At 71.2% G+C, this 224,318-nt stretch carries 210 protein-coding genes, 1 tRNA gene and 4 riboswitches (2 of these 215 cut by a window edge); of the genes, 103 read left to right on the top strand and 108 right to left on the bottom strand.

Going from position 1 to position 224,318, the window contains the following annotated elements:
• From AB0N68_RS15000 to AB0N68_RS14990, 3 genes are all read right to left on the bottom strand, one after another.
• A protein-coding gene (locus AB0N68_RS15000) for a sigma-70 family RNA polymerase sigma factor (protein WP_280571744.1) crosses the window boundary here: on the bottom strand, positions 1–584 show its beginning. 1,444 nt of this gene lie to the left of the window's left edge; the window shows 584 of its 2,028 coding nt (coding positions 1–584); it begins with the start codon at positions 582–584; its stop codon lies beyond the left edge, outside the window.
• Positions 585–1,090: 506 nt separating this feature from the next.
• The gene (locus AB0N68_RS14995; RefSeq protein ID WP_280569763.1) at positions 1,091–2,263 is read right to left on the bottom strand and encodes an N-acetylglucosamine-6-phosphate deacetylase; all 1,173 of its coding nucleotides are present in this window, start codon (positions 2,261–2,263) and stop codon (positions 1,091–1,093) included.
• On the bottom strand, positions 2,260–3,771 hold the full coding sequence (locus AB0N68_RS14990; RefSeq protein ID WP_187663479.1) for a beta-N-acetylhexosaminidase: 1,512 nt from the start codon (positions 3,769–3,771) through the stop codon (positions 2,260–2,262). The genes AB0N68_RS14995 and AB0N68_RS14990 overlap by 4 nt, the downstream gene beginning before the upstream one ends.
• Before the next feature lie 117 nt (positions 3,772–3,888).
• Positions 3,889–3,973: riboswitch (ZMP/ZTP riboswitch) on the top strand.
• A 38-nt stretch (positions 3,974–4,011) separates the two neighbouring features.
• Between AB0N68_RS14990 and glyA the strand changes: the two genes are divergently transcribed.
• Together glyA and AB0N68_RS14980 are read left to right on the top strand one after the other, a co-directional pair.
• Positions 4,012–5,286, top strand: coding sequence for a serine hydroxymethyltransferase (gene glyA / locus AB0N68_RS14985; protein ID WP_268777159.1), 1,275 nt, complete (start codon positions 4,012–4,014; stop codon positions 5,284–5,286).
• The gene (locus AB0N68_RS14980) at positions 5,283–6,161 is read left to right on the top strand and encodes a bifunctional methylenetetrahydrofolate dehydrogenase/methenyltetrahydrofolate cyclohydrolase (RefSeq protein ID WP_187663480.1); all 879 of its coding nucleotides are present in this window, start codon (positions 5,283–5,285) and stop codon (positions 6,159–6,161) included. The genes glyA and AB0N68_RS14980 overlap by 4 nt, the downstream gene beginning before the upstream one ends.
• Positions 6,162–6,241: 80 nt before the next feature.
• Here the strand turns inward: AB0N68_RS14980 and AB0N68_RS14975 are convergent, their stop codons facing one another.
• From AB0N68_RS14975 to AB0N68_RS14940, 8 genes are all read right to left on the bottom strand, one after another.
• On the bottom strand, positions 6,242–6,964 hold the full coding sequence (locus AB0N68_RS14975) for a DUF6882 domain-containing protein (protein WP_280569775.1): 723 nt from the start codon (positions 6,962–6,964) through the stop codon (positions 6,242–6,244).
• A 22-nt stretch (positions 6,965–6,986) separates the two neighbouring features.
• On the bottom strand, positions 6,987–8,231 hold the full coding sequence (locus AB0N68_RS14970) for an MFS transporter (protein WP_280569778.1): 1,245 nt from the start codon (positions 8,229–8,231) through the stop codon (positions 6,987–6,989).
• 81 nt (positions 8,232–8,312) lie between these two features.
• On the bottom strand, positions 8,313–9,116 hold the full coding sequence (locus tag AB0N68_RS14965) for an HpcH/HpaI aldolase family protein (protein WP_259951968.1): 804 nt from the start codon (positions 9,114–9,116) through the stop codon (positions 8,313–8,315).
• A complete protein-coding gene (locus tag AB0N68_RS14960; protein WP_259951969.1) occupies positions 9,101–9,886 on the bottom strand; it encodes a fumarylacetoacetate hydrolase family protein in 786 nt (261 codons plus the stop codon). Before AB0N68_RS14960 ends, AB0N68_RS14965 begins: the two co-directional genes overlap by 16 nt.
• 9 nt (positions 9,887–9,895) lie before the next feature.
• Positions 9,896–11,062 (bottom strand): 3,4-dihydroxyphenylacetate 2,3-dioxygenase, encoded by a 1,167-nt coding sequence (hpaD, locus tag AB0N68_RS14955; RefSeq protein ID WP_259951970.1) that lies wholly within the window; start codon positions 11,060–11,062, stop codon positions 9,896–9,898.
• A gap of 29 nt (positions 11,063–11,091) precedes the next feature.
• Positions 11,092–12,591 carry a 5-carboxymethyl-2-hydroxymuconate semialdehyde dehydrogenase gene (gene hpaE / locus AB0N68_RS14950; RefSeq protein ID WP_280569784.1) on the bottom strand — a complete coding sequence of 500 codons (1,500 nt, stop codon included), beginning with the start codon at positions 12,589–12,591 and terminating at the stop codon, positions 11,092–11,094.
• Entirely contained in the window at positions 12,588–13,274 is a 687-nt protein-coding gene (locus AB0N68_RS14945) for a GntR family transcriptional regulator (protein WP_025103811.1), read from the bottom strand. Before AB0N68_RS14945 ends, hpaE begins: the two co-directional genes overlap by 4 nt.
• A complete protein-coding gene (locus AB0N68_RS14940; RefSeq protein WP_280571746.1) occupies positions 13,271–14,743 on the bottom strand; it encodes a fumarylacetoacetate hydrolase family protein in 1,473 nt (490 codons plus the stop codon). The genes AB0N68_RS14945 and AB0N68_RS14940 overlap by 4 nt, the downstream gene beginning before the upstream one ends.
• Before the next feature lie 143 nt (positions 14,744–14,886).
• Here AB0N68_RS14940 and AB0N68_RS14935 point away from each other — a divergent pair, with 143 nt between their 5' ends.
• Positions 14,887–16,266 carry an MFS transporter gene (locus tag AB0N68_RS14935; protein WP_313362820.1) on the top strand — a complete coding sequence of 460 codons (1,380 nt, stop codon included), beginning with the start codon at positions 14,887–14,889 and terminating at the stop codon, positions 16,264–16,266.
• A 57-nt stretch (positions 16,267–16,323) separates the two neighbouring features.
• Here AB0N68_RS14935 and AB0N68_RS14930 read toward each other — a convergent pair whose 3' ends face one another.
• Positions 16,324–17,031: an IclR family transcriptional regulator gene (locus tag AB0N68_RS14930; protein ID WP_280569909.1), complete on the bottom strand. Its 708-nt coding sequence runs from the start codon at positions 17,029–17,031 to the stop codon at positions 16,324–16,326.
• A gap of 128 nt (positions 17,032–17,159) precedes the next feature.
• Between AB0N68_RS14930 and AB0N68_RS14925 the strand changes: the two genes are divergently transcribed.
• Together AB0N68_RS14925 and AB0N68_RS14920 are read left to right on the top strand one after the other, a co-directional pair.
• Positions 17,160–19,022: an FAD-dependent monooxygenase gene (locus tag AB0N68_RS14925; RefSeq protein ID WP_259952188.1), complete on the top strand. Its 1,863-nt coding sequence runs from the start codon at positions 17,160–17,162 to the stop codon at positions 19,020–19,022.
• Between the two features lie 91 nt (positions 19,023–19,113).
• Complete coding sequence (locus AB0N68_RS14920; RefSeq protein WP_187663491.1) at positions 19,114–19,494, top strand: VOC family protein; 381 nt, start codon at positions 19,114–19,116, stop codon at positions 19,492–19,494.
• Between the two features lie 528 nt (positions 19,495–20,022).
• Here AB0N68_RS14920 and AB0N68_RS14915 read toward each other — a convergent pair.
• Complete coding sequence (locus AB0N68_RS14915) at positions 20,023–20,871, bottom strand: PhzF family protein (RefSeq protein WP_280569905.1); 849 nt, start codon at positions 20,869–20,871, stop codon at positions 20,023–20,025.
• A 26-nt stretch (positions 20,872–20,897) separates the two neighbouring features.
• Entirely contained in the window at positions 20,898–22,625 is a 1,728-nt protein-coding gene (locus tag AB0N68_RS14910; RefSeq protein WP_259951996.1) for a thiamine pyrophosphate-binding protein, read from the bottom strand.
• A 160-nt stretch (positions 22,626–22,785) separates the two neighbouring features.
• Between AB0N68_RS14910 and AB0N68_RS14905 the strand changes: the two genes are divergently transcribed.
• Positions 22,786–23,295, top strand: a complete 510-nt coding sequence (locus AB0N68_RS14905; RefSeq protein ID WP_187663494.1) for a phosphoribosyltransferase — start codon at positions 22,786–22,788, stop codon at positions 23,293–23,295.
• Here AB0N68_RS14905 and AB0N68_RS14900 read toward each other — a convergent pair whose 3' ends face one another.
• The 8 genes from AB0N68_RS14900 to AB0N68_RS14865 form a co-directional block, all read right to left on the bottom strand.
• Entirely contained in the window at positions 23,296–24,834 is a 1,539-nt protein-coding gene (locus AB0N68_RS14900) for an ATP-dependent DNA ligase (protein ID WP_313366424.1), read from the bottom strand.
• A gap of 66 nt (positions 24,835–24,900) precedes the next feature.
• A complete protein-coding gene (locus AB0N68_RS14895; protein ID WP_187663496.1) occupies positions 24,901–25,671 on the bottom strand; it encodes an enoyl-CoA hydratase/isomerase family protein in 771 nt (256 codons plus the stop codon).
• 12 nt (positions 25,672–25,683) lie between these two features.
• On the bottom strand, positions 25,684–26,847 hold the full coding sequence (gene paaE, locus AB0N68_RS14890; protein WP_313366425.1) for a 1,2-phenylacetyl-CoA epoxidase subunit PaaE: 1,164 nt from the start codon (positions 26,845–26,847) through the stop codon (positions 25,684–25,686).
• A complete protein-coding gene (gene paaD, locus AB0N68_RS14885) occupies positions 26,847–27,350 on the bottom strand; it encodes a 1,2-phenylacetyl-CoA epoxidase subunit PaaD (RefSeq protein WP_259952005.1) in 504 nt (167 codons plus the stop codon). The genes paaE and paaD overlap by 1 nt, the downstream gene beginning before the upstream one ends.
• A complete protein-coding gene (paaC, locus tag AB0N68_RS14880; protein ID WP_396654825.1) occupies positions 27,344–28,234 on the bottom strand; it encodes a 1,2-phenylacetyl-CoA epoxidase subunit PaaC in 891 nt (296 codons plus the stop codon). The genes paaD and paaC overlap by 7 nt, the downstream gene beginning before the upstream one ends.
• Positions 28,231–28,560, bottom strand: coding sequence for a 1,2-phenylacetyl-CoA epoxidase subunit PaaB (gene paaB, locus AB0N68_RS14875; RefSeq protein ID WP_025103829.1), 330 nt, complete (start codon positions 28,558–28,560; stop codon positions 28,231–28,233). The genes paaC and paaB overlap by 4 nt, the downstream gene beginning before the upstream one ends.
• Positions 28,560–29,549, bottom strand: a complete 990-nt coding sequence (paaA, locus tag AB0N68_RS14870; RefSeq protein ID WP_396654799.1) for a 1,2-phenylacetyl-CoA epoxidase subunit PaaA — start codon at positions 29,547–29,549, stop codon at positions 28,560–28,562. The genes paaB and paaA overlap by 1 nt, the downstream gene beginning before the upstream one ends.
• A gap of 84 nt (positions 29,550–29,633) precedes the next feature.
• On the bottom strand, positions 29,634–30,053 hold the full coding sequence (locus AB0N68_RS14865; protein ID WP_268777147.1) for a pilus assembly protein CpaE: 420 nt from the start codon (positions 30,051–30,053) through the stop codon (positions 29,634–29,636).
• An 88-nt stretch (positions 30,054–30,141) separates the two neighbouring features.
• Between AB0N68_RS14865 and AB0N68_RS14860 the strand changes: the two genes are divergently transcribed.
• Complete coding sequence (locus tag AB0N68_RS14860) at positions 30,142–32,268, top strand: RecQ family ATP-dependent DNA helicase (RefSeq protein ID WP_280566719.1); 2,127 nt, start codon at positions 30,142–30,144, stop codon at positions 32,266–32,268.
• A 24-nt stretch (positions 32,269–32,292) separates the two neighbouring features.
• On the opposite strand, the gene AB0N68_RS14855 is transcribed toward AB0N68_RS14860, so the two are convergent.
• Complete coding sequence (locus tag AB0N68_RS14855; protein WP_259952009.1) at positions 32,293–33,060, bottom strand: IclR family transcriptional regulator; 768 nt, start codon at positions 33,058–33,060, stop codon at positions 32,293–32,295.
• A gap of 148 nt (positions 33,061–33,208) precedes the next feature.
• Between AB0N68_RS14855 and dhaK the strand changes: the two genes are divergently transcribed.
• From dhaK to AB0N68_RS14820, 7 genes are all read left to right on the top strand, one after another.
• A complete protein-coding gene (gene dhaK / locus AB0N68_RS14850) occupies positions 33,209–34,201 on the top strand; it encodes a dihydroxyacetone kinase subunit DhaK (RefSeq protein ID WP_280566713.1) in 993 nt (330 codons plus the stop codon).
• Complete coding sequence (gene dhaL / locus AB0N68_RS14845; protein ID WP_259952013.1) at positions 34,201–34,842, top strand: dihydroxyacetone kinase subunit DhaL; 642 nt, start codon at positions 34,201–34,203, stop codon at positions 34,840–34,842. Before dhaK ends, dhaL begins: the two co-directional genes overlap by 1 nt.
• Positions 34,839–37,394 (top strand): phosphoenolpyruvate--protein phosphotransferase, encoded by a 2,556-nt coding sequence (gene ptsP / locus AB0N68_RS14840; RefSeq protein WP_313366426.1) that lies wholly within the window; start codon positions 34,839–34,841, stop codon positions 37,392–37,394. The genes dhaL and ptsP overlap by 4 nt, the downstream gene beginning before the upstream one ends.
• Positions 37,395–37,565: 171 nt before the next feature.
• A complete protein-coding gene (locus tag AB0N68_RS14835) occupies positions 37,566–38,873 on the top strand; it encodes a hypothetical protein (protein WP_280566707.1) in 1,308 nt (435 codons plus the stop codon).
• 157 nt (positions 38,874–39,030) lie between these two features.
• Positions 39,031–39,408, top strand: a complete 378-nt coding sequence (paaI, locus tag AB0N68_RS14830; RefSeq protein WP_280566704.1) for a hydroxyphenylacetyl-CoA thioesterase PaaI — start codon at positions 39,031–39,033, stop codon at positions 39,406–39,408.
• 32 nt (positions 39,409–39,440) lie between these two features.
• Entirely contained in the window at positions 39,441–40,760 is a 1,320-nt protein-coding gene (gene paaK / locus AB0N68_RS14825; protein ID WP_280566735.1) for a phenylacetate--CoA ligase PaaK, read from the top strand.
• Between the two features lie 63 nt (positions 40,761–40,823).
• Positions 40,824–41,432, top strand: coding sequence for a TetR/AcrR family transcriptional regulator (locus AB0N68_RS14820; RefSeq protein WP_280566701.1), 609 nt, complete (start codon positions 40,824–40,826; stop codon positions 41,430–41,432).
• 87 nt (positions 41,433–41,519) lie between these two features.
• On the opposite strand, the gene paaZ is transcribed toward AB0N68_RS14820, so the two are convergent.
• The 8 genes from paaZ to AB0N68_RS14780 form a co-directional block, all read right to left on the bottom strand.
• Positions 41,520–43,604, bottom strand: a complete 2,085-nt coding sequence (paaZ, locus tag AB0N68_RS14815; RefSeq protein ID WP_280566699.1) for a phenylacetic acid degradation bifunctional protein PaaZ — start codon at positions 43,602–43,604, stop codon at positions 41,520–41,522.
• Positions 43,605–43,618: 14 nt separating this feature from the next.
• Positions 43,619–44,494: a 3-hydroxyacyl-CoA dehydrogenase family protein gene (locus AB0N68_RS14810; RefSeq protein WP_268777139.1), complete on the bottom strand. Its 876-nt coding sequence runs from the start codon at positions 44,492–44,494 to the stop codon at positions 43,619–43,621.
• On the bottom strand, positions 44,491–45,237 hold the full coding sequence (locus AB0N68_RS14805; RefSeq protein WP_259952026.1) for an enoyl-CoA hydratase/isomerase family protein: 747 nt from the start codon (positions 45,235–45,237) through the stop codon (positions 44,491–44,493). Before AB0N68_RS14805 ends, AB0N68_RS14810 begins: the two co-directional genes overlap by 4 nt.
• Complete coding sequence (locus tag AB0N68_RS14800) at positions 45,234–46,424, bottom strand: thiolase family protein (RefSeq protein WP_280566690.1); 1,191 nt, start codon at positions 46,422–46,424, stop codon at positions 45,234–45,236. Before AB0N68_RS14800 ends, AB0N68_RS14805 begins: the two co-directional genes overlap by 4 nt.
• Before the next feature lie 119 nt (positions 46,425–46,543).
• Complete coding sequence (locus AB0N68_RS14795) at positions 46,544–47,863, bottom strand: MFS transporter (RefSeq protein ID WP_363333006.1); 1,320 nt, start codon at positions 47,861–47,863, stop codon at positions 46,544–46,546.
• A gap of 135 nt (positions 47,864–47,998) precedes the next feature.
• Positions 47,999–49,417: a dihydrolipoamide acetyltransferase family protein gene (locus AB0N68_RS14790; RefSeq protein ID WP_280566687.1), complete on the bottom strand. Its 1,419-nt coding sequence runs from the start codon at positions 49,415–49,417 to the stop codon at positions 47,999–48,001.
• The gene (locus AB0N68_RS14785) at positions 49,414–50,442 is read right to left on the bottom strand and encodes an alpha-ketoacid dehydrogenase subunit beta (protein ID WP_280566685.1); all 1,029 of its coding nucleotides are present in this window, start codon (positions 50,440–50,442) and stop codon (positions 49,414–49,416) included. Before AB0N68_RS14785 ends, AB0N68_RS14790 begins: the two co-directional genes overlap by 4 nt.
• Entirely contained in the window at positions 50,439–51,551 is a 1,113-nt protein-coding gene (locus AB0N68_RS14780) for a thiamine pyrophosphate-dependent enzyme (protein WP_187663515.1), read from the bottom strand. Before AB0N68_RS14780 ends, AB0N68_RS14785 begins: the two co-directional genes overlap by 4 nt.
• A gap of 150 nt (positions 51,552–51,701) precedes the next feature.
• On the opposite strand from AB0N68_RS14780, the gene AB0N68_RS14775 reads away from it, so the two are divergent.
• The 4 genes from AB0N68_RS14775 to AB0N68_RS14760 all read left to right on the top strand — a co-directional run bounded on the left by AB0N68_RS14775 (position 51,702) and on the right by AB0N68_RS14760 (position 56,991).
• Positions 51,702–52,139, top strand: coding sequence for an Lrp/AsnC family transcriptional regulator (locus tag AB0N68_RS14775; protein ID WP_187663516.1), 438 nt, complete (start codon positions 51,702–51,704; stop codon positions 52,137–52,139).
• A 227-nt stretch (positions 52,140–52,366) separates the two neighbouring features.
• Positions 52,367–53,971, top strand: coding sequence for an HNH endonuclease signature motif containing protein (locus AB0N68_RS14770; RefSeq protein WP_280566680.1), 1,605 nt, complete (start codon positions 52,367–52,369; stop codon positions 53,969–53,971).
• Positions 53,972–54,019: 48 nt separating this feature from the next.
• The gene (locus AB0N68_RS14765) at positions 54,020–55,498 is read left to right on the top strand and encodes an aldehyde dehydrogenase family protein (protein WP_280566678.1); all 1,479 of its coding nucleotides are present in this window, start codon (positions 54,020–54,022) and stop codon (positions 55,496–55,498) included.
• 26 nt (positions 55,499–55,524) lie between these two features.
• Positions 55,525–56,991: a GMC family oxidoreductase gene (locus AB0N68_RS14760; RefSeq protein ID WP_429977495.1), complete on the top strand. Its 1,467-nt coding sequence runs from the start codon at positions 55,525–55,527 to the stop codon at positions 56,989–56,991.
• Positions 56,992–57,057: 66 nt separating this feature from the next.
• On the opposite strand, the gene AB0N68_RS14755 is transcribed toward AB0N68_RS14760, so the two are convergent.
• From AB0N68_RS14755 to AB0N68_RS14735, 5 genes are read right to left on the bottom strand one after another with little or no spacing between them, the layout of a single operon-like run.
• Positions 57,058–57,444 carry a DUF202 domain-containing protein gene (locus AB0N68_RS14755; RefSeq protein WP_313366427.1) on the bottom strand — a complete coding sequence of 129 codons (387 nt, stop codon included), beginning with the start codon at positions 57,442–57,444 and terminating at the stop codon, positions 57,058–57,060.
• 13 nt (positions 57,445–57,457) lie between these two features.
• Positions 57,458–57,814, bottom strand: a complete 357-nt coding sequence (locus AB0N68_RS14750) for a YidH family protein (RefSeq protein WP_025103854.1) — start codon at positions 57,812–57,814, stop codon at positions 57,458–57,460.
• Positions 57,815–57,839: 25 nt separating this feature from the next.
• Positions 57,840–59,483 carry an amidohydrolase gene (locus AB0N68_RS14745; protein ID WP_280566670.1) on the bottom strand — a complete coding sequence of 548 codons (1,644 nt, stop codon included), beginning with the start codon at positions 59,481–59,483 and terminating at the stop codon, positions 57,840–57,842.
• A 1-nt stretch (position 59,484) separates the two neighbouring features.
• Positions 59,485–60,324, bottom strand: coding sequence for a molybdenum cofactor biosynthesis F family protein (locus AB0N68_RS14740; RefSeq protein ID WP_280566668.1), 840 nt, complete (start codon positions 60,322–60,324; stop codon positions 59,485–59,487).
• Between the two features lie 39 nt (positions 60,325–60,363).
• Positions 60,364–61,818 (bottom strand): APC family permease, encoded by a 1,455-nt coding sequence (locus AB0N68_RS14735; RefSeq protein WP_280566665.1) that lies wholly within the window; start codon positions 61,816–61,818, stop codon positions 60,364–60,366.
• A gap of 144 nt (positions 61,819–61,962) precedes the next feature.
• Between AB0N68_RS14735 and AB0N68_RS14730 the strand changes: the two genes are divergently transcribed.
• Together AB0N68_RS14730 and AB0N68_RS14725 are read left to right on the top strand one after the other, a co-directional pair.
• Complete coding sequence (locus tag AB0N68_RS14730) at positions 61,963–62,811, top strand: SDR family NAD(P)-dependent oxidoreductase (RefSeq protein WP_363333001.1); 849 nt, start codon at positions 61,963–61,965, stop codon at positions 62,809–62,811.
• Positions 62,812–62,864: 53 nt separating this feature from the next.
• A complete protein-coding gene (locus AB0N68_RS14725; RefSeq protein ID WP_259952053.1) occupies positions 62,865–63,680 on the top strand; it encodes an SDR family NAD(P)-dependent oxidoreductase in 816 nt (271 codons plus the stop codon).
• A gap of 38 nt (positions 63,681–63,718) precedes the next feature.
• Here AB0N68_RS14725 and AB0N68_RS14720 read toward each other — a convergent pair whose 3' ends face one another.
• From AB0N68_RS14720 to AB0N68_RS14685, 8 genes are all read right to left on the bottom strand, one after another.
• On the bottom strand, positions 63,719–64,369 hold the full coding sequence (locus AB0N68_RS14720; protein WP_259952055.1) for an HAD-IA family hydrolase: 651 nt from the start codon (positions 64,367–64,369) through the stop codon (positions 63,719–63,721).
• A gap of 112 nt (positions 64,370–64,481) precedes the next feature.
• Positions 64,482–65,174 carry an ABC transporter ATP-binding protein gene (locus AB0N68_RS14715; RefSeq protein WP_268777127.1) on the bottom strand — a complete coding sequence of 231 codons (693 nt, stop codon included), beginning with the start codon at positions 65,172–65,174 and terminating at the stop codon, positions 64,482–64,484.
• Entirely contained in the window at positions 65,171–66,943 is a 1,773-nt protein-coding gene (locus AB0N68_RS14710; RefSeq protein WP_280566658.1) for a branched-chain amino acid ABC transporter ATP-binding protein/permease, read from the bottom strand. The genes AB0N68_RS14715 and AB0N68_RS14710 overlap by 4 nt, the downstream gene beginning before the upstream one ends.
• Complete coding sequence (locus AB0N68_RS14705; RefSeq protein ID WP_101846949.1) at positions 66,930–67,790, bottom strand: ABC transporter permease subunit; 861 nt, start codon at positions 67,788–67,790, stop codon at positions 66,930–66,932. The genes AB0N68_RS14710 and AB0N68_RS14705 overlap by 14 nt, the downstream gene beginning before the upstream one ends.
• A 189-nt stretch (positions 67,791–67,979) precedes the next feature.
• Positions 67,980–69,146: an ABC transporter substrate-binding protein gene (locus AB0N68_RS14700; protein ID WP_187663528.1), complete on the bottom strand. Its 1,167-nt coding sequence runs from the start codon at positions 69,144–69,146 to the stop codon at positions 67,980–67,982.
• Positions 69,147–69,179: 33 nt separating this feature from the next.
• Entirely contained in the window at positions 69,180–69,602 is a 423-nt protein-coding gene (locus AB0N68_RS14695; protein ID WP_187663529.1) for a nuclear transport factor 2 family protein, read from the bottom strand.
• Between the two features lie 149 nt (positions 69,603–69,751).
• On the bottom strand, positions 69,752–70,540 hold the full coding sequence (locus AB0N68_RS14690; RefSeq protein ID WP_259952061.1) for a MoaF C-terminal domain-containing protein: 789 nt from the start codon (positions 70,538–70,540) through the stop codon (positions 69,752–69,754).
• Positions 70,541–71,282: 742 nt separating this feature from the next.
• Positions 71,283–72,239: an AraC-like ligand-binding domain-containing protein gene (locus AB0N68_RS14685; protein WP_259952063.1), complete on the bottom strand. Its 957-nt coding sequence runs from the start codon at positions 72,237–72,239 to the stop codon at positions 71,283–71,285.
• Between the two features lie 105 nt (positions 72,240–72,344).
• Between AB0N68_RS14685 and AB0N68_RS14680 the strand changes: the two genes are divergently transcribed.
• Positions 72,345–73,487, top strand: coding sequence for a DUF998 domain-containing protein (locus tag AB0N68_RS14680; RefSeq protein ID WP_259952064.1), 1,143 nt, complete (start codon positions 72,345–72,347; stop codon positions 73,485–73,487).
• Positions 73,488–73,510: 23 nt separating this feature from the next.
• Here AB0N68_RS14680 and AB0N68_RS14675 read toward each other — a convergent pair whose 3' ends face one another.
• Positions 73,511–74,368, bottom strand: coding sequence for a MurR/RpiR family transcriptional regulator (locus AB0N68_RS14675; protein ID WP_280566649.1), 858 nt, complete (start codon positions 74,366–74,368; stop codon positions 73,511–73,513).
• 102 nt (positions 74,369–74,470) lie between these two features.
• Between AB0N68_RS14675 and AB0N68_RS14670 the strand changes: the two genes are divergently transcribed.
• The 3 genes from AB0N68_RS14670 (at position 74,471) to AB0N68_RS14660 (ending at position 77,042) form a co-directional block, all read left to right on the top strand.
• A complete protein-coding gene (locus AB0N68_RS14670) occupies positions 74,471–75,361 on the top strand; it encodes a BadF/BadG/BcrA/BcrD ATPase family protein (RefSeq protein ID WP_313366428.1) in 891 nt (296 codons plus the stop codon).
• Positions 75,351–76,283: an N-acetylmuramic acid 6-phosphate etherase gene (murQ, locus tag AB0N68_RS14665; protein ID WP_313366429.1), complete on the top strand. Its 933-nt coding sequence runs from the start codon at positions 75,351–75,353 to the stop codon at positions 76,281–76,283. The genes AB0N68_RS14670 and murQ overlap by 11 nt, the downstream gene beginning before the upstream one ends.
• Positions 76,284–76,379: 96 nt before the next feature.
• Positions 76,380–77,042 (top strand): SDR family oxidoreductase, encoded by a 663-nt coding sequence (locus AB0N68_RS14660; protein ID WP_280569790.1) that lies wholly within the window; start codon positions 76,380–76,382, stop codon positions 77,040–77,042.
• A gap of 28 nt (positions 77,043–77,070) precedes the next feature.
• Here AB0N68_RS14660 and AB0N68_RS14655 read toward each other — a convergent pair whose 3' ends face one another.
• Both AB0N68_RS14655 and AB0N68_RS14650 read right to left on the bottom strand, forming a co-directional pair.
• Positions 77,071–79,059 carry a primary-amine oxidase gene (locus AB0N68_RS14655; RefSeq protein ID WP_280569793.1) on the bottom strand — a complete coding sequence of 663 codons (1,989 nt, stop codon included), beginning with the start codon at positions 79,057–79,059 and terminating at the stop codon, positions 77,071–77,073.
• A gap of 103 nt (positions 79,060–79,162) precedes the next feature.
• Entirely contained in the window at positions 79,163–79,747 is a 585-nt protein-coding gene (locus tag AB0N68_RS14650; RefSeq protein ID WP_280569796.1) for a TetR/AcrR family transcriptional regulator, read from the bottom strand.
• Positions 79,748–79,812: 65 nt separating this feature from the next.
• On the opposite strand from AB0N68_RS14650, the gene AB0N68_RS14645 reads away from it, so the two are divergent.
• Positions 79,813–80,346 (top strand): hypothetical protein, encoded by a 534-nt coding sequence (locus AB0N68_RS14645; protein ID WP_280569798.1) that lies wholly within the window; start codon positions 79,813–79,815, stop codon positions 80,344–80,346.
• 18 nt (positions 80,347–80,364) lie between these two features.
• Here the strand turns inward: AB0N68_RS14645 and AB0N68_RS14640 are convergent, their stop codons facing one another.
• From AB0N68_RS14640 to AB0N68_RS14615, 6 genes are all read right to left on the bottom strand, one after another.
• Positions 80,365–81,576 (bottom strand): multidrug effflux MFS transporter, encoded by a 1,212-nt coding sequence (locus tag AB0N68_RS14640; protein WP_280569801.1) that lies wholly within the window; start codon positions 81,574–81,576, stop codon positions 80,365–80,367.
• Positions 81,573–82,556, bottom strand: coding sequence for an alpha/beta hydrolase (locus AB0N68_RS14635; RefSeq protein WP_268777114.1), 984 nt, complete (start codon positions 82,554–82,556; stop codon positions 81,573–81,575). The genes AB0N68_RS14640 and AB0N68_RS14635 overlap by 4 nt, the downstream gene beginning before the upstream one ends.
• Positions 82,553–83,524 carry an alpha/beta hydrolase gene (locus AB0N68_RS14630; RefSeq protein WP_280569805.1) on the bottom strand — a complete coding sequence of 324 codons (972 nt, stop codon included), beginning with the start codon at positions 83,522–83,524 and terminating at the stop codon, positions 82,553–82,555. The genes AB0N68_RS14635 and AB0N68_RS14630 overlap by 4 nt, the downstream gene beginning before the upstream one ends.
• Before the next feature lie 23 nt (positions 83,525–83,547).
• On the bottom strand, positions 83,548–84,507 hold the full coding sequence (locus AB0N68_RS14625; RefSeq protein ID WP_280569807.1) for an aldo/keto reductase: 960 nt from the start codon (positions 84,505–84,507) through the stop codon (positions 83,548–83,550).
• A gap of 8 nt (positions 84,508–84,515) precedes the next feature.
• On the bottom strand, positions 84,516–85,616 hold the full coding sequence (locus tag AB0N68_RS14620; RefSeq protein WP_280569809.1) for a zinc-binding dehydrogenase: 1,101 nt from the start codon (positions 85,614–85,616) through the stop codon (positions 84,516–84,518).
• A 96-nt stretch (positions 85,617–85,712) separates the two neighbouring features.
• Positions 85,713–86,447 carry an SDR family NAD(P)-dependent oxidoreductase gene (locus AB0N68_RS14615; RefSeq protein ID WP_259952082.1) on the bottom strand — a complete coding sequence of 245 codons (735 nt, stop codon included), beginning with the start codon at positions 86,445–86,447 and terminating at the stop codon, positions 85,713–85,715.
• Positions 86,448–86,546: 99 nt separating this feature from the next.
• On the opposite strand from AB0N68_RS14615, the gene AB0N68_RS14610 reads away from it, so the two are divergent.
• The 8 genes from AB0N68_RS14610 (at position 86,547) to AB0N68_RS14575 (ending at position 96,324) form a co-directional block, all read left to right on the top strand.
• A complete protein-coding gene (locus AB0N68_RS14610; RefSeq protein WP_280569812.1) occupies positions 86,547–87,509 on the top strand; it encodes an aldo/keto reductase in 963 nt (320 codons plus the stop codon).
• Between the two features lie 1,225 nt (positions 87,510–88,734).
• The gene (locus AB0N68_RS14605; protein ID WP_280570103.1) at positions 88,735–90,264 is read left to right on the top strand and encodes an ABC transporter substrate-binding protein; all 1,530 of its coding nucleotides are present in this window, start codon (positions 88,735–88,737) and stop codon (positions 90,262–90,264) included.
• Positions 90,265–90,336: 72 nt separating this feature from the next.
• Positions 90,337–91,278: an ABC transporter permease gene (locus AB0N68_RS14600; protein WP_187663545.1), complete on the top strand. Its 942-nt coding sequence runs from the start codon at positions 90,337–90,339 to the stop codon at positions 91,276–91,278.
• Complete coding sequence (locus AB0N68_RS14595; protein ID WP_280570098.1) at positions 91,275–93,071, top strand: dipeptide/oligopeptide/nickel ABC transporter permease/ATP-binding protein; 1,797 nt, start codon at positions 91,275–91,277, stop codon at positions 93,069–93,071. The genes AB0N68_RS14600 and AB0N68_RS14595 overlap by 4 nt, the downstream gene beginning before the upstream one ends.
• Entirely contained in the window at positions 93,068–93,916 is an 849-nt protein-coding gene (locus AB0N68_RS14590) for an ATP-binding cassette domain-containing protein (RefSeq protein WP_363332991.1), read from the top strand. The genes AB0N68_RS14595 and AB0N68_RS14590 overlap by 4 nt, the downstream gene beginning before the upstream one ends.
• A gap of 47 nt (positions 93,917–93,963) precedes the next feature.
• A complete protein-coding gene (locus AB0N68_RS14585; RefSeq protein ID WP_280570093.1) occupies positions 93,964–94,551 on the top strand; it encodes a TetR/AcrR family transcriptional regulator in 588 nt (195 codons plus the stop codon).
• A gap of 34 nt (positions 94,552–94,585) precedes the next feature.
• The gene (locus AB0N68_RS14580) at positions 94,586–95,260 is read left to right on the top strand and encodes an alpha/beta fold hydrolase (RefSeq protein WP_280570091.1); all 675 of its coding nucleotides are present in this window, start codon (positions 94,586–94,588) and stop codon (positions 95,258–95,260) included.
• A 74-nt stretch (positions 95,261–95,334) separates the two neighbouring features.
• Entirely contained in the window at positions 95,335–96,324 is a 990-nt protein-coding gene (locus tag AB0N68_RS14575; RefSeq protein WP_363332988.1) for a methyltransferase family protein, read from the top strand.
• Positions 96,325–96,412: 88 nt separating this feature from the next.
• Here AB0N68_RS14575 and AB0N68_RS14570 read toward each other — a convergent pair whose 3' ends face one another.
• Positions 96,413–97,756 (bottom strand): amidohydrolase family protein, encoded by a 1,344-nt coding sequence (locus AB0N68_RS14570; protein ID WP_280567491.1) that lies wholly within the window; start codon positions 97,754–97,756, stop codon positions 96,413–96,415.
• A 164-nt stretch (positions 97,757–97,920) separates the two neighbouring features.
• On the opposite strand from AB0N68_RS14570, the gene AB0N68_RS14565 reads away from it, so the two are divergent.
• Together AB0N68_RS14565 and AB0N68_RS14560 are read left to right on the top strand one after the other, a co-directional pair.
• Positions 97,921–99,363, top strand: a complete 1,443-nt coding sequence (locus AB0N68_RS14565) for a glyceraldehyde-3-phosphate dehydrogenase (RefSeq protein ID WP_259952092.1) — start codon at positions 97,921–97,923, stop codon at positions 99,361–99,363.
• A 104-nt stretch (positions 99,364–99,467) separates the two neighbouring features.
• Entirely contained in the window at positions 99,468–100,511 is a 1,044-nt protein-coding gene (locus AB0N68_RS14560; RefSeq protein ID WP_280567487.1) for a winged helix DNA-binding domain-containing protein, read from the top strand.
• 92 nt (positions 100,512–100,603) lie between these two features.
• Here AB0N68_RS14560 and AB0N68_RS14555 read toward each other — a convergent pair whose 3' ends face one another.
• Positions 100,604–102,046 (bottom strand): XRE family transcriptional regulator, encoded by a 1,443-nt coding sequence (locus AB0N68_RS14555; protein ID WP_071328117.1) that lies wholly within the window; start codon positions 102,044–102,046, stop codon positions 100,604–100,606.
• Between the two features lie 109 nt (positions 102,047–102,155).
• On the opposite strand from AB0N68_RS14555, the gene AB0N68_RS14550 reads away from it, so the two are divergent.
• Positions 102,156–104,018 carry a phosphoenolpyruvate carboxykinase (GTP) gene (locus tag AB0N68_RS14550; RefSeq protein WP_280567481.1) on the top strand — a complete coding sequence of 621 codons (1,863 nt, stop codon included), beginning with the start codon at positions 102,156–102,158 and terminating at the stop codon, positions 104,016–104,018.
• 232 nt (positions 104,019–104,250) lie between these two features.
• Here the strand turns inward: AB0N68_RS14550 and AB0N68_RS14545 are convergent, their stop codons facing one another.
• Positions 104,251–106,137, bottom strand: coding sequence for an ABC transporter ATP-binding protein (locus AB0N68_RS14545; protein WP_280567478.1), 1,887 nt, complete (start codon positions 106,135–106,137; stop codon positions 104,251–104,253).
• Positions 106,138–106,213: 76 nt separating this feature from the next.
• Positions 106,214–106,420, bottom strand: coding sequence for an AsnC family protein (locus AB0N68_RS14540; protein ID WP_187663555.1), 207 nt, complete (start codon positions 106,418–106,420; stop codon positions 106,214–106,216).
• 119 nt (positions 106,421–106,539) lie between these two features.
• Between AB0N68_RS14540 and AB0N68_RS14535 the strand changes: the two genes are divergently transcribed.
• Positions 106,540–106,785 carry a FitA-like ribbon-helix-helix domain-containing protein gene (locus tag AB0N68_RS14535; RefSeq protein WP_259952102.1) on the top strand — a complete coding sequence of 82 codons (246 nt, stop codon included), beginning with the start codon at positions 106,540–106,542 and terminating at the stop codon, positions 106,783–106,785.
• Entirely contained in the window at positions 106,782–107,168 is a 387-nt protein-coding gene (locus AB0N68_RS14530) for a type II toxin-antitoxin system VapC family toxin (RefSeq protein WP_268777808.1), read from the top strand. Before AB0N68_RS14535 ends, AB0N68_RS14530 begins: the two co-directional genes overlap by 4 nt.
• 68 nt (positions 107,169–107,236) lie before the next feature.
• Here the strand turns inward: AB0N68_RS14530 and AB0N68_RS14525 are convergent, their stop codons facing one another.
• Entirely contained in the window at positions 107,237–108,697 is a 1,461-nt protein-coding gene (locus AB0N68_RS14525; RefSeq protein ID WP_187663556.1) for an MFS transporter, read from the bottom strand.
• A 144-nt stretch (positions 108,698–108,841) separates the two neighbouring features.
• Between AB0N68_RS14525 and AB0N68_RS14520 the strand changes: the two genes are divergently transcribed.
• Together AB0N68_RS14520 and AB0N68_RS14515 are read left to right on the top strand one after the other, a co-directional pair.
• Positions 108,842–109,339, top strand: a complete 498-nt coding sequence (locus AB0N68_RS14520; RefSeq protein ID WP_280567471.1) for a metallophosphoesterase family protein — start codon at positions 108,842–108,844, stop codon at positions 109,337–109,339.
• 41 nt (positions 109,340–109,380) lie between these two features.
• A complete protein-coding gene (locus AB0N68_RS14515) occupies positions 109,381–109,839 on the top strand; it encodes a GAF domain-containing protein (protein ID WP_280567469.1) in 459 nt (152 codons plus the stop codon).
• A gap of 8 nt (positions 109,840–109,847) precedes the next feature.
• Here the strand turns inward: AB0N68_RS14515 and AB0N68_RS14510 are convergent, their stop codons facing one another.
• The 7 genes from AB0N68_RS14510 to AB0N68_RS14480 all read right to left on the bottom strand — a co-directional run bounded on the left by AB0N68_RS14510 (position 109,848) and on the right by AB0N68_RS14480 (position 115,562).
• Complete coding sequence (locus AB0N68_RS14510; RefSeq protein ID WP_187663559.1) at positions 109,848–110,207, bottom strand: Fe-S protein; 360 nt, start codon at positions 110,205–110,207, stop codon at positions 109,848–109,850.
• A gap of 86 nt (positions 110,208–110,293) precedes the next feature.
• Positions 110,294–110,767: a 6,7-dimethyl-8-ribityllumazine synthase gene (gene ribH, locus AB0N68_RS14505; protein ID WP_025103903.1), complete on the bottom strand. Its 474-nt coding sequence runs from the start codon at positions 110,765–110,767 to the stop codon at positions 110,294–110,296.
• Positions 110,764–112,032: a GTP cyclohydrolase II gene (gene ribA / locus AB0N68_RS14500; protein WP_187663560.1), complete on the bottom strand. Its 1,269-nt coding sequence runs from the start codon at positions 112,030–112,032 to the stop codon at positions 110,764–110,766. Before ribA ends, ribH begins: the two co-directional genes overlap by 4 nt.
• The gene (locus AB0N68_RS14495) at positions 112,029–112,751 is read right to left on the bottom strand and encodes a riboflavin synthase (RefSeq protein ID WP_259952112.1); all 723 of its coding nucleotides are present in this window, start codon (positions 112,749–112,751) and stop codon (positions 112,029–112,031) included. The genes ribA and AB0N68_RS14495 overlap by 4 nt, the downstream gene beginning before the upstream one ends.
• Positions 112,751–113,809, bottom strand: coding sequence for a bifunctional diaminohydroxyphosphoribosylaminopyrimidine deaminase/5-amino-6-(5-phosphoribosylamino)uracil reductase RibD (ribD, locus tag AB0N68_RS14490; protein ID WP_313366430.1), 1,059 nt, complete (start codon positions 113,807–113,809; stop codon positions 112,751–112,753). Before ribD ends, AB0N68_RS14495 begins: the two co-directional genes overlap by 1 nt.
• Positions 113,810–113,875: 66 nt before the next feature.
• A riboswitch (FMN riboswitch) is annotated at positions 113,876–114,020 on the bottom strand.
• Positions 114,021–114,086: 66 nt separating this feature from the next.
• A complete protein-coding gene (locus tag AB0N68_RS14485; RefSeq protein WP_187663563.1) occupies positions 114,087–114,950 on the bottom strand; it encodes an Fpg/Nei family DNA glycosylase in 864 nt (287 codons plus the stop codon).
• Positions 114,951–114,998: 48 nt separating this feature from the next.
• A complete protein-coding gene (locus AB0N68_RS14480) occupies positions 114,999–115,562 on the bottom strand; it encodes a GNAT family N-acetyltransferase (protein WP_187663564.1) in 564 nt (187 codons plus the stop codon).
• Positions 115,563–115,704: 142 nt separating this feature from the next.
• Here AB0N68_RS14480 and mfd point away from each other — a divergent pair, with 142 nt between their 5' ends.
• Together mfd and AB0N68_RS14470 are read left to right on the top strand one after the other, a co-directional pair.
• Complete coding sequence (gene mfd, locus AB0N68_RS14475) at positions 115,705–119,271, top strand: transcription-repair coupling factor (protein WP_313366431.1); 3,567 nt, start codon at positions 115,705–115,707, stop codon at positions 119,269–119,271.
• 145 nt (positions 119,272–119,416) lie between these two features.
• A complete protein-coding gene (locus AB0N68_RS14470; protein WP_025103909.1) occupies positions 119,417–120,013 on the top strand; it encodes a gamma carbonic anhydrase family protein in 597 nt (198 codons plus the stop codon).
• A gap of 74 nt (positions 120,014–120,087) precedes the next feature.
• On the opposite strand, the gene gdhA is transcribed toward AB0N68_RS14470, so the two are convergent.
• Positions 120,088–121,458, bottom strand: coding sequence for an NADP-specific glutamate dehydrogenase (gdhA, locus tag AB0N68_RS14465; RefSeq protein ID WP_280567457.1), 1,371 nt, complete (start codon positions 121,456–121,458; stop codon positions 120,088–120,090).
• Between the two features lie 132 nt (positions 121,459–121,590).
• Positions 121,591–124,293, bottom strand: coding sequence for a phosphoenolpyruvate carboxylase (locus AB0N68_RS14460; protein ID WP_396654831.1), 2,703 nt, complete (start codon positions 124,291–124,293; stop codon positions 121,591–121,593).
• A 174-nt stretch (positions 124,294–124,467) separates the two neighbouring features.
• Here AB0N68_RS14460 and nhaA point away from each other — a divergent pair, with 174 nt between their 5' ends.
• The 4 genes from nhaA (at position 124,468) to AB0N68_RS14440 (ending at position 128,498) form a co-directional block, all read left to right on the top strand.
• The gene (gene nhaA / locus AB0N68_RS14455) at positions 124,468–125,634 is read left to right on the top strand and encodes a Na+/H+ antiporter NhaA (protein WP_259952122.1); all 1,167 of its coding nucleotides are present in this window, start codon (positions 124,468–124,470) and stop codon (positions 125,632–125,634) included.
• A 19-nt stretch (positions 125,635–125,653) separates the two neighbouring features.
• Positions 125,654–126,316 (top strand): nucleoside triphosphate pyrophosphohydrolase, encoded by a 663-nt coding sequence (locus tag AB0N68_RS14450; protein ID WP_259952124.1) that lies wholly within the window; start codon positions 125,654–125,656, stop codon positions 126,314–126,316.
• 67 nt (positions 126,317–126,383) lie between these two features.
• Complete coding sequence (hisS, locus tag AB0N68_RS14445; RefSeq protein ID WP_259952193.1) at positions 126,384–127,634, top strand: histidine--tRNA ligase; 1,251 nt, start codon at positions 126,384–126,386, stop codon at positions 127,632–127,634.
• Positions 127,635–127,694: 60 nt separating this feature from the next.
• Positions 127,695–128,498 carry an SGNH/GDSL hydrolase family protein gene (locus AB0N68_RS14440; protein WP_259952126.1) on the top strand — a complete coding sequence of 268 codons (804 nt, stop codon included), beginning with the start codon at positions 127,695–127,697 and terminating at the stop codon, positions 128,496–128,498.
• On the opposite strand, the gene AB0N68_RS14435 is transcribed toward AB0N68_RS14440, so the two are convergent.
• Complete coding sequence (locus AB0N68_RS14435) at positions 128,467–128,994, bottom strand: VOC family protein (protein WP_259952128.1); 528 nt, start codon at positions 128,992–128,994, stop codon at positions 128,467–128,469. The two genes, AB0N68_RS14440 and AB0N68_RS14435, sit on opposite strands and share 32 nt — an antisense overlap.
• A 93-nt stretch (positions 128,995–129,087) precedes the next feature.
• Between AB0N68_RS14435 and AB0N68_RS14430 the strand changes: the two genes are divergently transcribed.
• Entirely contained in the window at positions 129,088–129,867 is a 780-nt protein-coding gene (locus AB0N68_RS14430; RefSeq protein ID WP_313366432.1) for an AraC family transcriptional regulator, read from the top strand.
• A 6-nt stretch (positions 129,868–129,873) separates the two neighbouring features.
• Here the strand turns inward: AB0N68_RS14430 and AB0N68_RS14425 are convergent, their stop codons facing one another.
• Together AB0N68_RS14425 and AB0N68_RS14420 are read right to left on the bottom strand one after the other, a co-directional pair.
• Positions 129,874–131,112, bottom strand: coding sequence for an APC family permease (locus AB0N68_RS14425; protein ID WP_313366433.1), 1,239 nt, complete (start codon positions 131,110–131,112; stop codon positions 129,874–129,876).
• Positions 131,113–131,153: 41 nt separating this feature from the next.
• Positions 131,154–131,483 carry a hypothetical protein gene (locus tag AB0N68_RS14420; protein ID WP_363332978.1) on the bottom strand — a complete coding sequence of 110 codons (330 nt, stop codon included), beginning with the start codon at positions 131,481–131,483 and terminating at the stop codon, positions 131,154–131,156.
• 99 nt (positions 131,484–131,582) lie between these two features.
• Here AB0N68_RS14420 and AB0N68_RS14415 point away from each other — a divergent pair, with 99 nt between their 5' ends.
• The 11 genes from AB0N68_RS14415 (at position 131,583) to AB0N68_RS14365 (ending at position 142,409) form a co-directional block, all read left to right on the top strand.
• Positions 131,583–131,990 (top strand): GntR family transcriptional regulator, encoded by a 408-nt coding sequence (locus tag AB0N68_RS14415; protein ID WP_187663574.1) that lies wholly within the window; start codon positions 131,583–131,585, stop codon positions 131,988–131,990.
• A complete protein-coding gene (locus tag AB0N68_RS14410; RefSeq protein WP_313366434.1) occupies positions 131,977–133,032 on the top strand; it encodes a DUF1648 domain-containing protein in 1,056 nt (351 codons plus the stop codon). Before AB0N68_RS14415 ends, AB0N68_RS14410 begins: the two co-directional genes overlap by 14 nt.
• Positions 133,029–133,997 carry a CPBP family intramembrane glutamic endopeptidase gene (locus tag AB0N68_RS14405; RefSeq protein WP_313366435.1) on the top strand — a complete coding sequence of 323 codons (969 nt, stop codon included), beginning with the start codon at positions 133,029–133,031 and terminating at the stop codon, positions 133,995–133,997. The genes AB0N68_RS14410 and AB0N68_RS14405 overlap by 4 nt, the downstream gene beginning before the upstream one ends.
• Positions 133,998–134,001: 4 nt before the next feature.
• Positions 134,002–134,661 carry an O-methyltransferase gene (locus AB0N68_RS14400; protein ID WP_187663577.1) on the top strand — a complete coding sequence of 220 codons (660 nt, stop codon included), beginning with the start codon at positions 134,002–134,004 and terminating at the stop codon, positions 134,659–134,661.
• A gap of 112 nt (positions 134,662–134,773) precedes the next feature.
• The gene (eno, locus tag AB0N68_RS14395; protein ID WP_187663578.1) at positions 134,774–136,054 is read left to right on the top strand and encodes a phosphopyruvate hydratase; all 1,281 of its coding nucleotides are present in this window, start codon (positions 134,774–134,776) and stop codon (positions 136,052–136,054) included.
• A 182-nt stretch (positions 136,055–136,236) separates the two neighbouring features.
• Complete coding sequence (locus tag AB0N68_RS14390; RefSeq protein ID WP_313366437.1) at positions 136,237–136,665, top strand: FtsB family cell division protein; 429 nt, start codon at positions 136,237–136,239, stop codon at positions 136,663–136,665.
• Positions 136,666–136,713: 48 nt separating this feature from the next.
• Entirely contained in the window at positions 136,714–137,256 is a 543-nt protein-coding gene (locus AB0N68_RS14385) for a DUF501 domain-containing protein (RefSeq protein WP_259952143.1), read from the top strand.
• Entirely contained in the window at positions 137,253–138,572 is a 1,320-nt protein-coding gene (locus AB0N68_RS14380) for a S8 family serine peptidase (RefSeq protein WP_363332974.1), read from the top strand. The genes AB0N68_RS14385 and AB0N68_RS14380 overlap by 4 nt, the downstream gene beginning before the upstream one ends.
• Before the next feature lie 25 nt (positions 138,573–138,597).
• Positions 138,598–140,109 carry an NAD(P)/FAD-dependent oxidoreductase gene (locus AB0N68_RS14375; protein WP_313366438.1) on the top strand — a complete coding sequence of 504 codons (1,512 nt, stop codon included), beginning with the start codon at positions 138,598–138,600 and terminating at the stop codon, positions 140,107–140,109.
• A gap of 163 nt (positions 140,110–140,272) precedes the next feature.
• Complete coding sequence (locus AB0N68_RS14370) at positions 140,273–141,355, top strand: hypothetical protein (protein ID WP_313366439.1); 1,083 nt, start codon at positions 140,273–140,275, stop codon at positions 141,353–141,355.
• Between the two features lie 199 nt (positions 141,356–141,554).
• Positions 141,555–142,409 carry a cation-transporting ATPase gene (locus AB0N68_RS14365; protein WP_187663584.1) on the top strand — a complete coding sequence of 285 codons (855 nt, stop codon included), beginning with the start codon at positions 141,555–141,557 and terminating at the stop codon, positions 142,407–142,409.
• A gap of 4 nt (positions 142,410–142,413) precedes the next feature.
• Here the strand turns inward: AB0N68_RS14365 and AB0N68_RS14360 are convergent.
• Positions 142,414–142,486, bottom strand: a tRNA-Leu gene (locus tag AB0N68_RS14360).
• 64 nt (positions 142,487–142,550) lie between these two features.
• On the opposite strand from AB0N68_RS14360, the gene AB0N68_RS14355 reads away from it, so the two are divergent.
• The 3 genes from AB0N68_RS14355 (at position 142,551) to AB0N68_RS14345 (ending at position 145,760) form a co-directional block, all read left to right on the top strand.
• Positions 142,551–143,795 (top strand): alanine racemase, encoded by a 1,245-nt coding sequence (locus tag AB0N68_RS14355; protein ID WP_363332972.1) that lies wholly within the window; start codon positions 142,551–142,553, stop codon positions 143,793–143,795.
• Positions 143,792–145,105 carry an FAD-linked oxidoreductase, L-gulonolactone oxidase family gene (locus AB0N68_RS14350; RefSeq protein ID WP_313366441.1) on the top strand — a complete coding sequence of 438 codons (1,314 nt, stop codon included), beginning with the start codon at positions 143,792–143,794 and terminating at the stop codon, positions 145,103–145,105. Before AB0N68_RS14355 ends, AB0N68_RS14350 begins: the two co-directional genes overlap by 4 nt.
• Positions 145,106–145,193: 88 nt before the next feature.
• Positions 145,194–145,760, top strand: coding sequence for a LemA family protein (locus AB0N68_RS14345; protein ID WP_136051621.1), 567 nt, complete (start codon positions 145,194–145,196; stop codon positions 145,758–145,760).
• Between the two features lie 9 nt (positions 145,761–145,769).
• Here AB0N68_RS14345 and AB0N68_RS14340 read toward each other — a convergent pair whose 3' ends face one another.
• Positions 145,770–146,669 (bottom strand): hypothetical protein, encoded by a 900-nt coding sequence (locus AB0N68_RS14340; RefSeq protein WP_313366442.1) that lies wholly within the window; start codon positions 146,667–146,669, stop codon positions 145,770–145,772.
• The gene (locus AB0N68_RS14335) at positions 146,666–147,925 is read right to left on the bottom strand and encodes a winged helix-turn-helix domain-containing protein (protein ID WP_363332969.1); all 1,260 of its coding nucleotides are present in this window, start codon (positions 147,923–147,925) and stop codon (positions 146,666–146,668) included. The genes AB0N68_RS14340 and AB0N68_RS14335 overlap by 4 nt, the downstream gene beginning before the upstream one ends.
• Before the next feature lie 85 nt (positions 147,926–148,010).
• Here AB0N68_RS14335 and AB0N68_RS14330 point away from each other — a divergent pair, with 85 nt between their 5' ends.
• Together AB0N68_RS14330 and ilvA are read left to right on the top strand one after the other, a co-directional pair.
• Positions 148,011–149,207 (top strand): AI-2E family transporter, encoded by a 1,197-nt coding sequence (locus AB0N68_RS14330; protein ID WP_187663589.1) that lies wholly within the window; start codon positions 148,011–148,013, stop codon positions 149,205–149,207.
• Positions 149,204–150,433 carry a threonine ammonia-lyase gene (gene ilvA / locus AB0N68_RS14325; protein ID WP_187663590.1) on the top strand — a complete coding sequence of 410 codons (1,230 nt, stop codon included), beginning with the start codon at positions 149,204–149,206 and terminating at the stop codon, positions 150,431–150,433. The genes AB0N68_RS14330 and ilvA overlap by 4 nt, the downstream gene beginning before the upstream one ends.
• Positions 150,434–150,499: 66 nt before the next feature.
• On the opposite strand, the gene greA is transcribed toward ilvA, so the two are convergent.
• Both greA and AB0N68_RS14315 read right to left on the bottom strand, forming a co-directional pair.
• Positions 150,500–150,991 carry a transcription elongation factor GreA gene (gene greA, locus AB0N68_RS14320; RefSeq protein WP_136051615.1) on the bottom strand — a complete coding sequence of 164 codons (492 nt, stop codon included), beginning with the start codon at positions 150,989–150,991 and terminating at the stop codon, positions 150,500–150,502.
• Between the two features lie 97 nt (positions 150,992–151,088).
• Complete coding sequence (locus tag AB0N68_RS14315) at positions 151,089–151,475, bottom strand: DUF4307 domain-containing protein (protein WP_187663591.1); 387 nt, start codon at positions 151,473–151,475, stop codon at positions 151,089–151,091.
• 68 nt (positions 151,476–151,543) lie between these two features.
• On the opposite strand from AB0N68_RS14315, the gene AB0N68_RS14310 reads away from it, so the two are divergent.
• On the top strand, positions 151,544–151,831 hold the full coding sequence (locus tag AB0N68_RS14310; RefSeq protein ID WP_259952160.1) for a hypothetical protein: 288 nt from the start codon (positions 151,544–151,546) through the stop codon (positions 151,829–151,831).
• A 7-nt stretch (positions 151,832–151,838) separates the two neighbouring features.
• On the opposite strand, the gene trhA is transcribed toward AB0N68_RS14310, so the two are convergent.
• Positions 151,839–152,570, bottom strand: coding sequence for a PAQR family membrane homeostasis protein TrhA (gene trhA, locus AB0N68_RS14305; RefSeq protein ID WP_187663593.1), 732 nt, complete (start codon positions 152,568–152,570; stop codon positions 151,839–151,841).
• Positions 152,571–152,666: 96 nt separating this feature from the next.
• Between trhA and AB0N68_RS14300 the strand changes: the two genes are divergently transcribed.
• From AB0N68_RS14300 to phoH2, 3 genes are all read left to right on the top strand, one after another.
• Positions 152,667–153,446 (top strand): isoprenyl transferase, encoded by a 780-nt coding sequence (locus AB0N68_RS14300; protein WP_187664116.1) that lies wholly within the window; start codon positions 152,667–152,669, stop codon positions 153,444–153,446.
• Positions 153,447–153,480: 34 nt separating this feature from the next.
• Positions 153,481–154,611, top strand: coding sequence for an aminotransferase class V-fold PLP-dependent enzyme (locus tag AB0N68_RS14295; RefSeq protein ID WP_313366444.1), 1,131 nt, complete (start codon positions 153,481–153,483; stop codon positions 154,609–154,611).
• 158 nt (positions 154,612–154,769) lie between these two features.
• Entirely contained in the window at positions 154,770–156,152 is a 1,383-nt protein-coding gene (gene phoH2 / locus AB0N68_RS14290) for an RNA 5'-3' helicase PhoH2 (protein WP_370428680.1), read from the top strand.
• 427 nt (positions 156,153–156,579) lie between these two features.
• Here phoH2 and AB0N68_RS14285 read toward each other — a convergent pair whose 3' ends face one another.
• The 6 genes from AB0N68_RS14285 to xseA all read right to left on the bottom strand — a co-directional run bounded on the left by AB0N68_RS14285 (position 156,580) and on the right by xseA (position 161,943).
• Positions 156,580–157,416: a type IV toxin-antitoxin system AbiEi family antitoxin domain-containing protein gene (locus tag AB0N68_RS14285; RefSeq protein WP_280566563.1), complete on the bottom strand. Its 837-nt coding sequence runs from the start codon at positions 157,414–157,416 to the stop codon at positions 156,580–156,582.
• A gap of 276 nt (positions 157,417–157,692) precedes the next feature.
• Positions 157,693–159,087, bottom strand: coding sequence for a class II fumarate hydratase (locus AB0N68_RS14280; protein WP_187663597.1), 1,395 nt, complete (start codon positions 159,085–159,087; stop codon positions 157,693–157,695).
• On the bottom strand, positions 159,084–159,758 hold the full coding sequence (locus AB0N68_RS14275; RefSeq protein WP_187663598.1) for a carbonic anhydrase: 675 nt from the start codon (positions 159,756–159,758) through the stop codon (positions 159,084–159,086). The genes AB0N68_RS14280 and AB0N68_RS14275 overlap by 4 nt, the downstream gene beginning before the upstream one ends.
• Positions 159,755–160,399, bottom strand: coding sequence for a DUF4245 family protein (locus AB0N68_RS14270; RefSeq protein ID WP_187663599.1), 645 nt, complete (start codon positions 160,397–160,399; stop codon positions 159,755–159,757). The genes AB0N68_RS14275 and AB0N68_RS14270 overlap by 4 nt, the downstream gene beginning before the upstream one ends.
• Positions 160,396–160,629 carry an exodeoxyribonuclease VII small subunit gene (locus AB0N68_RS14265; protein WP_187663600.1) on the bottom strand — a complete coding sequence of 78 codons (234 nt, stop codon included), beginning with the start codon at positions 160,627–160,629 and terminating at the stop codon, positions 160,396–160,398. The genes AB0N68_RS14270 and AB0N68_RS14265 overlap by 4 nt, the downstream gene beginning before the upstream one ends.
• Before the next feature lie 36 nt (positions 160,630–160,665).
• Positions 160,666–161,943, bottom strand: coding sequence for an exodeoxyribonuclease VII large subunit (gene xseA / locus AB0N68_RS14260; protein WP_259952167.1), 1,278 nt, complete (start codon positions 161,941–161,943; stop codon positions 160,666–160,668).
• A 100-nt stretch (positions 161,944–162,043) separates the two neighbouring features.
• Here xseA and AB0N68_RS14255 point away from each other — a divergent pair, with 100 nt between their 5' ends.
• The 3 genes from AB0N68_RS14255 (at position 162,044) to AB0N68_RS14245 (ending at position 164,650) form a co-directional block, all read left to right on the top strand.
• Complete coding sequence (locus AB0N68_RS14255; protein ID WP_187664117.1) at positions 162,044–163,090, top strand: 4-hydroxy-3-methylbut-2-enyl diphosphate reductase; 1,047 nt, start codon at positions 162,044–162,046, stop codon at positions 163,088–163,090.
• A gap of 2 nt (positions 163,091–163,092) precedes the next feature.
• The gene (locus tag AB0N68_RS14250; RefSeq protein WP_187663602.1) at positions 163,093–163,884 is read left to right on the top strand and encodes an IclR family transcriptional regulator; all 792 of its coding nucleotides are present in this window, start codon (positions 163,093–163,095) and stop codon (positions 163,882–163,884) included.
• A gap of 232 nt (positions 163,885–164,116) precedes the next feature.
• Complete coding sequence (locus tag AB0N68_RS14245) at positions 164,117–164,650, top strand: DUF6264 family protein (RefSeq protein WP_187663603.1); 534 nt, start codon at positions 164,117–164,119, stop codon at positions 164,648–164,650.
• Positions 164,651–164,714: 64 nt separating this feature from the next.
• Here the strand turns inward: AB0N68_RS14245 and fbaA are convergent, their stop codons facing one another.
• On the bottom strand, positions 164,715–165,743 hold the full coding sequence (gene fbaA, locus AB0N68_RS14240) for a class II fructose-bisphosphate aldolase (RefSeq protein WP_187663604.1): 1,029 nt from the start codon (positions 165,741–165,743) through the stop codon (positions 164,715–164,717).
• 187 nt (positions 165,744–165,930) lie between these two features.
• Between fbaA and glpX the strand changes: the two genes are divergently transcribed.
• Together glpX and AB0N68_RS14230 are read left to right on the top strand one after the other, a co-directional pair.
• A complete protein-coding gene (gene glpX, locus AB0N68_RS14235; protein ID WP_060922697.1) occupies positions 165,931–166,917 on the top strand; it encodes a class II fructose-bisphosphatase in 987 nt (328 codons plus the stop codon).
• 171 nt (positions 166,918–167,088) lie between these two features.
• Complete coding sequence (locus AB0N68_RS14230) at positions 167,089–167,376, top strand: hypothetical protein (protein ID WP_187663605.1); 288 nt, start codon at positions 167,089–167,091, stop codon at positions 167,374–167,376.
• Between the two features lie 32 nt (positions 167,377–167,408).
• Here the strand turns inward: AB0N68_RS14230 and AB0N68_RS14225 are convergent, their stop codons facing one another.
• Both AB0N68_RS14225 and AB0N68_RS14220 read right to left on the bottom strand, forming a co-directional pair.
• On the bottom strand, positions 167,409–168,677 hold the full coding sequence (locus AB0N68_RS14225) for a DNA recombination protein RmuC (RefSeq protein WP_280566575.1): 1,269 nt from the start codon (positions 168,675–168,677) through the stop codon (positions 167,409–167,411).
• A gap of 51 nt (positions 168,678–168,728) precedes the next feature.
• Positions 168,729–169,322 (bottom strand): exonuclease domain-containing protein, encoded by a 594-nt coding sequence (locus AB0N68_RS14220; RefSeq protein ID WP_280566578.1) that lies wholly within the window; start codon positions 169,320–169,322, stop codon positions 168,729–168,731.
• Positions 169,323–169,381: 59 nt separating this feature from the next.
• Between AB0N68_RS14220 and AB0N68_RS14215 the strand changes: the two genes are divergently transcribed.
• A complete protein-coding gene (locus AB0N68_RS14215) occupies positions 169,382–170,122 on the top strand; it encodes a class I SAM-dependent methyltransferase (protein ID WP_280566581.1) in 741 nt (246 codons plus the stop codon).
• A gap of 114 nt (positions 170,123–170,236) precedes the next feature.
• The gene (gene ychF / locus AB0N68_RS14210; protein ID WP_259952176.1) at positions 170,237–171,310 is read left to right on the top strand and encodes a redox-regulated ATPase YchF; all 1,074 of its coding nucleotides are present in this window, start codon (positions 170,237–170,239) and stop codon (positions 171,308–171,310) included.
• Positions 171,311–171,428: 118 nt separating this feature from the next.
• Here ychF and AB0N68_RS14205 read toward each other — a convergent pair whose 3' ends face one another.
• From AB0N68_RS14205 to AB0N68_RS14175, 7 genes are all read right to left on the bottom strand, one after another.
• Positions 171,429–172,757 carry a PDDEXK family nuclease gene (locus AB0N68_RS14205; RefSeq protein ID WP_280566584.1) on the bottom strand — a complete coding sequence of 443 codons (1,329 nt, stop codon included), beginning with the start codon at positions 172,755–172,757 and terminating at the stop codon, positions 171,429–171,431.
• An 80-nt stretch (positions 172,758–172,837) separates the two neighbouring features.
• Positions 172,838–173,122, bottom strand: coding sequence for a hypothetical protein (locus tag AB0N68_RS14200; protein ID WP_280566586.1), 285 nt, complete (start codon positions 173,120–173,122; stop codon positions 172,838–172,840).
• A complete protein-coding gene (locus tag AB0N68_RS14195; RefSeq protein ID WP_280566588.1) occupies positions 173,119–173,601 on the bottom strand; it encodes a BLUF domain-containing protein in 483 nt (160 codons plus the stop codon). Before AB0N68_RS14195 ends, AB0N68_RS14200 begins: the two co-directional genes overlap by 4 nt.
• Before the next feature lie 8 nt (positions 173,602–173,609).
• Positions 173,610–173,867 carry a hypothetical protein gene (locus AB0N68_RS14190; RefSeq protein WP_060923504.1) on the bottom strand — a complete coding sequence of 86 codons (258 nt, stop codon included), beginning with the start codon at positions 173,865–173,867 and terminating at the stop codon, positions 173,610–173,612.
• An 84-nt stretch (positions 173,868–173,951) separates the two neighbouring features.
• Positions 173,952–176,312, bottom strand: a complete 2,361-nt coding sequence (locus AB0N68_RS14185; protein ID WP_280566594.1) for a glycoside hydrolase family 65 protein — start codon at positions 176,310–176,312, stop codon at positions 173,952–173,954.
• Positions 176,313–176,469: 157 nt separating this feature from the next.
• Entirely contained in the window at positions 176,470–177,510 is a 1,041-nt protein-coding gene (locus AB0N68_RS14180) for an SDR family oxidoreductase (RefSeq protein ID WP_280566596.1), read from the bottom strand.
• A gap of 1 nt (position 177,511) precedes the next feature.
• Positions 177,512–178,393 (bottom strand): manganese catalase, encoded by an 882-nt coding sequence (locus AB0N68_RS14175; RefSeq protein ID WP_085606628.1) that lies wholly within the window; start codon positions 178,391–178,393, stop codon positions 177,512–177,514.
• Positions 178,394–178,594: 201 nt separating this feature from the next.
• Between AB0N68_RS14175 and AB0N68_RS14170 the strand changes: the two genes are divergently transcribed.
• Complete coding sequence (locus AB0N68_RS14170; protein WP_280566607.1) at positions 178,595–179,992, top strand: M20/M25/M40 family metallo-hydrolase; 1,398 nt, start codon at positions 178,595–178,597, stop codon at positions 179,990–179,992.
• 144 nt (positions 179,993–180,136) lie between these two features.
• A complete protein-coding gene (locus AB0N68_RS14165; RefSeq protein WP_187663616.1) occupies positions 180,137–180,706 on the top strand; it encodes an alpha/beta fold hydrolase in 570 nt (189 codons plus the stop codon).
• A 64-nt stretch (positions 180,707–180,770) separates the two neighbouring features.
• On the opposite strand, the gene AB0N68_RS14160 is transcribed toward AB0N68_RS14165, so the two are convergent.
• Positions 180,771–181,070: a hypothetical protein gene (locus AB0N68_RS14160; protein ID WP_060921362.1), complete on the bottom strand. Its 300-nt coding sequence runs from the start codon at positions 181,068–181,070 to the stop codon at positions 180,771–180,773.
• Positions 181,071–181,177: 107 nt separating this feature from the next.
• A complete protein-coding gene (locus AB0N68_RS14155) occupies positions 181,178–181,666 on the bottom strand; it encodes a GNAT family N-acetyltransferase (RefSeq protein ID WP_187663617.1) in 489 nt (162 codons plus the stop codon).
• A gap of 119 nt (positions 181,667–181,785) precedes the next feature.
• Between AB0N68_RS14155 and AB0N68_RS14150 the strand changes: the two genes are divergently transcribed.
• Positions 181,786–182,346, top strand: coding sequence for a Dps family protein (locus AB0N68_RS14150; RefSeq protein WP_187663618.1), 561 nt, complete (start codon positions 181,786–181,788; stop codon positions 182,344–182,346).
• 34 nt (positions 182,347–182,380) lie between these two features.
• Here the strand turns inward: AB0N68_RS14150 and AB0N68_RS14145 are convergent, their stop codons facing one another.
• Positions 182,381–182,926, bottom strand: a complete 546-nt coding sequence (locus AB0N68_RS14145) for a DUF6328 family protein (RefSeq protein ID WP_280566613.1) — start codon at positions 182,924–182,926, stop codon at positions 182,381–182,383.
• A gap of 81 nt (positions 182,927–183,007) precedes the next feature.
• On the opposite strand from AB0N68_RS14145, the gene AB0N68_RS14140 reads away from it, so the two are divergent.
• A complete protein-coding gene (locus AB0N68_RS14140) occupies positions 183,008–183,211 on the top strand; it encodes a hypothetical protein (RefSeq protein ID WP_187663620.1) in 204 nt (67 codons plus the stop codon).
• A gap of 4 nt (positions 183,212–183,215) precedes the next feature.
• Here AB0N68_RS14140 and AB0N68_RS14135 read toward each other — a convergent pair whose 3' ends face one another.
• A complete protein-coding gene (locus AB0N68_RS14135; protein ID WP_280566618.1) occupies positions 183,216–183,800 on the bottom strand; it encodes a 1-acyl-sn-glycerol-3-phosphate acyltransferase in 585 nt (194 codons plus the stop codon).
• Between the two features lie 23 nt (positions 183,801–183,823).
• On the bottom strand, positions 183,824–184,417 hold the full coding sequence (locus tag AB0N68_RS14130; protein WP_268777768.1) for a carboxymuconolactone decarboxylase family protein: 594 nt from the start codon (positions 184,415–184,417) through the stop codon (positions 183,824–183,826).
• A 126-nt stretch (positions 184,418–184,543) separates the two neighbouring features.
• Here AB0N68_RS14130 and AB0N68_RS14125 point away from each other — a divergent pair, with 126 nt between their 5' ends.
• Positions 184,544–184,690 carry a hypothetical protein gene (locus AB0N68_RS14125; RefSeq protein ID WP_187663623.1) on the top strand — a complete coding sequence of 49 codons (147 nt, stop codon included), beginning with the start codon at positions 184,544–184,546 and terminating at the stop codon, positions 184,688–184,690.
• A gap of 30 nt (positions 184,691–184,720) precedes the next feature.
• Here AB0N68_RS14125 and AB0N68_RS14120 read toward each other — a convergent pair whose 3' ends face one another.
• On the bottom strand, positions 184,721–186,196 hold the full coding sequence (locus AB0N68_RS14120) for an MDR family MFS transporter (protein WP_187663624.1): 1,476 nt from the start codon (positions 186,194–186,196) through the stop codon (positions 184,721–184,723).
• 167 nt (positions 186,197–186,363) lie between these two features.
• On the opposite strand from AB0N68_RS14120, the gene AB0N68_RS14115 reads away from it, so the two are divergent.
• On the top strand, positions 186,364–188,439 hold the full coding sequence (locus AB0N68_RS14115; RefSeq protein ID WP_280566642.1) for an ABC transporter ATP-binding protein: 2,076 nt from the start codon (positions 186,364–186,366) through the stop codon (positions 188,437–188,439).
• A gap of 12 nt (positions 188,440–188,451) precedes the next feature.
• Here AB0N68_RS14115 and AB0N68_RS14110 read toward each other — a convergent pair whose 3' ends face one another.
• From AB0N68_RS14110 to AB0N68_RS14080, 7 genes are read right to left on the bottom strand one after another with little or no spacing between them, the layout of a single operon-like run.
• On the bottom strand, positions 188,452–189,225 hold the full coding sequence (locus AB0N68_RS14110; RefSeq protein ID WP_187663625.1) for an SDR family NAD(P)-dependent oxidoreductase: 774 nt from the start codon (positions 189,223–189,225) through the stop codon (positions 188,452–188,454).
• Positions 189,226–189,247: 22 nt separating this feature from the next.
• Positions 189,248–190,195: a glycosyltransferase family 2 protein gene (locus AB0N68_RS14105; protein ID WP_280566627.1), complete on the bottom strand. Its 948-nt coding sequence runs from the start codon at positions 190,193–190,195 to the stop codon at positions 189,248–189,250.
• A 23-nt stretch (positions 190,196–190,218) separates the two neighbouring features.
• The gene (locus AB0N68_RS14100) at positions 190,219–191,355 is read right to left on the bottom strand and encodes a cysteine desulfurase family protein (RefSeq protein WP_280566630.1); all 1,137 of its coding nucleotides are present in this window, start codon (positions 191,353–191,355) and stop codon (positions 190,219–190,221) included.
• A gap of 4 nt (positions 191,356–191,359) precedes the next feature.
• Positions 191,360–192,211, bottom strand: a complete 852-nt coding sequence (gene nadC / locus AB0N68_RS14095) for a carboxylating nicotinate-nucleotide diphosphorylase (RefSeq protein WP_187663628.1) — start codon at positions 192,209–192,211, stop codon at positions 191,360–191,362.
• A complete protein-coding gene (gene nadB, locus AB0N68_RS14090) occupies positions 192,211–193,746 on the bottom strand; it encodes an L-aspartate oxidase (protein WP_313366446.1) in 1,536 nt (511 codons plus the stop codon). Before nadB ends, nadC begins: the two co-directional genes overlap by 1 nt.
• On the bottom strand, positions 193,743–195,080 hold the full coding sequence (gene nadA / locus AB0N68_RS14085) for a quinolinate synthase NadA (RefSeq protein WP_187663630.1): 1,338 nt from the start codon (positions 195,078–195,080) through the stop codon (positions 193,743–193,745). Before nadA ends, nadB begins: the two co-directional genes overlap by 4 nt.
• The gene (locus tag AB0N68_RS14080) at positions 195,077–195,793 is read right to left on the bottom strand and encodes an NUDIX hydrolase (protein ID WP_187663631.1); all 717 of its coding nucleotides are present in this window, start codon (positions 195,791–195,793) and stop codon (positions 195,077–195,079) included. The genes nadA and AB0N68_RS14080 overlap by 4 nt, the downstream gene beginning before the upstream one ends.
• A 266-nt stretch (positions 195,794–196,059) precedes the next feature.
• Between AB0N68_RS14080 and AB0N68_RS14075 the strand changes: the two genes are divergently transcribed.
• The 13 genes from AB0N68_RS14075 (at position 196,060) to AB0N68_RS14015 (ending at position 212,230) form a co-directional block, all read left to right on the top strand.
• A complete protein-coding gene (locus AB0N68_RS14075) occupies positions 196,060–197,760 on the top strand; it encodes an ABC transporter substrate-binding protein (RefSeq protein WP_187663632.1) in 1,701 nt (566 codons plus the stop codon).
• Positions 197,761–197,803: 43 nt separating this feature from the next.
• Positions 197,804–198,799, top strand: a complete 996-nt coding sequence (locus AB0N68_RS14070; protein WP_280568520.1) for an ABC transporter permease — start codon at positions 197,804–197,806, stop codon at positions 198,797–198,799.
• The gene (locus AB0N68_RS14065; protein WP_259962736.1) at positions 198,792–199,772 is read left to right on the top strand and encodes an ABC transporter permease; all 981 of its coding nucleotides are present in this window, start codon (positions 198,792–198,794) and stop codon (positions 199,770–199,772) included. Before AB0N68_RS14070 ends, AB0N68_RS14065 begins: the two co-directional genes overlap by 8 nt.
• Positions 199,769–200,623 carry an ABC transporter ATP-binding protein gene (locus tag AB0N68_RS14060; RefSeq protein WP_268777760.1) on the top strand — a complete coding sequence of 285 codons (855 nt, stop codon included), beginning with the start codon at positions 199,769–199,771 and terminating at the stop codon, positions 200,621–200,623. The genes AB0N68_RS14065 and AB0N68_RS14060 overlap by 4 nt, the downstream gene beginning before the upstream one ends.
• Positions 200,620–201,477, top strand: a complete 858-nt coding sequence (locus tag AB0N68_RS14055) for an ABC transporter ATP-binding protein (RefSeq protein ID WP_280568532.1) — start codon at positions 200,620–200,622, stop codon at positions 201,475–201,477. Before AB0N68_RS14060 ends, AB0N68_RS14055 begins: the two co-directional genes overlap by 4 nt.
• 49 nt (positions 201,478–201,526) lie before the next feature.
• Positions 201,527–201,621, top strand: a riboswitch (glycine riboswitch).
• A gap of 1 nt (position 201,622) precedes the next feature.
• Positions 201,623–201,721: riboswitch (glycine riboswitch) on the top strand.
• Positions 201,722–201,772: 51 nt separating this feature from the next.
• Positions 201,773–202,888, top strand: coding sequence for a glycine cleavage system aminomethyltransferase GcvT (gcvT, locus tag AB0N68_RS14050; RefSeq protein ID WP_280568535.1), 1,116 nt, complete (start codon positions 201,773–201,775; stop codon positions 202,886–202,888).
• Positions 202,885–203,262 (top strand): glycine cleavage system protein GcvH, encoded by a 378-nt coding sequence (gene gcvH / locus AB0N68_RS14045; protein WP_060923660.1) that lies wholly within the window; start codon positions 202,885–202,887, stop codon positions 203,260–203,262. Before gcvT ends, gcvH begins: the two co-directional genes overlap by 4 nt.
• Positions 203,263–203,323: 61 nt before the next feature.
• Positions 203,324–206,164 carry an aminomethyl-transferring glycine dehydrogenase gene (gene gcvP, locus AB0N68_RS14040; protein WP_396654832.1) on the top strand — a complete coding sequence of 947 codons (2,841 nt, stop codon included), beginning with the start codon at positions 203,324–203,326 and terminating at the stop codon, positions 206,162–206,164.
• A 215-nt stretch (positions 206,165–206,379) separates the two neighbouring features.
• Positions 206,380–208,029, top strand: a complete 1,650-nt coding sequence (locus AB0N68_RS14035; protein ID WP_187663639.1) for a peptide ABC transporter substrate-binding protein — start codon at positions 206,380–206,382, stop codon at positions 208,027–208,029.
• A 102-nt stretch (positions 208,030–208,131) separates the two neighbouring features.
• Entirely contained in the window at positions 208,132–209,058 is a 927-nt protein-coding gene (locus tag AB0N68_RS14030) for an ABC transporter permease (protein ID WP_187663640.1), read from the top strand.
• Positions 209,051–209,992, top strand: a complete 942-nt coding sequence (locus tag AB0N68_RS14025; protein ID WP_187663641.1) for an ABC transporter permease — start codon at positions 209,051–209,053, stop codon at positions 209,990–209,992. The genes AB0N68_RS14030 and AB0N68_RS14025 overlap by 8 nt, the downstream gene beginning before the upstream one ends.
• Positions 209,989–211,662, top strand: a complete 1,674-nt coding sequence (locus AB0N68_RS14020; protein ID WP_187663642.1) for a dipeptide ABC transporter ATP-binding protein — start codon at positions 209,989–209,991, stop codon at positions 211,660–211,662. Before AB0N68_RS14025 ends, AB0N68_RS14020 begins: the two co-directional genes overlap by 4 nt.
• A gap of 1 nt (position 211,663) precedes the next feature.
• On the top strand, positions 211,664–212,230 hold the full coding sequence (locus tag AB0N68_RS14015; protein WP_187663643.1) for a PH domain-containing protein: 567 nt from the start codon (positions 211,664–211,666) through the stop codon (positions 212,228–212,230).
• Positions 212,231–212,237: 7 nt separating this feature from the next.
• On the opposite strand, the gene AB0N68_RS14010 is transcribed toward AB0N68_RS14015, so the two are convergent.
• Positions 212,238–213,071: a CPBP family intramembrane glutamic endopeptidase gene (locus tag AB0N68_RS14010; RefSeq protein ID WP_396654784.1), complete on the bottom strand. Its 834-nt coding sequence runs from the start codon at positions 213,069–213,071 to the stop codon at positions 212,238–212,240.
• Positions 213,072–213,172: 101 nt separating this feature from the next.
• On the opposite strand from AB0N68_RS14010, the gene typA reads away from it, so the two are divergent.
• The 4 genes from typA to AB0N68_RS13990 all read left to right on the top strand — a co-directional run bounded on the left by typA (position 213,173) and on the right by AB0N68_RS13990 (position 218,936).
• The gene (gene typA, locus AB0N68_RS14005) at positions 213,173–215,086 is read left to right on the top strand and encodes a translational GTPase TypA (RefSeq protein WP_187663645.1); all 1,914 of its coding nucleotides are present in this window, start codon (positions 213,173–213,175) and stop codon (positions 215,084–215,086) included.
• A 186-nt stretch (positions 215,087–215,272) separates the two neighbouring features.
• Positions 215,273–216,157, top strand: coding sequence for an aggregation-promoting factor C-terminal-like domain-containing protein (locus AB0N68_RS14000; protein ID WP_313366449.1), 885 nt, complete (start codon positions 215,273–215,275; stop codon positions 216,155–216,157).
• Positions 216,158–216,264: 107 nt separating this feature from the next.
• On the top strand, positions 216,265–217,314 hold the full coding sequence (glsA, locus tag AB0N68_RS13995) for a glutaminase A (protein WP_187663647.1): 1,050 nt from the start codon (positions 216,265–216,267) through the stop codon (positions 217,312–217,314).
• Positions 217,311–218,936 carry an MFS transporter gene (locus tag AB0N68_RS13990; protein WP_259962796.1) on the top strand — a complete coding sequence of 542 codons (1,626 nt, stop codon included), beginning with the start codon at positions 217,311–217,313 and terminating at the stop codon, positions 218,934–218,936. The genes glsA and AB0N68_RS13990 overlap by 4 nt, the downstream gene beginning before the upstream one ends.
• Before the next feature lie 3 nt (positions 218,937–218,939).
• Here the strand turns inward: AB0N68_RS13990 and relB are convergent, their stop codons facing one another.
• Positions 218,940–219,488, bottom strand: coding sequence for a type II toxin-antitoxin system RelB family anti-toxin (relB, locus tag AB0N68_RS13985; RefSeq protein WP_187663649.1), 549 nt, complete (start codon positions 219,486–219,488; stop codon positions 218,940–218,942).
• Between the two features lie 105 nt (positions 219,489–219,593).
• Between relB and AB0N68_RS13980 the strand changes: the two genes are divergently transcribed.
• The 6 genes from AB0N68_RS13980 (at position 219,594) to AB0N68_RS13955 (ending at position 223,998) form a co-directional block, all read left to right on the top strand.
• A complete protein-coding gene (locus AB0N68_RS13980; protein ID WP_280571781.1) occupies positions 219,594–220,304 on the top strand; it encodes an AzlC family ABC transporter permease in 711 nt (236 codons plus the stop codon).
• Positions 220,301–220,615, top strand: a complete 315-nt coding sequence (locus tag AB0N68_RS13975) for an AzlD domain-containing protein (RefSeq protein ID WP_187663650.1) — start codon at positions 220,301–220,303, stop codon at positions 220,613–220,615. The genes AB0N68_RS13980 and AB0N68_RS13975 overlap by 4 nt, the downstream gene beginning before the upstream one ends.
• A 40-nt stretch (positions 220,616–220,655) precedes the next feature.
• Complete coding sequence (locus tag AB0N68_RS13970) at positions 220,656–221,066, top strand: histidinol dehydrogenase (protein ID WP_280568561.1); 411 nt, start codon at positions 220,656–220,658, stop codon at positions 221,064–221,066.
• Positions 221,067–221,075: 9 nt separating this feature from the next.
• The gene (gene fdxA / locus AB0N68_RS13965) at positions 221,076–221,396 is read left to right on the top strand and encodes a ferredoxin (RefSeq protein ID WP_017203330.1); all 321 of its coding nucleotides are present in this window, start codon (positions 221,076–221,078) and stop codon (positions 221,394–221,396) included.
• A gap of 9 nt (positions 221,397–221,405) precedes the next feature.
• Positions 221,406–222,518: a succinyldiaminopimelate transaminase gene (gene dapC / locus AB0N68_RS13960; protein WP_280568564.1), complete on the top strand. Its 1,113-nt coding sequence runs from the start codon at positions 221,406–221,408 to the stop codon at positions 222,516–222,518.
• Between the two features lie 190 nt (positions 222,519–222,708).
• Positions 222,709–223,998: a citrate synthase gene (locus tag AB0N68_RS13955; RefSeq protein ID WP_259953090.1), complete on the top strand. Its 1,290-nt coding sequence runs from the start codon at positions 222,709–222,711 to the stop codon at positions 223,996–223,998.
• 79 nt (positions 223,999–224,077) lie between these two features.
• On the opposite strand, the gene AB0N68_RS13950 is transcribed toward AB0N68_RS13955, so the two are convergent.
• Positions 224,078–224,318: the final stretch of a DEAD/DEAH box helicase gene (locus tag AB0N68_RS13950; RefSeq protein ID WP_313366450.1), read on the bottom strand. It continues 1,133 nt past the right edge of the window; the window shows 241 of its 1,374 coding nt (coding positions 1,134–1,374); its start codon lies off the right edge, out of view — the gene reads right to left on this strand; it ends in the stop codon at positions 224,078–224,080.

Here is a 224,318-nt window from a genome sequence, read left to right as displayed (position 1 = left end):
GAGCCGGGGCTCGCGCTCCGCAGGTGCGCCTGGATCCACGCCTCGCGGAGCCCCTCACGCGCACGGAACGCGAGCTGCGACACCGCGCCGGCCTTCATCCCGAGGAGCGGAGCCACCTCCTGCGGCTTCATCTGCTCGATCTCGGTGTACCAGAGCACTTCCTGCCACCGCGACGGGAGGCTGCGGAAGGCTTGCGCGGTGAGGCTGCGGTCGAGGGCCTCGTTCGTGGCGTGCTCGGTGCTGTCCGGATCGGCCACCGTGTCGAGCTCGTCGATCGCGGTCTCGCGACGTGCTCGTCCCCACGCCGCGGCGGTGTTGCGGATGCTGGTGAAGAGGTAGGCGCGGAACGAGCCGTTGGGGCCGCCGCCCTTGAGGATCGCCTGGTAGATGCGCGTGTAGGACTCCTGCACCAGATCGTCGGGATCGATCGACGAGGTCACCGATCGCGCGACGGCCATCCCGGACGGATAGTGCCGCCTCCAGAGTTCCCCGAACGCCCCCTTGTCGCCGGAGCGGACGCGGAGGATCAGGTCGGCATCGCCGATGGTCTCGTCTGGTGTGGTGTTCTCTCGGTGCACGGTCATCCATCTGGTCCCGGGGCACACAACCGTCCCCAGGAGGAGAGACGCGAGAAGGCGTCTTTCATTACGCGGTCAGTCCATTCTCTCGCGAAACAGGCGCGGTGGCCACCCCCGGGGAGGACTCGGAGCAGATGCTCGGGGACCCCTCCGCGCCCCGGCGGTGATGCCCGGCGAGAACTTTCTGAACTTTTTTCCGAGAACCGCGTAATGAACCGGGCCGGCCCTCGTCTCATCCCGTAGAGACAGCCGAAATGGACTCCACCGGGGGGCGGAGTTCCGGCGCTGGTGCGGGGGGTACTGCACCAGTGGGCGGGTCGGGATCCTCGGGGGAGGAGCTCCCGGCCCCGCCCGCTCGAACGGGAGGGAAAGGGCCGCCGATCTGGGGAGAACGGCGGCCCTCCACTCCCACCTCGCGAGAAGCGCGACGTCGATCTGGGGAATCCGGCGCCGCCATCTCGTCCGATCGACCGGAGACCGCAGCGCTGCGCGTCGCGCGAAGCGCTGCACGCCTAGGCGGGCAGCGCCGGTCCTGTCCAGACCCGCGCGACGCGCAGCTCCGCATCCAGCAGCACGGCATCGCCGAGCAGGCCGGGACGCAGTGCGCCGAGGTGGGCGTCGCGCCCGATGGCCCGCGCCGGCGTCTCCGTGAGCGCACGCACGACCTCCGGCAGATCGACGCCCGCTGCCACGGCCCGCTGCAGCGCGACGTCCTGGGTCAGGGTGGAGCCGGCGATCGAGCCGGTGTCGTCGGCGCGGGCCACGCCGTTCTCGACGGTCACCTTCACCGCACCGAGGTCGTATCTGCCGTCGGCGCTCCCTGCGGCCGCCATGGCGTCGGTGATGAGCGCCACGCGGTGCGGGGCCGCGTCGAACACGAGCTTGACGACGTGCGGGTCGAGGTGGACGTCGTCGGCGATGGCCTCCAGGATCACCCGGTGGTCGGCGGCCGCGGCGAGCACCGGGCCGGGAGCGCGGTGGTGGATGCCGGGCATCGCGTTGAACGCGTGGGTCAGCAGCGAGGCGCCGGCCTCGAAGGCCGCGACGGCCATGGCGGCATCGGCATCGGTGTGACCCACGGCGGCGGCGGCGCCGGCCGCGACGATCTGACGGACGGCGTCGATCCCGCCCGGGAGCTCCGGAGCGATGGTGACCTGGCGGACCGTGCCTTCTCCGGCCTCCAGCAGCCGGGCCACGTCGGCCGCGACGGGGTGCCGGAGCAGCGTGGGCTCATGGGCCCCGTGGTGACCGGGGTCGAGGAACGGGCCCTCGAGGTGCGAGCCGAGCACGTCCCCGTCGGTCCTGGTCAGGGCGGCGATCAGGGCGACGCTGCGGGCCAGGTCGTCGATCGTGCCGGTGACGAGCGAGATGACCGCCCTGGTGGTGCCGTGCGCGCGGTGCAGGTTCCGCCCCGTCCGGATCGCGTCCACCCCGTCGTCGTACGCGGCGCCCGCTCCACCGTGACCGTGGATGTCCACGAAGCCCGGCGTGAGCAGCGCGCCGGGGCCTGCCACCTCCGTCCCGTCCACCACCTCGGTCGCGGGCTCCCAGTCCGTGCCCGTGCCGCGCGCGACGACGACGCCGTCCTCGATGCGCACCCACGCGTCCTCGGCGATCTCCCCGCGATCGACGAGGCGGACGGAATGGATGACGAGGGAACCGGTCGCGGAGGAGAGGGTCTTCAACGGGCGCTCCAGGGGATCTCGGGGGCGGGGTGGAAATCGACCCCCTCAGCCTTCCACAGCGGTGCGAGCGCACCGAGTCGGTCGCGGAAGGACTCCCACGTGCGGCCGACGCCCTCGCGCGGCGACCAGGCGATCTCGGCCTGCGCGGCGGCACGGGGGAACACGAGCTGCTCCACCTCGTCGAGCGTGCGGGTGGTCTCGGACCACAGCGGCGCCTCGATTCCCAGGATCGCCTCGTCGGGCACGTCGAGGACAGCGGTCGGCTCCCACTCGTAGGCGCGACGGACGTCGATGATCGCGGCCCAGGTGAGACCCAGCGGGAAGTCGGCGGTGTATTTCATGTCGAGGTAGGTCGCATCCGCCGCCGACATGATGAGGGCGCCGCCGCGCTCGACGAAGTGCGCGGCCTCCTCGGCGTGCGTTCCGGTCGGCGTCGTCATACCCCAGTACTGGCCGACCGTGCCGGAGGCGATGCCCGCAGCCGAGCCCATCTCGTGCCAGGCCACCGGGGTCTTGCCCTCCTCGACGACGATCGCCGTCGCGCGCTCCGCGAAGAGGTCGAAGTCGGCCTGGGGCGTGCCGAGGGACTCGTCGCCGCCGATGTGGATGTACGGCCCCGGGGTCATCTCGGCGAGCTCGCGGACGACGTCGCGGACGAATCGATACGTCTCCTCCTCGTGGATGCGCACGCTGGAGTGCCCGACGCCCCAGCCCAGATAGGGCTCTCCGGCCACCGGGAGCGGCTGGCCGAGCTGCTCGGACTGGGTCATCAGTGCGTCGTTCAGGACAGGGGCCTCGACCAGCTCGGGGTAGGCCACGCCGATCGCGTGGGTGTGCCCGGGGAGGTCGACCTCGGGGATCACGATCATGTGGCGTGCAGCCGCGTACGCCACGATCTCGCGGTAGTCGTCCTTGGTGTAGAAGCCACCGGGGGCGCCGTCGGCCGCGGTGGTGGCCGCCCGCTCGGTGAGCAGCGGCCAGGAGTCGATGTGCACGCGCCAGCCCTGGTCGTCCGTCAGGTGCAGGTGCAGGTGGTTGAACTTCAGCGCGGTGGTGCTGTCGATGAATCTCTTCACGTCGTCGACGCCGAAGAAATGCCGGGCCACGTCGAGCATGACGCCGCGGCGGGCGAAGCGCGGGGCGTCCGCGATGTCGGCACGGAGCAGCGCCCAGCCGGCGTCGTCCTCACGCAGCAGCTGCAGCAGCGTCTGGACCCCGTAGAAGAGCCCCGCCTCATCGGCGCCGATGAGGATGGCGCGGTCGCCGATCTCGAGCGTGTAACCCTCCGGCGCGGAGGATGCCGGATCGACGAACAACTCGATCTCGGCGGGGCCGGAGTCCGCCGCGGTGAGGGTGAGGCCGGTGCGGCGTGCGACGGCGTCGATCAGCTGTCCGGCGGCGGGGGAGGAGCCGAGCACACGCGTCGTCGCGGACAGCGGCAGGCGTCCGTCGCGGGCCTTCGCGGACACCGGTGCAGGGACGAGGGGCAGATCAAGAGGTAGGACCATGAACAAAACCTAGCCGCCGGAACGCCGCAAGGGAACAGGGCGATCGAAACGATTCTGGAGGCGGTGGGCACGACGCCCGAAACGACCGCGTGCGCGGCGTCGCGCATCGGCTATGCTCGTAACCGTCGCGACTGGCGTCTGGGTGGACAACCACCGGGGAGCGACTGACCACGGAATTCGACCGCGCGCCTGGGCCGATAGGAACACCCTTTTCGAATCCGTCGTCAAAAGGAGCACGTCATGACCGACCGTTACTTCAACGCCCCGCTGTCCGAAGTCGACCCGGAGATCGCCGAGGTCCTCGATCGCGAGCTGAAGCGCCAGCAGACCTTCCTCGAGATGATCGCCTCGGAGAACTTCGTCCCCGTCTCGGTCCTGCAGTCGCAGGGCTCCGTGCTCACCAACAAGTACGCCGAGGGCTACCCCGGCCGTCGCTACTACGGAGGCTGCGAGGAGGTCGACGTCGCGGAGGAGCTCGCCATCTCCCGCGCCAAGAGCCTGTTCGGCGCCGAGTTCGCGAACGTCCAGCCGCACTCCGGTGCCTCGGCGAACGCCGCGGTCCTGCACGCGATCGCCCGCCCCGGCGACACCCTGCTCGGCCTCTCGCTCGACCAGGGCGGCCACCTCACGCACGGCATGAAGATCAACTTCTCCGGCCGCCTGTACGACATCGTGGCCTACGGGGTCGACGCCGAGACCTCGACGATCGACATGGACGAGGTCCGCCGCCTCGCCATCGAGCACAAGCCCAAGGTCATCATCGCCGGGTGGTCCGCCTACCCGCGCACGATGGACTTCGCCGCGTTCCGCGCCATCGCCGACGAGGTGGGCGCGATCCTCTGGGTCGACATGGCGCACTTCGCGGGTCTGGTCGCCGCCGGTCTGCACCCCAACCCGGTGCCGCACGCGCACGTCGTGTCCTCCACGGTGCACAAGACCATCGGCGGCCCCCGCTCGGGCTTCATCCTCACCAACGACGCCGACCTCGCCAAGAAGATCAACACCGCGGTGTTCCCCGGCCAGCAGGGCGGTCCGCTCATGCACGTGATCGCGGCGAAGGCGACCGCCTTCAAGCTCGCCAGCACGCCGGAGTTCAAGGAGCGCCAGGAGCGCGTGCTGCGCGGTGCGAAGCTCATCGCCGAGCGCCTGTCGCAGCAGGACGTGAAGGACGCCGGCATCGCTGTCCGCTCCGGCGGCACGGACGTCCACCTCGTGCTCGTCGACCTCCGCGACGCCGAGATCGACGGCAAGCAGGCCGAAGACCTCCTGCACGACATCCACATCACCGTGAACCGCAACGCCGTGCCGAACGACCCGCGTCCGCCGATGGTGACCTCGGGCCTCCGCATCGGCACGCCCGCGCTTGCGACCCGCGGTTTCGGCGACGCCGAGTTCACGGAGGTGGCCGACATCATCGCCCTCGCGCTGCTCCCCGGTGCCGACATCGAGGCGCTCCGTGCCCGCGTGGACGCGCTCGCCGCGGCCTTCCCGCTCTACCCGGACCTGCAGCAGTGACCGCGGTCGTCCTCGACGGCAAGGCGGCGGCGGCCGACATCCGTGCCGAGCTGACGGAGCGGGTCGCGGCGCTGAAGGAGAAGGGCGTCACCCCCGGCATCGCCACGGTGCTGGTGGGAGCCGACCCCGCCTCGCAGCTCTACGTGGGCATGAAGCACCGGCAGTCCGAGGCGATCGGGATGAACTCGATCCAGCGCGAGCTGCCGGCCGACGCCACCCAGGCCGACGTCGAGGCGCTGATCGACGAGCTCAACGCCGATCCCGCCTGCCACGGGTACATCGTGCAGCTGCCGCTGCCGAAGCACCTCGACACCGACGCGATCCTGGAGCGGATCGATCCGGCGAAGGACGCGGACGGGCTGCACCCGACCAACCTCGGACGCCTCGTCCTCAATGTCAACGCGCCGATCCACACGCCGCTGCCGTGCACCCCGCGCGGGGTCATCGAGCTGCTGCTGCGCAACGACTACGACCTCAAGGGCAAGCACGTCGTGGTCGTCGGTCGCGGTGTCACGATCGGGCGCTCGATCGGGCTGCTGCTGACCCGTCGCGACCTCAACGCCACGGTCACGCTGACGCACACCGGCACGGTCGACATGCCGCGCTACCTGCGGGAGGCCGACGTGATCGTCGCGGCCGCGGGGGTCAAGCACCTCATCCGCGCCGAGGACGTCAAGCCCGGAGCCGCGGTGCTGGACGTCGGCGTGACCCGGGAGACGGACCCGGAGACCGGGAAGAACCTCGTGTTCGGCGACGTCGCTCCCGAGGTCGCCGACGTCGCCGGGTACCTGTCGCCGAATCCGGGAGGGGTGGGGCCGATGACCGTCGCCCTGCTCATGACCAACGTCGTCGAGGCGGCCGAGCGGACGGTCTGACCTCCGCGCCGCGTCGCAGATTCACGCGAACGCCGCAGGGATCCCGGTGATCCCTGCGGCGTTCGTGCGTTTCTGCGGACTCAGACCTGGCCGTGCAGCGAACTCTCCACGCCGCTGATCCGGGCCTGCTCGTCGAAGCGGATCGTCGCGGTGCCCGAGGCATCCGTCACCGTGGCGCCGGAGAACGACTCGTCCGTCCAGGTGAGGGTCCACCCGGCGAGGCGGGCGAGGTCCCAGACGGCCGTGCGGGCGTCGGGTAGGGGCGTCTGCGCGAGGGTGCGGGGGAGGGCCACCACCGTGTCGGCGACCGTGAGCGGGGCCAGCGGCGCGTCGAGCAGGAACACCGCGCGGGTGCCGCCGTCGACGGGTGCCGAGTAGTACGGGGAGCGTCCGGTGAGCTCGACCGCGACGCCGCCGATCGTGTGCGCCGCGCGGGCGATCCAGTCCGCGTCGCCCGAGGCATCGGCGGGGAACGGGACCTCGGGGGCGGTGAGCTCGGCGATCCCGTGCTGCTCGCCGTAGGCGCGGAGCTGTGCCGCGACGCCCTGGGGGTCGCCCTGCGGGTGCGCCCACGCCCACAGCAGCGAGCGCGGACCGGGGGCGATCGTGGCGATGAGGTGCGCGCGGGTCACGAGCTGCCGGGTCGGGTCGGCGTTCGCGGTGAAGGTCAGGGTCCCCGCAGCGAGATCGGCGTCCCACCGGTGCTCGCCGAGTGCGTCGGCGGCCGCGGAGAGGGCGTCCTGGCGGAGCGCGGTGAAGAGGGCGGCACGGTCGGCGAGGGGCTGCAGCGGGGGGAAGGTCATGCTCACAGTCTCGCCGGGATTGCTATGAATCCGCCACTCCCGCGCGCTCCGTGACGGCCGCCGCGGAGCGCCCCATCCGCCATACCGCGGGCACGAGCAGCGTCACCAGGGCGATCGTGGCGTAGAGGACGGCGGAGGTGGTGAGCACGGTGGCCGGTTCCGCGTGCGTCACCAGCCAGCCGTACACGAGCGTGCCGATGGGCATCACGACGAAGCTGCCGAGCATGTCGTAGCTCGCGACCCGCGAGAGCTTCTCGCCGGGGATGTTCTCCATCATCGCGAGGTTCCAGCCGGTCGCGAAGACCTCGGCCCCGGCCCCGGCCACGAACGCGGCCATCGCGAGCAGCACCACGGCCGGGTGCACGCCGAGGAGGGTGAGCGGCAGGGCGAACACCGCCATCCCGATCATCCCGTAGCGCAGGGGGCGGCGGAGCGGGAACCACATCAGCAGCAGGGTCATCACCAGGACCCCCGCGCCCTCCGCGCTCACGACCCACCCCCAGCCGGAGATGCCGAGGCGATCGTCGTTCTTCGCGATGTAGGGGCCGACGACGCCCCAGGCGCCGACGTGGATCGCGTTCATGATCATGAAGGCCAGCACGATCGTCCACAGCCAGGAGCGGCTCCAGAACTCGCGCCAGCCCACCCGGAGGTCGTGGAACATCGTGGTGCCGCCGGAGGCCGCAGGCGGCGGGAGCTTCACGAGGGCGAGGACCGGGATCGCGAGCAGCCAGCCGGCCGCCTGCACGACCATGGCCCACGCGGGTCCCGCGGTCGCGACCAGGACGCCCGCGATGACCGGCCCGCCGATCGTGACGGCCGAGCGGACGAACGACAGCATCGCGTTCGCCTGCTGGAGGTGCGCGGGAGTGGTCAGCTGCGGGATGATGCCCTGCATCGCCGGGAGCACGAACGCGGACGAGGCGCCGTTGAGCGCGGACAGCACCGCGAGGAGCGGGACCGTAGCCGTGCCGGTGAACAGCAGAGCGGCCATCGCCCCGACCGACAGGATGTCCACGACGTAGCAGGACTGGATGATGAGGGCGCGGGGGAGGCGGTCGGCGACGACCCCTCCGAACAGGACGAACACGATGTTGCTGATCGTGAAGGCCGCGAGCACGATCGAGAGCGAGCGGGCGTCGTTGTCGATCTCGAGCACCGCGAACGCCAGGGCGATGGCCGACATCGAGCCGGTGACGAGCGTCAGGGCGCGCGCGAGGAAGAACCACCGGAAGTTGCGGTCCTGCATCGCCGCCAGTCTGTGCACCGGCTCATCCTTCCCGGCCGCTTCGAATCGCGCAAATGGCCCCATTCCGGCCGCGGATGGAGCCAGGTGCGCGACTCGAAGTCAGTAGCTGGGGCGGCCGGGGGCGTCGGAGCGGGGGAGGAAGCGGGCGGCGAGGGCCTCGGAGGCACGGGCGAGGAGGGCGACGTCGGCGCCGACGGCCACGAAGTCCGCGCCCGCCGCGAGATACGCGTCGGCGGCGGAGGGGTCGAAGGCGTTCACGCCCACCGGCTTCCCGGCGGCGCGGACCGCGGCGAACACCGATTCCACGGCGGCGACCACGTCCGGATGCGTCTGCTGTCCGAGCAGGCCCATCGACGCGGACAGGTCGGAGGGGCCGACGAACACCGCGTCCACCCCGTCGACCGCGGCGATGTCGGCGGCGGCCTCGACCCCCGCGGCCGTCTCGATCTGCACCGTCAGCGACACGTGCTGCGCGGACTCCTGCAGGTACCTGTCGACGCGGTTCCAGCGAGCGCTGCGGGCCAGGGCGCTGCCGACCCCGCGGACGCCCTCGGGGGGATACCGCGTCGCGGCCACGGCGGCCCTGGCCTCGTCGGCGGACGACACCATCGGCACGATGAGGTTCTGCGCGCCGAGGTCGAGCACCTGCTTGATCGCGACCGCATCGTTGAAGGGCACCCGGACGAGCGGGGTGACCGGATAGGCCGCGACCGCCTGGAGCTGGGTCAGCACGGACTCGAGCGTGTTCGCCGAGTGCTCCATGTCGATGAGCAGCCAGTCCAGCCCGGACCCCGCGGCGACCTCGGCGAGCAGCGGGCTGCCGGAGCACACCCACATGCCGACGAAGGGGCGGTCGGACGCGGCGAGCTGCTCACGGAAGGACGGATCTAGACGAAGCGGCATGTGATGGTCCCCATCGGTCCGTAGTCGCACAGCACCTCGTCGCCGCGCGACACCCACATCGGGCGTGTGAACGATCCTGCCAGGATGATCTCGCCCGCCTCCAGACGCGCGCCGTGCTGATGGAACTTGTTCGCGAGCCAGGCGACTCCGGTGGCGGGGTGGCCGAGCACACCTGCGGCGACACCGGTCTCCTCGATCTCCCCGTTGCGGGAGAGCACGCCGGGGACCCACCGCAGGTCGATCTCGTCCGGGCGCTTGCGCACCGTCCCCAGCACCATCGCCCCGTAGGCGGCGTTGTCGCTGATGGTGTCGACGATCGTGCGGCCCTCGAGCTCGATGTGCGAGTTCAGCACCTCGAGGGCCGGCACGGCGTAGTCGATCGCGGCGAGGGCGTCGTCCAGCGTGCAGTCGGGGCCCTCCAGGGGCTCCTTGAGCACGAAGGCGAGCTCGACCTCGATGCGGACGTTGGAGAAGTGATCGGTGGGGATCTCCGCGCCGGACTCGTACACGGTGTCGTCGAACATGACGCCGTAGTCGGGTTCGGTGATCCCCGTCGCCTGCTGCATGGCCTTCGACGTCAGACCGATCTTGCGGCCCACGAGCCGACGTCCGGCCGCGACCTGCGAGTCCCGCCACACGCCCTGGATGGCGTACGAGTCCTCCACGGTCGCCTCGGGGTATCGCGCGGTGATGCGCGGGATCACCCCGTGGGTGCGGTCGGCCTCGGCGAGCTCCGCCGCGATCTGCGCGATCGTCTCCTCAGACAGCATCCGTGACCCCTAGAGCTGGTGGCCGAGCTTGTACTCGCCCTGCTTGTACTCGGGCATCGAGGTCTCGCCCTCGTCCGCGCGGGTGTAGGAGAAGCCGTCGGCGCCGATCGTCACGGCCATCTCGCTGGAGTCCGTGCGGGCGATCACCGGCTGCGGGTTGCCGTCGAGGTCGAGCACGAGCGAGGCGTCGGTGTACCAGGAGGGGACGACGGGGGTACCCCACCAGTCACGGCGCTGGTTGTCGTGCACGTCCCAGGTGACGACAGGGTTGTCGGGGTCACCGGTGTAGTAGTCCTGCGTGTAGATCTCCACGCGGTGGCCGTCGGGGTCGCGCAGATAGAGGTAGAACGCGTTGGAGACGCCGTGCCGGCCGGGGCCGCGCTCGATGGCGTCGGAGCGGCGCAGCGCCCCGAGCTTGTCGCAGATCGCGAGGATGTTGTGCTTCTCGTGCGTGGCGAAGGCGACGTGGTGCATGCGCGGACCGTCGCCGCCCGTCGCCGCGGTGTCGTGCACGGTGGGCTTGCGGCGCATCCACGCGGCGTACACGGTGCCCTCGTCGTCCTGGATGTCCTCGGTCACACGGAAACCGAGGTCCTGGTAGTGGCGCACCGCGCGCGGCACGTCAGGGGTGACCTGGTTGAAATGGTCGAGGCGCACGAGCTCGCCGGGGGTGTGCAGGTCGTACCGCCAGGACAGGCGCTCCACGTGCTCGGTGGCGTAGAAGAACTCGTACGGGAAGCCGAGCGGGTCGACGACGCGCACCGAGTCGCCGATGCCCTTCACGAAGCCGTTCTCCTGCCGACGGACGTCGCAGCCGAGCTCCGTGTAGAACTCCACGGCACGGTCGAGGTCCTCCGCGGCGCGCACCCGGTACGAGAACGCGGCGACTGCGGCGATCGGCCCCTGACGCAGCACGAGGTTGTGGTGGATGAACTCCTCGGTCGAGCGCAGGTAGATCGCCTCGTCGTCCTCCTCGGTCACGTACAGGCCCAGGATGTCGACGTAGAACTGGCGCGAGGCGGCCAGGTCGGTCACGACGAGCTCCATGTACGCGCACCGCAGGATGTCCGGCGGGGTGCTCTTCGGCGTCGCGACGGGGTTGTCGCTCTGGATCGGTGCCTCCTGGCTCACGTAGTAGCCGGAGGAGGTGAGGGTCTTGGCGGTCTTGTCGGTCATGTCAGCGTCCTTGCTTGTGTCCGGGGGCGTCAGTTCTTGCCGAACGTCGGGTTGTGCGGGGTCGAGGCGAGCGTGATGTGCACGCTCTGCTGGTCGGTGTAGAAGTCGATGGAGCGGTAGCCGCCCTCGTGGCCGAGGCCCGACGCCTTCACGCCGCCGAAGGGCGTGCGCAGGTCGCGGACGTTGTTGCTGTTCAGCCACACCATCCCGGCCTCGACGGACTGCGCGAACGTGTGGGCGCGCTTGAGGTCGTTCGTCCAGATGTAGGCCGCGAGGCCGTACTTCGTGTCGTTCGCGAGCGCCAGCGCCTCCTCGTCGGAGTCGAACGGGGTGATCGCGACGACCGGGCCGAAGATCTCCTCCTGGAAGATGCGGGCGTCGGGGGCCACGTCGGCGAACACCGTCGGGGCGACGAAGTTCCCCTCCTCGAAGCCCTCGGGGCGACCGCCGCCGGCGACGAGGCGGCCCTCGGTCTTGCCGATCTCGACGTAGGACATCACCTTGTCGTAGTGCTCGGGGTGCACGAGCGCGCCGACCTCGGTCTCGGGGTCGTGCGGGTAGCCGACCTTGACGCGCTGCGCCTGCGCGGCATAGCGCTCCACGAACTCGTCGTAGATCGAGCGCTCCACGATGATGCGGGACCCGGCGGTGCAGCGCTCGCCGTTGAGGGAGAAGACGCCGAAGATCGTGGCGTCGACGGCGGCCTCCAGGTCGGCGTCCGCGAAGACCACGGCGGGCGACTTGCCGCCGAGCTCCATCGACAGGCCCTTGAGGAACGGGGCGGCGTTGCCGAAGATGATCTGTCCCGTGCGGCTCTCGCCGGTGAAGGAGATGAGCGGCACGTCGGGGTGCTTCACCAGGGCGTCGCCGGCGTCTTCACCGAGGCCGTTGACGAGGTTGAAGACGCCCTGCGGGAGCCCCGCCTCCTCGAAGATGCCCGCCCACAGCGAGGCGGAGAGGGGCGTGAACTCGGCCGGCTTGAGGACGACCGTGTTGCCGGTCGCGAGCGCGGGCCCGAGCTTCCACGACTCCAGCATGAACGGCGTGTTCCAGGGGGTGATGAGTCCCGCGACACCGATCGGCTTGCGGTTGACGTAGTTCATCTGCTTGCCGGGCACCTTGAAGGCGTCGTCGGCCTGCGCGACGATCAGGTCGGCGAAGAAGCGGAAGTTCTCGGCGGCGCGGCGGGCCTGGCCCAGGGCCTGCGTGATCGGCAGGCCGGAGTCGTAGGACTCCAGCTCCGCGAGGCGGGCGTCGCGCGACTCCACGATGTCGGCGATCCGGTGCAGCACGCGCGAGCGCTCGCGGGGGAGCATCCGGGGCCATGGACCATCGTCGAAGGCGCGCTTGGCGGCGGCGACGGCCCGCTCGATGTCGGCCTTCTTGCCGGCGGCTGCCGTCGTGTAGGTCTGGTTCGTCACCGGGTCGAGCACGTCGAACGTGTCGCCGTCGATCGAGTCGACGAAGGCGCCGTCGATGTAGTGCTGGATGTGGTCGGGCAGGTCGGCGGGGATACGGGAGTCGGTCATGATGCTTCTCCTTCGGCGGGGACGGAACGGGTGTGCAGGGCGTCGAGGAACGCGTCCCTCGTGCGCCACCGGTGGTTGCGGGCGGCGAGCTCGATCTCCAGCGGCTCGGCGCCGTCGCGGATGAGCTCGAGGATCTGGGTGTGCTCGTCGACCGAGTGGTGGGCGCGGCCGGGCACGTAGGCGAAGGTCGAGTCGCGGATGCCGGACAGCCGGGCCCAGCCGCGGTGCACGAGGTCGAGCAGGTGCGGGTTGGGGCAGGGCTCGAACAGCACGGAGTGGAACTGCCGGTTGAGCTCGGTGAACGTGTGCGGGTCGAAGTGGTCGAGCAGGCGGCTCATGCGCTCGTTGACCTCCGCGGCCTGCGCGAGCGCGTCCGCGTCGAGCAGGGGAGCGGACAGCGCGGTCGCCGCACCCTCGACGAGTCCGAGCGTCTGCATGGTGTGCGCGTACTCGCCCTCGTCCACGAGGGTCACCCGGGCGCCGACGTTGCGCTCGAAGGTCACGAGCCCCTCGGCCTCCAGGCGGCGGATGGCCTCGCGCACCGGGACCACGCTCATGCCCAGCTCCTCGGCGATCGGCCCGAGGACCAGACGGTAGCCGGGACCGTAGGTGTGCGCCGAGATGCGCGCGCGGATCCAGGCGTACGCCTGCTCCGACTTGCTGGCGCTCTCGACCGTGCTCACTTCCGCTCCGCTCCGGTGCCGGTCGCCTGCTCGTAGCGGGCGCGCCATTCGGCGTTCATCGGGAACAGGCCGTCGACCGGGTGTCCGGCGGCGACCTGCTCGGCGATCCAGGCGTCCTCGATCTCCTGGGCCACGGCGTCGGCGGCGACCTCGGCGGCGAGAGCCGGCGGGATCACGATCACACCGTCGCTGTCGCCGACGATGATGTCGCCGGGCTGCACGGTGGCACCGCCGCACGAGATCGTCACGTCGACGTCCCACGGCACGTGCTTGCGGCCGAGTACGGACGGGTGCGCGCCCTGGGAGAAGACCGGCAGCCCGATCTCGGCGACGGCCTGGAAGTCGCGGACGCCGCCGTCGGTCACCACGCCCGCCGCACCGCGGGTCTGCGCGCGCAGGGCGAGGATGTCGCCGAGCGTGCCGGTGGTCGCGTCGCCGCGGGCCTCGATGACGATGATCTCGCCCTCGGCCACGGCGTCGAACGCGCGCTTCTGTGCGTTGTACCCGCCGCCGTGGCTCCGGAAGAGATCCTCGCGGAACGGCACGAAGCGCAGGGTCTTCGCGGTGCCGACGATCTTCGTGTCCGGGAGGTTCGCAGAGACACCGTCGATGAAGCAGGAGTGGTGTCCGCGCTTGCGCAGCTGTGCCGAGAGGCCGGCAGTGGGGGCCTCGAGAAGCTGTGCGCGGAGCTCGGGAGTGAGCGTGGGCGCGGTGTCCTCGGCGGGCAGGCCCGCGGCCTCGCGGGAGCCCCAGGCCTCGGTGCGCTGGAGGTCGTCGACGGCGGGGAGCGAACCGAGGTCGCCGTCGAAGGGTACATCGCCCTGCGTGACCGTCGTGATCAGGCGGCCGGACGTGGGAGCGCCGGGGGCGTCCGGGGCGTCGACCTCGATCTCGACCAGGTCGCCGGGGACGATGACCGAGGATCCTGCGGGAGTGCCGGTGAGGATCACGTCGCCGGTCTCCAGCGTGAAGTGCTGGGAGAGGTCGGCGACGAGCTGGGCCAGCGGGAAGATGAGGCCCGCGGTGGTGTCGTCCTGACGGAGCTCGCCGTTCACCCAGGCGCGCACGCGGAGGGCCGCCGGGTCGACCGTGCGGGCGTCGATGAGCTCCGGGCCGAGCGGGGTGTACCCGTCGCCGCCCTTGGAGCGGACGTTGGAGCCCTTGTCGTTCGCGCGCAGATCGTAGAGGCCGAGGTCGTTCGAGGCGGTCACCCACTGCACGTGATCCCACGCGTCGGCGAGGGGGACCCGACGGGCCGGGGCGCCGATGATCAGCGCGATCTCCCCCTCGAACGCGAGTAGCTCGGTGCCGGCGGGGCGCTCGACGGTGCCGCCGGAGACGCCGACCGAGCTGGCCGGCTTGAAGAAGTAGGAGGGGTGGGCGGGGCGTCGACCGCGCTGGTCGGCCCGCGAGGCGTAGCTCAGGTGGATCGCGATGATCTTCCCAGGGCGGGCGATGGTGTCCGTCACGGATGCGCCTCCTCGCGCTCGTCAGGACGCGTTGTGCGTCGTATCCGAAATCATATATCATCGTCTCACCCCTCGGCAAGCAGATCGGATTCACGTCCGTGCGCGCCGTGACAACGCGGTCACAAGCACAAAGGAGACACCCCATGAGCGGGCAGTCACAGGATGGGTTCACACCCACCGGAACCATCGCGACGGCGGCCGACCGGCGTCGTGTCGTCTTCGCCACCGTCGTCGGGACCACCGTCGAGTGGTACGACTTCTTCATCTACGCCACGGCGGTCGGGCTCGTCTTCGGACAGCTCTTCTTCGCGCCGCTCGGCGCCAACAGCGCTCTCGTCGGCTTCGCCACGGTCGGTGTGAGCTTCCTCTTCCGGCCCCTCGGCGCGTTCCTCGCGGGCCACTACGGCGACAAGCTCGGCCGCAAGGCGGTGCTGATGTGGACGCTGATCCTCATGGGTGCCGCGACCGCCCTGATCGGTCTGCTCCCCACCTACGAGACCATCGGCGTGATGGCGCCGATCCTCCTGGTGCTGCTGCGCATCGTGCAGGGCATCTCGGCCGGCGGCGAGTGGGGCGGCGCGGTGCTGATGGCCGTCGAGCACGCCCCTCGCAAGAAGCGCGGCATCTTCGGCGCCTCCCCGCAGATCGGCGTGCCGCTCGGCCTGCTGCTGGCGTCGGGCGTCATGGCGCTGATGACCGCGATCGCTCCGGGAGACCAGTTCCTCGCCTGGGGCTGGCGCGTGCCGTTCCTGCTCAGCGTCGTGCTGATCCTCGTGGGCTACTACGTCCGCCGTCGCGTGGAGGAGAGCCCGGTGTTCGCCGAGCTCGCCGAGCGCAAGGAGAAGGCGAAGATGCCGATCGTGCAGCTCTTCCGCAAGCACCTGCTGCTCGTCATCATCGCAGCCCTCGTCTTCGCCGGGAACAACGCCGTGGGCTACATGACCACCGGCGGCTACATCCAGGGCTACGCCACGAACCCCGACGGACCCATCGGGCTCGAGCGCGGGCCGGTGCTGTGGGCCGTCACCGGATCGGCCGTGACCTGGCTGCTGACCACGATGCTGGCCGGCTGGGTGTCGGATCGCATCGGCCGTCGCACGACATACCTCATCGGCTGGGTGCTCCAGCTCGTCGGCGTGTTCACGCTGTTCCCGCTCGTCAACACCGGCGAGGTGGGGCTGCTGTTCGCGGGCCTCGCGATCCTCACGATCGGCCTCGGCTTCACCTACGGGCCGCAGGCGGCGCTGTACACCGAGCTGTTCCCCGCGAGCATCCGGTTCTCCGGTGTCTCCATCTCCTACGCGATCGGCGCGATCGCCGGTGGGGCGTTCGCGCCCACCATCGCGACGTTCATCGTCGATCAGACCGGCTCCACCGAGGCGGTCACCTGGTACCTCGCGGGCATGACCCTCCTCGGTCTCGTCGCCACGCTCCTGCTGCGCGACCGGTCGGGCATCCCGCTCGGTCCGGACCACGAGGAGGAGCAGTCCGTCAGCCCGATCCGCGGGCTCGCGAAGGTCTGACCCGGCGATCCGAGAGCGCACGTCCCTGAGGGGGCGTGCGCTCTCGTGCGTTCCGGCTCAGCCCTCGAGGGCTGAGCGGATGAGGTCGGCGGAACGCTGGAGTCGCGCGGCGATCTCCCCGTCGTCCAGGTCGGTGGCCACGTGCACGACCGCGATCGCGGCAGGACGCTGGCCGCGCAGACGCAGCGGGACGGCGACGGACTGCACCGTGGGGATGACCTCGTCGTGGCTCGTGGCATAGCCGCGTACGGCGGCGGTGTCGATGTCGGCGCGCAGGGCGGGGGAGATGCCGACGGGCACCTCCGCCGGGTCGAGCTGCGCGAGGATCGCCTTCCCGGGAGCGCCGACCGTGACGGAGTGCCGCGCGCCGGGGCGCTGGGCGACGCTCGCGACGGCGTGCCGCGGTTCGACGCTGGCGAGGGTGATGCACTCGGCGCCATCGAGGACGGCGAGGAAGCAGGTCATGCCGAGCTCGTTCGCGATGGCGGTCAGCTCCGGCAACGCCTCTGCCTGGAGGTCGTGGGCGACGCCGGCGGCGAGAGCGGCCATGCGGGCGCCGAGGCTCACGGCGCCGCTCGCATCGCGGGTCACGAGGCCGTGATCCTCGAGCGTGCGCAGGAGACGGTAGGCGATGGACCGGTGCACATCGAGGCGCCCCGCGATGACGTCGATGGTCAGCGCGCCGCGGGCGTCGGCGAGCGCCTCGAGGATGCGGATGCCGCGACTGAGCGTCTGCGACGCGGGGGCGGCGGGGCGCTCGGGCATGGCTCTCCTTGCGATGCGCGAGGCACCGGTCTAGGCTGTGTTCAATAGTAGAACACTGTGTTCGAATATAGAACACCGTGTTCCTGGACGCAACACCCGACGAAGACGTCCGGAAGGAATCGACGACGATGCAGTTCCACCACCACGGCTATGTGTCCGGAGACCCGCGCGTGCAGGACGCCGCCGGCACCGGGATCGACCGCCCCGCCGCCCTGCCCGACGAGGTCGACGTCCTCATCGTCGGCTCCGGGCCCGCGGGCATGCTGCTCGCGGCACAGATGTCGCAGTACCCCGACATCACCACCCGCATCATCGAGAAGCGCGAGGGCCGCCTCGTCCTCGGGCAGGCCGACGGCATCCAGCCCCGCAGCGTGGAGACCTTCCAGGCATTCGGCTTCGCCGAGCGCATCATCGCCGAGGCCTACAACATCGGCTGGATGAACTTCTGGGGCCCCGATCCCGAGCACCCCGATCAGATCGTGCGGACCACCCGCACCGCCGACTACGCCTACGACATCTGCGAGTTCCCGCACCTCATCGTCAACCAGGCGCGCGTGCTCGACTACTTCGCCGAGGCGGCGGCCGACGGTCCCGGCCGGATCGTGCCGGACTACGGCGTGGAGTTCCTCGGGCTCACCGTGCACGAGGAGGGCGAGTACCCGGTCGAGGTGCACGTTCGGCACGTCGGTGACGCAGAGGAGCGCGTGGTCCGGGCGAAGTACGTGGTGGGCTGCGACGGCGCCAGGAGCGGCGTGCGGCAGGCGATCGGCCGCACACACGTGGGTGCGAGCGCCGCACACGCCTGGGGCGTCATGGACGTGCTCGTCAACACCGACTTCCCGGACTGGCGCACCAAGTGCGCGATCAACTCCAAGGCCGGCAACATCCTGCACATCCCGCGGGAGGGCGGCTACCTCAGCCGCATGTACATCGATCTCGGCGAGGTCGCCGCGGACGACGACCACCGCGTGCGCCAGACGCCCATCGAGGAGATCATCCGGCGCGCCAACGCGATCCTCCACCCCTACACGCTCGATGTGAAGCAGGTGGCCTGGCACAGCGTCTACGAAGTGGGCCACCGTGTGACGGACGGCTTCGACGACGTCGACCCCGGCGTCGATCGCAGCCCGCGGGTCTTCCTCACCGGCGACGCCTGCCACACGCACAGCGCCAAGGCCGGCCAGGGCATGAACGTGTCGATGCAGGATGGCTTCAATCTCGGCTGGAAGCTCGGTTCCGTGCTGAGCGGCCGTGCCCCCGAGGCGCTGCTCGCCACGTACGGCGCCGAGCGTCGTCCCGTCGCGCAGCAGCTCATCGACTTCGACCGCGAGTGGTCCAGCCTCATGGCCCGCAAGCCGGAGGAGATCTCCGACCCGAACGAGCTGGCCACGTACTACCTCGCGACGGCCGAGTTCCCCTCCGGTTTCATGACCCAGTACACGTCCTCCATGATCACCGGCACCGACGCCCATCAGGAGCTCGCGGTCGGCTACCCGCTGGGCAAGCGCTTCAAGTCGGCGGAGGTCGTGCGGGTCGGGGACGGCAACGTCGTCCACCTCGGGCACCATGCGAAGGCCGACGGCCGCTGGCGGGTCTACGCCTTCGGCGACCGGACCGGGGAGGCGCTCGCCGCGTGGGCGGAGGAGGCGGCGCCGGTGTTCGCGCGGTTCACCCCGGCTGACGCCGACGCCGACGCCGTGTTCGACGTGAAGGCCGTGTACCAGCAGCCCTTCGAGGAGGTCGAGGTCACGACGACGCCCGAGCTCTTCCAGCCGAAGACCGGCCCGCTCGGACTCACCGACTGGGAGAAGGTCTACGCCGCGGGCCCGAGCAAGTGGTGCGAGACGGACATCTTCGAGGCGCGGGAGCTGTCCCGTGACGGCGTCGTGATCGTCGTGCGTCCGGACCAGTACGTCGCCGCGATCCTCCCGCTGGACGGCGTGGACGAGCTGGCGAAGTTCCTGGACGGGGCGCTGCTGCCGGCGCGCTGACCCTCGGCGCACGTCCGGCCCTGGCGGGTGTCGGAGGCCCCGCGTACTGTGAGGGCCGACGGGTGACGGAGCCCGACAGGAGGAGTGCGTGATGGACTGGAAGATCGAACTCATCTTCGTCCCGGTCAGCGATGTCGACCGGGCGAAGGACTTCTACGTGAAGATCGGTTTCAACGCCGACCACGACCATGTGCCGTACGAGGGGCTGCGCTTCGTGCAGATGACGCCGCCGGGATCGGCCTGCTCGATCGCCTTCGGCACGGGGCTGACCACCGGCTTGGAGCCAGGGCAGCAGAACACCATCCAGGTGGTCGTCCCCGACGCCGACGAGGCTCTCGCGCACCTGCGCGGCCTCGGCGTGGAGGCGGAGGGCGTGGACGAGCAGGACTGGGGGCGCTTCGTGCGCTTCGACGACCCCGATGGCAACACCTGGACCCTGCAGGAGCTCCCGGACTACAGCGCCCAGGGGTGACGACTCGGGGTCCGGTTCGGGCTCCGGTTCGGGTTCCGGGTTCGGGTTCCGGGGTCTGGTTCGGGTTCCGGGGTCTGGTTCCGGTTCGGGTTCCGGGGTCTGGTTCGGGGTTCCGGGTCCGATTCGGGTTCCGAGGTTCGGTTCGGGTTCCGGATGCACGATGGCGGGGCGGGTGCACGACCAGGGGCTGAGGTTGGTCGTGCAGGCGGAACCGGCTCGTGCAGACGTTCCGATGCCCGGGGAGGCGGGGTCTCGAGTCGGATGACGGGTGCGCGACGCGGGTGCGGGTGCACGACCCGGGGAGGGTTTCGGCCGTGCAGACGGAGCCGGGTCGTGCAGACGGAGCCGGGTCGTGCCGGTGAGACCGTGCCGTAGGAGCGAGGTACCGGGTGCTGTGACGAATGCACGATCCGGGGACGGATGCACGGCCGGGCGAGGGCTGTGGTCGCGCAGACGGAACCGCGTCGTGCGGTTGACCGCGCGTGCCTCGTACTCCGTCTCTCGAGTCCGAGGAGTCCGCGGCCGGGGTCAGGGGAGGCGGGTGGCTCCGCCCGAGACGACGAGGCCGCCGGAGGCCGGTATCGCGACGCGGAGTTCGCTCGGGCGGCCGACGTGGGCCCCCTGATGGATGCGGACGGTGTCGCCCGGATAGCCCTGGGCGCGGAGGTAGGCGCCGACCGAAGCGGCCGCGGACCCTGTCGCCGGATCCTCCGTGATGCGCCCCACGGGGAAGAGGTTGCGGGCCTGGATCTCGGCAGGATCCTCGGCGTGCAGCACCGTTACCGTGCCGTGCCAGCCCCGCGCGCGCATGAGAGTGGCGACCTCGGCGGGGGAGAAACGGAACTGGTGGAAGAGCTCCCGGTCGGCGACGAAGACGATCGGATGCCAGTTGCCCGCGAACGCCTCGCGGACCGGGAAGCGCGGGTCGACATCGGCCGGCTCCATCCCCAGCAGCGCGAGGAGGCGGTCACGCACGACGGGGTCGAGGTCGCGCACCTCCGGCTCGACGCTCGTGAACGACACCGTGACCCGGCCGTCCGCGTCCGCAAAGGACTCCATCGACACGTCTCCGGCCGCGGTCTCGAACACGACCGCCCCGGGACCCTGCCGTTCGGCGAGGGCGACCGCGGTCGCCACCGTCGCATGACCGCAGAAAGGCACCTCCGCGGCAGGCGACCAGTACCGCACCCGGAAGCGGGAGCCGTCCGCCGCAGCGTCCTGCACGAACGCGGTCTCCGAGTAGCCGACCTCGACCGCGATCCGCTGCATGTCCGCCTCATCGAGCCCGCCCGCCGCGAGCACGACGCCCGCGGGGTTGCCGCCGTCCGGGGTCGCGGCGAAGGCGCTGTAGCGCAGGACCTCGGGAGCATCCGTCATCCCGGGAGCCTATCGGCCCGCGCGGGTCAGGAGTTCACGCGGATGATCTCCTGCTGGTACGGCGCGATCACGTCGCCGGAGATCCGGAGGTCGAGGACGAGGAAGCGCCGGGTCGCCGGGTCCTCCTCGGCCCAGGTGGCCAGACGCTCCAGGTCATCGAGCGTCCGCACGACGACACCCTCCGCGCCGACCGCGGCTCCGAACGCGGCGAAGTCGACCTCGGGGATGCGCATCGGACCCTCGGCCAGGCCCTTCAGTCCGTAGAGGTTGACCTCGGCACCGTACGCCGCGTCGTTCCAGACAACGGCCATGCCGCGTCCGCCCGCCGCCCGCACGGCCGATTCGAGGTCGGCGATCGCCATGAGCCCGCCGCCGTCGCCCGAGGTGAGCACGATGGTCGCGTCACGACGGGCGAGGGCCGCGCCCACCACGCTGGGCCAGCCCTGTCCGATCGACTGGAACGCGGTGCCGATCATCATCATCCGGTCCGGTGCGGCGACCGGCCAGTACATGTTCGCCCAGCCGATGAAGTGTCCGCCGTCCGACACCACGACGCGGTCCTCGGGGAGGAGCTCGGCGATCCGGCGCGCGGCGGAACGCGGGTCGAGGCGTCCGTCGGGTGCGAGGTCGTCCCCGGGCTCGTACGCGCGGGCCGCGGCGACATCGACCGTCTCCCGCCAGGGTCGGGCGGACACAACTGCGGAGCCGGTGCCCGACTCGCCGCCGGAGTCGGGGGTGGCCCCGGCGAGTCCTGCGGCATCTCCGAAGTCGTGCCCGGAGGAGAGGCGGGCGACGAGGGCCTCGGCGGCGAGACGGGCATCGGCGCGCACGAAGCCGCCGACATGGGCATGCGTGGCGGCCGGAGCGGTGTCGATCTGGAACACCCGGGTACCAGGGGCGAAGAGATCGCCGAAGCGCATCGTGAACTGGTTCAGGCTCGCGCCGAAGACCACGGCGACATCGGCGGTCCGCACGAGCTCCATCGCCCCCTCGGCGCCGAAGCCGCCGGTGACCCCGAGGTCGTACCGGGCGTCCGGGAAGATACCGCGGCCGAGGGCGGAGGAGGCGGTGAGGGCCCCGGTCCGCGCGGCGAGGGCGCCCAGAGCCTCGCCGGCGCCGGCCAGCCAGGCCCCGCGGCCGGCGAGGAGGAACGGACGCTCGGCGTCGCGCAGGGCGGCGGCGATCTCATCCAGCATGCCCTCGGCGAAGTCCCCGCGCGGTGCGAGCGGCGTGGGGAGTCGAGGAGCCGGGGCCGCCGGCACCGCGCCCGCCTCGAGGGCGGCGACGTCGTAGGGGATCGCGAGCACCACGGGCACGCGATAGGTGAGGGCGTGCTCGACGGCGATGACGGTGGTCGCGGCGGCATCGGTCCGCCCGACGGTGTAGGTGCGGGCGCCCACCGCCGAGGCCAGCGCGATCTGGTCCACGTCCCACGGACGCGGTCCCGAGGTCGGCTCGTCGCCCACCACGAGGACGAGCGGCACGTGCGCCTGCACGGCCTCGGCCAGCGCCGTGATCGTGTTCGTGAAGCCGGCGCCGTAGGTGGAGGTGCCCGCGGCGATGCGGCCGGACGCGCGGAAGTGGGCGTCGGCCGCGACGACCGCGCCCTGCTCGTGGCGGACGGCGGTGAACGTGGCGTCGGTCTGCGTCTCGAGGGCGTCGAGGAAGTAGGCGTTGCCGTTGCCCATCACGCCGAAGACGGCATCGACGTGCTGGGCGACGGTGAGGGCGACGTGCGCGGAGACGGAGGGCATGGAGAAGCCTTTCGAGACAGGGACGGAGAATGGGGATCCGTATGTGTCTCGCCCTCGCGGCGATGCGAGGTGCTTCGTGCCTCTTTTTCAGGCACCGGCGGGGCCGGACCTGCTCAGTCTAGCGGCGGCTCGGGCGGAGCGGATGCGCGAGAATGGACCGATGACGGATGCATCGATCGAGCGCGAGACGCTCACCTGGGACGGCTTCGGCGTGGCGACGCGCGATCTGGCGCGGAACATCTCGGCGACGGGCTTCGAGCCGGAGGTCGTGGTGGCGATCGCCCGCGGCGGCCTGCTCCCGGCCGGGGCCATCGCGTACGGGCTCGGCGTGAAGAACTGCGGCGCGATCAACGTCGAGTTCTACACCGGCATCGGCACCGTGCTGGACGCCCCGGAGGTGCTGCCGCCGGAGCTCGACATGGCCTACCTCGACGGTCGCCGCGTCCTGCTCGTGGACGATGTCGCCGACTCCGGTCGCACGCTGGCGCTCGCGGTGCAGCTGCTGCAGGAGAAGGGCGCCGACGTGCGCTCCGTCACGATCTACACGAAGCCCTCGACGATCATCCAGCCGGACTTCGCGTGGAAGGACACCGACCTCTGGATCGACTTCCCCTGGTCGTTCCGCGGCACGGTGCGCCAGGAGGACGAAGGCCTCCCGCCCACGGCCTGATCAGGCGTCGTCCGTCGCGCCCCGCCGCAGGGCGAGGAGCGTCTGGATCGTGTCGGCCTCCGCAGCGGTCTTGTCCGGACGGTAGCCCTTGACCCGGGCGAACCGGAGGGCGAGGCCGCCGGGGTAGCGCGGGGACCGCTGCACGCCGTCGATCGCGATCTCGACCACGAGCTCCGGCCGGAGGAACACCGTCGACGCGGAGCGATGGGTCTCGTGCGCCGGGAACTCGTCGGTCTGCCACTGCAGCAGCGCGTCGGTGAGGCCCTTGAACGTCTTGCCGACCATCACGAAACCGCCCGGGTCGCCGAAGTCGCCGTCCGGGTCCCGCGCGCCGAGGTGCAGGTTCGACAGCCATCCACGCCGGCGCCCCGACCCCCACTCGGCGCCGAGCACGACGAGGTCGAACGTGAGCACGGGTTTCACCTTCACCCAGGACTTGCCGCGTCGACCGGCGGCGTACGGCGCATCCACGGCTTTGACCAGCACACCCTCGTGGCCGGCCGCCAGCGCTTCCCGGGACAGACGCTCGGCTTCCTCCGCACTGTCGGTGACGATGCCGGGCATGCGCCACTCACCGGCGACCGCGGCCAGGACCTCCTGACGCACCGACAGCGGCTCGTCGAGCAGATCACGGCCGTCCACGTGCAGGACGTCGAAGAACCAGGGGCGCAGGGCGAGTTCCCGCGCGGCATCCGCACCGAACCGCGACATCGTCTCCTGGAACGGCCGGGGACCGCCGTCCTCGTCGAGCGCCAGCGTCTCGCCGTCGAGGATGACCTCCTGCGCGGGAAGACCGCGGACGACCTCGACGATCTCGGGCAGCCGGTGGGTGACGTCGGCGAGGCTCCGCGTGTAGATGCCGACCTCGTCGCCGCGGCGGTGCACCTGGATGCGCGCGCCGTCGAGCTTGTACTCGACCGAGGCGCGCCCGGTGATCTCCAGAGCGGCCGTGGGCGTCGGCGCGGTGGCCGCGAGCATCGGGAGGACGGGGCGTCCCACCCGGAGCCCGACCTCGTCGAGTGCGCCCTCGGCGCCGGTGAGCGCGAGCAGCGCCGTCTCACCGAGGTCGCCGGAGAGCATGGCGGCTCGTCGCACCGTGGCGGGCGGGGCCTCGGCGGCGCGGGCGATCGCGTCGAGGAGCACGCCGCTCAGCGCTCCGGTGCGGAGCTCGCCGAGCATCGCCCTGGTCAGGAAGTCCCATTCGGGCGCCGTCGCACGGGCGGCGAGGTCGTGCAGGAGGCCGCTGCGGACACCCGCTGAGCCGGAACCGGAGGTGTGCGCGAGAGTGTCGAAGGCGTGGTCGACCTCCGCGATGGTCAGCGTCGGTGTCGTGGTGTGCTCGATCGCGAGGGCCGTCAGCCCCCGCCACCCCACGCCGAGGCGACCCTGGCGGGGTGCCGCGAGGAGCAGCCCCACGAGAGGCGCGATGTCGTCGGCGTCGGCCTGGCGGAGCAGCGCCGCGATCGCCTCGACCTTGGCCAGACGGGACGAGGTCGCGGCGACCTGGTCGGTGGTGGTGACGAGCTCCGAGAGCAGCATGCGGGCATCCTCCCACCGGGGTCGGACACTGCACGAGACGGTTGACACGGCGACCGGGCCGTGGCGTCAGCGCCCGCGGAACTCCGGCTTCCGCTTCTCCTGGAACGCGGCGAAGCCCTCCCGGTAGTCCTCGGTGTCGCACAGGGCGGCCTGGGCCGCGTTCTCGACGTCGATGGATTCCCACAGGGTGAGGCGTTCGTCGCGGATGCGGGCGACGAGCTCCTTGCTCGCCCGGAAGGCGGCCGTGGCGCCACGCGCGGCCTTCGCCGCGGCGGCCGTCGCGGCCGCGAGCACCTCGTCGTCGGGGAAGACCTGCGAGAAGAGGCCGGAGCGTACCGCCTCGGCGCCGCTCATGAGCCGGCCCGTATAGATGAGGTCGAGCGTCTTGTGCGGGCCGAGCCGGTCGAGGAACAGCGCGTGCCCGCCGGAGTCGAGGGTCGCGCCGAGCGCCGCGAACGGGGAGCCGATCTTCGCGGATTCCGCGACGTACACGACGTCCGTCGCGATGAGCAGCCCGAGTCCCACGCCGAGGCAGGCGCCGTGGGCGACGGCGAAGGTCGGCGCCGGGAAGCGGGACATGCGCTGCAGCAGCGGTGTCACCCGCCCGCCGAGGTAGCCCAGCACATCGTCGTCGCGCGGATCGACGGCGGAGATGTCCCGCCCGGCGCAGAACGCCCGCCCTTCACCGCGGAGCAGCAGCGCCCGCACCCCGGCGGCCTCGGCCTCCCGGTACGCGGCGTCGAGCTCCGCGAGGGCGGCCTCGTCCAGGGCGTTGAGCTTCGCGGGGGCGTCGAGCACCACGGTGGCGACGTCGTCGGCGATGGCGAGATCGATCATGGGGTCTCCGGGTCAGACGTCGTAGTCCACGACCACGCGGTCGCTGGTCGGGTGGGACTGGCAGGTGAGCACGTAGCCGCGCTCCAGCTCGTCGGGCTCCAGGGCGTAGTTCTCGGTCATCGTGACGCTGCCCTCCAGCACGCGCGCCCGACAGGTGCCGCAGACGCCACCCGCGCACGCGAACGGGGCGTCCGGCCGCACTCGCAGTGCGGCGTTCAGCACCGACTCGCGCGCTGCGATGGGGCTCTCCACCGTCGACGAGACGCCGTCGAGGTTCACCTCGATCCGCACGGTCTTCTCGCCCGAGCGCACCGTGACCGGTCGGGCGGCCCGCACCGGCTCGTCGCCGGTCGTGAACAGCTCGAACCGCACGTGCTCGCGGGGCACGCCCACGTCGGCCAGCACCTCCCGGCACAGGTCGACGAGTGCGAGCGGTCCGCACAGGAACCACTCGTCCACGTCGGCCGGATCGATCAGCGCGTCGAGGATCGTCCGCAGCTTGGGCTCGTCGATGCGGCCGGACAGCACCGGCGCGGTCCGCTGCTCGCGGGACAGCACGTGGTGCAGCGTGAGCCGTGTCGGGTAGCGGTCCTTGAGGTCGGCGAGGTCCTCCAGGAACATCACGTCCAGCGTCGAGCGGTTCGTGTACAGGAGCGTGAACCGCGAGGTCTGCGAGCGGGAGAGCACGGTGTGCGCGAGGGCCATCAGCGGCGTGATCCCGGAGCCGGCCGCGATCCCGACGACGTGCTTCTCGTCCAGATCGTCGAGGCCGGAGGTGAAGGTGCCCTGGGGGCTCATGACGTCGATGCGGAAGCCCGGGTGCAGGCCGGTCTGGGCCCAGGTGGAGAACGTCCCGCCCTCGTCGCGCTTCACGGCGACGCTCAGGCGGGTGGGTGCCCCGTCGGTGCGATGCTCGGGCGCCCGGCACAGCGAGTACGAACGCCGCACCTCCACGCCGTCCAGCGTCGTGCGCAGCGCCACGTATTGCCCGGGGAGATGGTCGTAGTCGTCGGCGAGCTCCGCGGGCACCGTGAAGGTCACCTCGACGGAGTCCTCGGTGAGCGGCCGGACGTCCTCGACCTCGAGCGTGTGGAACCGGGCACGGCTCCGTGTGCGGTTCGGAGTGGCGGGAGCGGCCGACGGCGTCGTCGCCGGGGCCGGGGAGAACAGCGACATCAGTGCACCTTGAAGTGATCGAAGGGTTCCAGGCAGGCCCGGCACTCGTACAGTGCCTTGCACGAGGTCGACCCGAAGCGGGAGACCTCCCGGGTGTCGAGCGAGCCGCACCGCGGACAGCGCACGCTGAGGGCGAGTCGGATCGGACCTGCGGGCATCGCCGCGCGGCCACTGGGCGGCGCTATCCCGTACTCCCGGAGCTTCTGCTTCCCCGCGTCGCTCATCCAATCCGTCGTCCACGCGGGGGAGAGCACGAGCCGCACCTCGACGTCCGCGAATCCTGCCGCCGTGAGCGCGAGCACGACGTCGTCGCGGATCGTGTCCATGGCCGGGCACCCGCTGTAGGTCGGCGTGATGTCGACGACCACGCGCTCGCCGCGGAGCTCGACCGCCCGCAGCACGCCGAGGTCCTCGATCGTGAGCACCGGCACCTCCGGGTCCGGCACGGCGGCGGCGATCCGCCAGGCCTGAGCCTCGACATCGGCGGTGGTCCGGGTCACCATGACGCCCCCGGATGCCGTCGCGCCAGCACCTGCATCTCGGCGAGGAGGTGACCGAAGGGGGTCGCGTGGGCGCCGTTCCGGCCGCCCGCCGACGACGCCGCCACCGGCGGCACCGCGAGCTCGGCCTCGGCGAACACGGTGGCGATGACCGCGTCGAACGGCGCGCGGAGCGTCGACGGTCGCACGGCGGCGTCGCCCAGCCGGTCGATCAGCGGTTCATCGCGGAACAGCTCGTCGACGTACGGCCACACATCCGCGAGGGCACGGATCATGCGGCGCCGTGACTCCGCCGTCCCGCCCGCCAGGCGCAGCACCCACTGCACGGCGTGGTCGCGGTGGTAGTCGACCTCCTTCAGCGCCTTCTCCGCGATCGCGGCGAGGGTGGGCTCGGAGCTCGCACGGAGCCCGGCATACAGCTCGACGAGGTAGACGGACGCGACGAGCTGGCGGGCGATGGTCTGCGCGAAGTCGCCGTTCGGCTGCTCCGTGATCCAGGCGCTGCGGAACTCCGGCTCGTCGCGGAAGTAGGCGAGGTCGTCCTCGGAACGGCCGTCCCACGTCCCCGCGAAATGCAGGAAGGAGCGGGCATGGCCGAGCAGGTCGAGCGCGATGTTCCCGAGCGCGACATCCTCCTCCAGCTCGGGGGCCCGGGAGATCCAGGCGCCGAGCTGCTGCGACAGGATGAGCGCGTCGTCGCCGAGCCACAGGGCGTATTCAGCGATGTCGGCGCTCGCCGCGGTCGTGCCGGCGCCCGCGAGCTCCTCGCTGAGCCGCAACTCGTCGACGGAGACGTCCCCGTGCGCATCCCCGTGGACGTCGCCGGCTCCTTGAGCGGAGCTGGGTCCCTGAGCGGAGCTGGGTCCCTGAGCGTGTCGAAGGGTCACAGGTGCGGCACCCCCTCGGATGCGGTGTAGTACACCGCATGCCGGTAGTTCTTACCCGCGGGACTCTCGAAGTACGCGCCCTTGGCGTCGGGGTCGCTCGTGGTGATCGCCTCGGCGGGGACCGCCCAGATCGACACGCCCTCGCCCCGGCGGGTGTAGAGGTCGCGGGCGTTGCGGATGGCCATGTCAGCATCGGGGGCGTGCAGCGAGCCGACGTGCACGTGGCTCAGCCCGCGGTTCGCCCGCACGAAGATCTCCCACAGCGGCCAGACCTCCCGTCCCTGGGTCCCTGAGCTCGTCGAAGGGTCGGCCCCGGGGGTCGCCATCACGCCACCGCCCCTTCAGGGGTCAGGCGGGAACGCTGCTTGCGGGCGTACTCCGCGGCGGCCTCCCGCACCCACGCGCCCTCGTCGTGCGCCGTGCGGCGGCGCTCCAGACGCTCGGCGTTGCACGGGCCGTTGCCGCGCAGCACCTGGAAGAACTCGTCCCAGTCGATCTCACCCATCTCGTAGCGACCGGTCTCCTCGTCGAACCGCAGGTCGGGATCGGGGAGGGTGACGCCGAGGATCTCGGCCTGGGGCACGAGCATGCTCACGAACCGCTGACGCAGCTCGTCGTTCGAGAAGCGCTTGATCTTCCACGCCATCGACTGGGCGGAGTTGGGGGACTGGTCGTCGGGCGGCCCGAACATCGCCAGGCTCGGCCAGTACCAGCGGTCGACCGCGTCCTGCGCCATCTGCCGCTGCTCGTCCGTACCCCGCATGAGCGAGAGCAGGATCTCGAACCCCTGGCGCTGGTGGAACGACTCCTCCTTGCAGATGCGCACCATCGCGCGGCCGTAGGGGCCGTAGGAGGCGCGGCACAGCGGCACCTGGTTGCAGATCGCGGCGCCGTCGACGAGCCAGCCGATCGCGCCCATGTCGGCCCAGGTCGGCGTGGGGTAGTTGAAGATCGACGAGTACTTCGCCTTTCCGGAGATGAGCTGGTCCATCATCTCGTCACGGGTGATGCCGAGGGTCTGCGCGGCGGAGTAGAGGTAGAGCCCGTGACCGGCCTCGTCCTGCACCTTCGCCATGAGGATCGCCTTGCGCTTGAGGCTCGGGGCGCGCGTGATCCAGTTGCCCTCGGGCTGCATGCCGATGATCTCGGAATGGGCGTGCTGGGAGATCTGCCGGATGAGGGTCTTGCGATAGGCCTCGGGCATCCAGTCGCGGGGCTCGATGCGCTGCTCGTTCGCGATCAGCTCGTCGAACAGGCGTTCCTCGTCGGAGGTCTCGCCGTCCACGAGGGACAGGTCTGCGGGACTGGTCATCATCGACTCCTCGGGGTCCGGTCCTTCTTTACTGACCGATCGTTAGGTAATTCTGACACACGCGACGGCCCGATTCAACAGGACGTGTCAGCGGGAGCGCGAGATCAGCGCCAGCAGGGCGCGGCCGTAGGCCTCCGCCGGGTCCGGGTGCTCGAACAGCAGGGGAGCCCCGGCGAGCTCGATCTCGACGCGGAACGTGTCGGGGAGGCGGATGAGGGCACGGAACGTCCCGCGGAGCAGGTCGCGCAGCTGGTCCTCGCGCGGCAGCCACACCGCATCGGCGAGGGTCACGGCGTCGAGCGCCCACTCCGTCGTGCCGTTGAAGGCGAGATCCGTGCCGGCCGGCGTCTGCCGCGCCTCGATGGTCATCGCGCTGACCGTGAAGACGTCGGCCTCCGCCTCCAGCTCCACCTCGTCCGGGAGGTCGAGCTGGAACCGGTCACCCTCCGCGGGCTTCCAGGTCAGGCCGGCATCGCGGAGCGCGACGGCGAGTTCGCGGGTGATCATTCCTCCACGCTACGGGTTCCGGGCCGGTCGTCCACCGAGCGCGGGCGACGGGCAGAGTCCTGTCAGAGGCCTGCGGCAGAGTGGAGGCATGACCTCCTCGACTGCCGTGCCCCTCCGCGAGGCTGCCCGCGCCGCCCTCGGCGAACTCGTCGGCCGCCCCGACGTCGACTTCCACGACGGCCAGTTCGAGGCGATCGAGGCGCTGGTGGAGGGGCGTCGCCGGGCACTGGTCGTGCAGCGCACCGGGTGGGGGAAGTCGGCGGTGTACTTCGTCGCGACCCTGCTGCGCCGCCGGCAGGGCACCGGCCCCACCGTGCTCGTCTCTCCGCTCCTGGCACTCATGCGCGACCAGATCGCCGCGGCCGAGCGCGCAGGGGTGCGCGCGGTCGCCATCAACTCGACGAACGCGCACGAATGGGCGGAGGTGCAGGACAGCCTCGCTCGGGACGAGGTCGATGTGCTGCTCGTCTCCCCGGAGCGGCTGAACAACCCGGCCTTCCGCGAGGAGCAGCTGCCGACGCTGGTGGCGCGGCTCGGCATGCTCGTCGTCGACGAGGCACACTGCATCAGCGACTGGGGGCACGATTTCCGCCCGGACTACCGCCGGCTCCGCGATCTCATCGCGCAGATGCCCGCCGACGTGCCGGTCCTGGCGACGACCGCGACGGCGAACTCCCGCGTCGTGGCCGACGTGGCCGAGCAGCTCGGGGCGCTGCCTGGTGGCGCGGGCGGAGCGGAGGCGGTGCCCGTGCTCACGATCCGGGGGCCGCTCGCCCGCACCTCGCTGCGGCTCGGCGTGCTCCGCCTCAGGGACTCGGCGAGCCGCCTGGCCTGGCTGCTCAGCCACCTCGACGACCTCCCCGGCAGCGGGATCATCTACACGCTGACGGTGGCGGCGGCGGTCGACACCGCCCGATTCCTGCGCGACCACGGCCACGACGTGCGCGCCTACACCGGCCAGACCGATCCCGAGGAGCGCGCCGAGTCGGAGGGCATGCTCAAGCGGAACGAGGTGAAGGCGCTCGTCGCGACCAGCGCCCTCGGCATGGGGTTCGACAAGCCGGACCTCGGGTTCGTCGTGCATCTCGGCGCCCCGTCCTCGCCCGTCGCGTACTACCAGCAGGTCGGACGAGCCGGGCGGGCCAGCGAGAGCGCGGACGTGCTCCTGCTCCCCGGTGTCGAGGACCGCGAGATCTGGCACTACTTCGCGACCGCGTCGATGCCCGATCGGGAGCGCGCGGAACGGGTCATCGCGGCGCTCGGCGACAGCCCGATCTCCACGCCGGCGCTGGAGGCCGTCGTCGACATCCGTCGTACGCCCCTCGAGCTGCTGCTGAAGGTGCTCGACGTGGACGGTGCCGTGCGCCGTGTGCAGGGCGGCTGGGTCGCGACGGGACAGCCGTGGACGTACGACGCCGAGCGCTACGAGCGCATCGCCGCCGAACGGGTCGCGGAGCAGGAGCACATGCTGGAGTACGAGCACACGGACGGCTGTCGCATGGCCTTCCTGCAGCGGGCGCTGGACGACGACACCGCGGCTCCCTGCGGTCGGTGCGACAACTGCGCGGGCGTGTGGTTCCCGGCGGAGATCGCGCAGACGGCGAGTGCACAGGCGACGGAGTCCCTGGACCGGGTCGGTGTGCCGGTCGAGCCTCGCCGCGCGTGGCCGACCGGCGCCGACCGTCTGGGCGTGCCGGTGCGCGGTCGCATCCCCGCGGGGGAGCAGGCCGACGAGGGACGCGCCCTCGCCCGGCTCACCGACCTCGGCTGGGGCGGCGCGCTGCGCGAGATCTTCGCCGCGGGTGCCGCGGACGCGCCGATCAGCCCGGCGCTGCTGCAGGCCTGCGTGCGCGTGCTGGCCGGGTGGGACTGGGCGGAGCGGCCGATGGCTGTGGTCGCGATGCCGTCGCGCTCGCATCCGCAGCTCGTCGACTCCCTCGCCCGCGGGCTCTCGGAGATCGGGCGGCTGCCGTACCTCGGCGCGCTGGAGTGGCGGAACGGGGGTCCGTCGGGGCAGGCGGGCGGGAACAGCGTGTTCCGGCTCGCGGGGGTGTGGGATCGGTTCGACGCGGCGCATCTCGAGGTCCCCGCCGGTCCGGTGCTGCTCGTCGACGACCTCATCGACAGTCGCTGGACCCTGACGGTCGCGGCGCGCGCGGTGCGGCAGGCCGGAGCCACGGCCGTGCTGCCGTTCGCGCTCGGCCTGCGCGGCTGAGCACCGGTCCCCGAACCGACGCCGTCAGTCCTCGGCGGGGGCCACGGGTGGCGGCCAGGTCGTCGCGCCGAGTTCGCGGGAGATGTTCCGTGCCGTGTCCCGCAGCGCGTGCATGGTCGCGTCGGATGCGGGTGCCTCCGACGTCGGCAGCACGACGGCGACGGCGGCGACGATCGTGTTCGAGGCGTCGGCGATCGGGGCGGCGAGGGAGGATTCGCCGAGCACGGCTTCGTCCGTCTCGGCCGCCGTCCCGCGCTCCGCGATCCCCGGCAGCTCGAGGGTCAGTCGGGCGACGTCAGTCATGGTGTCGCCGGTGAGGCTGCGCAGGGGCTCCGCGAACACGCTCTGCTGGAAGCCCTGGTCGTAGGCGAGGAGCACCTTCCCCATGGCGGAGGCGTGCGCGGGGACGGCCATCCCCGTCTCCAGCATCTGCGGGCTGTCGTCGGGCCGGAGGTTGTGGTGGATAACGAGGACGTCCGTGAGGTGCGGCGCGCCGAGGCGCACGGACAGCTCGGTGCGCCGGGCCAGTTCCTGCGTCCAGCGCATCGCCCGCGCTCGCACATCCAGTGTGTCGAGGTACACGTTGCTCAGCCGCAGGAGGGTAGGGCCGAGCATGTAGCGCTGTCCGCCGCGCTCCTTCGCGACGAGGCCGTGCGCGCGCAGCGACTTCACCAGCCCGTGCACGGTCGACGGCGGAAGGCTCAGGGCCGCGGCGAGATCGGTGATACCGAGGTGGCGGGCGCCCTGGAGCAGGTCGAGGATCTTCGCTGCGCGGTCGATCGCCTGGATCATGCGCGTCCTCCTTCCGGTCGTCGTCGAGCCGGGTTTCCGGTCGCCGGATCGATCTTGACAACCCGGCAGGCTCCGAGCATATTCGACATTGACGAATCCTTTTCGGATTTTTGCTCGAGACTCACGCCGCATCAAAGGAGATCGCAGGATGAAGAAGCTCATCAACGCCCCGGAGGACGTCCTCGTCGAGTCCCTGAAGGGCGTCGCCGCCGCGCACCCCGAACTCTCCGTCGACCTGGAGAACCACGTCATCACCCGGGCGACACCGAAGGAACAGGGCAAGGTGGCCGTCGTCTCCGGAGGGGGATCCGGCCACGAACCGCTGCACGGCGGCTACGTCGGCACCGGCATGCTCGACGCGGCCGTCGCCGGCGAGGTCTTCACCTCGCCCACCCCCGACCGCGTGCAGGTGGCGACCCAGGCGGTCGACCGCGGCGCCGGCGTGCTGCACATCGTCAAGAACTACACGGGCGACGTGCTCAACTTCGAGATGGCCGCCGAGCTCGCGGCGATGGAGGGGATCGAGGTCGGCACGGTCGTCGTGGACGACGACGTGGCCGTGCAGGACTCGCTCTACACCGCCGGCCGTCGTGGCGTCGGCCTCACCGTCCTGCTGGAGAAGCTCGTAGGGGCCGCGGCGGAGGAGGGCCGCGACCTCGCGTCGGTCGTCGACCTCGCGAAGCGCATCAACGGGCAGGGGCGCTCGATGGGCATGGCCCTCACGAGCTGCACGGTGCCCGCCGCCGGGAAGCCCACCTTCGACCTCCCTGACGATCAGATGGAGATCGGCATCGGCATCCACGGCGAGCCGGGACGGCATCGTGAGCCGCTCGCGCCGGCGTCGGAGATCGCCCGGCAGCTCGTCGAGCCGATCCTCGGCGACCTCGACGCCACCGGACCCGCGATCGTGATGCTCAACGGCATGGGCGCCACGCCCCTGATCGAGCTCTACCTCATGTACGGCGAGGTCGCCGCGATCCTGGAGAAGTCCGGCGTGCAGATCGCGCGGAACCTGGTGGGCAACTACATCACCTCCCTCGACATGGCCGGGTGCTCCGTCACGGTGCTGAAGGCCGACGACGAGCTGCTGCGGCTGTGGGACGCCCCGGTGAACACCCCCGGCCTGCGGTGGGGCGCGTGATGGCGGCCGTCGGCACCGACGTCCTCGTCGACTGGATCTCCCGCTACCGCGAGGCCGTCACCGCGCAGCGCGACTGGCTCACGGAACTGGACTCCGCGATCGGGGACGCCGACCACGGCGCGAACATGGCGCGGGGCTTCACGGCGGTCGGGGAGAAGCTCGCGGCGACGACGCCCGCGACGATCGACGAACTCCTCAAGTCCGTCGGCATGACCCTGGTGAGCTCGGTGGGCGGTGCGAGTGGCCCCCTCTACGGCACCTTCTTCCTGCGCATGGGGATGTCGGCCGGTGCGGTGACGACATTGGACGGACCGGCGCTCGCCGCGGCACTGCGGGCGGGGCTCGAGGGCATCGTCGCGCGGGGCAAGCCCGAGGCCGGCGACAAGACGATGTTCGATGCGATGGCCCCCGCGGTCGACGCTTTCGATGCCGCCCTCGCCGGCGGAGCGGATACCGCGGCGGCGGCCAGGGCGGCCGCGGACGCCGCGGCCGCCGGTCGTGACGCCACTGTGCCCCTCGTCGCCCGGAAGGGCAGAGCGAGCTACCTCGGTGAACGCAGCGCCGGACATCTCGACCCGGGAGCCGCCTCGACGGCGCTCCTGTTCGAGACGCTCGCCGCGGCCCTCGCGGACGCCGGATGATCGGGATCGTCGCCGTCTCCCACAGCGCCCGGCTCGGGGAGGCGGCGCTCGAACTCGCCCTGCAGATGGTGCCGGGCGGCGGCGTGCAGGTCCGTGTGGCGGCCGGTGCGGGTGTGGACGCGGAGGGTGCGCCGATCCTCGGGACGGACGCCGTCGCGGTGTCGGCGGCGATCGACGAGCTCGCCCCCGACGTCGACGGCGTGCTCGTGCTGATGGATCTCGGGTCGGCCGTGCTGAGCGCCGAACTCGCGCTCGAACTGCGCAGCAGCGACGTGCCGGTGCGGCTGGCTCCGGCACCGTTCGTCGAGGGCCTCCTCGCGGCGGTCGTGGCTGCGGCGGCAGGCGGCGACCTCGACGCGGTCGCCGCCGAAGCCTCGTCCGCCCTCGCGGCGAAGACCGGCCAGCTCCTCCCGCCGGACGCGGAAGGCACGGCGGCAGCGGACTCCGCGCCGGTGTCGGCGGGGGACGCCTCCGCCTCGCCCGACGTGGCCGGGGAGACCGTGACGCGTCGTGTGCGCGTGCGCAACCCTCTCGGCATCCATGCCCGCCCCGCCGCGCTGATCGCGGAGTCGGCGGCGGGGGCGGACGTGCGTCTGCGGCGGCTGCCGGACGGCCAGGAAGCCGCGGCCGGAAGCCTGACCCGGCTGCTCGCGCTCGGGGCGCGTCAGGGGACCGAGATCGAACTCACCGGTCGGGGAGCGGACGCCGAGGCGGCGATCGACCGCCTGGTCTCGCTCTTCCAGGGAGGGTTCGGCGAGGGCGTCGAGGCGGACGAGGGCGCCGCCGGCAGCTCCGGAACCGCACCCGCGCCCGCGCCCGGCACGGCCGGGGACGATCAGACGCGAACCGGGGCCGACCACGCGTCCGCGCCGCCGCCGGAGATCGTCTCCGGGACCGTGCTGCAGGGCCGTGGGGTCAGTCCCGGACGTGTGGCCGCGAGGGCGGTGTCCCTCGCACCGGCACTCCCGGAACCGGATGCCGAGACCGTCGTCCCGCCGGAGGGTCGCGAGGCCGAGGTCTCCACGATCGAATGGGCGGCGGTCGCCGTCGCCGATCAGCTGCGATCGCGCGCCGAGCGGGCGCGCGGAGAGGCGCGGGCGATCCTGGACGCGTCACGGCTCCTCGCCTCGGATCCTGAGCTGGTGGCCGAAGCCACCGCCCTCGTGCGCGCACAGGGGCGGACGGCGGCGCGAGCGGTCTGGGAGACCTCCGCGGCGCACGAAGCGGCGCTCACGGCTCTCGGCGGGAGGATGGCGGAACGCGCCGCCGACATCCGTGACGTTCGCGACCGCATGATCGCCGAGATCCTCCGGGTGGACATGCCAGGGGTCCCCGAGCGTGACGAGCCGTTCGTGCTCGTCGCGACCGACCTCGCCCCCGCCGACACCGCGGCGCTGGAAGGGGGCAGCTGCGTCGCCCTCGTGACAGCGGACGGCGGGCCGACCTCGCACACGGCGATCATCGCGCGCGCGCTAGGACTGCCCGCCGTGGTCGGGGTGGCCGGAGCGACGGGGATCCCCGAGGGTGCCATGCTCCTCGTCGACGGCGACCACGGCACCATCCACGTCGACCCGGACGAGGCGGAGATCGCCGAGGCGCGGGCCGCGGCGGTCGTCGTCACCTTCGATGGACGGGGCCGTCTCGCCGACGGGACCCGCGTGCCGCTCCTGGCCAACGTCGGAGGGGCATCGGATGCCGGGAGCGCCGCGGCGGCGCACGCCGAGGGGGTCGGACTGTTCCGCACCGAGTTCTGCTTCCTCGACCGGACCGAAGCGCCGAGCATCGAGGAGCAGGTGGAGGCGTACCGCGGGGTCCTTCGCGCGTTCCCCGGACGCAAGGTGGTCGTGCGCACGCTGGATGCGGGGAGCGACAAGCCCCTGCCGTTCGCGAACGACGACGACGAGGACAACCCGGCGCTCGGCGTCCGGGGCCTGCGTCTCTCCCGTCGCCGGCCAGCGCTGCTCGACGACCAGCTCCGCGCGCTCGCCAGGGCTGCCGACGCGGAATCCGCGGACGTGGAGGTCATGGCGCCGATGGTCGCCACGGTCGACGAGGCGGCGGACTTCGCCGCGCGGTGTCGTGCCGCGGGGCTGGACAGAGCGGGGATCATGATCGAGACCCCGGCGGCGGCGCTGCTGGCTGCCGAGCTGTTCGAGGTCGTGGACTTCGTGAGCCTGGGAACCAACGATCTCGCGCAGTACACTCTGGCCGCCGACCGGCTGTCCAGCGCGCTCGCCGATCTCAACGACCCCTGGCAGCCGGCGGTGCTGCGGCTGATCGGGACGGTCGGGGCGGCGGGGCGAGCGGCGGGCAAGCCGGTCGGGATCTGCGGGGAGGCGGCCGGTGATCCCGCGCTCGCTCCGGTACTCGTCGGGCTCGGCGCGACCTCGCTGTCGATGACGCCTCGCGCGCTCGGGCGGGTGGCGGCCGCGCTCGACGTGGTGGGCCCGGACGAGTGCCGACGGGCGGCGGAGGGGGCGAGCCGCGCGGCGACCGCTGCGGAGGCGCGGCAGGCAGCAGCTCTCGTGCTCGGCGGAGGCGGCGCCGGCTGAGCCGCACGGCTCCTGCGGATGCGATCGGCATGGCTTGTATGCCTTCCGTGGCATGACTAGTGTCTCGTTCGCATATCGACCGTGTGCGGGCGGGTTCGGGGTGTCTCCCGACCGCTACTCTTCCCTCAGGGGGCGCCGTGTTCACGGCGCACATGATCATGCGGAGGGTTCATGTCGGCGACGGTGCACGGCGGGCGGAAGATGCGAGGAGCGGCGCTCCTCGCGGCGGTGGTGGCGGGAGTGCTGGTCGTGCTCCCGGGGTGCGCGGCGACGCCGGAGGCGACACCCACGGCGACCGCATCACGGGCGCCGGAGACCCCGACGCCCACTCCTGATCCCTATGCCGGGCCCCTCCTCTTCGTCGGCGACGAGCTCGACGCCTTCGCGCTCACGCCGGCCGAGGTCGCCGACCTTCTTCCCTCCGCGCCTCCGGCGACGGAGGTCGAGGACACGCTCCTGCAGTATTCCGACGGCGGCGGGCCGGAGTTCACGCCGGCGGTCTGCGTGCTGCTGATCATGGAAGCCTCCATGGGCAGCATCGGCGCGCGTACCGTGCCGTGGGTGAACGCGGACGACACGGGCATGAGTGGGAAGCAGGAGATCCTGCAGTTCCCGTCTGACGACATCGCCGCGTCGCGCATGGACGAGCTCCTCGACACGGTCGAGCAGTGTGCGCAGTTCGATGCGCAGGGGACGGGGACCTTCGCCGCCGTCGCGGCGCCGGAGACGGACGGCGTCCGGGCCTTCGCCGGAACCCTGGAGATGGGCTCGGGGCAGAGCGCCTGGCGGGCGCACCACGGTTTCGCCGCGGTGGGGAACGTCATCGTGCACCTGTGGCAGCCGGCCAGGGATGGATCGGAGTTCGACGCCGAGCGTGCGGCGCTGCTCCTGCGCGACCGCGCGGGGGAAGCGAAGACCGCCTTCGTGGAGAAGCTGACCGCCACGCCGCCCGCGACGCCGACGCCGGAGACGGCCGATCCCGCCGCCCCGTGGAGCGAATGGGAGATGACCGCGACGGGCGTCGGACCGCTCCAGCTGGGTATGTCTCGCGAGGAGGCGTTGGCGGCGGTCCCTGGGGCGACCGCGAAGGCCGCCGGCGGCTCGAACACGCTGGTGCGCCTCACGAGTGGGGACGACGCGAGCACGCTCCTGCTGCAGTTCACGGACGATGGCACGACGCTCGCGGGGATCACCGCCGGCATCGCGAACGTGCAGGGCGACGTCGAGCCGGACGGTGCCGTCCTGCCCGCGACGGGCGGAGTCCGCATCGGCGCGCCGGTGACGGAGGCGGCCGCCGCATTCCCGGAGGGCACCTACATCCGCATCGTCTCGTCGGGCGAGTACTTCTACCAGTCAGCGACGCGCGAAGGGGGTGTTATCCGCTTCCGCGCCGATCGGGATGCTGCGGACCCCGCGGCCGTCATCACAGGGGTGACCGTGGAGGACGCGACCCTCTGGCCGCCGCTCGCGATCAGGTGAACCGTCGACCGTTGTTCCGACCTCCTTGCGTTACTGACCGATCGTTCAGTTAGTATGGGCGGGCGGGACGAGGTCGTCCCGCCCGAGCGCGACGAGGAGGTCGGCGATGACGGAGACGACGACGGAGACGGCGGAGGCCGTCCGGCCGAATCGGGCCATGATGGCACGAGACCGGGCCTCGGCGATGCTCGGTCTGGTCGTGGAGCGTGACGACCCCGGGCACGCGGTCGTGTCGATGCGCGTCCGCGAGGACATGACCAACGGCTTCCGGATCACCCACGGCGGGCTCGTGTTCGCGCTCGCCGACACCGCCTTCGCGATCGCGTGCAACGAGGACGATCGGGTGACGGTGGCCGCCGGTGCCGACATCTCGTTCCTCAAGCCCACCGTCGCGGGGCAGACCCTCACCGCGACCGCCGTCCGCCGCACCCGCACCGGTCGCTCCGGCCTCTACGACGTGACGGTCGTGGACGAGCACGGCGACGCGGTCGCCGAGTTCCGCGGCCGCTCCCGCACGACTTCCCGCACCTTCTGACCCCGCCCCCGTCCCGAGGAGTCCCCGTGTCGATGATGACCGCCCCCGCCTCCGCCCTCCGCCCGCCCACGGCCGATGAGCTCGACCCCGAGGAGCGGATGAGCCGCGCCGAGATCGAGCAGCTCCAGCTCGAGCGCCTGCGGTGGACCGTGCAGCACGCCTACCGCAACGTCCCGCTCTACACGCGGAAGTTCGATGAGGCGGGCGTGCACCCCGACGACATCCGCACGCTCGACGACGTGCACCGGCTGCCGTTCACCACCAAGGACGACCTGCGCGAGACGTACCCGTTCGGGATGTTCGCGGTGCCGATGGCCGACGTCGCCCGCATCCACGCGTCCAGCGGCACCACGGGGCGCCCGACCGTCGTCGGCTACACGCGTGGCGACCTCGACCGCTGGGGGTCGCTCGTGGCCCGCTCGCTCCGGGCCAGCGGGATCCGGCGCGGCATGAAGGTGCACAACGCCTACGGCTACGGCCTCTTCACGGGCGGGCTCGGCGCGCATGCCGGGATCGAGGCGCTGGGAGCGACCGTGATCCCCATGTCGGGCGGGCAGACCGCGCGCCAGGTGCAGCTCATCCGCGACTTCGAGCCGGACGCGATCCTGTGCACGCCGAGCTACCTGCTCACGATCGCCGACGCGATGGCCGCGCAGGGCATCGACCCGCGGTCCACCTCGCTCAAGGTCGCGGTGCTCGGCGCGGAGCCCTGGACCAACGAGATGCGGCACGAGCTGGAGCAGCGGCTCGGCATCGACGCCCTCGACATCTTCGGGCTCAGCGAGGTCATGGGACCGGGCGTCGGCAACGAGTGCCTCGAGACCAAGGACGGCCCGCACCTGTGGGAGGACCACTTCCTGCCGGAGGTGATCGACGGCGACACCCTGCAGGCGCTTCCGGACGGCGAGCGGGGGGAGCTCGTCTTCACCTCGCTCACCAAGGAGGCCTTTCCCGTCATCCGGTACCGCACACGGGACATCACCCGTCTGCTCCCTGGCACGGCGCGGCCGGGGATGCGGCGCATGGAGAAGGTCACCGGACGCAACGACGACATGATCATCCTGCGCGGCGTCAACCTCTTCCCGACGCAGATCGAGGAGCTGGTCCTCGGCATCGAGCAGCTCACCCCGCACTTCATCCTGGAGCTGACGAAGGAGGGCCGGATGGACGCCCTCACCGTGCGCATCGAGCGCCATCCCGACCTTTCCGTGGAGACGTGCGAGGCAGCGGCACAGGTGCTGGTGCAGCGCATCAAGGTGTTCATCGGCTCGTCGGTCGCCGTCCGCCTGGAGGAGCCGGGGGCACTGCCGCGTAGCGAGGGCAAGTACAAGCGCGTGTATGACCTGCGCTGACACGCGGGGGTCTCGGCGGCGACCTCCGCGATGAGCGCGGCGGGCGGTGCGAGACTGAGGGGGATGTCCGAGATGCAGACCACGCGGCGCGGCCGCCCCGGGTACGACCAGCAGGGGATCCTCGCCGTCGCGGTGACCGCCTTCAACGAGCACGGCTACGACGCGACCTCGATCGGGATGCTCGCGGAGCGCCTCGGGCTGTCGAAGTCGGCGATCTACCATCACTTCGGGTCGAAGGACGAGATGCTCGACCGCGCCCTCGACAGCGCCCTCGGCGGACTGGAGGCCGTGGTCGACGCGCCCCTCCCGGACAGCGGGGGAGCCGCCGATGCGGTCGCCCGCCTGGAGCACGTGCTCCGCGGGGCCGTCCATGTGCTCGTGGACCAGCTCCCCGCCGTGACGCTGCTGCTGCGCGTGCGCGGGAACACCGACGTCGAGCGCCGCGCCCTCACCCGGCGGCGGGCGTTCGACCGCCGCATCACGGCCCTCGTCGCGGAGGCGCAGGCCGAGGGCTCCCTGCGCTCCGACATCGATGCGGCCGTCGTCGCCCGCCTGACGTTCGGCATGATCAACTCGATCGTCGAGTGGTATCGCCCCGGCGGTCGCGAGGGCGCCGATCGTCTCGCGGACGACGTCGTCGCGATCGCCCTCGACGGCCTCCGCCACCCCTGACCCGCGAGACCCCGTCTTCGCGCCGAGGCCCCGCCCTCTCCGCGTGGGAAGGGCGGGGTCTCGACGAGTGCCCGGGGTCTCGGGGGACTATGCGGCGGGGGTGAGCTCCTTCGCGACGAGTGTCAGGACGTCGTAGGTCGCGACGAGCTCGTCGTCCTGGTTCTTCAGGACCGCGTCCCAGCGCACCTCGCCGTACTCGTCGGTCTCCCGCGGCGTGATCTGCTTGGCGGTGAGCTCGACGCGGATCTCGTCGCCGGGGGAGACGGGGGTCACGAAGCGCAGGTTCTCCAGCCCGGAGTTCGCGAGCACGGGCCCGGGAGCCGGGTCGACGAAGAGCCCCGCCGCCCACGACACGAGCAGGTAGCCGTGGGCCACGCGTCCGGGGAAGAACGGGTTCGCCGCCGCCGACGCCTCGTCCATGTGCGCGTAGAACGTGTCGCCCGTGAACGCCGCGAACGTCTCGATGTCGTCGAGGCTGACGGTGCGTGAGGGACTGACGACCTGGTCCCCGATGCGCAGCTCCGCCAGCGACTTGCGGAAGGGGTGCACGCCGTCGCCGGCGTCGAACGGACGGGCCGAGGCCCCCTGGTGCCAGACACCGGTGAGCGCGGTCATCATGTCGGGGGAGCCCTGCACCGCCGTGCGCTGCATGTGGTGCAAAACCGCCCGGATGCCGCCGAGCTCCTCTCCGCCGCCGGCGCGACCGGGACCGCCGTGCACGAGGTTGGGTAGCGGGGAGCCGTGTCCGGTCGAGCTGCGGGCGTCGTCGCGGTCGAGGAAGAGCACGCGGCCGTTGTACGCCGCGATCCCCGCGGCCAGCGTCGTCGCGACCTCCGGGTCGTGCGTCGCGACGCTCGTCACGAGCGAGCCGCCGCCCCGGGCCACGAGCGCCGCCGCCTCGTCCAGCGTGCGGTAGCCGAGGATGCTGGAGACGGGGCCGAACGCCTCGATCTCGTTCACGGCGGGGCTCGTCGCATCGGTGAAGCGCAGGAGCATCGGCGCCACGAACGCGCCGTCCTCCGCCGGGCCCTCGCTGCCGTCCGCACGGCGGACCGTCGGGGCCTCGGGGGAGCCGATCACGAGCTCGCCGCCGCCCTCGCGGAGTCGCGCCACCTGCCGGAGCACCTCGTCGCGCTGGGCCGTCGAGGCGAGCGGTCCCATCGTCACGCCCTCGGCGCGCGGGTCGCCCACGACGATCCGCGCCGCGAGCCGGTCGCGCACGGCGGCGATCACGTCGTCCACCGCGTCCTCCGGCACGATCGCCCGCCGGATCGCGGTGCACTTCTGCCCGGCCTTCGACGTCATCTCCGCGACGAGCTGCTTCACGTAGGCGTCGAACTCCGGGGTGCCGGAGGCGGCGTCCGTGCCGAGGACCGAGGCGTTGATCGAGTCGGTCTCGCTGGTGAAGCGGACCCCGCCGGTCTGCACCGCGTCGTGCGCCCGCAGCCGCTCCGCCGTCGACGCGGAACCGGTGAACGCGACGAGGTCGCCCAGGCGGGGGTGGTCGAAGAGGTCGGGCACGCTGCCGGACACGAGCTGCAGCGACCCCTCGGGCAGCAGACCGGACTCGACCATCACGCGCACCATGGCCTCGGTGAGGTACCCGGTGGGGGTGGCGGGCTTCACGACCGTGGGGACACCGGCGAGGAAGGCCGGCGCGAACTTCTCCAGCGAGCCCCACACGGGGAAGTTGAAGGCGTTGATCTGCACCGCCACCCCGGGCAGCCGGGTGTAGATGTGCCGACCGAGGAAGGAGCCGTCTCGCGAGAGGTTCTCCACGGCGCCGTCGACGTAGACCTTCGCGTTCGGCAGCTCGCGGCGGCCCTTGCTGGAGTACGCGAAGAGCACGCCGATGCCGCCGTCGATGTCGACCCAGGAGTCCTGCGCGGTGGCGCCGGTGCGGCTGGAGATCGCGTACAGCTCCTCCTTGCGGGCGGTCAGCGCGAGCGCGAGCTGCTTGAGGAGTACGGCGCGCTGGTGGAACGTGAGCTCGCCGAGGGAGGCCTGACCGGTGGTGCGGGCGTAGTCGAGCGCCGCGCCGAGGTCGAGACCGGCGGTGGAGACGCGGGCGACCGTCTCTCCGGTCGAGGCGTCGCGCACCTCGGTGGCGTCCGCATCGGAGGCGGGCGTCCACCAGGAGCCCTGCACGTAGCTGGGGAGGATCTCGGTCATCGGGGTTCCCTTCATCAGTCGTCCCATTCGTAGAAGCCGCGTCCGCTCTTGCGGCCGAGGTGTCCCTCGGCGACGAGGCGGCGCAGCAGGGCCGGGGGTTCGAACCGCGGCCCGAGCTGTGCCGCGAGGTACTCGGCGATGCCGAGCCGGACGTCCAGCCCGACGATGTCGGTGAGCCGGAGCGGCCCGACCGGGTGCTTGTAGCCGAGGGTCATGGCGGCGTCGATGTCGGCGGCGTCGGCGACGCCGTCCTCGAGCATCCGGATCGCCTCGAGGCCGAGGGCGACGCCGAGGCGGGAGGACGCGAAACCGGGGGCGTCGGCGACGACGATGGGCGTCTTGCCCAGCGCGCGGACCCAGGAAGCCGCGTCCGCGACGAGGTCCGGCGCGGTCGCGGCGCCGCGCACGACCTCCACGAGCGTGGAGGCGGGCACGGGGTTGAAGAAGTGCATCCCGAGGAACCGGGTGGGGCGGTCGAGCACGGCTGCGAGCTCGTCGATCGAGATGGACGAGGTGTTGGACGCGAGCGCCGCATCGTCCGCGAGGTGCTGCTCGACACGGGTGAGCGCCTCGATCTTGAGCGACAGCTCCTCCGGGACGGCTTCGACGACGAGGGTGCAGTCCGCGAGCAGTGCGGTGTCGGTCCCGGTCGCGAAGCGGGCGCGATACGCCTCGGCGGTCTCGACGGCCGTGCCGCGGGAGAGCGAGGCGTCGATCGACGCGTGCACGCGGGCGGCGGCGGCCGCGGCGGCGTCGTCGTCCCGCTCGACGACGGTCACGGGGGATCCGGCGAGGAGGAAGGCGTGGGCGATACCGGCGCCCATGCGTCCGCCACCCAGCACGCCGACGCGGGCCGGGACTGCGGCCTCGGGGGAGGAGGGCGTGCTCATCGGTCTCTCCGTTCCAGGAAGGCGGTCATGCGACGGTGCTTCTCCGGGCTCTCGAACAGCGCGGCCTGCTCCTCGAGGTCGGCTGCGGGGTGCTGGTCGCGCGGCGCCCGGAAGACCCGCTTGGTCGCGATGGTCGCCGCGGGGTCGTTGCGGGCGATGCGGTCGGCGACCGCGTGGGCGGCGGCGAGGAGATCGGCGGGTTCGTGCAGCGAGGAGACGAGCCCGATGCGGAAGGCCTCCTCGGCGTGCACGGTGCGTCCCGTGAGCAGCAGTTCGATGGCACGGGCGTCGCCCACGATCTCCTTGAGCCGCCAGCTCGCTCCGGCGGCGGCGAGGATGCCCAGGCCGGTCTCCGGGTTGCCGATCTTCAGGGTCGGCGTCGCGAGGCGGATGTCGGCGGCATACGCGAGTTCCGCGCCACCGCCGAGCGCGTAGCCGTCGATCGCGGCGATCACCGGCATCGGCAGCTCCGCGACGCGGACGAACGCGTGGGCGTTGATGCCGCGACGGGCGTCGTCGGCGCGACGGTCCCGGAGCTCCGCGATGTCGGCGCCCGCCGCGAACACCCCGTCGGCGCCGGTGAGGATGAGCGTGCGCGGCATCTCCTCCAGCTCGGCGCACAGCGCGTGCAGGGCGTCGATCGTGGCCTGGTCGATCGCGTTGCGCTTGTGCGGACGGTTCAGGGTCGCGACGACGCGGTCCGCGGTGCGGGTGACGAGCAGCGGCTCGTCCGCGCCCCTCACACCTTCTCCAGGATCACGGCCGCGCCCTGGCCGACGCCGACGCACATCGTGGCGAGGCCGTAGCGGGAGTCCTCGCGCTCCATGCGTCCCATCAGCGTCACGAGCAGGCGTGAGCCGGACGAGCCGAGAGGGTGGCCGAGGGCGATGGCTCCGCCGTCGGCGTTCACGCGGTCCTCGTCGAGGCCGAGCCGCCGGATGCAGGCGAGCGACTGCGAGGCGAACGCCTCGTTGAGCTCCACCGCGCCGATGTCGTCGAGGGAGAGCCCCGAACGGCGCAGCGCCTTCTCCGTCGCGGGGACCGGTCCGAGTCCCATGATCTCCGGAGCCAGGGCGGCGGAGGTGCCGACGACGATCCGCGCGCGGGGCGTCAGTCCGTGGCGCTCGACGGCTTCGGCGCTCGCCACGAGCACGGCCGAGGCGCCGTCGTTGAGGGCGCTGGAATTGCCGGCCGTGACGACCTCTCCGCCGGCGACGACGGGGCGGAGGCGCGCGAGCACCTCGAGGGTCGTGTCCGGACGCGGGCCCTCGTCGACGAGCACCTCGCCGTCGCGGACCGGCACGCCGACGATCTCCGGGACGAAGCGGCCCGCGGCGATCGCGGCGGCGGCGCGCTGCTGGGAGCGGACGGCGAAGGCGTCGGCCTCGGCGCGCGTGATGCCGTCGACGCTGGCCACCTCCTCCGCCGTCTCCGGCATGGTGAAGGTGGCCTTGTCCCGCGCGGCGAGCCGCGGGTTCGGGAAGCGCCAGCCGATGGAGGTGTCGAAGGCGGCTCCGGGCTTCGCCCACGCCTTCTCTGGCTTGGCCTGCACCCAGGGGGCGCGGGTCATGGACTCGACGCCGCCGGCGACGAGGAGATCGGCGTCGCCCGCGCGGATCGCCTGCGCGGCCATGGTCACGGCGGACATTCCGGAGGCGCACAGGCGGTTGACCGTGATGCCCGGCACGGTGTCGGGGAGACCGGCGAGGAGCACGGCCATCCGGGCCACGTTCCGGTTGTCCTCTCCGGCCTGGTTGGCGGCGCCGAGGATGACCTCGTCCAGCTCGGTACGCGCCGGGTCGAGCCCGGCGCGGCGCACGGCCTCGCCGACCACGAGCGCCGCGAGGTCGTCGGGACGGACGGCGGAGAGGGTGCCGCCGTAACGGCCGACCGGGGTGCGGACCCCTCCGACGAGGTAGGCCTCTGGCATGCGGATCTCCTGACTTCGTCGTCCTGGTGTGGTCCGGGAGCGGCCGGTCGTGAATTACTGACCGATCGTAAGGTAATTATGGCACAGGCGCACGGCCGGCCGCGATCCCGGACCGGGCGTCAGACGCTGAGATCCACGCCCTTCGTCTCCTTCACCAGCGAGACGCCGATGAGCGAGATGATCGACGCGACTGCGATGTACACGCCGATCGTCCACGCGGCGTGGAACTGGTTCAGCAGCGCCTCCGCGATCATCGGTGCGAACGCGCCGCCGAGGATGGCCCCGAGGGCGTAGCCGATCGAGACGCCCGAGTACCGCACGTTCGCAGGGAACATCTCGGCGTACAGCGCCGCCTGCGGGCCGTACGAGAGTCCGAGCGCGAACGTCATGACGAACAGGGCCACGAAGTACCAGACGATGTTCGCCGTGTCGATGAGGAACCACATCGGGATCGCCCACACCGCAAGGGCGACGTACCCGATCTGGAACGTGCGGATCCGGCCGAGACGGTCGGAGAGCGCCCCGCCCCAGAGGGTGAAGATCAGCCACCCGAACGAGGCCAGCGTCGTCGCCAGCAGCACCGGCGGGCGCTCCATGCCGAGGCCCGTGACCGCGTACGTCGCGAAGAAGGCGATCAGCAGGTAGCCCGCGGCGTTGTTCGCGATGAAGATGACGGCCGTGAGCACGACCTTCTTCGTGTGCGCGCGGAAGAGCTGTCCGAGCGGGGCCGAGGCCTCCTTGCGGCGGCGGCGGAGGTCTTCGAACACGGGGCTCTCGTCGACGGCGCGGCGGATGACGTAGCCGACCGCGATGAGCACGATGGAGAGCAGGAACGGGATACGCCAGCCCCACTCGAGGAAGGCCTCGGGGGACATCGAACTCGTGAGCGCCCACAGGGTGAAGGTGGCGAGGATCATGCCGACCGGCACGCCGATCTGCGGGAACGCGCCGAACAGGCCGCGTCGCGCCGACGGGGCGTGCTCGACGGCCATCAGGGCTGCGCCGACCCATTCGCCGCCGGCCGAGAAGCCCTGCAGGATGCGCAGGAGGATCAGGAGGATCGGGGCGGCGACGCCGATGGCGGCGTACGTCGGCAGCAGGCCGATGAGGGACGTGGACAGTCCCATCATCACGAGGGTGAAGACGAGCATCTTCTTCCGGCCGAGCTTGTCGCCGAGGTGCCCGGCGACGATCGCACCGAGCGGGCGGAAGAGGAACGAGATGCCGATGGTCGCGAAGGAGAGCACCTGGGCGAGCCCGGGGCTCGACTCCGCGATGGGAGCGAGGAAGAGCGGGGCGAGCACGAGGCCCGCCGCCTGGGCGTAGATGAAGAAGTCGTACCATTCGATCGACGTCCCCACGAGGGTGCCGGCGAGGACGCGCCGCTCCTCTGCGGGCATCCTTCCGGTCGACGAGGCGGCTGCGGTGGCTGCGGTCATGCGAACTCCGTTGTTCTGCGAGGGGGGAGCACCGACGCGGGTACGTCGGCGATGACTTACCGAATGATCGGTCAGTAATCGCCGAGCGTAGCGTATCGGCGCTCCGCCCACGAGGGTTCGCCGGCCGGATCGACCTCAGACCCTCCCGAAGGCGCGGAGCGGATGCTCGATGAGCTCCACCACGCGGCGGAGGAATCCCGCCGCGTACCCGCCGTCGCAGACCCGGTGGTCGAACACGAGGGAGAGCTGGACGATGCGACGCGGCACGATCGCCCCGTCCACGACCCAGGGGCGCTCGATGATCCGGCCGATGCCGAGGATCGCGACGTCGGGGTGGTTGATGATCGCCGCCGAGCCGTCGACCCCGAGCCCGCCGTAATTGTTGAGGGTGAAGGTGGATCCGCGGAGCCGCTCGGGCGGCAGGGTGCCGGCGCGCGCGGTGGCCGCGAGCTCGCGCAGGGCGGCGTCGAGGTCGGTGACAGTGAGCCGGTGCGCGTGCGGGACGACCGGGACGAGGAGGCCGCGTTCGGTGTCGGCGGCGACGCCGAGGTTCACGCCCTCGAACGAGATCAGCTCGGAGCCGTCGTCGCTGAGCCGCGAGGCGAGCACGGGGTAGTCCTCAAGCGCGAGCAGCACGAACCGCGCGAGCAGCGCCGTGATCGACGGGGCCTTCCCGCCGTCGGGAGCCATCTGAGCGCGGAGATTCCAGAGATCGGTGGCGTCGACGTCGACCCACACGGTGGCCTCGGGGATCTCGGACCGGCTGCGGGCGAGCCGGGCGCTCACGGTGCGACGCAGCGGGGAGAGGCGCTCCCTGCTGCGGACCGGGAGGCCGTCGATCTCGCCGGTGGGAGCGGTCGCGGAGGTCGGCGTCGGGGCCGCGGCGACGCCGTCCACGGCGTGGTCCACAGCGGCGCGGAGCACGTCGGCGCGGGTGATCGCCCCGTCCGCTCCGGTGGGGGAGATCGCGTGCACGTCGAGGCCCAGATCGCGGGCGAGGCGCCGCACGAGCGGCGAGCGTACGGCGACCGGCGCGGGTCGTGCGGCGTCGCGGGCGACCGGTGCGGCTGACTCCGGAGCGGTCGAGGCGGGTGCTGCGGGTGCGGGCGCTGTCGAGACCGGCGCCGGCGTGGGGCGTGACGCCGCGGGGCGCCGTCGCCGACCCGTCGAGGCGGACGCGGAGGTTCCGTACCCGATGAGGACGTTGCCCGACCCCGCACGCTCCTCCTGCCGGTACGCCTCGTGCTCGGGCTGTGTGGCGGGGGCCTGCGGCGCGGACGCGGTCTCCTCGCTGCCGGGGTCGGCGACTTCCAGCACCGGGGCTCCGACGTCGATGGTGTCGCCTGGCGTGCCGTGCAGCGCCGTCACGACACCCGCGAACGGCGAGGGCAGTTCGACGACGCTCTTCGCGGTCTCGACCTCGGCGATGGCCTGGTCGGTCGTGATCGTGTCGCCGACGGCCACCAGCCACTGCACGAGGCCGGCCTCGGTCAGTCCCTCGCCGAGGTCGGGCAGGCGGAACACGCGGGCGGCGGTCTTCACAGGCGTGCTCATGCGTCGTGCTCCCAGTGCAGCGAGTCGATCGCGTCGAGCACGCGGTCGACGTCGGGCAGGTACCAGTGCTCGAACTTGGGGGGCGCGTAGGGGGTGTCGAACCCGGTCACCCGCCGCACGGGGGCCTCCAGGTACTCGAAGCAGCGCTCGAACACCCGGGCCTGGATCTCGGAGGCGACGCTGACGAAGCCCGGGGCCTCGGCGATCACGACCGCGCGTCCCGTGGACCGTACCGCCGCGGTGACCGTCTCGTCGTCGAAGGGGGAGAGGGAGCGCACGTCGACCACCTGCACGCTGCGTCCCTCGCCCGCGGCGACCTCCGCCGCCTCCAGCGCGAGCGGCACGGAGGCCCCGTACGCGAGGAGGGTCACATCGGTGCCGTCCCTGGCGATGCGCGCCGAGCCGATCTCCGCGGTCACCGCGGTGTCGACCTCGCCCTTCGACCAGTAGAGCTTCTTCGGTTCCAGGAAGACCACGGGGTCCGGCGAGGCGATGGCCGCGCGGAGCAGCGAGTAGGCGTCCTGCGGGGTGGACGGGCTCACGACCGTGAGGCCGGGCGTGTGCGCGTAGTACGCCTCGGACGAGTCGCAGTGGTGCTCGACGCCCCCGATGCCGCCGCCGAAGGGGATGCGGATCACGAGCGGCATGCGCATCCCGCCGCGGGTGCGGTTGCCGAGCTTCGCGACGTGGCTGACGATCTGCTCGAACGCGGGGAGGGCGAAGGCGTCGAACTGCATCTCGACCACAGGGCGCATCCCGTTCATCGCCATGCCGACGGCGGTGCCGATGATGCCGGACTCCGCGAGCGGGGTGTCGAAGCAGCGGTCCTCGCCGAAGCGGGCGGTGAGCCCGTCGGTGATGCGGAACACGCCGCCCAGGGCTCCCACGTCCTCTCCGAACACGACCACGTCGGGGTCGGCGGCGAGGGCGTCCGCGAGGGCGCGGTTGAGGGCGGCGGCCATGGTCATGGTCGTGGTGGTGCCGACGGTCGTCGCGACCGGCGTCTCGTGCTCGGCGATGGTCATCGGGCGCCTCCGGTCGTCATCGTCTCGGCGGGGTGGGAGCGGGCGATCTCGTCGCGGAGGAGCTGCCACTGCTCCTCCCGCTGGGGCGAGCGGGTCGCGGTCACGAAGCGGAAGAGGTCTTCCGGGTCGAGCTCCGCATCGGTGTTCAGGGCGGTGCGCATGGCGGCGGCGATCTCCTCCGCGCCCGCGGCGAAGCGCGTCTCGGCCTCGTCGTCCAGCGTCCCCGTCGCGGTGAGGTGCGCGCGCAGGCGGAGCAGCGGATCGCGGGCGAGCCAGGCCTGCACCTCCTCGCGTTCGCGGTAGCGGGTGTCGTCGTCGGCGTTGGTGTGCGCCTGCATGCGGTACGTGTGGGCCTCGATGAGGGAGGGGCCGCCGCCGGCGCGGGCGCGGTCGACGGCCTCCGTGAGCACCGCGAGGACCGCGGCCACGTCGTTGCCGTCGACGCGCTGCCCCGGCATGCCGTAGCCGACCGCCTTGTGGGCGAGGGAGGGGGCGGCGGTCTGCCGGGAGAGGGGGACCGAGATCGCGAACTCGTTGTTCTGCACGAAGAACACGACCGGGACGTGGAAGACGGCGGCGAAGTTCATCGCCTCGTGGAAGTCGCCCTCGCTCGTCGCGCCGTCGCCGCAGAGCGCGAGCACCACGGTGTCCTCGCCGCGGTGCTTCGCCGCCTGCGCGAAGCCGACCGCGTGCAGGAGCTGGGTCGCGAGCGGGGTCGCCTGCGGGGCGACGCGGTGCGCGCGGACGTCGTAACCCGAGTGCCAGTCGCCCTTGAGGAGCACCATCGCTTCCGCAGGTGCGACACCCCGGGCGATCACGGCGACCGAGTCGCGGTAGGTGGGGAAGAGCCAGTCGGTGTCGCCGAGCACCATCGCCGCCGCCACCTGGCAGGCCTCCTGGCCGTGCGACGACGGGTAGACCGCGAGGCGGCCCTGGCGCACGAGCGCGCCGGCCTGATCGTTGATACGACGGCCTTCGACGAGGCCACGGTACGCCGCCAGCAGGACGTCGGCGGCGGGGAGCGCGTAGGTCTCGTCGGGGAGGGTGGTCCCGTCCTCGGCGATCAGTCGTACCGCGGTGTCGCGCGGGAGCATGTCGTGGGGGTGCATCCGTCCGCCTTCCTTGCCGAACTCGATGAGGACAGCATGCCGCGCATGCGACACTCATCCAAGATCCGTCGGGTGATCGTGGACGATTGCGCTTCACATGTCAGAATGGCGTCCGAAGTGTCAGGATTTCCCGGACGCGAGAGGGGTGTCATGGCGGCGCTGGACGAGACGGATCGCGCGATCCTCGCGGAGCTGCGGCGGGATGCGCGGGCGTCCATGACCGCGATCGCCGAGGCGGTGCACATCTCGCGGGCGGGGGCGCATGCGCGGATCAAGCGCCTCACCGACGCCGGGGTGATCACGGGATACACCGTGCGCACCGACCCCGTGCTGCTGGGGCATCACGCGAGTGCCTATGTCACGCTCGCGATCGAGCAGGCCACCTGGCAGGAGGTGAGCGCGCGGCTCCGGGCGATCCCGGAGATCGAGCACATGGCGCTCGTCGGCGGCGACTTCGACGTGCTGCTGCTCGTGCGCGCGAACGACGCCCGCGACCTGCGCCGCATCGTGCTGGAGGACATCCAGGCGATCCCGTCGATCCGCTCGACGCGGACGATCCTGATCTTCGAGGACTCCGACCGGGCGTGACGTTCTCTCCCGCGGTCGAGGGTACGGGGCTCTCCCTGGGGTGCGGCGGGCGCCGGTGAGGTGCGGGGGTTTCGGCGGCGGCAGGCGGTGTGGATGCTGCGGTGCTGGGGAATGTCGATCGCGGGTCTCTGTGGATGCAGGAAGAGTCCCTCGCGCGTATCGGAATATTGCGCTGAACGGGGATTATCGGGCCTCGCAATGTCGGTGGCCCTCTGTTGAATCGTCGTATGGAAAGCACCCCGGCAGCGATTCTCGACGACACGCTCGTCGCTCTCGACGCCGTGTTGCGATCCGGCACGGTGGGCGCTCTCGACGCGCGGGAGATGATGGACCTGCTGCGGGTCGCGGGCGAGATCCAGCGACGCGTGGAGGCTGTGATCGTGGACGCGGTGGCGAGCGCCGATCCGCGTCCGGCAGGGTCCGGGGAACCGGCGTTCTGCGGACGGTTCGGCTGCCGCTCGATGAACGAGCTGCTGCAGCGTGTGCTCCGCACTGACGGCGCGTCCGCCGCGCGCCTCGTGAAGAGCGCGCGGTTGGTGCGGCGCGAGGTCGACCTCTCCTCCGGGGAGTGGCTGCCGGCGCGGTGGCCGGCGCTGCGCGAGGCCCTCCTCGACGGGGCGATCGGGGTGACCGGGTTGCTGGCCGCGACCGGGCCGATCGAGCAGGCCGGCCCTCGCGTGCGCCTCGCCGACCGCTGGGAGGCCGACGCGTATCTGGCGGAGGTCGCGCGGGGCGAGGAGAGTTGCGAGGGCGCCGAGAACAGTGATGATGACGAGAACGAGACCGGGCCGGCACCGACGCCCGAGGACCTGAGGGTGCGGGCGCAGATGATCGTGCAGTACCTCGATCCGGACGGCGCGGAGCCTGCGGAAGACATCGCGCTGCGGGCCCGGGGCGTCGTGCTGGGCCGCGCCAAGGACGGCGTGATCCCGGTCAGGGGCGCGCTGCTGCCCGAGGTCGCGGGGCAGCTGCAACGGATCTGGGACGCGTATCTGAACCCGAAGGTCGACGGTCCGCCGCTTCCCGGTGTCCACTTCGTGCCGTCCGCAGAACTTGATGATTCCGATGCCGAGCGGCGGGACACCGCGGTGTCCCCGGACGACGATGTGCTCCCGGCCGGCGATCCCGGCGGGATGGTCGACGGGCGCACGCGGGCACAGAAGCAGCACGACGCGCTCGCGGCGGCTCTGGGGATCGCGGCCCGGCACGACGACATGCCGCGGCTGGGCGGTGCCGCCCCGACACTCGTGGTCACGGTCGCCGCCGAGGACTATGCCACGGGGCACGGCTGGGCGCGGGTCGAGGGCGTCGAGACGCCGGTGTCGACGCGGGTGGCCGCGCACACGGCGTGCGGAGGGACAGTCCAGCGCGTGGTGCTCGGTGCCGGAGGAAGGATCGTCGGGCTCGGGTCGAGCGACCGGATCTTCACCCCCGCGCAGCGCCGGGCGATCGGCGTGCGGGACGGCGAGTGTCTGATCCCCGGCTGTCACGTCCCGGCCGCCTGGTGCGAGATCCACCACGTCACGGAGCACGCTCGCGGGGGTCCGACCCACACCGACAACGGCGTCGCGCTGTGCTGGCACCATCACCGCACGTTGGACACCTCGGGCTGGCAGATCCGCATGCGAGGGGGAGTGCCGCAGGTGCGAGGGCCGGCCTGGTGGGATCCGAGACGACGATGGCGCACGCCGCGCCCGGCGCTTCCCGGCTCCCCGGACCGGACGGGGGCCCGATTCGCTCACGCGGGACCGGTCCGCGGACGCATCCTTCGCGCGGGGACATCTCCGGCGCACTCCGCGACAAGTGCGGCGGGAAGGGCCGACCGAGAATGAGAAGAAGACCGGCGTCCGCGCCGTGACCCGCTCGAAGGAGAGACACCGATGTCCGATTCCGCCGTTCCCGTAGCCGTCGACTCCGGATCCACCGATTCTGCGGCGTCCGCCGCCGCGGCGCTGCTCGACCGTATCCAGCCCCCGCGCGGCGAGGGTCGCGAGATCCCCGATGCCGCGACGCGGGAGGTCATCGGACGCGCGCCCGTGGCCACGGTCGCGGACCTCGACGATGCCATCGCCCGCGCGAAGGCCGCGCAGCCCGCGTGGGAGGCGCTGGGACACGAGAGGCGGAGCGCACTCCTCCTGGCCGCGGCCGACGCCATCGACGCGAACGCCGAAGGGCTCGCCTACCTTCTGTCGCGGGAGCAGGGGAAGCCGCTGAACGGCCCCAACGCGCGGTTCGAGCTCGGCGCCTGCTCGGCCTGGCTGCGCACCAACGCCACCACGGTACTCGAGCCGCAGGTGCTCGTCGACGACGAGACGCTGCACGCCGAACTCGTCTACAAGGCCGCCGGCGTGGTCGGGGCCATCGGGCCGTGGAACTGGCCGCTCATGATCACGATCTGGCAGATCGGCCCCTCGCTGCGCATGGGCAACACGGTCGTCGCGAAGCCCAGTGAGTACACGCCGCTGAGCGTCCTGGCGATGCTCGCCGTCATGAACGACGTGCTGCCCGCCGACGTCCTCATCGGGGTCTCCGGAGACCGTGAGGTGGGTGCCCGCCTCGCCTCGCACCCCGACATCGCCAAGATCATGTTCACCGGCTCCACCGCGACCGGGCGCCGCATCATCGAGAGCTCCGCGGGCAACCTCGCCCGCCTCACGCTGGAGCTGGGCGGCAACGACGCGGGCATCGTGCTCCCCGGCACGGATCCGTCGGCCATCGCGGAAGACCTCTTCTGGGGCGCGTTCATCAACACCGGACAGACCTGCGCCGCCATGAAGCGCCTCTACGTGCACGACTCCGTGTACGACGAGGTCGTGGACGCCCTCGCCGCGATCGCCGAGCAGGTGCCGATGGGCAACGGCCTCGACGAGGCCAACGTGCTCGGACCGCTGCAGAACCGCCCGCAGTTCGACATCGTCAGCCGCCTCGTCGACGACGCGAAGAGCCGCGGCGCCCGGATCGTCACGGGTGGCGAGCCGGCATCCGACCTCGGCGAGCTGTTCTACCGGCCGACCATCGTCGCCGACATCGACAACGATGCGGCGCTCGTCCAGGAGGAGCAGTTCGGCCCGGCCCTCCCCGTCATCCGGTACAGCGACGTCGACGAGGCCTTCGCGCTGGCGAACGCCCTCGATGTGGGCCTCGGAGCCTCGGTGTGGGCGAGCGACCCGGAGGAGGCCCGCGCCGTCGCCGCGCGTATGCAGTCCGGCACGGTGTGGATCAACTCGCACGGCGGGCTGCACCCGATGGTGCCGTTCGGCGGGGTGAAGAGCTCGGGTTACGGGCTGGAGTTCGGCGTCGAGGGGCTCAAGTCCGTCGCGGTCACCCAGGTCGTCTCCGGACCCGCCCGGAAGGCCTGAGCGTGGCCGCGACGAACAGCGGCGCGGTGCGCTCCGCGATCGTCGTCGGAGCCGGTACGTCGGGCGCCATCGTCGCGCGGCGTCTCACCGACGCCGGTGTCGCGGTGACGCTCGTCGAGGCGGGTGGTTACGACACGAACCCGGCCATCCACGACCCCTCGCGGGCGGGCGAGCTTTGGCACTCCGCTGAGGACTGGGACTTCTTCACCGTGCCGCAGCCGCACGCGGCCGGTCGTCGTCTGCATCTGCCTCGCGGGAAGGTCACCGGCGGTTCGCACGCGCTGAACGCCATGATCTGGGTGCGCGGCGCGGCCTCCGACTACGACGCATGGGAGGCGGCAGGGGCGACCGGATGGGGGTGGGCCGAGGTCGAGCCGATCTACGACGCGATCGAGAACGACCTGCTGCCCGTGACCGACGACTACGCGCTCTCGCCCATCCAGGCCTCGATCATCGATGCCGCGGTGGAGGAGGGGCTGCCGCGCAACCCGAACTACAACGGCGGCACCCTCGACGGGGTGTCGCAGGAGCAGGTCACGATCAGGGACGGCCGCCGCGTCAACACCTGGACCGCCTACGCGCAGCCCGTCGCCGACCGGATGACGATCCTCACCGGTCGCGCCGTCCACTCCGTGATCGTGCGCGACGGGCGCGCGGTCGGCATCCGGCTCGGGGAGGGCGATGACACCGAGGAGGTGTTCGCGGACGAGGTCATCCTCTCCGCGGGAGCACTCGGCACGCCCGTCATCCTGCTCCGCTCGGGCATCGGTCCCGCTGCCGAGCTGAGTGCCCTCGGCATCCCCGTCGTGCTCGATGCCCCCGCCGTCGGCAAGAATCTGCACGACCACCTCCTGTCACCCGTGATCTTCGCGACCGAGAAGAAGCCCGTCGGCCCGCCGCAGCCGGGAGTGTCCGTCACGCAGAGCCACCTGTTCTGGCGCAGCCGGGACGGCCTCGCGCAGCCGGACACGCAGCCCATCCACTTCTCCGTGCCCATGTGGGGCGAGCTGGAGCCGCGCGGCACCGACGGGTTCACGCTCATGGCGGGCCTGGTGACGCCGTACAGCCGCGGCGAGCTGCGCCTCACCGGCCCCGGCGTCGACGACCTGCCGCACATCGACCTGGCGGCGCTGGAGGATCAGCGCGACGCCGACGCCCTCGCGGCCTCCGTGCGCCAGTGCCGCCGCATCGGCACGCAGCCTGCGCTCGCCGAGGAGTGGGGAGCGGTCGAGGTCTACCCCGGCCTGGACGTGGCGGACGACGACGTGGAGGAGTGGGTGCGCCGCACGGCCATCACCTATCACCACCAGGTCGGCACCTGCCGCATGGGCTCCGACCCGGAGTCCGTGGTCGACCCGCAGCTCCGGGTGCGCGGGATCGAGGGGCTCCGGGTGATCGACGCCTCGGTCATGCCGACCGTGCCCACCGGCAACACCAACGCGCCCGCGGCCATGATCGGCGAACGCGGCGCGCGATTCATCCTCGCGGACTGAGGGAGGGCGGCGAGGGGACGCGGGGCGATCACGGCATCTGTCGCGATCGCCTCGCGCTCCTGCGCGTCAGCGCGTGAGCAGCGTCACGGCCACGAGCGCGAGGGCGACGATCCCGAACCCGGTCGAGAACACCGTCAGCGCGAGCGGGAGACCGCCGCCCGGCAGCGGGCCGCGCGCCCGCGCGGTGAGCACCGCGGTCGTCCGACGCTGCCGACGGCGCGCGGCGATCCAGAGCAGTGCCGCCGTGCCGACGCCCAGCACGCCAGGCACGAGGCCCCACCCCTCGGCGCCGCTCGGCAGCACGAGAGGAAAGACCCGCAGCGACAGCAGCGAGCCGACCGCGATCGCGAGGGCCGTGCGCCGCCAGGCCAGCTCCGTCCGCTCCGGCTGCAGCCCGGGGTCGTACAGATCGGGGGCAGGGGTGGCGGGCACCGGAGTATCGGGGGCGGTCATCGGCAGGCCTCGCTCAGCGCCACAGCACCCCGGCGAGGACGAGCAGCCCCGTCGTCACCACGACCACCGCGAGCACCACCGCCGACAGCGCGCCGGGCAGCGGTCGTCCCTGCCGGAGGGCGCGCTCCGCCCGCATCCACTCGAACCACGCGAGCGGCGCCACGGCCGTGCCGGCGATCATCAGCAGCAGCGAGGCCGCCAGCCGGAACCCGGGGTGCAGGTCGAGGCCGAGGACCTCGAGAGCGACGCCGCCCGCGATCAGCGCCAGGCCGGTCCGGGTCCAGGCCAGGAACGTGCGTTCGTTGGCGAGGGAGAACCGGGGGTCGGGCTCGTCCCCGACCCGATAGACGGAGGCGGGGAAGCGGCGCATGCGCCCATCGTACGGCGCGGCGCGCTCAGCGCTCGTGCACCGGGCGCCCGGCGAACCACGTCGAGACGACCTCGGTGTGCACGATCTCCTCCGCCGGTCCGCCGATCGCATCCCGTTCCAGGATCACGAAGTCGGCCGATTTGCCGGGGGTCAGGGACCCGGTCTCGGCGCCGAGCCCCATCGCCGTCGCGGCGTTGATCGTGAAGACCTCCAGCGCTTCCTCGGCCGAGATCGCCTGCTCCGGCCAGAGCGTGCCCGCGGCCCGACCGAGCGGATCGGCCCGTGTCACGAGCCCCTGCAGGCCCTCGAGCGTGTTCGGCGACTCGCTCACCGGCCAGTCCGAGCCGCCGGCCACGAGGGCCCCGGCATCGAGGAGTGCGCGGTTGGGCTGCGAGTGCTCGGCACGCTCTCCCAGCACGTCCGCCAGCGCCTGGGGGATGACGCCCGGGTACCAGATGAACGGGGAGATGTCGGCGGAGACGTCCAGCGCCGCGAGTCGGGGGATGTCGCTCTCCGCGAGGAACTGCCCGTGCGCGATCTGCACCGGCGTCGTGAAGCCTTCCGCGCGCAGGCGCTCGGCGGCGTCCAGGACGAGGCGTGCGGACCCGTCGCCGGTGCAGTGCACCTTGGCCCCGAGACCGCGGGCGGCGACGGCCCGCAGCCAGTCGGTGAGCTCGTCGAGGGTCATGGTCGTCTCGCCGTGGAAGTGCGCCCCGTGCACCGGATCCGCCGGATACGGGTCGAGGAACGAGGCGGTGCGGGCGGGCGGGACGCCGTCGAGGAAGATCTTCACGAAGTCGGGACGGTGGTGCGGCGTGCGGAACTCCTCGCCGCGGTCGAGCAGGGGAGCGCCGATGGGGTCGAACCCGAAGATCTCGTCGTTGATGAGGAGCGAGGAGACCACCCAGGCGTGCAGCTCGTCGGCGCGGTCGAGTCCGGCGAGCGCGGCGAGGATGTCGACGGAGACCCCCGCGTCCTGGAACGCCGTGATCCCGAACGAGTTCAGCAGCTCGATCCCGCGACGGGAGGCGGCCGCGTGCTGCTCCGCGGTGAGTCCGCCGCTGCGGTCGTACGCCTCCTGCACCGGGATGCCGGCGGCTTCCAGGAGTACGCCGGTGGGGGTGCCGTCGTCGGGGTCGAGCAGCGTCACCCCGGAGGTCGGGATGCTGTCCGCAGTGATGCCGGCCAGCTCCAGCGCCCGGGTGCTGGCCCACCGGTTGTGGCGGGAGTCCTCCATGAGCGCCACCGGCCGTCCGCCCGCTGCCTCGTCGAGACGCAACCGCGTGGCGGTGTTGGCGAGGGTGGGAAGCAGGGTCGTTGCCACGGCGCCGCCGACGATCCAGGCGTCCTCGGGCAGGGTCTGCGCCTTCTCCCGCACCCGGTCCAGGATCTCGTCGAGCGTGAGGGAAGGGGCCAGCGACAGTTCGAAGAGCTCGGTCCGTCCGGCGAGGGCGTGGTGGTTGTGCACGTCGACGAACCCGGGATAGACGGCCGCGTCGCCGACCTCGACGACCTGCGTGCGGCGGCCCCGGAACGCCTCCACGTCGGCGCGGTCGCCGACGGCGAGGATCCGTCCGTCTCGTACGGCGAAGGCCTCGGCGCGCGGACGGGCGCGGTCCGACGTGCGGATCACGGAACCGGTGACGATGAGGTCGGCGACGTCGGTCATGTCAGGCGTCTCCGAAGGTCGCGGGCTCGAGCGACGGGGAGTGGTGGGTGGTCGACAGCAGGCGGCCGTGTGCGCCGAACGTGAAGTGCGTCGGCACCTCACCGCTCTCGTCCAGTCCGAACAGCACGCCGTGGGAGCGGATCGCGTTCACGTCGCGGTGGTCGGCGATCGTCACCGAGGCGCACGGGATCACCTTCTCGCGCCACGCGAAGATGTAGATCCCGGGGCGGACCTCCCACACGCTGTTCTCGTCGGTGTCGGCGAGCCCGCGCTCCGGACCGGCCAGGCACTGCCACGAGTACCAGCGCGGGGAGAGGTAGACGTGCTCGTAGGCGTGCTCCTCGCTGTAGACCCACTCGACGCGGCGGCCGATGAGCGTGGTCGTGGGTGCGGCCTCGGCACCGGTGACCGCGGCGCCCTCGATGGTGCCGGGGGCGAAGTGGTGCTGCACCCGGGTGCGGCCCTGCTCGGGCGCGGGGAGGATCTCGGAGATCACCGCGAGGGAGCGTCCGTGCCGCAGATCGAGCACGAGCGAGACCGCCTCGTTCGGGAGGTAGCGGTGGTGGAACTGCACGAAGTAGAGCTCGTCGTCGACCTCGAACGCCTCGTAGTCGTCGGTGTCGGACGCGGCCTCCGTGGGGTCCTCGGCGCCGGGCTGGTACTCCCAGGCGACCGTCGAGTCGTCAAAGCGGTGGACGATGCGGGTGCCGCGGGCGTCGACGACAGCGATCTCGCGACCGCTGAGCGCGGTGCTGTGCGGGGCCTTGTTGGCGTCGAAACCGGGCGCGAGGCCTTCCAGTGGCAGCCAGGTGGAGGTGTCGGCGGGGTTGAGGGTCGTCATGGGGATTCCTTCCTTCGGGGAACGGGGTCGGCGCGGGCGTCAGCGGTCGCTGAACCGCTCCAGGTCGGTGGCGAGGCCGTCGTAGACGGCGGGCTTGGCGCGGCGGAGGTAGGCGGCGTAGACGATGCCGCCGATCAGCGCGAGCACGAGCAGGAGCGGCATCAGGCGGATCGCGAGCTCCTCGGAGCCGGCCACGATGTTGAAGTTCACGATCGCCAGGATCGAGATGGCCGCGATGCCGAGGAAGCCGATGCCCGGCGCGATGAACGTGCTCCACCACCGCGGGTCGTTCCGGCGCCGGAAGTACACGACGATCGAGATCGCCGCGAGCCCCTGCAGGATCAGCACGCTGAGGGTGCCGAAGCCGAGCATCGCGGGCACGAGCGTGACGATGGGGTCGGCGCCGGCGAGGGCGAACAGGATCGCCACGATCGCCGCGAAGCCGGCCTGCACGATGCCGGCGAGCTGCGGGGCACCGTTCGGGCGGGTGCGAGCGAGGGCCTGGGGGAGGATCTTCGCGCGACCCAGCGAGTACAGGTAGCGGGTGGCCGAGTTGTGGAACGCGAGCATCGCCGCGAACAGGCTCACCAGGAGCAGCACCATCATCACGGTCGTGAGCGGACCGCCCAGGTACTGCTGCGAGAGCGAGAAGATGAGGTCGCCCGTGGGCAGGTGCTCCAGGGCCGTGGCCTGCGCCTGTGCGACGCCGGTCGCGCTCACCACGGCCCAGGTCGTGACGCCGAGGATCACGCCGATCGCGATGATCGAGGTGTAGGTCGCCCGCGGGATCGTGCGCAGCGGCTGCTTGGCCTCCTCGCTGAAGAGCGCAGTGGCCTCGAACCCGAGGAAGCCGGTCGCCGCCAGCAGCAGGCCGATGGGCAGCGAGCCGGAGAACACGGCCTCCGGGCTGAACGCGGCGACGTCGTACCCCGTCTGCACGAGCACGGAGACGTCGAACACGACGAGCATGAGCACCTCGAGCACGAGGCACACGCCGAGGATCTTCGAGCTGAAGTCGACGCCGATCCGGGCGAGGACGAAGCAGACGACGATCGACAGCAGGCCCCAGACGAGCCAGTGCACGTCGAGACCGGTGAGGTCGCGGATGATCGTCTGCATGAAGAAGCCGCTGGTGCCGATCGTGCCGACGACGAAGAAGTTGTAGCCGAGCGTCGCGATGAGGCCCGCGACGAGTCCGCCGGTGCGGCCGAGGCCCTTCACGACGAAGGCGTAGAAGCCTCCCGCGTTCACGAGCTGCTTCGACATCTGGGCGTAGCCGATCGCGAACAGCAGCAGGATGGCCGCGACGAGGAAGAACGACATCGGGGTGCCGCCGCCGTTGCCCAGGGCGATGGCGAGGGAGGCGACGACGACGATCCCGGTCAGCGGCGCGACGGCGGCCAGGACGAGGAAGACGATGCCGGCGACGCCGAGGGCGCCGGGGCGGAGGGAGGTGTGGTGCGGCGTCGTGGGTGCGGAGGTTTGCTCTGCCACGTCGGCTCCTTTGCTCGGGTGACGGCCGTGCGGACACGGCATCGACGACGAGGGGAATCGTCGATAGAGCGAGTCTGCTCGCCGCCTCGATCCGGCGCTTGACCGTGAGCGAAGGACGATGGTGCCACCGCGCACACCCCGCCGGTGGGCGTGCGGCCCCTTCGCCCCGCGGAGCAGGATGACCGGGACGACACCGCTGTCTCGTCGGCGCCGCGCGGCGCCGGGCCGCGGTCGGAGGACGCGATGGACCTGCAGCTCGACGGCACGACGGCCCTCGTCACGGGGGCCGCCAGCGGCATCGGCCGTGCCGTCGTCCGGGCGCTCGCCGGCGAAGGGGTGCGGGTCGCGCTGCTCGACCGGGACGCGGCTGCGCTCCGGGACGCCGCCGCGGTCGCCGGCGCCGATCCGGTGCTGCTCGCCGCCGACGTCACGGACGAACAGCAGGTGGCCGCCGCGGTCGACGCCGGTATCCGCGCGTTGGGCGGTCTCGATGCGGTGGTCTGCTGCGCCGGGATCTCCGGCCCGGTCGGCACGCCGATCGAGGAGACCGCACTGGAGGAGTGGAACCGCGTCCTCGCCGTCAACGTCACCGGTGCGTTCCTCGTGCTCAAGCACGCGATCCCGGCGCTCCGGGAGTCCGCCGCGGGGTCCGTCGTGCTGCTCGCGAGCGACTCGGCCGTCGTGGCCTCGCCGGGGATGGCTCCCTACGCCGCATCGAAGGCGGCGCTCGTGCAGTTCGGGCGGGCGCTCTCGGTCGACCTCGCCGGCACCGGGGTGCGGGTGAACGCGGTGGCACCGTCCATCGTCGACACTCCGATGAGCCGCGGGGATCTCGGTTCGGAGGCCTTCGCCGACCCCGCCTTCCCCGTGCAGAGCGCCGACGAGGTCGCCGGGCACGTGACGTACCTCCTCTCCCCGAGGAGCCGGGCCGTGAACGGCACCACCCTCCTCAGCGACTTCGGGTACACCGCCCGGTCGGGATTCCCCGCCTGACGCGACCGCGTCCGGCCCCACAGCGCACGCGCGCAGAACACACAGGAGCACACATGGCAACCGTGGTCGGATCAAGCGTCTCCGGACGCGTCGTCGTCATCACCGGAGGCGGCACGGGCATCGGCGCAGCGGTCGCGGAGCGGTTCGCGGCCGAGGGGGCGCACGTCGTCGTGGTGGGCCGCAGGCCGGAGCCGCTGCACGAGGTCGAGCGCGCGGTCGGAGCCCTGCCCGTCGTCGCCGATGCGGCGGACACCGCGTCGGCGCAGGCCGCGATCGCCGAGATCCTCGCGCGGTTCGGCCGGATCGACGTCCTCGTCGCGAACGCCGGGGGACACGGGTTCTCGCCGGTCGCCGAGACCGACGACGCGAGCTGGGACGCGGCGATCCGCGCCAACCTCACCACCGCGTTCGTGATGGCACGCGAGGCGCTGCCGGCGCTGATCGAGGCCAAGGGGCAGGTGGTGATCGTCTCGTCGCTGGCCGGACTCTTCGCGGGGCCGTCGGTGGCCGGATACACGGTCGGCAAGCACGCGCTCATCGGCCTCACCCGGACGCTCGCGCGCGACTACGGGCGCCACGGCGTGCGCGTCAACGCGATCTGCCCCGGGTGGGTGCAGACGCCGATGGCCGACGAGGAGATGGACGAGTTCGCCGCGCATGCCGGCCTCGGCTCCCGGGAGGAGGGGTACGCGACGGTCACCGCCGATGTGCCGCTGCGCCGCCCCGCGCGGCCCGCCGAGATCGCCTCGGTCGTCCGCTTCCTCGGGTCGGGGGAGTCGTCGTACATCACCGGCGCCGTGATCGTGGCGGACGGCGGGTCGCACGTGGTCGACGTGCCGACCATCGCCTTCGACCACGCCGGGATGTAGCGCGGGTCAGGGTCGAGCGGCGGTTCCGGCCCTCCGCGTCAGTCGATGCGGAGTTCGAAGCCGTCGTCGGTCCGGACCACGGCGACGTGCGTGAGGTCGTCGACGTGCGCGGTCGGGGCGTGGGCTGCGGCGTGCGGTCCGATGCCGATCACGCGCATGCCCGCGGCGTGGGCGGCCTGGATGCCGGCGCCGGAGTCCTCGAACACGACGCAGTCCGCGGGGTCGATGCCGAGCGTGCGGGCGGCGAGGAGGAAGCCCTCCGGATCGGGCTTCGAGGCGGAGACGTTCTCCGCCGTGACGGCGAGCTCGGGGACCGTGAGCCCGGCCTGACCCATCCGCGCGGTCATGAGGGCGACGTTGGCGGAGGTGACCACGGCGTGCGGGAACGGCTGCAGCGCGGCGAGCAGGTCCTCGGCACCCGGGATGCCGATCACACCGTCCACGTCCGAGGCCTCGGTGGCGAGCATGACCTCGTTCTCGCGGAGGTTGATCGCGTGGTCGCGCTCGGGGAGCAGGATCGCCATGCTCTGATGCCCCTGCCGCCCGTGGACAGTGCGGAGCACGGTCTCCGGATCGATCCCGTGCGGCTCCGCCCAGGCGAGCCAGAGGCGCTCCACGACGGCGGTCGAGTCGACGAGGGTCCCGTCCATGTCGAGGAGGGCGGCGCGGGCGTGGAGGATCTCGGTCACTCCCTCAGGCTAACCCCCACGCCGCCGACCCACCCCCTTTCGCGCGCCCCGGCCCCCTGCGCACGTACGCACGGGGCCGGGAGGAACGCAACGGGGTGGGTCGACGGGACACTCAGCCCCCGAGGTAGGCGCGGTGGAGGAGGGCGGGGTCGTCTTGGAGGGCCTGCGGGGCGCCCTGGAACGACACGCGGCCGCCGGCGACGACCACCGCCTCCTGCGCGAGACCGAGCGCCAGCTGCGTGAACTGCTCCACCAGCAGCACCGCCACCCCCGACTCCGCGATCGACGACACGATCGGCATCAGGCGCAAGAACACCACCGGCGCGAGGCCCAGGGACATCTCGTCGATGAGCAGCACCCGGGGCTTCGCCGCGAACGCCCGTGCCAGCACCACCATCTGCTGCTCCCCACCCGACAGCAGCGCCGTGGGGGAGTCGATGCGCTTCTCCAACTCCGGGAACTGCGCCAGCACGGCCTCGATCTCGCCGGCGGTGCGTGCCGTGAGGGAGAGGTTCTCGCGCACGGTCAGCGACGGGAACACGGCCCGCCCCTGCTCGATGTGCACGATGCCGCGCCGGGCTCGCGCCACGCGGGAGAGCCGGTCGATCGGATCCCCGTCCAGCAGGATCGACCCGGCCGAGTGCGGTGTCACGCCGGACACCGCCTCGATCAGGCTCGTCTTGCCGGCGCCGTTCGGGCCGACCAGCGCCAGGACCTCGCCACCGACGACCCGCAGCGAGACGTCCGAGATGACCGGCCCGGCGCCGCGGCTCACCGTCACCCCGTCGAGCACCAGTTCGCTCATTTCAGCAGCTCCGTCTCTCCCATGTACGCCTTGACGACGTCGGGGTTCGCGAGGACCTCGGCCTGCGGGCCGCTCGCCAGGACGCGGCCGAAGTCGAGGACCGTGAGGGTCGGGCACACCGAGCGGACGAGGTCCAGATCGTGCTCGATGATGATGAGGGCCACACCGTAGCGCCCGGGGAGCTCGCGGAGGCGAGCCGCGAGCGCCAGATGCTCCTCGTGCGAGAGGCCGGCGGCGGGTTCGTCGAGGATGAGCAGGCGCGGGCGGGCGGCGACGTTCGCCGCGACCTCCACGAGCCGCCGGGTGCCGACGTCGACGCTCGAGAGGCGCGCCCGGGCCGGCGGGCACCCGAAGAACGCGAGGACCTCGTCGATGTCCGCCGCGGCGAGGTGCCGCCGGGCCACGAAGCGCACATAGCCGCCCACCGTGAGCGCCGGCGGGACGCGGTCCTGCTGGAAGGTCCGTCGCAGTCCGAGGCGGGCGCGCCGGGTGGGGGAGAGCCCGGCGAGGTCGCGGTCGCCGAGGAGCACGCGGCCCTCGTGCTGGGGGAGGAACCCGCTGATGGCGTCGACGAAGGTCGACTTCCCGGCACCGTTCGGACCGATGAGCCCCATGATCGAGGCGGCGGGCACGGTGAACGAGACGTCGTCGAGGGCCTTGAGCGCCCCGAACTGCACGGTCAGCCCGTCGACCGTGAGCACCGGGGCGCCGTCGAGGGCGGCCTCGTCGACGGTGGCCGTCGTGGTCGTGGTGATCGCCGTCGCATCGGTTCCCGCGTCCGGCGGGAGCGCCGTGAGCTCCGCGGTGGCCGTGCGCCGGTCGGCCCGCCGGTACAGGAGGTTGCGGATGCCCTGGCCGAGGTTCGTGCCGCTCGTGAGGGCCTGGACGCCCAGCACGCCGAACACCACGAAGCCCCAGTCCTGCGGCACGCCCCAGCGCTTGAGCAGCTCCGGCACGAGCACCCAGAGCAGTCCGCCGAAGATGGCCATGTCGATGAGGTGCGCGCCGGACATGATCGCCAGCACGTACAGGGCGAGGGACTGCAGTGGTGTGAAGCTCGAGGCGAAGGGGAGCTGCACCTGTCCGGCGAGCAGCCCGCCGGAGATGCCGCCGAGGGCCGCCGACACCGCGAAGGCGGTGAGCTTCGCGGTGCGCACGCTCTGCCCGGCCGCGGCCGTGCCCCGCTCGGAGAATGCGACGGCCTTCCAGCTGGCGCCCCAGCGTCCGCGCTGCAGGAAGAACACCGCCAGGCCGCAGACGGCCAGCACGACGATGGAGAGGAAGAAGAACTCCCGGTCACTGCCGAACAGCGCGGGCCGCTCGATCGCGATGCCGTCCGCGGAGCCGGGGAACTGGATCTGCACGAGTGTGACGTCCGCCGCGGCCGCGAATCCGAGCGTCACGACGGCGAGGTTCACGCCACGCAGCCGCAGGGCGGGGAGGCCGACGAGGATGCCGACGAGACCGGCCGCGACACCGCCGAGCGCGAGCCAGACGAGGAAGCCGCCGGGCGCCTGCATCACGTTCAGCAGGGAGACGATCCACGCCCCGACCGCGGCGAAGGTGAGCTGGCACAGGGCGATCATCCCGGCCGAGCCGGTGACGATGCCCAGGCCGAGGATCGCGATCGCGGCCGTGACGGCGCTGATCGCGAGGAAGACGAAGTAGCCGGGAAGGGCGGCGCTGAGGAGCGCGCCCGCGCCGATGCCGACGACGGCGACGGCGAACGGCCAGGTGATCCGGAACCAGGGGCGGTCAGCGAGCGGCATCCCACACCTCCTTGCGTTGCGTCCAGAGCAGCAGGACGACGATGAACAGGAACGGCAGGAAGTTGCGCACGAGCGCCACTTCGTCGATCTGCGCGACGAGTCCGCCGAGGACGCCGAGGAGCAGCCCGCCGACGACGGCGAGGTCGAGCCGGCGGAAGCCGCCCAGGAGCGCGGCCGCCGCAGCGGGGACGATGAGCATGGACAGGCTCGTGGCGTCGTTCGACTGGGAGGGCGCGACGATGATGATCGCGATGGCGCTGATGATCCCGGTGACGAACCAGACGGCGATCGACAGCGGCCGGGAGCGGATGCCGAGCAGCTCCGCCGTGGTCGGCCGCTCCGACAGCGCGCGCAGCTGGGTGCCTACCCTGGTGCGGCGCAGCACGATGCGGACGGCGACGGCGGTGACGACGGCCATCGCCACCGTCGCGACGGTGACCTGGCTGATGACCACGCCGCCGAAGGAGAACGCGGGCCCGGCGATGATCGGGGTGAACGGCTGTGGCTTGTTGCCGAACAGGATGAACGACAGCGAGATGAGCAGCAGGAGCGGGCCGACCGTCATGGCGGAGCGGGTCGTCGTCGAGGCCTCCGACAGCCAGGTCGCGGCGATGAAGCCGATGGCCGCGGCGAGCAGGCCCGCGACGAGGACGCCGAGGATCGAGCCGAGCCAGATGGGCAGTCCGATCTCGCGCACGAACCACACGGCGGTGAACGCGCCGAACATGCCGGTCGCGGCCTGGGCGAAGTTCACGACGCGCACGAGGCGTGACATGAGGGTGAGGCAGACGCCGAGGACGGCGTAGAGGCCGCCGGCGGCGAGTCCGGCGATGGCGCCTTGGAGCATCAGGCGTCCTTTCTGGTGAGGGCCCTTCGACAGGCTCAGGGATCCGGCGTGGGTCGCTGAGCCTGTCGAAGCGCGGGGACCCGGCGTGGGTCGCTGAGCCTGTCGAAGCGCGGGACCCGGCGTGGGTCGCTGAGCCTGTCGAAGCGCGGGGACCCGGCGTGGGTCGCTGAGCCTGTCGAAGCGCGGGGACTATTCGCCGATCCGGAGCCAGTCGTCGGCGACCTTCTCCCAGGCGTTCGTGCCCGACTTCAGGATGATCGGCCAGCCCGCGGTGTTCTGCGTGCCGAAGGCGTAGGGGGTGCCCACCATCGGGTTCTCGATCGGGTCCATGCCCTTCAGCGCCTCGGAGACGCTCTCCCGGGTGATGTCGCCGTCGATGCTCTTCAGCACCTCGATGAAGTACGTCGCCGCGAGGTAGCCGCCCTGGCTGAACGAGGTGAGGGGGATGTCGTTCTCCTCCATCAGCGTCCGCCAGTCCGCGTTGATGTCGCTGTCGTCCGTGAACGGGTAGAACTCGGCGGGGACGTAGATGCCGGCGCCCGCGTCGTCGATCGCGTCGGCGAAGTTCTCGCTGTAGACGCTCGTGAGGTAGAGCCAGGTCACGTCGTCCCAGCCCTGCGCGTTCGCGGCCTTGACCTGTCCGATCGCGTCGGGCTCGACCGGGTTGATCGCGAGGGCCTTGCAGCCCTGGTCCCGCGCCTTGACGATGTAGGGCGTGTAATCGGAGGCGCCGTACGGCACGGTGTCGTCGACGTACTTCGGCTCCTTGCCCGTGATCTCGGTCCACTTGTCGATCGCGGCCTGATAGGTCGGACGGGTGGAACCGGCGATCTCCAGCAGGATGCAGATGTCGTCGAGTCCGAGCACCTCGGAGCCGTACTGCAGCGTGAGGGTCATGTCGTTGAACGGGCCGACGTTCGCCGGCGAGATGTTCTCGCTGTCGAAGCAGCCCGTGTCGACGCCGATGCCGGGCACCGAGAGGATGCCCTCCTGCTCGTAGTACTTCGCGTTGATCTCGCACTCGATGAGGCTCGCGGAGCCCACGAGCGCGACGGCTTCGTCGCTGCCCACGATCTCCCGCGCCGAGGCGGTGGCCGTGGCGGGGTCGCCCTTGTCGTCGAGCATCTTGTACTCGATCGTGCGGCCGTCGAGGCCGCCGTCCTCGTTGAACGCGTCGAAGACGGCGGCAGCCGCCTGCGAGGCCTCCGGGAACGTCGCCGGGCCGCTGATCGTGTTCACGGAGCCGACGACGATGGGGGCACCGTCGCCCCCGGCTCCGTCGCCGCCGGCGCAGCCGGCGAGAGCGAGGGCGGCCACGGCGATGATCGCCGCGGCGCCGGATGCTCGTCTGTTCATGTGCTTCCTGCCTCTCCTGTTCGGGTCGTGCTGTCAGCTCGAAGGCTGGGTCTCGGTGCTCGTCGACGGCGCGCGCAGGGCGCGGTTCACGAGCTCCGTGTCGGTGAACTGCTCGAAGGCGACGATCTCGCCGCCCGCCACGCGCCAGACGTGGGCCACCCGGGCGGCGAAGAACCGACCGGTGCGCTTGTAGGTGCCGGAGTAGGTGCCGATGCCGACCACGACGTCGCCGCCGTCGACGACCTCGTCGATCGCGACGGTGTAGTCGTCCCACTCCTCCTGGATGCGGCCGAAGACGTTCTCGGCGACCGCGTCCGGGCCGATGTACGTTCCGGCGTAGGGGAATCCGGCGGCCTCGGTCCACTCGATGTCGGCCGCGAAGGGCGCGAGCATGCCGTCCAGGTCGCCCCGGTCGTTGGCGGCGTAGTGGTCGCGGATCAGGTCTGCGTTGCTCATGTGCTCTCTTTCCGTGGTGGGTCGCTGCGCCCGTCTGGGTCCCTGAGCCTGTCGAAGGGCCCTGAGCCCGTCTGGGTCCCTGAGCCTGTCGAAGGGCCCTGCGCCCGTCTGGGTCCCTGAGCCTGTCGAAGGGTCGAAGGGTCGAAGGGTCAGGCGGGCTGTGCGTCGGGGTAGGCGACGGCGCCCAGCGGGTAGATGTGTCCGCCGGCGCGGGAGTGCTCGGACTCGCCGTCGCCGTTGAGCCCGAGGAAGATCCCCGTCGTCATGAGCTGGTAGCCGAGGTCGTGAAGCCAGACGCTCGCCACCGCGATCCGGAACTCGCGGAAGCAGAAGAGGTAGAGGCCGTCCGCGAACTTCCACACCGTGGAGAGGTCCATGTCGCCGTGACCGCGCTGGACGCCCTCGAGGCACTGCCACGCGTAGCGCTGGCTGGAGACGTAGACGTGCTCGTACAGGTGGTGGGGGCTGTAGCGGTAGATGTTCCGCTTGCCGATGAGGTCGCGGCTCGGGCCGGGGACCTCGCCGGTCGCGGGTCCGGCGTCGGTGGTCGCGGCCCAGAAGTCCTGCCCCACCTGCGGGGTACCCTCGACGGCCTCGGCGGCGATGCGGGAGCGGATGACGGTGGCGCGGTGGGTCGTGGTGGAGAACACGACGGTGAGGGCTTCGCGCTCGCGGGTCTCGAAGGGGATGTTCACGAAGACGACGTCGTCACGGACGCGGACGGCGTCGTACGGGTCGCGACCGGAGGAGCCCAGGCCCTCCCAGGCCACGGAGTCCTCGTCGAAGCGGAGCGCGAGTGCGGTGTCGTCGTCGAGGGTGAGCGTGAGCGCCGTTCCGGCGAGCATCGTGTTCGGCAGGCGGAACGTGTCGATGCCCGCGGCGAACTCGTCGTACGTGCGCCATTCGTCCAGAGCGGGGTCGGCGGAGATGTCGGTCATGAGGGTCCTGACGTCGCACACGGCGGGGCCTCGTCGCCCCGGGCACCGCGTCGTTGCGATGCGCTTGCCTCATGCTCCGGCCGCACCGGGGGACCCCTCAAGCGCGCGGAGTCCATCCCGCACCGAGAGTCAACCGGCGTGCCCTCCCGGGCAAGCCCCGTCCCCGCGCAGCTCCGTCCCCCCGGTTCCGTCCCCGGATCCGCCCCTGGCCCCCGTGCGGGATCAAAACCGCCCCTGCCGGACGCGAGTGGGGTGCGTTCCTGATCCCGCACGCGGGCGCGGCGTCCTCTGGCGCGCGGGAGTCGTGCCCTCCCGCGCACGGCGTGCCTCTCGTCGGTGCGGGGTCGAAAACGCCCCTGCCGGACGTGGGTGGAGTGCGTTCCTGATCCCGCACCGGCGCCCCGCCAGCGGCCGCCCCGTTGCGGGACGGAAAACGTCCCTGCCGGACGCGTATGGGGCGTGTTCCTGATGCCGCACGCTGGAGTCGTGTCCTCTGGGGCGCGGGAGTCGTGTCCTCTGGGGTGCGGGAGTCGTGCCCTTTGGGGCGGGAGCCGCCCTCCCGCGCACGGAGTGCCTCTCGTCGGTGCGGGGTCGAAAGTGCCCCTGCCCGACGGGAGTGAGGTGCGTTCTTGATCCCGCACAGGGGCGGGGGTGGAGGTGCGGGATCAGGAACGTGCGCGAGGCGAGCGCTGGCGGGGCGGTTTTGATCCCGCGCGCGACGGGGAGTACGGGAACAACAGGGTCAGTGGGTGGCGCGGTACTCGCTGGGGGAGACGCCGAAGGCGGTCTTGAAGGCGCGGCTGAAATGCGCCGCGTCGACGAAGCCCCAGCGGGCGGCGATGGCGGCGACGGGGCGGTCGGCGAGCATCGGGTCGAGGAGGTCGCGACGGCACTGCTCCAGGCGGCGGGTGCGGATCCACGTCGACACGGTCACCCCCTGCTCCTGGAAAAGTCCGTGCAGGTGGCGGGTGGAGATGAAGTGCGCGGCGGCGATGGAGGCCGGTCCGAGGTCCGTGGAGGCGAGGTTGCGGTCGATGTGCGAGCGGATCCGCTGCATGAGGGCACGGTGCGGGTCGGCGGAGACCTGGTCGAGACCGAGCTCCCGCGTGAAGACGGTGGTCACGAGGTCGAGGGCGCTGTGCGCGAGCCGGGCTCCCGTCGTGCCGGCGAGTTCATCGAGGTTGCCGGCGAGCTGCGTCAGGTACGGCACGACCATGCCGCCGAGCCCTTCCTGACCCGAGATGCGGACGGCCGTGAGCTGCCCGATCATGTCCGGCGGGAGGCTGATCAGGTGCTTCGGGAACATGACGACCATGGTGCGGAAGTCCTGGTCGAAGACGAGGGAGTACGGCCGATCGGTGTCGTAGACGGCGAGGTCGCCGGGCTCCAGCACGGCCTCGCGGTCGTCCTGGATGAGCAGGCCTGTCCCGGCGAGCATCAGGCTCACCTTGAAGTACGAGCGGTCCCCGCGGGCGATGAGCTCGGTGGTGCGCTCGACGACGTGCGAGGTCGCGCGGATGTCGTTGACGTGCACCTCGTCGACGGCGGCGCCGCGGATCACGCCGCGGAACTGGTCGGCGCCCGCGGTGGACACCTGCAGCGGGACGAACGACTCGGAGACGGCGGCGCGGAACTCGCTGATGTTGCGCGCGACGAGCGTGGACACCGATTCGGCGGGGGTGGTGAGGGCACCGTTCATGACTGATCACCTCGGGCTGGTGGGAACGACGACGTTGTATACGATCCGTTCCGTGATGCTACCACCGGCGACGATCCTGCGGGGGTGCCGTCTAGGATGTGGTCCGTGAACGGCGGGATGATGTCGACGGTGACGCAGCGGATCCGGCAGGTGCTCCGCCAGGTGCGCGGACCCGCCACCTCCGACGCGGTGTTCGAGGCGACCGCGCTGATCGTCGGTGCGGCGTTCCTCCTCGTCGGGTTCCTCGTGGCGTTGCCGGTGTTCTGGGGGCGGGAGCTCTCGATCAGCGGCACCGGCTCGATCGGTATGTTCGCGGCCTACGGCGGCGCGATCGCGGCGGCGCTCGCCTTCGCCCTGGGGCGGCTCGCTGTGCGGGTTCCGGAGCCCGACCCCACCCGCGCCAGGGACGGATTCGCGGTACCCGGCGACCGCCTGCGCTGGTACGACCTCGCCGCCATCGCCTTCGCGCACGCCGCGATCGCCTACCTCGGCTGGTTGGGGATCGCGCAGCTGCTGGAGCAGAGCTTCGTGGACGCCCCCGTCTTCGCGTTCCCCGGAGCGATCCTGGTCGCCGTGGCGTTCGCGCTCACGGGCTACGTCGCCTTCCTCAGCGCCGTCGCTCTGACGCCGACCGTGCTGTCGCTGGTCCTGGCGGTGTTCCTCGTCGTCGGGGCGTTCGCGGCGATGCTGGCCTCCAGTGACGTGCACTGGTGGCGCGACAACCTGTCGGCGCTGGGCATGAGCAGCAACAGCGCCTCGGTGGCCTTCAACGTGACCCTCGTCATCGCGGGGATCATGGTGACGACCATCTCGCGCTATGCGACGGCGGGGCTGCCTGTCGACGACCCGGTCGACCGCCGTGGCCGGACCATCGTGCGCGGCGGGCTCATCCTGATGGGCATCTTCCTCGCGTGCGTCGGGATCTTCCCCGTCGACGAGTTCTTCGGTCTGCACAACACCGTCGCGACGGGCATGGTGGTGGTGTTCGCGGTGGTCGTCGTCGGTCTGCCGTGGTTCGTGCGCAGCATCCCGCGCGTCTTCGTCGGCCTCGGCTGGACGTACGTGCTGGTCATCGTGCTGCTCGGGGCGTTCTTCGCTGTCGGCTACTACAACCTCACGGCGGTCGAGCTCATCGCGGCCGTGCTGATCTTCAGCTGGATCATCGTGTTCCTGCGCACGGCGGGGACGATGGGAAGCCACACGTCACGGACGGAGGCTCCGACGGTGCTGGACGCCCCTGTCCGCTGACGCACCCGCGCTCGGCGGCGTCGTCAGTCGCGGAGGAGGCGCGTCGCCTGACGCGTGCGCTGCAGGGCGTCGACGGTCTCGGCGTACCGCCGCTTGGCGACGCCGATGAACAGGCAGTCCACGAGGGCGAGCTGCGCGATCCGGCTCACCATCGCCCCGGCACGGAAGGTCGACTCGCGCACCTCGGTGAACAGGGCGTGGTCGGCGACCTGGGCGAGAGGGGAGTCCTTCACGGAGGTGACGGCGACGGTCGTCGCACCGTTGGCGACGGCGGCTTCGAGGAACCGCACCGTCTCGATCGTCGACCCCGCGTGCGAGAACCCGATGGCGACGGTGGTCCTGACGGGCAGGACCGCGGCGGCGATCGCCTCGTGGGGGTCGGCGAGGACGTGGGCGTTGCGGCCGACGCGGAGGAGCTTGTGCGCGAGGTCCTCCGCGACGAACTGACTGGCGCCGATGCCGTAGAGCAGGATCCGGTCGGCGCCGTCGATGGCCGCGACAGCCGCCGCCAGCACAGCGAAGTCGAGCTGGCCGACGGTCTCCTCGATGGCGAGGAGCTCCAGGGCCGCGAGCTTGGAGACCGCCTCCTCCAGAGAGTCCTCGTCGGAGATCTCCGAGCCGTAGGCGCCGCGGGCGGAGAACTGCGCGGCCTCCTTGCCGAGCTCGGTGGCCAGGGCCATCCGCAGCGGCGCGTATCCGGTGAAGCCGATCGCGCGGCAGAACCGCACGACGGAGGCGACCGAGGTGCGGCACTCCTCGGCGAGCTCGCTGATCGTCTTGTCGATCACGAGGGTCGGGTTCTCCCGCACAGCGGCCGCGACGCGCGCCAGCGACGGGGGCAGGGTCGCAGCGGCGGCTTCGATCGTGGACTGGATGCTCACGGTATCCTCCGGAACGGCGGAACGGGATGGTAAATTCTTTTCAGCGAGTCTACGTGTTGTGTAGTCGCTTTTCTTTCTTTCCGCCGGATCCGAGGAGTGCCGATGAGCGAGACGACCGCCACCGTCGACCTCGGCAAGTCCCGCTGCCGCCTCGTCGTGCACGGCGCGACGGCCGGGGAGCGCTCCGGGATCGGAGCGCCGGGCCTCGCCGCGGCGGGCGGAGTGGAGGCGGCGCTCACCGCGATTCTCCCGCTGCTCGACGGTGTCGAGCGCATCGACACGCTCGGCGTGGGGGCGGCCGGCGCCTGGTTCGCCCCGGAGGCGGCCGCGGAACTCGCCGCCGCGCTCGCCGCACGGACCGGAGCGCGCGTGGCCGTGGCGTCGGACGTGGTCACCGCCCATGCGGGCGCTCTCGACGGCGCGGCCGGCGTGCTGCTCATCGCCGGCACCGGAGCCGTGGCGCTGGGCGTCGACCCTTCCGGTGCGCGTCTGGTCGACGGCTGGGGTCCCGAGCTGGGCGACTTCGGCAGCGGATCCTGGCTCGGCCGCGAGGCGTTGCGCGCCGTGCTCCGTGCCCACGACGGGCTGGCCGCGCCCACCGCTCTCACCGCGGCGCTCGCCGCCCCCGTCGGCCCGCCCTCGGCCGTGCAGGCCTGGCTGGCCGCCGACGGTGCGCTCGCCCGCCGCCTCGCGACCCTCGCGCCCCTCGTACTCGCCGCCGCCGCAGACGACGACCCCGTCGCCCGCGGGATCGTCGACGAGGCCGTCCGGCTCCTCGCTGCGACGACCGCTGCGGCCGCCGGGCCGACCGCGGACGTCGCACTGCACGGCGGCCTCACCGACCACGACGGATTCCGCGCCGCCCTCACACGCGCGCTCGAAGGGAACGGCCGTCGGGTCCTCCCCGCGCGAGGCGGCGCCATGGACGGGGCCCTGCTGCTGACCCGTCGCCTCGACCTCCCCCATGAAAGGTTCGTGCACCGTGCCGAATGACCCCCGTCTGACCACCCTTCTCGCCGAGCTCGCGGGCCTGGACACCGAGGCCTCGTCCACCGAGCGGGGCGATCTCGACCTGCTGAGCACCACTGAGCTCGTCGAGCGCATGAACGCCGAGGACCGTCGGGTGCCCGAGGCCGTGGCGGGTCGCACGGCGGAGATCGCGGCGGTGGTGGACGGCATCACGGAGCGCTTCCGACGCGGCGGTCGCCTCATCTACATCGGTGCGGGCACGGCAGGTCGCATCGGCGTGCTCGACGCGAGCGAGTGCCCGCCCACCTTCGGCACCGACCCGTCGATGGTGGTCGGACTCATCGCCGGCGGGGAGACGGCCATCCGCTCGGCGGTGGAGAACGCGGAGGACGATGATGAGGCCGCGGCCCTCGCCCTGCGCGACCTCGACCTCACCGAGCGGGACACGGTGGTGGGCATCTCGGCATCCGGCCGTACGCCCTACGTCATCGGCGGGCTGCGGTACGCCCGGGGCCTCGGCGCCCTCACGGTGGCGATCGCCTCGAACGCGGGGTCGGCGACCGGCGCGGAGGCCGACATCGCGATCGAGGTCGTCACGGGGCCGGAGTTCATCTCGGGCTCCACGCGGCTGAAGTCCGGCACGGCGCAGAAGCTCGTCGTGAACATGCTGACGACGCTCTCGATGATCAAGCTCGGCAAGACGTACCGCGGGGTCATGGTCGACCTGCTGGCCACGAACGAGAAGCTGCACGCGCGCTCGATCCGCACGGTGTCGCAGCTCGCGGGTGTGGACGTCGACGCCGCGTCCGCCGCGCTGCAGGCCGCGGACGGTTCCGTCAAGCTCGCGCTGCTCCTGCTCGCGACGGGCGCCTCCGCCGAGGCCGCCGCTGAGGCGCTGGCCGCGGCCGACGGCATCCTCCGCGACGCGATCGCCGCCCTCGCCTGACCCGCTCTCCCCTCGGCAGGGATGAGAGACGCGCCTGACGGGAGCGATCGGCGCACCTTTTCGCACCCGCGACGGCGTGCCCGCTAGCGTGAGGGCATGCCCCTCGCTCTCGTCACCGGCGCCGCGCGCGCGAACAGCATCGCCGCGGGTATCGTCCCGCGGCTCCGTGCCGACGGCTGGACCGTCGTCACCAGCGACCTCGACGACGCCGATCACCCCGCCGACCTCTCCACCGCGGACGGGCCGGAGCGCCTGATCGCCGAGGTCACGGAGGCGCACGGCCCGATCTCCGCGCTCGTCCTCAGCCACGCGCACGACGTCGAGTCCGGAATCCTCGACACCACGGCGGAGAGCTTCGACCGGCACGTCGCCGTGAACGCGCGGGCGAGCCTGCTCCTCATCGCGGCCTTCGCCCGGCAGGCCGAGGACGGCGGCGCGATCGTGGCGCTCACGAGCGATCACGTCACCGGGAACCTGCCCTACGGGGCCTCCAAGGGCGCGCTCGACCGGCTGGTCATCTCCGCCGCACGCGAGCTCGGTCCGCGCGGCATCTCCGCCAACGTCCTGAACCCCGGCCCCATCGACACCGGATGGATGGACGACGAGACGCGCACCGGCCTCGCCGGGATGACGCCGCTCGGGCGCCTCGGCACCCCGGGCGACATCGCCGCCGTCGTCTCGTTCCTCGTCTCGGATGAGGGACGCTGGATCTCCGGTCAGCTCCTCCACGCCGACGGGGCCTTCTCCGCCCGCTACTGATCGCGCGGCGGAGCGTCCCCGGGAGCGCTCAGTGGCCGCAGGCGCAGGAGTCGCCGCCGCAGCAGGAGGGCGTCGCCGTCGCGCCGCCGTGCGCCTGGGAGGACTCCGGCACGTCCATGGCGGGGTTCTGGTCGAGGAAGCCGTAGGGCTTGAACCAGAATCCCGCGTAGTCCACGGGCATGATCGGCCAGTCCTCCGGGCGGGGGAAGTGCGTGAGCCCGAAGGTGTGCCACAGCACCATGTCCTCGCCGTCGATCCGGCGGTCGTCGGCCGTGTACTCCGGGAGGCCGGCGCCGCCCTGGTGCGCGTTGGGGTAGCGCCCGGCCGGCCAGATCTGCCCGTGCTCGTACCGGGTCGCCCAGAGGTGCTTCGTGGCGAAGGCCGCGCGCGCGGCGACGGAGGAGGCGGGGTCGGCCATCAGCAGGGCGGTCGGCTCCGGGACGAGGTGGTAGGCGGTCGGGCGGCCGACGTGGTTGGTCCGCGAGGCGCTCTGCACCTCCCACACCCGGGCGGCGGAGGAGTCGGCCTCACGCTGGGCGGCGTGCTCGGTCTCGAGCACCGTCTCCGACCAGGTGAACGCGTTGCCGAACGGGTTGTCCGGCCCCATCGGCACCCGCTGCGCGTCCACCTCCACGAGCCGGTTGTCCTGGCCGTCGATAGCCACGTCGAGCCGCGCGCAGAACAGATGCTGGTGGACCGGGGCGAAGACGCCGGGGGCGAGCTCGGTGGCGTGCTTCTGACGGACGCCCGGCTCCCCGGCGCCGGCGAACACGATGCCCGTGGCCTTGGCGACGACCTCGATGGAGCCGTCCAGTCCGAAGTTCCAGTAGAAGCCGTAGTCGTAGTTGCCGATCGTGGAGAAGTACGAGACCACGAAGCGCCGTGAGCGCCGCACGTCGGACCGTCCCGAGAGGTCGGTGTGCTTCCAGAGGATGCCGAAGTCCTCCTCGTGCATGCAGATCACGTTCGGGATGCGCACCGGGTGGCCGTGGTCGTCGGCGACGTAGCCGTCGAGATACCGGATCACGCCGAGGCAGTCGCAGCCGAGCTCCAGGTGGTTGGCGTTCTTGCCGAGGAGGTACTCGCCCGCGTCGAAGTAGCTGATCCAGAAGCGCCCGGGGGCGGTGTCACCGTACGGCACGACCATCTCCGGCACGCTCGCCCGGTGCAGCACGGAGCGCCCCTGGAACGACACGTCGTGCAGGACGAGGCCTTCGCGGGCGTTGAAGCCCACGCGCATGGACCAGCCCTCCCACTCGACGAGCGATCCGGACACGGCGAAGCTCGGCCCGTCCGGCTGGGTGATCTCGATGGGCCGCAGCGTCGTCCGTGCCGCGCCCTGCACCTCCGGGTAGTAGTTGCCGTGCCCGGCGGGCACCGGCACGTCGCCCTCGTCCTCGACGCGGATCACGCTGTCCGTGGTGAGGTCGATGTGCACGATCAGCCCCTCGACGGGGTGGGCCCACGGGGAATCCTGCTCGTCGTATCGGAGGAAGGTGAGGGACCGGATCACGCGGCGGCCCACCTCGTCGGCCCGGCCGGTGTGGCCCGGGGCCAGGGGGGAGCAGAAGGCGAGGGTCATGTGGTCCGCCAGGCCCCGCCGCCGCATGGCCGCCTGCCAGTCCGGGGACGCCTTGGCGATGGCCTCTGCCCGCTCGTACTCCTCGAACAGGTACTGCGGCTGGCCGTACGGTGGGGCGTCGTTCGGCACCCGCTCCTGCCGCACGACCTCGCCACGGGTGATCGAGACGATCACCTCGGTCGCGACGCCGGTGGCGGTGTCGAGCAACGTCACGTCGACACGGCGGTCGATGGCGGAGCCGGGGCGCCAGGCCGCGAGTTCTTCCTTCGTCGCTTCGTCGGGGAGCAGCATCGGCACGCGGGTGGTCGCCGTCAGCAGGCCGGCCGCGTCGAGCACGGCGCGGGCGGCGGCGATCTCGGCACCGGTGAGCGGGTCGAGCGGGTGCGGGACGGCGATCGGCTCGAGGGAGACGGGCTGGGGGGAGTGCGGGGACATCGTTGACCTCACTATTTTCGAGCAAGTGCTCAAGAAACGGGTTGGCACGATGATACGACGGCATGCACGGGCGCACAACCGTGGCGTGTGGGCGATGTCGAGGTCAGCGACGCCAGGGGGCGAGGATGCTGTCGAGGACCGCGAAGTGTGCCGCCGCCGTCTGCGGCTCGGTGACCTCGACGACCTGCTGGCCGTACGTGATCGAGCGCAGGAGGGCGAGGAGGTCGCCGGTGGGGGTGTCCGGGCGCAGCTCTCGGTCGCTCACCGCCTCCTCCAGCGCCTCGCGGATGCTGCCCTGCCACGTCGCGAGGGTCGGCGTTCCGGCGTCAGGAGTCGGGGCCAGGGTGGCCAGGCGCCCCCAGAAGCCGACGACGACGTGCGCCTCGGTGCGAGTGCGCTCGTCGACGGGGAGCACCTCGCCCATCAGGGCCCGCAGTCGGGTGAGGCCGCGGAGTCCGTCCGTCGCGGCGGCGATGCGCGCGTCGGTGCGACGGGTGACCTCGGCCGCCGCGGCGCGGACGACGTCGTCGAAGCCGTCGAAGTAGTGCCAGAGCGAACCGGTCGCGACGCCGAGCTCCTTGGCGACCGCCCGTGAGGACACGCTCTCATGACCGTCTCTGGCGGCGACGACGAGCAGCGCGTCGGCGATCTGACGGCGACGCTCATCATGGTCGACGATGCGGGGCACGTGCTCATTGTGTCGTATGACGAGGGGTCTCGCTTTTTTGAGCGAACGATCAATATACTTCGGCTGTGGACCTCCTGCTCCCGGCAGCATCGTGGCTGATGGCGGCGGCGGCGCTCGTGTCGGCCGGCGCCTGCCTCGCTGCGCGGCGCGCCGTGCCGTGGCAGGGACGCCAGGCCGCGGTGGTGATGGCGGCGGGGATGCTGCTGATGGCGACGGGCGGGACCGGGCCGCTGGGTGCCCTGCTGATCGGTGCCCTGCTGCTCGTGTCCGGCATGATCGGCACGATGGGCGTCCGCGGGGCGGCGTCCGCGGCCCCCTGCTGTCACCGCGCTCTCGGATCGCTCGTGATGGCGATCTGCGCCTTCCACGGCGCGGCGGGATCGGTCGGTCAAGGCGTGGTGACGTCCGCGGGGCACGGGGGTCATGGACTCGGCGGCGCGCTCGGCGCGCTCGTCCTCCTCGGCACTCTCAGCGTCGTCGCCTGGACGATCGCCGCAGGGTGGCGGACGACGGCGCATCGGGGCCGCGCCGCCCGGCTGCTCGCGGTGGAATCCTGGGCGATGGCGATCGGGGTCGTCGCGATGAGCATCGCGGGCTGACCGTCCGGTGCGAGGGTCTCACTCCCGCGCCGCGGGGCGGACGAAGGCCCAGGCCGCGATCGCCGCGACGGCGGCGGCCAGGGTCATGGTGACCGCCATCGTGACGGCGTTCGTGCCCCCGATCCCGGCGGCGACCGGGGCGAGCACCGGGCCGAACAGGAACGACGACATGCCGAGCAGCGCGGACGCCGTCCCCGCCCTGGCACCGTGATGCGCGAGGGCGAGTGTCTGGCCGTTCGGGCCGCCGAGGCCCGCGCACAGCATGAACCCGACGAGTGCCGCCACCATGCCCGCCACCCCCGTCCCGCTCAGTGCCAGGACGAGGAAGGTCGTGGTCGCGACGAGCGTCGCCGTGACCCCGCCGAGGTAGACGCGGAGGGGGCCGAAGCGGCGCACGACCAGGCGGCTCGACTGGCTGCCGACGATGCTCGCGAGGGCGCCGGCGGCGAAGGCGAGACTGAAGCTCTGCGGGCTGAGGCCGAACTCGTCCTGCAGCACGAACGACGACATCGAGAGATAGGTGAAGAACGCCACGCCCGCACCGGCGGAGGCGCACAGGACCGCGGCGAAGAGCCGGTCGCCCAGCACGGCGTCGGCATGCGCCCGCAGCACGCGGAGGCCTCCGCCGTGGCGCGCCTCCGGTCGCAGCGTCTCCGGCAGGAGGAAGACGACCACGAGCAGCAGGATGACGCCGATCCCGCTGAGCACCCCGAAGATCCCGCGCCAGTCCATGATGCGGGCGAGCTGGCCGCCCACCACCGGCGCGATGATCGGCGCGGTGCCCGAGACGAGGAACAGCAGCGAGAGCATGCGGGAGAGCTCGATGCCCTCGAACTGGTCGCGGGCGATCGCCAGGCAGATCACGATGCCCGCCGATCCCGCCAGCCCCTGCAGGAAGCGGGCGACGAGCAGCAGCTCGATGGTCGGGGCGACCGCGCACACCGCGGAGAGCACCGCGAACGCCGCGACGCCGACCAGCAGCGGCAGACGTCTGCCCAGCCGGTCGCTGAGGGGACCGGCCACGAGCTGCCCCAGGCCGAGGCCGATCATGCACGCCGACATGGTCACCTGCGCCAGGGCCTCGGTCGTGCCGAGCGACGCCGCGAGCTGGGGGAGCTGGGGCAGGTAGAGGTCCATCGACAGCGGACCGAAGGCTTCCAGCATGCCGAGCACCAGCATCGCCCGCAGCGTCCCCATCCGCGCGGGCTCACCGCGCGCCGGGAGACTCATCCGCCCAGGCGCAGCACGCGGCGCAGCCAGCTCTCCCGCGCGGCCACCGCGGCCTGCGAGACCTCGGCCTCGGGGGAGAACCCGGAGAAGCCGTGGTAGCCGCCCGCCCAGACGTGCAGTTCGGCCTGGCCGCCCGTGGCCCAGATCCGCGACGCGTAGTCGACGGCCTCATCGCGGAAGGTCTCCGCGGCACCCACCTCGATGAACGCCGGAGCGAGTCCCGACAGATCCGTGGCCCGGGCCGGCGCCGTGTACGGCGACACGCGGTCGGTGAACCGGTCGGCTCCGGCGATCGCGTCCCACGCGGTGTCGTTGTTGTTCCGGTCCCAGGCGCCGAAGCCGTCGTACTGCCGGCTCGACGGGGTCTCGTTGCGGTCGTCGAGCATCGGGCAGCCGAGGAGCTGCCCGGCCAGCCGTGGTCCGCCGCGGTCGCGGGAGAGCAGCGCGACCGCCGCCGAGAGTCCGCCGCCGGCGCTCTGCCCGGACGCGATGACGCGGGAGGTGTCGATGCCGAGCTCGTCGGCGTGGGCGACCATCCACTCCAGTGCCGCGTAGCAGTCCTCCGCCTGCGCCGGTCCGGGGTGCTCCGGGGCGAGACGGTACTCGACCGCGACGCCGACGACACCGTGCCGCTCGGCGAGGTCGATGAGCTCGGCGGTGCCGAAGAAACGCGTGCCGAGCACCATGCCGCCGCCGTGGATCGACAGCACCGCCGGTGCCGGGTCTGCGGGCGCCTGCGCCGGGCGCACGATGGTGATCTCGAGGTCCGGAGCCCCGACGGGGCCGGGGATGACCCGGTCCTCCCAGGTCACGGCGCGACCCTCCGCCTGCACGGCCATCGGCGGGATGATCGTGGCGAAGTGATCGCGGTTGGCGTGGATGGTGTCCGCGCGCAGCGGGATGACCTCGACGAGGTCGACGAAGGCGTCGAGTCCGGCGACGAGCTCCGGGTCGTAGGGCACCGGTTCGGGCGTACTCATGCGGCGGTCCGCCAGATCCGTCGCAGCCAGGAGGCACGTGCGGCGAGGGCGGCGCGGGTGATCTCGGCGTCCGGCATGTATATGTCGAAGCCGTGGGCGCCGCCGCCCCACACGTGCAGCTCGGCCTGACCGCCCGTCTCCCAGATCCGGAGGGCGTACTCGGTGTCCTCGTCGCGGAACATCTCCGCCTCTCCGACCTCGATGTAGGCGGGCGGGAGGCCGGAGACGTCCGTCGCGCGGCTCGGAGCGGCGTATGCGGGAGCTTCGGTGCTGAACGCGAGCTCCTCGCCGAGGACGCACGACCAGGCGAGGAGGTTCATGTCGCGCTGCCAGGTGCCGATGCCGTCGTACTGCCGACTGGCCACCGTGGTGTTGGTGTTGTCGATCATGGGACACAACAGCAGCTGCCCGGCCATGACGGGGCCCCGCCGATCACGCGCCAGCAAGGCGACGGCCGCGGTGAGGCCCCCGCCCGCGCTGCCGCCGCCCACGACGATGCGCGCGGGGTCGATGCCGAGCTCCGTGGCGTGGGTGTGCGTCCACACGAAGGCCGCGTAGCAGTCCTCCACGCCCGCGGGGTACGGGTCCTCCGGGGCGAGGCGGTACTCGACGTTCACGGCCACGACGCCGTGCTCCGCGACGATGTCGACGACTCGAGCCGTCTCCCAGGAGCGGTGGCCGACGATCATGCCGCCGCCGTGGATGTTCACGAAGCCGGGGAGCGTCGAGGTCTCCGAGCCGGCGGGGCGGAAGATCGTGACCTCGATGTCCGGTGCTCCGGGCGGGCCGGGGATGACGCGGTCCTCCCAGGTGATGTCCCGGCCGGCGATCACGGCGTCGTTGTCCGGGAACATCCGGTCGACGCCGTCGCGCGGCAGGGTCTCGCGGGTGAGGGCGGGCTGCGGGTTCTTCGCGATCTCGTCGAGCACGGCCTGCACGTCGGGATCGAAGGGGACGGGGATGGTCATGGTTCTCCTCGGGTGGGACGGCGTCAGGGGCCTTCGGGGTCGACGACCCCGCGGTCGGCCCAGAAGGGCTCGACGAGACGGCGCAGCTCGGCGGCGCCGACGCGATCGACGAGGGCGGCCGCGTCGAGGTTCGCCCGCAGCTGCGCGACGCGGGAGGCGCCGAACAGCGTCGTCGTCAGGGCGGGGTGGGTGAGGGTGAACGCGATGCCGAGCTGGGCGGGGGTCACGTCGAGGTCGTCGGCGACCGCCGTGAACGCGGGGACGTCGGCGATGATCCGTTCGCGGATGCCGCCGGGGTCGCGCCCGATCTGCCGGTCGCCGTTCACCTTCCCGGCGAGGATCCCGCCCTCCAGGCAGTCCGAGGCCTGCAGCGTGAGGCCCTGCTCCCAGAGGCGCGCGAAGGGCTCGCCGTCCGGGATCGACCGCCGCGAGACGCTGTACTTGAGCTGCGCGATCTGCGGACCGGGAACGCCTTCCGCGGCGGCGAGGTCGATCAGGGCCTGGATGCTCGCCGCCGACCAGTTGTTCACGCCCCACGCGCGGATGAGGCCGGCGTCGGCGAGCGCGGCGAGGTCGAGCACGAGATCGCGCAGCTCGAGGTCGTCGCGGCGGAGGTCGCCGAGGATCACGAGGTCGGCGTGCTCGACTCCCACCCGCATCAGCGCGTTCTCGAGCTGTGGACGGAAGCCGTCGGCGCCGAAGGCCTCGAGCCAGAGCTTCGACGACAGCAGCCACTCCTCTCGGCGCAGCCCGGCCGCGCGCACCATCGCCGAGAAGATCACGTCGGTGAAGACGGGCGGGGCGCCGGGCGCGGAGTACACGCCCACGTCGAAGAGGTTCACGCCGCGGTCGGTGGCCTCGCGGAGGAGCGCCACCGCGTCGGCGAAGTCCATGCGGTCGTAGGTGTGCCAGGAGCCGAGGGAGAACAGGGAGGCGTGCAGGCCGCTGCGGCCGATCTCGCGGAGGGGGAGGGGAGTGGTCATGGTGCTCCTCAGAGGCTCGGGTCGATGACGGCCTTGACCTCATCGAGGTGGTGCATGTGGGCGATCTTCGCGGAGGCGTCGGCGAGCCCGACCGGGGCGCTGAACAGGTCGTCCCAGGGGAAGCGGTCGGCGAACGCCGTGAAGAAGTCGATCGCGCGGGCGTAGTCGGAGATGTCGCCGTTGAGCGAGCCGACCACCGTGAGCTCCTTGCCCATGATCGTGCTGAGGGCGAAGCCGTCTCCGGCGGGGCCGGTCGAGCCGACGATCGCGACGGTGCCGCGCTGGGCGGCTATGCCGACGGCGTCCGGTCCGACGCTCGGGGCGCCCGCGAAGTCGAACACGTGGTCCGCTCCCTGGCCTCCGGTGAGCGCCAGGACCTGGTCGACGACGGGCCCGTCGCGGAAGTCGACGACGGCGTCGGCGCCGAAGCGGGCGGCGAGTTCCAGGCGGGCCGCGGGAGCACCGACGGTGATGACCTGCCCGGCACCCGCGATCTTCGCGACTGCCGTGGCGAAGATGCCGAGGGCGCCGGAGCCCTGCACCACCACGCGGGAGCCGGGGCGGATGCGGCCGGCCCGCTCGAACGCGCGGAGGACGGTCTTCGCGGCGCAGCCCGCCATGGAGGCCCAGGTGTCTTTGACGGTCGCCGGGAGCAGGAGCGTGGCGGCACCCGGGGTCACGTACGCGTACTCGGAGAGCCCGGCCGTCGCGAACGGCGGAACGTCGGCGCGCTGGAGGAAGCCGTAGCCGCGGCGGGAGCACGCGACCGGCTCGCGCAGCACGACGCAGCCGTGGCACTCGCCGCAGGTGGACTCCGACCAACCGATCCGGTCGCCGGGGGAGAGCGGGCGGCCGAGCGCGTCGCGGGTGTCCGGTCCGGTGGCCACGATCTCGCCGACCATCTCGTGACCGAGGACCATGGGCAGCATGCCGGGGAACGACATCTTCCCTTCCCAGATCTCGATGTCCGTGCCGCACAGCGTCGTGCAGGCGATGCGGACGAGGGCGGCGCCGGGTTCGATCTCGGCGGGCAGCGGGAGCTCTTGCAGGGTGAGCGGCTCGCCGTGCGCGGTGAGCACCGCGGCGCGGGTGGTGGTGGGGAGGGTCATGGGTTCTCCAGTCGCGGGGCGGGTGGCGGGATCGAAAACGGTCCTCCACGGTGCCAGGGAGGGGCGGAATCGATCCCGCACGGAGGGGGACGGGGGTCAGACCAGGAGCTGGCCGCCGTCGACGGGGACCGAGACCCCGGTGATGTGGCTGGCGGCCTCGCTCGCGAGGAAGAGCACGAGCGGGGTGACCTGGTCGACCTCGGCGATGGTGCCGAGCGGGATGCGCGATTCCCAGGCGGCGCGGGCATCGGGGTTCGAGGCGAAGTCGGCGGTCAGGGGCGTGAGCACGGGACCGGGGGCGACGGCGTTGACGCGCACCCCGGAGCCGGCGAGCTCGATGGCGGCCGTCCGGGTGAGCGCGTCGACCGCGGCCTTCGTGGCCTCGTAGTGTCCGAGGCCCGGGGTGGGTTGCCGGGCGCCGATGGAGGAGATGTTGACGATGGCCCCGTGGCCGGCGGCCGCGAGCAGCCCGCCGAAGACCCGCAGCATGAGGAACGTGCCGCGGACGTTGACGCGCAGGGCCGCGTCGACCGCGTCGACCGCGACCTCCTGGAGTGTGCCCCCACCGGCGACGACGCCGGCGTTGTTGACGAGGACGTCGAGCCCGCCGGCCTCCGCGAGCTGCGCGGCGGCGGTGGTGACCGCGCCCTCGTCGGCGATGTCGAGGGGGAGGGCGGTGGCGCCGATCTCGGCGGCGACGGCCCGGGCGGCCTCGAGGTTCACATCGCCGAGGAACACCTCGTCCCCGGCGGCGCGGAAGGCGCTGGCGATGCCGCGGCCGAGCCCGGAGGCTCCTCCGGTGACGAGGATGCGGCGCGGGGAAGCGGTCATGGTCGTCCTCACTGACGGTGTTCCGATGGGATTCCTCCGTTATATTCTACAGACATAGAAAAACACAACCCCGTGCCCCGAGACGGCGAAGGAGCCCTCATGCCCGATGTGACATACCCCCGCAAGCCGCTGTCTCCTCGGGGTGCGACGGTGCCGCCGCTCGCCCTCGGATCGTGGAACACCTGGGACCGTATGGGCTTCGACGATGCGGTGCAGCTCATCCAGCGGGCGGTCGACCTCGATGCCGGATTCTTCGACATCGCGTACTACAACATGGGGCCGCACGCCGAGAACTCCCGGACCGACATCCTCTTCGGAGAGGCCTTCCGGGCGAGCGGGGTGGACCGTGCCCAGGTCGTGCTGTGCGGCAAGCTCTGGCTCTGGGACTGGCCGCACCAGGGCTTCCGGGCACAGATCGAGGAGTCGCTCGAGCGGGCCGGCCTCGACCGCTTCGACACCCTCGTGGTGGGGGACTACCTGGACGCCCCGGACATGCCGCGACTCGTCGCCGACGTGAACGCCCTCATCGCCGACGACCTGGTCGATTCGTGGGGGATCAACAACTGGCGGATCGCGGACACCAGGGCGGCGCTCGCCGAGGCAACCGCTCAGGGGGTGGTCGGCCCCGCGTTCGCGCAGCTCAAGTACGGCATCGCGCGCCGGGCCATGGCGGAGGGCGACGCCTATGGACCCCTGTTCGCCGACGGAACCCTCGCGCTGCAGGCCTCCGACGTGTTCGAGGGCGGAATCCTCGCCACGGGACGGATGCCCCAGCGCAAGATCGGTGCCGATGTCGGGGGTATCCGCGAGCGGATCCTCGCCGTGTACCCCGAGGTCGCGCGGGTCGCGGGGGAGTTCGGGGTGACGCCGGCTGCCCTCGGCATCGCCTTCTGTCTGGCGAACCCCGCGACGGCCAACGTACTCTTCGGTGCCTCTCGCGTCGCGCAGCTCGAGGACAACCACGCCGCCCTCGCCCTCGTCCGAGACCATGGCGCCGAGGTCCGCGCCGCCCTCGCCGACTGCCGCGTCGACCACGCCGTCCGCCCCGACGGCACCTGGTGACCTTCGTATCTCCCACCCGCACCTCCCCCCGCTTCCCCCGCCCGCTTCCCCCGCCCGCTTCCCCGGCGTTCAGGATCACTTCCGCACCTCCCGCGCGTCCCGCAGGCCCGTTTCTGATCCCGCCTCGCTCGGCCCCCGCCTCCCACTCCGGGTGCGGGATCAGTTCCGCACCTCGCGCGCACCCCGCAGGCCCGTTTCTGATCCCGCACTCGCTCGCCCCCGCGTCCCACTCGGCCCGCGCGTCCCACTCCGCGTGCGGGATCAATTCCGCACCTCGCGCGCACCCCGCAAGCACGTTCCTGATCCCGCTTCGCTCGGCCCCGTCCCACTCCGCCCGCGCGTCCCACTCCGCGTGCGGGATCAGTTCCGCACCTCGCGCGCGCCCCGCAAGCACGTTCCTGATCCCGCACTCGCTTGGCCCCCGTCCCACTCCGCCCCCGCGTCCCACTCCGGGCGCGGGATCAGTTCCGCACCTCGCGCGCGCCCCACGGGCACGTTTCTGATCCCGCAGGGCGTGACGTTCTGCGTGCCGATTCGAAAACGCGCCGCGTAGGGAGGGCGTGCGGCCGATTCTGATCCCGCTTCTGGTGGCGGCTGTGTGTCGGCCGCCGGGCCCGCCGCTCGTGCGCGACCGGACCGCTCTCCGGAGCCCCGGATCAGAAGTGCTCCTCGTGTTCGCAGCAGATCGTAAGCGCTCCTCGCCTCCGTGCTGGATCGGAAGTGCCCCGCGCACGCTCCGGATCAGAAGTGCTCCTGGGGCCCGGGTGGGAGGTGCGTTCTTGATCCCGGGAAGGGGTGCGGGGCCCTCGGGAGCGGCAGTGTGGCCCGTTCGCGCCGTCGTTCACCCCGGTGCGGGATGAAAAGGGTGCCGAAAAGGCGTCGCCGAGGGGTGTTTCTGATCAGGTCGGAGGGGTGGGTGCAGTGGCGGGATCAGAAGTGGGCCGCGCGGGGAGGGCAGGGGTGCGTTAGTGATCCCGGTACCCGCACCTGCACCCGCGGGGTGCGGGCGGGCGGGGTACGGGACGGGGTGGGGTGTGCGCGGGGGAGCAAGGCGGGTGCGCGCTGAGGCATCGGTCCGCGCGGCCAGAGGAAGAAACCCGCTTGCGCTCTTTTTCCACGCATGTAGACTAACCAGCACGACACATCGAAGTGGCGTCGGTCCCGGTCTCCGGTCAGCGGCTCTTCGAACCTTCTTCACCACCCCCTGCACCCGAGAGAAGGAACCATGAAACGAATGCCCCTCGCGGTCGCCGCCGCCGTCGCCGCGACCCTCGCACTCGCCGGCTGCAGCGGCGGCGGAACGCCCTCGCCGTCCGAGGGCGGCGGCGCCGAAGGCCCCGACGCCCTCAACATCGGCAACTTCCTGGACGTCACCTCGTGGGACCCGTCCCTCGCCGACATCGGCTTTGACGGCCCCTACCTGTCCGCGGTGTACGACGCCCTGATCGCCCTCGACGCCGACGGCACCCCGATCCCGTCGCTCGCGACGAAGTGGACCGTGGCCGACGACGACCTCAGCATCGACCTCGACATCCGCACCGACGCCGTGTTCAGCGACGGCACCCCGGTCGACGCCGACGCCGTCGTCGCGAGCCTCGAGTACCTCAAGGCCGGCGCCCGGTCCGGTGAGGCCTACGTCAACGCGAAGGGCTTCGAGAAGGTCGATGACGACACCGTCCGCATCGCCCTCACGCAGCGTGACGACACGATCCTCTACCTGATGGGCCTCGGCCGCAGCTACGTCATGCCCCCGGCGTCCATCGAGGCGGGCACGCTCGGCAGCGACCCGATCGGCTCCGGCCCGTACGTGCTCGACAGCGACACCAGCGTCGCGGGCGCCGAGTACCACTTCACCAAGACCGAGGACCACTGGGACGCGAAGACGTACCCGTTCGCCGAACTCGCGATCTACCCGATCACCGACGCGACCGCCCGGCACAACGCGATGCTCAGCGGACAGATCAACGTGCAGTACGGCGACGTGGCCAACCTCGACCAGGCCGAGCAGCAGGGCTGGAACACCGCCCAGCGGGTCTCCGGGTGGGCGGGACTCGTCATCACCGACCACACCGGCGCGAAGAGCGAGCCCCTCGGCACGCTCGAGGTCCGCCAGGCGCTGAACTACGCGTTCGACGGTGCGGCCGTCCTCGCGGCGGTCGGCAGCGGTGCGGGTGTGGCCACCAACCAGGTCTTCCCGGACGGGGGCGACGTCAACGACCCCGAGCTCAACGATGCGTACGCGTTCAACATGGACAAGGCGAAGGAGCTCCTTGCCGACGCCGGGTACCCGGACGGATTCGACATCTCGATGCCGATGTCCCCGATCTTCGAGATGTGGAAGCCGTCGGCCGAGCAGGCTCTCAACGAGCTCGGCATCACCGTCACCTGGGACAACATGCAGATGCCGGACTACCAGCTCAACGCCCCGAACTACCCGATGTTCATCTCCTTCCTCGCGATGGACGGCAACGACGTGGCCACCGTCTCCCGGCAGCTGACGAGCGTGCAGTGGTTCAACCCGGAGCCCGACTACGCGAAGAACGAGGTCATCGCCCCGCTCGTCGAGAAGGTGCAGACGGAGCGCGGCGACGCGCAGACCGCCGCCATCAAGGAGCTCAACGAGGCCCTCGTCGACCAGGCCTGGTGGTCGGTCTGGTACCAGGCGAACAACATCTACTACACGGCGCCCGGCATCCAGCTGCAGCCCGTCGTGGGGATGATGTTCCCGACGCTGCGGTACATCACGCAGGGCTGAACGCCCGTCGGGGCGGTCGCCACGCGGCCGCCTCGGCACCCCTTCCCTCCTCCTCACCCTCGAGAGGCCCCCATGCTCCTCTTCACGGCGAAGCGGGTGCTGTCCGGCATCCTCCTGCTCGTCGCGGTCTCGATCGGCACGTTCTTCCTCGCGCACCTCGCGATCAGCGATCCGACCGCCTCGCTCCTCGGCACGACCGCGAGTCCCGCGCAGCAGCAGGCCCTGGCGGCGAAGATCGGACTCGACCGCCCCCTGATCGTCCAGTTCTGGGACTGGTTCTCCCACGCGGTCCTGCTCGACTTCGGCGTCTCGTGGCGCAACTTCCAGCCGGTCGGCGCGCAGCTCGCGGTGAAGGTCCCCGTCACTCTCTCCGTCGTGACCCTCGCGACCCTCATCACGGCGGTCATCGGCGTCGCCTTCGGCATGATCACCGGACTCCGCCCCGGCACCTGGTTCGACCGCATCATCAAGGGGATCTCCGTCGTCCTCTTCGCACTTCCCGGGTTCTGGGTGAGCCTGGTCCTGGTGATGTGGCTGGCGGTGCAACTCAAGTGGTTCCCCGCCGTGGGCTACGTCCCGCCGACGCAGTCCGTCGAAGGCTGGCTGCGCTCGATCACGCTGCCGGCGATCTCCCTCGCCCTGGGCGGCATCGTCGCCGTGTCGGAGCAGCTGCGCAATGCCGTGATCGCCCAGAGCCGCCAGGACTGGGTGCGCACGCTCCGCAGCCGCGGCCTGTCCGCCGCCCGGGTGAACCTGCACATCCTCCGCAACGCCTCGCCCGCCGCGCTCACGGTGATCGCCCTGATGTTCGTGGGCCTGCTCTCCGGGGCGATCGTGGTGGAGCAGATCTTCAGCCTCCCCGGTCTGGGGCAGCTCACGAACCAGTCGTCGCAGAACGGCGACATCCCGATGCTGCTCGGGATCACGGTGGTCTCCATCGTCTTCGTCGTCCTCATCAACCTCCTGCTCGACCTCGTGCTCGGCTGGATCAACCCGAAGGTGCGCGTCGCATGACCACGACAGACATCCGCGTCGCCTTCGACCGGGCCGCCCAGAAGCGCCGGTCGAGCCTGTTCCGACGCTTCCTCCGTCACCCCGGCGGCTACATCCCGCTCGCGATCTTCGTGCTCATCGTGCTCGTCGGGGTGTTCGCGCCGTTGCTGGCGCCGATGGACCCGAACCTCGTCGACCTCGCGGCAGCCAAGGCCCCGCCCTCGCCGGAGCACCTGCTCGGCGGCGACTCCACCGGCCGCGACATCCTCAGCCGCCTCATCTACGGGACGAGGACGACACTGTGGGGTGCGCTCATCACGATCGTCACGGCGCTCGTCGTCGGGGTCCCGTCGGGTGTCGCAGCCGGGTACTTCGGCGGCGTCTTCGACCGGGTCGCGACCTGGATCAGCGACGCCCTCCAGTCGATCCCCGGGATGATCATCCTCCTCGTGGTCGCCGCCGGCAGCCGCAACAACTTCGAGCTGCTGATGGTCACCGTCGGCGTCTTCATGGTGCCGGGGTACTTCCGCATCGCGCGGTCGCAGACGCTCGCCGTCCGCGGCGAGGCGTACATCGACGCCGCCCGCGTGTCGGGCCTGTCGGACGCGCGCATCATCTTCCGGCACGTCATCACGGCCGTCTACCCGCCCGTCATCATCCAGACCGCGCTCACGGCCGGCATCGCGATGGGCATGCAGGCGGGGCTCCAGTTCCTCGGCATCGGCGACTCGAACGTGCCGAGCTGGGGCGCGATGATGCTCGAGGGCTTCCGGCTCATGCTCACCTACCCCCTGATGCTGCTGTGGCCCTCCGCCGCGCTCGGTCTCACGATCGCCGTCCTCGCGATCATGGGCTCCACGCTCGCCGAGCTCGTGCAGGTGCGCACGCCGCGGGCGGCCCGACGGCGGCGGCGCGGTGTGCTCGAGACCGGCGACGAGGTCGCCGCGGCTCCCGCCACGGGCAGCGTCCGCCACGAGGCCCCGGCGTCGGCCCTCCGCGTCGAGAACCTGCACGTCGTCCACGCGACGCCGACGGGGGAGACCGAGGTCGTGCATGGCGTGACCCTCGACGTCGCGCCAGGCGAGGTCGTCGGGATCGTCGGCGAGTCCGGGTCGGGCAAGTCGCAGACAGTGTTCTCGGTGCTCGACCTGCTGCCCGCGACCGGCCGGGCGACCGCCGACGCGATCTGGGTCGGCGGCGCGGAGGTCACCCACGCGACGCCGAAGGAGCGCCAGGCCCTGCTCGGACGCACGATCGGGTACGTGCCGCAGGAGCCGATGAGCAACCTCGACCCCTCGTACACGATCGGGCATCAGCTCATCGAGCCGCTGCGCCGGACGCACGGGCTCGCGAAGGCCGCCGCCCGGCAGCGCGCGCGGGAGGTGCTCCTGCGGGTCGGGCTGTCCGATCCCGATCGCGTGATGCGCAGCTACCCGCATCAGGTGTCCGGCGGCATGGCCCAGCGCGTGCTCATCGCCGGCGCGATCGCCGGTCGACCGTCGCTCCTCGTCGCGGACGAGCCCACCACCGCCCTCGACGTCACCGTGCAGGCCGAGGTGCTCGAACTGCTGCGGGAGCTGCAGGCCGAGTACGGCATGGCGCTGCTCATCGTGACGCACAACTTCGGCGTCGTCGCCGACATCTGCGACCGCGTGATCGTCATGCGCGGCGGCGACATCGTGGAGTCGGGGCCCGTGGACGAGCTCTTCGCCGCGCCCACCCAGGAGTACACGCGCGAGCTCATCGCCGCGTCGCTCGACGAAGCCGAGGGCCGCGCCGCGCTCGACGGCCGGCGGACGGAGGTCCCCGCATGAACGCCGCTCCGGTGAACCCCCTGCTGCAGGTCGACGACCTCGTGGTCGAGTACGGCCGCGGAAGACACGCCTTCCGCGCGCTGCACGGCGTCTCCCTCGACATCGCCCCCGGTGAATGCCTGGGCCTCGTCGGCGAGTCCGGATCCGGGAAGTCGACCCTCGGCAAGGGCATCCTCGGCCTCGCCCCGGTGACCGCGGGCCGCATCCGCTTCGACGGCCGGGACATCGGCGGCCTCGGCGGCAAGGCCCGACGGGCACTCGCCAATGATGTGCAGGTCGTGTTCCAAGACCCGTACGGCTCCCTCAACCCGGCATTGACCATCGGCGACATCCTCGCCGAGCCGCTGCTGACGACGGGCATCGGAGCGAAGGCGGCCGACACGCGCGTGCGCGACATGCTCGACCGCGTGCGCCTGCCTTCCACGAGCATGGACCGGTATCCGAGCGAGTTCTCCGGCGGGCAGCGGCAGCGCATCGCGATCGCCCGCGCCCTGGTCCGCGGACCCCGGCTGATCGTGTGCGACGAGCCGGTCAGTGCACTCGACCTCACCACGCAGGCGACCATCCTCGACCTCTTCATCGAGTTGCAGCGCGACACCGGCGTGGCCTACCTCTTCGTCTCGCACGACCTCGGCGTCGTCCGGCGGGTCTGTCACCGGGTCGCCGTGATGTACCGGGGCGAGATCGTGGAGATCGGCGACGGCGAGCAGGTCACCCGCACGCCGCGTCACCCGTACGCCGAGCGCCTGCGACTGGCCTCACCCGTCGCCGACCCGGTGGCGCAGCGGGAACGCCGGGCGCAATGGCTCGCTCTGCGGGAGGTGCCCGATGCGGCGGTACGGTAGCTCCAGGCCGGAACACGCCACACCCCGGACTCGGCCGGAAGGACGCCATGCCGAAGATCATCGACCACGACCAGCGGCGACGGGACATCGTCGAGGTGGCCAAGAGCATCATCCTGAAGGGTGGGTTCGAGGCGGCGACCATGCGCAGCATCGCCGCGGAGGCGGGCTTCGCGAACGGCGCGCTGAAGCACTACTTCCCCGGGAAGGAGAGCATCGTCGCGGCGACGTTCGAGACGATCCTGCAGCAGATGTCCGAGGGCGTGGAGGCCGCGGGGCAGAAACCGGTGGCGGCGGACGACGCGCTGCGGGGCTTCCTGCAGGCCACCGTGCCGCGCGACCCGGAGCAGATCGCCGCGGGCCGGGTGCTCCTGGCGCTCTGGGAGTACGCGATGGCGAACGAGTCGCTGGCCGAGCTCTACCGCGGACACCTGGGTTCGTGGCGATCCTCGCTCATCGCGCGCATGGAGGCGGCCCGCGACGAGGGATCGATCCGCGATCAGGACTACGGCCCGCTCGCCGACGAGTACATCTCCGCGGCGGTCGGGGCGACGGTCATCAACCTCATGTACCCGGACGGCGACCGCATCGCCGACTACGAGAACTACATCGACCGGTTCCTCGCGCGGCTGCGCTGAGGGCGAGGGGCCGGTCCCGAGAGGACGGCCCGTCATGACCCTTCCCCCCGAACGACCCGTGGTGTTCCTGCACGGCCTCGCCTCGCGCGGCACGCAGGACTGGCCGGACAGCGAGTGGACGGCGGTGCTCGGCGACCGGCCGCGCCAGGTCCTCGACCTGCCGGCGCACGGCGACGCCCCCGGGCTCGGAGTCGTGCCGACCTCCGCGGTGCTCGACGCGCTCGCCGCAGCGATCGGCCCGGACGAGGTCGACCTCGTCGGCTACTCGCTCGGTGCCCGGCTCGCGTGGGACCTCGCCCGGCACCCGGGTGTCGCGGTGCGGCGTCTCGTGCTCGGCGGCCTCAGTGCGGGGGAGCCCTTCGCGCTCGTCGACCTCTCCGCCGCTCGGGCCGCGATCGCCGGCGGACCGGCTCCCGTCGATCCGCTGTCCGGGATGATCGTGCACATGGTGAGCCTGCCCGGCAACCGCCCGGACGATCTGCTCGACCTCATCGAGGGGCTCGCGACCGAGCCGTTCGCGCCCGAGGCTGCTGCCCCGGCGATGCCCGTGCTGCTCCTGGGCGGTACCGATGACCCGATGGCCGCGGGCATCGACGAGCTCGCCGCGCGGCTGCCCGACGTCCGGGTGCGACGCGTCCCCGGGGATCATCTCGCGGCGCTGCACACCGCCGCGTTCCGCGACGCTGTGCGCGGGTTCCTCGCGGACTGACCCGCCCGATCGACGCCCGGCCCCCTCCTGTCCTTTATTTCCAACGTTCGTAGACATATCGAAAGGCATCCGCCATGACCGACACCCCCACTCCCGACGCCGCCCGCATCCTCGACATCGCCACCGGCTACATGGCCGCGAAGCAGCTCTTCCAGGCCAGCCGCATCGGTCTGTTCGCCGCCGTCGCCGCCGGCGCCGACACGGCCGTGGCGATCGCCGAGCGCTGCGGGGTCAGCGAGCGGATCGCCCGGCTGCTCGCCGACGCCCTCGCCGCGAAGGGTCTCCTCGTCCGCACCGAGGGGCGCTACGCGCTGGCCCCCGACGCGTCCGCCTACCTCACCGGGGAGGACGCGGTGATCGACCTCGCCCCCTTCCTCACCTTCCTCGACGAGATCAGCTACCCGCACTGGCTGCAGTTCGCCCACACGGTGGACACCACCCAACCGGGCGACCTGCAGATGGACGACGCGCCGTGGGGCACGTTCATGGCCGGCGTCATGACGTACAACCGCCTGCACGCGCAGGAGTTCGGCCGGCTCGTCGACCTCGCCGGCGCGACGAAGGCCCTCGATTTCGGCGGTCTGTCCGCCGAGTTCGCCCTCGCCGTCATGGCACGCAACCCGCAGCTGCACACGACCTTCGTCTACGCTCCCGGGTTCGAGGACGGCGTGGCCGAGGCGGTCGCGGCGGCGGGCGTCGCCGACCGGGTCGCCATCGAGGTCGGGGACACGGCGACCACGGCTCCCGAGGGCGCGTACGACGCGGTGTTCGCCAACCACGTCATCCACCGGTTCTCCGCGGAGGAGAACGCGCAGATCTTCCGCCGACTCCGTGCGGCGGCGGCCGACGGGGCGACGCTGACGGTGCTCGACTTCTTCCTCGACGACGACGACGAGCAGCGCGCCCTGGATGCCCTGCACGCGGGGGAGTATCTCGTGATCGACGGCACCGTGGTGTACCCCGAGTCCGAGGTGCGCGGTTGGCTGTCGGATGCCGGGTGGGCGGTGCGCGACACCGTCGCCCTGCCGGGGAGCCCGCGCGTGCTCCTGGCCACCGCGGTCTGACGACCGCGGTCCGAGACTGGTCCGAGGGGGATCAGAGGCGGGCGGCATGCGTGAACATGCCGCCCGCCGTTTTCGTGGGCGCGGGTGGTCAGTCCCGGGTGAACACCGTGCGACCGTCGACGATCGTCCGCTCGACCTGGAGGGCGGCGAACGGGCGCCCCGGGGTGCACGGATCCTCGTCGAGCACCGTGACGTCCGCGACCCTGCCGAGTTCGAGGGTTCCCTTCCAGGTCGCGGCACCGTCCTGGATCGCGGCGTCCGCCGTCATGGTGCGCAGCAGCCGGCGCCGAGTCGCGGCGTCGTCCGCTCGACCGTCGGCGGCGAGGAGGGCGAGGGAGGCGTCGAGGCTGGGTCGCCAGTCCGGCGTGGCGATCGGCGCGTCGCTGGTCACGGTGGTCAGCGCCCCCGAGCAGAGCATCTCGGCCAGCGGCCAGGCGGCGGCGACCCGGGCCTCTCCGAGCTGCACGGCCGCCCAGGAGTGCGTGTGCGCGGCGATGAGGGGCTGCACGGCGAACCCGACGCCGAGACGCTCCGCGCGGCGGATCTGCGCCGGCGTCGCGAGGTCGCCGTGCACGACGTGGTGGGGTGCCGGCGGCGGGGGAGTCTCGCCGGCGCGTTCCAGTGCGGTGAGGAACTCTTCGATCGAGCGATCGCCGGTGGCGTGCACGGCGATCTGGAGTCCGCGACCGGCGGCCAGGGCGATCATCTGCTGGAAGGCGCTGAGCGGATCGGCGTCGCCGCGGGTGAGCAGGTGCCCGGTCGTCCCGTCGGGGTACGGGTCGGACGTCCATGCGGTGGCCATCGGCGGGATGCCGTCGGCGAAGATCTTCACGCCGGGGATCGCGAGCCAGCGCGGGTCGGTCGTCGGCGGCGGCACCGGGAGTCCGGCGGCGAAGTCCTTTAGGGAGCTCTCTCCGTCGATCGTCCCGAACAGGCGCAGCAGCGTGACGCGCGAGGTCTGGGCCCCCTCGCGGTGCAGCTCCACATACGACTCGAGCATGTCGGTGCCGAAGCAGCCGGTCTCCCCGTCGTCCTCCCCGGGGCCGATGCCCGGCTCCGTGTAGCTCGTGATGCCGAGCTCCGCGAGCAGAGCCCAGGCGCGGCGCAGGGCGCTGCGTCGCTCACCGGCCGTGGTCACGAGGCGGCCGGTCGGCTGCTCCTCGGGCGGGGTGTCGGAGAAGAAGAGGTGCGGCCAGCGTGCGCCCAGCCACGCGGCGTGGAGGTGCGCGTCGTTGAGGCCGGGGATCGCGGTGCGGCCGTCGAGCTGCACGATCTCGCGGGCTGGGAGGGCTTCGGCCGCGGCATCGGTGGCGACGATCATCCCGTCGCGGACGGCGATCGCGGTGGCGACGGAATCGGTGGCGTCGAAGGTGTGGATGTGGCCACCGCGGAGGAGGAGGTCGGCGTCGTCGCCGAGGAGTGCGCTGCTCATTATTCCACCAGTGTAGACGTAAAACTCGCGCACTCGGGATGTCCCGCGCCGACCGATTCGGCGCGCGGTTCCGCGGCTTGTACCCTGGAGTCATCCCCCGAACACCCCGGCAACCTCGCGCGCGCCGGCGACCTCGGCGCGCGCTCACACATGCAAGGACGCAGATGAACGATTCCGCGGCACACCGCGACGAATGGACGGCGAGCGAAGAGCTGGCGGAGCGGATGATCCCGCTCATCGGGGCTCTCAAGCGCGAGCGCGACGTGGTCACCTCGCTGCACGGCCACCGCCTGCTCGGCCTCTCGGCCACCGGCCTCGTCGAGGTGCACGAGCGCGTGGCCCAGCTCGGCCACGAGCGGCTCGAGGTCGAGGACAGCCTGGCGGTGCTCGAAGGCATCCACGCTCTCGCCCCCGGCGCCTCGTCGATCGACGTGGCCCGCCTCGTGGAGGGGCACGCGGAGAGCGGCCGCCCGCTCGAGGAGTACCTGGCCGAGACCCTGGCCCCGGCCGTCGGCGCGGTCCCGGCGCCGCCGACCGACGTGGTGCTCTACGGCTTCGGGCGCATCGGCCGGCTGCTGGCCCGCATCCTCATCGCGCACACCGGCGGCGGGAGCGGACTCCGGCTCCGCGCCATCGTCGTGCGCCGCGGCTCCGAGAACGACCTCGTCAAGCGCGCGTCGCTGCTGCTGCGGGACTCGGTGCACGGCCGCTTCGCGGGCTCGGTCACGGTGGATGAAGAGGCCGAGCAGATCATCGCGAACGGCACGCGCATCCAGGTCATCTACTCCGACGACCCGGCGGCGGTCGACTACACCGCCTACGGCATCGATGACGCGATCGTCGTCGACAACACGGGCCGCTGGCGCGACGAAGCCGGACTCTCCCAGCACCTCCGTGCGAAGGGCGTCGCCCGCGTGCTGCTCACCGCCCCCGGTAAGGGCCCGCTGAAGAACATCGTGCAGGGCATCAATGACGACACGATCACCGAGGAAGACCGCATCGTCTCCGCGGCGTCGTGCACGACCAACGCCATCACCCCGGTGCTCGCCGCGATCGACGAGGCCTACGGCGTCGTGAAGGGCCACGTCGAGACCGTGCACTCGTTCACGAACGACCAGAACCTCATCGACAACTTCCACAAGGGCGACCGCCGCGGCCGCTCCGCCGTGCTGAACATGGTGATCACCGAGACCGGGGCGGCGAAGGCCGTGGCCAAGGCCCTCCCGCAGCTGGAGGGCAAGCTCACGGGCAGCGCGATCCGCGTCCCCACGCCGGACGTCTCGCTCGCGGTGCTGCACCTCACGCTGGAGCGCCCCGCCACCAAGGACCAGGTCAACGACTACCTGCGCCGGGTGTCGCTGCACTCGAAGCTCCGGCAGCAGATCGACTACGTGGAGAGTCCTGAGGTCGTCTCGACGGACTTCGTCGGCTCGCACCGCGCCGGCATCGTCGACGGTCTGGCCACGATCGCCGACGAGGACACCCTCATCCTCTACGTCTGGTACGACAACGAGTTCGGCTACTCCTGCCAGGTCATCCGGGTGCTGGAGACCATGGCGGGCTCGCATCCCGTCGTCCTCCCCACCCGCCGCGAAGTCACCCTCTGACCTCTCCCGTCGACCCACCCCCTTCCGCTCGACCCGGCCCCCTGCGTCCGCACGCACGGGGCCGGGGCACGCGAAAGGGGGTGGGTCGCGGCATGATGAGGGGCATGAAGACCTCACGATGGCGGGAGGAGCGGCTGCGGTGGCAGGGGCTGACGGCGCCGGAGGCGGACGTGGCGGGGGCGACGGCGCGGCTGCTCGCGGTGCAGAGCCAGGACTTCACGGCCGGACGGTGGGCGCTGGCTGTGCGGACGAAGGGCGACGTACGCCTCCGCGACGTCGATGCCGCGTTCGACCGCGGGGACCTCGTCCGGGCCTGGACCATGCGGGGGACGCTCCACACGATCCCCGCGCGGGACCTCGGGTGGGTGCTGGAGGTCACGGCCGCACGACAGCAGCAGCAGGCGGCCTCCCGACAGCGGCAGCTCGGCATCGACGACGCCATGATCGACGCGGTCGTCCGGGAGCTCACGCCGCGGCTCCGTGACGGCGGCCTCACCCGGAGCGAGATCTTCGCGGTGCTCGAGGGCATCGGCATCGACCCCTCGGGGCAGCGCGGCATCCACCTGCTGTTCGCGATGACCGTCTCCGGCGTGCTCGTGCAGGGGCCGGTCGTGCCGCGGGAGGGCATCACGCGGGAGCAGCGGTTCGTGCTCGCGGCCGATCACATCCGCGACCACGCCCACCCGGAGGACCCGCTGGCCGAGCTGTTCGTCCGCTACGTCGAGGGACACGGGCCCGCCGGGGTCGCGGACTTCGCGTGGTGGTCGGGCCTGACGCTCGGGCGGTCCCGGGAGGCGGCGGATCGGGCGGCACCCCGGGTGACCGAGGTTGACGAGGGGGTCTTCGTCGGGAGCACCCCGCCCCGGCGCGCGGCGGGCCGGCCGTCCGTGTTCGCCCTCGGTGCCTTCGACGAGTACTACATCTCTTATGCCGACCGCACCGTCGTGTGCGCTCCGGAACACCTCGCCGCCGTCGGGCCGGGGAAGAACGGGATGGTCCGGGCGACCGTGGTGGAGCACGGCCGCGTGATCGGCTGCTGGACGCACGCCGCCGCCGCCCACACCGCCCCTCCGACTCTCTTCGAGCCCCCCGAGGACCCCGCCGCCGTCACCGCCGCACTCGCCCGCTTCGCGGCCTTCATCGCCTGAGCCCCTCGTCGACCCACCCCTTTCCGTGCCTCCCGGCCCCCTACGCCCGCGCGTAGCGGGCCGGGGCGCACGCAAGGGGGTGGGTCGGCGGGTCACTCACTCGCGTGGCGGCCGAGGAAGTTGTAGACCTCGTTGTCGTCCACGCCGGGGAACATGCCGCGGGGGAGCGGCGAGAACATGTGGGTGTGCACGCGGGCGCTCGGCCACGCCCGTCCCTTCCAGCGCTCCGTGAGCTCGGCCGACGGGCGGCGGCAGCACGCCTCGTCGGGGCAGGTCGACACCGCCCTGTCGTTCGTCTCGCGTCCCCGCCACCACCGGGCGTCGTCGAACGGCACGCCGACCGTGACGGAGAACTCGCCCTCGCTCGACGACCCGGTCTGCGTGGAGCACCAGAACGTGCCGGACGGGGTGTCCGTGTACTGGTGGTGCTCGACGGTGCGGTTCTGCTCCGTGAAGGCGGAGCGGGCCTGGAACTTCCGGCACACGCGCTGCCCCTCCACCGCCCCCGTGACGTCCATCGGCAGGGGCAGGTCGTCGTTCTCGTAGACCCGGGTGATGGCCCCCGTCGAGTCGACCCGCAGGAAGTGCAGCGACATGCCGAGGTGCTGCGTGAGCAGGTTGGTCATGCGCATGCCGGCGGCCTCGTGCGTCACGCCGAACCCGTCGCGGAAGTCCTCCACCGCGAGGTTGCGGTCCTTCTTCGCCTGCTGCAGGAAGGCCACCGCGGCGGTCTCCGGCATCAGGCAGCACGCGGCGAAGTAGTTGATCTCCAACCGCTGCTGCAGGAAGTCGGCGTAATCCGTCGGCGGCGTGTGCCCGAGCAGTCGGTGCGCCATGGCCTGCAGTGCCATCGACCGCAGGCCGTGTCCACCGGGGATCGAGGCGGGGGGCAGGTAGATACGGCCGTTCTCGAGATCGGTGACCGAGCGCGTCGAGTGCGGCAGATCGTTGACGTAGATGAGCTCGAAGCCGAGCTTCTCGGCCATGATGCTCACGGTGCGGTGGGTCAGAGCGCCCTGCGAATGGCCGGCGGCCTTGAGCTGCTTCTCCGCGAGCTTCTCGATGTCGGGGAGGTAGTTGTTCTGCGCGCGCATCCGCAGTCGCAGCTCCGTGTTGGCGCGGCGGGCCTCCTCCGGGGTGGCGATGGCCTCGCGCTCGCGGCGCTGCAGCTCGCGGTGGAGGCCGAGGATGGACTCGATGGTCTCGTCGCTCATGCCCTTCGTGACGCGGACCGGGGAGACACCGAGCTGACGGAACACCGGGCTCTCCTGGGCCCGCTCCAGCTCGATCTCCAGAGCGGCACGCCGGTTCGGCGGCTCGCCGGAGATGAGGTCGGTCACCTCGGTGCCGGTGGCCTGGGCGATCGCCTGGAGGAGGGAGAGCTTGGGCTCGCGCTTGCCGTTCTCGATGAGGCTGAGCTGGGAGCCGGCGACGCCGACGAGGGCGCCGAGCTCGTCGAGGGTGTACCCCTTCTCCAGGCGGCGGTGCCGGATGCGGTGGCCGAGGGTCGTGAGGTGGATGCCGGAGGACGCCATTGTTTGAGTCTAGCGAAAGAACAGCGATTCTTATCGTTCGGTTTGGCCGAAAGTCCGCGTCAAGGGCGAAGAAGATGGAAGCAACGCCCCACACTTCGAAGGAGCAGTCATGGCCATGGCCGAAGTCCTCACCCCTCGCACGTCCCCTGTCACCCCGACGCGCACGTTCGGCACCGCCCCCTCCTACGACACCCCCGCAATGGCCGAGCTCGCCGCCTGGGTGGAAGAGATCCGCGCGCTCACGCAGCCGGACGCCGTGCACTGGGTGGACGGCTCGCGCGCCGAGAACGACTGGCTGCTGCGCGGACTCGTCGACGAGGGCAAGCTCATCAAGCTGAACCCCGAGTGGCGCCCCGGCTCGTACCTGGCGCGCTCACACCCCAGCGACGTCGCCCGCACCGAAGCCCGCACCTTCATCGCCTCGGAGCGCGAGGAGGACGCCGGGCCCACCAACAACTGGGCCGACCCGGAAGAGATGCGCGCGAAGATGGACGAGATCTTCGAGGGCTCGATGCGCGGCCGCACGATGTACGTCGTGCCGTTCTCGATGGGTCGCGTCGGCGGACCCCTGTCGCACATCGGCGTGCAGATCACCGACAGCGCCTACGCCGTCGCATCGATCGGCATCATGACCCGCGTGGGCGACGAGGTCACCCGCCAGATCGCCGAGGGCGCGCCGTGGGTCAAGACGGTGCACTCCGTCGGTGCTCCGCTGGAGGCCGGCGAACCGGACGTCGAGTGGCCCTGCAACGACGACAAGTACATCGTGCACTTCCCGGAGACGCTCGAGGTCTACTCGTACGGCTCGGGCTACGGTGGCAACGCCATCCTGGCGAAGAAGTGCTTCGCGCTGCGCATCGCCTCGGTGATCGCGCGTGATGAGGGCTGGCTCGCCGAGCACATGCTCCTCATCCGCGTGATCGACCCGCGGGGCAAGGCCTACCACGTCGCGGCCGCGTTCCCGTCGGCCTGCGGCAAGACCAACCTCGCGATGCTCCGCCCGACGATCCCCGGCTGGAAGGTCGAGACCCTCGGTGACGACATCGCCTGGATCCGTCCCGGCGAGGACGGCCGCCTGTGGGCCATCAACCCCGAGGCCGGCTTCTTCGGCGTCGCGCCCGGAACGGGTGAGTCGACCAACGTCACCGCGGTCGAGACGCTGTGGGGCAACACGATCTTCACCAACGTCGCGCTCCGCCCCGACGGCGACGTGTGGTGGGAGGGCCTGACCGACGAGGCGCCCGCGAATCTCATCGACTGGGAGGGCAACGACTGGACGCCCGACTCCGGTCGTCCCGCCGCGCACCCCAACTCGCGCTTCACAGTGTCGGCGGCTCAGTGCCCGCAGATCTCCGAGGACTGGGAGGAGGCCGTGCCGCTCGACATCATCCTCTTCGGCGGACGCCGCGCGAGCAACGTGCCGCTCGTGGTCGAGGCCACCGACTGGACGCACGGCGTCTTCCTCGGCTCGAACATCTCCTCCGAGCGCACGGCGGCGGCCGAGGGCACGGTCGGCGAGCTGCGCCGCGACCCGTTCGCGATGCTGCCGTTCTGCGGCTACAACATGGCCGACTACTTCGGTCACTGGCTCAAGGTCGGCCGGGGCCTGCGCTTCGACCGCGCGCCGCGCATCTTCCAGGTGAACTGGTTCCGCCGCGGTGCCGACGGCCGGTTCCTCTGGCCCGGGTTCGGCGACAACTCCCGCGTCGTCGACTGGATCATCCGCCGCGTGGCCGGTGACGTGCCGGCGGTGGACAGCCCCATCGGACGCCTGCCGCGCGTGGAGGACCTCAACCTCGACGGGCTCGACATCCCCGGAGAAGACCTCGACGAGCTCTTCTCCGTCGACCCCGAGGCGTGGAAGGCCGAGGCCGACCTCACGGAGGAGTTCTACGACACCTTCGGCGACCGGGTGCCCGCGGCCCTCCGCACGGAGCTCGCGTCGCTGCGCTACCGCCTCGCGAAGGCGTAGCCCCCAGACCGGTGCCGGTTCGGGGGAGCCGGCACCCTCGGCCTCAGGCCGAGCCCTACCCGCGAAGGCGGGGCATCAGAGACGAACCCATGGCTGAGTGGTCTCCGACGCCCCGCCTTCGTGGCACCCACTCCCGCCGAGACCCCGGTTTCGCGTCGAGACCCCGCCCCGCATACGTGCGGAAGGTGGGGTCTCGGCAGAAAGCCGGGGTCTCGGCGGTGTACAGGGAGGGTCAGGCGAGGAGCTGGTGGCGGGCGAGGTCACGGTAGAGTGGGGTCGACTCCACGAGCTCGGCGTGGGTGCCCTGTCCCACGACCACGCCGTCCTGCAGCACGACGATGAGGTCGCTGTCGACGACGGTGGACAGACGATGGGCGATCACGACGAGCGTACGGTCTGTGGCGACCGCATCGATGGCCTCGCGCATGCGCTGCTCGTTCACGCCGTCGAGCGAGGAGGTCGACTCGTCCAGCAGCAGGATCGGGGCGTCGGTGAGGAGCGCCCGGGCGATCGCGAGCCGCTGCCGCTCGCCGCCGGAGAGCATCACGCCGTCCTCGCCGACGGGAGCGTCGACGCCAAGCGGGTTCCGTTCCAGCACGTCGCCGAGGTTCACGGCGCGGAGCACGCGCTCGCAGTCCGCGTCCGTGGCGTCGGGGGAGGCGAGCCGCAGGTTCTCGGCGAGGGTGCCGGCCAGCGTCGGAGCGTCCTGCTCGACGTAGCCGAAGTGGGCGCGGAGCTCGTCCCGCGGATAGGTGCGCGTGTCGTGCCCCTTCAACCGGATGGATCCGCCTGTCGGGTCGTAGAAGCGCTCGATGAGGGAGAGGATCGTGCTCTTCCCCGCTCCGCTCGGACCGACCAGCGCCACGCGTGCCCCACGAGGGACCGCGAACGACACCCCGCGGAGCACCTCGTGGTCCTGGGGGTCGGGTGCGGCCTCGGTCTGCTCCAGGTGCGCATCGGCGAGCAGGGTCTGCGCCTCCCTCGCGGCGGCACGGCGGGCGGCGACGACGTTCTCCGGGTAGAGGAAGCGCACGTCGCGGAACTCCAGGGCGGGGGCGTCCGGAGCCGGTTCCTCCTCACGGGGCAGGGCCGCGGCGGTGGCCGCGTCGTCCCGGGTCTCGGTGGGCAGGTCGAGCACCTCCTGGATGCGGCCGAGCGCGCCGAGGGCCTGGTTGACGGAGGTGATCGCGCCGAACGTTGAGGCGAGCGGCATCACCAGCAGGAAGAGGAACATCACGAACGAGATGAGGGCCGCGATCGAGATGGCTCCGGCCGCGACGCGGAAGCCGCCCACGCCGAGCACGACGAGGAGGGAGAGCTGGAGGGCGATGCCGGCGACCGGCACCACGAGCGAGGAGATCTTCGCGATCCGCACGCCGATGCCGTACGCCTCGGAGGCCCGCTCCGTCACCGCCGCGGTCTCGCGTTCGGTCGCACCGGAGGCCCGGATGGTGCGGATGGAGCCGACGGCCCGCTCGACGCCCGAGGCCAGCTCGCCGACCTTCTCCTGCTGGGCCGTGGACGCCGTCCGGATCCGGCCGCTGAGGGCGACGACGACCACGACGGAGACGCCGATGACCAGGACGATGAGCAGGAGCAGAACGGGGTCGATGAGCAGCATCGCGATGAGCGCGCCCGCGAAGAGCACGACGTTGCCGACGGCGTCGGCGAGCCCCTGCGTGAGGACGGCGTAGAGGAGCGTGGTGTCGGTGCCGACGCGGGAGACGAGATCGCCGGTGCGCCGTGCGTCGAACTCGGACGTCGGCAGGTGCAGGATGCGGGCGATGAGCTTGCGGCGGCTCGAGTAGACGACCGCGGTGCCGGTGCGCTGCAGCAGATAGTGCTGGAACCCGGAGATGATCGACGACACGATCACGAAACCGACGAGCAGCCACACGAGGACGCCGATCGTGCCGTCGGCTTGCACGGCCTCGATGACCTGTCCTACGAGGAGGGGCTGCACGAGCGAGGTCGCGGCGCCGAACACGCTGAGGACGGCGACGACGACGAGCGTGCGCTTGTGCTCGAAGAGGAAGGGGAGGAGCTGGCGGAAGGTGGCGCGCGGCCCGTCGGCCGGTGCGCCCCGTCCGCGTCGGCGTGCTGTCGCCGTGCGGGACATGGGGGACCTCGATCTGGAGATGGTACTTCGACCGTACTCGGGGCGCGGTCATTTCCTATGGGGTGGCTGTATGGGCTCAGGTGCGACCGAAACGGCGATGTGCCGCCTGCTTGGTGACGCCGAGGGCGCTCGCGATCGCCTGCCACGAGTAGCCGCTCGTGCGAGCGCGACGGACCTGGGCCTCTTCGGCGCGCGCGAGCTCCTTGCGTAGCGCCGCCAGGCGGTGGAGCTCGGCGAGGGGTTCGCCGCCCTCGGCCGCGGCGATGGTGGTGGGGTGAGACATGGAGACCTCCTTCGCGTCAATATTCGTTGACGCTTGGGGCGGTGTCAAGAAGTGTTGACGTGCGCGTTGTCCACAGGGGCGCCCTTGTCCGCATGTGTGGCGCATGCGATGCTGACAGGATGGCTCGCATGCTGCAAGTGAGGAACCTGCCCGATGACGTGCATGCCCGGCTCAAGGAGCGTGCCGCGGCGGAGCGCATGAGCCTGTCGGACTACGTAGCGCGCGAGTTGGAAGACCTCGTCCGCTACCGCAGCAATGCCGAGATCCTCGAGGCGTCGCGAGCACGAGCGCGCGCGGCCGGCGTCTCTCTGACGCGCGAGAGCATCCTCGCCGCCCGTGATCGTGAACGGGACGAGCGGGAGTGAGCGGGACGTCCGAGGCGGTCGTGCTCGATGCCTCGGCGGCGATCGAGGCACTGCTCGGCGAGGAGGTTTGGACGCACGGCGAGGGGTTCCATGCGCACGCGGGCCTCGACATCGAGGTCCTCTCCGTGCTCCGACGCCTCACGATGCGGAATTCGGTGCCGGCGCATGCTGCTCGTGAGGCCCTCGAGGCGTTCGCGGCGCTGCAGATCACCCGCCATCCGCTGCGTCGGCTCATCCCGCGGATCTGGTCGCTGCGCGAGGACGTCTCCGCGCACGACGCCGGTTATGTCGCGCTCGCGGAGGCCCTCGACGTCCCACTGCTCACGGCCGATCGCCGGCTGGCGAAGACGGCGACCCGGTACTGCGATGTCGTGGTGCTGTGAGCGTCTGACCAGGAAGACGAGAACGGCTGCACCCCCGAGGGAGTGCAGCCGTTCCGCTCGTCTCGGTTCTAGAGCTCGACGGCGGAGGCGAGTCCGAGGTCGTCCTCGTAGTCGTGGTCCTTCGTCTCGGGAGTGAAGATGAGCGCGATGAAGGTCAGCACCGCCATCGACGACAGGTACAGGCCCACGAGCCAGGGCTCGCCGCCGACGGCCGCCCACAGGGCCACCGCGATGAACGGCGCCACGGCCGCTCCGAGGATCGACGACACGTTGTACGCGATCGCCGAACCGGAGTAGCGCACGTTCGTCGGGAACAGCTCCGGCAGGAGCGCCCCCATCGGCCCGAACGTCGTGCCCATGAGCATGAAGCCGAACACGAGGAAAGCCTGGGTGAGGGCCCCGGTGAACTTCGGGTCGGCCTGCGGCAGCAGGAAGAGGTTGAACGACAGACCGAAGACGACGATGAGTCCGGTGACCCACAGCAGCAGCTTGCGGCGCCCGATGGCGTCGGCGATCGGTCCGGACAGCAATGTGAAGATGCCGAAGAACACGACGCCGATGATCTGCATGAGTACGAAGTCGGTGTAGCCGAAGCCGAGGCCCGGGTAGAACTGCGCCGCGAACACACTCGGGTCGAAGTCCTTGCCGGTCGCCTCGGCCGCAGCGCGGGCGGCGGCCGACGCGGTCTCGAGGTCGGCGGCCTTCGTGCCGTAGGTGAGCGTGAAGTTCGTCATCAGGTAGAACAGCACGTACGTCGCCAGCATGATGAACGTGCCGAGGATGAGCTGCTTCCAGTGGTGCCGGAATACGGTCGCGAGCGGGAGCTTGCGGATCGCGCCGGTCTTCTCCGCCTTCTTGAACGTGTCCGACTCGACGAGGCGGAGCCGCACCCACAGACCGATGATGACCATGACGGCGGAGAACAGGAACGGCACGCGCCAGCCCCAGGAGAGGAAGGCCTCCGACTTCAGCGCCGAGTCCTCCGGGTGCGGGAGGGCGAAGTTGATGGCGAGGAAGATGCCGTTCGCGATGATGAAGCCGAGCGGTGCGCCGAGCTGCGGGAACGAGCCGTACCAGGCACGCTTGCCCTTCGGGGCGTTCTCGGTGGCCACGAGCGCGGCGCCCGACCACTCGCCGCCCAGCGCGAAGCCCTGGGCGAGACGGAGGATCAGCAGGAGCAGCGGGGCGACCCAGCCGATCTGCTGGAACGTGGGCAGGAGGCCGATCACGAACGTCGCGATGCCCATGGTGAGGAGCGAGGCGACGAGGGTCGCCTTGCGCCCGAACTTGTCGCCGAAGTGCCCGAAGACGACGGCGCCGATCGGGCGGGCGACCATGGCCGCGCCGAAGACGGCGAACGACGACAGCAGCGACGCGGTGTCGTTCGTGCTCGGGAAGAAGAGTGTGGGGAAGACGAGCACGGCTGCCGTCGCATAGACGTAGAAGTCGTAGAACTCGATGGTGGTGCCGACGAGGCTCGCGGTGATGACGCGCGAGCGGGGGTTCGCGGGGGTGGTGGCGGTGCTCAAGGGGTCTCCGATCCTCCGCCGGTATACCGGCGGACTCGGGCGAGTCTACGCCTTCCTGGGAGTTCCCTGGACGTTGATGACGGACCGGGTCGAGGGCGTCGGTGCCCGCGCGTAGAGTCGGGGGAGACCGGCCGGAGGGGGATCATGACGACACGGATGCTGCTCCTCGCCGATACGCACGTCCCGAAGCGGGCGAAGCGGCTGCCGGACGCGGTGCTGCAGGCCATCGACGAGGCCGACGTCGTCGTGCACGCGGGGGACTGGGTCGATCTCCCCACCGTCGAGCTGCTCCGGTCCCGCGCGCGCGTGCTCCACGGTGTGCACGGCAACAACGACGGCCCCGAGATCCGCCGGGTGCTGCCGGAGATCGCGCGGTTCACCGTGGAGGACACCGCCGTCGCCGTCATCCACGAGACGGGCGCCGCGACCGGGCGGGAGAAGCGGATGGATCTCGCCTTCCCCGATGTCGACGTGCTGATCTTCGGACACTCGCACATCCCCTGGGACACCGTCACGCCGAACGGTCTGCGGCTGCTCAACCCGGGCTCTCCGACCGACCGGCGTCGACAGCCCGTGCACACGATGATGCGCGTCGTGGTCGACGGGCGCGATGTCGAGGCGACCCTCGTGCCGCTCCCATGACGGACGATGGCCCCGGCGAACCGCTCGCCTACCGCGCACCGATGCGCTCTCGCGACGATGCCGTCGCGCCGGGAGTCGCGGTCGAGCGTGCGCTCGCCGAGGGCGTCTGCGGCATGGGTGGGCGGCTCGACAGCACGCCCGGCTCTCTGACTGCGGCGCTCGCCGCCGTCGACGCCCGCCATGGAGAGCGGGCCGCGCGGCGGCTGGAGCGCTTCGCGGCGCTTCCGACGGGAACCCTCGTCTGGACCAGGGACGTCGACGGACTCTTCTGGCTCGGGCGGCTGACGGGACCGTGGCGCTACGACGACGATCCGGCCGCGGTGGCGGCAGACCTCGTGCACGTGCGCGCCTGCACCTGGTCGTCGAGCCCGGTGGCGGCTTCCGACGTCCCGCCGGGCGTCACCGCCACGTTCGCCCGCGGGGGACGCAACGGCCAGCGCATCCGTACGGATGGGGCCGGGGAGCAGTCGTCCGCGCTCTGGGAGCGCAGCCGGCGCTGATCCGCGCGTCAGCGCCAGATCGCGGCGATGGCGGCGTTCACGGCCGTGAGGATGCCCACGAGCCAGAAGATCGCGGGCGGCACGACCTGGTCGCGCTTCTGGCGCGCCGTGCCGATGCCGAGCAGGGCGCCGATCACGAGGAGGATGACGAGCTTCGTGCCGATCTTGGCGTAGTTCATCTCGACGCCCTCCGGGAGGCCCCACGGGGCGGCGAGGGCGAGGCCGGCGACCGCGGCGATCGTCATGCCGATGGTCATCAGACGCGTGAACACCCGCTTGCCGCCGAACGCCTGCGCCGCCCAGGCCCCGAAGAGCACGGCGAAGCCGATGAGGTGGACGAAGAGCACGATGTGGCGCAGGGTCTCCATGCCCTCACCGTACGAGAGCGCGGCATTCCGCGCCACCAAGGCACGCCTGACCTCGCGCCCGCGATCGGGCGCGAGGCGGAGGGGAATCAGCCGCGGAGCTCGCGGATCACGAGGGCAGTGCGCAGCGCCGCGTCCGCGGCCTCCGCGCCCTTGTCCTCCTTCGAGCCCTCCAGGCCCGCGCGGTCCAGTCCCTGCTTCTCGTCGTCGAGCGTGAGCAGCCCGAACCCGACCGGCTTGCCGGCGTCGAGGGAGACGCGGGTGAGGCCGTCGGTCGCCGCCGCCGAGACGTACTCGAAGTGCGGCGTGCCGCCGCGGATGATGACCCCGAGGGCGACCACCGCATCCGCACCGCCCGCGAAGGCGGCCTGCGCGGCCACGGCGAGCTCGAACGAACCGGGCACCCGCACCAGGCGATGCGTCGCTCCGGCCTCGTCGAGCACCCGCTGGGCGCCGGCGATCAGGCCGTTCGAGATCACCTCGTGCCAGGTGCCGGCGATCACGACGACCTCCAGCCCCCGCCCGTCGATGTTCCCCGTCTTGGGTGCTCCGGCGCCGCTCATTCCTCGTCCTTTCCTGCCGCGAGGGCCTCGGCGAGCTCTGCTTCGCCGATGATGTGGCCCATGCGGTCGCGCTTGGTCTCCAGGTACTGGTGGTTGTTCGGTCCCACGCCCACGATCAGCGGCACCTGCTCGACGACGTCGAGGCCGAGCTCACGCAGCTTGTTCACCTTGTCGGTGTTGTTGGTGAGCAAACGGACCTTCGAGACCCCCAGATCGGTGAGGATCCCGGCCGCCGCCGCGTAGTCGCGGGCGTCCGCCGGGAGGCCCAGTGCCAGGTTCGCGTCGACGGTGTCCAGGCCGTCCTCCTGCAGGCTGTAGGCGCGCAGCTTGTTGATGAGACCGATGCCTCGGCCCTCGTGTCCCCGCATGTAGATGACGATGCCGCCCTCGCGGTCGATGGCGTCCAGCGCGGCATCCAGCTGCGGGCCGCACTCGCACTTCTGGGACCCGAACGCCTCGCCGGTCAGGCACTCCGAGTGCACGCGCACGAGGGCGGTCTCGGTCGGCTCGCCCGATACGACCGCGATGTGGTCGGTGCCGGTGACGCGGTCCTTGTAGGCCAGGAAGCGGAACGTGCCGTGGTCGGTGGGCACGGTGGCGTCAGCACGGAGGCTCACCCGGCGACCGCGCTGGGCGGCCGGGGTCGCCCCCTCCGGGTCGATCTCGTTGAGGTGTGCGATGAGCTGCTCGATCGTGATGACCGGCACGCCGTCGCGGGCGCCGAGTTCGAGGAGCCCGGGAAGCCGCATCATGCTGCCGTCCTCGGCGACGACCTCCGCGATCGCGCCGACGGGCCGGAGGCCGGCGAGCTTCATGAGCTCGACCGCGGCCTCGGTGTGACCGCTGCGCTCGCGCACGCCGCCGTCCACGGCCCGGAGCGGGAGCACATGGCCGGGGCGGATGATGCTCGTCGCCGTCGAGTCGGGGTTCGCCAGCACGTTGAGGGTGCGGGCGCGGTCGCTGGCGCTGATCCCGGTCGTCACCCCTTCCGCGGCGTCGACGCTGACGGTGTATGCGGTGGAGCGCGCGTCTTCGCTGGCCGCGACCATCGGCGGGAGGTTGAGGCTGTCCGCGAGGTCGGTGGGCATCGGCGCGCAGATGAACCCGGAGGACCAGCGCACGGTCCAGGCGACCCACTCGGGTGTGGCGAGTTCGGCGGAGAGGACGACGTCGCCCTCGTTCTCCCGATTCTCGTCGTCGGCCACGAGCACGGGGCGTCCTGCGCGCAGCGCCTCCAGGGCTTCGGGGATGGTTGCCAGGCTCATCGCGAGCCCCCTTCCGGTGCGGCGCGGAATGCGAGCAGTCGCTCGACGTGCCGCGCGAGGATGTCGGTCTCGAGGTTCACGCGGTCGCCGACCGCGCGGGTGCCGAGGGTGGTCGCCGCCAGGGTCTCCGGGATGAGCGACACCTCGAACCAGTGCCCGCCCCCGGTGCCCGAGCCCTCCTGGGTCCCTGAGCCCTCCCGGGTTCCTGAGCCCTCCTGGGTCCCTGAGCCCTCCTGGGTCCCTGAGCCTGTCGAAGGGGTCGAAGGGCTCACTGCGCTCACCGTCAGCGAAGTGCCGTCGACGGAGATGGAGCCCTTGTCGACGACGAGCGGCGCGAGGTCGTCGGGAAGGCTGATGCGCAGGACGCTCCACTGCGCGCCGGGGCGCACCTCGAGCACGGTGCCGGTGCCGTCGACGTGGCCCTGCACGATGTGCCCGCCGAGCCGCGCCCCCACGGGCATCGCCTTCTCGATGTTGACCCTGGTGCCGACGGTCGCCGCTCCGAGGGCCGCGACGTCGAGCGTCTGCTTCATGACGTCGGCGTCGAAGGTCTCGGCGGTGGAGCCGACGACGGTCAGGCAGACGCCGGAGACCGCGATCGACTCGCCGTGCACGGCGTCGGCAGCGGCCTTCGGGGCGCGCACCGTGAGGCGCCAGCCGTCGCCCGACTCCGCGATGGCGGTGATCTCGCCGATCTCCTCGATGATTCCGGTGAACATCAGAGGGTTCCCTCCTTCTCCGGGCCGGTGCGGTCCGGGTCGTCCGCGTCCGCAGGATGCGCGATCGCGAGCAGGTCTGCGCCCAACGGCAGCCACTCGTCCACGACGAGGCGACGTGCCTGGTCGATCGAGCGGACACCGACGTCGGTCACGGCCAGGCGGCTCCCGCCGAGCAGGACGGGGGCGACGTATGCGAGCACGCGGTCCGCGAGCCCGGCGGAGAGGAACGCGCTGGCGAGCGTCGGGCCGCCCTCCACGAACAGCGTCTGGATGCCGCGCGCGTGCAGCTCGGCGAGGACCGCCGACAGGTCGTGCGTGTCGAAGAACAGCGGCGTGTGCGGATGACGATGCACCGCCGCATCCGCAGGGGTGGCCCTGGTGCCGATGACGACCGGGACGGGCTGGTGCGGCAGGAGCTCGTCGCCGGCGCGGGCGGTGAGCGCGGGGTCGTCGGCGAGCACGGTGCCGGTACCCACCGCGATCGCGTCGGCCTGGGCGCGTCGCCGGTGCACGTCGGCGCGGGCCTCCGGGCCAGTGATCCACTGACTGGAACCGTCGTCCGCCGCAGCCCTGCCGTCGAGGCTCTGCGCCCACTTGACGGTCACGTGCGGACGGCCGAGGCGCGACGCGGTGAGCCAGTCGCCGATCACGGCGCGGGCCTCGGTGGCTCGCTCGCCGGACTCCACGCTCACGCCCGCGGCGCGCAGCCGCTCCGCGCCGCCGCCGGAGACCTCACCGGGGTCGTCGAGCGCGTAGACGACCCGCGTCACGCCGGCCTCGATGAGCGCGAGCGCGCAGGGGCCGGTGCGACCGGTGTGGTTGCAGGGTTCCAGCGTCACGATCGCCGTCGCGCCCCGTGCAGCGCCCGGTGCGAGCTTCGAGAGGGCGTCGACCTCGGCGTGCGGGGTGCCGGAGCCCCGATGCCAGCCTTCGGCCAGCACCTCGCCGTCGGGGGAGAGGATCACGGCGCCCACCTGCGGGTTGACCCCGCGCGGGCCGCGGGTCGCGAGGGCGAGCGCACGATCCATCGCACGGAGCTCTGTCGCGGTCACTGCCATCCGTCGTCGTCCTCTCTGCGGCTCGGGGTCGCTGCAGGCTGGCGGAACGGACGCACGCGCGTGCGCCTCGTGCTGCCTCCCTTCCGGACTAGCGAGGTGTCCCTCGCATCACCGTCGGTTCCGGAATTCCACCGGATCGGCATCCCGATCACTCGGAACGCTCGCGGACTGTCACCGCCGGTTCGGATTCCCACCGACCCCGGAGCACGTTGCTGCTCTGAGTGTACTCAACGCGTCTGCGCCCGTTTCATTCCGTGGCAGGGGCCGTGCCCGGCCCTCACTTGAGCAGGCGGGACAGTCGCCGGTCGGCGAGGACCTTGCCGCCGGTCTGACAGGTGGGGCAGTACTCCAGCGAGCGGTCGGCGAAGAAGACGCTGCGCACCTCGTCGCCGCAGACCGGACACGCCTCGCCCCGGCGGGCGTGTACCCGCATGCCGCGGCGCTTGGCGTCCTTGAGGTCGGCCGGAGGTTTGCCCGCGGCAGCAGCGACGGCCTCGGCGAGGGTCTCCTGCATCGCCGCGAACAGCCGGTCGATCTCGGCGTCGTCCAGCGTGCCGGCGATGGCATACGGCGACATGCGGGCTGCATGCAGGATCTCGTCGGAGTAGGCGTTGCCGATACCCGCGATGACGCCCTGGTCGCGGAGCAGCCCCTTGATCTGCATCCGGCGGTCGTCGAGCAGCGCGGCGAAGGCGTCGCGGGTGAAGGACGGGTCGAGCGGATCGGGGCCGAGGCGGGCGATACCCGGCACCTCGGCGGGGTCGCGGACGACGTACACGGCGAGCGACTTCTTCGTCCCGGCCTCGGTCAGGTCGAAGCCACTGCCGTCGTCGAGGGCGATCCGCAGCGCGATGGGCGACTTGCCCGGCTTGAGGAGCGTGGTGGGCAGGGTGTCGTACCAGCGCAGCCATCCCGCCTTCGCCAGGTGGAAGACGAGGTGCAGCTCGGGCCCGCAGGACAGCACGACGAACTTGCCGCGGCGCTCCGCCCCGGTGATCGACGCGCCTTCCAGCGCCGAGATCGGCGGGTCGTAGGTCTTCAGCGCGGCGATCGCGGCCACGGAGGCACGGGTGATGGTGCGTCCGGTGGTGCGCTCGCCGAGGAACGCGACGAGTCCTTCGACCTCCGGCATCTCAGGCATGCAGCCATCCTGTCACCGGGGTCCGACGCTGTCACGCGTGGCGTGCGCTCAGAGCACCGGCCACTCCACCGGCGTCCGGTCGTCGTCGCGCAGCAGCCCCGCGAGCCAGCCGTCGTCCCGACCGCGCTGGCTGGTGAGGCCCTGACGCATGGTGCCCTCGAAGCGGAAGCCGAGGGCGCGGGCGGCGCGGGCGGAGGGGACGTTGCCCACGACGGCCTGCCAGCGGATTCGGGCGAGGCCGAGCTCCGCGAAACCCCAGTCGAGCACCGCGCGCGCGGCCTCGACGAGGTAGCCGCGGCCGCGTGCGTCGGCGACGACCCAGTAGCCGAGCTCGGCATGACCCCCGGCCGGATGCTCCCCGATGTGGTGGAGGCCGACCATGCCCACGAGGACGTCGTCGGCGTAGACACCCCAGACGGTCTGCGAGCCGTCCTCCCACCACTGCTCCACGAGGGCGACGAAGTCCTCCGCGTCCTGGCGGAAGTAGGGGGAGGGCACCGTCGTCCACCGCCCGATCTCGGGGTCCTGGCAGGCCTCGGTGATCGCGTCGACGTCGGCCTCCGTCGGAGCGTGGAGGACGAGTCGTGCGGTGGTGAGGGTGACCGGAGGCATCCCTCCAGCCTAAGACGCCCGACCCGGCCCCTTCGGTCCGCCCCGGCCCCTTCCGCGCGTCCGTAACGGGGTGGGAGGCACGGAAAGGGGTGGGACAGGGAGAGTCGACCGCAGTGTCCGTGGGCGCGATTAGGCTTGTCCGGTGACTGTTCCGGGGATTCTGCGCGCCTTGGAAGAGGCGTCTCTGTATCGTGACGCTCTCGCTTGGGCGCACACCGACGCCGACCTCGGCCTGGTCGACGGGCTCGACGCGCCCGTTCTCGCCGGTCTGCTCGCCAAGCGTGCGGCGGCCGGCCACCCGGCGGCGCTGCTGGCCGTGGTGCCCACGGGGCGCCGCGCGGAATCGGTCGCGCAGGCCCTGGAGACCTACGTCCCGGATGCCGAGGTGCTCACCTTCCCGGCCTGGGAGACGCTGCCGCACGAGCGCCTCAGCCCCAGCCCGGACACGGTCGGCCTGCGACTGCAGACCCTGCGCCGCGTCGCCGAATGGAGAGGCGAGCGCCCTCTCGTGGTCGTCGCCTCCGTGCGCGCCGCGCTCCAGCCCATCGCCGGGAACCTCGGCGACATCGTGCCGCTGGAGCTGACGGTGGGCAGCCGCGGCAACGAGCTCGACCACGTCGCCGAACAGCTCGTGGAACGGGCCTACTCCCGCGTCGACATGGTGTCGCGACGGGGCGAGTTCGCCGTCCGCGGCGGCATCCTCGACGTCTTCCCTCCCACGTCCGAACACCCGTACCGCGTGGAGTTCTTCGGCGACGAGATCGATCAGATCCGCGCGTTCTCCGTGGCGGACCAGCGCTCTCTGCCCGGCGACGTGCCAGGCGTCGACCTCCCGCCCAGCCGCGAGCTCCTGCTCACCGCCGAGGTGCGGGAGCGGGCCAGGGCGCTCATCGGGGGCTTCCCCGCCATCAGCGGCATGCTCGAGAAGATGGCCGAGGGCATCCCGGTCGAGGGCATGGAGTCGCTGCTGCCCGCGGTCGCCGGTCCCCTCAAGTCGCTCGTCGAGTACCTGCCCGAGGGCACGGCGACCGCCGTCATCGACCCGGAGCGCTCGACCGCCCGCGCCCTCACCCTCGGCGAGACGAACCGCGAGTTCCTCGACGCCGCCTGGAGCGCGGCGACCTCGGGAGCCTCGGCCCCCATCGACCTCGGCGCCGGCGACTTCCTCACCATCGCCGATCTGCGCGAGGTCGTCCGCGACCGCGGCGGCGTGTGGTGGCGCCTGAGCCCCTTCGGGATCGGCGACGCGACCGCGGAGAGCGTCGAGGCGGCCACCGTCATCCCCTCCTTCCACGGCAACGTCGACGGCGCGATCGCCTTCGTCGACGCGAAGGTCGCCGACGGCTGGCGGGTGGTCGTCCTCGCGACCGGACACGGCCTCGTCGACCGTGCCCGCGACGTGCTCTCCGACCGCGGCATCGCGGCCCGGGTGGTGGAGTCGATCGCGGACGCACCGGACCCGGGGGTCGCGACCCTCACGGTGGGCGGGGTCGAGGCCGGCTTCCAGGTGCCCGAGGCGAAGCTCGCCGTCCTCACCGACAACGAGTTCTACGGCCGCACGATCGGCGGCGACCAGCGCGTCGTCAAGAAGCTCGCGTCCCGTCGGAAGAACGTCGTCGACCCGCTGCAGCTCAAGCAGGGCGACTTCGTGGTGCACGCCACGCACGGCATCGGCCGGTTCGTCGAGATGACCCAGCGCGAGGTCTCCACCGGCGGCCGCAACGCCGCGAAGTCGATCCGCGACTACCTCGTGCTGGAGTACGCGCCGTCCAAGCGCGGCTACCCCGGCGACAAGCTGTACGTGCCCACCGACCAGCTCGACCTCCTGTCGAAGTACGTCGGCGGCGAGGCCCCGACGCTGTCGAAGATGGGCGGCAGCGACTGGGCGCAGGCCAAGGGCAAGGCGCGCAAGGCGGTCCGCGACATCGCCGTCGAGCTCGTCAAGCTCTACTCCGCCCGGATGAGCGCCAAGGGGTACGCCTTCGGCCCTGACACCCCCTGGCAGCGCGAGCTGGAGGAGGCGTTCCCGTTCGCGGAGACCCACGACCAGCTGCAGACCATCGACGAGATCAAGGCCGACATGGAGCGGCCGATCCCGATGGACCGGCTGCTCTCGGGCGACGTCGGCTTCGGCAAGACCGAGGTCGCGGTCCGGGCGGCGTTCAAGGCCATCCAGGACGGCAAGCAGGTGGCGATGCTCGTCCCGACGACCCTGCTCGTGAAGCAGCACCTCGAGACGTTCACGGAGCGCTTCGCCGGGTTCCCGGTCAAGGTGCGGCCGCTGTCGCGGTTCCAGACCGACAAGGAGGCGCGGCTCACCCTGCAGGGCCTGCTCGACGGCTCCGTGGACATGGTGATCGGCACGCACCGCATCCTCACGGACCAGGTGCTGTTCAAGGACCTCGGCCTCATGATCATCGACGAGGAGCAGCGGTTCGGCGTCGAGCACAAGGACGCGCTGAAGAAGATGAAGACCAACGTCGACATCCTCGCCATGAGCGCCACCCCGATCCCGCGCACCCTGGAGATGGCGGTCACCGGCATCCGCGAGATGTCGACCCTCGCCACGCCGCCGGAGGATCGGCACCCGATCCTCTCGTTCGTCGGCCCCCGCAGCGACAAGCAGATCGCCGCCGCCATCCGCCGCGAGATCCTCCGAGAGGGCCAGGTCTTCTTCGTGCACAACCGCGTGCAGTCGATCCAGCGCGTCGCGGCGGAGCTCGCCGAGCTGGTCCCCGAGGCGCGGATCGCCGTCGCGCACGGCCAGATGGGCGAGCACGCGCTGGAGCAGGTCGTCGACGACTTCTGGGAGCGCAAGTTCGACGTCCTGGTGTCGACCACGATCATCGAGACCGGCCTCGACATCTCCAACGCGAACACGATCATCATCGACCGCGCCGACAAGTACGGTCTGAGCCAGCTCCACCAGCTCCGCGGACGCGTGGGTCGCGGACGGGAGCGCGCCTACGCGTACTTCCTCTACGACGACATGAAGCCGCTGAGCGAGACCGCGGCCGACCGGCTGCAGACCATCGCGGTCAACAACGACCTCGGCTCCGGTATGCAGGTCGCCCTCAAGGACCTCGAGCTGCGCGGTGCGGGCAACCTCCTCGGCGCCGAGCAGGCCGGACACATCGCGGGGGTCGGCTTCGACCTCTACCTGCGCATGATCGGCGAGGCCGTCGCGACCTTCCGGGGCGAGGAGGTCGAGACCGGGCAGGAGCTCCGACTCGAGCTGCCGCTCGACGCCCGCATACCGGAGGACTACATCGACAGCGAACGCCTCCGGCTCGAGGCGTACCAGAAGCTCTCCGCAGCCTCGGCCGCGACCGCGAAGGACGACGCCATCGACCTCGTGGTGGAGGAGCTCGTCGACCGGTACGGCACGCCGCCGGAGGAGGTCACCGGACTCGTGTCGATCGCGCGACTGCGGCGCCGGGCGGCCAGGGCCGGGCTCACCGACGTCGTGGCCATGGGCTCGAACCTGCGCCTCGCGCCCGCCCGCCTCGAGGACTCGATCAAGGTCCGGCTGCAGCGGCTCTATCCGAAGGCGAAGCTCGTCTCCGGCGGGGAGGCTCTCGTCGTGCCGATGCCCACGGTGCCCGCCGCGGTCGGCGTGGGCGTGGAGCCGCTGCCCGACGCGGAGCTGCTCGCCTGGGTCGACCAGCTGTTCACCGCCATCTTCCCCGAGCCCGCCAAGCCCGAGTGACCCGGCCGGCGGTCGCGGCCGCCTCCGCCGTGCACGACTGCGGAGCCCGCGGACGACACGCCGTCGCCGGCGGCTCGGGTCCGGCGTGTCGGTGATGATCTCCGAAGTCGTGCACGCCGCAGACGCCGGGGGCTAGTCTGGCCGCATGTTGTACGAGCACCTCGGGGCTCGCCCCCGCATCCACGACACCGCCGTCGTCGCTCCCACCGCCGTCATCTCCGGCGACGTGGAGCTCGGACCCGGCTGCCAGGTGCTGCACGGCGCCGTCATCACCGCGGAGGGCGGCCCCATCACCCTCGGGGCGCACGTCATCGTCATGGAGAACGCGCTGATCAGGGCGACCGCGGCCAACGCCGTCCACATCGGGGCGCACACCCTCGTCGGCACGCTGGCGAGCATCGCGGGGGCCACCGTGGGCGAGGAGGTGTTCTTCGCGTCCGGGGCCCGGGTCTTCAACGGAGCCCTCGTCGGGGACCGCTGCGAGGTGCGGGTCAACGCCATCGTGCATCGCCGTGCCGTGCTGCCGTCGGGGACGGTGGTGCCGATCGGCTGGGTCGCGGTGGGGGATCCGGTGCAGCTGCTCTCGCCCGACAGGGACGCGGAGATCGCGGCGGCACAGCCCGAGCTCGACTTCCCCGGACACGTCTTCGGCGTCGACCGGGACACTCCCGACCTCATGGTCCAGCTCACGGAGCGCTACGGCAGCTCCCTCGCGCGGCACGCCGACGACCGCCAGGTCTGACCGCACACCCTTCGAATCGTCCGATTGGTCGCATTCCGGCCGGATTCACGACCAATCAGGCGATTCGAACCGGGTCAGATGACGCCCTGGGCGAGCATCGCCGCAGCGACGCGCTCGAAGCCGGCGATGTTGGCGCCGGCCACGTAGTCGCCGGGGACTCCGTGACGCTCGGCGGCCTCGAAGGCGGCACGGTGGATGTCGCCCATGATCTCGCGGAGCTTGTTCTCGCTGTCGCCGAAGCTCCAGCGCTGCCGCGAGGCGTTCTGGCTCATCTCCAGCGCCGAGGTCGCGACACCGCCGGCGTTCGCGGCCTTGCCCGGGGCGAACAGCACGCCCGCCTTCTGGAAGGCCTCGACGGCCTCGGGCACACACGGCATGTTGGCGCCCTCGGACACGGCGCGCACGCCGTTGGCGATCAGGGCCTCCGCATCGGCGAGACTGACCTCGTTCTGGGTGGCGGAGGGCACCGCGATGTCGACCGGCACCTCCCACACGCTGCCGCTCTCCACGAAGCGGGCGCTGGGGCGGCGGTTCGCATACTCGACGATGCGGGCGCGCTCGACCTCCTTGAGCTGACGCAGCAGGTCGAGATCGATGCCCGCATCGTCGACGACGTAGCCGGAGGAGTCGGACGCCGTGACCGCGGTCGCGCCGAGCTGGGCGGCCTTCTGGATCGCGTAGATCGCCACGTTGCCGGAGCCTGAGATGCCGACGCGCTTGCCCTCGAGGGAGTCGCCGTGCACGCCGAGCATCTCCTGCGCGAAGAACACCGCGCCGTAGCCCGTGGCCTCCGTCCGCACCTCGGCGCCGCCCCACCCGGTGCCCTTGCCCGTGAACATGCCGGACTCGTGGCGGTTGGTGACCTTGCGGTACTGGCCGAAGAGGTAGCCGATCTCGCGGCCGCCGACGCCGATGTCACCCGCGGGGACGTCGGTGTGCTCGCCGAGGTGCCGGTAGAGCTCGTTCATGAACGACTGGCAGAACCGCATGACCTCGGCGTCGGACTTCCCGTGCGGGTCGAAGTCGGAGCCGCCCTTGCCGCCGCCGATGCCCTGACCGGTGAGCGCGTTCTTGAAGATCTGCTCGAAGCCGAGGAACTTGATGATCGAGAGGTTGACCGACGGGTGGAACCGCAGGCCGCCCTTGTACGGGCCGAGCACGGAGGAGAACTGGATGCGGTACCCGCGGTTGACCTGCAGCTTTCCGGCATCGTCGACCCACGGCACGCGGAACATGATCTGCCGCTCCGGCTCGACCAGGCGCTCCAGGATCCCGCCGTCCACGTATTCCGGGTGGCGCTCCAGCACCGGGGCGATGGAGTGCAGCACCTCGTGGACGGCCTGGTGGAACTCCGGCTCGTGCGGGCTGCGTGCCAGCACCGTGTCGAAGACGGGCTGCACGGAGGCGGCGAGCGGGTGGAAGTCGGTGGGGGTGGTGACGGTCACGCGGGAGGGCTTTCTGATGGGGGATGGGGTGCGGGCGATCGTGTCGCGCGCGAAAGCAGAGCCGGGTGAGGCGGAGGTTTCACTCTAGCGTCGGCGACGAGGGCCTCCGCGCACGCGGAGGGAGGGCTCGGGTCACCCGGTGTTCTGCAGGCCGGCGGCGACCCCGCTGACGGACAGGAGGAGCAGGCGCTGCTGTTCGGCGTCGGCCCCCGATCCCTCCGGCTGCTCCGGCGCCGACCGGAGAGCGCGGAGCGCCCGCAGCTGCAGGAGCGAGAGGGCGTCGACGTACGGGCTGCGCAGCTGCACGGCCCGCTGCAGCACGGGCTTGTTCTCCAGCAGGCCCTCGCCACCGGTGAGGCGGATGACCCAGCGGCGGGTGAGCGCGAGCTCGTCGAGCACCAGGGCGGCGAGGTCGTCGCGGTCGCCGAGGGCGAGGTACTGCCGGGCGATGCGCTCGTCGGTCTTGGCGAGGCTCATCGCGACGTTGTCGACCATCGTGCGCAGCAGCGGCCACTCGCGGTAGGCCTCCGCCAGCAGCTCCTCGTCGCCGACGGCCTCGAGCGCGGTGCCGAGCCCGAACCAGCCCGCGAGGTTGATACGGGCCTGCGTCCACGCGAACACCCAGGGGATGGCCCGGAGGTCCTCCAGCGACTCGACCGAGAGGCCGCGGCGGGCGGGACGCGAGCCGAGCGCGAGCAAACCGATCTCCTCCATCGGGGTCACGGTGGCGAACCACGGGGCGAAGCCCTCGGCCTTGACGAGCGCGAAGAACCGCTCGCGCGAGGCGGCGTCCATGGTTGCGGCGACATCGGCGTAGCGGGCTGCTGCGCTGCTGGTGCGTTCCTCGACCGTGGGGGACGAGGCGAGCAGCGTCGCCGCGGCGACCTGGTCGATGTGCCGCATCGCGATCGCGGGCTCGCCGTAGCGGGCGAAGATGACCTCGCCCTGCTCGGTGAGCTTGAACCGGCCGTCGACCGAGTGCGGGGGCTGCGCGAGGATCGCCGAGTTCGCGGGACCGCCGCCGCGGCCGAGCGCACCGCCGCGGCCGTGGAAGAGGGTCAGTTCGATGCCGGACTCCTGCGCCCAGCGGGCGATCTTCTCCTGCGCCGTGTACAGCGCCAGGTTCGCGGCGACGGGCCCGACGTCCTTGGAGGAGTCGGAGTAGCCGAGCATGACCTCCAGCCGGTTCCCTGTTGCGGCCATCCGCTCGCGGAACTCGGGGAAGGTGACGGCCTCGGCGAGGATCTCCGGGGCGGCCTGGAGGTCGGCGAAGGTCTCGAACAGGGGCACGACGTCGAGCACCGGGGCGTCGTCGCCGAGCGCGTGGCGGGCGAGGCGGTGCACGTTCGCGAGGTCGGAGGCCGCCTGTGTGAAGGAGACGACGTAGCGGCCCGCGGCGCGAAGCCCCCGGTCGCGCTGGATGTCCGCGATCGCGCGGAACACCTCCAGCACCTCCTCCGTCTGCGTGCTGATCGCCCCGCCGGCCTCCAACTCGGCCAGAGCCTTCGCGTGCACCTGGGAGTGCTGGCGCACCTCGAGCTCCGTGAGGTGGAAGCCGTAGGTCTCGACCTGCCAGATCAGGTGCTGCACGCCCCCGAAGGCGTGGCGGCGGGCTCCGGCGGCGACGAGGGAGGACTGCACGGCGCGCAGCTCCGCGAGCAGCTCTTCGGGACCGGTGTAGCCCTCGTCGTCTCCGCGGCGGGTGGCCGCCACGCGGCGGGCCATGACGAGGACGACACGGCGGTGCGGCTCGTCGGGCGAGCGGGCTGCGAGTTCGTCGGCGACCGCCGGCTCTGCGGCCGCGAAACGCTCCCAGAGCGCGATGACTTCGGTGCTGGGCGGGGTGTCGTCGGCGGCGAGCGTGAGGGTGCGGCCGATCCGGTCGAGTGCCCGCTCGAGCCCGCGGAGCACGTGGTCGGAGGCGATCTGCGAAGCCTCACGGGTCACGGCGGCGGTGACGAACGGGTTGCCGTCGCGGTCGCCGCCGACCCAGGAGCCGACACGCACGAACGCGGGGACGACCGGAGCGCTGGCGCCGGACTCCTCGCCGCGGAGGGCGTCGTCGATCCGGCGGTAGACGTGCGGGACCGTGGTGAACAGCGTCTCGTCGAAGACGCCCATGACGGTGCGCACCTCGTCGGTCGGGGAGGGCTTCTGTGCGCGCAGCGGCGCCGTCCGCCAGAGGGTGTCGATCTCCTCGAGCATCCGGCGGCGGGCCCGGTGCTCCTCGGAGCCGCCGGCGCTCGCCGCGTCGTGCTGGGTGAGCAGCTCGGAGAGGCGGCGGATGCTCGACGAGACGGCGCGTCGACGGGCCTCGGTCGGGTGCGCCGTGAAGACCGGGTGGAAGCGCAGGCCGTCCAGACGCCGGCGGGCCTCGTCGTCGCCGACCTCCTCGCGCAGCCGCGCATACGCCCCCGCGACCGTGTCCGTCGCCTGGGTCCCTGAGCCTGTCGAAGGGCCCGAGCCTGTCGAAGGGCCCGAGCCCCCCTGGGTCCCTGAGCCTGTCGAAGGGCCCGTGCCCCCCTGGGGCCCTGAGCCTGTCGAAGGGCTCGGCTGTCCCGCCCGCTCCCGGAGCACGCGCACGCGCTGGTGCTCCTCGGCGAGGTTCACGAGGTGGAAGTAGCAGGTGAACGCCCTGGCGACCTCGTCGGCGCGGGCGATCGTGAAGGAGTCGGCGATCGCCGCGGCGCGGTCGAACGCGTCCGAGCTGTGGTCCTCGTAGGCCTGGATCGTCGCGAGGCGCAGGCGCTCGACGTCCTCGAAGAGGTCGTCGCCGCCGGCTTCGCGGAGCACCTGGCCGAGGAGCTGGCCCAGCATCCGCACGTCGGAGCGCATGGCATCGGGGATGCCGCGACCGGCTTCGAAACGACCGATCACGCGGATGGCCTCGGTGGGCGTCGGCTCGGAGAAAGCGGGGGAATCGGGGATCACCCTCCGAGAGTAGCCGGGTGGATCGGGGTGTCCCGCACGCATGACGACCGTGTGACATCCCGGCCTACGATGGACGGGATGCGCATCACAGCGAACCCCCTCCGCGGGCAGCAGTTCCCCGCCGTCCTCCTGCTCGTGGCCGCCGGCCTCGGCCTCCTCTTCGCGAACCTGCCCACGCACGACGCGATCGCCGGACTGCTGGAGACGCATCTCGCGGTCCCGGGGACGGCGCTGGACCTCTCGATCGCGCACTGGGTGTCGGACGGCCTGCTCGCGATCTTCTTCCTCGTCGTGGCGATCGAGCTGCGGCACGAGCTCACCCACGGCGAGCTCGACTCCCCGCGGAAGGCTGTGCAGCCGGCCATCGCGGCGACCGGCGGCGTGCTCGTGCCGATCCTCGTGTACCTGCTGATCGCGGGCGGGCCGGAGACGGCGTCGGGCTGGCCGATCCCGACCGCCACCGACATCGCCTTCGCCCTCGGCGTGCTGGCGATGTTCGGTCGCGGCCTGCCCTCCCGGGTGCGGGTGTTCCTGCTGGCCCTTGCGATCCTCGACGACATCATCGGCATCATCTTCATCGCGGTGCTCTTCGCGCACGACGTGCAGTGGCTCCTCTTCGGTCTCGCGATCGTCGGGGTGGCCGTGTTCTGGTTGCTGAGCCGCCTGCTGCATGCGACCGGCCACACACTCGTCGCTGTCGCGATGGCCGTCGTCGGCGTCGTCACGTGGGGCCTCGTCGCCTCGTCCGGCATCCACGCGACCATCGCCGGCGTGATGCTCGGCCTCGTCATGGCGCCGGTACCCGCCGGACGCACCCGGCATGCGCTGGAGCCGACCGTGAACGGGGCGATCCTGCCGCTGTTCGCGTTCGTGGCGGCGTTCGTCGTGATCCCGGCGGTCTCGCCGACGGCCCTGTCCCCGGCGTTCTGGGCGATCGTCGTAGCGCTGCCGGTCGGGAAGATCATCGGCATCTCCCTGTTCGGCTGGCTCGCCATGCGCATCCGGCCGAAGGGCGCCGACCCGGCTCTGCCCTTCGCGGACATCGTCGCCGCTGGCGCCCTGGGCGGTATCGGGTTCACCGTCTCGCTCCTGCTCGCGAACCTCGCGTTCGAGGGCGATGCGGTCATCCGGGACCAGGCGATCCTCGGCGTCCTCGTGGGGTCGCTGCTCGCGCTCATCCTGTCCGGCATCGTCGTCACCCTGCGCGCCCGGTGGTACCGTCGCGCTGCGCCCATTCCCGCGTGAGCCGGAGTCCGGAGGAAGCATGACCAGCGAGCAGCGAGGACCCGAGGGCATCGATGATCCGCTGCGTGCGGCCGCGGAGACCATGCGCACGGTGCGGGAGCGGTGCGTGTGGTCGCAGCGCATCACGCATCGCGATCTCGTGCCGTACCTCATCGAGGAGTCCCACGAGGTGATCGACGCGGTCGAGGACGGGTCTCGCGCCGACCTCCGCGAGGAACTCGGCGATCTGCTGTGGCAGGTGCTCTTCCACGCCGCCATCGCGGCGCAGGATCCGGACGACCCCTTCGACATCGACGATGTGGCCCGCACGCTCACCGAGAAGATGGTGCGGCGGCACCCGCACGTGTTCGGCGACGAGGTCGCGGAGACGCCGGAGGAGGTGCTCGTGCACTGGACCGCGGCGAAGGCGGCGGAGAAGCGCACCCGCCGCAGCGTGCTCGACGGGATCCCGCGCGCGATGCCGGCCCTCGCCCGCGCCCAGAAGATGTCGGGCCGTGCCGCCGGTGCCGGCGTGGTGCCCACGCATCCGTCCGCCCTGCGCCCGTCTTCGGAGGAGGAACTCGGCGATGCCCTGCTCGCACTCGTGGACACCGCCAGGGCCGAGGGCTGGGACGCGGAGCGCGCGCTCCGGGAACGGCTGACGCGCCTGGAGGACGAGGTCCGCGCCGCCGAGGCCGGCTGACGCGACGCGGACACCGCCGCCGACCTGGGAAGATGGACGGGTGGCTACCGTGAACGCGCCGCGCGGCATGCGCGACTTCCTCCCCGCCGACAAGGCCCGCCGTGAGCGGGTGCTCTCCGTCATCCGCGACCGCTATCGCGCGCACGGATTCGATGAGATCGAGACCCCCGTGGTCGAGGAGTACGACCGGCTGCATGCCGGCATCGGCGGCGACAACGAGAAGCTGTCGTTCAACATCCTGCGCCGCGGCCTGGATGCGGAGGCCATCCGCGCCGCTGCCGATGACCCCGCCGAGCTCTCCGATCTCGGCCTGCGCTACGACCTGACGGTGCCGCTCGCCCGCTTCTACGCGAGCAACCGCGGGCAGCTCCCCGGTGTCTTCCGGTCCATCCAGATCGGGCCCGTGTGGCGGGCCGAGCGCCCGCAGAAGGGGCGCTACCGCCAGTTCGTCCAGTGCGACATCGACATCATCGGCGACGCGTCGGCGCGCGCGGAGGCCGAGCTGCTGGCGGCCTCGCTCGACACCGTCGACGCGCTGGGTCTGGAGGGCGCGAGCGTGCGGATCAACGACCGCCGCGTCCTGGAGTGGATGCTCGAGCACTTCGGCTTCACCGAGGACGAGCGCCCGCAGGTGCTGATCACGATCGACAAGCTCGACAAGATCGGACCGGAGGGCGTGGCCGCCGAGCTCCGCGAGCGGGGGGCGACGGCCACGGCGGTCGACGCGTTCCAGGCCTTCCTCGGTCGCCCGCAGACGCTCGAGTACCACCCGTTCGGCGACAGCCAGATCCGCAAGGCGCTCCCGGACGGCGCGCCGGACGAGCTCGTCGCCCACCTTGTCGGCATCGGCGAGGCGGTCGCGGCGGGGCGCGGGCAGGACGACATCCCTCTCGTGTTCGACCCCTTCCTCGTGCGGGGCATGGGCTATTACACGGGGACCATCTTCGAGCTCGCGCACCCCTCCGTGACGTACTCGCTCGGCGGCGGTGGACGGTACGACGGCATGATCGGCCGGTTCCTGCAGCAGGAGGTCCCCGCGGTGGGCTTCTCCCTCGGCTTCGAGCGCCTGGTCGACCTCGTCTCGACGGATCCGGCGACCGCCGCGCAGGCCATCGTGCTCGTCCACGACGCCGCCGTCCCCGTGGCGGAGCTCGTGGCGCACAAGACGGCTCTCGTCGCCAAGGGCGCGCGGGTGCGACTCGAGCAGCGGACGAAGAACCTCAAGGCGCTGCTGGAACGGTCGGCGGCGGACGGGTACACGCACTTCGCGAGCGTGCGACCGGGAGACGACGAGCTCGAGATCAAGACGCTGGCCTGAGTCGCCCCCGTCGGAAGACGCGTTCACCGGGCGTTCACGGCGGTCGGCTCGAATCGGGCCGTGCGCCGCCTGCCTCTCTTCACCGTCATCGCGCTCGCCGCGGCCCTGCTCGTGGGCGCCCGCACGGTCCTCGACCGGCAGGCCGCCGTCGCGCGCCGGCGCATCGGGAAGCCGCTGGGGGAGCAGTCGCTCGACGCCGACCGTGTCTGGCGCCCAGGGCTCGAGGGCGAGCCGCTCGACCTCCTGCTGCTGGGCGACTCCCTCGCCGCCGGGCTGGGAGCGGCACGGCGGAAGGAGACCCTCGGGGCGCGGCTCGCGAAGGCGACGGCACGCCGACTCGGGCGTCCGGTGCGGCTGCGCACCGCCGCGGTCGTGGGCGCGGAGTCGCGGGATCTCGCCGGGCAGATCTCCCGGCTCCCCACGGACTATCGCCCCGACGTCGCCGTGATCGTGGTCGGCGGAAACGACGTCACCCACCGCCTCCCGCCCGCGGAGTCGGCACGGCATCTGCGCGAGGCCATCGTCAGCCTGCACGCGCTCGGCGCCCGCGTCGTCGTCGGCACCTGCCCCGACCTCGGCGCCCTGCGTGCCGTGCCCCAGCCGCTGCGCCGCATCGCCTCCGGTCTGTCCCGGCGGCTGGCCGAGGTGCAGGCGGAGGCGGCAGGCCGAGAGGGCGCGGAGACGGTCGACCTGCGGCGCGCCGTGGGGCCGATGTTCTTCGACGAGCCCGAGGAGATGTTCAGCCTCGACCGCTTCCATCCGAGCGCCCTCGGCTACCGCCGCACCGCGGAGGCGCTGCTGCCCGCGGTCGAGCGCTCCGCCGTGGCCGCTTTCAGCTCTCGGCGCCCTCCGGTGCCGCAGTGAAGGAGGCAGCCCACGCGGCCACCCGTCGGGCGCTCTCCTCGTCGGACAGATCCTCCACGCGCGTCATGATCGACCACCGCACGCCGAACGGGTCGCGGATGCTCGCGTAGCGGTCGCCGGAGACGAACAGGGACGGCGCCTCGCGGACGGTCGCCCCCGCCTCGACGGCGCGCGCGACGACGGCGTCCACATCCGGGACGTAGAGGCCCATCGAATAGCAGTCGTCGTCGCCGGAGGGGGCGGGCACGAGGTGGTACTCGGGACTGGGTTCGCCGAGCTGCAGCCGGCCGAGTCCGAAGTCGAGGTCGGCGTGCGCGACGGTGCCGCCGAACTCCGTGACGTCGACCACGCGGGCGCCGAAGACGTCCCGGTAGAACTCGACGGCGCGGGCGGCGTCGGGGATCGCGAGGAAGGGGGTCAGCGAGGTCGCGCTGTGGGGGCGGCCGTCGGTCGTGTGCGCGCCGGTCACGCCGGCCGGGGGTGTCTGATCCGTCATGTCGCCACGGTAGGACGGGGAGGGCGACAGCCGCTTGAAGATCCGCGACACGTCCTCGACGACACGTCGGTGGCGCGCTCTACGCTGGGGGCCATGGTGGACCGGACGCGCGGAGTGCTCTACCCCGCGCGGCTGCCCGCGTTCCATCGGCTGCCCCCGCCCGAAGACGCCGCCGCGCTCGTCGCCTGGTTCTGGATCCCGGAGTGGAGCCTTCCGGAGGGCGAGGTGTCCCGGCAGGAGATCGTCGCGTATCCGGCCGTCAACCTCGTCGTCGCCCCCGAGGGCGTGTCGATCTCGGGCGCCACGACACGGGCGTCGACCAGGGAGCTGCGGGGGTCGGGGTGGGCTGTCGGCGCTCTCCTGCGCCCGGCGGCCGTCGTGGCCCTCACCGACGACGCGCCGGGTCTGATCGACGCGGAGCGGTCCTTCGACGCCCCCGATCTGCACGAGGGGGTGACGGCGGCGATGCGGTCACAGCCCGGGCGACGGGAGCGCGCCGTCGCGGTCTTCTCCGCGTGGCTGTCTCAGCGCGTCGGCCCGGTCGGCGCGGTGGGGCGGCAGGCCAACGCGATGTTCGACGTGCTGCTGGGGGAGGGGGCGGCGCTGACTCCGGAGGAGGCGGCGACCCGACTCGCGGTCTCGGTGCGCACGCTGCAGCGGCTCACGCACCGCACCGTCGGGCTCTCGCCGGGCGCGATCATCCGCCGCCGCCGGTTGCAGGAGGCGGCACAGCGTCTCCGCGAGGAGCCGGAGACGGATCTGACGTCGCTCGCCGCCGCGCTGGGGTACGCCGACCACGCCCATCTCACGCGCGACTTCGCGGCCGTCCTCGGTCTGCCACCCCGCGACTATCGCGCGGGTGTCTCCGGCTGAGACCGATCAGGGCCGCCCGCGCTGCGGCCACCGCATCCGCAGGGCCCGTCCGGCGATGCCGAGCAGCACGACGCCTGTGCCGAGGAGCGAGGCCAGGACGGGGAGCGTGCTCACCAGCGCGAGACAGCCGAGCGCTCCTCCCACCTGCAGCATCCGCGGGTAGCGTCGGGCGGCCCCCTGCTGGCGGAACGCGGCGGCGTTCGCGATGAGGTAGTACAGCAGCACGCCGAAGGACGAGAACCCGATCACCTCCCGGAGGTCTCCCACGAGCACCAGCCCGATCACGATGACGGCGAGGGTGATCTCGGCACGGCGCGGCACCTGGTGCCGGTCGTCGATACGGGCGAGGACCCGGGGGAGATCGCCTTCCCGCGCCATGGCGAGCGTCGTGCGGCCGATGCCGGTGAGCAGGGCGAGCAGCGCGCCGAGGGAGGCGGCCGCCGCAGCGATCCGCACCACGGGGGCGAACGCCGACCAGCCGGCCGCGGTGAGGATGTCGGCCAGGGGCGCGGCCGCTCCCCGCGCGTCGCCGCCGAGGACGAGGAGCACCACGAGGCCCACGAGCGCGTAGACGACGACGGCACCGCCGAGAGCGAGCACGATCGCGCGCGGGATCGTCCGCGCGGGGTCCACCACCTCCTCGCCCATCGTGGCGATCCGGGCGTAGCCCGCGAAGGCGAAGAAGAGCAGCCCGGCGCCCTGCAGCACCCCGTAGACGGTCGCGTCAGGCAGCGGTGCGGGCGAGGCGGCCGGGGCGGCGCCGAAGCCGACCGCCACCACGACCGCGAGCCCGAGGAGGGAGCACGCCACGAGGATGCGGGTCGCCAGCGCCGTCCGGGTCACGCCCAGGAAGTTCACGACCGCGAGGGCGGCGACGGCGATCACGGCGACGGGGGTCTGCCATCCCGCCGGCGCGGCGTAGGCGGCGAAGGTCATGGCCATGGCGGCGCAGCTCGCGATCTTGCCGATCACGAAGCTCCATCCGGCGACGAAGCCCCACCACGGTCCGATCTCCGCCCGCGCATAGGCGTACGTGCCGCCGGCGACCGGGTGCACGGCGGCGAGCTGCGCGGAGGCGGTGGCGTTCGCGTAGGCGACCGCGGCGGCGATCGCGAGGGCGACGAGCGTCGCGTTTCCGGCGACGTCGACGGCCGGACCCCAGACCGCGAACACGCCGGCGCCGATCATCGATCCGAGGCCGATCGCTACGGCGTCCGGCAGCGTCAGGCGGCGGGCGAGGGGCATCCGGTCATCGTCCCACGCCGGGGTGAACGGCGGGTGACGGGTCATCCCCGCGCGGCGGTGACGCGCTTCTTCTCGCGGATGTAGACCTCGCGGCGCACCTTCGCCACGACGTCCCCGTGGCGATCGGTGATGACGGTCTCGAACCACTCGAGCACTTTGGCCCCGCCGTGGGCACGCTGTCGCAACTCCTCGGCCTTCTCCCGCGTCACCTCGAACTCCGCGGTCAGCACCCCACGGGTGAGGAGGTTCACGTGCAGCTCCACGGTCGCGCGCGTCCAGTCGTCGCTGAACCGGCGGACACGGATGCCGCTGCACAGGTTGGGGATCCAGAGGCTCATGCCGAGGGCGAGGCGGCGGGGCGTGATGCGCATGAGGTCAGTGTGGAGGATGCGCGCGGCTGCGACGAAGACGACTGGAGGGTTGGCACAGTTGTTCTAGTTCACCTAGAATAACTAGGGAAGGGAGGCGCCATGCTCATCCGCGTCGATGTCGACAGCCCGCACGCGCTCTACGACCAGGTCGCCGCCTCGGTGCGCGCCGACATCCTCTCCGGCGCCCTCGCGCCCGGCGATCGTCTGCCGGCCGCCCGCGACGTGGCGGCCGCGCTCGACATCAACCAGCACACCGTCCTGCACGCCTACCAGCGCCTGCGCGACGAGGGCCTGGTCGACCTCCGGCGGGGCAGGGGCGCCGTGATCGCCGCCTCCGCCGCGCCCCTCGCGGAGCTCTCGCACGAGATCGACGGGCTGATCCGACGGGCCGCCGCCCTGGGGGTCTCCGCCGACACTCTCGCCGGAATCGTCCGCACGCACCGCGCAGAAGCCGAACCGCCCACTCCCGCCGCGACTCCCCAGGAGGCCCCCGATGACGACGCCTGACCCCACTCGCACCCCTCCGGCCACCCTGCGCCGCGCGCGACGGGCCTTCGTCCTCGTGGCGTCGGTCCTCCCCGTGCTCATCGTCGCGATCTCCGCTCTCGTGCTGATGACCTGGCTCCCGTCATTCCCCGCCGACGTCGCGATCCACTGGGGCGTCGACGGGGCGGACGGGTTCGGCCCGGCAACCACCTACCTCTGGGTGCTCCTCGGGGTCGGTCTCGGCATCCCGGTGCTCCTGACCATCACGACGCTCGTCGCCGTCGGGGCGCACTGGGGCGCCACCGCCCGGCTGCTCGGGGCGACCGCAGCCGGCATGTCGGCGTTCGCGGCCGTGATCTGCCTGGGTTCCCTCGCGATCCAGCGCGACATGCCGCCCGCCGGTGACGTCCCTGGCATCGCGGGGGTGATGGGGCTGGCCTTCGCGGCCCTGCTCGGCGTGGGCGCGATGGCGTGGTTCGTGCAGCCGCGCGTCCGTGCGATCCCCGGCGCCGCCCTCACGCCGCGACACGACGTGCGGGTCGGCGAGGGGGAGCGCGTCGTGTGGGTGGGGACGACGACCATGCCCACCGGTGCTCTCGTCTTCCTGCTGCTCGTGCTGCTCGGGCTCGTGGCGCTCGCCGTGATCATGGTCGTCACCCGAACCCCGATGGCCTGGGTCTCGGCCCTGGTGGCGCTCGTCGTCGGATTCGCGCTGGCGGCGACCACGTCGTTCCGGGTGCGTGTCACGCCGGACGGCATCGACGCCCGCGCCGTGATCGGGTGGCCTCGCAGGACCATCCCGGTGGCGGAGATCGTCTCGGTCCGGGCCGTGCGCATCTCGCCCTTCGGGGAGTTCGGCGGCTGGGGCTGGCGTCTCGCCCCGGACGGCCGCAGCGGGATCGTGATGCGGCAGGGGCCGGCGATCGAGGTGCATCGCCGCGACCACGGTCCCTTCGTCATCACGATCGACGGCGCGGAGGAGGCGGCAGCGCTCCTGCAGACGTACGTGGACCGGTCTGCGGGGCCTGCAGTCTCCGGGGAGACGGAGAGGGCGGAGCGATGACCACCACGACACCGACGCGCGTCCCGTGGCGCGCCGTCCTCATCTTCACCCTCACGGCCTGCGGGCTCGCCGCTCTCGTCTGCCTGCCCCTCTGGCTCGGCGACGGCCTCGCCGAGCCCTTCGCGGGGGCGATCCTTCCCGTGATGATGTTCACCCCGGCGGCCGCGGTGCTCGTCGTCATGCTCACCACGGGCGTGCCGGAGAAGGGCGTCCGCGCGCGCTTCCTCGGGATGTGGCCCCTGCGGCCCGCGAAGCGCGTCGTCGGGCTGCTGGTCGCGGCCTGGCTCGTGCCGCCGGTGCTCGTCGCCCTCGGCATCCTCCTCGCGGCCGTGCTCGGGTGGGTGCGACTCGACCTCACCTTCTCGGCGTTCGCGGACCAGCTCGCCGAGGCCCTCCCTGCGGGCGCACCCGTGCCGCCGGTCGGCGTGGTCGTGTTCGCGCAGCTCGCGGCGATCCCCGTCGGCGCCCTCGTGAACAGCGTGCTCGCCTTCGGGGAGGAGCTCGGGTGGCGCGGCTGGCTGCTCCCGGCGCTTCGTCCGCTCGGCACCTGGCCGGCGCTCCTGCTCACCGGAGCGATCTGGGGGCTGTGGCACAGCCCTGTCATCCTGCTCGGCTACAACTTCGGCCGGACGGACGTCACCGGCGTGCTGTTCATGATCGGCGGCTGCGTGGCGTGGGGCGTGCTGTTCGGCTGGCTCCGGCTGCGCTCCGGCTCGCTGTGGCCGGCGGTCGTCGCGCATGGATCCCTCAACGCCGCCGCGGGCATGATCATGATCGTCGCCGCCGTGCAGCCCGACCTCGCCCTGGCCGGGCCGCTCGGCGCGGCGGGCTGGATCGTCGCCGCCGTCGTGGCCCTCGTCCTGGCGCTCACCGGGCAGTTCCGCCGTCAGCCGGAGCTCGCCGCGCCGCGGACCCCTCCGGCCCCGCCGACGCTTGACGGCCGACCGGCGCCGGGGGTTGGCTGAGCACATGGAATCCACTCCCGCCGCCTGGGCCCGCGCCGACACCTTCCTCGCCGACACGCTCGTGGGCACGGACCCGGCCCTGGAGGCGACGCTCGAGGCGCAGCGGGCCGCGGGGCTCCCCGAGATCGAGGTCGCCCCGGTCGCGGGGAAGCTGCTGAACCTCCTCGTAAGGATGAGCGGTGCGCGCCGCGTGCTGGAGATCGGCACCCTCGGCGGCTACTCGACGATCTGGATGGCGCGAGCGGTGGGACCGGACGGACGAGTGGTGACGATCGAGGCGGAGGCCGACAACGCCGCCGTCGCCCGCGCGAGCATCGATGCCGCCGGGGTGGGGGATCGGGTCGACATCCGGATCGGGCGCGGAGCCGACGTGCTCCCGACCCTCACCGGCGCCTTCGACCTGGTCTTCATCGACGCCGACAAGGAGTCGAACACCGTCTACCTGGACTGGGCCGCGAAGCTCGGTCACCCCGGCACCGTGGTCGTGCTCGACAACATCGGCCGCGACGGCGAGATCGTCCGCGACGACTCGACGGACTCCAAGGTCAACGGCACCCGTGCGGGCCTGCGGATGCTGGGGGAGGACCCGCGCTTCGACGCCACGGCGCTGCAGACGGTCGGGATCAAGGGGTGGGACGGCATCGCGCTCGCCCTCGTCGTGTGACTCCGGCGCATCGCGCCGCTTCATCTCCGGGAGCCGTCCGATGCCGGGGATAGACTGGGCGCGGATCGACGACGCTCCACACACCCTTCCATCCTGAACAAGGAGCACATCAGTGGCACTGATCGAGGCTGTAGGCGCACGCGAGATTCTCGACTCGCGCGGAAACCCGACCGTCGAGGTGGAGGTGCTCCTCGACGACGGCATCGTGCAGCGCGCGGCCGTCCCCTCCGGCGCCTCGACCGGCGCCTTCGAGGCGTACGAGCTGCGCGACGGCGACAAGAGCCGCTACTCGGGCAAGGGCGTGCTCAAGGCCGTCGAGGCCGTCATCGACGAGCTCGGCCCGGCCATCGAGGGCGTGGAGGCGAGCGAGCAGCGCATCGTCGACGAGATCCTCATCGAGGTCGACGGCACGGACAACAAGAAGCGCGTCGGCGCCAACGCCATCCTCGGCGTGAGCCTCGCCGTGGCCAAGGCGGCCGCCGACTCCGCCGACCTGCCGCTGTTCCGCTACCTCGGCGGTCCCAACGCGCACGTGCTGCCCGTGCCGCTGTTCAACGTCATCAACGGCGGCGAGCACGCCGACAACGGCATCGACATGCAGGAGTTCTTCCTCGCGCCCATCGGCGCGGAGACCTACTCCGAGTCGCTGCGCTGGGGCGTGGAGACCTACCACGTGCTGCGTGCCGAGCTGAAGGCCGCGGGCTACGCGACCGGTCTCGGCGACGAGGGCGGCTTCGCCCCCGACCTGCCCAGCAACCGCGAGGGCCTCGACTTCCTCGTCAAGGCGATCGAGAAGGCGGGCTTCACCCCCGGCACCGACATCGCGCTCGGCCTCGACGTCGCTGCCACCGAGTTCTTCACCGACGGCGTCTACCGTCTCGACAACAAGGACTGGGACGCCGAGGCGCTCACCGAGTACTACGTCGGTCTCGTCAACGACTTCCCGATCGTCACGATCGAGGACGCCCTCGCGGAGGACGACTGGGACAACTGGAAGCACCTCACCGACGCCCTGGGCTCGAAGGTGCAGCTCGTCGGCGACGACCTGTTCGTCACGAACCCGCAGCGTCTGGCCGACGGCATCACGCGCGGCGTCGCCAACTCGCTCCTGGTGAAGGTCAACCAGATCGGCACGCTCACCGAGACGTTCGACGCGGTGAGCCTCGCGCAGCGCTCGGGCTACACCGCCATGCTCTCGCACCGTTCGGGTGAGACCGAGGACACGACGATCGCGGACCTCGTGGTCGCGACGAACGCCGGCCAGATCAAGGCGGGCGCCCCGGCGCGCAGCGAGCGCGTCGCGAAGTACAACCAGCTGCTGCGCATCGAGGAGGAGCTGGGCGACGCGGCGGTCTTCGCCGGCCGCTCGGCCTTCCCGCGCTACCGGGCCTGAGCGCCCGAGACAGCGACGCCGCTTCCGCGGCACGACCGCGCCGCCCGGAAGGCGGCAGAGACGAAGGAGGAGCCGTGGCACGACGACCGGCTCCTCCTTCGCCGTCTCCCGGGGCGGCCCCTGCCCGCCCCGCATCGTCCAGGTCGCGACGGCCCCGCGAGGCCGCCACGACCGCGCCACGCGTGGACGTGCGCGAGTGGGCATCCGGCATCCGGCTGTCCGCGTTCTCGGTGATCATGCTGTCCCTCGTCGTGCTGGGCGCCTGGGTGCTCGTCCCCACGCTCGGGACCTTCATCGACCAGCGGCAGAAGATCGCCGCGCTGGAGCAGTCCGTGCAGGTGAGCGAAGGCGAGATCGCGGCGCTGACCGCGGAGCGGGAGCGGTGGGACGACCCCGCGTACATCACGACGCAGGCCCGTGAGCGGCTCTACTACGTCAAGCCGGGCGAGGTCGTGTACCTCATCGACAACGACCTCGATCCTTCCGCCCTCCCGCGGGAGCAGGAGCCGGTGAGCGACACGCTCGAGGAGAAGCCGGCCGACTGGATGCCGCAGCTGCTGCGCACCCTCGTCTCCGCGGGACTGAGCGACACCGCCGCCACCGCCGGCTGAGGGTCCGGCTCCGAGCATCCTCCCGGACGGCTCCCCTACGCTGGTGGGGTGACCACTCCGCCGTTCCCCGCGCCCACTTCCGCCGAGCTCGCCGTCGTGTCGACCCAGCTCGGACGGCCCGCCCGCGGAGTCGTCGGCATCGCGGCCCGTTGCCGATGCGGCAACCCCACGGTGGTGGCCACCACTCCGCGCCTGCCGGACGGCGCGCCGTTCCCCACCTTCTACTACCTGACGCACCCGGCCGCGACGGCGGCGATGTCCACGCTCGAGGCGAACCAGGTCATGCCCGAGCTGGCGGGGCTGCTCGCCGAGGATGAGACCGTGGCCGCGGCCTATCAGGCGGCGCACGAGGCCTATCTCGCGGACCGGGCGCAGTTCGGCGAGGTGCCCGAGATCGACGGGATCTCTGCCGGAGGCATGCCCACGCGGGTGAAGTGCCTGCACGCGCTCGCCGGGCACGCCCTGGCGGCGGGTGCCGGTGTGAATCCGATCGGCGACGCCGCGCTCGCCCGCAGCTCCTGGTCTCCCGAGGTGTGCCGCTGCGAGGAGCCCGGCGCCGCCCTCCGCGACGATCCGGCACGCTCGGCATGACGCGGCGGCGGGTGCTGCGCGGCGCCGTCGCCCTCGTGGCGGTGGCGGCATCCGTCCTGCTCCTCGGGTCGACCGCCACGCCGACCCCCACGCCGCCGCCGGTCGCCGACGACCCCGCCGACCCGATCCGCGCGGCGGAGTACTGGCTGGACGGCGCCGGCATCAGGGAGGCCTGGCAGACCACGCGCGGCGAGGGCGTGACCATCGCCGTCATCGACACGGGCATCGGCAAGGTGCCGCAGGTCTTCGGCGAGGCGGTCGTCGGCGGCACCGACGTGTCCGGAGCCGGCACCCCCGACGGCCGCACGCCGCTCGGTGCGGTGGACGGCAACCACGGATCCTGGGTCGCGTCGCTCGCGGCCGGGCGAGGCAAGTCCGACGGCACCGGGATGATCGGCGTCGCCCCGGAGGCGGACCTGCTCTCGGTCTCGGTCGGCTTCGGCGCCGCGGCGGCCGTGCCGTTCACCGAGCAGGTGGCCAAGGGCATCCGATGGGCGGTCGATCACGGCGCCGACATCATCAACCTGTCGTTCACGACGAACACCCTCGACTGGGACGAGAGCTGGGACGACGCGTTCCTCTACGCCTTCGAGCACGATGTCGTGGTCGTCGTCGCGGCCGGCAACCGGGGGAGCGGCACGAACATCATCGGCGCTCCCGCCACGATCCCCGGCGTGCTCACGGTCGGCGGTGTCGACCAGACCGGAACGGCCAGCATCGAGGCCTCGACCCAGGGCATCACCATCGGCATCTCGGCGCCGAGCGAGGGCCTGCTCGGCGTGTCCGCGGACGGCGAGGTCGTCTCCTGGAGCGGGACCAGCGGCGCGGCCCCCATCGTGGCCGGTGTCGCCGCACTCATCCGCTCGGCGCATCCCGACATCTCGGCCAACGACGTCATCAACCGCATCATCAAGACGGCGATGCCGGTGGCCGATGCGCAGAAGCCACGCGACCCGCTGTACGGTTTCGGGCTCGTGGACGCGGACGCGGCGATCTCGGCGAACATCCCGACCGTCAGCGAGAACCCGATGGGCGACCTGGCCGAATGGGTGCGGCTGTTCCGCCGCGCGGACAGCGCGCCGACCCCCGAGCCCACCCTCGCCCCCGTGGACATCCCGCCGCTGCCGGATGCGGATGCACCGACCGAGCCCGGTTCACCGCTGCTTCCCAGCGCCGATTCCCTGCGCTACGGTACCCTGCCGCTCATCGCCCTCACGGTCCCTGGTATCCTGGTAGCGCTTGGCGTCACCGCAGCTGCCCGGCGCATCCGATCGGCGCGCGTTCCCGTACGCCACAATCCCGACTCCGAGGAGTAGTTCTTCTGTGCCTCAGAACAGCACTGTGCCCAAGATCCTGATCGTCGGCGGAGGGTACGCGGGTTTCTACACCGCGTGGAAGCTCGAGAAGCACCTGCGCAAGGGTGAGGCCGACGTGACGATGGTCGACCCGCTGCCGTACATGACGTACCAGCCGTTCCTCCCCGAGGTCGCCGCCGGATCGATCGAGGCCCGGCATTCGGTCGTCGCGCACCGCCGTCACCTGAAGCGCACGCACGTGCTCACCGCCAAGGTCACGAACATCAACCACGCGCAGAAGGTGGCCACCATCACGCCGCCCGTCGGCGAGCCGTACGAGTTCGCGTACGACCAGATCGTCGTCACCGCGGGCGCCGTCTCGCGCACGTTCCCGATCCCGGGCATCGCCGACAACGCCATCGGGCTCAAGACGATCGAAGAGGCCGTCGCGATCCGCGACAAGGTCATGTCGAACTTCGACAAGGCCGCCTCCCTCCCGGCCGGCCCCGAGCGCGACCGCCTGCTGACCGTCGTCGTCGTCGGCGGTGGCTTCGCGGGTATCGAGGTCTTCGCGGAGCTTCGCTCGCTCGCCTCCTCGCTGGTGAGCAAGTACCCGCAGCTGAGCTTCGAGGACACGCACTTCCACCTCATCGAAGCCATGGGGCGCATCATGCCCGAGGTCTCGCTGAAGACGAGCGAGTGGGTTCTCAAGGACCTCGCCAAGCGCGGCGCGAACGTCCACCTCGACACACAGGTCACCGGTGCCATCGACGGCAACGTCGAGCTCTCGACCGGCGAGGTCATCCCGACGGATGTCATCGTCTGGACCGCCGGTGTCATGGCCAACCCGACCGTCGTGCGCGGCGGCGATCTGCCGGTGGAGGAGCGCGGTCGCATCCAGACCCGTGCCGACCTCCGCGTCGGTACGGCCGAGGCGTTCGTCGAGGGCGCCTGGGCCGCCGGTGATGTCTCGGCCGTCCCCGACCTCTCGGGTGGCGGCGTGGGCGGCTTCTGCGTCCCGAACGCCCAGCACGCCGTGCGTCAGGCGAAGCTCCTGGCCAAGAACGTCGTCGCCGTGCTCCGTGGCGAGAGCCCCAAGGAGTACTTCCACAAGAACCTCGGCGCTGTCGCGGGCCTCGGTCTGTACAACGGCGTCTTCCAGTCCGGCAAGATCGCGCTCAAGGGCTTCATCGCCTGGCTCGCGCACCGCGGCTACCACGGCCTCGCGATGCCGACGTGGGAGCGCAAGTGGCGCGTGCTCTGGGGCTGGTGGAACAACCTGTGGCTGGGCCGTGACCTCGTGAACCTGCAGACGGTGCAGAACCCTCGCTACGTCTTCGAGGAGTTCGCCGCCCGCCCGCGTCCCGCCGCACCCGCGGACACTGCTCCGGCGTCTGGTGCCCCGGCGGCGAAGGCTCCGGCCGCCGAGAAGCCGGCCGCTGCCCCCGCGGCCGAGACGCCTGCAGAGATCAAGAAGCCGGCCGCGAAGCGGCCCGCAGCCAAGAAGGCTCCGGCCTCTTCGTCGAAGGACTCCGCGGAGACCGCCGCGGCGAAGTGACCACCCGGTTCTGAGGAGAAGGCCCTGAGCGCGTGAGCGCCGGGGCCTTCTTCCGTTCGCGGGGCGGCGAGAGTTGGCGACGTAACATCTCACATTGTACGCTCGCAGGGTGCTCGGGAAGGGCGTGTGCACGCACCCCCGGACGACGCTGGGAGGAGGTCCGGTGAGCGCGCACGGGGGAGAGTCGCCGACCGTCAGTGTGTCGATCCGGACGGCTGCGGGCGACGAGGAGCGGGCGGAGCGGCTCGCGGAACAGCTCGACGGCGCGCTCGTCCGCATCAGCCGCACGAACACGGAGGCGGGTGTCGGCGCCGAGGCCGGGGCGTGGCAGCCATGGACACGACGAGCCACCCACCATCTGGTACTCGACGCCGCGGTGCGCCCGCACCCGCGTCTCATCGCGCAGGTGCACGAGGCGATCGCCGGACGGCCCGGGGCGGCCCTGAGACTCTTCACCCCCGGAGACGGCTACGCCTCGCACGCCCTCCGGGTGGCGGCGTTCTCCGGCCGCCCGTGGCTCATGCCGCCCGGACCCGACCCGTCGGCGGTCGCCGTGGTGCTCCCGCTCCCCGAGGCCGCGGAGTTCGCGCGTTCCCTCCAGGTCGGCGAGGTCGCCCCTGCGGGAGTGCTGCTGCATCGGTTCGCGAGGGAACGCGGCCTCGCTCTGCTCGCCAGTACCGCCGATCTCGTGCAGCCCGACCGGCCGGGGACGCACGCTCCGGGCACCGCCTTCCTCCCCGCCGCGGTCGCTCCCGCGGACTGGTGGCAGCGCGAGACGCTCCTCGCGCCGCCCTCGATCCCGGTGGTGCATCTGCGGGATGGAGAGCCGCTCTCCTACGAGGCCGTGCCGGGCGCGGCGGACAGCTGGCGCCTTCGCGCGCGGCGAGACGTTCCGACGCCGCATGCCCGCCGATTCGCACGCATGATGCACGACCGCCTTCTCGGCACGGAGGTCGCTCGCAGCCACCTGCGCGCGGCCGCCGTGCTCCTCGGGGTGGCGGGAGTGCTGCGCGACCAGCTCGTCCTGGCATCGGATCGGGGGCGGCCGTCCGACGGCTTCGGCGCGGCGGCGGCACGGGAGGCGGCGGCGACCCTCGCCCTCGGGACGCTGCCGGAGGCGGTACCGGCCGCGGGGCGACCGGATGGCGCTGCGGAGCTCCGCGACGCGTTCCAGACGCTGTATGAGGAGATGACCGGGATCCTCGGCGGCTCCCTCCCCGTGCCGGAGCATGGAGCCGATCCATAGGCCGCCTCGCTAGCGTGTCGAAGGCAAGGGGAGTACTCCCGTCTGCAGCGACGTCGTCATGACGGGCATGTCATCGTGCCCCGGCCCGCTGGCCCGCGAGGGTGGAGGAGACCTTGGCACCCGAATCGCGGGCTGCCCGGAACCCTTGTCGTCGCCCGACGTCGCGGAGAACGGCGGCCCGTCCCACGAAGGGACCCCCATGTCGAAGCTCTCCCGCCTGATCCGCCTCGCCACCGATGCCATCGATGCGAAGGGCGGAAGTCCCGGTGCGCGTGCCGGCGACGGCACTCGCCCCTCGACGGACTGGAGCGGGATGATCCGGAGCGCGGTGGACGCCGTCCGAGCCCAGGACCCCCAGCCGCAACGCCCGACCACGCCTTCTGCCGCCTCCTCGACTCCGGACGCCCGTCCCGGTGGCGCACGAGCGTCCACCTCGGGCACGTACGCCCCACCGCCGGCCCCTGGTGCCGCCGGCGGGCGCGACGTCACCGCGGCGGACCGTGCGGCCATCGCCCGGTACGACTACCTCCTGCAGACGGCCGACCCCCACCGGATCGAGCAGATCCATCGCGAGGCCTTCACGCGCCTCACGCCGACGCAGCGGGAGCACGTCGAGGCCCGCATGCGGGCCGAGCTCCCCGCGGAAGAGCGGCCGCGCTCGTCCTCCCCTGACGACCTCGCCCGCGCGGCCGGGCGGACCGAGGCGATGCGACCGGGCCGTCTGCGCGGACTCCTCTCCCGTGTCCGCGGCGGCGGTGCGGGCGGGGCCGCGGTCGCTGCGGGCGGCGCGGCGGTCGGCGTGCTGGGCGTCGTGGCCGGCGGCGCCGTCGTGAGCACCGTGGCCGCACCGCTCCTGGAGCAGGCGGCGGGGCTCGGCGTGGACTTCGAGGCCCTGGCCTCCGGCGTCGACCTCGATGCTCTGGCCGGCGGCGCCGACGAGATCCTCGGCTCGGCCGGCGAGGCCGTGTCGGGGCTCGGCGAGGCGGCGACCGGTTGGGGGGAACGGCTCGGTGATCTCGGCATCCCCGGGATCGGCGACATCCTCGGACGGTGACGGGTGCCCCCGCTGGGACTCGAACCCAGACTGAAGCGATTTTAAGTCGCCTGCCTCTGCCATTGGGCTACGGGGGCCGCGCGGCCAGCCTATCGTCGGCGGGGTCGTGACCCGGCGGGGCTCAGGCCATAGGGTGGGGGAGTGCTCGACCTCACCGACGAACTGAGCCCCGTCCCGGGCGGCCCCGCGGTCGCCCCCGAATGGGAGGACCCGGGCCGCTACTGGCCGCGCTTGTCGGCGGCGACCGGGCATCTTCCGGCGCCGGTCGCGGTGATCGATCGCGAGGCCCTCCGCTACAACGCGATGGACCTGCTCGTCCGTGCGGGCGGTCTGCCGATCCGGGTGGCGTCGAAGTCGGTGCGGGTGCGTGCGGTCCTCGATGCCGTGCTGCGCCTCCCGGGTTTTCGCGGCATCCTCGCGTTCACGCTGGAGGAGGCCCTCTGGCTCGCGGAGACGCACGACGACATCGTGCTGGGCTACCCGACGGTCGACCGGGCCGCCCTCGAACGGCTCTGCGCCGACGAACAGGCGGCGCAGCGCATCACTCTCATGATCGACGACCCGGTGCACCTCGATCTCGTCGACAGCGTGGCGGCTCCTTCGGCGCGGCCCGAGCTCCGGGTGGCGATCGACGTCGACGCGTCCTGGCGATCGGCGCTGCTCGGACACATCGGCGTCCGCCGCTCGGCCCTCTTCTCGGCCGGTGAGGTCGCGGCGTTCGCTCGGAAGGTTGCGGCGCGCCCCGGCTTCCGTCTCGTGGGGCTGCAGATGTACGACGCGCAGATCGCGGGACAGGGCGACGCCGGCCCCGATGGGCCGCTCATCCGTCGAGTCCAGGCCCGGTCGCGTGACGAGCTGCGGGAGCGGCGGGCGGCGATCGTCTCCGCGGTCGGCGCGGTGACGGCCCTCGAGTTCCTCAACGGCGGGGGCACGGGCTCCCTCGAGTTCAGCGGCAGCGACGAGTCCCTCACCGAGGCCAGCGCGGGCAGCGGCCTGCTCGGGGGACACCTGTTCGACGGGTACCGGTCCTTCCGGCCCGCACCGGCCGCCGCGTTCGCCTTCGACGTCGTGCGCCGTCCCGCGGTGGACATCGCCACCGTGCTGGGCGGCGGCTGGATCGCCTCCGGTCCCGCGGTCGCCTCGCGGCAGCCGCGCCCGGTGTGGCCGGCGAACCTCCGCACGCTTCCGCGGGAGGCGGCCGGAGAGGTGCAGACGCCGGTGCAGGGGCCGACCGCCGCGACCCTGGGCGTCGGCGATCGCGTCTGGTTCCGTCACGCCAAGAGCGGCGAACCGGCAGAGCGCATCGCCGCCTACCACCTCGTCTCCGGCGACGAGGTCGTCGACGAGCTGCCGACGTATCGTGGCGAGGGGAAGGCGTTCCTGTGACGAGGATCGGCGGCACCTGGCAGAACTGGGGCCGATCGGCGTCCGTCCGCCCGGTCCGGGTCGAGCGCCCGCGCAGCCCCGAAGGCGTGCAGCGCGCCGTGCGGGCAGCGGCGCGGCAGGGGCTGACGATCAAAGCGGTCGGCGCCGGTCACAGCTTCACCGGGATCGCCGTCGCGCCCGGTGTGCTCCTCGAACTCGACGATCTCCAGGGCCTCGTCTCGGCGGACGTCGCGAGCGGACGGGTCACGCTCCTCGCCGGCACGCGGTTGCATCGCATCCCCGGGCTGCTCGCGCGCTACGGCCTCGCGATGGAGAACCTCGGCGACATCGACCGGCAATCCATCGCGGGCGCGATCTCCACGGGCACGCACGGGACCGGCGCCGGCTTCGGCGGTCTCGCCACGCAGGTGGTGGGGGTGACCCTCATCACCGCAGACGGGGAGTTCCTCCGCATCGATGAGGCGCACAGTCCCGAACTGCTGCCGGCGGTCGCCTTGGGGCTGGGTGCGCTCGGCATCATCGTCGAGGTGACGCTGCAGTGCGTGCCGACCTTCGTGATGCATGCGATCGACGAGCCGGTGCCCCTGGACGAGGTGCTCTCCACGATCGACGAGCGCGTCGCCGCGGCCGATCACTTCGAGTTCTACTGGTTCCCGCACACCGACGTGGCACTGACCAAGCGGCAATCGCGGCTGCCCGAGTCGACGCGGAGAAAGCCTCTGCCGATCGTGGGCCGGTGGGTGGACGAAACCCTTCTCGCCAACGGCGTGTACCGCGTCGTCTGCGCGGCGGGACAGGCCGTCCCGGCGATCACGCCGCCGTTCAACCGGCTCGCCGTGCGGCTCACCGGGGACCGGGAGTACACCGACCTGTCGAACCGCGTGCTCACCCAGAGTCGGACCGTGCGGTTCCGCGAGATGGAGTACGCGCTGCCGGCCGCCGAGGTCGTGCCGGCGTTCCGCGCCCTCCAGGAGCTCATCGCACAGCGCGGCTGGCGCATCGAATTCCCCGTGGAGGTGCGGTTCGCGGCGGCGGACGACCGCTGGCTCTCGACGGCGCACGACCGCGCGACCGCGTACATCGCGGTGCACCGGTACTGGCGGGCGGACCCGACCGTGTACTTCGGCGCGGTGGAGGAGATCATGCTGGCGCACGGCGGCCGCCCGCATTGGGGCAAGCTGCACACGCTTACGCACGAGACCCTGCATGACCGGTATCCGCGCTTCGACGACTTCGTGGCAGTGCGCGACCGCCTCGATCCGGAGCGCCGGTTCACGAACCGGTACCTGGAGCGGGTTCTGGGCAGCTGATGCGCGGGCCGGCGAGCTGCCGAGTCCCCAGTCCACGTGCAGGCACCGCGTCTAGGATGAGAGAAACACGGGAAAGGGTGGGGCACTGATGGAATGGCTCGTGCCGGTACTGATCGTCGTCGGGGTGATCCTGCTCGTCGGCGTCTATCTCTGGGCGACGTACAACTCGCTGGTGCAGCTGAACGTCCGCGTGGACGAAGCCTGGAGCGGCATCACGGTCCAGCTCAAGCGCCGTGCCGACCTCATCCCGAATCTCATCGAGACGGTCAAGGGCTATGCCTCGCACGAGAAGGCGGTGTTCGAGAACGTCACCCGCGCCCGTGCCGAGACCCTCTCCGCCGGCAGCCCCGGTGAGGCGGGGATCGCCGAAGGGCACCTGCAGCAGGCGCTGCGCAGCCTCTTCGCTGTGGCCGAGGCCTACCCGCAGCTCCAGGCGAGCCAGAACTTCCTGCAGGTGCAGCAGGCCCTCGTCGACACCGAGGACAAGATCCAGGCCGCGCGGCGCTTCTACAACGGCGGGGTGAGGGAGCTGAACACGAAGATCAAGGTGTTCCCCAACAACCTCTTCGCCAAGGGGCTCGGCTTCACGGAGCGCGAGTTCTTCGAGGTCGCCGACAGCGGCGCCATCTCCGAGCCGCCGCGCGTGCAGTTCTGATCCTCGCCCTCACCACACGGTGAGGGCGAGTTCGTCTGCGGTGATCTCGACGCCTCCGCGCACGCTCCATGCGGTGCTGCGATAGGTGACCGAGCGCGTCGTCCCGTTCTGTCCGGTGCCGGTCACGGTCGCCTCGAGGACGCCGTCGTCGGCGGCGAACGTCGTCGGGGTGAGGGTCACCATCGGGAACCGCTCGACGCGGAAGGCGACATCGGAGACCTCTCGGAACTCCGTGCCCCAGGGGATCCGGATGCCGCAGTTCTCGGGAATCGCGCTTCCACCGGCCGTGCAGGTCTCCAGGTAGGCCTCGAGCTGCGATTGTGCGGCCTCGGTCGCCTCGGGGCGGAGCGCGGCGGTCACTGTCGCCGTGGCGTCGCCGCCGGGCAGCACGACGGCCTCGGTCGTCCCCGTCAGCAGCGTCAGGGGCGCGGCCGCCACGGGATACACGGCAGGCAGCAGCGCCGCATCCTCCGCCACCGGGAGGACGGCATCGCCGACCTGCACGGCCGTCCCGACCGTCGTCGTGGCGCGGAGCGTGCCGAGGCCGGAGGCGTCGACGACCCAGCGCCCGTCCTCCTGATCCAGCCTCAGCCGGGCCTCGTGCTCGTCCCCGTCGAGCCGGAACGTCACGGTCGCTGACACCTCGCCGTCGCTGTCGCGGACCCCCGTGACCTGGGCGTCCTCGATGGTCGAGGCTGCCCCGGCGAACGCGGCGAGGGCGCGGTCGGACACCGCGGTCCCGGTCGCCGTGACCGCCTCCGGATCGCCCGTCTCCAGAGCCCGGAGGTAGTCCCGCACGGCCTCTTCCGGTGTGGGCGAGCGGAGCGTGGAGACACCCCACCACACCGCTGCGGCCACGGCGACGACCGCGACGAGACCGGCCAGGAGCCACCGACGACGACGGGTCATGCGACGCCCTCGCGTACGTGGACATGACGCCGCACCACGCCCGGCGCGGTCGAGGCGAGCGCCGCGTGGACGCCTGCGGTCGCATCGCCCCACCCGGAGACCGACACCTGCTCGAGGCCCTGCCACTGCGCGGCCCGCAGGAGCTCCGCGGCGATCGCCTCGGCGTCACCCGGGCGAGCCTGCGGCTCCCACCACGCCGACTGCACCTGGAGGGTCGAGGTGCCGCGGTCGGCCTTGAGGTCGACGCGCGCCACGATCCGGTCGCCGACGAGCACGGGCAGCGAGTAGTAGCCGTAGCGGCGCTTCGCAGCCGGGACGTAGATCTCGATGCGGTAGTCGAGCTCGAATGCCCGCAACGCGCGTTCCCGGAACCACACCACCGGATCGAAGGGGGTCAGCAGGGCGGCGGTCTCGACCCGGCGTGGGAGCACGGCGTCCCGGTGCCGCCAGGCGGGGAGAGGTCTGCCACCACGCTCCCAGCCGCGGACGCTCACCGGCTGCACCTCTTCGGTGTCCACGAGGTCGGCGATCGCCGCCGTCACCGCAGCGCGGTCGCGGAGACGGTAGTAGTCCGCGAGATCGGCCGCGGTGCCGACGCCGCTGGAGCGCGCCGCACGCCGGACGAGCTCGCGGATGGCGTCCTCCCGCGGGATCTCCCGGGACCGGATGCCGTCCGGGATGACCTGCTCGGCGAGGGCGTACGTGCGTTCGAACCCCCGGCGCCCGCTCACGGCCACATCGCCCGTGCGCCACAGATGCTCGAGAGCGAGCTTGACCTCGTCCCAGTCCCACCAGGTGCCGCGCTCGCGCGGGGCATCGGCACGGAGGTCGACGGGGCGCAGGGGTCCGCGCGCGCGAAGCTCGTCCTGAACCCACTCCACCGTCCGGGCATTCGAGCGGAGCCAGGAGTCCTCCGCGGACCAGCGTCGCCGGAAGTCGTCCATGCGGAACCGCCACAGGTGCCAGTCCTCGACGGGGATGAAAGTCGCCTCATGGGCGAGATACTCCACGTAATGGGTCGTGCGGGACAGGAAGAGGCGGTCGAGGAGCGCGGGATCATAGGCGCCGAGACGGGAGAACAGCGGGAGGTAGTGCGACCGGGCGAACACGTTGACGGAGTCGATCTGCAGCACGCCGAGCCGGTCCATCACGCGGTGCAGATGGCGCCCGGAGACGGTGGCCGGACGTGCGCGGGTGAAGCCCTGGGCGGCGAGGGCGATCCGGCGTGCCTGAGCGGGACTGAGGGTGTCGGTCACGCCGCCAGCGTATCCCCGGTATCCGACATCGTCGCCGCGCGCAAGATGCGTCGAACGGCATACGGCATGACCGTAGACTGAGGCGATGAGCGAGGACCAGCGACCCCGGCTGCGCGATCTGTTCCGTCCGCGCCCCGTGGTGACCGATCGGACCGTGACCACCGAAGCCGACGAAGCGGTGCCGCTGCCTCTGCGCATCACGGCGAGCTACGCCTGGCGCCTGCTGCTCATCGCAGCGGCCATCGGCGTCTTCATCTGGCTGGTGATGCTGCTCAAGCTCCTCGTCATCCCGCTCATGGTCGGGATCCTCATCACCGCCCTGCTGTGGCCGGCGTTCTCCTGGATGCTGCGCCACGGGTTCCCGCGCTGGCTCGCGATCGCCGTCTCGCTCATCGGCACCGCGGCGATCGTCACGGGACTCATGTGGCTCGTGGTGTGGCAGGTGCGCGCCCAGCTCCCCGACGTGCAGCAGCGCACGACCGAGGCCTTGGACCAGTTCCAGGTCTGGCTGCACGAGGGCCCGCTGAGTCTGTCGGATACGCAGATCGCGGACTATCTGCAGCAGGGCCTCGACTTCATCAGCGAGCAGGCGCAGGTCCTCTGGACGGGGGCCCTCGCGATCGGGACCACCGTGGGGCACGTCGCCACGGGGGCGCTGCTGTCCCTGTTCATCCTCATCTGCCTCCTCGCGGACGGCGCCGGTATCTGGCGCTGGACGCTCCGGATCTTCCCGCGGAAGGCCCGTCCCGCTGTCGACGGTGCCGCGCGCAACGGCTGGACGACGATCGTCAACTACGCCAGGACGCAGCTGTTCGTGGCGACGATCGACGCGATCGGCATCGGCCTCGGTGCCTTCCTGCTCCAGGTCCCGCTCGCGCTGCCCGTCGCCGTCCTGGTGTTCCTCGGCTCGTTCATCCCGATCGTCGGTGCGGTCGTGACCGGTGCGGTCGCCGTGTTCCTCGCGCTCGTCTACAACGGCCCGTGGATCGCCCTCTGGATGCTCGTGGTCGTGCTGGCCGTGCAGCAGATCGAGGGTCACATCCTGCAGCCGATCATGATGGGTTCCGCCGTCAAGGTGCACCCGCTCGCCGTCGTCCTCGTGGTCGCGGGCGGCGCGATGATCGCGGGGATCCCCGGCGCACTCTTCGCCGTCCCGCTGGCCGCGTTCGTGAACGTGGCGGCGGTGACCATCAGCTCGGGATCCTGGCGCACCGGCGTCGGGCCGAGCGGAGACCTGATCTGGAGCACAGTTCCGCGCGAGCGGAGACGGAGGAATCGATGAGCGCAGTCCCCAGCCTGACCGAGTTCCAGGACGCGGCTCGAAGTCTGGCTGAGGTGATCTCGCACACCCCGACCCTGCCCTCGCGGGCGCTGTCCGATGCGCTCGGCGCCCCGGTGCTGCTGAAGATGGAGAACCTGCAGCGCACGGGCTCCTTCAAGATCCGCGGTGCGGCCTACCGCCTCTCCCGGCTCAGCGCGGAGGAGCGCTCCCGCGGCGTCGTGGCGGCCTCGGCCGGGAACCACGCACAGGGCGTCGCCCTGGCCGCCCAGGCACTCGGCATCCCCGCGACGATCTTCATGCCGCTCGGGGTCCCGGTTCCGAAGCTCCTCGCCACACGCGGGTACGGCGCGGACGTGGTGCTCGAGGGGGAGACGGTCGCCACCTCGCTGCGCCTGGCCGCCGAGTTCTCCGAGCGCACCGGTGCCGTGCTCATCCATCCCTTCGATCACCGTGACATCGTCATCGGGCAGGGCACGCTCGGCCTGGAACTGCTGGAGGATGCGCCCGAGATCGACACCGTCGTCCTCGGGATCGGCGGCGGCGGGCTGATCGCCGGCGTCGCCGCAGCGGTGAAGGCCAAGGCCGCGGAACTCGGTCGCACGATCCGCGTGATCGGCGTGCAGGCGGAGAACGCGGCCGCCGTCCCGCCGTCGCTGGCGGCCGGGGAGCCGGTCGACATCGTCACGCGCCCCACCATCGCGGACGGCATCCTCGTCGCGCGACCGGGCGCCGTGCCGTTCGAGATCATCAAGGAACTCGTCGACGAGGTCGTCACGGTCTCCGACGACGACCTCGCGCGCGCGATGCTCGTGCTCCTGGAACAGGCGAAGGTCGTGGTCGAGCCGGCAGGTGCGGCAGGCGTCGCTGCCATCCTCTCCGGACGCGTGTCGGCGACCGGCACGACGATGGCGGTGCTGTCCGGCGGCAACATCGACCCGCTCCTGCTGCAGCGGGTGGTGTCGCACGGCCTCGCCGCCTCCGGGCGGTACCTCACGATCCGCATCCCGCTACCCGACCGTCCGGGTCAGCTCGCCCGCGTGTCCGAGCTCATCGCGGAGGCGGGAGCGAACGTCATCGAGGCCATGCACACCCGTCACGGCCACGGACTCCAGATCAGCGAGGTCATCCTCGAACTGAGCGTGGAGACCCGCGGGGCGGAGCACTCGGCCCACACGCTGGACACCCTCCGTCGCGCCGGGTTCGCGCCCATCGTCGTCCCGGACTGAGTCCGCCCGATACGACGCACCCCCTCGACCGTCGCGGTCGAGGGGGTGCGTCGTGACGAACAGGCGTCAGCCCGTGTAGGTCTCGACCTTCACGATCTCGACGCTGATCGAGCGGCCGTTCGGCGCCTCGTACGACGAGGACTCACCGACCTTGAGGCCGAGGATCGCCTGGCCCAGCGGGCTGGCCTCGCTGTAGACGTCGAGGTCGCTGCCGGCGGCGGCGATCTCGCGGCTGCCGAGGAGGAAGACCTCCTCGCCGCCCGCGACGACCGCGGTCACGACAGTGCCCGGCTCGACGATGCCGCGGCTGGCGGGAGCCTCGCCCACCTTCGCGGTCTTCAGCAGCGCCTCCAGGGTGCGGATGCGCGCCTCCTGCTTGCCCTGCTCGTCCTTCGCCGCGTGGTAGCCGCCGTTCTCCTTGAGGTCGCCCTCCTCGCGGGCCGCCTCGATGCGCTTGGCGATCTCGTCGCGGCCGACGGTGGAGAGGTGTTCCAGCTCGGCGACGAGCCGGTCGTAGGCTTCCTGCGTGAGGAAGGGGACCTGAGCATCGGTGGACATGACGAAGCTCCTTCTATCGGGATCCCGCCGAGATGCCGCGGGGGATATGCCAAGACGCCCCGGCACGGTGCCGGGGCGTCGTCTGTCTGGCATCAGTCTAGGCGACCCAGCAGGTGTTCACCAAACCTGTCGTGGCCTCCGCGACGGTCGGGATGCGCTCCGCACGGGTGAGCGAGTGGGCGTCTCCGGCCGGGATCTCCACGATCTTCCAGCCCACGACACCGAACTCCTCGTCGAGGGCTTCGAGCACGCAGACGACGTCCTTGCCCTGGACGCCGGTGACCTGGAAGCGGAGGTCGACGGCATGCTCGTCCACGAGTTCGAAGCCCAGGTCGTCGGCATCGACGGAGCTCATCGACTGACTCACGGTGGACCAGGCGAGGGCGGCGAGGAGGAGCAGGGCGACGGCCCCGGCGAGGAACCACGGCCACCGACGGCGGCGGGTGCGGCCGTAGCGTTCGTCGAGCTGGAGGGCGGTCGTCACAGGTGGGGTCTTCCGGTCGTTAGGCTGGTGTTACCAGGTTATGCGACCTGCGTACGAAAGGCCGATTCATGCGCTTCCTCTCCGAGACTCCGATGCCGACACCGTCGATGACGGTGGCTCCGGAGTCGGTCACGCCGGGCTTCGCCGGCTTCGCGGTGATCGTCTTCGTGCTCATCGCCGTGATCCTGCTGATCTGGGACATGAACCGCCGGATCCGCCGGGTGCGGTACCGCGAAGAGGTCCGCGAGGAGCTCGACGCGGAAGAAGCCGCCCGCGCCGCCGAGAACGCCGCGGACGACGGTCGCACCGCACCGGAAGCTCCGGCCGCGTCCGATGAGGGGCCGCGCGAGCGCTGACCCCGGCTCAGGGCGCGCCGAGCGACGGCGACAGCGGGTGCAGGGCGATCAGCAGGCACGCCGTCCAGTGGCACAGGAACGCCAGAACAGTGCACACGTGGAAGATCTCGTGGAAGCCGAAGTGTCCGGGCCAGGGGTTCGGCTTCTTCAGCGCGTAGACGATGGCGCCGCCCGTGTAGAGCAGACCGCCGACGATCACGAGGACCATCATGGCGACGTTGGCGTCGAGCAGGTCGACGATGTACATCACCGCGGCCCAGCCGAGCAGTAGGTACAGCGCGACGTAGAGCCAGCGCGGCGCGTGGATCCAGAACACCCGGAAGAGGATGCCGAGCAGGGCTCCGCTCCAGACCAGCGTCAGCAGCAGGACGCCCTTCGCCGGCGGCAGCGCCAGGGTCGCGAGCGGCGTGTACGTGCCGGCGATGAGCAGCAGGATGTTCGCATGGTCGATCCGCTTGAGGATGCCCTTGACCCGCGGCCGCCAGTTGAAGCGGTGGTACACGGCCGAGTTCCCGAACAGCAGCAGCGAGGTGGCCATGAAGACCACCGCGGCCCACTTCGCCGCGGCGCCCTGCGACACGACGACGAGGATGATGCCGGCGACGAGCGCGACGGGGAACGTGCCGGCGTGGATCCAGCCGCGCCAGGTCGGTTTGATCTCGGTCGCCGCATCGGCGGCCGCGGCTTCGAGCAGCGGCAGCTGTGGGACGTCGGCGCCGGTCTGGTCGGAAGTGCTCACGTGCTCACTCTAAGCGGCTGCGCATGCCCCGCCCCGTACATGTCCCCAGGTTCTGCACCGGCGCGGAAGACCGGGGCAGGGTAGCGTAGGTGGGTGATGTCACGCGAGAGCCCGGGGCGGGGACCGCTGTACCGGCTGTACACCAGCCGGCTGCGTCGTCAGCTCGATCCGGCCTCCGTTCCGCACCATGTCGCGATGATGATCGACGGCAATCGCCGGTGGGCGCGGCAGCTCGGATTCGACACCCCGGCCGAAGGACACCGTGCGGGGGCGGCCAAGATGCAGGAGTTCCTCGGCTGGTGCGATGAGCTCGGGGTACGGGTCGTCTCGCTCTACCTCCTGTCCAGCGACAACCTCCGCAAACGGGACTCGGCCGAGCTCGCCGATCTCATCGAGATCATCGCGGAGCTCGCCGAGGCGCTATCCCAGAAGGGGAACTGGCGGGTCAAGCACGTCGGCCGCTCCGACATCCTCCCGGTCGAACTGGCACGGGTGCTCGCCGACGCGGAGGAGCGGACGAAGGACCACACCGGACTGCACGTGAACCTCGCGGTCGGCTACGGCGGCCGGAACGAGATCGTCGACGCGGTGCGCAGCATCATCACGAAGCATGAGGCATCGGGTGGCACGCTGGAAGACCTCGCGGCGCACCTCACTCCGGAGATGATCGGGGAGCACCTCTACACGGGCGGCCAGCCCGACCCCGACCTCGTGATCCGCACGAGCGGCGAGCAGCGGCTGAGCGACTTCCTGCTGTGGCAGAGCGCGCACAGCGAGTTCTACTTCGTCGAGGCCTTGGGGCCGGACCTCCGCCAGGTCGACTTCCTCCGCGCGATCCGCGACTACGCCGACCGCGACCGCCGATTCGGACGCTGATCCGGGAACCGCGCGCGCGTGTCACAATGACGCAGTGAGCTCCTTCGACGACTACATCGGAACGTTCGACGCCGAGCCCGGGTACCTGAACTGGGCGGCGTTCGGCCCCGTGTCACCCTCGGTCCGTGCCGAGGTGTTCGCGGACGCGGACCTGCTCGGCAGCGGTCGGCCGTCGTCGCTGGCCCTCGTGGGAGAGCGGATCGGGCAGGCGCAGGAGGTCATCGCCGAACTCCTCGGCGCGGACGCCGCGGAGGTCACGCTGCAGCCGTCGTCGACGCACGGCCTCATGCACGCGCTCTACGGGGTCTCCGGCGCGGTCGTCGCGAGCACGGCGGAGTTCCCGAGTGTGAGCCTCACTCTGGAGCGCGCGGCGACCGCGTCCGGCCGCGCGGTCACACCACGGTGGATCACGCCCGAGGACGGACGGGTCACTCCCGACGCCGTCAGTGCTGTCCTCGACGACGAGGTCGTCGCCCTCGCCGTCAGCCACGTCGACTTCCGCACCGGCTACCGTGCCGACCTCGCCGCGCTGCGTGACGTCCTCGGCCCTGATCGCCTCCTCATCGTCGATGCCGTGCAGTCCTTCGGTGTGATCGACGCCGACTACAGCGTCACGGACGTCGTCGTCGGGCACGGGTACAAGTGGCTGCGCGCGGGCCGGGGCACCGGGTTCGCCTGGTTCTCGCCGCAGGCGCGCGAGCGCATCGCACCCGTGCTCTCCGGCATCACCGGGACGACGGCGAGCGGACTCTTCGTCGACGAGCTGCCCGCCCCGGCACCGGACGCGAAGGCGTACACGATCAGCGTGCCGGACACGCTCGCCGCCGGCCGGCTCTCAACCGGCGCACGTGATGTCAGGGACGCCGGCGTCGCGGCCATCGAAGAGCGGGTCTCCGCGCAGGTGGACGCGGTGATCGAGACCGCCGACCGCCATGGGATCGCCGTCGTCTCTCCGCGCGACCGCACCGAGCGCGCGGGGATCGTCGCCCTCGCACCGGAGGAACCCGCTCGGCTCGCGGCGGCCCTCGCGAACGCCGGACTGGTCGTCACGGCGCGTGGCGAGTCGATCCGCGTCGCACCGCACGCGGGCACCGACGCCGAGACCCTCGCACTGCTCGATGAGACCCTCGGCGCGTTCGGCAAGGAATCGTTCATCGTCCCGTAACGAATCGCTGGCGTGTCTTGTCCGTGGAAAACGCCCGGGCGGTCGTACCTTCAAGGCATCGGGCAAGGCGCCCGGTCGGGTCGGCCTCAGGTTCGCGACTCGTGACCCCCTGGTCGACTCGTTCGAATAGCCGGGAATCCCCGGGTCGGGAGTGGGTCGTGACCACACGTTCAGCGCAGCAGTCCACCAGCACCGCGCAGCAGTCCACCCGTCAGACGACGAGACAGGCCGCGGCCGCAGAACCCGATCAGGATCTGCGCACCTACGTCCTCGACACCTCGGTCCTGCTGAGCGATCCGCAGGCGCTCTTCCGCTTCGCGGAGCATTCCGTGGTGCTCCCGGTGGTCGTCATCACCGAACTCGAGGGCAAGCGGCACGACCCGGAGATCGGCTACTTCGCCCGCCAGGCGCTGCGTCACCTCGACGACCTCCGCGTCGAGCACGGCCGCCTCGACTTCCCGGTGGAGGTCGGCGAGGGCGGCACCCTCCGCGTGGAGCTCGGCAACGCCGACCTCTCGGTGCTCCCGGCCGGCATCCGCCTCAGTGACAACGACAGCCGCATCCTCTCCGTGGCGATGCACCTCGCGCAGGACGGCCAGGACGTGACCATCGTGTCGAAGGATCTCCCGATGCGGGTGAAGGCGGCGTCCCTCGGGCTGCGTGCCGAGGAGTATCTCGCGGAGCAGGCCGTCGACTCGGGCTGGACCGGCATCGCCACCCTCGACCTCTCCGGCGATGACATCAGCGACCTCTATGAGAGCGAGGTCGGGATCAGTGAGGACGTGCACGGGCTCCCCGTCAACACCGGCCTCATCATCCACTCCGAGCGCGGATCGGCCCTCGGCCGGGTCACCGGCGACGGCGAGTTCCGGCTCGTCCGCGGGGACCGGGACATCTTCGGCATGCACGGGCGCTCCGCCGAACAGCGCATCGCGATCGACCTGCTCCTCGACCCCGAGGTGGGCATCGTGTCGCTGGGCGGACGCGCAGGCACCGGCAAGTCCGCGCTGGCGCTGTGCGCGGGTCTGGAGGCCGTGCTGGAGCGGCAGCAGCAGAAGAAGATCATCGTGTTCCGTCCGCTGTTCGCCGTCGGGGGCCAGGAGCTCGGATACCTCCCGGGCGACCAGGGGGAGAAGATGAACCCCTGGGGCCAGGCGGTGTACGACACCCTCGGCTCCGTCGTCTCCGGGAACGTCATCGACGAGGTCGTGGAGCGTGGGTTGCTGGAGGTCATGCCGCTCACCCACATCCGCGGACGGTCCCTGCACGACGCCTTCGTGATCGTGGATGAGGCGCAGTCCCTGGAGCGGAACGTGCTGCTCACGGTGCTCAGCCGGATGGGCCAGAACTCCCGAGTGATCCTCACCCACGACGTCGGGCAGCGCGACAACCTCCGTGTCGGTCGGCACGACGGCATCGCGAGCGTCATCGAGACCCTCAAGGGACACGGCCTCTTCGGACACGTCACGCTGACCCGCTCGGAGCGCTCCGCCATCGCCGCCCTCGTCACGGACCTCCTGGAGGGCGGCGAGCTCAGCTGACCCGATCCGTGCGGGCGGGCTCTGCACGACCCGGGCCCGCCCGCACGATCGCGTCCCGGCCGCACGAGCTCGTCCCGCCTGTTGGCCCCACCGGCCTCTTCGATCGTGCATCCATGTCGGGCTCGTGCACCTGGAGGTCCAGACGTCACGTCACACGAGCGGGTGGATACACGGTCCCGTCGGGATACACGATCTCCCGGATGCACGATCCGACGACAGTGGTGGGTCGATCAGGGGTGTTCCGTCGTGCAGGCGTATCCAGCTCGTGCATCCGTCCCGCGGGCCCTCGGACGTCGGTAGCGACACCTGCACGATCCTGCACCGTCGGCCGGCTGCCGGGGCCTGAGGGGTCGTGCACGCGGAACGGGGTCGTGCAGGTGGAACGGGGCCGTACGGGCGGAACGGGGCCGTGCGGGCGGAACCGCGGTCAGACGCGGTCGCGGGCCCGGCGCAGAGCCCCTTCGATCGCAGCCTGAACCATGGGCCAGTCGTGCACGACCTGGGCGTAGTCGAAGCGCAGCGTCTCGTACCCGAGTCGCGATGCCGCAGCATCGCGGGAGAGATCGCGGTGGCGCATCTCGGGAGCACCGTGGTGCTCCCGGCCGTCGACCTCGATGATGAGTCGGCCGTCGACCACGAAGTCGACGCGGCCGACACCGGGGATCGAGACCTGCGTCGCGAGGTGCACGCCGAGGATGTGGAGACGGAGGCGCAGGAGGGATTCCAGACCGCTGTCCGCGTCGGAACGGGCGAAGTCCACGAGCCAACGCGCGGACCGGGGCAGCGCGGCGCGGATCCGGGCTCGTGACGCGCTGCCGATCAGACCCAGGCGCCAGGCGGACTCGAACGAGACGAAGAACGACTCGTCACCCTCGCAGGCGTGCAGATGCCGGAGCGCGTCCTCGACAGCCACGATGCCGAACCGGGTGCGTCCCTCGAAATGATGCGGGATGCACCGGCACTCGATGTGCGGGTGCGCGCGGCCGTTGCGCCCGAGCCAGACGTGCGGCGCATCGCTCTCCGACAGCACCCAGACTCCGTGGGCACGTAGCGCGGTGCCGCAGCTGATGGCCCCTCCGTGGGCAGCCGCCGTGAGCACCGTCGCGTCGAGGTCGTGGGTGGCGAACACCCCCGCGCGGACCCGATGGATCCGGCCGGCGCGCACCGCGCGGGACAAGGCGGAGCGGGAGATTCCGAAAGCCCCGAGGTCGCGACCGCGGGCGATGCCTCCGAGACGGTGAAGGGTCGAGACGGGATCGAGCACTCGCCGATTCTGCGTCCTCCGGCGTCACGGCGGGGGCCGAAGGACGTCGTGGGAACGAGTCGGGGTGTCCGCGGATCCGTGGAGGAAGAGTCACCTGCACGATCCGGAGCCGCGGGTAGTCCTGATCCGGGGATTCCGTCGTGCAGACGGAACGTGGTCGTGCATCCGAGGTGGGAACCGAGACGGACGGAAAACGGGAACGGGGCCGGGACGGTGCCGGAAACGACGGATGCCGCGGGGACCGAGGTCCTCGCGGCATCCGTCTTCGAGCGTGGATCAGCCCGGGTGGGTCATCGACAGCAGGTCGAGCTTCTCGTCCAGCTGCTCGAGGGTGAGCTCGCCGCGCTCGACGTAGCCGAGGTCGATCACGGCGTCGCGCACCGTGATGCCCTTGGCGACCGAGTGCTTGGCGATCTTCGCCGCGGCTTCGTAGCCGATGAGCTTGTTCAGGGGCGTCACGATCGACGGGCTCATACCCGCGAAGGCCGCCGCCCGCTCGACGTTCGCCTGCAGGCCGTCGATCGTCTTGTCTGCGAGCACCCGCGAGGCGTTCGACAGCAGACGGATCGACTCGAGCACCGCGGTGCCCATGACCGGGATGGCGACGTTCAGCTCGAACGAGCCGGAGGCGCCGGCCCAGGCGACCGTGGCGTCGTTGCCGATGACCCGCGCGCACACCATGAGCACGGCCTCGGGCACGACGGGGTTGACCTTGCCCGGCATGATCGACGACCCCGGCTGCAGGTCGGGGATGTGCAGCTCGCCGAGACCGGTGTTGGGGCCGGAGCCCATCCAGCGCAGGTCGTTGTTGATCTTCGTGAGCGACACGGCGATCGTGCGGAGCGCGCCGGAGGCCTCGACGAGACCGTCGCGGTTCGCCTGCGCCTCGAAGTGGTCCTTCGCCTCGGTGATCGGCAGCTCGGTCTCGGCCGCGAGCAGCTCGATGACCTTCTGCGGGAATCCGAGGGGAGTGTTGATCCCGGTGCCGACGGCGGTGCCGCCCAGGGGCACCTCGGCCACGCGGGGGAGCGCCGACTGCACGCGCTCGATGCCCAGACGGATCTGGCGGGCGTAGCCGCCGAACTCCTGGCCGAGCGTGACGGGCGTCGCGTCCATGAGGTGCGTGCGGCCGGACTTGACCGCGTCCTTCCAGAGCTCCGCCTTGGCCTCGAGCGCGACCGCGAGGTGGTCGAGCGCGGGGATCAGGGTGTCGATGAGCGCCTGGGTGACCGCGATGTGCACCGAGGTCGGGAACACGTCGTTCGACGACTGCGAGGCGTTCACGTGGTCGTTGGGGTGCACGGTCGATCCGAGGATGCGGCTCGCGAGCGTCGCCAGGACCTCGTTCATGTTCATGTTCGAGGAGGTGCCGGAGCCGGTCTGGTAGGTGTCGACCGGGAACTCGCCGTCGTGTGCGCCGGATGCGACCTGGTCGGCGGCCTGCGCGATGGCATCGGCGATGGCGCCGTCGAGGGTGCCGAGCTCCTTGTTGGCCAGGGCGGCGGCCTTCTTGATACGCGCGAGTGCGGCGATCTGCGTCGACTCCAGGCCCTTGCCGGAGATCGGGAAGTTCTCCACGGCGCGCTGTGTCTGCGCCCCGTAGAGCGCGTTCACGGGCACTCGCACCTCACCCATGGTGTCGTGTTCGATGCGGTACTCGGTGTCGGTCATTCCGAACCCTCCTTGGTTGCGGGGTCGATCCCCTCGGCTTCGATGCCGACCGTGACGACGGGCGCTGCCTCGCCCTCGGCCAGACGATAGTTGGCGCCGACGATGCCGAGACGGCCTTCGGCGACGGCGTTGCTGATGATCTCGGACGACTGCAGCAGGTCGTTGACGGTGTTGCGCAGGTGCTCGCGGCCGACGAGCTCCGCATCGATGTCGGCCACCGTGCCGCCGCCGCTCTCCGCGAGGACCTTGCGGGCGGCAGGGACGATCGGCGCGATGAGCTTCCAGATGTGCGGGGGGAGCGGGTCGGCGTCGATGGCCGTGCCGTCGATGGCGGCACGCACCGCACCGCAGGAGTCGTGCGCGAGGACCACGATGAGCGGCACCTCGAGAACGGCGACCGCGTACTCCAGGCTCGCCACGATCGACTCGCCGATCACCTGTCCGGCGTTGCGCACGACGAACAGGTCGCCGAGGCCGAGGTCGAAGATGATCTCGGCGGCGAGACGGGAGTCCGAGCAGCCGAACAGCGTCGCGACGGGGTGCTGGGCCGCGGTGAGGTCCTTGCGACGGTCGACGTTCTGGTTCGGGTGCTGGGGCTCGTCGCGGACGAAGCGACGGTTGCCGTCCTGCATCTGCTTCCAGGCGGCGGCGGGGGTCAGCGGGTGGGTCATCGGGCCTCCGAGACGGTGCGGATCTGGGGGATGAGCGACTCCGCGAGCTCGGCGGTGGAGTCCGCGGAGCGGGAGCCGTAGAGGAGCACGTAGTCGTCGCCGGCCTGGGTGCCGAGGGCATAGGTGACGTTCGCCTCGGCGCTGGCGGAGCCGGGCTGGTAGACGTCCCACTCCCGGCCGCCGATGCGCACGGTGTCGGTCGGGGCGACGCCGTTCAGCCGCTGCGGGGCCCAGGAGGCATCGGCGTCGAACGCCTGGGCGAGCTTGATGAATCCGCGCTCATCCTGCGCCGCGGGCGCGAGGGTGACCTCCCAGACCACGGGGGCTCCGCTCTGGAGTTCCGCCGCGTTCACCCGCCAGAACTCGTCCGTCTCGGGAACGATCGCCGGGCTGCCCATGGACGACTCGACGTCGGCGGCGATGGCGGCCACGTCGATCGGCTTCGCCGCGACCGGCTCACCGCGGGGGACGAGCGCGATGATGACGACGACGACCGCGAGGGTCACCACGAGGGCGGCGACGAGATTGCGGACCGTCTGGCTCGACCGATAGGCCTTGCTCGACGCGGCCTTGCGCGCTGCGGTCTCGTCAGGTGTCTCCGGCCGACCGAGGTCGGCGTTGATCGCGGGGCCCTTGCTCATGACGCGTCGCTCTCGTCGGCGGTGGCGGTGCGAGCGGCCTCGAGCCGGCGCTTCGCGCCGAGCAGCCACTCCTCGCAACGGGCGGCCAGGGCCTCGCCGCGCTCCCAGAGTGCGAGCGAGTGCTCGAGGGTCGGTGCCCCCTGTTCGAGCTCGGCGACGACCCGCACGAGCTCGTCACGGGCCGCCTCGAACGACAGCGTGTCCACGGGGGTGTCGTTCACGGCGCTCACTCCTCCATCCTACGTCGTGCCTCGGACGCCTCCCGCTCAGGCTTCCTCCGCGATCTCGCCCTCCGAGCGCACCACCAACGACCCTCGGTCCACCGTGAGCGTCAGCGCACTGCCCGCGGGCGCATCGGCTGCATCGCGGAGGATGACACCGCCCTCGAGGTGTGCGATCGCGTAGCCGCGGGCCAGGGTGGCGGCGGGGGACAGGGCGCGCAGCGAGGCGCGCAACTCGCCCGTCCGGCGGCCGGCGTCGTCGAGCTGCCGGGTGACCGCGTCGCGGCCACGGGCGAGGAGCAGGAAGGTCTCCTGCGCGCGCGTGTCGATGATCGGAGCGGGGGAGCGCAGCACGGGACGGGACCGCAGCTGCTCCAGCTGTGCGATGTCGTGCGAGAGGCGCTGGGTGAGGCGCGTCGTGGCGCGGGACCGGAGCTGCGCGATGAGCGCGCGCTGCTCCCCGACGTCCGGAACGACGCGCTTGGCGGCGTCGGTCGGCGTCGACGCGCGCAGATCGGCGACGTCGTCGAGGAGGGGATGGTCGTTCTCATGGCCGATGGCGCTGACCACCGGCGTGGAGGCCGCCGCGACGGCGCGGACCAGGCGCTCGTCGCTGAAGCCGAGGAGGGTCTGCGGGTCGCCGCCGCCGCGCGCGATGATGATGACGTCGACCTCGGGGTCGGCGTCGAGACGGGCCAACGCGGCCAGGGTGTCCGGCACGCAGCGGTCGCCCTGCACGGCGGCGTACGCGGTCTTGAACCGTACCTGCGGCCAGCGCAGCTCGGCGTTGCGGTGCACGTCCTTCTCGGCGTCGGAGCGCTCGCCGGTGATGAGGCCGATGACGTGGGGGAGGAACGGTAGGCGCTTCTTGCGGGCGGGGTCGAAGAGGCCCTCCTGGCGGAGCTGCACGCGCAGCCGCTCCAGGCGTTCGAGCTGGTCGCCGAGCCCGACGTGCTTCATGGCGGAGACCGCGAAGCTGAAGTCGCCGGAGCGGACGAAGTAGTCGGCCTTGACGGCGGCGACGACGTGATCGCCCACACCCAGGTCGGCGGGGATGCGGCCGCGCACGCTCGACCAGACGCGGATGGAGATCTGCGCGTCGGAGCGGGTGTCCTTGAGGCGGGCGAAGACGTTCCCGGCGCGGACGTTCCACGAGGTGATCTCGCCCTCGACCCAGACCGTGTTCCAGCGGGCCACGAAGTCGCGGATGGTGGCGTTCAGTCGGGCCACGGACGTCGGCGCCTGGGCGGTGGAGTCGCGCGGGGCCACGGCATCCGCCGGCGGCGTCTCGCCCGGTCCTGTCGCCGCTTCGAAGACTGTCATCTGCTCCCGTTCCTGCCCGCGCGCTCACCGGCCCCGTCCAGCCGGGCGACGGTAGAATCGAGGGGTGACTTCGACTGCCGTTCATCTTCCCGCTCCTCGCATCCCACGAGTGCGCGCCGCGGCCGGGCGGCTTCAGGATAACCCGGTGCCCGGACACAAGCGCGTCCTGCTCGCCGCCCCTCGCGGATACTGTGCAGGGGTGGACCGCGCGGTGGTCGCTGTGGAGAAGGCGCTCGAGCGCTACGGCGCCCCCGTGTACGTCCGCAAGCAGATCGTGCACAACATCCACGTCGTGACGGAGCTGGAGGCCAAGGGCGCGATCTTCGTCGAAGAGGTCGACGAGGTGCCCGAGGGGGCGCACGTCGTCTTCAGCGCGCACGGCGTCTCCCCGGCCGTCGTCAATGCCGCATCGGATCGCGGCCTGCACGCGATCGACGCGACCTGCCCGCTCGTCACCAAGGTCCACCGCGAGGCCGTGCGCTTCGCCCGGGACGACTTCGAGATCCTGCTCATCGGCCACGACGGCCACGAGGAGGTCGAGGGAACCGCGGGGGAGGCCCCGGACCACGTCACCGTCGTGAACTCGCCGGAAGAGGCCGACACCGTGCAGGTGAAGGACCCGTCGAAGGTCGTGTGGCTGTCGCAGACGACGCTCTCGGTCGACGAGACGATGGAGACGGTGAACAGGCTCCGCACGCGCTTCCCCGAGCTGCACAACCCGCCGTCCGACGACATCTGCTACGCCACGCAGAACCGGCAGGTCGCCATCAAGAAGGTCGCCCAGGGCGCCGATCTCGTGATCGTGGTCGGATCGGCCAACTCGTCCAACAGCGTCCGGCTCGTCGAGGTCGCCCTCGAGTACGGCGCCAAGGCCGCCTACCGCGTGGACTACGCCGAGGAGATCCGCCAGGAGTGGCTCGACGGGGTGGAGACCGTGGGCGTCACCAGCGGTGCGTCGGTGCCCGAGGTTCTCGTGCGCGAGGTGCTCGACGCGATCGGCGATGCCGGGTACCGCGACGTGGAAGAGGTCAAGACGGCGGAGGAGGATCTCATGTTCTCGCTGCCGAAGGAGCTCCGTCAGGATGCCGCGGGTCAGCGCGACGCGCGCGCCCTCGGCGGCCGCGCCTCCGCTGGAGGGGGTGCGTAGCGGTGAACGCCGCGGAGGCGGAGCCGACCCTCATCGGGTCCGTGCAACGCGCGCTCCGCCTCGTCGACATCGTCGCGAACTCCCCACGGCCTCTTCCGGCCAAGATGCTCTCGTCGATCACGGGACTCACGCCGGGAACGACCTACAACCTCGTGCGCACGCTGGTGCATGAGGGGTATCTGAGCGCAGAGCCGGACGGACTCGTGCTGGGAGGCCGATTTCCGTCGTTCCAGCAGCAGATCGACTCGCGCGGGGTGTTCCTGGCGCGGGTGCGCGCCGCGCTGCGCGCAGTGACGGAGGACGTCGGCGCCACGGCCTACCTCTCCCGATACGCGGACGGGGAGATGCACCTCGTCGACATCGTGGACTCCGTGCGGAATCCGCGCATCGAGCTCTGGGTGGGACTGCACGCCAGTGCCCACGCCACCGCGCTCGGCAAACAGATCCTCGCGGCGCTCTCCGAGGAGGATCGCCTGGACTACCTCTCCCGGCACCGGCTCGAAGAGCTCACGCCGCGGACGATCAGCGACCGGCGGACCCTCCTCACCCAGCTCGAGCAGACGCCGGGGTGGGCGGTCGACCGGGAGGAGTACGCGATCGGCGCGACGTGCGTCGCGGTGCCCGTCATCGCGCCCGGTGTCACGGCGTCGCTGGCGGTCTCCCTGCCCGCCGACCGGGCCGTCGTCAACCGCCGACTGGTGTCGAACCTGCAACGCACGGCGCGGCGGCTCTCGCTGCAGCTGGGGGCGGATGCCCTCGACACCGACGGGCCGGACGCGGAGTTCACCATCTGAATTCCGGGGCCTGGTGCGGGCATCGCGGGTTCCCTATGATCGAAGACGTAGTGGCTGACAACGCCCTACTGATCGCCTACGGCGTCCCCAGCGCCGGCGACCAACGGGATGAGGAGCGTCCCCAGCGCTCCACGTCCGCGGCCCCGAGAAGTCCCCACTTCTCCGGGGCCGCTATCGGTTGGGGCCCGATTTCCTGAACGGCCCGCTGAGCCCCTGCCGATACCATGGCGGGATGACCGACCAGCGCCCCCGTTACGGGGAACTCGCCACGCCAGAGGAGCAGCGGAGGGCCGCGGGTCTTCCACCCCTGGCGGAGGTGGTCGCACCGACGGCGCCGTCCCCGGCGCCGGCACCGTCGGCCGCACCGCAGACGTCCGCTCCGGCGCGCCCCCACCCTGTGGACAGGTTCGCGACGATCGCACTCCTCGCCTACGGCCTCGTCAACGTCGTGGTGACCGGTCTGTCCTACCTCGACATCGTTCCCGTCATGAACCAGACCATGGGCATGCTGGGCATCGAGGGCGAGTTCACGAATTACGCCGCGGGCCGCATGTGGGGGACCATCGCCGCCGTGGTGCTCGCTGTCGGCTGGTGCGTCACCGCGGCGCTGTCCATCCGTCGCCTGCGCCGTGGCCGCGTCACATGGTGGCTCCCGGTCGTCGGGGCGGTGGTCACGGTGGGCATCGCCGCCTTCTGTCTCGTCGTACCGATGATGGGCGATCCGGCCTTCATCGCCTACCTCGACCAGGCGACCGGGACCCGCTGACCCCGCGCGCAGACACGAAAGGGGCCCGGCATGATGCCGGGCCCCTTCGGGTTCGTGCGGACGGTCAGCTCTTCGACTGGCCGTACGAGCCGAGCTGACGGGTCGACTCGACCACGCGGGCGGCCATCGCCGTCTCGGCGATCTTGCCCCAGGCGCGCGGGTCGTACTGCTTCTTGTTGCCGACCTCGCCGTCGACCTTCAGCACGCCGTCGTAGTTCTTGAACATGTAGTCGGCGATGGCACGGGTGTAGGCGTACTGCGTGTCGGTGTCGATGTTCATCTTGATGACACCGTTGGCGACCGCGAGCGCGATCTCCTCGTCGGTCGAACCGGAGCCGCCGTGGAAGACGAGGTCGAGGGGCTTGGCGCCGGTGTTGTACTTCGCGGCGACCTCGGCCTGGATCTCGCCGAGCAGCTCGGGACGCAGCTTCACGCCGCCCGGCTTGTACACGCCGTGCACGTTTCCGAAGGTGAGGGCGGCGATGTACCGGCCCTGCTCGCCGAGGCCCAGTGCCTGCACGGCCTGGTCCACGTCGGCGAAGGTCGTGTAGAGGGCCTCGTTCGAGCCCTCGTGCTGCACGCCGTCCTCCTCGCCGCCGACGACGCCGATCTCGACCTCGAGGATGGCGTTGATGGCCTTCATGCGGGGGAGCAGCTCCTTGGCGATCTCGATGTTCTCGGCGAGCGGGACCGCCGAGCCGTCCCACATGTGGGACTGGAAGATCGGGTTGCGGCCGGCCTTGACCTCTTCCTCCGAGGCGGCGATGAGCGGCTCGACGAAGCCCGCGAGGGCGTCCTTCGGGCAGTGGTCGGTGTGCAGGGCGACGGTGACCGGGTAGTTCTTGGCGACCTCGGTGGCGTAGCGGGCGAAGGCGAGGGCGCCGGTCGCGCGCGCCTTGACCGTGTGGCCGGCGAAGTAGTCGGCGCCACCGGTGGTGACCTGGATGATGCCGTCGGAGCCGGCCTCGGTCAGGCCCTGGAGGACGGCGTTGATCGTCTGCGAGCTCGAGACGTTGAACGCGGGGTACGCGAAGCCGCCTGCCTTCGCGCGGTCGAGCATGTCGGCGTACTGATCCGGGGTGGCGACGGGCATGAGAACTCCTGCGGTAGGTGAAGCCGGGACAGCTGCCACTCTATCGGGGCGGGTGTGCGGCGTCGGCAGGGCGAGGCACGCCGTGGCGGTGGGTCTCCTTCGTCGGTGTTAAGAACCGCGATTTCTTCATAGTCTGCGAGCGGAAAACGAGCCGATCGGTGCCCTCCTCGTGGCTAGGCTGGGAATCATGGTGAGTCTGACTGCCGACCTGAGTCCGCTGCGTCCTGACCGCAACCTCGCGATGGAGTTGGTGCGCGCGACCGAGGCGGCGGCGATCCGAGCCGTGCCGTTCATCGGCCGCGGGGCGAAGGAGGCCGCTGACGGTGCGGCCGTCGACGCCATGCGGGCCTTCCTCGGGACGGTCGACTTCCAGGGCCGCGTGGTGATCGGCGAGGGCGAGAAGGACAACGCCCCGATGCTCTTCAACGGCGAGGTCGTCGGGACCGGTCGCGGGCCCCTCTGCGACATCGCGGTGGACCCCATCGACGGCACGTCGCTGACCGCCGCCGGGCGGCAGAACGCCCTCTCGGTGATCGCCGTGTCCGACCGCGACACGATGCTCGACGCCTCCAGCGTCTTCTACATGGACAAGCTCGTCACGGGGCCCGCCGGTGTGGGCGTGGTGGACATCCGTCTGCCCATCGGCGAGAACATCCGCAAGCTCGCCGGTGCGCTGGACAAGCCGGTGGACGAGATCGTGGTGTCGGTGCTCAACCGCCCCCGGCACGAGCAGCTCATCCAGGAGATCCGCGACGCCGGAGCCGGAACCCGCCTCATGAGCGACGGCGATGTCGCCGGCGGCATCAACGCCGCCCGGCACGACGCCCGCACGGACATGTGCGTGGGGGTCGGCGGCAGCCCCGAGGGCATCGTCACCGCGTGTGCGATCAAGGCCCTTGGCGGTCATATCCAGGGTCGGCTCTGGCCGCGGGACGACGACGAGCGCCAGCGCGGCATCGACGCGGGGCTCGACATGGACAAGGTCTACGAAGCCGACGACCTGGTGCAGGGGAACAACACGATCTTCGTCGCGACGGGTGTCACGGACGGCCAGCTCGTGGCCGGTGTGCGGCGCGAGCGCGGCTACGTCTACACCGAGAGCGTGGTCCTGCGAGGAGCCTCCGGAACTCTGCGCCGCATCGCGTCGGAGCACCTCGTCTCGAAGTGGCTGTGAGGCCTCTCCCGCGGTGATGATCGTGGGCCGGATTCCCGCCATCGTTACCGACCCGGTATCGCCTCCTCCACGGGTCGGCCCCGGTTCGGCGAGCCGTCGTGTCACAATTGTCACTGGGTTTGTCGCCGTCGACGGAGCCGCCAGGCACCGCAGGCACAGGAGGGCGAACGCATGACAACGCAGCACACGAGCGGCTCGAAGAGCGCCGCGCCGACCAAGATCATCACGACGAACACCGGACGCATCCTCCGGGTGAGCGCCGATGCCGAAGCGGCGGCCGTGGCCCCGCCGGCACCCGTCGCGCAGCCGGCCGTCGATCCGGCTCGCCGCGCCGACGTGCTGTTCCGCGTCCGCCGCGCCGAGGGGCACGAGGTCAGTGCCTGGTGGATGATCGGCGCCTTCCTCGCTACGAGCGGCCTCGTCATCCTGCTGCTCAGCGGCGTTCCCGGCGTCGCCTGACGCCCTCGCGGACGGTCGATCCGTCGCCGCTGTCAGTCCTCCCGGTCGGGAAGCGCGGCGGCGTGATCCAGACGCGCGCGAACCTCGCCGACATCAGCCTGCATCGCGTCGGCGGCGTCTTCGGCCTCGGTCGGGACCAGGAGCTCCGGCGCGGTGAAGCGCCGTCCGTCCGCGGTGATCGCCGGCATCGGTGCCAAGGCCTCCGCATCGACGCCGGGGAACTGGCGGGCGGTGACGAGAACCCGGGACTCCAGGGATCCGGCGAAGCGGTTGTAGCTGTCGACCGTGCGCTCGATCGCCCGACGGAGGTCGTCGGCATGACCCGCGAGCGTGCCGAGGCGCTCGTACAGCTGCGTGCCGAGCGCCAGCAGACTCCGGGCCTCGGTGGACACCTCCTGCTGCGTCCACGTGTACGCGACCGTCTTGAGGACCGCCCAGAGGTTCACGGGGGAGGCGAGCGCCACGCGGCGGCTGAAGGCGTAGTCGAGCAGCGTCGGGTCCTCGTCGATGGCGGCGGCCAGCAGCGACTCGCTCGGCAGGAAGCAGATGACGAACTCCGGGCTCGCGTCGAGGCCTGACCAGTAGGCCTTCTTGGCGAGGGCGTCGACGTGCGCGCGGACCGCACGGACGTGTTTCTGCATGTGGGCACGACGCTGCGGTTCGTGGGCGTCGCCTGCGGGCAGCGCCGACGCCTCGAGATAGGCGTCGAGCGGCACCTTCGCGTCCACGGCGATCGACGTGCCGCCCGGCAGGCGGACGACCATGTCGGGGCGCCCCTGGCCGCGGTCGGAGGTGATCGTCGCCTGCAGGTCGAAGTCGACGTGTCTGGTCAGCCCCGCGGCCTCGACGACGCGCCGCAGCTGGGTCTCGCCCCAGACGCCGCGCGTGGACGTGGAGCGCAGCGCGCCCGCGAGCGACAAGGTCGTCGCGCGGAGCGCTTCATCGGACTCCTGGGCACGTCGGAGCTGCTCGGCGAGCGTGCCGAACTGCGCCTGCCGTTCGCTCTCGATCGCAGCGACCTTGGACTGCATCTGCTGGAGGCTCTCGCGCACCGGCGCCAGGGCCTGCAGCACGGCGTTCTGCTGCTGGACACGCTGCGCTTCCGCCCGCTGCTCGGAGCGGGCGTGTTCGACCGCGTCCCGGTAGAGGTCGTACTGGCGGTCGCGGTCGTCTCGCGCCGCCGCGAGCTCAGCCTGCGTGCGCGCGATGTCGGCGGCGCTCCGTCCGGCTCGGAGGAACCAGCCGAGAGCGACGCCCGCGGCGAGGGCCACGAGCAGGAGAACGATCGACAGGGCATCCATGGCTCCATGATGCCGAGGGCCTCCGACATCGCCGGGAGGCGGCGAGGCGCGTCAGGCGACGGCGCGCTCCAGCGCCGGCACGGCGGGCTCGGTGACGCGGAGCCCGAGGGCGTCGGCGAGCCCGAACACGTCGAAGGCGCCGGCGCGGGCGGCCGCGTCGACGATGATCTGTGCGCAGGCGAGCGCATCCGCGAGCGCGTCGTGATGCGAGAACTCCGCATACCCTGCCGCCGCGGCGGCGAGCGGAAGGCGGTACGAGTCGAGCTGATAGGTCTTCCGCGCCACCTGGAGGCTGCACAGCGAACGGTACGGCGGGCAGATCTGGCCCGTGACCTCCGTCGCCCGACGCAGCACGTTGAGATCGAAGCCGGCGTTGTGAGCCACGAGCACGTCCGCTCCGGCGAAGGCGCAGAGCCGTTCGAACTGGTCGACCCACGTGGCCGCCGAGAGCACGTGCTCGGGGCGGATGCCGTGGATGCGGATGTTCCACTCCTGGAACTCGTCATGGCCGGGCGGAGGCTGGATCAGCCAGTTCGCGGTGGCGACGACCTTCCCGTCCCGCACCCGCACGAGTCCCACGGAACACGCGGAGGCCGGGCTGGAGTTCGCGGTCTCGAAGTCGATCGCAGTGAAGTCCAGTGGCACGTCCTCACTCTCTCCCGGGCCTCCGACGTCGCTGTGCAGGCTCGCCGTATGCTGGCCACATGGCGGACGAACTGGCGAGGTCCTTCGGTGCGGCGGCCGGAAGCTACGAGGCCGGACGGCCCGAGTACCCGTTCGAGGCGGTCGCCTGGATGTTGGAACCGATGGCGGACGGTGCGCGTCGGGTCGCCGACGTCGGCGCCGGGACCGGCAAGCTCACGCGGGCGCTCGTCGCGGCTGCGGACGCCGAGGTCGTGGCGATCGACCCGGACCCCGCGATGCTCGCCGCGCTTCGCGAGGCCGTACCAGGGGTCCCCACTTTCGTCGGGACCGCCGAGGAGCTCCCACTGCCGGACGCGAGCGTGGACGCCGTGGTGCTCGGTCAGGCATGGCACTGGGTCGAGCCCGTCGCCGCATCCGCGGAGATCGGTCGTGCGGTGCGGCCGGGCGGTGTACTGGGACTCGTCTGGAACCTCCGCGACGAGCGCGTGGACTGGGTGCGGCGGCTCACCGACATCATGCACGGCAGCAACGCCGAGATCATGCTCGCGGCCGGCGACCCCGTGGTGGCGGAGCCGTTCGGCTCCTTGGCGCAGGAGCGCTGGGAGTGGTCGCGCCCCATGACGCGGGAGCTCCTGCACCGCATGGCCGCGTCGCGCAGCGCCGTGATCACCGCCGACGAGGCCGAGAAGGACCGGATCCGTCGCGAGATGGACGCGCTGTTCGACGAGCTCGGCCTGCACGGGCACGACACGGTCGAGGTGCCGTACGTGACGAGGGCGTTCCGCGCGACCCGCGGCTGAACAGGCGCCCGCGCCGCATCAGGCACCTTTCGCGCACTCCCGCCTGATCCCGCGTGAGCGCTTGCCCTCCGCGAGGGTGAGGAGGGGAGAGCGGCGCAGGTAGACTCGTTCCCCGTGGCTCTCACTATCGGAATCGTCGGCCTGCCCAACGTCGGCAAGTCCACCCTCTTCAACGCTCTCACCAAGAACGACGTGCTCGCGGCGAACTACCCGTTCGCGACGATCGAGCCGAACGTCGGCGTGGTGAACCTGCCCGACCCGCGGCTCGAGAAGCTCGCCGAGATCTTCGGGAGCGAGCGCATCCTGCCCGCCGCCGTGTCGTTCGTCGACATCGCGGGCATCGTCCGAGGGGCGAGCGAGGGGGAGGGCCTGGGCAACCAGTTCCTCGCGAACATCCGCGAGGCCGACGCGATCGCCCAGGTGGTGCGTGGGTTCTCCGACGACGACGTCGTGCACGTGGACGGTGCCGTGAACCCGGCGTCGGACATGGAGACCATCAACGCGGAGCTCATGCTCGCCGACCTGCAGACCGTCGAGAAGGCCATCACGCGGTACGAGAAGGAGGTGCGGGGCAAGAAGATCGACCCGTCGGTCCTCGAAGCCGCGAAGGCCGCCAAGGATGCGCTGGAGCGCGGAATTCTGCTCTCCACCAGCGGCCTCGACCTCGAGCCGATCCGCGAACTCGGGCTCCTCACGGTCAAGCCCGTCATCTTCGTCTTCAACGTCGACGAGTCCGTGCTGACCGACGACGCCCGCAAGGCCGAGCTCGCCGCCCTCGTCGCGCCGGCGCAGGCCATCTTCCTCGACGCGAAGATCGAGTCCGAGCTCAAGGACCTCGACCCCGAGGACGCCGCCGAGCTCCTCGCCTCGACGGGGCAGGACGAGTCGGGCCTCGACCAGCTCGCCCGCATCGGCTTCGACACGCTCGGCCTGCAGACCTACCTCACCGCAGGTCCGAAGGAAGCCCGCGCCTGGACCATCCCCAAGGGGTCGAAGGCCCCGCAGGCCGCCGGCGTCATCCACACCGACTTCGAGAAGGGCTTCATCAAGGCCGAGATCGTGTCGTTCGACGACCTCGTGGAGACCGGGTCCGTGCAGGAGGCCCGCGCCAAGGGCAAGGCGCGCCTGGAGGGCAAGGACTACGTCATGCAGGACGGCGACGTCGTGGAGTTCCGCTTCAACAATTAGACCGGGGTCCTCGCGCCCTGACTGCTGACGGAGCGTCCACACGAGATTCCCGTCGTCTCCGGGGCCGGATCACGTACTCCCTCGGCGTTGATCTTCATGACCTCGTGATCGTCGCGCGTCACGCGACGGGAGGACCATCCGATTGCTGCGCCGCAGCGTCCAGCAGCTGGGACAGAGTCTCGAACGTGATCAGGGGAGATTCCCCCTTCCACTCCTGCTCTGATGTGTATGCCTGAATCCCTTCGACGACGACCAACGACAGGTCGGCGTCACGACGAAGAGCCTTCTCGACCCACTCCCGTTTCTTCCCCAGGGTGGTGCGCCAGCTGTGGCTGTCGAGTCCGAGCTTCTCTGCGATGTTCCGAATCCGACCCATCGAGAAGATGGATTTGCATTCCAACACGAAGACACCGTCGTCACGCGTCGCGAGCACGTCGATCTGGCCGGGGTTCTTCTCGTCGCAGTGGAGGCGCTCCTTGCCGGATTGCGTCGTCCACGTTCCGTTGACATCCACCGAACCGGCTCGGAACCCATGCGAACGGAGCAGGCTCACGACCTTGTCTTCGAAAGGCTGGGAGATGACGTGCTCGCGGAGTGTGGTCTGCTGAATCGCAGCCAAGAGCCACGGCGCGAGGGAGTCCGCGAGCAGATAACAGCTCGTCCAGCAGGCGCCGGCGGAGCTGATCACCGGGTACGAAGCGACTTCGTCCTCAAGGCTGATGAGGAGTGAGGTGATCTCCGCGTAACCGAGCACGATCGACTCTCCGGTTTCGGAATACAGCTGCGTGGAGAACTGCTCTGAGAGGGATGCTATGCCCGGTTCGAACGGTGCCAGGCGGATGATCAGCGACATCCGCAGATACAGAGCCAACCAGATCGGACGCGCCTCGCCCGACGCAGGTAGCCGGGACAGATGAGGGAAGTCTCCGGCGGAGAACATCTCTCCAGGGTCGGACTGCAGCGAGAGGATCTCAGCGATCGCGCGGATGCTGCCAGCCACATCGGACATCAGTGAGCGTGCATCAATCGTCGTGGGAAGGCTCGCTCCGCTGATCAGTATCGTGACGGCCTGGTCGGGGTCGGAGGACTGCCAGATCGGAGCGAGTTCCGTCATGTCGGCTTCGTGGCTGAGCCAGCATGCAGAGACCAGGTTCGCGAGATCGACGAGAGCCCTGGAGCTTCCCGAATCTGGCATCCTCTGCAAGAGCTCCAACGCCCGCTTCACGTGTGGGCGGGCAGGCTCGGTCGGCTCCCTGAGCGAGTTCCATACGGCGAGCAGTACGACAGAGGCCCAATCCGAGTCGATCGAGGCGGCGAGCTCTGCTGATCTCCCTCGGAGAAGCTCGAGGTCGACCGTCTCATCCTCTCGCCTCTTCTCGAGCACACGCGAAAGCTCCTCGGCGTCGCGGCGTGCGCGCTCTCCGACGAAACGAACATCGCTCCTCATAGGGCTCCAATCCACATCGACGTGCCGAGCAAGTAGGGCTTACCCTATGGGGTCGGCGACCCCGAGGCGCGACCGACCCGCTAGTGCCGCACGCCCGCGTCCGGGCCGTGGCGGTCCTCGAACGCACGGATCGCGCGCCTCGCGCGGCGGGTCTCGACGATCCCGACGATGATCCCCGCGGTGAACACGATGATGCTGAGAACGCGCCACAGCCCGGCGGGCGCATCGAGGAGGAACGCGACCGTCCAGCCGACCGTCATCACCGACGAGAACACGATCGCGTAGATGCCCCAGTTCCGCCGCCGTTCCAGTGCCATGCGCTGCTGGATGAGCGACGGCTCCGGTCCGCCCGCGGGCCTGCTCATACCCGGAGGGAGGTGCCCTCGCCGCTGCCGGCAGGGATCGGGACCGCAGCGCCGGAGCGGGTGCGGAACCACAGGGTGAGCTCGAACAAAGCGCGCTCCATGGTGGAGGCGTCCGCGCCGTCGACGAGGTCGTCGAAGGAGTCGCGGAAGCCCCTGGGTGCGGCCGCGCTCCCCGCGCGGAACGACCGGTAGCCCATCGACCAGTCGGAGAAGAGCCGGGTGGTGATCGGCGTCTCCAGGAGGATGCGCATCGCGCGGTGACGCGGATCGTCCGCGATCGTGTCGACGAGTCGGCGTACGGCCTCGACCGGTCCTTCGAGGACCTGGAGGAAGCGCCCCTGGCGGAACAGGAGGAGACCGGTGATGTCGCGGGCCGCGTTCGACCGACGGCACTGCTCCAGAAGCTGCTCCAGGGCGGTCTCACGGAACGGCTGCGCCGCCGTGCTGGTGTAGACGAGGCGGAGCAACCCGTCGGTCATGGCCGCCGTCACCCCTGCACCAGCTCCGGGGTTCCGAGGGCGGCATCGCCCTCTGAGGGGCCGGCGTGGGCGACGACCTCCGTGGTCGCGTCGCTCAGCGTGGCGTGCAAGCCGAGCGGCTGCGCGGACGCGGAGAATGCGGCGAAGCGGCCGTCGGGCTGACGGTCGACGTAGCCGAGGAAGTCTCCGCCGCGGCTTCCGACGTGGAAGCCGTCCTCGACGCACGCCCAGAGGACATCCGATGCGGGGTGGGGGGAATCAGGCACGGCTCCACCCTACGGTGGACGGCCGACATCGCCGCGGGCCTTGCGCGCACCCGCCTCGATATGGCACACGGACCCGGCGCGGCCTCAGTCGCCGGCGCGCGGGCGTCCCGGTTCCCGCCAGCGCGGCGGCACAGGTGCCAGGGTGAGCGGCTCGACGCGGTCCGGCGTCGGCAGGCACACGGGAACCCCGGCGTCCAGGACGAGCTCCTCGTCGGCGTGCCGGATCGTCACCGGCTCCCCGGCGCTCAGTCGGTAGGTCGTCTCCGTCGGTGCGATGTCGACGTGCAGGATGCAGCCGTGCAGCCGGACTCCGAACGCGAGGCGGGTGACGCCGTCTGGAAGCTGCGGCCGGAAGGACAGGCCGTGGTCTCCCTCCCGCATACCCCCGTAGCCGGCCGTCACGCCCGTCCAGATGCCGGCGAGTGCCGCGATGTGCAGTCCCGCGTCGGTGTTGCCGTGGAGGTCGTCCAGGTCGAGGGCAGCGAGCTCGGCCAGATAGGCCGATGCCAGTTCGAGATGCCCGACCTCGGCGGCGATCACGGCCTGGGCGGCCGCGGAGAGCGAGGAGTCTCGCACGGTGAGGGCGTCGTAATAGGCGAACGCCCTGGCCTTCTCCTCCCAGGTGAACTCCTCGTGGGAGGTGTAGAGCGCCAGCACGAGGTCGGCCTGCTTCAGCACCTGCTTGCGGTAGATGTCGAAATACGGGAAGTGGCTGTGCAGCGGATACTCGTCGGGCGCCGTGGCGTCGAAGTCCCACCGGGCGTGCGCGGTGAAGCCCGCCGACTGCGGGTGCACCTGTCGCTCTTCGTCGTAGAGCACGGTCATGGCGTCGGCCGCGGCCTCCCAGGCGGCGACCTCCTCCTCGTCCGCTCCCAGCGCCGCGGCGACCTCCGGGTGCCGTCGGGCGGCAGCCGCCGCCCCGCGGAGGTTCCGGCGCGCGGAGAGGTTCGTGTAGACGTTGTCGTCGACGACGGCGGTGTACTCGTCCGGGCCGGTGACGCCGTCGATGTGGAAGCCGCCGTCGTCATCCCCGCGCCCGAGGGACAGCCAGAGGCGCGCCGTCTCGACGAGGATCTCCGTGCCCCCCTCCCGCTCGAAGTCCTGGTCACCCGTCGTGCGGACGTAGTGCATCACGGCACCTGCGACGGCGGCGTTGATGTGGAAGGCCGCCGTGCTCGCGGGCCAGTAGCCGGAGCTCTCCCGGCCGTCGATCGTGCGCCAGGCGAAGGACGCGCCGCGCAGGCCGAGCGTGCGCGCCCGCTCCCTGGCGTGATCCAGCGTCGCGTGACGCCAGCGCAGTGCCTGGAGCGCGGCATCGGGAGCGGTCGAGGTGAGCACGGGGAGCACGAACGCCTCGAAGTCCCAGAACGTGTGGCCCTCGTAACCGGAGCCGGTGAGGCCCTTGCCCGGCACGGATCGGGCTTCGGCTCTCGCCGACGCCTGGAACACCTGGAACAGCGCGAAGCGCACGGCCTGCTGCAGCCGCGCATCGCCGTCGATACGGACGTCACCGCACTCCCAGTACCGATCGAGGACCGCGCGCTGACCCGCCATCAGCGCCTCCCAGCCCAGACGAGCGGCTTCCTCCACGGCCTCCTCCGCGCGGTCCCGCAGCGTCTGCGGCGCGAGGGTGGCCGACCACTCGTGTCCGATGAGCTTGACGACCTCGAGCTCCTCGCCGGGCGCGAGGTCCACGCGGATGCGCGTGCGTGCCAGGTCGTCGTCGACCTCGGTCGTCACCTCCGGAGCGCCCTCTCCGGAGACGCGCACGATGTGGTCAGCGCTCACCGCGACGCGCAGGCCGCTGCGCCGGGTGCGATGCAGCAGCGTGCTCCGCGCTCGGCGCTCCGACCCCGCGACGGCTTCCAGCGGACGGGCGAGGAGCTCCTGCACGCGCGGGTCGTCGTGGGTCGTGGGAAGCGGTTCGTTCGCGAGCAGCTCTGACAGCACGGTGATCGCGAGGGCGCCGTCGACCGCTGTCACGCGGTAGCGCACGGCCGCCAGCGACCGGTGCTCGAGGGAGACCAGACGGGTCGACGTGATGTGCACGCGACGGCCCTCCGCCGATTCCCAGTCGACCTCCCGGTGCAGGGTGCCGTCGCGGAGATCGAGGCGGCGGGTGTGCGTGTGCACCGTCCCGTGCTCGACGTCGAACGGCTCGTCGCCGACCAGCAGGCGGATGAGCTGCCCGTTCGGGACATTGATCACCGTCTGTCCGGTCTCGGGGTACCCGTACCCGTCCTCGGCATACGGCATCGGATGCTCTTCGAACACGCCGTTGAGGTAGCTTCCCGCGACGCCTCGAGGGTCACCCTCGTCGAGGTTCCCGCGCCAGCCAACGTGGCCGTTGGAGAGACCGAAGACGGACTCCTCCTGCGCGAGATGGGCGGTGTCGACGCTCTCGATGCCGACGGCCCACGGTTCGATGGTGAAGCGCGCCGTCATCGGCGCGCCCGACCCTCGGGGCGCCCGTCCGAGGAGGAGGTGAGGATGCCGAGAAGCATGGAGTTCCCTTCTGCCGGAGACCGTGTGCCTCGACGGTATCCGGGCCCACGCGCCGGCACGAGGGAGTTGCGCGGCGCCGAGCCGGTCGGGTAGGTGCTCAGCGGCGCGAGCGGCGCCAGGGCACCAGTGCCGCGCCGAGGATGCCCGCGACCGCCACGGTCCGCCACCCGGGGTGCACACGCAGCCAGGCCGTGATGCTGCCCCGTCCGCGGTGCGGCAGCCCGCCCCGCTGATCGGTGTCGCGGAGCGGACCGACGAGGTTCCCGAACTGCGCAGGGGCGGTCTCGTTCGTGCGCATCATCCGGGACCCGAACCGGCCGAGCGCCGCATCGAGAAGACCGGGCGCGATCCGCTGGACCCCGGTGAGCAGCAGGGCGCCACCGCCGACGTGGATCGTGCGGGCCGGATGGACGGCGGCGTAGACGATCGCCCGCGCGACGGACCGGGCGCGGTAGTGCGGATGCGGTCCGCTCGGGCGATACGTCATGCGGCTGCGGGCGTGGCGGTAGATCGGGGTGTCGATGACGGCGGGACGGACGACGGTGATCGTGACGGGCGCGCGCTCGGCGCGCAGTTCGCGGCGGAGGGCGTCGACCGCTCCTTCCACCGCATGCTTCGAGGCGGCGTAGGCCCCGTGCAGCGGCATCGCCGCCACCGCCTCGGCCGAGCTCACCACGATGATGGTCCCGCGCGAGTGCCGGAGCACCGGCAGCGCCGCCTGGAGGCCGTTGAGCTGTCCGACGACGTTGACGTCGAGGACCTTTCGGAGCTCCTCGGGGGTGGTGTCGGCGACGGGGGCGTAGAGGAGCACCCCCGCGTTGCCCACCCAGGTGTCGATCCGGCCGAACGCATGCGTGATCTGGTCGACTGCGTCCTGCACCGCCCGGCGGTCGGAGACGTCGCACACGACGCCGCGGACGTCCCCGCCCTCCGCGGCGATCTCCTCGACCGTCTCGGTCAGCGCCTGCTCACCGCGGGCGAGCAGGACGACGGATGCCCCCGCTCGGGCGAAGCCGAAGGCCGCCTCCCGGCCGATCCCGCGGGAGCCGCCGGTGACCACCACCACCTGGGCGTCGAGGGGCGGCCGCCGTACGCGTGTGTGCGGCGACCGTCCCTTCCGCGAGACCGATGACGGCATGTCACTCCTTGTGGAGCGCGTCCTGCGCGGCGCCGGCCACCTTCTCCACGACGTTCGGCAGCTCGGTGGTGCCGTAGAAGCGTGCGTCCGGGTGAGTGGGCGGAGGCATCTCGGCCGTGGTCGTCGGGCCCTCGTGGTAGCTGAACTCGCCGTGTCCGTCCGGCGTGGGGCCGGATGCCCAGGTGCCTTCCGCGGCGGCAGGACCGTCGCTGAAGTTGAGGTACTGGTACGACACGTCGCGGTGCTCCTTGGAGAGCGGGAAGTTGCTCGGCACGGGGAGCTTCTCGGCGCCCTCGGCCTTCAGCTCCTCGGCCGCGGCGAGCCATTGGTTCTGGTGCATCGTGTCGCGCGCCAGCAGGAAGCTCAGAAGATCCCGGACGCCGTGGTCGTCGGTCATGTGGTAGAGCCGGGCGACCTGCACCCTGCCCTGCATCTCGGCGTTCGCGTTGGCCATGAAGTCGGCGAGGAGGTTGCCGCTGGCGGTGATGTACGAGCCCTGCCACGGGTTGCCGTTGCTGTCGACCGGACGCGCGCCGGCACCGGCGACGATGCCCTGCTGCACATCCGTGCCGCCCACGATGGCGGCGACCGTCGGGTCATCCTGCACGGCGTCCTCCGTGATGCCGAGCGGGGACTTCTCGAGCAGCTGCGCGATCATGACCGCGAGCATCTCGACGTGCCCCATCTCCTCGGCGCCGATGCCGAAGACGAGGTCGCGGTACTTGCCGGGGATGTGCATGTTCCACGCCTGGAACTGGTACTGCAGCGCGACGGTGATCTCGCCGTACTGCCCGCCGAGGACCTCTTGCAGCTTGCGGGCGTAGACGGCGTCCGGGGCCTCGGGCGTCGCGGAGAATTGGAGCTCCTGTCGATGGAAGAACATATCGAGCCTTTCTCTTCTGGGGATGGGCTGGCCATGCAACGCCCGGTCGGCCGATCCACGCAGGGCCTTTCCAAACCCCGACGCGCCTGGGACAATCACTCTCGGCCCGCGTGAGATCGGACCTCGTCGCGGTGATAGCCGGTCAGCGCCGACGCCGTCAACCCCCGCCCGTATCCCCGGTCCTCCGGGCAGTCTGTCCCCATGACGGAGGAGACGGCGGCAGCGCAGGACGCGATCGACGCCTTCCTCGAGTCCCACCTCGATGAGATGGTCGAGCGGCTGTCGGCCTGGGTCGAGATCCCCTCCGTCTCGGCGGCCCCCGAGCGTCGGATGGACGGGGTGCGATCCGCGCATTGGATCGCCGCAGAGCTGCGCGACGCGGGCTTCACGACGTCGCTGCTCCCGGCGGGCGATGCGGTGACCGTGTTCGCCGAGCGCGAGGGCGCGCCGGGGTCACCCACGGTCCTCGTCTACACGCACCACGACGTCCGCCACGCCAAGCCGGAGGAGTGGAGCGAGACGGCGCCGTTCGCGCCGGTGCTCCGAGAAGGGCGGCTCTACGGGCGCGGCGCGTCGGACGCGAAGGGCCAGGCCCTCGCGCACGTCTGGGCGCACCGGGCGGTCGAGGCCGTGGACGGCGTCGGAGCCGGGGTGCACCTCAAGCTGCTCATCGACGGCGAGGAGGAGATCGGCTCCCCGCACCTCAAGGACCTCCTGGAGGCCGACCCCGACCGGTTCGTGTGCGACCTCGTCGTCTTCTCCGACACCCTGCAGTGGGAGGTCGACTCCCCGGCTCCGGTCACCTCGATGCGGGGGACGCTCACCGCGACGCTCACGGTGCAGGGGCCCGACCGGGACGTGCACAGCGGTGCCGCCTCCGGCGTGACGGTGAATCCTGCCCTCGTGCTCTCCCGCGTGCTCGCGCAGCTGCACGACGAGGACGGGGGGATCGCCATCCCCGGATTCCATGACGGCGTGGCCCCGCTCAGCGACGAGCGCGCTGCGGAACTGGACGCGTTGCCGTTCGACCCCGAGGACTGGACGCGGCGTACCGAGACCAGGGTCATCGTGGGGGAGGAGGGCTTCACCCCGAAGGAGCGCCTCTGGGTGCGCCCGGCCATCGAGGTGATCTCGCTGCTCGCCGGAGACCCGGAGGGCATCGAGCGCTCCGTGATCCCGCGGGAGGCCATGGCCTCGCTGAGCATCCGAACCGTCGCCGATCAGCGTAACCACGACGTCGCCGACGCGCTCCGCGCCTTCATCGCCGACGTGATGCCCGCCGAGGCGCCGTATCGCCTCGAGGTCGACGAGGACATCGCGCAGGAACCGTATGTCTCTCGTCCCGGACCCTATCGGGACGCCCTGGAGCGGGCCCTCGCCCGCGGTTACGGTCGCGCGGTGCGGGGGAGGATGGGCAACGCCGGGGGAGGGCCGGCCGAGCTGCTGTCCCGGGAACTCGGCGCCCCGGTCGTGTTCCTCGGCACCGGGCTGCCCGAGGACCACTGGCATGCGAGCGACGAGAGCATCGATCTGCGCATGCTGGTCCGCGGCGCTGCGACCCTCGCGCATCTGTGGCGCGAGCTCGCCGCCGCCTCATGACTCCGCCGGGGGATGCGAGGAGGAGGCTCGTCCCCCGGCGGGCTACGCTGGACGCAGGCGCCACCGCCCGGTGCCCGGTCGCAGGAGCCCGGCGCGGACGGCGCCTGCGAACCTGACACCGACGGCTTGAGGAGAACGACGCCGATGACCGACACCCAGATCTTCGAGCCCGAGGGCCGCGCCATCCCCTTCGTCGACGAGGGCGATGGTCCGGTCAAGCTGGTGCTCATCCAGGAGCGCGGCCTGGCCGCCGACGTGCTCGGAGTGGTCGGTCACTACCTGGCGGAGGAGGCCGGATTCCACGTGGTGCGGATCGGCCATCGCGCGGATGACGCAGAGATCTCGGTCGAGGACCGCGTCGCGGACGCGCTCGCCGTCATCGACCACATCGGCCTCGGCGACACGTGGATCGGCGGGCACGGCTTCGGCGGCACGATCGCGCGGTCGTTCGCGCTCGTTCACCCGGAGCGCGTGAACGGTCTGGCCCTCCTCGGCGTGGAGGACGTGGACACCCCCCTCGCCCCGGTCATCCCGGTGCTGCTGATCCAGGGGACGGCCGACGAGGTCACCCCGCCCGCGAACGCCGAGAGCGTGCGCGCCATGGCTCCGGAACGCGCCAGCATCAAGGTCGTCGAGGGCGGGGATCACCTCTTCCCGATGACGCACCCCATCGAGACGGCTGTCGTGCTCGAGGAGTATCTCGACTGGGACTGAGCCCGACCCTTTGCACACGCGAACGCCGCGGCCGGATCGGCCGCGGCGTTCGAAGTCTGAGCTCTCAGGCGACCTGAGGGAGCACGGCGAAGGAGACGGAGCCCTCGTCGTCCACGCCCGCGTCGAGCACCTTGTCGTCCAGGGCGGAGGCGGCGGCCTCGTCGAGGAACAGGCGGGTGCCCGACAGCTCGACGACCTGATCGGCGGGCTCCGGGTCGGCGGTCACGGCGACGGCGAGACGGGCCGCGCCCGTGTCGTCCTGCGCCTCGGCGGTATGGATGCGCAGCCCAGCGGCCGGCGCGTCGTTCTGACGACTCACGAGGGTCGACACGATGGCGGTGGCGTTGTCGGTGAGGGTGAGCATGAGCTCTCCTTTCCGGTTGGGGCATGACGCGGTCGCGACATGTCCGGACTACGATTCCGCATCGTCCGGATCCGCTCGACCCCCTTGCGCCTGCGGGGGTGGTGCCTTTAGCCTCGCAGCCGCTTGCGGAGGAACACCTGAGCGGTGCCGTCGCCCTGCGGCACCCGCTCGCGCTCCTCGTAGCCGCAGGACTCGTACAGCCGGATGTTCGCCTCGCTGAGGCTTCCGGTGAAGAGCTCGGACTCGCGGGCGTCCGAGGCCTTCTCCGCCGCGTCGAGGAGCTTCCTCCCGATGCCCTCGCCCTGCATGTCGGGGGCGATCGCGATCCGCCCGATCAGGAGCAGGTCGTCGTCCTCGACGAACCGGATCGCCCCCACCAGGCGGCCGTCGATCCGTGCGCCGAGCCCGCTCTCCGAGGTGAGCTCTGCCTCCATCTCGGCGAGCGTCTGCGTCAGCGGCGGCATATCGACGCTGCCGTAGATCGCCGCCTCGGACACGAAGGCCGCCCGCTGGATCGTGAGCACCTCTCCGGCATCCGCCGCGGTGAGAGGCGCGATGACCACCTCGGGACGATCCTCCTGTGCTGCTGTTCCCACTGTTCCGCCTCTCTCGATGGCCCTGTCGCCTCCCTCACGTTCGGGGGTCCGCCCGGTGGGTGTCAACCCCCTCGAATCGGCTGTGCCGCGGGGCTACCGTGACAGCAGGAGGTCACACCATGGCAGACACGAAGACCAAGAAGACCGGCAGCTCCAGCAGCAAGAGCGGAGCGACGAAGGCGGGCGTCAAGACCACGCGCCAGCAGAATGCGGAGAAGGGGTTCACCGCATCCCCGACCCTCGCGGCGAACCTGCAGGCGGTGCTCGTCGACCTTCTCGAACTCTCGCTGCAGGGCAAGCAGGCCCACTGGAACGTCGTCGGACGGAACTTCCGCGACACCCACCGTCAGCTCGACGAGATCATCGAGGACGCCCGGACGTTCAGCGACACCATCGCGGAGCGCATGCGCGCCCTGCACGCCGTGCCTGACGGGCGCAGCGCCACGATCGCGAAGACGACGACGCTCCCCGAGTTCCCGACCGGTGAGGTATCGACGACGGAGACCATCGACCTCGTCACCGCGCGCCTCGAAGCCGCGGTCGGGACGATGCGCGATGTGCATGACGCCGTCGACGAGGAAGACCCCACGTCCGCGGATCTGCTGCACGCCGTCATCGAGCGCCTGGAGCAGTTCGCGTGGATGGTGAGCGCGGAGAACCGCAGCCCCGCCGGCCGCTGATCAGCCCGTTGTCCGACCGCCGCCCCCGTCGCGCTCATGCCGACGAGGGCGGCGGTCCTTCGTCTGCTCCGACCCGCGCGCGGGCGCGCCGCAGCAGGCCGGGCAGCGCCATCCACAGCCCGACCACGAGCAGGAGCGAGGCGATCAGCGCGACGATCCCGGCGGTGCGGCTGACCGTGAAGTCCACGATGAGCGTCGTGACCCCGATCGTGAGGGCGCCGATCACGAAGAGGTCGATCTTCACCAGGCGCGCCGCCGTCCGGACGAGCTCAGGCTTCAGCCGGCTGCCGAACAGGGCACGATGGATGCCGACGGGGGCGAGGGCGAGGATGGTGGCGACCGCCGCGAGTGCCACGAGCACGACATACATGTCGCGCTGGAATTCGTCCATATCGGTGAAGCGCGGCTGGAACGCCACCGCGAGGAGGAAGCCGGTGAGGATCTGCGTGCCGGTCTGCATCACCCGCAGTTCCTGCAGCAGCTCCTCCCAGTTGCGGTCCGCGCGCTCGTTCGGGGTCTCGTCACGGCCGTCATCGCGGTCGTCGCTCTCGTCGGCGCCCCCACGGGATTCTGCTGTCATGGCGATAGTCTCGTGGGCACGATCCGGCGCTGTCCAGAACCTTGCGCTGCCGGATGGACAGGCCTCAGGAAAGGACCCGAGATGACACTTCCCCCGATCGACGAATGGTGGCCCGAGCTGTCCGACGATGCGCGTCGCGCGGTCATCGACAGCGGGTCGCGGCATCTCGACGAGGACGTCCGGGAGGAGATCCGGGAGATCACCGGAGCGGTGGTGGGGATGATCGAGTCGCTGTCCGACGACGACCTCGCGTACGCCCGGGACCACGCACCCGACGAGGACTGAGACGTCAGCCCTCCGGCTGCTCGGCGGTCTCCTCGCGCAGCCGCGGCTCCGTGCGACGTTCGGGGCGCACGCCGTGCTTATCGGCGTAGAACGCGCGGATCTGGTCCATGTCGGCGGCCACGTCGCCCGTGAGGTCGATCGTCGGCCCGAGGCCCGTCGTCTTCGTGTGGCGGTCGACGAAGCCGAGAGTGACCGGCATGCCGGTGGCTCGCGCGATCCGGTAGAAGCCGCTCTTCCAGTACTCGTTGCCGCCCCGTGTGCCGTCGGGGGTGACGACGAGGCCGAACACCGTCCCGGCATGCACCTGGTCCACGACCTCGCCGACGACGCGCGCCGGATCCGCCCGGTCGACGGCGATGCCCCCGAGCCCGCGCATGATCGGCCCCCGCCAGCCACGGAACAGGCTCTTCTTGCCCAGCCAGTGCACGTCGATGCCGAGGCGCCACGCGATCGCGAGCATGAGCACGAAATCCCAGTTCGAGGTGTGCGGGGCGCCGATCAGGACGGTCGGTCGCGTTGGCGCGGTGTCGGCGACGAGGGTCCACCGGCTGACGGCCCAGTACACGCGGGCGAGGAATCGTCGGAGCATCCGTCCACATTAGGCGGAACGGCCTATCGATCGCCTGGCGGCGGGGCCCCGGTGGTCCGCGTGAGAGCCGCGGTGAGCGCCGGGTCCAGCCCAGGGACGTCCTCGACGGGCACGGCCAGCGCGAGAAGAGCCCTGCTGAAGTAGTTGCGCGCCGCCGCCGCCAGGGTGATGTCCACGATCTGCCGGTCGCTGAACCCCCGGTCTCGCAGCTCCTGCGCATCGGCGTCGGTCATCGCCCCCGGATCGGTCGACAGCCGCGTGGCGAAGCGGATCACGGCCTGCTCCTGCTCCGTGAAACCGCGGTCGTCTCCCGCGGCGAAGGCGGCGAGTCCTTCCTCGTCGACGACGCCGGCGCGCAGGGAACGGCGGCCGTGGGCGAGCAGACAGTGCGCGGATCCCAGGGCCCGCGCCGCCCCCAGGGTCGCGGCCTCGTAGATCGGCACGCCGATCGACGGGACGACCGCGCGGACGAGGGCTTCGAAGGCGGCGTGGGCGTCGGGGTTCACGGCCATGGCCTTGGTGTGAGCGAACACGATGCCGTCGTCGGCGAGGTCGCTCTCGTACATCGCGGCGACGTGGCCGGTCGCGGTGGCCCGTTCGGGAGGGTGGATGATCATGGCGCCTCCTCGGCTCCGGGGCGCGCGGCGAGGGTGCGCACCCCTCGCCGGGAACGATACGCCGCTCTCAGGCCGCAGAGAAGAGCGTGCGGCGCCCGGTGCTCCTGGCAGGCGTACGATCGAGGGATGACCGAATCGAAGCAGGAGAACACCGGGCAGGACGCGCCGCTCGGGCTGCAGCCGCTGCCGGGTGCGATCGAGCTGCTCGAGGGCGATGCCGCCGGCTACTGCAGCAACGGCGTCTGCCACATCCCCGCCCCCAAGGAGCGGTGAGCAGCAGACGCCGTCGGTGTGGCTGCGCGGTCAGTGACCGCCGTGCGCCGCGTCGCCGATGTCGTCGGCGGGCTTGCGCACCAGCGGGCTGAGCGCGACCGCCGCGAGCGAGATGATCGCCGCGATGAGGAAGGCCGTCCGCGCTCCGGGGGCACCGGCCACGGCCCGCGACAGGCCCTCGTCCTCGCCGGCGTGCAGGATCGCCGAGTACGTGACCGTGAGCAGGGCGACGCCGGCCGCCCCGCCGACCTGCTGCAGCGTGTTGAGCACCGCCGAGCCGTGCGAGTACAGCGAGCGGTGCAACGACCCGAGCGACGAGGAGAACAGCGGCGTGAACGACATCGCGAGGCCGACCGACATGGCCGCCTGCACGATGATCAGCAGCCACCACACGGTGTGCTCTCCGACCGTCGAATAGAAGAACAGCGCCGCCGAGACGAGGATCGTCCCGGGGATGAGCAGCGGACGGGTGCCCTTCGCGTCGTAGACGCGGCCCATGATCGGACCGAGCAGGCCCATCAGCACCGAACCGGGGAGCAGGATGAGGCCCGACTCCAGCGCGGTCAGTCCCGCCACGTTCTGCAGGTACTGCGGCAGCAGCGTCAGGGTGCCGAACATCGACAGCGCCAGGATCGTCATGATGATGACGGCCAGCGAGAAGTTCGCCGAGCGGAACACGCGCAGGTCGAGCAGGGCGTCGTCGACGCGCTGCAGCACGATCTGACGCCAGACGAACAGGGCGAGCGAGACGGCGCCGACCACCAGAGCGATGACGCCGGTCGTGCCGCCCGATCCGCCCTCGCCGCCGAACTGGCTGAGGCCGAAGACGATGCCGCCGAAGCCGAGCGCCGCGAGCGGGATGGACAGCACGTCGAGCGGAGCCTTGCGGGTCTCGCCGAGGTTGGTCATCCACTTCGCGCCCATGGCGAGCGAGATCAGGGCGATGGGCAGCACGATGGCGAACAGCGCGCGCCAGTTGAACGCGTCGAGCACGGCCCCCGCGAGCGTCGGGCCGATCGCGGGCGCGAGCGAGATGACGAGACCGACGCGGCCCATCATGCGACCGCGGGACTGCGCGGGCACGACGTTCATGATCGTCGTCATCAGCAGCGGCATCATGATCCCCGTGCCGGCGGCCTGGATCACGCGGCCCACGAGCAGCACCGAGAAGCCGGGCGCGACGAAAGCCACGAGCGTGCCGAGCGAGAACGCCGTCATCGCGGCGATGAAGACCTGCCGGGTCGTGAAGCGCTGCAGGATGAAGCCGGTGGTCGGGATGACCACCGCCATCGTGAGCATGAACGCGCTCGTCAGCCACTGGCCGAGCTCGGGCGGGATGCCGAGATCGGTGTTCAGGTGCGGGATCGCGATGCCCATCGTCGTCTCGTTGAGGATGGCGACGAAGGCGGCGACGAGCAGCAGCCAGATGACCCGCATGTCCTTGCGCGGGATCTCCCCGTGCGATGCGGGGGGCGTCGTGATGGAGCCGGTATCGACGGCAGACATGGGCGGCCTCCAGGGCATCGGAAGAAAAAGAGATGTGCGAGAGTTCGCGAGAGTCATTCAGCGTAACGGGTCGGCGGGACATTTCATTCCGATCCCTGCGATATCCGCCCTGAGCGGAGACGGCGGCCCGCGGTGTCCGCCGTCCTGAGTACGCTGGCGCCATGAGCATGGGCGGGATGGGCGGTGGTCCGCGGGGCGGTTTCCGCGGCGTGGACGAGGACGCCCAGCGTCGGCTCAACGCGGAGGCCCCGAAGATCGACGGGCTCGGCACCCGGGTCGTCGCTCTGTTCAGCGCCTACCGATGGCGCATCCTCTTCACCGGTGTCCTCGTCGTCGTCGGCGCGGGTATCGCGGTCATCCCGCCGCTCCTCGTGCAGCGCATCTTCGACGACGCCCTGTTCCCCGTCGACGGCGGCGGTCCGCACCTCTCGCTCCTCGGCGTCCTCGTCGGGGTGATGGTCGGCCTCTTCCTCTTCTCCGCGGTGCTCGGCGTCGTACAGACCTGGCTCACGGCCACGGTCGGCAATAGCGTCACAGGCGACCTCCGGGTGCGGCTGTTCGAGCACCTGCAGGCGATGGAGCTCGGCTTCTTCACCCGGACGAAGACCGGGGTGATCCAGTCCCGGCTGCAGAACGACGTGGGCGGTGTCTCCGGCGTGCTGACGAACACGGTCACCAGCATCCTCGGCAACGCCGTGACCGTGGTCGCCTCGCTCGTCGCGATGATCCTCATCGACTGGCGCCTCACCCTCATCGCGGTCGTGCTCATGCCGTTCCTCGTGCTCGTGCAGCGACGCGTGGGGCAGGTGCGGGCGCGCATCGCGGGGGAGACCCAGGAGTCGCTGTCCGAGTTGACCTCCATCACCCAGGAGACCCTGAGCGTCTCGGGCATGCTGCTGTCCAAGGCGTTCAACCGCCAGCGCACCGAGTCTGAGCGCTACCAGCAGGAGAACCGCAACCAGGTCCGGCTGCAGGTGCGCCGGGCCATGAGCGGTCAGGGTTTCTTCGCGGTCGTGCAGGTCATCATGGCGAGCGTGCCGGCCGTCATCTATCTGGTGTCCGGCTACCTCATCGCGGGCGGGACGGGAGCGATCACCGCGGGTACGATCGTGGCCTTCACGACGGTCCAGGCGCGGCTGCTCATGCCGCTCATGGGGCTCATGCGGGTCTCGCTCGATCTGCAGACCTCGTCCGCGCTGTTCGCCCGCATCTTCGAGTACCTCGACCTCGTACCGGAGATCACCGACGCCCCCGACGCGATCACCGTCGCCCAGGCCCCCGGGCCGCGCGGACGCGTCGAGTTTCAGGACGTCGTGTTCCGCTATCCGGATGCCGCGGTTGACTCGCGCCCCACGCTGCACGGCGTCTCGTTCGTGGCCGAGCCCGGGCAGCACATCGCCTTCGTCGGCCCGTCCGGCGCCGGCAAGACCACGATCCTCTACCTCGCGCCTCGGCTGTACGAGGCCAAGGGCGGCGCGGTGCTGTTCGCGGGGGCGGACGTGCGCACGCTCACGCAGGAGTCGATCATCGACGACGTGGGCATCGTCTCCCAGGAGACCTACCTGTTCCACGCGACGATCCGCGAGAACCTCCGCTACGCGAAGCCCGACGCGACCGACGAGGAACTGGTCGCCGCCTGCACCGCGGCCAACATCCACCACATCATCGCGGGATTCGAGAAGGGCTACGACACGGTCGTGGGGGAGCGCGGGTACCGGCTCTCCGGCGGGGAGAAGCAGCGGATCGCGATCGCCCGCGTGCTCCTGAAGGACCCGCCGGTGCTCCTGCTCGACGAGGCCACCTCCGCCCTGGACACCGTGTCCGAGCGCGTGGTGCAGGAAGCCCTCGACGAGGCGGCCAAGGGGCGCACGACCCTGTCGATCGCGCACCGCCTGTCGACGGTCATGGGGGCGGACGTCATCCATGTGCTGGAGGCCGGTCGCATCGTGGAGTCCGGCACCCACGCGGAGCTCCTCGCGCAGGGCGGCCTCTACGCCGAGCTGGCGGCACAGCAGGTGGCCGCGTCGCGGGTGTTGAACGCCGAGCTCGAAGCAGAAGCCGAGGAGGAGGCCGCGATCCGTGGCGGTGTCGAGGAGGGCGTCGATGCGGCGCTCGCCGGGCGCCGTGCGGACCGCGAGCCGGAGGACTCCGCGGCGGCCGACGCCGTCGTGGCGCTCACGACCGGCGTACCGCTGCCGACGGCATCCAGCGCCGACGCCCGACCGCGCCCGACCGACGGCTGACGGCTTCGCGGGTCAGTGGACGGAGAGCCCGCCGTCGACGAACAGCGACTGGCCGGTGACATACGCCGAGCCGGGACCCGCGAGGAAGACCGCGGCCGCGGCGAAGTCCTCCGGGAGGCCGTTGCGTCCGACCATCGTCCGGGCCGCGAGGGCCGCGATCGTGGCGGGATCCTCCTGCAGGCGGGCGTTCAGGGGAGTGAGGACGAATCCCGGGACGAGGGTGTTGCTCGTCACGCCGGTACCACCCCAGGCCTCGGCCTCCGAGCGCATGAGCGACTCGACCGCGCCCTTGGAGGCGCCGTACACCCCGCTGCCCACGAATGCCCGGTGCGCCTGCTGCGAGCTGATGTGGATGAGCCGCCCGTACCCGCGCACAGCCATGCCCTGCGCCCAGCGCTGACCGAGAAGGAACGGGGCGAGCGCGTTGACGGTCATCGTCGCGTCCCAGTCCGCCTCGGTGATCTCGGCGTAGGGCGGACGGATGTTGATGCCGGCGGAGTTGACGAGGATGTCCGGCTCGCCGAAGGGGACGGCCGCGGCCTCCGCGACCGCGTGGATGCCGTCGCGGGAGCCCAGATCGCCGACGACGCCCGCGGCCCGGCACCCCTGCGCGTTCAGCTCCTCGACGGTCTCCGCGATGCGCTCCGCGCCGCGGGCGACGATCACCGTGGCCGCGCCGGCCCGGGCGAGCGCCGTCGCGATGCCGCGGCCGATGCCCGAGCTGCCGCCGGTCACGACGGCGGTGCGGCCGTCGAGCGCGAAGAGCGAGGAGAGGTAGTCGGTCATGTGGGGGTCCTTCCGGCGGGGCTCACCACGAGAGGGCGTCGGCGAGGGTGGGGTCGGGGCGGGCGTCGGCGAATTCGGGAAGGGCGCGCAGTTCGGCCAGGAATGCGGACACCTCCGCCGCGTAGGCGGGATCCGGGTGCGTGTCCGCGATCTCCCGGAGCGGAGCGACGTCCATCGCGAGGATGAGGTCGAGTCGAGCGGTCACGGCGGCGTGCGCGCCCGCCGTCTGCAGCACACGGATGCCGCCGCGGAGCGCAGCGAGGTAGTCGCGGAGCACGGGGAGCTGCGCCTTGCCCTGGGTGATCGAGGTGCCGTCCGCTCGGACGCGCCAGCGCACCACGACGTCAGGCAGCACGTCGAAGGCGCGCGCCCGGGTGTACATCGTCTGCGCGACGACCTGGTCCTCGTAGGCGACCCCCTCGGGGAACCGCAGGTCGGACCACATCTCGGTGCGGCTCACCTTGGACCACGCGACGATGTTCGACACGGCCTGCGGATGCTCCGCGAGGGTGGTGCCGAGACGGCGAGGAGAGGTCGCCGCGGCCACCCACGGCTGTACGCGGCCGGGCACGTACCCTCGCCCCTGGGGACGCAGCCGCACGTAGGCACCGGCGGCGAAGTCGCTCTCCGTGCGTTCGAGCGTGCCCACGAGCGTCGAGAGGGCGTCCGGCATCAGCTCGTCATCCGCATCGAGGAAGCCCGTGAAGGGCGTGTCGACCCGTGCGAGGCCGACATTGCGCGCGGCGCCGAGCCCGACGGAAGCCTCATGCCGGATCAGGGTGAAGCGGGTATCCGTCGCGGCGGCGTCGGCGAAGATCGCTCCCGTGTCGTCGGTGGAGCCGTCGTCGATGAGGATCGCACGCCACCGCTCGTCCGTCTGCGCACGGAGGGAGTCGAGGGCGGCGGGGGCGAACGCGGCGATGTCGCGTCCGGGCACGATCAGCGTCACGATCGGGGCGGGGGCGGTCACTCCGCCGAGTCTAGGGCCGTCCGTCAGCCGCGGACCGCGTCGACCGCTTCCGCGACGAGTGCGGCGAGACGCTCCGGAGCGTCCGCAGGGAGGGCCGAGCGCCCGAAGGTGAAGCGCACGGCGGTCTGGGCGACCTCCGGGGCGATGCCGCACGCGAGCAGCACGGGGGAGGGCTCGTCGCTGCCGGCGGCGCAGGCGGAGCCGCTGGACGAGATCACCCCGCGGCGCTCCAGCTCCAGCAGCACCGCCTCGCCGCTCACGCCGGCGATCGTGAAGCTCGCCGTCGCGGGGAGCCGCTGCGTGGGATGCCCCGTGAGTGCGGCCACGGGCACGCGGCGCTGCACCTCGGCGATGAAACGCGCCGTCGCGGCCTCCACCCGGGTCGCGGTGTCTTCGCGCTCCCGCTCGGCGAGATCCAGTGCCGTCGCCAGGCCCACCGCTCCCGCGACGTCGACGGTGCCGGACCGCCGCCCACGCTCCTGGCCGCCGCCGTGCAGGAGCGGTTCCAGAGGGAGGCGTCCGCGGACGACGAGCGCCCCGGTGCCCTTGGGAGCGCCGAGCTTGTGCCCGGCGATCGACACCGCGTCGGCATGCAGCTCGTGCAGCGGCAGCCAGCCGGCCGACTGCACGGCGTCGACGTGGAGGGGCACGCGGCGGGCGTGGACGACCTCGCGGAGCGCCGGGATGTCCTGGACGGTGCCGATCTCGTTGTTCGCGTGTCCGAAGGACACGACGGCCGTGTCGTCGGTGAGCGCTGTGTCGAGGGCGTCCGGCGTGATCCGTCCGGTGGCGTCGACGGCGGGCATCGCGACCGTCACCCCGTGGAACCGCGCGAGGTACGCCGCCGACTCCCGGATCGACTCGTGCTCGATGGGGGACACGACGACGCGCCGCCGGCCGGAGGCGAGCGCTCCCAGGGCGAGTCCCTTCACAGCGAGGTTGTTCGCCTCCGTGCCGCCGCCGGTGAAGACGACATCCCCTGCCCGCGTCCCGAACACGCGGGCCACCCGGGCGCGGGCGTCCTCCAGCGCGCGCGCCGCGGTCTCGCCCGCGGTGTGGTGACTGGCGGGGTTGCCGAACACCTCGGTGAGGAAGGGCTCCATGGCCGCCCGCACCTCGGGGCGTACCGGAGACGTCGCGGCGTGGTCGAGGTACAGCACGGACTCAGTCGATCCGGAGGTCGAGTCCGAGGTCCAGCGCCCGCGCGGAGTGCGTGAGGGCTCCGACCGAGATCACATCCACCCCGGTCTCGGCGATGGCGCGGACGGTGGTCAGCTCGACGCCGCCCGAGGCCTCCACGATGGCGCGCTCGCCGATGAGCGCCACGCCGGCGCGCAGATCGTCGAGGGAGAAATTGTCCAGGAGCACGGTATGGGCGCCGCCGTCGAGCACCGCAGGGATCTGGTCGAGACGGTCGACCTCGACGACGACGTGGGCGGTGTGCGGCAGCCGCGAGAGTGCCTCGCGGAGAGCCGTCGCGAGATCGAGCCCGGACCTCTGGAGCACTGCGAGGTGGTTGTCCTTCGCCATGACCGCGTCGGAGAGCGAGTACCGATGGTTCCGCCCGCCGCCGGACACGACCGCGTGCCGCTCGAACGCTCGCAGACCGGGCGTGGTCTTGCGGGTGTCGGCGATGCGCGCCCGCGTTCCCTCGACTTCGCGGACGTAGGCGGCGGTGAGCGTCGCGATGCCCGACATCCGCTGCGCGAAGTTCAACGCGACGCGTTCGGCGGTGAGCACAGCGCGGGCCGGCCCTGTCACGGTGGCCAGCACGTCGGAAGCCCTGAAGGCATCGCCGTCGCCCACGTGCAGGTCGACCGTGACGTCCGGGTCGGTGAGGAGGAACGCGGCGGCGAACACCTCGCCGCCGCTGAAGACCCCGTGCTCGCGGGCGACGAGGTCGGCCGTTGCCGTCGTCTCCGCGGGGAGCAGGGTGGTGCTGGTGAGGTCGCCCCAGGGGGCGTCCTCCTCGAGCGCGGCTCCGACGACGCGGTGCAGGGTGGCGTGGGTGAGCATCAGGCGGTCTCCAGGATCGACGGGTGTCCCATGGTCGGTGCGTCGGGGGCGGGATCATCACGGTGATGGGCGCCGGCCGAGGCCGGGCGTGCCAGGGCGGCACGGAGGGTGGCGTCGGCGACCAGCAGCAGATTCCGGTCCTCGTGCGTGCGGACGTCGACCGCAGGAGGCAACCCGACGGCCCACCCGCGCACGATGCGGAGAGCGCGCTGCAGGCCGGATACGTTCCGCCGCAGGCCGACCTCGTCCCACAGCAGCCGCTGCAGAGCCGCGCGGTCGAACGGGGGGAGGGGCTCCGGTGCGACATCCGCGTCCGCGGCGTCTGTCCCGTCCGTCGATGACGGACACGGGGTGATGTCGACGGCAGCGGTGGGCCATGGCTCGTCCAGCGCGGCGGCGGCCCTGGCTCCGAACACGGCTCCTTCGAGGAGCGAGTTGGAGGCGAGCCGGTTGGCTCCGTGCACTCCTGTCCGGGCGATCTCGCCGGCGGCGTACAGCCCCGGGATGGTGGTCCGTCCGTGCCGGTCGGTGACGACGCCGCCCATGAGGTAGTGCGCGGCGGGGGTCACCGGCAGCGGCTCCCGGGACCAGTCGAAACCGCGGTCGCGCGTCACACGGTCGATGGTCGGGAAGCGGCGGGCGAGCGCATCGGCCCCCAGCCCGGTGGCATCGAGGTGCACGGGCGTCCCCTGCCGGGCTGCCTGCCCGGCGATGGCCCGGGCGACGACGTCGCGCGGGGCGAGCTCCCCGTCGGGGTGGCTGTCGAACACGAACCGTCGTCCGTCGCTGTCGCGGAGCACGGCTCCCTCACCGCGGACGGCTTCGGACAGGAGGAAGACCGGGACGCCGGGGAGGGTGGTCGGGTGGAACTGCACGAACTCCAGGTCGGCGATGGCGGCGCCGGCGCGCAGAGCCGCCGCGATGCCGTCGCCGGTCGTCTCGATCGGATTGGTCGTGTGCGCGTAGAGCTGCCCTGCCCCGCCCGTGGCGAGGATCACGGCGTCGGCCCGGATCTCGACCGCGGCGCCCTCGCGGAGGACCGTGATCCCGCGGATCCGTCCCGCCTCGACGATCAGATCGAGGAGCATCGTCCGCTCGCGGACGGACATCGGCGTGCGCTGAACGGCCGCGCATAGCGCCGCGGAGATCGCGGCCCCGGTCGCGTCGCCCCCGGCGTGGAGGATGCGGGCATGGGTGTGCGCCGCCTCCCGCCCGCGGGCGAGGGCACCGCCCGGCGCCCGGTCGAAGGCGACGCCGCGGGCCAGGAGCTCGGCGATCCGGGCGGCGCCGTCCGCCACGAGGGCGTCGACGGCGGCCGGATCGCACAGACCCGCTCCGGCGCTGATCGTGTCGGCGGCATGCGCCGCCGGTCCGTCGCCCGGCCCGTAGCCGCCGGCCACGCCGCCCTGCGCGAGCGGCGTGCATCCGCCCCCGAGCGCGCTCTTCGTCACGAGCGTCACGGCATGCCCGATCTCGTGCGCGTGCAGCGCGGCGGTGAGTCCGGCGATCCCGGAGCCGACGACGACGACGTTCATCGTGCCCCGGCGGCCACCGGCGGCTTGGCGGCGAGCATCCGCTCGAGCGCGAGGCGAGCCGGGGCGGCGACGTCAGGGGAGACCGTGATGCGGTTCGGGGTGCGGCCGGCGACCAGCTCCTCCAGGACCCACGCGAGGTAGCCGGGGTGGATGCGGTACATGGTCGAGCACGGGCAGACGACCGGGTCGAGGCAGAAGATCCGGTGCTGCGGGTACTGCGCGGCCAGGCGGCGCACGAGGTTGATCTCGGTCCCGACCGCGAACGTCGTCGGTTCCGTGGCCTCGGCGATGGCGCGGCGGATGTACTCCGTCGAGCCGGCCTCGTCGGCCGCGTCGACGACCTCCATCGGGCACTCCGGATGCACGATCACACGGACCCCCGGGTGCTCCGCGCGGGCCTGGTCGATCTGCGCCACGGTGAACCGCCGGTGCACGGAGCAGAAGCCGTGCCAGAGGATCACCTCCGCGTCGACGAGCTCCTCCGGGGTGGAGCCGCCGAGCGCTCGCCGCGGGTTCCACATCGGCATCCGGTCGAGCGGCACCCCCATGGCCTTCGCGGTGTTCCGACCCAGATGCTGGTCGGGGAAGAAGAGCACGCGACGGCCGCGGGCGAAGGCCCACTCCAGCACCGTGGCGGCGTTCGACGAGGTGCACACGATGCCGCCGTGCCGCCCGACGAAACCCTTGATCGCCGCGGAGGAGTTCATGTAGGTGACGGGGATCACCGGCACGCGGCCGTCGGAGTCGGGGGTGTCGAGGTCGCCCAGCACATCGGCGAGCTGCTCCCAGCACTCCTCCACCTGGTCGATGTCGGCCATGTCCGCCATGGAGCACCCGGCGGCGAGATTCGGCAGGATCACGGCCTGGTCGGGCTGCGACAGGAGGTCGGCGGTCTCGGCCATGAAGTGCACGCCGCAGAAGACGATCGCCTCCGCATCCGGCCGCATCGTGGCGGCGGTGGCGAGCTGGAACGAGTCACCCACCTCGTCCGCATGGGTCACGACCTCCTCGCGCTGGTAGAAGTGGCCGAGGATCACCACCCGGTCTCCGAGGGTCGCCTTGGCCGCCTCGATGCGCCGGTGGAGCTCGGCTTCGTCCGCCTCGCGGTAGGCGGCGGGGAGCTCCCCCTGCCGGGGAGCCCCGGTCGGGATGACGTCGCCCATGGAGGATCCGGGCCCGTACCCGGGGCGCGTGTCGAAGTCCCACGGGCCGACGGCGAGGTCGGTGGTGCACGTAGCGTCGGTGGAGGTCCCGCCAACGATGGCCTGGATCGCGTGATCGACGGACGGGTCGGCCGCAGGGACCACGGGGGTCGGGACGAAGGTGATGCTCATCGGGTTCTCGTTTCCTCGGGGCGGAGCGGGCCGCGGTCGGCCAGCTCGACGTCGGTGTCGTCGCGGTACAGGCGGGCCGGGCGGTGGCTGCCCGTGCGGAAGCGGTCGGTGCGGGTGAGGTTGCCCGCGGCCTCGACCTGCCGCCGGAAGTTCGCAGGGTCCAGTGGGCGCCCGAGGATCGACTCGTACGCCTCCCGCAGCTCGGCGAGCGTGAACTCGGCGGGCAGGAAGCCCTGGGCCACGCGGCTGTAGCCGACCTTGTTGCGGAGGCGCCAGAGCGCGTACTCGATGATCTCGTGATGATCGAAGGCGAGTGCGGGCAGGCCGTCGACATCGAACCACTCCACGTTCTCCGGCGCGCGACCGGACGCCCGATGCGCGGTGATCTGGGCTTCGACGTCGTCCTGACGCAGCAGTGCCCAGTACACGATCGAGACGACCCGCGTGGGGGAGCGGTCGACGGCGCCGAAGGCGTAGAGCTGCTCCAGGTAGGTGGGCGCAAGGCCCGTCGTCTCGGCGAGTGTCCGGGCCGCGGCGTCGACCGGCGACTCCTCGGGGGTGAGCCACCCGCCGGGAAGCGCCCATCGCTCTGCGAACGGCTCGCGGGTACGGCGGACGAGGGGGAGCGCGAGAACGGGAGGACCGTCGTCACCGCGGCGCAGCGTGAGGATCACCGTCGAGACGGCGACGCGGATGTCCGCACTTCGAGTCATATGCACCTTAACCTCCGCAGCCGATCTTAGTGTCATAACAACCTTTAGTGCGGGCATATGACGCGCAGGAGTGTCGAGTCCGAAACGTTATCTCCTGCCCGCAGGAAGGCTTGTTCCCCCGGAGCGGGTTTGTTAGGTTACTGTCCTAACAAACCCCTTCGAGGGCGGCCCGCAGGCCACCTCCCGGGGTTCCCGTGAACCCCGCCCGGGGTTCGGCTCCAACCGGAGAATCCCTCCTGCAGTGCAGCACCGAGAGGAAATGAAGAATGATCCGTAACGGAAAGCGCAAGATCGCGCTCACGGCGGTCGCGGGGGCCTCGGTCCTCGCCCTGGGCCTGACGGCCTGTGGTGGCGGCGGCGGTGACGGCGACGAGGGCGGCAACGCGTCCAGCGACCGTGCCCTCCGCGTCTGGGCCGGCAGCACGACGCCCATCACGACGAACTACAACCCGTTCGCCCCGAACGTGCTCCACGGCGCACTCGGCCCGATCTACGAGCCGCTGTTCTTCTACAACAAGACCAAGGACGAGGAGCCCATCGGCCTCATCGGCGAGTCCTTCGAGTACAACGAAGACGGCACGCAGATCACGGTGAAGATCAAGCCCGACCTGAAGTGGAGCGACGGCGAGCCGCTCACGGCCGCGGACGTGGCCTTCACCTTCCTGTACGAGGCGAACAACCCCGAGGGCAACCAGCTGGTCTCCGCCGAGGCCACCGACGACACCACGGTCGTGCTCACCTACGGCATCGCGCAGTACACCACGGAGTTCCAGCGGATGGGGTCGAGCTACATCCTCCCCGAGCACATCTGGAAGGACGTCGACGACTTCGCGAACTTCACGAACGAGGAGCCGGTCGGGTCGGGCCCGTACGTCGTGGACAAGACCACGAGCGAGTCCTACACGCTGGTCGCCAACGAGAACTACCGCGGCGCCGACGAGCTGGCCATCAAGAAGGTCCAGTACATCGCGGTCGACAACAACCAGACCGCGCAGGATCTCGTGACGGCGGGTGAGCTGGACTGGACCGGCATGTTCATCCCGAACCCGGACGACGCGACCGCCAACGGCAAGATCGAGTGGATCAACACGCCGCAGGACCCGACCGTCCTCTACACCTGCTCGAACGCCGAGCTCGGCTGCACGGGCCCGCAGACGGACGTGGCGGTCCGGCAGGCGCTGAACGTCGCCGTCGACCGCGCCACCATCAAGGACAAGGCGTTCGTCGGTCTCACCGCCGACGTCTCGCCCGCCTACACGCTGCTCCCGCGCGATGAGAAGTGGCTCACCGACGACGCGTACGAGGTCAGCCCGCAGGAGGCCAACGTCGAGGAGGCCGCGTCCATCCTCGAGGCTGCCGGCTACACCAAGGGCTCCTCCGGGATCTACGAGAAGGACGGCGCGCCCGTCGAGCTCAGCCTGATCTCGGTCGACGGCTGGACGGACTACAACGACGCCGCGAAGCTCATCGCCGAGCAGGCCGAGGCTGCGGGCATCAAGATCACCGCGTCGACCGTGCAGTGGCAGGAGTTCGTCGACGCCCGCCAGTCCGGCGAGTTCCAGCTGATCGTCGGCGGCGTGGTCGGCACGACCATCGCCGACCCGTTCCAGATCTACCGCGACTGGTTCGGTGGCACCGAGGTGCAGTCCACCAGCCCCGTCGGCACCGAGATCCCCCCGGGGCGCTGGAACTTCAGCCGCTACAACAACCCGACCGTCGATGCGGCCATCCAGCAGGCCATCAGCACCGAGGACGAGGCGGAGCGCAAGGAGCTCTACGCCACGATCCAGGACGCGATCGTCACTGACGTGCCCTACATCCCGCTCGTGATCAACGCCACGCAGACCTTCTACAACACGAAGGACTACACCGGTTGGCCGACCGAGGAGAACCTCTACGCGTTCCCGCCCTCCTGGGGTGCGATCGCGGCCGGGTACGTGCTGACGCAGATCAAGCCCGCCGGCTGAGTCTCGAGAGGAGCAGGGGAAGCAGGAAGTCAGGACAGGTGACATGAAGTTCTATGCACGAAGGATCGGGTTCTACGCGTTCACGCTGTGGGCCGCGATCTCCATCAACTTCCTGCTTCCCCGGCTCATGCCGGGGGATCCCGCCGACATCATGATCGCGAAGATGCAGCGGGCCGGCGGAGAGGTCTCCGAGACCACCATCCGCAACATCAAGCTCCTGCTCGGCGGTGATGATGCGTCCCTCTGGGAGCAGTACCTCGCGTACTGGGGACGCATGCTCCGCGGCGATCTCGGGGTGTCGGTGACCAAGTTCCCCACCCCGGTGGCGGAGCTGATCGCCGGCGCCCTGCCGTGGACGCTGGTGCTCGTCGGCACCGCCACGGTCATCTCCTTCCTGCTCGGCGTCGTTCTCGGTGCGTGGGCCGGGTGGAAGCGCGGCACCTGGGTCGACCACCTCATCCCGGCGACCACCGTCCTGCAGTCCATCCCGTACTTCTGGCTCGCGCTCGTCCTCATCGCCGTCTTCGCCGTCGGTCTGGGATGGTTCCCGATGTTCGGCGGGTATGACGTCTTCGACTTCCCGGACGGCCCGGAGCCGACCTGGGCGTTCTTCACCGACGCCGTCACCCACTCGCTCCTTCCCGCGATCACGATCGTGATCAGCTCGGTGGGCGGCTGGATGTTCGGCATGCGCAACATGATGGTCTCCACGCTCGCCGAGGACTACGTCCTCACCGCTGAGGCGAAGGGACTGCGGCCGCGGCGCATCATGACGACGTACGCCGCGCGGAACGCCGCCATCCCGTCGATCGCGGGCTTCTCGATCACCCTCGGCTTCGTCGTCGCCGGCTCCATCGTCATGGAGCAGGTGTTCACCTACCCGGGTGTCGGCAAGCTCATGTTCCAGGCCGTCACCAACAACGACTACGCGCTGATGCAGGGGCTGTTCCTCGTGATCACCCTCACGGTGCTCGTCGCCAACTTCTTCATGGACCTCGTCTATGGCTTCATCGACCCGAGGGCTCGCCAGAATGTCTGACACGAAGAACCCGCTCCTCGTGGAGGAGTCGCCCACCGTCGCCCCCGAGGGCACCGTCGCTCTGGCCACCCAGCGTCAGGAACGCAGACGTCGCCGCATCCTGCCCAGCACCTCGCCGAAGTTCATCGTCGGTGCCGTGCTCGTGCTCGCCATCGTGCTCTTCGCGATCATCGCGCCGTTCTTCACGCAGAACCCGCGCAGCACCGACAACCCCGCCCTCGCCGCGCCGTCGGCGGAGCACTGGCTGGGCACGACCAAGCTCGGCAACGACGTGCTCGCGCAGCTCGCGATCGGAGCGCAGGGGTCGCTGCTCATCGGCGTCACGGCCGGCGGCATCGCCATCGTGCTCTCGCTCCTCTTCGGTGTCCTGGCCGGGTACCTCGGCGGCTGGCGGGAGGACGTCCTCGCGCTGCTGACCAACGTCATGATCGTGATCCCCGGACTGCCGCTGGTCATGGTGATCGCGTCGTTCGTGCCGCAGCGCAGCTGGCAGCTCGTCGCCTTCGTCCTCGGCATCACCTCGTGGGCCGGAGCGGCGTACGTGCTGCGGCTGCAGACCCGCTCGCTCCGCACCCGCGACTACGTGTACGCGTCGAAGGTGGCGGGGGAGAAGTCCCTCCGGGTGATCCTCGTCGAGATCATGCCGAACCTGCTCCCGCTGCTGACCGCGCAGTTCCTGTTCGCGATCATCTTCGCCATCCTCGGCGAGGCGGGGCTCTCCTACCTCGGCCTCGGCCCGAACTCCTCGATCACCTGGGGCTCGATCCTCAACGACGCCCAGTCTGGTCAGGCCCTCGGCCGCGGCGCCTGGTGGTGGTTCGTGCCGCCGGGCATCATGATCGCGATCCTCGGCGCGGGACTCGCGCTGATCAACTTCGCCATCGACGAGGTCATCAACCCGAAGCTGCGCAACGCGCCCGATGCGGCCCGTCGTCTGCGCAAGGCCGCGAAGGAGAAGGGGGTCACCGCATGAGCGACGCCGTGCTCACCGCCAGGAACGTCTCGATCGAGTACGAGGTCGACCCGCCGGTCAAAGCCGTCCGCGATGTCTCACTCACTCTCCACCGGGGCGAGATCCTCGGGCTCGCGGGGGAGTCGGGCTGCGGGAAGACCACCCTCGCGTACGGGATGAACCGGCTGCTCAAGGCGCCGGCCCTGATGACCGACGGCGAGATCGTGTTCCACGACCGCGACGGCCACGACATCGACGTCGTCGGACTCGACGGCGACGGGCTGCGCGCATTCCGCTGGGACAAGATCTCGATGGTCTTCCAGGGGGCGATGAACTCCCTCAACCCGGTCATCTCGGTCCGCGCGCAGATCTTCGACATCTTCGACACCCATCGCCCCGGCATGTCGAAGAAGGCCAAGCAGGAGCGCGCCGAGGAGCTGCTCACGCTCGTCGGCGTCGACCCCGGGCGGCTGACGAGCTTCCCGCACGAGCTCTCCGGCGGCATGCGCCAGCGCATGATGATCGCGATGGCGCTGGCACTCGACCCGCAGGTCATGATCATGGACGAGCCCACGACGGCGCTCGACGTGGTCGTGCAGCGCGGCATCATCCGGGAGATCATGCGTCTGCGGGAGAAGCTCGGGTTCGCGGTGATCTTCATCACCCACGACCTGCCCATGCTCATCGAGATCAGCGACCGCATCGCCGTCATGCTGCAGGGACGGATCGTCGAGCAGGGCACGGCCGAGGAGATCTACCGCAACCCGCAGCACGAGTACACCCAGCGGCTGCTGTCGAGCTTCCCGTCCCTCACGGGCGAGCGGGGCGACTTCGTCCGCAGCGGCGGCGTGAACCAGGAGGTCATCCGATGAGCGTGGACGGGACGAGGCGTGCGGGCACCCTCGAGGCGAGGAACCTCGTCAAGGACTTCCACCTGCGGTCGGGGTTCCGCACGAGTGTGCTGCACGCGGTGAAGGACGTGTCGTTCACCCTGGAGGCGGGGCGGACCACGGCCCTCGTCGGCGAGTCCGGATCGGGGAAATCCACCATCGCCCGGATGCTGATGAAGCTGGAGACGCCGACCTCGGGGAGCATCCTCCTGGACGGCGAGGAATCCGGCACGCGGGGCTCGGCCCTGGAGCGCTACCGGTCGGACGTGCAGATGGTCTTCCAGGACCCGTTCGCCTCGCTGAATCCCTTCCACACGATCGTGCACCACCTGGAGCGTCCGATCCGGCTGCACCACCCGAAGCTCGACAGCCGCGAGGTGCGGGCGCGGGCGATCGAGCTGCTGGAGCGCGTGCGGCTCACTCCGGGGGAGAGCTTCGCCGAACGGCGCCCGCACGAGCTCTCCGGTGGGCAGCGGCAGCGCGTGGCGATCGCGCGGGCCCTCGCCCCCGGTGCCCGGTTCATCGTGGCGGACGAGCCGGTGTCGATGCTCGACGTGTCGATCCGGCTCGGCGTGCTCAACCTGGTCGCCGAGCTGCAGCGCGAGGAGAACCTCGGCGTCCTCTACATCACACACGATCTGGCGACCGCGCGGCACTTCTCCGACGACATCATGGTGCTCTTCCAGGGCGATGTCGTGGAGCGGGGAACAGCCGACGAGGTGATCCTGAACCCGCAGCACGAGTACACCAAGACGCTCCTGGCGGCGGCACCCGAACCGGAGAACCTCGGCAGGCTCCGTGACGAGGTCAGGGCGGAGCTCGCCCTGGGCTCCTGAGCGGGCGGGGGAGACCGCTAGACTGAACCCACAATCGAAGACAGGCCGAACGACCGACGCGGGAGAGCCCCGGCGCATGCAGCCGGGCACCGAAGGAGCAAGCCTCCCCGCCAATCTCTCAGGTACGCGTACCGCGGAGGTCCGGCCGCTCTGAAAAGCGATCCCGAGCACCGGGGGATCCGCCGACGGTGAAAGCCCTGTGCACGCGCGCGGGCGAAGCTCTCAGGCCCATGACAGAGGGGGAGTTCCCAGGGACGACGTCGTCGTCCCGCCCGACCCAGCCCGGGAGAACTCCATGTCCGACCCCCGCTACACCCCGTTGCGCGAGCGCCATGAGGCGCTCGGCGCCTCCTTCACCGATTTCGGCGGCTGGCAGATGCCGGTGCGCTACACGTCCGACCTCGCCGAACACCACGCGGTGCGGCAGGCGGCGGGCGTCTTCGACATCTCGCATATGGCGGAGTTCACGGTCCGCGGCACCGGTGCCGCGGCGTTCCTCGACTACGCCCTCGCCGGACGGCTGTCCGCGCTCGCGGTCGGCAAGGCGAAGTACTCGCTGCTGCTGACGCCTCAGGGCGGCATCGTCGACGATGTGATCGTCTACCGCCTGGCGGACGACGACTTCCTCATCATCTCCAACGCGGGCAACCGCGAGGCCGTGCGTCAGGCACTCACCGAGCGGGTGGCGGACGCCGACGCGGGCCCCGTGGAGGTCGCGGACGTCTCGGACGACTACGCGCTGATCGCCGTGCAGGGCCCTCGGGCCGAGGAGATCCTCGCGGCGACGGAGGGCATCGCCGACGTCAGCGTCCCGTGGGCGGAGCAGAAGTACTACGCGTGGGCGACCGCGTCTTTCGCGGGGGAGCCGCTGCTCCTCGCCCGCACCGGCTACACCGGAGAGGACGGCTTCGAACTCCTCGTCCCGGCCGCCCACGCGACCGCGCTGTGGGACGCGGTGCTCGACGCCGGTACTCCGCACGGTCTGGTTCCCGCCGGCCTCGCCGCCCGCGACACGCTCCGGCTGGAGGCCGGCATGCCGCTGTACGGCCATGAGCTCAGCCTCGCCACCGCACCCGCCCAGGCCGGCCTCGGCCGCGTCGTGGTCGCCGCGAAGGACAGTTTCGTCGGCAAGGACGCGCCGGCGCCCGCCGACGACGCCCGGATCCTCGTCGGCCTGACGGCGGAGGGGCGACGCGCCGGCCGTGCCGGCTACGCGGTCGTCGACGCCGACGGCACCCCGATCGGAGAGATCACCAGCGGCGCCCTGAGCCCGACGCTCGGCCACCCCATCGCGATGGCCTTCGTCGACCCTTCTTCCGCAGAGGAGGGAACCGCAGTATTCCTTGATGTGCGGGGGACCCGCATCCCCGCGACCGTGACCGCCCTGCCTTTCTACCGGAGGACAAAATGACCGACCTCAGCGCACTCCGCTACACCGACGAGCACGAGTGGATCGCCGGTGATGGCGACACCGTCACCATCGGCATCACCGACTACGCCGCCGAGAAGTTGGGGGACGTCGTCTTCGTCGAACTCCCCGCCGTCGGCACCGAGCTGACCGCCGGCTCCGTCGTCGGCGAGATCGAGTCCACCAAGTCGGTCGGGGAGCTCTACGCCCCGGTCGCCGGCACGGTCGTCGAGATCAACGACGCCGTCGTCGACGACCCCTCGCTCGTCAACGCCGAGCCGTTCGAGGGCGGCTGGCTGCTCAAGGTGTCCGTCGCCGCCGGCGCGCTGGACGGACTGCTGGACCGCGACGCCTACGTCGCACTCACGGAGGGCTGATCCGGAAGTGGTTGCATTCGCCGATCGTCACATCGGACCGACCGAGGCCGCCCAGCGCACGATGCTCGACGCGCTCGGTCTCGGCTCCGTCGACAGCGGGACGCTGAGCCCGGTCGAGGAGCTCATGCGTCAGGCCGTCCCCGCCTCGATCTACACGGGACCGGAGGGCGCGGTCGCCGACTCCCGCATCCCGGTCGCCGCGTCGGAGACCGAGGCGCTGGCCGAGCTGCGTGCCCTCGCCGGGCGCAACACCGTGAACCGCTCGATGATCGGCCTCGGTTACTACGGCACCGTCACCCCGCAGGTCATCCAGCGCAACGTCCTCGAGAACCCGTCCTGGTACACGGCCTACACGCCGTACCAGCCCGAGATCTCGCAGGGGCGCCTGGAAGCGCTGATCAACTTCCAGACGATGGTGGCCGAGCTCACCGGCCTCACCACCGCGAACGCGTCGATGCTCGACGAGTCCACCGCGGTCGTGGAGGCGATGCTGCTCGCGCGCCGGGCATCGAAGACCGCGTCGAACGTGTTCGCAGTGGACGCGGATGCGCTGCCCCAGACGAAGGCCATGCTCGCGTCCCGCGCCGAGGCGCTCGGCATCGAGCTCGTCGCGGTCGACTTCGCGGCGGGGGAGGAGCTCCCCGCCGAGCTCTTCGGCGTCTTCGTGCAGTATCCGGGGGCTTCGGGCCGCGTGTGGGATCCGTCCGCGGTGTTCGACGCCGCGCACGTCGCCGGCGCGCTCGCCGTCGCGGCCGCCGACCTGCTCGCGCTGACGCTCCTCACCGCGCCCGGCACCCTCGGGGCCGACGTGGCCGTGGGCACGACGCAGCGCTTCGGTGTGCCGATGGGCTTCGGCGGCCCGCACGCCGGCTACATGGCCGTGCGCGCAGGCCTGGAGCGGCAGCTGCCCGGACGCCTCGTCGGCGTCTCCGTCGACGCCGAAGGCAAGCCGGCCTACCGCCTCTCGCTGCAGACCCGCGAGCAGCACATCCGCCGCGAGAAGGCGACGTCGAACATCTGCACCGCTCAGGTGCTCCTCGCCGTGATGGCGTCGATGTACGCGGTCTACCACGGCCCGGACGGGCTTCGACAGATCGCCCGCGATGTGACCGCCAAGGCGACCCTGCTGCGCGAGTGGCTCGTCGAGGCCGGCGCCGAGGTCGTCCACGAGCACTTCTTCGACACACTGACCGTGCGCGTCCCCGGCCGGGCGGCGGAGTACGCGGACCAGGCACGGGGCGGCTACGGCATCCTCCTGCGGGTCGCCGACGTCGACACGATCGGCATCGCGGTCGACGAGACGACCACGGTGGCCGAGCTGCACCAGGTCGCGCAGGTCTTCGGAGGGAAGCAGGAGCGCGCCTTCGGCTTCGGCCTCGGCGACGCGGACGCGCTGCCGGACGCCCTCCGCCGCGAGGACGAGTACCTCACGCACCCGGTGTTCCACAGCCACCGCAGCGAGACCGCCATGATGCGGTACCTGAAGAGCCTGTCCGACCGGGACTACGCGCTCGACCGCGGAATGATCCCGCTCGGCTCGTGCACCATGAAGCTCAACGCCGCCACGGAGATGGCCGCCATCACGTGGCCGGAGTTCGCGGGCATCCACCCGTTCGCCCCGGAGGCCGACGTGCGCGGCTACCTGGAGCTCATCGACCAGCTCGAGGGCTGGCTCGCCGAGATCACCGGGTACGACGCGGTGTCGCTGCAGCCGAACGCCGGATCCCAGGGGGAGCTCGCCGGCCTCCTCGCGATCCGCGGCTACCACCGCGCGAACGGCGACGACCACCGCATCGTGTGCCTCATCCCGTCCTCCGCCCACGGCACGAACGCGGCCTCCGCCGTGCTCGCGGGCATGAAGGTCGTCGTGGTGGCGAGCGATGCGCTCGGCAACGTCGACCTGGACGACCTGCGCGCGAAGATCGCCCAGCACGCCGACGACCTGGCGGCGCTGATGATCACGTACCCGTCCACGCACGGCGTGTACGAGGAGCAGGTCGTCGAGATCACCGGGGCGGTGCACGCGGCCGGCGGTCAGGTGTACGTCGACGGCGCGAACCTCAACGCGCTCCTCGGCTACGCCCGCTTCGGCGACCTGGGCGGCGACGTCTCGCACCTCAACCTGCACAAGACGTTCGCCATCCCGCACGGCGGCGGCGGCCCGGGCATCGGTCCGGTCGCGGCGAAGGCGCACCTCGCGCCGCACCTGCCGTCGCACCCGCTCGCGCAGCGCGCCGAGCACTTCGGCGGCCACACGTTCGAGGGCGCCGTGATCTCCGCGGCACCGTACGGCTCCGCGGGCATCCTCCCGATCTCGTGGGCGTACGTGCGCATGATGGGGGCCGAGGGGCTCCGGCGCGCGACCGCCGCGGCGGTCCTCTCGGCGAACTACATCGCCGAGCGCCTCGGCGGCCACTTCCCGGTGCTCTACACGGGGGAGAACGGTCGGGTCGCGCACGAGTGCATCCTCGACCTGCGTCCGCTCAAGGAGGCCACCGGCATCTCCGTCGACGACGTCGCCAAGCGCCTGATCGACTACGGGTTCCACGCCCCGACCATGTCGTTCCCGGTCGCCGGCACCCTCATGGTGGAGCCCACCGAGTCGGAGGACTTCGACGAGATCGAGCGGTTCATCGAGGCGATGATCATGATCAAGGCCGAGGCGGACGCCGTCGCCGCGGGGCGCTGGCCCGCAGACGACAACCCGCTCGTGCACGCCCCGCACACCGCGGTCTCGCTCATCGCGGGGGAGTGGGCGCACGCCTACACCCGCGAGGAGGCCGCCTATCCGGTGCGCTCGCTGGTGGCGGCGAAGTACTGGCCGCCGGTCCGCCGGATCGACCAGGCGTACGGCGACCGCAACCTCGTCTGCGCCTGCCCGCCGATCGAGGCCTTCGCCTGACACGGACCCGCACGACGAACGGCGTCGCGCCCGCCTCCCGGCGGCGCGGCGCCGTTCGCGTTACGCCATGTTTCCGTCATGTGACAGATGGTCACCACTCAGTAACAGTTCGTTAGCCGAACGTCCTGGACTCGCGACCCCCGGGTTACGCTCAGGTATCCCTGCGCGCTCGATGATGAGCCGCGCAGAATTCCCACGTCCACAGGAGGACAAAAGTGAAGCGCAACAAGATCGCCCTCGCGGGCAGCGCACTGTTCGTGATCGGCGCCCTGACTCTCGCCGGCTGCGCGAGCGGCGGCGGCAACTCGGGAGACGACGGCAGCGGGGCGAAGGCCGACCCGGATGCCATCATCACCACGAACGGCTCCGAGCCCGAGAACCCGCTCATCCCGACCAACACCAACGAGGTCGGCGGCGGCAAGATCCTCGACGAGATCTTCGCCGGGCTCGTCTACTACGACGCCGAGGGCAAGCCGGTCAACGACATGGCCGAGGAGATCGTGACCGAAGACCCGCAGCACCTCACGGTGACGCTGAAGGAGGGGCAGACCTTCTCCGACGGCGAAGAGGTCACGGCCGACAACTTCATCAAAGCGTGGAACTACGGCGCCCAGGCGGAGAACGCGCACCTCTCGAACTACTTCTTCGAGGACATCGAGGGCTTCCAGAACACCGAAGAGGTGTACGGCGCGCAGGGCGACCTGACCGGCCTCGAGCAGGTGGACGACTACACCTTCAAGATCACCCTGAACAAGCCGGCCGCCGACTTCGCGCTGCGCCTCGGCTACTCGGCGTACTACCCGCTGCCTGACGCGGCGTTCGAGGACATGGACGCCTTCGGGGAGAACCCGATCGGCAACGGTCCGTACAAGCTCGACGGCGAGGGCGCCTGGCAGCACGACGTGCAGATCGACCTGGTCCGCAACGACGACTACGAGGGCGGGCGCCAGGCGAAGAACGGCGGTCTCACGATCAAGTTCTACGCGACCCAGGATGCGGCCTACGCGGACCTGCAGGGCAACAAGGTCGACGTCATCGACGTCATCCCCGCCGTCTCGCTGCCCACGTTCCAGGATGACCTCGGCGACCGCGCTGTGAACCAGCCGTCCGCCGTGTTCCAGTCGTTCACGATCGGGCAGTTCCTGCCGCACTTCTCGGGCGAAGAGGGCATCCTCCGTCGCCAGGCCATCTCGATGGCGTTCGACCGCGACCAGATCACCGACAAGATCTTCTTCGGCACCCGCACCACGGCCTCCGACTTCACGTCGCCGGTCATCGACGGCTGGTCGGACTCGATCTCGGGCAACGAGGTCCTGAAGTACGACCCGGAGAAGGCCAAGGAGCTGTGGGCCGAGGCCGACGCGATCTCCCCGTGGGAGGGCGAGTTCAAGATCGCCTACAACACCGACGGCGGCCACCAGGAGTGGGTCGAGGCCGTGACCAACGCGATCTCCAACACGCTGGGCATCGAGGCCTCGGGCGACCCGTACCCGACCTTCTCGGTCATCCGCGAGGAGATCAACAACAACAGCATCAAGACCGCCGCCCGCTCGGGTTGGCAGGCCGACTACCCCGGTCTGTACAACTTCCTCGGCCCGCTCTACGCGACCAACGCCGGTTCGAACGACGGCGACTACTCGAACCCCGAGTTCGACAAGCTGATCGCCGACGGCATCAGCAACACCGACACCGCGGCTCAGGTCGAGGAGTTCACCAAGGCGCAGGAGATCCTCTTCAACGATCTCCCCGCGATCCCGCTGTGGTACTCCAACGTGACCGGTGGCTACGCCGACACGGTGGACAACGTCACCTTCGGCTGGAACTCGGTGCCGCTGTACTACGAGATCACGAAGGCTGCCGAATAGGCCTGACGGAGCTCGCAACCGCGAGGCGGTGACGGTCTTCCGTCACCGCCTCGTCGGGTGCTTCCGTCCTGCCTGTTCGCGACCGCCCGAAAGCGACAGCGGATGCTCAGCTATATCCTCAGACGTCTTCTCCAGGTGATCCCCGTCTTCTTCGGGGCCACTCTGCTCATCTACTTCCTCGTCTTCGCGATGCCGGGAGACCCGATCCTCGCGCTGTTCGGCGACCGTACGCCCAGCGAGGCCCTCGTCAACGCGCTCCGCGAGGAGTACCACCTCAACGATCCGTTCCTGGTGCAGTACTGGTACTACATCACCGGTGTCTTCCAAGGTGATCTCGGCGTGACGTTCTCCGGCCGGCCGGTCTCCGACGTTCTCGTCGACACCCTGCCGGTCACGGGTCGTCTCGCGATCATGGCGATCGGCATCGAGTTCGCCCTCGCGATCTCCGTCGGAACCATCTCGGCGCTGCGCAAGGGGAAGCTCTTCGACACGACGGCCCTGCTCGTCGCGCTCGTGGCCCTCGCCATCCCGATCTTCGTGATGTGCTTCCTTGCGCAGTACTTCCTGGCGATCCAGTGGGGCTGGTTCAGCCCCACGGTCGGCTCCGACAACGACTGGGGCGGCCTGTGGCTCCCCGCGCTCGTCCTCGGGTTCAGCCTGTTCGCCGTCAGCATGCGCCTGATGCGCAGCTCGGTGATCGACACCCTCAACCAGGACTGGGTGCGCACGGCATACAGCAAGGGGCTCTCGCGGCGACGCGTCCTCCCCGTGCACGTGCTGCGCAACTCCCTCATCCCGGTCATCACCAACTCCGCCACGAACTTCGGTGTCCTTCTCGTCGGGGCCACCGTGACCGAGGGGATCTTCAACATCCCCGGTGTCGGCAACACGCTCTATCAGGCGGCGATCCGGGGCGAGGGACCGACCGTGGTCTCCTTCGTGACGGTGTTCGTCATCCTGTACGTGCTGGTGAACCTTGTCATCGACCTGCTCTACGGTCTGCTCGACCCGAGGATCCGCTATGTCTGACCCCACCACGCAGAAGCACTACGTCGCCCCGGTCGAGACCGAGACGATCTCCGTCGACGCCGTCCGCGTCGGCGAGAAGCCCAGCAACCTGTGGCGTGACGCCTGGCGGGACCTGCGCCGTCGTCCGCTGTTCTGGTTCGCCGTGTTCCTCGCCGCCGTGTTCGTGCTGATGTCGTTCTGGCCGACGCTGTTCACACAGGTCAATCCGCGCGTGTGCGAATTGACGTACAGCAACGAGGGCCCCACCGCGGGTCATCCGCTCGGCTACAACTTCCAGGGATGCGACATCTACGCGCGTGTCGTGTGGGGTGCGCAGACCTCGCTCGCCGTCGGACTGATCGCGACCGTGATCTCCGCGGTCCTCGGCCTGATCATGGGAGCGATCGCCGGTTTCTACGGCGGCTGGCTCGATGCCCTCCTCTCCCGCGTGGGCGACATCTTCTTCGCGATCCCGTACATCCTCGCCGCGCTCGTCGTGATGACGGTGCTGTCGGACTACCGGTCGGTGTGGACGCTCGCGCTCGCCATCGGCGGGTTCTCCTGGGCCTCGACGGCTCGCGTCGTGCGTGCCGAGATCCTGCGGGTGCGTCAGGCGGACTTCGTCATGGCATCGCGCGCCCTGGGGTTGTCGCAGTTCAAGACGCTGGTGACCCACGTCGTTCCCAACGGGATCGCACCGCTGCTGGTCGTGTCGACGCTCGGCCTCGCCGCCGCCATCGTGGCCGAGGCGACGCTGTCGTTCCTGGGCGTCGGGCTCGACGGCACCGTCGTCTCCTGGGGTAAGGACATCAGCCAGGCGCAGGCGGCTCTGCGCGTCGCTCCGATGTCCCTCATCTATCCGTCGATCGCGCTCACCCTCGCGGTGCTCGCTTTCGTGAGCCTCGGCGAGCTCATCCGAGACGCCATCGACCCGAAGGCGAGGGCTCGCCGATGAGCGACCGCAACACCCCACAGATCCCATTGCTGAGCGTGCGCGACCTCACCGTCGCATTCCGCACGCAGGACGGGATGCGCGAGGTCCTGCACGGGATCACGTTCGATGTGATGCCCGGTGAGACCGTGGCCATCGTCGGCGAGTCCGGCTCGGGCAAGTCGACCACGGCGACCGCCATCGTCGACCTGCTCCCGGGCACGGGGACGATCACGGGCGGGTCCATCACGCTGGAGGGACGCCCGCTGACCGGGTTGAGCCGGCGCGACATGGAGGCGGTGCGCGGTCGAGACATCGGCTTCGTCCCGCAGGACCCGATGTCGAGCCTGAACCCCGTGTGGAGCATCGGCTTCCAGGTGAAGGAGGCCGTCCGCGCGAACGGCGTCGCCCAGGGGCGCGCCGCCGCGAAGGCGCGGACGATCGAGGTGCTGCAGCAGGCCGGGCTGGCGGATGCCGAGCGTCGCCTGCACCAGTATCCGCACCAGTTCTCCGGCGGTATGCGCCAGCGGGCGCTGATCGGGATCGGTCTCGCGGCCGACCCGAAGCTCCTCATCGCCGACGAGCCGACCTCGGCTCTCGACGTGACGGTGCAGCGGGTCATCCTCGACCACATGGCGTCGCTCACGCGCGATAAGGGTACCTCGGTGCTGCTGATCACGCACGACCTGGGACTCGCGGCCGAACGCGCCGAGAAGATCATCGTGATGAACGGCGGCAACATCGTCGAGGCGGGCCCCAGCCGGCAGATCCTGGAGAACCCGCAGCACCCGTACACGAAGCGACTGGTCGCTGCAGCGCCCAGCGTCGCCTCGCAGCGGATCCAGGCGGTGGTGGAGGACCGGGGCATCGAGACGCTCGACGACCTGGCCGACATCCCGCCGACGGTCCGCGTGGCCGGCCTGACCAAGGACTACAAGATCCGGCAGGGCAACTTCCGCAGCGAGGCGTTCCGGGCGGTGGACGACGTGTCGTTCGAGATCCCGCGCGGAAAGACGCTGGCCCTCGTCGGCGAGTCGGGTTCGGGGAAGTCCACGGTCGCGAAGATGGTCCTCAAGCTGGAGGAGCCGACGAGCGGGACGATCGAGATCGACGGGCAGGACGTGTCCCACCTGTCGAACGCGCAGTCGTTCGGACTCCGCCGGCGGATGCAGCCGGTGTTCCAGGACCCCTATGGGTCCCTGGATCCGCTGCGGAACATCGGCAACACCATCGCGGAGCCGCTGCAGATCCACGGCGTCGGCGACCGGGCCTCGCATCGCGCCCGTGTGGAGGAGCTCCTGGAGCAGGTCGCCCTGCCGCAGGCGCTGGCCACGCGCTATCCGAACGAGCTCTCCGGCGGACAGCGTCAGCGCGTCGCGATCGCGCGTGCGCTGGCGCTCAAGCCCGACATCATCGTCCTCGACGAGGCGGTGTCGGCGCTCGACGTGCTCGTGCAGGATCAGATCCTGAAGCTCCTCGCCGACCTGCAGTCCGAGCTCGACCTCACCTACCTCTTCATCACGCACGACCTCGCGGTCGTCCGGGTCTCCAGTGACCTGGTCTGCGTCATGGAGAAGGGCAAGGTGGTCGAGCAGGGGACGGTCGACGAGATCTTCGCGAACCCGCAGGAGGAGTACACGGATCGTCTGCTGCAGGCGATCCCGGGTGCGTCGATCCCGCTCGGCGGCCTCTGAGGTGGCGTCTCCCGGACACCCCGAGGGCGCACGGACCTTCCGTGCGCCCTCGGGCACCGTCGTCTTCGTGCTCAGCATCCTGCTCGTGCTGTTCCTGCTGGGCGACACCGTCGTCAACGGCAGCATCGTGCAGGCGCTGCTCGTGGCGCCCTGGCTGCTGCTCGGCCTGTGGATCGTGTACGAGACGGCCTTCGTCTCCTTCGTCCGCGTGGATCAGGAGGGGGCCGTGGTGCAGAACCTGCTGCGTCGCACGACCTTCGGCTGGGCGCACGTGCAGGACATCGACATGCGGTGGCAGCTCGAGTTCACGCTGGACGACGGCCGTACCCTGAGCTGCTGGGGCGGACCGGCCAAGGCGCGTCCGCCTCGTCGCTCCCGCGAGGAGGACGCCGAGCCGGAGGTGCCGTCCGCGCTCCGGGTGCTCACGGGCATCCGCGATCTGTGGACCGCGGCTCCCTCGACGGCGGACGCGCCGATCCGACGCAGCTGGGACGGCCCGGCCCTCATCGCCCTCGCGGTGATCGTGCTGTGGGCCGTCGCGGCGCTCGTCGTCGTCAACCTCGGCTGAGCGGGCCTCAGCCGGGAAGACCGAACAGGGCGGGCCAGGTGGCCGCGGCCCAGGGGTAGCCGACGAAGGCCGCCGCGTCGATGAGGAAGTGCGCCACCAGGAACGGCAGTAGCCGACCGGTGCGGTGGTAGAGCCATCCGAAGAGCAGCCCCATCGCGAGGTTGCCGATGAAGGCGCCGGGCCCCTGATAGAGGTGGTACGTCGCGCGGAGCACCGAGGTCGAGACGATGATCGTCCATGGCGACCACCCCAGCTGCCGCAGGCGGGCGAACAGGTACCCGAGCACGACGAACTCCTCCTGCAGCGACGCGCGCGCGGCGGCGAGCAGCAGGATCGGCACGGTCCACCAATGGGCGTCGAGGCCCGCCGGGTTCACGGCGACGAAGAGTCCGAGGGCCCGGCCGCCGAAGTAGAGCGCCAGTCCCGGCACGCCGATCGCGAGGACGAGGAGCGCGCCGCGGCCGATGTCGGCCGCCACCCGGGTGCCGTCGAGTCCCAGCCGCTCCAGGTGGGGGCGGCGGCGCTGCCACAACAGGAAGCAGACGAGGAGCACAGGCACCAGCCCGAAGCCGATCGACAGCACCTGATAGATGAGGTCGAAGACCTCCCGGTCGCTGCGGGAGGGGTTGAGGGTGGCCGTCTGATCCGCGAGGGGCGTGTCGTCCGTGAGTCGATAGGCGAGCTGCACGATCGCGTAGATCGCGGACTGACCGAGACCCAGGGCCAGCACGATGGCGATCTCCCACCACAGCCGCCCTGAGCCTTCGCGCGGCTCGTCGCTCCGCCTCGGCGCGGTCGAGGACGTCTGCGGGACCGGGGGAGTCGGGTCGGGGAGGGTCACGGGACGATGGTACGACGTGCGTTCAGGAACCCGATCCGCGCGTACGTTATCCTGGAACGTCGGCTTCCCGGCGCAACCCCACACTCTTTGAGGACCCTTGTATGGCGCACGCCCTCCGCTCTGACCTCCGCAACGTCGCAATCGTCGCCCACGTCGACCACGGCAAGACCACGCTCGTCGACGCGATGCTCCGCCAGACGGGCTCCTTCGGCGACCACTCGCACGTGGAGGAGCGCGCGATGGACTCCAACGACCTGGAGCGCGAGAAGGGCATCACGATCCTCGCCAAGAACACGGCGATCACCTACAAGGGCAAGCACGCCGACGGCAAGGAGATCACGATCAACGTGATCGACACCCCCGGCCACGCCGACTTCGGTGGTGAGGTCGAGCGCGGCCTGTCGATGGTCGACGGCGTCGTGCTCCTCGTCGACGCGAGCGAGGGCCCGCTGCCGCAGACCCGCTTCGTGCTGCGCAAGGCGCTCGAGGCCAAGCTCCCCGTCATCCTCCTGGTCAACAAGACCGACCGTCCGGACGCCCGGATCGCCGAGGTCGAGGAGGAGGCGCACGACCTGCTGCTGGGCCTCGCCTCCGACCTGGTCGACGACGTGCCGGACCTCGACGTCGACGCGCTGCTCGACGTGCCGGTGGTCTACGCCTCCGGTCGCGCCGGCGCTGCATCGCGGAACCGTCCCGCCGATGGAGCGCTGCCCGACAACGACGACCTCGAGCCCCTGTTCGAAGCGATCCTCGAGCACGTCCCCGCTCCGGCGTACGACGACGAGGCTCCGCTGCAGGCCTGGGTCACGAACCTCGACTCCAGCCCGTTCCTCGGCCGCCTCGCCCTGCTGCGCGTCTTCAACGGCACGCTCAAGAAGGGCCAGACGGTGGCCTGGGTGCGTGCCGACGGCACCACGAGCAACGCGCGCGTCACCGAGCTGCTCAAGACCCGCGCTCTCGAGCGCTACCCGGCCGAGTCGGCCGGCCCCGGCGACATCGTCGCGATCGCCGGTTTCGAGAACATCACCATCGGCGAGACCATCGCCGACCCGGAGGACGTCCGCCCGCTTCCCGCGATCACGGTCGACGACCCCGCCATCTCGATGACGATCGGCACCAACACCTCGCCCCTCATGGGCAAGGTCAAGGGGCACAAGCTCACGGCGCGCATGGTCAAGGACCGTCTCGACAAGGAGCTCATCGGAAACGTCTCGCTCAAGGTCGTCGACATCGGGCGCCCGGATGCGTGGGAGGTGCAGGGCCGCGGCGAGCTGGCCCTCGCCATCCTCGTCGAGAACATGCGTCGGGAGGGCTTCGAGCTCACCGTGGGCAAGCCGCAGGTGGTCACCAAGAAGATCGACGGCAAGACCTATGAGCCGTTCGAGCACCTGACCATCGACACGCCGGAGGAGCACCTCGGCGCGATCACGCAGCTCCTCGCGAACCGCAAGGGCCGCATGGAGAACATGACCAACCACGGCACCGGCTGGGTGCGCATGGAGTTCATCGTCCCGTCGCGCGGTCTGATCGGCTTCCGCAGCGAGTTCCTCACCACGACCCGCGGCACCGGCATCGCGAACGCGATCTCGCACGGCTACGAGCCGTGGGCCGGTTCCATCACGACGCGCCAGAACGGCTCGATCGTCGCCGACCGCCAGGGTGTCGTCACCCCGTTCGCGATGATCGCCCTGCAGGAGCGCATGTCGTTCTTCGTGCAGCCCACGCAGGAGGTCTACGAGGGCATGGTCATCGGCGAGAACTCCCGCGCCGACGACATGGACGTGAACATCACCAAGGAGAAGAAGCTCACCAACATGCGTGCGGCCAGCTCCGACACGTTCGAGTCGATGACGCCCCCGCGCGTGCTGACCCTCGAGGAGAGCCTCGAGTTCGCCCGTGACGACGAATGCGTCGAGGTCACGCCCGAGGTCGTCCGCATCCGCAAGGTGATCCTCGACCAGACCGTCCGTGGTCGCGAGGCCTCGCGCCTCAAGCGTCAGGACGCGAACGCCTGATCGTCTCGCACTCCTCTCGAGAGGGCCCCACGCCGCCATCTGGCCGCGGGGGGCCCTCTCTCATGAAAATCCCAGGTGAGGGCTAGTTTTTGTTCAGGTTGATGGCGCAGAATCGTTCACTTGCGCCCGGGGCGAGCTCCCGATGAGTCCCCTGAAAGGGCGTACGACGACCCGAAAGTCACAGCCTTGCTTCAGAAGACCCGTGCGCTCCGGCGCGCCTCCGACGCGGCAGCCGCCCGCGCCACTGTCACCCGTACACCCGTGATCGCCCTCGGTGCCGCCACGGCCGCGCTCGTCGGCATCACCCTCAGCGTCGGCCTCGCCTCCGCCCCGGCAGCCGGGGCCGAGCGCTCCGACACCGCCTCTGCCGTCACGAGCCAGAACCTGGGCTCCGAGCCGCTCACCCGCATCGCCGACCAGGCCGTCATGACGGTCTCTGACGGCACCGACGCGGTCGCCGCGGCGAAGAGCCTGACCGCGGAGGTCGCCGAGTCGGGCCTCGACGTGAGCGCCGCGGCGCCCGTCGACACCACCGCGCTCGAAGACGACCTGGAGACCCTCGCCGACCGATCCACGCTCCCGCTGGTCCTGATCACCGTGACGGCCGAGCAGGCCGAGGCGGAGACCGAGAAGGTCGTGACCGCCACGGCTGACCTCCAGAAGGCCTTCACCGCCGCGCAGGAGAAGAAGGCGGCCGACGACGCCGCCCGCGCGGCCGAGGAGAAGGCGGCGGCTGCGGCGGCTGCACTCGCCTCCGCGAACACCCCGGACGGCGCTCGGGCCACGGCGCAGCAGATGATGGCGGACCGCTACGGCTGGGGTGGCGACCAGTTCTCCTGCCTGAACTCGCTGTGGAACAAGGAGTCCGGCTGGAACTACCAGGCGTACAACAACGACGGGGGAGCGACCGGCATCCCGCAGGCGCTGCCCGGCAGCAAGATGGCCACGGCGGGCGCCGACTGGCAGACGAACGCCGCCACCCAGATCGCCTGGGGCCTGAAGTACATCGCCGACGCCTACGGCACCCCGTGCAGCGCCTGGGGACACTCCCAGGCCATGAACTGGTACTGAGCCGCAGAGCCGGCTCCTCGCGGAGGATCTGCCCCTAGCCGTCACCCGACACGGGCGCTACCGTGTCAGGGAGACGGCTGGGGGCGTCGCGATTCCGAGGAGGAGTGGTGCTCGATCCCACCGTCTGGCTCGATGTCCCTCAGGAGGTCTCCACGGGCACGCTGCCCGGGTGGGAGCGGGTGGACGAGCTCGTCCGCGAGGCCCACGCCCGGTACGCGGACGAGGTGTCCGGCCAGGTGGCGGACTACATCCCCGTGCTCGCCGCGGTCGATCCGGAGCTCTTCGGGCTCGCGGTGATCGAGGTGGGCGGCGGCATCCACGACGCCGGAGACGCCCTGCACCCGTTCTCCATCCAGTCGATCTCGAAGATGTTCGTCTATGCGCTGGCCATCCAGGAGCACGGCCACGAGCGGGTCCGCGAGATCGTGGGTGTGAACAACACCGGGCTCGCCTTCAACTCGGTCGTGGCGCTGGAGCTCAACGACGGGCATCCGCGCAACCCGATGGTCAACGCCGGGGCGATCGCCACCACGGCGCTCATGCCGGGCGCCACGGCGGTGGAGCAGTGGGAGCGTGTCCGCGAGGGGCTGTCCGCCTTCGCCGGACGGCCCCTGAGCCTGGACGGCGAGGTCTACGCGTCCGAGGCGGGGTCGAACGAGCGCAACCGGGCCCTGGGCTGGTTGCTGCGCAGCTACGGCCGGCTCGCCGGCGACCCCGATGAGATCGTCGACGTCTACACCCGGCAGTGCGCGCTGGCGGTCACCGCGCACGACCTCGCCGTCATGGGGGCCACGCTCGCCGACGGCGGAGTGAACCCGGTGACGGGGGAGCGGGTGGTCTCCGCGGACGTCTGCCGTGACACGCTGGCCGTCGTCGCGGCGAGCGGGCTGTACGAGCGGTCGGGCGACTGGCTGTTCGAGATCGGTCTGCCCGCCAAGTCGGGTGTCGCCGGCGGCCTCGTCGCGGTCTCTCCTGGCAAGGGCGCCGTCGCCGGGTTCTCACCCCGCCTGGACGAGGCGGGCAACTCGATCCGGTCGCAGATGGCGATCGGACACCTGTCGCGGTCGCTCGGGCTGAACCTCTTCGCCTCCGCGCCCGCCCGTGAGCATGCCGGCGGGGCGGGCGCCTCGTCGTCGTCGGAAGGAGAGCGCTCATGACCCGCACGGCTCCCGCACCCGTGAAGACGTCCTGGCTGCCGATGGTCAGCCTGTTCCTCGCGCAGGTGCTCATGTCCTTCAACGTCGCGGCGCTGCCGATCTCGCTCGGCGGCATGGTGGCCGACTTCGGCGTACCGCCGACCATCGCGAGCACGACGATCGTGATGTACGGCCTCGCCGTCGCCGCGCTCGTGATGACCGGTGCCAAACTCGGGCAGCGCGTCGGCTGGGTGCTGATCTTCCGCGTCGTCGTCGCGCTCTTCGCCGGGTCCGCCGTGATGATGCTCCTCGCCCCGACCGTCTGGTGGGCCATCGCCGGGCAGGCTGTCGCGGGTGCGGCCGCCGCGATCATCGTCCCCTCGATCGTGGCCCTGATCGCCGAGAACTACCGGGGACCGCAGCAGGCCACCGCGATCGGAGCGATCGGCTCGGCACGCGCGATCTCCGGCGTCAGCGCCTTCCTCATCGGAGGGACGCTCGGCACCCTCGTCGGGTGGCGTCCGCTGTTCGTCATCGTGCTGGCGATCGCCGTGGCGGTCTTCGCCCTGAGCTTCACGCTGCGCGGCGACCGCGGGGACGCGGCGATCCGCATCGATCTCGTCGCCGCCCTCCTCATCGGCGCGGCGATCGTGCTGCTCACCCTCGGGTTCAACAACCTGAACAGCTGGGGAGCACTCGCGGCGGCGCCGTCCGCGCCGTTCTCCGTCCTCGGACTCTCGCCCGCCCCGATCTTCATCGTCCTGGGCATCATCCTGGGCCAGGGGTTCTTCCTGTGGACCCGGCGGCGGATGGCCGAGGGGAAGGTGCCGCTGATCGACCTGACCGTGCTGGGCTCGTCGCGGGAGCGCGCCGCGGTGTACGCCATGTTCATCGTCGTCGCCCTCGAGGCCTGCGTGAACTTCACGGTGCCGCTGTACATCCAGATCGTCCAGGGACGCACGCCGTTCGATACGGCCCTGGCGATGATGCCGTTCAACCTCACGGTGTTCATCACGGCGACGCTCGTCGTGCGCTTCTACAGGCGATATCCGCCGCGGACGATCGGCGTGTTCGGGTTCATCCTCACCACGGCGGCGCTCGTCTGGCTGTCGGTCGTGGTGACGAACAACTGGGAGACGGTGCCGACCATCGCCGGGCTCGTCGTGTTCGGCATCGGCCAGGGCGCCCTCGTCACCCTGGTGTTCAACGTACTGGTGACGGCGGCGCCGCCCGAGCTCGCCGGCGACGTCGGGTCGCTGCGCGGCACCACGCAGAACCTGGCCTCCGCCGTGGGGACCGCGCTCGCCGGGGCGCTGCTGGTGTCCCTGCTCGCGCTCAACGTCGGCCGCGCGGTCGTGGAGCATCCCGAGCTGCCGCCGTCGCTGGTGTCGCAGGTCGATCTGAACGAGGTGAACTTCATCAGCAACGACGAACTGCGCGCGGTGCTGGAGACCACGGACGCGACGCCGGAACAGGTCGACGCCGCGGTCGCCGTGAACGAGGAGTCGCGGCTGCGCACGCTCAAGCTCGGCCTTCTGATCCTCGCCGCGGTGAGCGCGCTCGCGATCCTGCCCGCGTCGCGCCTGCCGCAGTACCGACCGCACGAGATCCCCGACCCGTCGCCGACGGGGCCGGGGGAGTGAACCTCAGCGCAGCTCGGAGATGAGGACGGCGCTCGTGCCGGGCTCGACCGCCTCGAAGACGTGCGCGACGTCGCCGGCATAGGTCAGATAGTCGCCGGGGTTCAGCACCACGGCATCGTCGGGGGGACCGACCCGTGCCTGCCCGGCGATGAGGATCACGTGCTCGACCGTGCCCGCGTGGTGGGGGTCGGACCGGCGGGGGTCGCCGGGCTCCGCCTGGATCAGGTAGACGTCCCTCCGGGCACCCGGAGGGCTCGCGGAGAGCAGGGTGGCGCTGTAGGCCGCGGCGGAGGACGGCACGCCCGCGAGGTCGTCGGCGCGGATGAGGGTCGGGGCGTTGGCCTGCTGGTCGACGAGCACCGCGAAGGGCACGCCGAGCGCGACGCCCAGCGCCCACAGCGTCTCCACGCTCGGATTGCCGGCACCGCTCTCGAGCTGCGAGACCGTGGCCTTCGAGATCCCGGCCCGTCGGGCGAGTTCGGAGACGGACAGGTTCGCGGCCTCGCGCTCGCGGCGGAGCGTGCGGGCGATGCGGGTGCGGAGATCCTCCATGCGTTCATCATGGCAAACGATCGTTCGCTTGACTATACGGATCGCCATGTTCAGAATGATGATCGTGTGTTCAGTGAAGCGAACGTCGCGGTGGAGTGGGACCCGGTGACCGCTGAGCGTGAGGTATGGCGCGAGGCGCTCGGCGTCGTGCTCGCCACGAGCGCCTACGGCATCTCCTTCGGCGCGCTCGCCGTCGCCGCGGGACTCGACGTCTGGCAGACGTGCGTGCTCAGCCTCCTGATGTTCACCGGGGGATCGCAGTTCGCGTTCGTGGGGGTGTTCGCCGCCGGTGGCCTGGCCGCCCTGCCTTCGGCGATCGCATCGGCGGCACTCCTCGGCGTGCGCAACGTCGCCTACGGGATGCGCATGTCGCCGCTCATCGGGGGCGGACCGGCACGGCGAGCGGCCGCCGCGCACTTCACCATCGACGAGTCCACCGCCGTGGCGATCGCGCAGGACGATCAGCGCCTGCGCCGGGTGGGCTTCTGGGTCACGGGGGTCGGCATCTTCCTCGGCTGGAACCTCACCACCCTCGTCGGCGCGCTGGTCGGCGACGTGCTCGGCGACCCGAAGGCCTGGGGGCTGGACGCCGCGGCGGCTGCGGCCTTCCTCGCCCTGCTGTGGCCGCGTCTGCGTCAGCGGCAGGCCGTCGCCGTCGGGATCGCGGCCGCCGTGATCGCGGCAGCCCTCACGCCGTTCCTCATGCCGGGGCTCCCGGTGCTCGTCGCCGCTGTCGTCGCGATCGTCGTCGGGTGGTTGAACTGGCTGGGGACACCGCGTCCCGCGAGCGTCGGCGAAGGGGAGGGGGGCGCATGAGCCTCTGGAGCGCCATCCTCCTCGCCGCCCTGATCTGCCTCGCGCTGAAGGCCGTGGGCTATCTCGTGCCGCCGAAGGTGCTCGAGGCGCCGCGCCCCGCCCGCATCTCCGACCTCCTCACCGTCGCGCTGCTCGCCGCCCTCGTCGCGGTGCAGTCCCTCGGTGACGGGCAGGCGATCACCGTGGACGCGCGCGTGCCCGCCCTGCTCGTCGCGGCGGGACTCCTCTGGCTGCGGCAGTCGTTCCTCGTGGTGGTGGCGTCCGCCGCCCTCGTCGCCGCGCTGCTGCGGCTGTCCGGTCTCGCCGCCTGAGCCGTCGTCTCGCCGGGCACCGCCCGGGTAGGATCGGGGGGTGCGCGGGAAGTGGTTGTCGAGGGTGCTGTCCTGGGTGGCCGCTGCCCTGGTGGGCGGGGTCTACGGCGTCGCGGGAACCATCGCGCACAGCGTCATGTGGGGGCCGATCCCGATCGGCCTGATCGTCGCCGCTGTCGCATGTGCCGCGATCCTCATCGCCGTGCGGGCGCTCACCCACGACCGGGGGGCCGCGGTCGCCGCCGGTCTCGGGATGCTGGCCATGATCGTGCTCATCTCGGGCGTCGGTCCCGGTGGCTCCGTCGTCGTGCAGGACACCCTCGCCGGGCGCATCTGGACCTATCTCGCCGCCGGCATCGTGCTGCTCGTCATCGCGTGGCCGTCGTTCTCCCGGCAGCCGGTCCGCCCCGCCACGCCGTCCTCGGAGGAATCCGAGGTCCACGGGTCGTAGACTGAGGGGGTGACGTATGTGATCGCCCTCCCGTGCGTCGATGTCAAGGATCGCGCCTGCATCGACGAGTGCCCCGTTGACTGCATCTATGAGGGGGAGCGGTCGCTCTACATCCACCCGGACGAGTGCGTGGACTGCGGGGCGTGCGAGCCGGTGTGTCCCGTCGAGGCGATCTATTACGAGGACGACCTCCCCGACGAGTGGCAGGACTACTACAAGGCCAACGTCGAGTTCTTCGACGAGATCGGCTCGCCCGGCGGCGCCGCCAAGGTCGGCGTGTACCCGTTCGACCACCCGATCATCGCCGCGCTCCCGCCGCAGGGCGAGTAGGCACGCTCCGTGAGCGTCCGCGACCTCGCCGACTACCCCTGGGACGCCGTGGTCCCCTACCGCGAGCGCGCCGCCCGGTACCCGGACGGTCTCGTCGACCTCTCCGTCGGCTCGCCGGTCGATCCCACGCCGGAGGTCGTCCGTCAGGCCCTCGCCGAGGCGACCGACGCCCACGCATATCCACAGACCGTCGGCACCCCCGCGCTCCGGGAGGCGATCGTCGACTGGTATGCCCGCCGCCGCGGCGTCCCGGACCTCCGGGTCGACAACGTGCTGCCGACGATCGGCTCCAAGGAGCTCGTCGCGCTCCTGCCCACGCTGCTGGGGCTCGGTGCCGGAGACATCGTCGTGCATCCCCGCGTCGCCTACCCGACGTACGAGGTCGGCGCGCGGGTGGCGGGGGCGACGCCCCTGGCGGCCGACGACCCGGCGGAGTGGCCGGAGGGCGCGAAGCTCATCTGGATCAACACCCCCGGCAACCCGGACGGCCGCACGTGGACCGTCGACGAGCTCGCCGTGGCCGTGCAGCGGGCGCGGGAGCTCGGCGCCGTGCTGGCGAGCGACGAGTGCTATGCCGAGCTCGGCTGGGACGGCCCCTGGGCGGACGAGCCCATCCCGTCCGTGCTCGACCCCCGGGTGACCGGCGGCACACGGGCGAACCTCCTCAGCGTCTATTCGTTGAGCAAGCAGTCCAACCTCGCGGGATACCGCGCGGCCTTCGTCGCCGGATGCGCCCGCGTGGTCGGCGAGCTCCTCACCGCGCGCAAGCATCTCGGCCTCATGCCGCCTGCGCCCGTCCAGCAGGCGATGGTCGTCGCCCTCGGTGACGAGGCGCACGTCGTGGCGCAGAAGGAGCTCTACCGTGAGCGGCGCGCCCTGCTGCTCCCCGCCGTCGAGGCGGCCGGCTTCCGCATCGACGGGTCGCAGGCCGGGCTCTACCTCTGGGCGACGGAGGGACGCGACGCCTGGGAGTCGATGGCGCGTCTCGCCGACCTCGGCATCCTCGCCGGACCAGGGCACTTCTACGGAGCGTCGTCCCCCGAGCATGTGCGGCTGTCGCTGACGGCGCCGACGGACCTCGTCGCCGAGGCGGCTCGGCGTCTGCGCGGAGCGGATCTGTAGGAACCCTCCCTGCTGTGCCGATCCCTTTGGCGGTTGTCACAGTAGGCCTGTGTGACGACTAGGCTGTAAAGGCGATTCGGTCGGCACCCGGCCAGGCGCTCAGCGCCCGAGAGATCGCCAGTTCCGGCTTGATCAAGAACTTGCTGACGCCCGCGACGCCGGGGCGATCAGACAGAAGGAGGAGGTCCGCGTGAGCGCTGCGGCAGACCAGACGGCGAAGCTGACGATCGGCGACACCACCGCCGAATTCCCCCTGGTCCGCGGCACCGCGGGCCACGACAGCATCGACTTCTCGACGCTGACCCGTCAGACCGGCCTCACGGGGCTCGACTACGGCTTCGTCAACACGGCCTCCACCAAGTCGGACATCACGTTCATCGACGGTGACAAGGGCATCCTGCGGTACCGCGGCTATCCGATCGAGCAGCTCGCCGGCAGCACCAGCTACCTCGAGGTCGCCTGGCTGCTCATCTACGGAGAGCTGCCGTCCGCCACGGAGCTGGCCGAGTTCGACGAGAAGATCCGTCGCCACACACTGCTGCACGAAGACCTCAAGCGCTTCTTCTCCGCGCTGCCGCACACCGCGCACCCCATGTCGGTGCTGTCGTCCGCCGTCGCCGCTCTGTCGACGTACTACGAGGGCCAGACCGACCCGCACAACCCCGAGCACGTCGAGCTGAACACCATCCGCATGCTCGCCAAGCTCCCGGTGATCGCCGCCTACGCGCACAAGAAGAGCGTCGGCCAGGCGTTCCTCTACCCGGACAACTCGCTCGGCTTCGTGGAGAACTTCCTGAAGCTGAACTTCGGCGTGAACTCCGAGCCGTACGAGATCAACCCGACCATGGTGAAGGCCCTCGAACTGCTGCTCATCCTGCACGAGGACCACGAGCAGAACGCCTCGACCTCCACCGTCCGTCTCGTCGGCTCGACCGGTGCCAACCAGTTCGCCTCCGTCTCGGCCGGCATCCAGGCCCTGTCCGGACCCCTGCACGGCGGTGCGAACGAGGCCGTCCTCACCATGCTCGGGCAGATCCGCGACTCGGGTCAGAGCGTCTCCCGGTTCGTCGAGCGGGTGAAGAACAAGGAAGAGGGCGTGAAGCTGATGGGCTTCGGGCACCGGGTCTACAAGAACTACGACCCGCGCGCCAAGCTCGTCAAGGAGGCCGCAGACGAGGTGCTGAGCTCGCTCGGCGTCACGGATCCGCTCCTGGACCTCGCGAAGGAGCTCGAGGAGATCGCCCTCGCCGACGACTACTTCCGTGAGCGGCGCCTGTATCCGAACGTCGACTTCTACACCGGCGTGATCTACAAGGCGATGGGATTCCCCACGCGCATGTTCACCGTCCTCTTCGCGATCGGCCGTCTTCCCGGCTGGCTCGCCCAGTGGCGCGAGCTGCAGCTCGACCCGCAGACCAAGATCGGCCGCCCGCAGCAGCTCTACACCGGGTCGCCGGAGCGCGCGTTCCCGACGCGCTGAGCGCTGCGCCGCAGACGCCGAAGGCCCCCTCGCACCGGAGTGCGAGGGGGCCTTCGCTGTTGTCAGGCGCGAGCCGGGATCAGCGTCCCTGGGCTCCACGCGTGCCCTGACGGCCCTGGCCGCCCTGACGCTGCGAGCCCGGCGCGCCGCCCTGGCCCGCGGCGCGGGGACGACGACGGCGGCGGGACGGCGGGGTGGTCGCGGTGCTCCTCTCGCCACCCGCCGGCCGCTGCTTCGCGGAGCGCTGCTGCTGCTGCGGCTGCGGGGGCGCGGGCCGCACGTGCGGTGCCCGCTCCGGGACGAGCTCGGTGACGGCGTCG

The sequence above is a fragment of the Microbacterium meiriae genome (assembly GCF_040685015.1).
Taxonomy (GTDB): Bacteria; Actinomycetota; Actinomycetes; order Actinomycetales; family Microbacteriaceae; genus Microbacterium; species Microbacterium meiriae.
The sequence above is the reverse complement of the archived record's forward strand: the minus strand, read 5'-3'. Positions and strand labels throughout refer to the sequence as shown.

What these genes read in the sequence shown, in the direction of transcription:
- AB0N68_RS14990 (WP_187663479.1), bottom strand. Translation starts at nt 3,771, where the DNA reads ATGGTCCTACCTCTTGATCTGCCCCTCGTCCCTGCACCGGTGTCCGCG.
- glyA (WP_268777159.1), top strand. Translation starts at nt 4,012, where the DNA reads ATGACCGACCGTTACTTCAACGCCCCGCTGTCCGAAGTCGACCCGGAG.
- AB0N68_RS14975 (WP_280569775.1), bottom strand. Translation starts at nt 6,964, where the DNA reads ATGACCTTCCCCCCGCTGCAGCCCCTCGCCGACCGTGCCGCCCTCTTC.
- AB0N68_RS14965 (WP_259951968.1), bottom strand. Translation starts at nt 9,116, where the DNA reads ATGCCGCTTCGTCTAGATCCGTCCTTCCGTGAGCAGCTCGCCGCGTCC.
- AB0N68_RS14960 (WP_259951969.1), bottom strand. Translation starts at nt 9,886, where the DNA reads ATGCTGTCTGAGGAGACGATCGCGCAGATCGCGGCGGAGCTCGCCGAG.
- hpaD (WP_259951970.1), bottom strand. Translation starts at nt 11,062, where the DNA reads ATGACCGACAAGACCGCCAAGACCCTCACCTCCTCCGGCTACTACGTG.
- hpaE (WP_280569784.1), bottom strand. Translation starts at nt 12,591, where the DNA reads ATGACCGACTCCCGTATCCCCGCCGACCTGCCCGACCACATCCAGCAC.
- AB0N68_RS14935 (WP_313362820.1), top strand. Translation starts at nt 14,887, where the DNA reads ATGAGCGGGCAGTCACAGGATGGGTTCACACCCACCGGAACCATCGCG.
- AB0N68_RS14930 (WP_280569909.1), bottom strand. Translation starts at nt 17,031, where the DNA reads ATGCCCGAGCGCCCCGCCGCCCCCGCGTCGCAGACGCTCAGTCGCGGC.
- AB0N68_RS14925 (WP_259952188.1), top strand. Translation starts at nt 17,160, where the DNA reads ATGCAGTTCCACCACCACGGCTATGTGTCCGGAGACCCGCGCGTGCAG.
- AB0N68_RS14920 (WP_187663491.1), top strand. Translation starts at nt 19,114, where the DNA reads ATGGACTGGAAGATCGAACTCATCTTCGTCCCGGTCAGCGATGTCGAC.
- AB0N68_RS14915 (WP_280569905.1), bottom strand. Translation starts at nt 20,871, where the DNA reads ATGACGGATGCTCCCGAGGTCCTGCGCTACAGCGCCTTCGCCGCGACC.
- AB0N68_RS14910 (WP_259951996.1), bottom strand. Translation starts at nt 22,625, where the DNA reads ATGCCCTCCGTCTCCGCGCACGTCGCCCTCACCGTCGCCCAGCACGTC.
- AB0N68_RS14905 (WP_187663494.1), top strand. Translation starts at nt 22,786, where the DNA reads ATGACGGATGCATCGATCGAGCGCGAGACGCTCACCTGGGACGGCTTC.
- AB0N68_RS14900 (WP_313366424.1), bottom strand. Translation starts at nt 24,834, where the DNA reads ATGCTGCTCTCGGAGCTCGTCACCACCACCGACCAGGTCGCCGCGACC.
- AB0N68_RS14895 (WP_187663496.1), bottom strand. Translation starts at nt 25,671, where the DNA reads ATGATCGATCTCGCCATCGCCGACGACGTCGCCACCGTGGTGCTCGAC.
- paaE (WP_313366425.1), bottom strand. Translation starts at nt 26,847, where the DNA reads ATGTCGCTGTTCTCCCCGGCCCCGGCGACGACGCCGTCGGCCGCTCCC.
- paaD (WP_259952005.1), bottom strand. Translation starts at nt 27,350, where the DNA reads ATGGTGACCCGGACCACCGCCGATGTCGAGGCTCAGGCCTGGCGGATC.
- paaB (WP_025103829.1), bottom strand. Translation starts at nt 28,560, where the DNA reads ATGGCGACCCCCGGGGCCGACCCTTCGACGAGCTCAGGGACCCAGGGA.
- paaA (WP_396654799.1), bottom strand. Translation starts at nt 29,549, where the DNA reads ATGATGACCAGTCCCGCAGACCTGTCCCTCGTGGACGGCGAGACCTCC.
- AB0N68_RS14865 (WP_268777147.1), bottom strand. Translation starts at nt 30,053, where the DNA reads ATGATCACCCGCGAACTCGCCGTCGCGCTCCGCGATGCCGGCCTGACC.
- AB0N68_RS14860 (WP_280566719.1), top strand. Translation starts at nt 30,142, where the DNA reads ATGACCTCCTCGACTGCCGTGCCCCTCCGCGAGGCTGCCCGCGCCGCC.
- AB0N68_RS14855 (WP_259952009.1), bottom strand. Translation starts at nt 33,060, where the DNA reads ATGATCCAGGCGATCGACCGCGCAGCGAAGATCCTCGACCTGCTCCAG.
- dhaK (WP_280566713.1), top strand. Translation starts at nt 33,209, where the DNA reads ATGAAGAAGCTCATCAACGCCCCGGAGGACGTCCTCGTCGAGTCCCTG.
- dhaL (WP_259952013.1), top strand. Translation starts at nt 34,201, where the DNA reads ATGGCGGCCGTCGGCACCGACGTCCTCGTCGACTGGATCTCCCGCTAC.
- ptsP (WP_313366426.1), top strand. Translation starts at nt 34,839, where the DNA reads ATGATCGGGATCGTCGCCGTCTCCCACAGCGCCCGGCTCGGGGAGGCG.
- AB0N68_RS14835 (WP_280566707.1), top strand. Translation starts at nt 37,566, where the DNA reads ATGTCGGCGACGGTGCACGGCGGGCGGAAGATGCGAGGAGCGGCGCTC.
- paaI (WP_280566704.1), top strand. Translation starts at nt 39,031, where the DNA reads ATGATGGCACGAGACCGGGCCTCGGCGATGCTCGGTCTGGTCGTGGAG.
- paaK (WP_280566735.1), top strand. Translation starts at nt 39,441, where the DNA reads ATGATGACCGCCCCCGCCTCCGCCCTCCGCCCGCCCACGGCCGATGAG.
- AB0N68_RS14820 (WP_280566701.1), top strand. Translation starts at nt 40,824, where the DNA reads ATGTCCGAGATGCAGACCACGCGGCGCGGCCGCCCCGGGTACGACCAG.
- paaZ (WP_280566699.1), bottom strand. Translation starts at nt 43,604, where the DNA reads ATGACCGAGATCCTCCCCAGCTACGTGCAGGGCTCCTGGTGGACGCCC.
- AB0N68_RS14810 (WP_268777139.1), bottom strand. Translation starts at nt 44,494, where the DNA reads ATGAGCACGCCCTCCTCCCCCGAGGCCGCAGTCCCGGCCCGCGTCGGC.
- AB0N68_RS14800 (WP_280566690.1), bottom strand. Translation starts at nt 46,424, where the DNA reads ATGCCAGAGGCCTACCTCGTCGGAGGGGTCCGCACCCCGGTCGGCCGT.
- AB0N68_RS14795 (WP_363333006.1), bottom strand. Translation starts at nt 47,863, where the DNA reads ATGACCGCAGCCACCGCAGCCGCCTCGTCGACCGGAAGGATGCCCGCA.
- AB0N68_RS14790 (WP_280566687.1), bottom strand. Translation starts at nt 49,417, where the DNA reads ATGAGCACGCCTGTGAAGACCGCCGCCCGCGTGTTCCGCCTGCCCGAC.
- AB0N68_RS14785 (WP_280566685.1), bottom strand. Translation starts at nt 50,442, where the DNA reads ATGACCATCGCCGAGCACGAGACGCCGGTCGCGACGACCGTCGGCACC.
- AB0N68_RS14780 (WP_187663515.1), bottom strand. Translation starts at nt 51,551, where the DNA reads ATGCACCCCCACGACATGCTCCCGCGCGACACCGCGGTACGACTGATC.
- AB0N68_RS14775 (WP_187663516.1), top strand. Translation starts at nt 51,702, where the DNA reads ATGGCGGCGCTGGACGAGACGGATCGCGCGATCCTCGCGGAGCTGCGG.
- AB0N68_RS14770 (WP_280566680.1), top strand. Translation starts at nt 52,367, where the DNA reads ATGGAAAGCACCCCGGCAGCGATTCTCGACGACACGCTCGTCGCTCTC.
- AB0N68_RS14765 (WP_280566678.1), top strand. Translation starts at nt 54,020, where the DNA reads ATGTCCGATTCCGCCGTTCCCGTAGCCGTCGACTCCGGATCCACCGAT.
- AB0N68_RS14755 (WP_313366427.1), bottom strand. Translation starts at nt 57,444, where the DNA reads ATGACCGCCCCCGATACTCCGGTGCCCGCCACCCCTGCCCCCGATCTG.
- AB0N68_RS14750 (WP_025103854.1), bottom strand. Translation starts at nt 57,814, where the DNA reads ATGCGCCGCTTCCCCGCCTCCGTCTATCGGGTCGGGGACGAGCCCGAC.
- AB0N68_RS14745 (WP_280566670.1), bottom strand. Translation starts at nt 59,483, where the DNA reads ATGACCGACGTCGCCGACCTCATCGTCACCGGTTCCGTGATCCGCACG.
- AB0N68_RS14740 (WP_280566668.1), bottom strand. Translation starts at nt 60,324, where the DNA reads ATGACGACCCTCAACCCCGCCGACACCTCCACCTGGCTGCCACTGGAA.
- AB0N68_RS14725 (WP_259952053.1), top strand. Translation starts at nt 62,865, where the DNA reads ATGGCAACCGTGGTCGGATCAAGCGTCTCCGGACGCGTCGTCGTCATC.
- AB0N68_RS14715 (WP_268777127.1), bottom strand. Translation starts at nt 65,174, where the DNA reads ATGAGCGAACTGGTGCTCGACGGGGTGACGGTGAGCCGCGGCGCCGGG.
- AB0N68_RS14710 (WP_280566658.1), bottom strand. Translation starts at nt 66,943, where the DNA reads ATGCCGCTCGCTGACCGCCCCTGGTTCCGGATCACCTGGCCGTTCGCC.
- AB0N68_RS14705 (WP_101846949.1), bottom strand. Translation starts at nt 67,790, where the DNA reads ATGCTCCAAGGCGCCATCGCCGGACTCGCCGCCGGCGGCCTCTACGCC.
- AB0N68_RS14700 (WP_187663528.1), bottom strand. Translation starts at nt 69,146, where the DNA reads ATGAACAGACGAGCATCCGGCGCCGCGGCGATCATCGCCGTGGCCGCC.
- AB0N68_RS14695 (WP_187663529.1), bottom strand. Translation starts at nt 69,602, where the DNA reads ATGAGCAACGCAGACCTGATCCGCGACCACTACGCCGCCAACGACCGG.
- AB0N68_RS14690 (WP_259952061.1), bottom strand. Translation starts at nt 70,540, where the DNA reads ATGACCGACATCTCCGCCGACCCCGCTCTGGACGAATGGCGCACGTAC.
- AB0N68_RS14685 (WP_259952063.1), bottom strand. Translation starts at nt 72,239, where the DNA reads ATGAACGGTGCCCTCACCACCCCCGCCGAATCGGTGTCCACGCTCGTC.
- AB0N68_RS14670 (WP_313366428.1), top strand. Translation starts at nt 74,471, where the DNA reads ATGAGCGAGACGACCGCCACCGTCGACCTCGGCAAGTCCCGCTGCCGC.
- AB0N68_RS14660 (WP_280569790.1), top strand. Translation starts at nt 76,380, where the DNA reads ATGCCCCTCGCTCTCGTCACCGGCGCCGCGCGCGCGAACAGCATCGCC.
- AB0N68_RS14655 (WP_280569793.1), bottom strand. Translation starts at nt 79,059, where the DNA reads ATGTCCCCGCACTCCCCCCAGCCCGTCTCCCTCGAGCCGATCGCCGTC.
- AB0N68_RS14640 (WP_280569801.1), bottom strand. Translation starts at nt 81,576, where the DNA reads ATGAGTCTCCCGGCGCGCGGTGAGCCCGCGCGGATGGGGACGCTGCGG.
- AB0N68_RS14635 (WP_268777114.1), bottom strand. Translation starts at nt 82,556, where the DNA reads ATGAGTACGCCCGAACCGGTGCCCTACGACCCGGAGCTCGTCGCCGGA.
- AB0N68_RS14630 (WP_280569805.1), bottom strand. Translation starts at nt 83,524, where the DNA reads ATGACCATCCCCGTCCCCTTCGATCCCGACGTGCAGGCCGTGCTCGAC.
- AB0N68_RS14625 (WP_280569807.1), bottom strand. Translation starts at nt 84,507, where the DNA reads ATGACCACTCCCCTCCCCCTCCGCGAGATCGGCCGCAGCGGCCTGCAC.
- AB0N68_RS14620 (WP_280569809.1), bottom strand. Translation starts at nt 85,616, where the DNA reads ATGACCCTCCCCACCACCACCCGCGCCGCGGTGCTCACCGCGCACGGC.
- AB0N68_RS14615 (WP_259952082.1), bottom strand. Translation starts at nt 86,447, where the DNA reads ATGACCGCTTCCCCGCGCCGCATCCTCGTCACCGGAGGAGCCTCCGGG.
- AB0N68_RS14610 (WP_280569812.1), top strand. Translation starts at nt 86,547, where the DNA reads ATGCCCGATGTGACATACCCCCGCAAGCCGCTGTCTCCTCGGGGTGCG.
- AB0N68_RS14605 (WP_280570103.1), top strand. Translation starts at nt 88,735, where the DNA reads ATGAAACGAATGCCCCTCGCGGTCGCCGCCGCCGTCGCCGCGACCCTC.
- AB0N68_RS14600 (WP_187663545.1), top strand. Translation starts at nt 90,337, where the DNA reads ATGCTCCTCTTCACGGCGAAGCGGGTGCTGTCCGGCATCCTCCTGCTC.
- AB0N68_RS14595 (WP_280570098.1), top strand. Translation starts at nt 91,275, where the DNA reads ATGACCACGACAGACATCCGCGTCGCCTTCGACCGGGCCGCCCAGAAG.
- AB0N68_RS14590 (WP_363332991.1), top strand. Translation starts at nt 93,068, where the DNA reads ATGAACGCCGCTCCGGTGAACCCCCTGCTGCAGGTCGACGACCTCGTG.
- AB0N68_RS14585 (WP_280570093.1), top strand. Translation starts at nt 93,964, where the DNA reads ATGCCGAAGATCATCGACCACGACCAGCGGCGACGGGACATCGTCGAG.
- AB0N68_RS14580 (WP_280570091.1), top strand. Translation starts at nt 94,586, where the DNA reads ATGACCCTTCCCCCCGAACGACCCGTGGTGTTCCTGCACGGCCTCGCC.
- AB0N68_RS14575 (WP_363332988.1), top strand. Translation starts at nt 95,335, where the DNA reads ATGACCGACACCCCCACTCCCGACGCCGCCCGCATCCTCGACATCGCC.
- AB0N68_RS14570 (WP_280567491.1), bottom strand. Translation starts at nt 97,756, where the DNA reads ATGAGCAGCGCACTCCTCGGCGACGACGCCGACCTCCTCCTCCGCGGT.
- AB0N68_RS14565 (WP_259952092.1), top strand. Translation starts at nt 97,921, where the DNA reads ATGAACGATTCCGCGGCACACCGCGACGAATGGACGGCGAGCGAAGAG.
- AB0N68_RS14560 (WP_280567487.1), top strand. Translation starts at nt 99,468, where the DNA reads ATGAAGACCTCACGATGGCGGGAGGAGCGGCTGCGGTGGCAGGGGCTG.
- AB0N68_RS14555 (WP_071328117.1), bottom strand. Translation starts at nt 102,046, where the DNA reads ATGGCGTCCTCCGGCATCCACCTCACGACCCTCGGCCACCGCATCCGG.
- AB0N68_RS14550 (WP_280567481.1), top strand. Translation starts at nt 102,156, where the DNA reads ATGGCCATGGCCGAAGTCCTCACCCCTCGCACGTCCCCTGTCACCCCG.
- AB0N68_RS14545 (WP_280567478.1), bottom strand. Translation starts at nt 106,137, where the DNA reads ATGTCCCGCACGGCGACAGCACGCCGACGCGGACGGGGCGCACCGGCC.
- AB0N68_RS14540 (WP_187663555.1), bottom strand. Translation starts at nt 106,420, where the DNA reads ATGTCTCACCCCACCACCATCGCCGCGGCCGAGGGCGGCGAACCCCTC.
- AB0N68_RS14535 (WP_259952102.1), top strand. Translation starts at nt 106,540, where the DNA reads ATGGCTCGCATGCTGCAAGTGAGGAACCTGCCCGATGACGTGCATGCC.
- AB0N68_RS14520 (WP_280567471.1), top strand. Translation starts at nt 108,842, where the DNA reads ATGACGACACGGATGCTGCTCCTCGCCGATACGCACGTCCCGAAGCGG.
- AB0N68_RS14515 (WP_280567469.1), top strand. Translation starts at nt 109,381, where the DNA reads ATGCGCTCTCGCGACGATGCCGTCGCGCCGGGAGTCGCGGTCGAGCGT.
- AB0N68_RS14510 (WP_187663559.1), bottom strand. Translation starts at nt 110,207, where the DNA reads ATGGAGACCCTGCGCCACATCGTGCTCTTCGTCCACCTCATCGGCTTC.
- ribH (WP_025103903.1), bottom strand. Translation starts at nt 110,767, where the DNA reads ATGAGCGGCGCCGGAGCACCCAAGACGGGGAACATCGACGGGCGGGGG.
- ribA (WP_187663560.1), bottom strand. Translation starts at nt 112,032, where the DNA reads ATGAGCCTGGCAACCATCCCCGAAGCCCTGGAGGCGCTGCGCGCAGGA.
- AB0N68_RS14495 (WP_259952112.1), bottom strand. Translation starts at nt 112,751, where the DNA reads ATGTTCACCGGAATCATCGAGGAGATCGGCGAGATCACCGCCATCGCG.
- ribD (WP_313366430.1), bottom strand. Translation starts at nt 113,809, where the DNA reads ATGGCAGTGACCGCGACAGAGCTCCGTGCGATGGATCGTGCGCTCGCC.
- AB0N68_RS14485 (WP_187663563.1), bottom strand. Translation starts at nt 114,950, where the DNA reads ATGCCTGAGATGCCGGAGGTCGAAGGACTCGTCGCGTTCCTCGGCGAG.
- AB0N68_RS14480 (WP_187663564.1), bottom strand. Translation starts at nt 115,562, where the DNA reads ATGCCTCCGGTCACCCTCACCACCGCACGACTCGTCCTCCACGCTCCG.
- AB0N68_RS14470 (WP_025103909.1), top strand. Translation starts at nt 119,417, where the DNA reads ATGTTGTACGAGCACCTCGGGGCTCGCCCCCGCATCCACGACACCGCC.
- AB0N68_RS14460 (WP_396654831.1), bottom strand. Translation starts at nt 124,293, where the DNA reads ATGCGCTCCGACGTGCGGATGCTGGGCCAGCTCCTCGGCCAGGTGCTC.
- nhaA (WP_259952122.1), top strand. Translation starts at nt 124,468, where the DNA reads ATGCGCATCACAGCGAACCCCCTCCGCGGGCAGCAGTTCCCCGCCGTC.
- AB0N68_RS14450 (WP_259952124.1), top strand. Translation starts at nt 125,654, where the DNA reads ATGACCAGCGAGCAGCGAGGACCCGAGGGCATCGATGATCCGCTGCGT.
- hisS (WP_259952193.1), top strand. Translation starts at nt 126,384, where the DNA reads ATGCGCGACTTCCTCCCCGCCGACAAGGCCCGCCGTGAGCGGGTGCTC.
- AB0N68_RS14435 (WP_259952128.1), bottom strand. Translation starts at nt 128,994, where the DNA reads ATGACGGATCAGACACCCCCGGCCGGCGTGACCGGCGCGCACACGACC.
- AB0N68_RS14430 (WP_313366432.1), top strand. Translation starts at nt 129,088, where the DNA reads ATGGTGGACCGGACGCGCGGAGTGCTCTACCCCGCGCGGCTGCCCGCG.
- AB0N68_RS14425 (WP_313366433.1), bottom strand. Translation starts at nt 131,112, where the DNA reads ATGCCCCTCGCCCGCCGCCTGACGCTGCCGGACGCCGTAGCGATCGGC.
- AB0N68_RS14420 (WP_363332978.1), bottom strand. Translation starts at nt 131,483, where the DNA reads ATGCGCATCACGCCCCGCCGCCTCGCCCTCGGCATGAGCCTCTGGATC.
- AB0N68_RS14415 (WP_187663574.1), top strand. Translation starts at nt 131,583, where the DNA reads ATGCTCATCCGCGTCGATGTCGACAGCCCGCACGCGCTCTACGACCAG.
- AB0N68_RS14410 (WP_313366434.1), top strand. Translation starts at nt 131,977, where the DNA reads ATGACGACGCCTGACCCCACTCGCACCCCTCCGGCCACCCTGCGCCGC.
- AB0N68_RS14405 (WP_313366435.1), top strand. Translation starts at nt 133,029, where the DNA reads ATGACCACCACGACACCGACGCGCGTCCCGTGGCGCGCCGTCCTCATC.
- AB0N68_RS14400 (WP_187663577.1), top strand. Translation starts at nt 134,002, where the DNA reads ATGGAATCCACTCCCGCCGCCTGGGCCCGCGCCGACACCTTCCTCGCC.
- AB0N68_RS14380 (WP_363332974.1), top strand. Translation starts at nt 137,253, where the DNA reads ATGACGCGGCGGCGGGTGCTGCGCGGCGCCGTCGCCCTCGTGGCGGTG.
- AB0N68_RS14365 (WP_187663584.1), top strand. Translation starts at nt 141,555, where the DNA reads ATGTCGAAGCTCTCCCGCCTGATCCGCCTCGCCACCGATGCCATCGAT.
- AB0N68_RS14345 (WP_136051621.1), top strand. Translation starts at nt 145,194, where the DNA reads ATGGAATGGCTCGTGCCGGTACTGATCGTCGTCGGGGTGATCCTGCTC.
- AB0N68_RS14340 (WP_313366442.1), bottom strand. Translation starts at nt 146,669, where the DNA reads ATGACCCGTCGTCGTCGGTGGCTCCTGGCCGGTCTCGTCGCGGTCGTC.
- AB0N68_RS14330 (WP_187663589.1), top strand. Translation starts at nt 148,011, where the DNA reads ATGAGCGAGGACCAGCGACCCCGGCTGCGCGATCTGTTCCGTCCGCGC.
- ilvA (WP_187663590.1), top strand. Translation starts at nt 149,204, where the DNA reads ATGAGCGCAGTCCCCAGCCTGACCGAGTTCCAGGACGCGGCTCGAAGT.
- greA (WP_136051615.1), bottom strand. Translation starts at nt 150,991, where the DNA reads ATGTCCACCGATGCTCAGGTCCCCTTCCTCACGCAGGAAGCCTACGAC.
- AB0N68_RS14310 (WP_259952160.1), top strand. Translation starts at nt 151,544, where the DNA reads ATGCGCTTCCTCTCCGAGACTCCGATGCCGACACCGTCGATGACGGTG.
- AB0N68_RS14300 (WP_187664116.1), top strand. Translation starts at nt 152,667, where the DNA reads ATGTCACGCGAGAGCCCGGGGCGGGGACCGCTGTACCGGCTGTACACC.
- AB0N68_RS14280 (WP_187663597.1), bottom strand. Translation starts at nt 159,087, where the DNA reads ATGACCGACACCGAGTACCGCATCGAACACGACACCATGGGTGAGGTG.
- AB0N68_RS14275 (WP_187663598.1), bottom strand. Translation starts at nt 159,758, where the DNA reads ATGACCCACCCGCTGACCCCCGCCGCCGCCTGGAAGCAGATGCAGGAC.
- AB0N68_RS14270 (WP_187663599.1), bottom strand. Translation starts at nt 160,399, where the DNA reads ATGAGCAAGGGCCCCGCGATCAACGCCGACCTCGGTCGGCCGGAGACA.
- xseA (WP_259952167.1), bottom strand. Translation starts at nt 161,943, where the DNA reads ATGACAGTCTTCGAAGCGGCGACAGGACCGGGCGAGACGCCGCCGGCG.
- AB0N68_RS14245 (WP_187663603.1), top strand. Translation starts at nt 164,117, where the DNA reads ATGACCGACCAGCGCCCCCGTTACGGGGAACTCGCCACGCCAGAGGAG.
- fbaA (WP_187663604.1), bottom strand. Translation starts at nt 165,743, where the DNA reads ATGCCCGTCGCCACCCCGGATCAGTACGCCGACATGCTCGACCGCGCG.
- glpX (WP_060922697.1), top strand. Translation starts at nt 165,931, where the DNA reads ATGGTGAGTCTGACTGCCGACCTGAGTCCGCTGCGTCCTGACCGCAAC.
- AB0N68_RS14230 (WP_187663605.1), top strand. Translation starts at nt 167,089, where the DNA reads ATGACAACGCAGCACACGAGCGGCTCGAAGAGCGCCGCGCCGACCAAG.
- AB0N68_RS14225 (WP_280566575.1), bottom strand. Translation starts at nt 168,677, where the DNA reads ATGGATGCCCTGTCGATCGTTCTCCTGCTCGTGGCCCTCGCCGCGGGC.
- AB0N68_RS14215 (WP_280566581.1), top strand. Translation starts at nt 169,382, where the DNA reads ATGGCGGACGAACTGGCGAGGTCCTTCGGTGCGGCGGCCGGAAGCTAC.
- AB0N68_RS14205 (WP_280566584.1), bottom strand. Translation starts at nt 172,757, where the DNA reads ATGAGGAGCGATGTTCGTTTCGTCGGAGAGCGCGCACGCCGCGACGCC.
- AB0N68_RS14200 (WP_280566586.1), bottom strand. Translation starts at nt 173,122, where the DNA reads ATGAGCAGGCCCGCGGGCGGACCGGAGCCGTCGCTCATCCAGCAGCGC.
- AB0N68_RS14195 (WP_280566588.1), bottom strand. Translation starts at nt 173,601, where the DNA reads ATGACCGACGGGTTGCTCCGCCTCGTCTACACCAGCACGGCGGCGCAG.
- AB0N68_RS14185 (WP_280566594.1), bottom strand. Translation starts at nt 176,312, where the DNA reads ATGACGGCGCGCTTCACCATCGAACCGTGGGCCGTCGGCATCGAGAGC.
- AB0N68_RS14180 (WP_280566596.1), bottom strand. Translation starts at nt 177,510, where the DNA reads ATGCCGTCATCGGTCTCGCGGAAGGGACGGTCGCCGCACACACGCGTA.
- AB0N68_RS14175 (WP_085606628.1), bottom strand. Translation starts at nt 178,393, where the DNA reads ATGTTCTTCCATCGACAGGAGCTCCAATTCTCCGCGACGCCCGAGGCC.
- AB0N68_RS14170 (WP_280566607.1), top strand. Translation starts at nt 178,595, where the DNA reads ATGACGGAGGAGACGGCGGCAGCGCAGGACGCGATCGACGCCTTCCTC.
- AB0N68_RS14165 (WP_187663616.1), top strand. Translation starts at nt 180,137, where the DNA reads ATGACCGACACCCAGATCTTCGAGCCCGAGGGCCGCGCCATCCCCTTC.
- AB0N68_RS14160 (WP_060921362.1), bottom strand. Translation starts at nt 181,070, where the DNA reads ATGCTCACCCTCACCGACAACGCCACCGCCATCGTGTCGACCCTCGTG.
- AB0N68_RS14150 (WP_187663618.1), top strand. Translation starts at nt 181,786, where the DNA reads ATGGCAGACACGAAGACCAAGAAGACCGGCAGCTCCAGCAGCAAGAGC.
- AB0N68_RS14145 (WP_280566613.1), bottom strand. Translation starts at nt 182,926, where the DNA reads ATGACAGCAGAATCCCGTGGGGGCGCCGACGAGAGCGACGACCGCGAT.
- AB0N68_RS14140 (WP_187663620.1), top strand. Translation starts at nt 183,008, where the DNA reads ATGACACTTCCCCCGATCGACGAATGGTGGCCCGAGCTGTCCGACGAT.
- AB0N68_RS14135 (WP_280566618.1), bottom strand. Translation starts at nt 183,800, where the DNA reads ATGCTCCGACGATTCCTCGCCCGCGTGTACTGGGCCGTCAGCCGGTGG.
- AB0N68_RS14130 (WP_268777768.1), bottom strand. Translation starts at nt 184,417, where the DNA reads ATGATCATCCACCCTCCCGAACGGGCCACCGCGACCGGCCACGTCGCC.
- AB0N68_RS14125 (WP_187663623.1), top strand. Translation starts at nt 184,544, where the DNA reads ATGACCGAATCGAAGCAGGAGAACACCGGGCAGGACGCGCCGCTCGGG.
- AB0N68_RS14120 (WP_187663624.1), bottom strand. Translation starts at nt 186,196, where the DNA reads ATGTCTGCCGTCGATACCGGCTCCATCACGACGCCCCCCGCATCGCAC.
- AB0N68_RS14115 (WP_280566642.1), top strand. Translation starts at nt 186,364, where the DNA reads ATGGGCGGGATGGGCGGTGGTCCGCGGGGCGGTTTCCGCGGCGTGGAC.
- AB0N68_RS14110 (WP_187663625.1), bottom strand. Translation starts at nt 189,225, where the DNA reads ATGACCGACTACCTCTCCTCGCTCTTCGCGCTCGACGGCCGCACCGCC.
- nadC (WP_187663628.1), bottom strand. Translation starts at nt 192,211, where the DNA reads ATGCTCACCCACGCCACCCTGCACCGCGTCGTCGGAGCCGCGCTCGAG.
- nadB (WP_313366446.1), bottom strand. Translation starts at nt 193,746, where the DNA reads ATGAACGTCGTCGTCGTCGGCTCCGGGATCGCCGGACTCACCGCCGCG.
- nadA (WP_187663630.1), bottom strand. Translation starts at nt 195,080, where the DNA reads ATGAGCATCACCTTCGTCCCGACCCCCGTGGTCCCTGCGGCCGACCCG.
- AB0N68_RS14080 (WP_187663631.1), bottom strand. Translation starts at nt 195,793, where the DNA reads ATGACTCGAAGTGCGGACATCCGCGTCGCCGTCTCGACGGTGATCCTC.
- AB0N68_RS14075 (WP_187663632.1), top strand. Translation starts at nt 196,060, where the DNA reads ATGATCCGTAACGGAAAGCGCAAGATCGCGCTCACGGCGGTCGCGGGG.
- AB0N68_RS14070 (WP_280568520.1), top strand. Translation starts at nt 197,804, where the DNA reads ATGAAGTTCTATGCACGAAGGATCGGGTTCTACGCGTTCACGCTGTGG.
- AB0N68_RS14065 (WP_259962736.1), top strand. Translation starts at nt 198,792, where the DNA reads ATGTCTGACACGAAGAACCCGCTCCTCGTGGAGGAGTCGCCCACCGTC.
- AB0N68_RS14060 (WP_268777760.1), top strand. Translation starts at nt 199,769, where the DNA reads ATGAGCGACGCCGTGCTCACCGCCAGGAACGTCTCGATCGAGTACGAG.
- AB0N68_RS14055 (WP_280568532.1), top strand. Translation starts at nt 200,620, where the DNA reads ATGAGCGTGGACGGGACGAGGCGTGCGGGCACCCTCGAGGCGAGGAAC.
- gcvT (WP_280568535.1), top strand. Translation starts at nt 201,773, where the DNA reads ATGTCCGACCCCCGCTACACCCCGTTGCGCGAGCGCCATGAGGCGCTC.
- gcvH (WP_060923660.1), top strand. Translation starts at nt 202,885, where the DNA reads ATGACCGACCTCAGCGCACTCCGCTACACCGACGAGCACGAGTGGATC.
- gcvP (WP_396654832.1), top strand. Translation starts at nt 203,324, where the DNA reads ATGCTCGACGCGCTCGGTCTCGGCTCCGTCGACAGCGGGACGCTGAGC.
- AB0N68_RS14030 (WP_187663640.1), top strand. Translation starts at nt 208,132, where the DNA reads ATGCTCAGCTATATCCTCAGACGTCTTCTCCAGGTGATCCCCGTCTTC.
- AB0N68_RS14025 (WP_187663641.1), top strand. Translation starts at nt 209,051, where the DNA reads ATGTCTGACCCCACCACGCAGAAGCACTACGTCGCCCCGGTCGAGACC.
- AB0N68_RS14020 (WP_187663642.1), top strand. Translation starts at nt 209,989, where the DNA reads ATGAGCGACCGCAACACCCCACAGATCCCATTGCTGAGCGTGCGCGAC.
- typA (WP_187663645.1), top strand. Translation starts at nt 213,173, where the DNA reads ATGGCGCACGCCCTCCGCTCTGACCTCCGCAACGTCGCAATCGTCGCC.
- AB0N68_RS13990 (WP_259962796.1), top strand. Translation starts at nt 217,311, where the DNA reads ATGACCCGCACGGCTCCCGCACCCGTGAAGACGTCCTGGCTGCCGATG.
- relB (WP_187663649.1), bottom strand. Translation starts at nt 219,488, where the DNA reads ATGGAGGATCTCCGCACCCGCATCGCCCGCACGCTCCGCCGCGAGCGC.
- AB0N68_RS13975 (WP_187663650.1), top strand. Translation starts at nt 220,301, where the DNA reads ATGAGCCTCTGGAGCGCCATCCTCCTCGCCGCCCTGATCTGCCTCGCG.